At 37.1% G+C, this 182,570-nt stretch carries 172 protein-coding genes, 2 pseudogenes and 1 other annotated feature; of the genes and pseudogenes, 129 read left to right on the top strand and 45 right to left on the bottom strand.

Translation table 11 applies throughout. From position 1 onward, the window contains the following. Positions 1-583 precede the first annotated feature (583 nt). From AB3H93_RS09780 to serS, 3 genes are all read left to right on the top strand, one after another. Positions 584-1,273, top strand: a complete 690-nt coding sequence (locus AB3H93_RS09780; RefSeq protein ID WP_010736768.1) for a response regulator transcription factor — start codon at positions 584-586, stop codon at positions 1,271-1,273. After that, complete coding sequence (locus tag AB3H93_RS09775) at positions 1,260-2,468, top strand: sensor histidine kinase (RefSeq protein ID WP_368020496.1); 1,209 nt, start codon at positions 1,260-1,262, stop codon at positions 2,466-2,468. Before AB3H93_RS09780 ends, AB3H93_RS09775 begins: the two co-directional genes overlap by 14 nt. Positions 2,469-2,506: 38 nt before the next feature. After that, positions 2,507-2,725 (top strand) — a binding site (T-box leader). 50 nt (positions 2,726-2,775) lie between these two features. Next, on the top strand, positions 2,776-4,047 hold the full coding sequence (serS, locus tag AB3H93_RS09770; RefSeq protein WP_010736769.1) for a serine--tRNA ligase: 1,272 nt from the start codon (positions 2,776-2,778) through the stop codon (positions 4,045-4,047). A gap of 229 nt (positions 4,048-4,276) precedes the next feature. Here the strand turns inward: serS and fabF are convergent, their stop codons facing one another. The 16 genes from fabF to rpmH form a co-directional block, all read right to left on the bottom strand. Further along, on the bottom strand, positions 4,277-5,506 hold the full coding sequence (gene fabF / locus AB3H93_RS09765) for a beta-ketoacyl-ACP synthase II (protein ID WP_368020495.1): 1,230 nt from the start codon (positions 5,504-5,506) through the stop codon (positions 4,277-4,279). A 416-nt stretch (positions 5,507-5,922) separates the two neighbouring features. Next, a complete protein-coding gene (gene guaB / locus AB3H93_RS09760) occupies positions 5,923-7,407 on the bottom strand; it encodes an IMP dehydrogenase (protein WP_368020494.1) in 1,485 nt (494 codons plus the stop codon). A 320-nt stretch (positions 7,408-7,727) separates the two neighbouring features. Further along, positions 7,728-8,423, bottom strand: coding sequence for a DUF1129 domain-containing protein (locus AB3H93_RS09755; protein ID WP_010720518.1), 696 nt, complete (start codon positions 8,421-8,423; stop codon positions 7,728-7,730). Positions 8,424-8,509: 86 nt separating this feature from the next. Then, complete coding sequence (gene ychF, locus AB3H93_RS09750; protein ID WP_010720517.1) at positions 8,510-9,610, bottom strand: redox-regulated ATPase YchF; 1,101 nt, start codon at positions 9,608-9,610, stop codon at positions 8,510-8,512. Positions 9,611-9,618: 8 nt separating this feature from the next. Continuing rightward, positions 9,619-9,810, bottom strand: coding sequence for a DUF951 domain-containing protein (locus tag AB3H93_RS09745; RefSeq protein WP_010720516.1), 192 nt, complete (start codon positions 9,808-9,810; stop codon positions 9,619-9,621). Positions 9,811-9,929: 119 nt separating this feature from the next. Continuing rightward, positions 9,930-10,820 (bottom strand): ParB/RepB/Spo0J family partition protein, encoded by an 891-nt coding sequence (locus AB3H93_RS09740; protein ID WP_010720515.1) that lies wholly within the window; start codon positions 10,818-10,820, stop codon positions 9,930-9,932. Next, positions 10,807-11,574: a ParA family protein gene (locus AB3H93_RS09735; RefSeq protein WP_010736770.1), complete on the bottom strand. Its 768-nt coding sequence runs from the start codon at positions 11,572-11,574 to the stop codon at positions 10,807-10,809. The genes AB3H93_RS09740 and AB3H93_RS09735 overlap by 14 nt, the downstream gene beginning before the upstream one ends. Before the next feature lie 11 nt (positions 11,575-11,585). Continuing rightward, on the bottom strand, positions 11,586-12,299 hold the full coding sequence (gene rsmG, locus AB3H93_RS09730; protein WP_010720513.1) for a 16S rRNA (guanine(527)-N(7))-methyltransferase RsmG: 714 nt from the start codon (positions 12,297-12,299) through the stop codon (positions 11,586-11,588). Between the two features lie 341 nt (positions 12,300-12,640). Further along, complete coding sequence (locus AB3H93_RS09725) at positions 12,641-13,672, bottom strand: FUSC family protein (RefSeq protein WP_010736771.1); 1,032 nt, start codon at positions 13,670-13,672, stop codon at positions 12,641-12,643. 569 nt (positions 13,673-14,241) lie between these two features. Then, complete coding sequence (gene mnmG, locus AB3H93_RS09720; RefSeq protein ID WP_010720510.1) at positions 14,242-16,140, bottom strand: tRNA uridine-5-carboxymethylaminomethyl(34) synthesis enzyme MnmG; 1,899 nt, start codon at positions 16,138-16,140, stop codon at positions 14,242-14,244. A 15-nt stretch (positions 16,141-16,155) separates the two neighbouring features. Next, positions 16,156-17,553 (bottom strand): tRNA uridine-5-carboxymethylaminomethyl(34) synthesis GTPase MnmE, encoded by a 1,398-nt coding sequence (gene mnmE / locus AB3H93_RS09715; protein ID WP_368020493.1) that lies wholly within the window; start codon positions 17,551-17,553, stop codon positions 16,156-16,158. A 605-nt stretch (positions 17,554-18,158) separates the two neighbouring features. Further along, positions 18,159-19,658 (bottom strand): hypothetical protein, encoded by a 1,500-nt coding sequence (locus tag AB3H93_RS09710; RefSeq protein ID WP_368020492.1) that lies wholly within the window; start codon positions 19,656-19,658, stop codon positions 18,159-18,161. 245 nt (positions 19,659-19,903) lie between these two features. Next, positions 19,904-20,671 carry an RNA-binding cell elongation regulator Jag/EloR gene (gene jag / locus AB3H93_RS09705; RefSeq protein ID WP_053766571.1) on the bottom strand — a complete coding sequence of 256 codons (768 nt, stop codon included), beginning with the start codon at positions 20,669-20,671 and terminating at the stop codon, positions 19,904-19,906. A gap of 14 nt (positions 20,672-20,685) precedes the next feature. Then, entirely contained in the window at positions 20,686-21,507 is an 822-nt protein-coding gene (locus AB3H93_RS09700) for a YidC/Oxa1 family membrane protein insertase (RefSeq protein WP_010720506.1), read from the bottom strand. Next, a complete protein-coding gene (gene rnpA / locus AB3H93_RS09695; RefSeq protein WP_010720505.1) occupies positions 21,504-21,860 on the bottom strand; it encodes a ribonuclease P protein component in 357 nt (118 codons plus the stop codon). The genes AB3H93_RS09700 and rnpA overlap by 4 nt, the downstream gene beginning before the upstream one ends. A gap of 117 nt (positions 21,861-21,977) precedes the next feature. Beyond that, a complete protein-coding gene (gene rpmH, locus AB3H93_RS09690) occupies positions 21,978-22,112 on the bottom strand; it encodes a 50S ribosomal protein L34 (RefSeq protein WP_002293121.1) in 135 nt (44 codons plus the stop codon). Positions 22,113-22,643: 531 nt separating this feature from the next. Here rpmH and dnaA point away from each other — a divergent pair. The 9 genes from dnaA to rpsR all read left to right on the top strand — a co-directional run bounded on the left by dnaA (position 22,644) and on the right by rpsR (position 32,850). Continuing rightward, on the top strand, positions 22,644-23,978 hold the full coding sequence (gene dnaA / locus AB3H93_RS09685; RefSeq protein WP_010720504.1) for a chromosomal replication initiator protein DnaA: 1,335 nt from the start codon (positions 22,644-22,646) through the stop codon (positions 23,976-23,978). Between the two features lie 189 nt (positions 23,979-24,167). Then, positions 24,168-25,298, top strand: a complete 1,131-nt coding sequence (gene dnaN, locus AB3H93_RS09680) for a DNA polymerase III subunit beta (RefSeq protein ID WP_368020491.1) — start codon at positions 24,168-24,170, stop codon at positions 25,296-25,298. Between the two features lie 211 nt (positions 25,299-25,509). Continuing rightward, complete coding sequence (gene yaaA / locus AB3H93_RS09675) at positions 25,510-25,752, top strand: S4 domain-containing protein YaaA (protein ID WP_010720502.1); 243 nt, start codon at positions 25,510-25,512, stop codon at positions 25,750-25,752. Next, a complete protein-coding gene (recF, locus tag AB3H93_RS09670; protein WP_368020490.1) occupies positions 25,739-26,860 on the top strand; it encodes a DNA replication/repair protein RecF in 1,122 nt (373 codons plus the stop codon). The genes yaaA and recF overlap by 14 nt, the downstream gene beginning before the upstream one ends. After that, positions 26,861-28,807, top strand: a complete 1,947-nt coding sequence (gene gyrB / locus AB3H93_RS09665; protein ID WP_010736776.1) for a DNA topoisomerase (ATP-hydrolyzing) subunit B — start codon at positions 26,861-26,863, stop codon at positions 28,805-28,807. Between the two features lie 19 nt (positions 28,808-28,826). Continuing rightward, entirely contained in the window at positions 28,827-31,325 is a 2,499-nt protein-coding gene (gene gyrA / locus AB3H93_RS09660) for a DNA gyrase subunit A (protein WP_010720499.1), read from the top strand. 399 nt (positions 31,326-31,724) lie between these two features. After that, positions 31,725-32,024 carry a 30S ribosomal protein S6 gene (rpsF, locus tag AB3H93_RS09655; protein ID WP_010720498.1) on the top strand — a complete coding sequence of 100 codons (300 nt, stop codon included), beginning with the start codon at positions 31,725-31,727 and terminating at the stop codon, positions 32,022-32,024. 51 nt (positions 32,025-32,075) lie between these two features. Then, positions 32,076-32,588 carry a single-stranded DNA-binding protein gene (gene ssb / locus AB3H93_RS09650; protein ID WP_010720497.1) on the top strand — a complete coding sequence of 171 codons (513 nt, stop codon included), beginning with the start codon at positions 32,076-32,078 and terminating at the stop codon, positions 32,586-32,588. Positions 32,589-32,613: 25 nt separating this feature from the next. Continuing rightward, entirely contained in the window at positions 32,614-32,850 is a 237-nt protein-coding gene (rpsR, locus tag AB3H93_RS09645) for a 30S ribosomal protein S18 (RefSeq protein ID WP_002288370.1), read from the top strand. Between the two features lie 148 nt (positions 32,851-32,998). On the opposite strand, the gene AB3H93_RS09640 is transcribed toward rpsR, so the two are convergent. Then, complete coding sequence (locus AB3H93_RS09640) at positions 32,999-33,406, bottom strand: hypothetical protein (protein ID WP_053766570.1); 408 nt, start codon at positions 33,404-33,406, stop codon at positions 32,999-33,001. A gap of 238 nt (positions 33,407-33,644) precedes the next feature. Here AB3H93_RS09640 and AB3H93_RS09635 point away from each other — a divergent pair, with 238 nt between their 5' ends. Beyond that, positions 33,645-35,618: a DHH family phosphoesterase gene (locus tag AB3H93_RS09635; protein ID WP_161638012.1), complete on the top strand. Its 1,974-nt coding sequence runs from the start codon at positions 33,645-33,647 to the stop codon at positions 35,616-35,618. 5 nt (positions 35,619-35,623) lie between these two features. Further along, positions 35,624-36,076, top strand: coding sequence for a 50S ribosomal protein L9 (rplI, locus tag AB3H93_RS09630; RefSeq protein ID WP_010720494.1), 453 nt, complete (start codon positions 35,624-35,626; stop codon positions 36,074-36,076). A 393-nt stretch (positions 36,077-36,469) separates the two neighbouring features. Here the strand turns inward: rplI and AB3H93_RS09625 are convergent, their stop codons facing one another. Next, positions 36,470-37,132: a glycine zipper family protein gene (locus tag AB3H93_RS09625; RefSeq protein WP_226062565.1), complete on the bottom strand. Its 663-nt coding sequence runs from the start codon at positions 37,130-37,132 to the stop codon at positions 36,470-36,472. A gap of 466 nt (positions 37,133-37,598) precedes the next feature. On the opposite strand from AB3H93_RS09625, the gene dnaB reads away from it, so the two are divergent. The 4 genes from dnaB to AB3H93_RS09605 all read left to right on the top strand — a co-directional run bounded on the left by dnaB (position 37,599) and on the right by AB3H93_RS09605 (position 42,240). Continuing rightward, complete coding sequence (gene dnaB, locus AB3H93_RS09620) at positions 37,599-38,966, top strand: replicative DNA helicase (protein WP_010720492.1); 1,368 nt, start codon at positions 37,599-37,601, stop codon at positions 38,964-38,966. Positions 38,967-39,403: 437 nt separating this feature from the next. After that, a complete protein-coding gene (locus tag AB3H93_RS09615) occupies positions 39,404-40,696 on the top strand; it encodes an adenylosuccinate synthase (RefSeq protein ID WP_010720491.1) in 1,293 nt (430 codons plus the stop codon). A gap of 336 nt (positions 40,697-41,032) precedes the next feature. Continuing rightward, a complete protein-coding gene (locus AB3H93_RS09610; protein ID WP_010736781.1) occupies positions 41,033-41,896 on the top strand; it encodes a DegV family protein in 864 nt (287 codons plus the stop codon). A gap of 257 nt (positions 41,897-42,153) precedes the next feature. Then, positions 42,154-42,240: a putative holin-like toxin gene (locus AB3H93_RS09605; RefSeq protein WP_223603319.1), complete on the top strand. Its 87-nt coding sequence runs from the start codon at positions 42,154-42,156 to the stop codon at positions 42,238-42,240. 317 nt (positions 42,241-42,557) lie between these two features. Here the strand turns inward: AB3H93_RS09605 and AB3H93_RS09600 are convergent, their stop codons facing one another. Then, complete coding sequence (locus AB3H93_RS09600; RefSeq protein ID WP_010720489.1) at positions 42,558-44,180, bottom strand: ABC-F family ATP-binding cassette domain-containing protein; 1,623 nt, start codon at positions 44,178-44,180, stop codon at positions 42,558-42,560. Between the two features lie 408 nt (positions 44,181-44,588). Between AB3H93_RS09600 and AB3H93_RS09595 the strand changes: the two genes are divergently transcribed. Next, a complete protein-coding gene (locus AB3H93_RS09595) occupies positions 44,589-45,110 on the top strand; it encodes an HdeD family acid-resistance protein (RefSeq protein ID WP_053766578.1) in 522 nt (173 codons plus the stop codon). Between the two features lie 100 nt (positions 45,111-45,210). Here AB3H93_RS09595 and spxB read toward each other — a convergent pair whose 3' ends face one another. After that, positions 45,211-46,941, bottom strand: coding sequence for a pyruvate oxidase (spxB, locus tag AB3H93_RS09590; protein WP_063626390.1), 1,731 nt, complete (start codon positions 46,939-46,941; stop codon positions 45,211-45,213). A 167-nt stretch (positions 46,942-47,108) separates the two neighbouring features. Here spxB and AB3H93_RS09585 point away from each other — a divergent pair, with 167 nt between their 5' ends. After that, positions 47,109-47,927 (top strand): ZIP family metal transporter, encoded by an 819-nt coding sequence (locus AB3H93_RS09585; protein ID WP_010720486.1) that lies wholly within the window; start codon positions 47,109-47,111, stop codon positions 47,925-47,927. Between the two features lie 98 nt (positions 47,928-48,025). Here the strand turns inward: AB3H93_RS09585 and AB3H93_RS09580 are convergent, their stop codons facing one another. Beyond that, complete coding sequence (locus tag AB3H93_RS09580) at positions 48,026-48,217, bottom strand: hypothetical protein (RefSeq protein WP_010720485.1); 192 nt, start codon at positions 48,215-48,217, stop codon at positions 48,026-48,028. Between the two features lie 216 nt (positions 48,218-48,433). Here AB3H93_RS09580 and AB3H93_RS09575 point away from each other — a divergent pair, with 216 nt between their 5' ends. Both AB3H93_RS09575 and AB3H93_RS09570 read left to right on the top strand, forming a co-directional pair. Further along, entirely contained in the window at positions 48,434-49,015 is a 582-nt protein-coding gene (locus tag AB3H93_RS09575; protein WP_010720484.1) for a TMEM175 family protein, read from the top strand. Between the two features lie 90 nt (positions 49,016-49,105). After that, on the top strand, positions 49,106-49,246 hold the full coding sequence (locus AB3H93_RS09570; protein ID WP_014834373.1) for a hypothetical protein: 141 nt from the start codon (positions 49,106-49,108) through the stop codon (positions 49,244-49,246). A gap of 511 nt (positions 49,247-49,757) precedes the next feature. On the opposite strand, the gene AB3H93_RS09565 is transcribed toward AB3H93_RS09570, so the two are convergent. Continuing rightward, complete coding sequence (locus tag AB3H93_RS09565) at positions 49,758-50,207, bottom strand: hypothetical protein (RefSeq protein WP_010720483.1); 450 nt, start codon at positions 50,205-50,207, stop codon at positions 49,758-49,760. Positions 50,208-50,738: 531 nt separating this feature from the next. Here AB3H93_RS09565 and AB3H93_RS09560 point away from each other — a divergent pair. Beyond that, complete coding sequence (locus tag AB3H93_RS09560) at positions 50,739-52,187, top strand: helix-turn-helix domain-containing protein (protein ID WP_034697678.1); 1,449 nt, start codon at positions 50,739-50,741, stop codon at positions 52,185-52,187. Between the two features lie 374 nt (positions 52,188-52,561). Then, entirely contained in the window at positions 52,562-53,113 is a 552-nt protein-coding gene (locus AB3H93_RS09555; RefSeq protein ID WP_368020489.1) for a hypothetical protein, read from the top strand. A gap of 248 nt (positions 53,114-53,361) precedes the next feature. On the opposite strand, the gene AB3H93_RS09550 is transcribed toward AB3H93_RS09555, so the two are convergent. From AB3H93_RS09550 to AB3H93_RS09525, 6 genes are all read right to left on the bottom strand, one after another. After that, entirely contained in the window at positions 53,362-54,594 is a 1,233-nt protein-coding gene (locus AB3H93_RS09550) for a tyrosine-type recombinase/integrase (protein WP_368020488.1), read from the bottom strand. Positions 54,595-54,596: 2 nt separating this feature from the next. Continuing rightward, positions 54,597-54,791: a DUF3173 family protein gene (locus AB3H93_RS09545; protein ID WP_368020498.1), complete on the bottom strand. Its 195-nt coding sequence runs from the start codon at positions 54,789-54,791 to the stop codon at positions 54,597-54,599. Further along, on the bottom strand, positions 54,778-55,365 hold the full coding sequence (locus AB3H93_RS09540; RefSeq protein ID WP_368020487.1) for a replication protein: 588 nt from the start codon (positions 55,363-55,365) through the stop codon (positions 54,778-54,780). Before AB3H93_RS09540 ends, AB3H93_RS09545 begins: the two co-directional genes overlap by 14 nt. Positions 55,366-55,537: 172 nt before the next feature. Beyond that, the gene (locus tag AB3H93_RS09535; protein WP_368020486.1) at positions 55,538-56,125 is read right to left on the bottom strand and encodes a hypothetical protein; all 588 of its coding nucleotides are present in this window, start codon (positions 56,123-56,125) and stop codon (positions 55,538-55,540) included. Between the two features lie 2 nt (positions 56,126-56,127). Continuing rightward, positions 56,128-57,198, bottom strand: coding sequence for a cell division protein FtsK (locus AB3H93_RS09530; protein ID WP_368020485.1), 1,071 nt, complete (start codon positions 57,196-57,198; stop codon positions 56,128-56,130). Next, positions 57,198-57,512 (bottom strand): hypothetical protein, encoded by a 315-nt coding sequence (locus AB3H93_RS09525; RefSeq protein WP_368020484.1) that lies wholly within the window; start codon positions 57,510-57,512, stop codon positions 57,198-57,200. The genes AB3H93_RS09530 and AB3H93_RS09525 overlap by 1 nt, the downstream gene beginning before the upstream one ends. A gap of 167 nt (positions 57,513-57,679) precedes the next feature. On the opposite strand from AB3H93_RS09525, the gene AB3H93_RS09520 reads away from it, so the two are divergent. Beyond that, on the top strand, positions 57,680-58,648 hold the full coding sequence (locus AB3H93_RS09520) for a hypothetical protein (protein ID WP_368020483.1): 969 nt from the start codon (positions 57,680-57,682) through the stop codon (positions 58,646-58,648). Positions 58,649-58,717: 69 nt separating this feature from the next. On the opposite strand, the gene AB3H93_RS09515 is transcribed toward AB3H93_RS09520, so the two are convergent. From AB3H93_RS09515 to coaA, 4 genes are all read right to left on the bottom strand, one after another. Then, entirely contained in the window at positions 58,718-61,465 is a 2,748-nt protein-coding gene (locus AB3H93_RS09515; protein ID WP_368020482.1) for a DEAD/DEAH box helicase family protein, read from the bottom strand. A gap of 1 nt (position 61,466) precedes the next feature. Further along, entirely contained in the window at positions 61,467-63,548 is a 2,082-nt protein-coding gene (locus AB3H93_RS09510; RefSeq protein ID WP_368020481.1) for a DNA methyltransferase, read from the bottom strand. 224 nt (positions 63,549-63,772) lie between these two features. Further along, complete coding sequence (gene guaA / locus AB3H93_RS09505; RefSeq protein WP_010720480.1) at positions 63,773-65,338, bottom strand: glutamine-hydrolyzing GMP synthase; 1,566 nt, start codon at positions 65,336-65,338, stop codon at positions 63,773-63,775. A 59-nt stretch (positions 65,339-65,397) separates the two neighbouring features. Beyond that, positions 65,398-66,321 carry a type I pantothenate kinase gene (gene coaA / locus AB3H93_RS09500; RefSeq protein ID WP_010720479.1) on the bottom strand — a complete coding sequence of 308 codons (924 nt, stop codon included), beginning with the start codon at positions 66,319-66,321 and terminating at the stop codon, positions 65,398-65,400. A 265-nt stretch (positions 66,322-66,586) separates the two neighbouring features. On the opposite strand from coaA, the gene AB3H93_RS09495 reads away from it, so the two are divergent. The 13 genes from AB3H93_RS09495 to deoD all read left to right on the top strand — a co-directional run bounded on the left by AB3H93_RS09495 (position 66,587) and on the right by deoD (position 81,913). Beyond that, positions 66,587-67,192: a class I SAM-dependent methyltransferase gene (locus tag AB3H93_RS09495; protein WP_368020480.1), complete on the top strand. Its 606-nt coding sequence runs from the start codon at positions 66,587-66,589 to the stop codon at positions 67,190-67,192. Positions 67,193-67,545: 353 nt separating this feature from the next. Continuing rightward, entirely contained in the window at positions 67,546-69,867 is a 2,322-nt protein-coding gene (locus AB3H93_RS09490; RefSeq protein WP_368020479.1) for a hypothetical protein, read from the top strand. 168 nt (positions 69,868-70,035) lie between these two features. Further along, positions 70,036-71,052 carry a LacI family DNA-binding transcriptional regulator gene (locus AB3H93_RS09485; RefSeq protein ID WP_368020478.1) on the top strand — a complete coding sequence of 339 codons (1,017 nt, stop codon included), beginning with the start codon at positions 70,036-70,038 and terminating at the stop codon, positions 71,050-71,052. 140 nt (positions 71,053-71,192) lie between these two features. Continuing rightward, positions 71,193-72,494, top strand: a complete 1,302-nt coding sequence (locus AB3H93_RS09480) for a pyrimidine-nucleoside phosphorylase (RefSeq protein ID WP_034697695.1) — start codon at positions 71,193-71,195, stop codon at positions 72,492-72,494. Between the two features lie 14 nt (positions 72,495-72,508). Next, a complete protein-coding gene (deoC, locus tag AB3H93_RS09475) occupies positions 72,509-73,171 on the top strand; it encodes a deoxyribose-phosphate aldolase (protein ID WP_010720473.1) in 663 nt (220 codons plus the stop codon). Positions 73,172-73,188: 17 nt separating this feature from the next. Further along, positions 73,189-73,587 (top strand): cytidine deaminase, encoded by a 399-nt coding sequence (locus AB3H93_RS09470; RefSeq protein WP_010720472.1) that lies wholly within the window; start codon positions 73,189-73,191, stop codon positions 73,585-73,587. Positions 73,588-73,660: 73 nt separating this feature from the next. Then, entirely contained in the window at positions 73,661-74,743 is a 1,083-nt protein-coding gene (locus AB3H93_RS09465; protein ID WP_010720471.1) for a BMP family protein, read from the top strand. 502 nt (positions 74,744-75,245) lie between these two features. Next, positions 75,246-76,808: an ABC transporter ATP-binding protein gene (locus AB3H93_RS09460; RefSeq protein WP_010720470.1), complete on the top strand. Its 1,563-nt coding sequence runs from the start codon at positions 75,246-75,248 to the stop codon at positions 76,806-76,808. Beyond that, on the top strand, positions 76,801-77,934 hold the full coding sequence (locus AB3H93_RS09455; RefSeq protein ID WP_010720469.1) for an ABC transporter permease: 1,134 nt from the start codon (positions 76,801-76,803) through the stop codon (positions 77,932-77,934). The genes AB3H93_RS09460 and AB3H93_RS09455 overlap by 8 nt, the downstream gene beginning before the upstream one ends. Beyond that, the gene (locus AB3H93_RS09450) at positions 77,934-78,890 is read left to right on the top strand and encodes an ABC transporter permease (protein WP_010720468.1); all 957 of its coding nucleotides are present in this window, start codon (positions 77,934-77,936) and stop codon (positions 78,888-78,890) included. Before AB3H93_RS09455 ends, AB3H93_RS09450 begins: the two co-directional genes overlap by 1 nt. Positions 78,891-78,987: 97 nt before the next feature. Continuing rightward, a complete protein-coding gene (deoB, locus tag AB3H93_RS09445; RefSeq protein ID WP_368020477.1) occupies positions 78,988-80,154 on the top strand; it encodes a phosphopentomutase in 1,167 nt (388 codons plus the stop codon). A 211-nt stretch (positions 80,155-80,365) separates the two neighbouring features. Then, positions 80,366-81,184: a purine-nucleoside phosphorylase gene (locus tag AB3H93_RS09440; RefSeq protein WP_010736792.1), complete on the top strand. Its 819-nt coding sequence runs from the start codon at positions 80,366-80,368 to the stop codon at positions 81,182-81,184. Positions 81,185-81,205: 21 nt separating this feature from the next. Continuing rightward, positions 81,206-81,913 carry a purine-nucleoside phosphorylase gene (gene deoD / locus AB3H93_RS09435; protein WP_010720465.1) on the top strand — a complete coding sequence of 236 codons (708 nt, stop codon included), beginning with the start codon at positions 81,206-81,208 and terminating at the stop codon, positions 81,911-81,913. A 54-nt stretch (positions 81,914-81,967) separates the two neighbouring features. On the opposite strand, the gene gpmA is transcribed toward deoD, so the two are convergent. The 3 genes from gpmA to rpiA all read right to left on the bottom strand — a co-directional run bounded on the left by gpmA (position 81,968) and on the right by rpiA (position 84,365). Further along, the gene (gpmA, locus tag AB3H93_RS09430) at positions 81,968-82,654 is read right to left on the bottom strand and encodes a 2,3-diphosphoglycerate-dependent phosphoglycerate mutase (protein ID WP_010720464.1); all 687 of its coding nucleotides are present in this window, start codon (positions 82,652-82,654) and stop codon (positions 81,968-81,970) included. A 308-nt stretch (positions 82,655-82,962) separates the two neighbouring features. Beyond that, positions 82,963-83,544, bottom strand: coding sequence for a recombinase family protein (locus AB3H93_RS09425; protein WP_010720463.1), 582 nt, complete (start codon positions 83,542-83,544; stop codon positions 82,963-82,965). Between the two features lie 137 nt (positions 83,545-83,681). Further along, the gene (gene rpiA / locus AB3H93_RS09420) at positions 83,682-84,365 is read right to left on the bottom strand and encodes a ribose-5-phosphate isomerase RpiA (protein WP_010736793.1); all 684 of its coding nucleotides are present in this window, start codon (positions 84,363-84,365) and stop codon (positions 83,682-83,684) included. 308 nt (positions 84,366-84,673) lie between these two features. Between rpiA and rpsL the strand changes: the two genes are divergently transcribed. The 50 genes from rpsL (at position 84,674) to AB3H93_RS09170 (ending at position 124,746) form a co-directional block, all read left to right on the top strand. Further along, the gene (rpsL, locus tag AB3H93_RS09415) at positions 84,674-85,087 is read left to right on the top strand and encodes a 30S ribosomal protein S12 (protein WP_002294318.1); all 414 of its coding nucleotides are present in this window, start codon (positions 84,674-84,676) and stop codon (positions 85,085-85,087) included. Positions 85,088-85,178: 91 nt separating this feature from the next. Next, positions 85,179-85,649 (top strand): 30S ribosomal protein S7, encoded by a 471-nt coding sequence (gene rpsG / locus AB3H93_RS09410; RefSeq protein WP_010720461.1) that lies wholly within the window; start codon positions 85,179-85,181, stop codon positions 85,647-85,649. Between the two features lie 78 nt (positions 85,650-85,727). Further along, complete coding sequence (gene fusA, locus AB3H93_RS09405; RefSeq protein ID WP_010720460.1) at positions 85,728-87,812, top strand: elongation factor G; 2,085 nt, start codon at positions 85,728-85,730, stop codon at positions 87,810-87,812. A gap of 171 nt (positions 87,813-87,983) precedes the next feature. Beyond that, on the top strand, positions 87,984-89,171 hold the full coding sequence (tuf, locus tag AB3H93_RS09400; protein WP_010720459.1) for an elongation factor Tu: 1,188 nt from the start codon (positions 87,984-87,986) through the stop codon (positions 89,169-89,171). Between the two features lie 353 nt (positions 89,172-89,524). Continuing rightward, positions 89,525-90,361 carry a PRD domain-containing protein gene (locus AB3H93_RS09395; RefSeq protein ID WP_010736794.1) on the top strand — a complete coding sequence of 279 codons (837 nt, stop codon included), beginning with the start codon at positions 89,525-89,527 and terminating at the stop codon, positions 90,359-90,361. Positions 90,362-90,370: 9 nt separating this feature from the next. After that, positions 90,371-92,347 carry an N-acetylglucosamine-specific PTS transporter subunit IIBC gene (gene nagE, locus AB3H93_RS09390; protein WP_368020476.1) on the top strand — a complete coding sequence of 659 codons (1,977 nt, stop codon included), beginning with the start codon at positions 90,371-90,373 and terminating at the stop codon, positions 92,345-92,347. A gap of 240 nt (positions 92,348-92,587) precedes the next feature. Further along, positions 92,588-94,057 carry a PRD domain-containing protein gene (locus AB3H93_RS09385; RefSeq protein ID WP_063626396.1) on the top strand — a complete coding sequence of 490 codons (1,470 nt, stop codon included), beginning with the start codon at positions 92,588-92,590 and terminating at the stop codon, positions 94,055-94,057. A 1-nt stretch (position 94,058) separates the two neighbouring features. Continuing rightward, positions 94,059-94,547: a PTS sugar transporter subunit IIA gene (locus AB3H93_RS09380; RefSeq protein WP_053766556.1), complete on the top strand. Its 489-nt coding sequence runs from the start codon at positions 94,059-94,061 to the stop codon at positions 94,545-94,547. 20 nt (positions 94,548-94,567) lie between these two features. Beyond that, on the top strand, positions 94,568-94,882 hold the full coding sequence (locus AB3H93_RS09375) for a PTS fructose transporter subunit IIB (protein ID WP_010736797.1): 315 nt from the start codon (positions 94,568-94,570) through the stop codon (positions 94,880-94,882). 15 nt (positions 94,883-94,897) lie between these two features. Continuing rightward, positions 94,898-95,980, top strand: a complete 1,083-nt coding sequence (locus AB3H93_RS09370) for a PTS fructose transporter subunit IIC (RefSeq protein WP_126342725.1) — start codon at positions 94,898-94,900, stop codon at positions 95,978-95,980. A gap of 24 nt (positions 95,981-96,004) precedes the next feature. Next, positions 96,005-96,856: a class II fructose-bisphosphate aldolase gene (locus AB3H93_RS09365; protein ID WP_368020475.1), complete on the top strand. Its 852-nt coding sequence runs from the start codon at positions 96,005-96,007 to the stop codon at positions 96,854-96,856. 18 nt (positions 96,857-96,874) lie between these two features. Continuing rightward, a complete protein-coding gene (locus AB3H93_RS09360) occupies positions 96,875-97,774 on the top strand; it encodes a ketose-bisphosphate aldolase (protein ID WP_034697718.1) in 900 nt (299 codons plus the stop codon). 459 nt (positions 97,775-98,233) lie between these two features. Beyond that, positions 98,234-98,542 carry a 30S ribosomal protein S10 gene (gene rpsJ / locus AB3H93_RS09355; protein ID WP_010720450.1) on the top strand — a complete coding sequence of 103 codons (309 nt, stop codon included), beginning with the start codon at positions 98,234-98,236 and terminating at the stop codon, positions 98,540-98,542. 30 nt (positions 98,543-98,572) lie between these two features. Next, positions 98,573-99,202: a 50S ribosomal protein L3 gene (rplC, locus tag AB3H93_RS09350; RefSeq protein ID WP_002290445.1), complete on the top strand. Its 630-nt coding sequence runs from the start codon at positions 98,573-98,575 to the stop codon at positions 99,200-99,202. 27 nt (positions 99,203-99,229) lie between these two features. Then, on the top strand, positions 99,230-99,853 hold the full coding sequence (rplD, locus tag AB3H93_RS09345; RefSeq protein WP_010720449.1) for a 50S ribosomal protein L4: 624 nt from the start codon (positions 99,230-99,232) through the stop codon (positions 99,851-99,853). Next, a complete protein-coding gene (gene rplW, locus AB3H93_RS09340; protein ID WP_002290449.1) occupies positions 99,853-100,143 on the top strand; it encodes a 50S ribosomal protein L23 in 291 nt (96 codons plus the stop codon). The genes rplD and rplW overlap by 1 nt, the downstream gene beginning before the upstream one ends. Positions 100,144-100,182: 39 nt before the next feature. After that, complete coding sequence (gene rplB / locus AB3H93_RS09335; RefSeq protein ID WP_010720448.1) at positions 100,183-101,016, top strand: 50S ribosomal protein L2; 834 nt, start codon at positions 100,183-100,185, stop codon at positions 101,014-101,016. A gap of 42 nt (positions 101,017-101,058) precedes the next feature. Beyond that, entirely contained in the window at positions 101,059-101,337 is a 279-nt protein-coding gene (gene rpsS, locus AB3H93_RS09330; RefSeq protein WP_010720447.1) for a 30S ribosomal protein S19, read from the top strand. Between the two features lie 21 nt (positions 101,338-101,358). After that, on the top strand, positions 101,359-101,706 hold the full coding sequence (gene rplV / locus AB3H93_RS09325) for a 50S ribosomal protein L22 (RefSeq protein WP_002288657.1): 348 nt from the start codon (positions 101,359-101,361) through the stop codon (positions 101,704-101,706). Positions 101,707-101,719: 13 nt separating this feature from the next. Then, positions 101,720-102,376 carry a 30S ribosomal protein S3 gene (rpsC, locus tag AB3H93_RS09320; protein ID WP_010720446.1) on the top strand — a complete coding sequence of 219 codons (657 nt, stop codon included), beginning with the start codon at positions 101,720-101,722 and terminating at the stop codon, positions 102,374-102,376. Between the two features lie 2 nt (positions 102,377-102,378). Continuing rightward, positions 102,379-102,813, top strand: a complete 435-nt coding sequence (gene rplP, locus AB3H93_RS09315) for a 50S ribosomal protein L16 (RefSeq protein WP_010720445.1) — start codon at positions 102,379-102,381, stop codon at positions 102,811-102,813. Next, positions 102,803-102,991, top strand: coding sequence for a 50S ribosomal protein L29 (gene rpmC / locus AB3H93_RS09310; protein ID WP_002288664.1), 189 nt, complete (start codon positions 102,803-102,805; stop codon positions 102,989-102,991). Before rplP ends, rpmC begins: the two co-directional genes overlap by 11 nt. Positions 102,992-103,015: 24 nt before the next feature. Further along, complete coding sequence (gene rpsQ / locus AB3H93_RS09305) at positions 103,016-103,282, top strand: 30S ribosomal protein S17 (RefSeq protein ID WP_010720444.1); 267 nt, start codon at positions 103,016-103,018, stop codon at positions 103,280-103,282. Positions 103,283-103,339: 57 nt separating this feature from the next. Next, positions 103,340-103,708: a 50S ribosomal protein L14 gene (gene rplN / locus AB3H93_RS09300; protein WP_002288669.1), complete on the top strand. Its 369-nt coding sequence runs from the start codon at positions 103,340-103,342 to the stop codon at positions 103,706-103,708. 36 nt (positions 103,709-103,744) lie between these two features. Continuing rightward, positions 103,745-104,056, top strand: a complete 312-nt coding sequence (gene rplX / locus AB3H93_RS09295) for a 50S ribosomal protein L24 (RefSeq protein ID WP_010720443.1) — start codon at positions 103,745-103,747, stop codon at positions 104,054-104,056. Positions 104,057-104,081: 25 nt separating this feature from the next. After that, a complete protein-coding gene (gene rplE / locus AB3H93_RS09290; RefSeq protein ID WP_002288671.1) occupies positions 104,082-104,621 on the top strand; it encodes a 50S ribosomal protein L5 in 540 nt (179 codons plus the stop codon). Positions 104,622-104,639: 18 nt separating this feature from the next. Next, complete coding sequence (locus tag AB3H93_RS09285) at positions 104,640-104,825, top strand: type Z 30S ribosomal protein S14 (RefSeq protein WP_002356214.1); 186 nt, start codon at positions 104,640-104,642, stop codon at positions 104,823-104,825. A 36-nt stretch (positions 104,826-104,861) separates the two neighbouring features. Next, positions 104,862-105,260: a 30S ribosomal protein S8 gene (gene rpsH, locus AB3H93_RS09280; RefSeq protein WP_002288675.1), complete on the top strand. Its 399-nt coding sequence runs from the start codon at positions 104,862-104,864 to the stop codon at positions 105,258-105,260. Positions 105,261-105,291: 31 nt separating this feature from the next. Continuing rightward, positions 105,292-105,828 (top strand): 50S ribosomal protein L6, encoded by a 537-nt coding sequence (rplF, locus tag AB3H93_RS09275; RefSeq protein WP_010720442.1) that lies wholly within the window; start codon positions 105,292-105,294, stop codon positions 105,826-105,828. Positions 105,829-105,986: 158 nt separating this feature from the next. Next, positions 105,987-106,343, top strand: a complete 357-nt coding sequence (gene rplR, locus AB3H93_RS09270) for a 50S ribosomal protein L18 (protein WP_005880747.1) — start codon at positions 105,987-105,989, stop codon at positions 106,341-106,343. Positions 106,344-106,363: 20 nt separating this feature from the next. Next, positions 106,364-106,864 carry a 30S ribosomal protein S5 gene (rpsE, locus tag AB3H93_RS09265; protein WP_002288681.1) on the top strand — a complete coding sequence of 167 codons (501 nt, stop codon included), beginning with the start codon at positions 106,364-106,366 and terminating at the stop codon, positions 106,862-106,864. A 14-nt stretch (positions 106,865-106,878) separates the two neighbouring features. Continuing rightward, entirely contained in the window at positions 106,879-107,058 is a 180-nt protein-coding gene (gene rpmD / locus AB3H93_RS09260) for a 50S ribosomal protein L30 (protein WP_010720441.1), read from the top strand. Between the two features lie 61 nt (positions 107,059-107,119). After that, the gene (rplO, locus tag AB3H93_RS09255; RefSeq protein ID WP_010720440.1) at positions 107,120-107,560 is read left to right on the top strand and encodes a 50S ribosomal protein L15; all 441 of its coding nucleotides are present in this window, start codon (positions 107,120-107,122) and stop codon (positions 107,558-107,560) included. Continuing rightward, the gene (gene secY, locus AB3H93_RS09250) at positions 107,560-108,855 is read left to right on the top strand and encodes a preprotein translocase subunit SecY (RefSeq protein ID WP_010720439.1); all 1,296 of its coding nucleotides are present in this window, start codon (positions 107,560-107,562) and stop codon (positions 108,853-108,855) included. The genes rplO and secY overlap by 1 nt, the downstream gene beginning before the upstream one ends. 59 nt (positions 108,856-108,914) lie before the next feature. Then, positions 108,915-109,562, top strand: a complete 648-nt coding sequence (locus tag AB3H93_RS09245; RefSeq protein WP_368020474.1) for an adenylate kinase — start codon at positions 108,915-108,917, stop codon at positions 109,560-109,562. Between the two features lie 191 nt (positions 109,563-109,753). Beyond that, a complete protein-coding gene (infA, locus tag AB3H93_RS09240; RefSeq protein WP_002288695.1) occupies positions 109,754-109,972 on the top strand; it encodes a translation initiation factor IF-1 in 219 nt (72 codons plus the stop codon). Between the two features lie 32 nt (positions 109,973-110,004). Beyond that, on the top strand, positions 110,005-110,121 hold the full coding sequence (gene rpmJ / locus AB3H93_RS09235) for a 50S ribosomal protein L36 (protein ID WP_002288710.1): 117 nt from the start codon (positions 110,005-110,007) through the stop codon (positions 110,119-110,121). Between the two features lie 17 nt (positions 110,122-110,138). Further along, positions 110,139-110,504 (top strand): 30S ribosomal protein S13, encoded by a 366-nt coding sequence (rpsM, locus tag AB3H93_RS09230; protein ID WP_002288713.1) that lies wholly within the window; start codon positions 110,139-110,141, stop codon positions 110,502-110,504. Between the two features lie 27 nt (positions 110,505-110,531). Beyond that, positions 110,532-110,921: a 30S ribosomal protein S11 gene (gene rpsK, locus AB3H93_RS09225; protein WP_002288714.1), complete on the top strand. Its 390-nt coding sequence runs from the start codon at positions 110,532-110,534 to the stop codon at positions 110,919-110,921. Between the two features lie 79 nt (positions 110,922-111,000). Beyond that, positions 111,001-111,939 carry a DNA-directed RNA polymerase subunit alpha gene (locus AB3H93_RS09220; protein WP_005880735.1) on the top strand — a complete coding sequence of 313 codons (939 nt, stop codon included), beginning with the start codon at positions 111,001-111,003 and terminating at the stop codon, positions 111,937-111,939. A gap of 27 nt (positions 111,940-111,966) precedes the next feature. Then, positions 111,967-112,347, top strand: coding sequence for a 50S ribosomal protein L17 (gene rplQ / locus AB3H93_RS09215; protein WP_005880733.1), 381 nt, complete (start codon positions 111,967-111,969; stop codon positions 112,345-112,347). Between the two features lie 272 nt (positions 112,348-112,619). After that, a complete protein-coding gene (locus AB3H93_RS09210; protein WP_034697737.1) occupies positions 112,620-113,459 on the top strand; it encodes an energy-coupling factor ABC transporter ATP-binding protein in 840 nt (279 codons plus the stop codon). After that, positions 113,435-114,304 carry an energy-coupling factor ABC transporter ATP-binding protein gene (locus AB3H93_RS09205; protein WP_034697740.1) on the top strand — a complete coding sequence of 290 codons (870 nt, stop codon included), beginning with the start codon at positions 113,435-113,437 and terminating at the stop codon, positions 114,302-114,304. The genes AB3H93_RS09210 and AB3H93_RS09205 overlap by 25 nt, the downstream gene beginning before the upstream one ends. Continuing rightward, complete coding sequence (locus tag AB3H93_RS09200) at positions 114,294-115,091, top strand: energy-coupling factor transporter transmembrane protein EcfT (protein ID WP_010720435.1); 798 nt, start codon at positions 114,294-114,296, stop codon at positions 115,089-115,091. The genes AB3H93_RS09205 and AB3H93_RS09200 overlap by 11 nt, the downstream gene beginning before the upstream one ends. Positions 115,092-115,106: 15 nt before the next feature. Further along, complete coding sequence (gene truA, locus AB3H93_RS09195; RefSeq protein ID WP_063626400.1) at positions 115,107-115,856, top strand: tRNA pseudouridine(38-40) synthase TruA; 750 nt, start codon at positions 115,107-115,109, stop codon at positions 115,854-115,856. Positions 115,857-116,238: 382 nt separating this feature from the next. Further along, on the top strand, positions 116,239-117,795 hold the full coding sequence (locus AB3H93_RS09190; protein WP_368020473.1) for a hypothetical protein: 1,557 nt from the start codon (positions 116,239-116,241) through the stop codon (positions 117,793-117,795). 361 nt (positions 117,796-118,156) lie between these two features. Continuing rightward, complete coding sequence (locus AB3H93_RS09185; RefSeq protein ID WP_368020472.1) at positions 118,157-120,859, top strand: hypothetical protein; 2,703 nt, start codon at positions 118,157-118,159, stop codon at positions 120,857-120,859. 310 nt (positions 120,860-121,169) lie between these two features. Continuing rightward, positions 121,170-121,508 carry a hypothetical protein gene (locus AB3H93_RS09180; protein ID WP_368020471.1) on the top strand — a complete coding sequence of 113 codons (339 nt, stop codon included), beginning with the start codon at positions 121,170-121,172 and terminating at the stop codon, positions 121,506-121,508. Positions 121,509-121,852: 344 nt separating this feature from the next. Next, positions 121,853-122,284, top strand: coding sequence for a hypothetical protein (locus tag AB3H93_RS09175; protein ID WP_368020470.1), 432 nt, complete (start codon positions 121,853-121,855; stop codon positions 122,282-122,284). Between the two features lie 158 nt (positions 122,285-122,442). After that, entirely contained in the window at positions 122,443-124,746 is a 2,304-nt protein-coding gene (locus AB3H93_RS09170) for a hypothetical protein (RefSeq protein WP_368020469.1), read from the top strand. 486 nt (positions 124,747-125,232) lie between these two features. Here AB3H93_RS09170 and AB3H93_RS09165 read toward each other — a convergent pair whose 3' ends face one another. Further along, positions 125,233-127,857 (bottom strand): YfhO family protein, encoded by a 2,625-nt coding sequence (locus AB3H93_RS09165; RefSeq protein ID WP_126344849.1) that lies wholly within the window; start codon positions 127,855-127,857, stop codon positions 125,233-125,235. A 360-nt stretch (positions 127,858-128,217) separates the two neighbouring features. Then, a complete protein-coding gene (rpmB, locus tag AB3H93_RS09160; RefSeq protein WP_010720425.1) occupies positions 128,218-128,406 on the bottom strand; it encodes a 50S ribosomal protein L28 in 189 nt (62 codons plus the stop codon). 270 nt (positions 128,407-128,676) lie between these two features. Between rpmB and AB3H93_RS09155 the strand changes: the two genes are divergently transcribed. The 19 genes from AB3H93_RS09155 to AB3H93_RS09065 all read left to right on the top strand — a co-directional run bounded on the left by AB3H93_RS09155 (position 128,677) and on the right by AB3H93_RS09065 (position 154,161). Continuing rightward, positions 128,677-129,039 carry an Asp23/Gls24 family envelope stress response protein gene (locus AB3H93_RS09155; protein ID WP_010720424.1) on the top strand — a complete coding sequence of 121 codons (363 nt, stop codon included), beginning with the start codon at positions 128,677-128,679 and terminating at the stop codon, positions 129,037-129,039. Between the two features lie 52 nt (positions 129,040-129,091). Beyond that, positions 129,092-130,765 (top strand): DAK2 domain-containing protein, encoded by a 1,674-nt coding sequence (locus AB3H93_RS09150; RefSeq protein ID WP_034698624.1) that lies wholly within the window; start codon positions 129,092-129,094, stop codon positions 130,763-130,765. A 123-nt stretch (positions 130,766-130,888) separates the two neighbouring features. Continuing rightward, positions 130,889-132,925, top strand: a complete 2,037-nt coding sequence (gene recG / locus AB3H93_RS09145) for an ATP-dependent DNA helicase RecG (RefSeq protein WP_368020468.1) — start codon at positions 130,889-130,891, stop codon at positions 132,923-132,925. Positions 132,926-132,972: 47 nt separating this feature from the next. After that, the gene (plsX, locus tag AB3H93_RS09140; protein WP_010720421.1) at positions 132,973-133,974 is read left to right on the top strand and encodes a phosphate acyltransferase PlsX; all 1,002 of its coding nucleotides are present in this window, start codon (positions 132,973-132,975) and stop codon (positions 133,972-133,974) included. A 121-nt stretch (positions 133,975-134,095) separates the two neighbouring features. Then, positions 134,096-134,338, top strand: coding sequence for an acyl carrier protein (acpP, locus tag AB3H93_RS09135; protein WP_010720420.1), 243 nt, complete (start codon positions 134,096-134,098; stop codon positions 134,336-134,338). Between the two features lie 270 nt (positions 134,339-134,608). Beyond that, complete coding sequence (locus AB3H93_RS09130) at positions 134,609-135,613, top strand: ABC transporter ATP-binding protein (protein WP_010736807.1); 1,005 nt, start codon at positions 134,609-134,611, stop codon at positions 135,611-135,613. Then, entirely contained in the window at positions 135,614-136,558 is a 945-nt protein-coding gene (locus tag AB3H93_RS09125; protein WP_010720418.1) for an ABC transporter ATP-binding protein, read from the top strand. It begins immediately after the preceding gene. After that, the gene (gene opp4B / locus AB3H93_RS09120) at positions 136,558-137,520 is read left to right on the top strand and encodes an oligopeptide ABC transporter permease (protein WP_010720417.1); all 963 of its coding nucleotides are present in this window, start codon (positions 136,558-136,560) and stop codon (positions 137,518-137,520) included. Before AB3H93_RS09125 ends, opp4B begins: the two co-directional genes overlap by 1 nt. 27 nt (positions 137,521-137,547) lie before the next feature. Then, entirely contained in the window at positions 137,548-138,462 is a 915-nt protein-coding gene (locus tag AB3H93_RS09115) for an ABC transporter permease (RefSeq protein ID WP_010720416.1), read from the top strand. A gap of 27 nt (positions 138,463-138,489) precedes the next feature. Next, complete coding sequence (locus AB3H93_RS09110) at positions 138,490-140,268, top strand: oligopeptide ABC transporter substrate-binding protein (RefSeq protein WP_368020467.1); 1,779 nt, start codon at positions 138,490-138,492, stop codon at positions 140,266-140,268. 291 nt (positions 140,269-140,559) lie between these two features. After that, positions 140,560-141,246, top strand: a complete 687-nt coding sequence (rnc, locus tag AB3H93_RS09105; protein ID WP_010720414.1) for a ribonuclease III — start codon at positions 140,560-140,562, stop codon at positions 141,244-141,246. A 21-nt stretch (positions 141,247-141,267) separates the two neighbouring features. Further along, entirely contained in the window at positions 141,268-144,846 is a 3,579-nt protein-coding gene (gene smc / locus AB3H93_RS09100; RefSeq protein WP_368020466.1) for a chromosome segregation protein SMC, read from the top strand. Between the two features lie 8 nt (positions 144,847-144,854). Further along, entirely contained in the window at positions 144,855-145,664 is an 810-nt protein-coding gene (locus tag AB3H93_RS09095) for a Cof-type HAD-IIB family hydrolase (protein ID WP_228197280.1), read from the top strand. 10 nt (positions 145,665-145,674) lie between these two features. Beyond that, on the top strand, positions 145,675-146,676 hold the full coding sequence (gene ftsY, locus AB3H93_RS09090) for a signal recognition particle-docking protein FtsY (RefSeq protein WP_368020465.1): 1,002 nt from the start codon (positions 145,675-145,677) through the stop codon (positions 146,674-146,676). 261 nt (positions 146,677-146,937) lie between these two features. Then, positions 146,938-149,217: a bifunctional glutamate--cysteine ligase GshA/glutathione synthetase GshB gene (gene gshAB / locus AB3H93_RS09085; protein WP_161638002.1), complete on the top strand. Its 2,280-nt coding sequence runs from the start codon at positions 146,938-146,940 to the stop codon at positions 149,215-149,217. Between the two features lie 311 nt (positions 149,218-149,528). Beyond that, positions 149,529-150,242, top strand: coding sequence for a hypothetical protein (locus AB3H93_RS09080; protein WP_010720409.1), 714 nt, complete (start codon positions 149,529-149,531; stop codon positions 150,240-150,242). A 109-nt stretch (positions 150,243-150,351) separates the two neighbouring features. Beyond that, positions 150,352-151,365 (top strand): DUF3324 domain-containing protein, encoded by a 1,014-nt coding sequence (locus AB3H93_RS09075; protein WP_063627681.1) that lies wholly within the window; start codon positions 150,352-150,354, stop codon positions 151,363-151,365. Positions 151,366-151,516: 151 nt separating this feature from the next. Next, entirely contained in the window at positions 151,517-151,723 is a 207-nt protein-coding gene (locus AB3H93_RS09070) for a hypothetical protein (protein ID WP_034698647.1), read from the top strand. A gap of 20 nt (positions 151,724-151,743) precedes the next feature. Further along, positions 151,744-154,161 (top strand): BspA family leucine-rich repeat surface protein, encoded by a 2,418-nt coding sequence (locus tag AB3H93_RS09065; RefSeq protein WP_063626409.1) that lies wholly within the window; start codon positions 151,744-151,746, stop codon positions 154,159-154,161. Between the two features lie 219 nt (positions 154,162-154,380). On the opposite strand, the gene AB3H93_RS09060 is transcribed toward AB3H93_RS09065, so the two are convergent. Further along, positions 154,381-154,827: a YueI family protein gene (locus tag AB3H93_RS09060; protein WP_010720405.1), complete on the bottom strand. Its 447-nt coding sequence runs from the start codon at positions 154,825-154,827 to the stop codon at positions 154,381-154,383. A 145-nt stretch (positions 154,828-154,972) separates the two neighbouring features. Here AB3H93_RS09060 and AB3H93_RS09055 point away from each other — a divergent pair, with 145 nt between their 5' ends. The 5 genes from AB3H93_RS09055 (at position 154,973) to AB3H93_RS09035 (ending at position 160,082) form a co-directional block, all read left to right on the top strand. Continuing rightward, positions 154,973-155,923 carry an ABC transporter permease gene (locus tag AB3H93_RS09055; protein WP_010736816.1) on the top strand — a complete coding sequence of 317 codons (951 nt, stop codon included), beginning with the start codon at positions 154,973-154,975 and terminating at the stop codon, positions 155,921-155,923. Next, positions 155,916-156,872: an iron chelate uptake ABC transporter family permease subunit gene (locus AB3H93_RS09050; protein ID WP_128427454.1), complete on the top strand. Its 957-nt coding sequence runs from the start codon at positions 155,916-155,918 to the stop codon at positions 156,870-156,872. Before AB3H93_RS09055 ends, AB3H93_RS09050 begins: the two co-directional genes overlap by 8 nt. Further along, a complete protein-coding gene (locus tag AB3H93_RS09045) occupies positions 156,869-157,624 on the top strand; it encodes an ABC transporter ATP-binding protein (RefSeq protein ID WP_034698655.1) in 756 nt (251 codons plus the stop codon). Before AB3H93_RS09050 ends, AB3H93_RS09045 begins: the two co-directional genes overlap by 4 nt. A 21-nt stretch (positions 157,625-157,645) precedes the next feature. After that, positions 157,646-158,599: a siderophore ABC transporter substrate-binding protein gene (locus AB3H93_RS09040; RefSeq protein WP_368020464.1), complete on the top strand. Its 954-nt coding sequence runs from the start codon at positions 157,646-157,648 to the stop codon at positions 158,597-158,599. A gap of 277 nt (positions 158,600-158,876) precedes the next feature. Then, on the top strand, positions 158,877-160,082 hold the full coding sequence (locus AB3H93_RS09035; RefSeq protein WP_113792598.1) for a hypothetical protein: 1,206 nt from the start codon (positions 158,877-158,879) through the stop codon (positions 160,080-160,082). 326 nt (positions 160,083-160,408) lie between these two features. Here AB3H93_RS09035 and AB3H93_RS09030 read toward each other — a convergent pair whose 3' ends face one another. After that, entirely contained in the window at positions 160,409-160,705 is a 297-nt protein-coding gene (locus AB3H93_RS09030; RefSeq protein ID WP_010736821.1) for a hypothetical protein, read from the bottom strand. A 237-nt stretch (positions 160,706-160,942) separates the two neighbouring features. Between AB3H93_RS09030 and AB3H93_RS09025 the strand changes: the two genes are divergently transcribed. The 3 genes from AB3H93_RS09025 to AB3H93_RS09015 all read left to right on the top strand — a co-directional run bounded on the left by AB3H93_RS09025 (position 160,943) and on the right by AB3H93_RS09015 (position 162,866). Then, positions 160,943-161,512 (top strand): GNAT family N-acetyltransferase, encoded by a 570-nt coding sequence (locus tag AB3H93_RS09025; RefSeq protein ID WP_096709749.1) that lies wholly within the window; start codon positions 160,943-160,945, stop codon positions 161,510-161,512. Between the two features lie 72 nt (positions 161,513-161,584). Then, entirely contained in the window at positions 161,585-161,941 is a 357-nt protein-coding gene (locus AB3H93_RS09020; RefSeq protein WP_010736822.1) for an iron-sulfur cluster biosynthesis family protein, read from the top strand. A 25-nt stretch (positions 161,942-161,966) separates the two neighbouring features. Next, complete coding sequence (locus tag AB3H93_RS09015; RefSeq protein ID WP_368020463.1) at positions 161,967-162,866, top strand: metallophosphoesterase; 900 nt, start codon at positions 161,967-161,969, stop codon at positions 162,864-162,866. A 338-nt stretch (positions 162,867-163,204) separates the two neighbouring features. On the opposite strand, the gene AB3H93_RS09010 is transcribed toward AB3H93_RS09015, so the two are convergent. Continuing rightward, a complete protein-coding gene (locus AB3H93_RS09010; protein WP_368020462.1) occupies positions 163,205-164,161 on the bottom strand; it encodes a hypothetical protein in 957 nt (318 codons plus the stop codon). Positions 164,162-164,310: 149 nt separating this feature from the next. Further along, positions 164,311-165,045 (bottom strand): MIP/aquaporin family protein, encoded by a 735-nt coding sequence (locus tag AB3H93_RS09005; protein WP_010720393.1) that lies wholly within the window; start codon positions 165,043-165,045, stop codon positions 164,311-164,313. 314 nt (positions 165,046-165,359) lie between these two features. Here AB3H93_RS09005 and AB3H93_RS09000 point away from each other — a divergent pair, with 314 nt between their 5' ends. The 7 genes from AB3H93_RS09000 to AB3H93_RS08970 all read left to right on the top strand — a co-directional run bounded on the left by AB3H93_RS09000 (position 165,360) and on the right by AB3H93_RS08970 (position 170,753). Then, positions 165,360-165,776 (top strand): CidA/LrgA family protein, encoded by a 417-nt coding sequence (locus tag AB3H93_RS09000; protein WP_010720392.1) that lies wholly within the window; start codon positions 165,360-165,362, stop codon positions 165,774-165,776. Then, complete coding sequence (locus AB3H93_RS08995; RefSeq protein ID WP_010720391.1) at positions 165,769-166,470, top strand: LrgB family protein; 702 nt, start codon at positions 165,769-165,771, stop codon at positions 166,468-166,470. Before AB3H93_RS09000 ends, AB3H93_RS08995 begins: the two co-directional genes overlap by 8 nt. Before the next feature lie 63 nt (positions 166,471-166,533). Beyond that, on the top strand, positions 166,534-168,069 hold the full coding sequence (locus tag AB3H93_RS08990; protein ID WP_368020461.1) for a helix-turn-helix domain-containing protein: 1,536 nt from the start codon (positions 166,534-166,536) through the stop codon (positions 168,067-168,069). Beyond that, positions 168,059-168,280, top strand: a complete 222-nt coding sequence (locus tag AB3H93_RS08985; RefSeq protein WP_010720389.1) for a DUF2829 domain-containing protein — start codon at positions 168,059-168,061, stop codon at positions 168,278-168,280. The genes AB3H93_RS08990 and AB3H93_RS08985 overlap by 11 nt, the downstream gene beginning before the upstream one ends. Then, on the top strand, positions 168,277-169,038 hold the full coding sequence (locus AB3H93_RS08980) for a 3-oxoacyl-ACP reductase (protein WP_368020460.1): 762 nt from the start codon (positions 168,277-168,279) through the stop codon (positions 169,036-169,038). Before AB3H93_RS08985 ends, AB3H93_RS08980 begins: the two co-directional genes overlap by 4 nt. A 192-nt stretch (positions 169,039-169,230) precedes the next feature. Then, positions 169,231-169,740: a QueT transporter family protein gene (locus AB3H93_RS08975; RefSeq protein ID WP_368020459.1), complete on the top strand. Its 510-nt coding sequence runs from the start codon at positions 169,231-169,233 to the stop codon at positions 169,738-169,740. Between the two features lie 404 nt (positions 169,741-170,144). Continuing rightward, positions 170,145-170,753, top strand: a complete 609-nt coding sequence (locus AB3H93_RS08970; RefSeq protein WP_141639396.1) for a hypothetical protein — start codon at positions 170,145-170,147, stop codon at positions 170,751-170,753. A gap of 706 nt (positions 170,754-171,459) precedes the next feature. On the opposite strand, the pseudogene AB3H93_RS08965 reads toward AB3H93_RS08970, so the two are convergent. The 3 genes and pseudogenes from AB3H93_RS08965 to rpsD form a co-directional block, all read right to left on the bottom strand. Beyond that, positions 171,460-171,612: pseudogene (locus AB3H93_RS08965) on the bottom strand (transposase); the annotation flags it as partial. A 246-nt stretch (positions 171,613-171,858) separates the two neighbouring features. After that, positions 171,859-172,407, bottom strand: coding sequence for a biotin transporter BioY (locus AB3H93_RS08960; protein ID WP_368020458.1), 549 nt, complete (start codon positions 172,405-172,407; stop codon positions 171,859-171,861). A gap of 324 nt (positions 172,408-172,731) precedes the next feature. Then, on the bottom strand, positions 172,732-173,343 hold the full coding sequence (gene rpsD, locus AB3H93_RS08955) for a 30S ribosomal protein S4 (RefSeq protein ID WP_010720384.1): 612 nt from the start codon (positions 173,341-173,343) through the stop codon (positions 172,732-172,734). A gap of 447 nt (positions 173,344-173,790) precedes the next feature. On the opposite strand from rpsD, the gene AB3H93_RS08950 reads away from it, so the two are divergent. The 7 genes from AB3H93_RS08950 to AB3H93_RS08920 all read left to right on the top strand — a co-directional run bounded on the left by AB3H93_RS08950 (position 173,791) and on the right by AB3H93_RS08920 (position 181,921). Further along, entirely contained in the window at positions 173,791-174,426 is a 636-nt protein-coding gene (locus AB3H93_RS08950; protein WP_063626422.1) for a DNA alkylation repair protein, read from the top strand. Between the two features lie 21 nt (positions 174,427-174,447). Further along, positions 174,448-175,221 carry a Cof-type HAD-IIB family hydrolase gene (locus tag AB3H93_RS08945; RefSeq protein WP_010720382.1) on the top strand — a complete coding sequence of 258 codons (774 nt, stop codon included), beginning with the start codon at positions 174,448-174,450 and terminating at the stop codon, positions 175,219-175,221. A 167-nt stretch (positions 175,222-175,388) separates the two neighbouring features. Further along, positions 175,389-176,186: a TIGR00282 family metallophosphoesterase gene (locus tag AB3H93_RS08940; RefSeq protein ID WP_010720381.1), complete on the top strand. Its 798-nt coding sequence runs from the start codon at positions 175,389-175,391 to the stop codon at positions 176,184-176,186. Between the two features lie 15 nt (positions 176,187-176,201). After that, entirely contained in the window at positions 176,202-176,576 is a 375-nt protein-coding gene (locus AB3H93_RS08935; protein ID WP_010736830.1) for a YlbF family regulator, read from the top strand. After that, entirely contained in the window at positions 176,560-179,172 is a 2,613-nt protein-coding gene (gene mutS, locus AB3H93_RS08930; RefSeq protein ID WP_368020457.1) for a DNA mismatch repair protein MutS, read from the top strand. The genes AB3H93_RS08935 and mutS overlap by 17 nt, the downstream gene beginning before the upstream one ends. Positions 179,173-179,235: 63 nt before the next feature. Next, on the top strand, positions 179,236-181,335 hold the full coding sequence (gene mutL / locus AB3H93_RS08925) for a DNA mismatch repair endonuclease MutL (protein ID WP_368020497.1): 2,100 nt from the start codon (positions 179,236-179,238) through the stop codon (positions 181,333-181,335). 28 nt (positions 181,336-181,363) lie between these two features. Next, the gene (locus AB3H93_RS08920; RefSeq protein WP_368020456.1) at positions 181,364-181,921 is read left to right on the top strand and encodes a nucleoside triphosphate pyrophosphatase; all 558 of its coding nucleotides are present in this window, start codon (positions 181,364-181,366) and stop codon (positions 181,919-181,921) included. A gap of 224 nt (positions 181,922-182,145) precedes the next feature. Here AB3H93_RS08920 and AB3H93_RS08915 read toward each other — a convergent pair. Continuing rightward, positions 182,146-182,287: pseudogene (locus AB3H93_RS08915) on the bottom strand (putative holin-like toxin). Positions 182,288-182,570: the final 283 nt, after the last annotated feature.

Raw genomic sequence — 182,570 nt, 5'->3', positions numbered from 1 at the left:
ATTGAGATTGCCGTAGCAACTTTTATATCATATCAGAGCGACGTTTGTTTGTCAACTCTTTTTTTAAAAGTTTTTTTGACTTCGTTTTTTAGAAGTGTTTCAGCAACTCATTTATCATAACTCGTCGTTTGTTATTTGTCAACAACTTTTTTGAAGTTTTTTTCGATAGAATCAAACTTCGTAAGCTGTCGTTTTTTTACGACTCAGTTATCTTATCATGGTGCGATCCCTCTGTCAACAGTTTATTTCAACTATTTTCACTAGCGATCTTTGCTCTTTCGAACAAATAATAATATACCAACAGCAAAAATAAAAGTCAATAAGAAAAAAGCTGTTTTATCAACATTTTTAGCGTAATCGATCGTTCTAATCCTATAAGTGAAAAACGTTCGCTTTTAACCAGTTTTTCATTAATGATAGCCTTCTCAGCACTGTGATTGTTCAGTTTTCTATTTATGAGCCACTTCACTTAGCTCTTACCTTCTAAAATTTTCCTTAACAAAGTGTTGCTTTTATCTATTTAGACATTTTTTTGCTAGAATGAATAGTAAATAGTATCATTCTAACTCTGGAGGAACAATCTATGAAAATATTAATTGCTGATGATGATAAAGAAATTGTTGAATTACTAAGTATTTATGTTCACAATGAAGGATATGAAGCTGTTAAGGCTTATGATGGGAAAGAAGCATTATCAAAGATTCGAACGATACCTGATATTGAGTTATTGATTTTGGATATTATGATGCCTGAAATGGATGGCATGCAGGTCGTTAAAGAATTACGAAAGGAATCGCAAATACCGATTATCATGTTGACAGCAAAAACAACCGATATGGATAAAATTAAAGGGCTTGTTGCTGGTGCTGATGATTATGTTACAAAACCATTTAATCCTTTAGAAGTTATGGCACGAGTAAAATCTTTGCTTCGTCGAACAAAAATGCAAATCACACCGGATCAACCGGATATATTAGAAGTAAACTCTTTGATTATTAACAAAGATTCCCATGAAGTAAAAACAATTGATGGGAAAGAGATTCAGCTTACAGCATTAGAATTTGGGATTCTATACTTATTAGCAAGTCATCCTAATCGTGTGTTCAGTGCAGATGAAATTTTTGAGCGTGTATGGAAACAAGAAAGTATTGTTTCCGCAAAAACTGTTATGGTCCATGTTAGTCATTTGAGAGATAAGATCGAAGAAGCAACTGGTGGAGAAAAAGTCATTCAAACCGTTTGGGGAGTGGGCTATAAAATTGATGCAAGATAAAAAAAGAGGAACAGAAAAACGGCGACGAATCAATCTAACTTCTAAGGAAATCAGTGAATTATTAGCAGAAGGTATTATCACCGTGATTCTCCTTCTACTATTAAATGTTGCGATTTTGGTTGTCCTTACTTCAATAATTAGTAGTTCCCCTTCATTGACTAATGCGATTTGGGATTCAAAAAATATTTTTGCTCAACGATTGAATAGTGATTTATTTTGGAACGGCCGAAATTTTCTGATTCCCCTTTTCTTTCTTTTAGATATCGGCGTATTATACTGGCGGTTGATCCGTCGCTACCGACAAATGCAACTACGTCATATTATTAGCGAGCTTCACTATATCGCTAATGGTAATTATGACCATCGGATCCCTTTTGAATTAACAGGTGATCTTAGTCGTGTAGTAACAAGCATTAATGGTTTAGTCGATAGTACAGTAGCTGCGATCGAAGATGAACGGAAAATTGAAAAATCAAAAGATGAATTGATTACTAATGTGAGTCACGATATCCGTACCCCTTTAACCTCTATTATTGGTTACTTAGGATTAATCGAAGATGGCCAGTATCAAACAAAAGAGGATCTTTTGAAGTATACCCATACAGCTTATATCAAAGCAAAACAAATGAAATTACTAGTGGATGATCTTTTTGAGTATACTAAAGTCAGACAACCAGCTGTTCCGGTCAATTTTTCGGCTTTTGATCTGATCCAGCTAATTGAACAACTAGCTGCTGATTTTGAATTAGAAGCATCAAAAAAACATATCCAAATCCTTGTATCATCACAGGTTCCATCATTAACTATGGATGGAGACACCGAAAAACTAGTTCGTGTCTTTAATAATTTACTGACGAATGCTTTAAAATACGGCAAAGGCGCTACAAAAATTGTCATTGAAGTCGAAAAAGTTGGCTCAGAAGTCGTTGCGACAGTAAAAAACAATGGAGCTATGATTCCTCGAGAATCAATCGATAATCTTTTTGACCGTTTTTACCGAGTAGAAGAGTCTCGTTCACAAGAAACCGGTGGGACAGGTTTAGGTTTAGCCATTGCTCAAAGTATCGTTGCTTTACATGGTGGTTATATTTATGCTAAATCTGATAAACACTGGACTTCATTCATCATGCATCTCCCAATAAAAAGAAATGAAAAATTACCAATCAAAAATCAGGAACATATTGACGAAAATTAAAATATCCGATATTCTTATTACAATCATTTCTATATATCATATCTATATAGCACAGAACCCAGTACATTTTATTTTTTTCAAGAGAGCTGATGGATGGTGTAAATCAGCAAAAAATAAGTTGGAAGTTCCAGTTCTTTGATGTGTACCTTTCGAAATAAGAAAGGTCGGCAAAACAGCCGTTATCTGTTAACAAGAGCAGCATATTTATATGTTGAACTCGGGTGGTACCGCGAATGTTAGACCGATTCGTCCCAAGATAATTGAGGATGGATTGGTCTTTTTTTATTATATTTAAGGAGGAATTGCAATGTTAGATGTAAAAATGATGCGTCAAAATTTTGATTATGTTCAAGAAAAATTAATGACTCGTGGGGTCAAAAAAGAAACCTTAGCTGAATTTATGGAATTAGATGAAAGTCGTCGAAAATTACTTGTTAAAACGGAAGAATTAAAAAAATATCGTAATGATGTTTCAGCAGAAATTGCACAATTAAAACGGAACAAAGAAGATGCAACAGCTAAAATCAATGAAATGAAAGAAGTTGGGGGCAACATTAAAGCCCTTGATGAAGAAGTAGCGCAAGTAGATGAAAAGTTACATCAAATTGCGACTACCTTACCAAATTTACCAGATGATTCTGTACCTGTTGGAAAAGACGAAGAGGACAACGTGGAAGTTCGTCGTTGGAACACGCCTCGTAATTTTTCATTTGAACCGAAACCACATTGGGAAATCGCTGAAAACTTAGGTATCTTAGACTTTGAAAGAGGGGCAAAAGTTTCTGGAAGTCGTTTTGTTTACTATAAAGGATTAGGTGCTCGCTTAGAACGTGCCGTTTATAACTTTATGCTAGATCAACACATCTATGAACATGACTATACAGAAATGATTACTCCTTATATCGTAAATAGTCGGGCTATGTTCGGAACTGGGCAATTTCCTAAGTTTAAAGAAGATGTTTTCCAATTAGAAGATACAGATTTGACATTGATCCCAACAGCGGAAGTTCCATTAACAAACTATTACAACGATGAGATCTTAGATGGGCAAGATTTACCGATTTATTTCACTGCTCTTAGTCCCGCATTTCGTTCGGAAGCAGGGAGTGCCGGCCGTGATACTCGAGGATTGATTCGTTTACACCAATTTAATAAAGTAGAAATGGTCAAATTCTCTGATGCAGAACATTCTTATGATGAGCTAGAAAAAATGACAGCCGATGCTGAAGATATTCTACAAAAATTACATTTACCTTACCGTGTAGTAGCATTATCTACTGGAGATATGGGCTTCTCTGCTGCCAAAACATATGACTTAGAAGTATGGATCCCTGCACAAGAAACATATCGTGAAATCAGCTCATGTTCAAACTGTGAAGATTTCCAAGCACGACGCGCAATGATCCGTTACCGTGATGCAGACGGAAAAATCCACTATGCTCATACACTGAATGGTTCAGGACTTGCAGTCGGCCGAACTGTCGCAGCGATCCTTGAAAACTACCAAAATGAAGATGGATCAGTGACTGTTCCAGAAGTATTAGTTCCTTACATGGGAAATTTAAAAGTGATAAAGTAGACCGCCTTGTCTTATTTATATAAAGAGGTCATGAAATAAGCGGTCAGCTCCTCGCTTATTGTTGAGGAGTTGCTTCTTGAACGCCGTTTATTCGTTTTTAGAGATACTAGAAGAGCCTGAGACAAGTTTTGTCTCAGGCTCACTAATCTTAGTATGTTTATTTTCTTTTTAAAAAGGACTATTTCCCCACTCTATTCTCGTTCAGAAGTTCTGTAATTTACCGGCTTTTTTATAATTTTCTTATAATTATAGAAGTATTATGCCCACCAAAGCCAAAACCATTTGAAAGAATAATATTTGCTTGATGATGAATTTTATTATTGGGAATATAATTCAAATCACAATCTTCATCGGGTTCTGTCAGGTTAATAGTTGGTGGTAAAATATTATACTCCATCGCTTTCAAGCTAATCACTGCTTCAATGCCTCCTGCTGCACCTAATAGATGTCCTGTTGAGGACTTTGTAGAGCTAATCAATAATTGTTCAGCATGCTTTCCAAAAACCTTTTTGATTGCTCGACTTTCACTAATATCTCCAACTTTAGTACCTGTTGCATGCGCATTTATATAATCAATTTCATTCGCACTAATTTTTCCCATTTCAAGTGCTTTTTGGATGGCACGACTGGCTCCTTCTGAATGAGGTGTAGTCATATGATAAGCATCTGAAGTCATCCCGTATCCGATAATTTCACCTAAAATTTTCGCTCCGCGTGATCTTGCATGTTCGAATTCTTCTAAAAAAACGATCCCAGCTCCTTCTGACATGACAAAGCCATCCCTATTTTTGTCAAAAGGTTTCAAAGCTAAATTCGGTTGCTCATTCCTCGTAGATAAAGCTTGCATTTGGTTGTACCCAGCAAAAGCAATAGGTACAATCGAAGCTTCTGCTCCACCTGCAAGTATTGCTTCACTTAGCCCATATTTAATTCTAAGAAATGCTTCTCCTATCGCTTGATTTCCCGAAGCACAAGCTGAAATAGGACACAAAGTCACATCTTTAAATCCAGTCTTAATTGATACGAAACCTCCCGCTATATTGCCTATTGACTTAGGAACTACTAAAGGAGAAACACGATTACTTCCTTTCTTTTCCATAATGTTTTGATTTTCAATTAAAGAGTGAATACCACCTATTCCTGTACCAATCATAACGCCACATTTTTCCAAATCAAAATCCTTATGATCAAAACTCGCTTCAGATAGCGCTTGCATAGAACTGATTACTGAAAAATGAGTGAAACGATCTGTTCTCTTGATCTCTTTTTGATTAAGATACTGGTCAATCGCATAATCAGAAATAATTCCACCAATCCTTGTTTCTAAATTACTAAATTCCTCTGCTTCTATCTTTTTTATCCCAGAAATACCATTACTCACATTTGTCCATAACTCTTCTGCATTTTTTCCAGAAGAAGAGATAGTTCCCCTTCCAGTTATAACTACTCTTTTTATCATCTTATAAACTCCTTACTATCATAAAATAACAAAATATAAATATAACTCAGATATATTCTAACATATTAAAAAATCTTAACTATATAGTAATTTAACTAAAAAAAACAAAAATTTGTTATTAAAACATATTTTTTTTAATAAATTTATCGTAAAAAATGCTTATTAGCTCCTTTACCGCTCAACTTCACAGTGGTTTAAATTTATACAACAGCGGCTTAGTGGTCACTCTTATTTGGATATTGAGCAAAAACAACATAGTCAGACGAAAAAAAGTCATCAATCTTAAAATTTAGAAAAACAAATTTTAAGATTGACGACTTTTTTACTTTAAAAACAATGCTCTAAGTATTCTACTTATTTCGAATATTCACTTGACTCCTAAAGCGGAATATGTTGAGTCTTTTTCCCTTAATTGATTAAGATTCTACTGAATAGTTAGGTGCTTCTTTTGTAATTTGGACATCATGTGGATGAGATTCTTTCAATCCATTGCCACTCATTTGGATGAATTGTGCATCGTCACGCAATTGTTTCAAGTTGCCTGCACCAACATAACCCATACCAGATTTTAATCCACCGATCATTTGGAAGATAATATCCGCAACGCTTCCTTTGTAGGCCACACGTCCTTCGATTCCTTCTGGTACTAATTTATTCGCTTCATTGACGCTACCTTGGAAATAACGATCTTTTGAACCTTTTTCCATTGCGCCCAATGAACCCATACCACGATAAGTTTTAAAACGTCGTCCTTGGAAAATCTCAAATTCACCTGGAGATTCATCTGTACCGGCCAACATACTACCTAACATGACGGCATGTCCTCCAGCAGCTAATGCTTTGACGATATCACCGGAATATTTGATTCCGCCATCAGCAATAATTGCTTTGCCATATTGTCGTGCGACAGAAGCAGCATCATAAATCGCTGTTAATTGTGGTACACCTACACCGGCAACCACACGTGTTGTACAAATTGATCCTGGTCCGATACCGACTTTTACGACATCCACACCCGCATCATATAATGCTTTTGTTGCTTCCGCTGTCGCTACGTTACCGGCAATCAAAGTAGCATCTTTAAAGGTAGAACGAATTTCTTGGATTTTACGAATCACTCCAGCACTATGACCATGTGCTGTATCAATAACGATTGCATCTGCTCCTGCTTCCAACAAGGCACCTGCACGCTCAAATGTATCACTTGTAACACCGACAGCAGCAGCTACAAGTAGACGTCCATGTTCATCTTTGGCAGCGTTGGGAAATTCAATCACTTTTTCAATATCTTTGATTGTGATCAATCCACTTAAACAACCATCGTTGTCAACGATAGGTAATTTTTCAATTTTATGTTTTTGCAATATTTTTTCTGCGTCTTTTAGAGAAGTACCGACTGGGGCTGTTACTAAGTTTTCTTTGGTCATCACATCATTGATTTCCATATGATAATCAGTTACAAAGCGCATGTCACGGTTCGTAATAATACCAACAAGTTTTCTGTTTTCTAAAGTCTCAACGATCGGTACACCGCTAATTCGATATTTGCTCATCAATTCTTCTGCATCTGCTACAAGATGTTGCGGTGTTAAGAAAAATGGATCAATGATCACACCACTTTCAGAACGTTTGACTTTGCGCACTTCGTCTGCTTGTTGACTAATTGTCATATTTTTATGAATAACACCTAATCCACCTTGTCTAGCCATCGCAATAGCCATCTTACTATCAGTTACAGTGTCCATACTTGCACTGATGATCGGGATATTCAACTTAATATTTTTTGCTAATTGTACACTCATATCCACTTCGTTTGGTAACACGTGACTTTCTGCTGGTATCAGTAAGACATCATCGAAAGTAAACCCTTTTTTCGTGAACTTTGTTTCCCAGTTGGACATTTTTAGTACCACTCCTCTAGTTTTTAGTTTATCTATTAAAATAATCGATTTTTTCTATTAAGTCAACCGTCTTCCCATAATCCACACTGTTTCTAAGAATATCCTTATTATAAGCGCTTCCATTACAAGTTATATATGGTTGATAACGAGAAACTCTTTTAAGAGAAGCTACTGATTAAATTTACCAAGTTTCTCAAATTTTTGTTCTATCTGTTTTAACCATTTCTCCATAAAAAATGAGAGACCACTATTCAAAACAAACAACTGTTTCAAATAATGATCTCTCATCATTGATATACATCGAATCGTACTTTAACGAATTATCTTCTAGGTACAGATAAACTTCCAACGATTCCATATTTTTTCTTCATGTAATAACGCAAAGCTAGTGCAGCAGCCCCAATAATGATGATAACTACTGGATCTAACAACGGATTCAGTACTGGAGGAAGAAGTGTGGTAGCGGAAAAGGCAACCACCCAGACCAATGTAGTTCCAGTTAAGATCAACAATGTTTTACCCATACCTGGCTTTTTACTACGATCTGCTCCCGGATACTCATATTGATAAATGTATTTATACATCAGGTAAAATACCCAACCACCAACAGCTGATCCAAAGACCAAAGTTGTGATTCCATAAGCTGGCGTTGTTCCACGTGAAAACAATCCGGTAATAGCAATCATGATACTCAACAAACCTAATAACAGGAATGTATTGTCTAGCCACATCAATAGTGGTTTAGAATTTACCTTTGCTTCAACTGGTTTGTTGATAATTGCTTCAGTTCTTTCAGAGACAGTTCCAAATAATTGTCTGGCTGTTTTTCCACCTTTTTGTTCAGACACTAAGGTTGGAAGGATGTCATGAAGTGCTTTTACCTTTTCCTCTTCGGATAGATTAGCTGCTTCTAAAGATTTTTTTAAGTCAAAAATATATTGTTGGTTTCTTTTAGTTAATTTTTCTTCTAATTGATTGTTTTCTTTTACAATTTCACGTAATTGTTCTGATTCCATGATCTAAATAGTCCTCCTTAGCCGCTACTTTAACGGTTGTCACAAAAGACATTCTAACATACTATACGTATCGTTTGATAGCCCTTTTATACATTAAAACGGAATAACATAACGTCGCCATCTTGGACTACATAGTCTTTACCTTCTAGACGAACACGGCCAGCTTCTTTGGCAGCATGCATATTTCCATAATGATCTAGATCTTCAAAAGAAACAGTTTCCGCACGGATAAATCCACGCTCAAAGTCTGAATGGATAATCCCAGCTGCTTGAGGTGCTTTGATGCCTTTTTTAAATGTCCAAGCCCGAACTTCTTGTTCTCCTGCTGTAAAGTACGTAGCTAATCCTAGCAAATCATAGGCTGCACGAATTAATTGATCTAATCCAGACTCTTCAATTCCTAAAGCTTCTAAGAATTCTGCTTTATCTTCTTCGTCTAGTTCAGCAATTTCTTCCTCTGCACGTGCGCTGACTACGATAACTTCTGCATTTTCTTCGGCAGCAAAATTACGTACAGCTTGAACGTAGTGATTCGTATCGCTATCTGCTACTTCATCTTCTGCAACGTTTGCTACATATAAGATTGGTTTGGTAGTCAATAAAAACAATGATTTAACGATTTTTTGTTCTTCGTCCGTAAATTCGATAGAGCGAGCTGAACGGCCTTCTTCTAAGACTGGCTTGATTTTATCTAAAACAGCTAATTCAGCAACTGCATCTTTGTCTTTCGTTTTTGCGATTTTTGCTACTCGAGTATAGCGTTTAGTGATCGATTCCAGATCTGCCAATACTAATTCTAGATTGATCGTATCAATATCCGCTAATGGGTCAACTCGTCCTTCAACATGTGTGATGTTGTCATCATCGAAACAACGGACCACATGACAAATCGCATCAACTTGGCGGATATGACTTAGAAATTGATTTCCCAAGCCTTCCCCTTTACTTGCACCTTTAACGATTCCTGCAATATCCGTAAATTCAAATGTTGTTGGCACGGTTTTTTTAGGATGAACAAGTTCAGTTAAGCGTTGTAAACGCCAATCGGGAACTTCTACCATTCCTACATTCGGATCAATGGTTGCAAAAGGATAGTTCGCTGCTTCTGCTCCAGCTTTGGTGATTGCGTTAAATAAAGTTGATTTACCGACATTGGGTAATCCAACAATTCCAGCAGTTAATGCCATAGATTTATTCACTCTTTCTCTGCATTTTTTTCAAGTACTTTTTTTAATTTTTTCTCAAATTCTCGACGAGTCATCATAACGATGTGCCCGCAATTGACGCATTTGATTTTGATGTCCGCTCCCATGCGGATGATTTCCCAACGGTTGGTCTGACAAGCATGAGGTTTTTTCATTTCAACAATATCATGTAAGTCGTACATAAAAGTCCCCTCCTTTAGTCATTTCTCTTAAGAACGGTTCCCACGTCTTTTTGATATTCATATAGTGATCGTAAAAATTAAGGTTGATTGGTCTGAATTGAACGCTTCTTTTCTATTACTTATTCTTCATCGAATTGAATATTAAGGATATCAAGGATTCTTGTCAAATCATTTTGCGAAAGGTACTCAATTTCAATCTTTCCTTTACCGTCTTTTTCTTGGATAGCGACACTTGTACCAAACTTATCCATCAAGCGGTCTTCACTTTCACGTATATAATAAGGCTTTTCTTTTGCTAGTCGAGGGATTTTCTTTTTTTCTTTCCCATCGTTTTGATTTAATTGCGAAACAATTTGTTCCAACTGACGAACCGTTAGATTTTCCATAACTGCTCGATTCGCTAATTTTAGAATCAAACTTTTGTTTTTTAGACCTAATAAGGTACGAGCTTGTCCCATCGATAATCGTTGATCTTGGACCATTTCCTTCACTAAATCAGGTAACGTTAACAGACGGAGATAGTTTGCGATATATGGACGACTTTTACCTAAGCGTTTCGCTACTTCTGCTTGCGTAAGTTTAAGATTTTTCATCAGCATATCATAGGCTTCAGCTTCTTCTAATGGGTTCAAGTCTTCACGTTGCAAGTTTTCCAAAACAGCGACTTGCATCATTGCTTCTTCATCAAAGTCACGAACAATTGCAGGAATGGTCGCTTTTTCTGCTAACTTAGAAGCTCGGAAACGACGTTCACCAGCAATGATTTCATATCCTTTTACTGCCGAACGACGGACGATAATCGGTTGAAACACGCCTGATTGCTCAATGGAGTTTGCCAATTCTTGAAGCGAGACTTCTTCAAATGTTTTACGTGGTTGATAAGGGTTAGGGCGTAATTCGTTTAGTGGTAATTGTACAACTGTTTCATCTTCAACATCCACAGTTTCTAAATTCTCTAAATCTTGAAATAACGCATCGATCCCTCGTCCTAATCCTTTACTTTTCTTCACGGTTAACCACTTCCTTTGCCAATGCTTGGTAAACTTCAGCTCCTCTAGAACGTGGATCATAATCAATGATCGGCATTCCATGACTTGGTGCTTCTGAAAGACGAATATTTCTTGGAATAATCGTTTCATAGACCTTCTCACGGAAATACTTTCGGACTTCTTCCACGACTTCATTTCCTAAGTTCGTACGTGCATCATACATTGTAAGTAAGACGCCTTCAATCTCCAATTCTGGATTGAAATGCTTTTGAACTAAACGAACTGTATTGAGTAATTGACTCAATCCTTCTAATGCATAATATTCACATTGCACTGGGATCAGAATAGAATCGCTAGCTGTAAATGAATTAATAGTCAAATGACCTAATGAAGGTGGGCAATCAATCAGAATATAATCATATTGATCGTTCACTTCGGCTAAAGAACCTTTCAAGCGAGACTCTCTGGCCATCATTGAAGTTAATTCGATTTCTGCTCCTGCTAATTGAAGAGTGGCAGGCACAATACTCAAATTTTCATGTTCGGTAACAAGAGTTGCTTCGGCAATCGGTAGCTCATTGACTAAGACATCATAAATATCTTGAGTAACATCTGGTTTTCGAATACCGACACCACTTGTGGCATTGCCTTGTGCATCCATATCCACTAACAAGACTCTTTTACCAAGACTAGCTAAGCAAGCACCTAAGTTAACAGTGGTCGTCGTTTTACCTACGCCACCTTTTTGGTTTGCAACAGATATTATTTGTGCCATCTCTTCTCCTCCTACTTGATTGGTTGCTTATTTGGCATACCAGGTTTTCTTGGGTATTTTTTCGGGGTGACTTTCTTCTTTTGGATTACCAAAATATGTCGCTTGTCAGATATTTTCGGTAATTCTATCGCATCTTCTTTGATAAACTTTCCCCCTAAGATTGCGATCGCATGCTTGGCTTCTATTAGTTCTTCTTCGCTTTTTGCAGCTTTCAGCGCATAAAAGTATCCTTCTTGTTTCACTAGAGGCAAACACAGTTCTGCTAAAACATTCAATCTTGCCACAGCGCGAGCAGTCACTAAGTCAAATGAAGCTCGGAATTGAGGATTTTGACCAAATGTCTCGGCACGATCGTGATGAAGTGCCGCTGTGATACCAAGTTCTTTTGTTAATTCCGTTAAAAAATTGATTCGTTTATTCAGTGAATCAACGATCGTGATCTGTAAGTTAGGAAACGCAATTTTCAGTGGGATACTCGGAAAACCTGCGCCTGAACCTACGTCGCAAAGTGAAAGAGGCTGAGAAAAGTCCACCTCAAAAGCTAACGTTAATGAATCATAGAAATGCTTCAAATAAACGTCATTTTTTTCCGTGATGGCTGTTAAATTCATTTTTTCGTTCCACTCAACTAACCACTGATAGTAACGTTCAAATTGACTCATTTGTTGATCAGATAAATGGATGTCTTTATCTGCCAATGCTTGACGAAATTCTTCTGGTGTCATAATTAATCCTTTCATTGTGAAACAGCAATTGTTTCACGAAATCTCTTTTTACTTTAACGCAAAATGAATCGAGTTGCAATCTTTCTACCGGTAAATTTATAGGAGGTTTTAAAAAATTAAAAAGGAAGCACTAGGAAGTACACATCCTTCTATATGTAAGTAATTAAAAAAAAATAAATGCCTTAACTAGGTTATCTATAATTTTTAACGCTAGTTGATTTTTTATTCAAATTTAAACAAAAAATGAACACATATCAAATGTATGGGTTAAAAAAATCAGCTCGTCTTTGATCCTCACTTCAAAAACGAACTGGCTTTTTTTTTGTATATACTTTTATTTATTATTTTGTCTCTAATTTTCTCCGCACAACATTGAGATAGTGCTGTAACCCAACGGTCATGACCCATGCAGCACCTAAACCAATAAAACTTCCGATAACGATTCCCAAAAAGCGATATTCGATCAAGGATATCAAGTATGCCCCACGAATTAGTGTCGATAACATCAGTGCCATCGGATTAAGAAAAATGTTGGCAACCGCATAATTTCTAGCAACCAAAAATTGTGAGATACCGTAAAGAAAAGTGATCAGAAAAATCGTTTGTAACTGAGTAAATGGTACAAAGGATAAAACAGCCGACACACATAAGCCCCCCATGGAACCAATCAAATATTGTACTTGCCGATGTTTCATTGCATCCAAATTCTCAGCTAAAAGAATAGAAGCACAAGAAAGAGTTAACCAGTAAGGATTGTGCAACTGCAATCCGTGACTAATATAGACGGAAAGAAATAAAGCAACACTGTAGAAAACAGAATCAATAATCACTAACGGTTCTTCTTGGAATCTCTCTTTTAAAGAGATTTGTTCAATGGCTTGTTCTGGACGTGAATCAAGTAACTTGGTGATAACTGCAGCGATCAATGAAAACATGACCCCCATGAAAAAATAAAGAGAAACCATTGGCAAATGATCAATCGGTAACTGCATACTTGTTCCCATCGCCGAAAGCATCGCAAAAAATAAGCCACCTGGTTTTGAAATATGGAACAACCGCAAAATAAACCGGCTGGCAAAAGCCACTACAGCTACAGCAAAAGGTTCCAACCATAAAACATAGGTTGATAACATTCCTAATACAAAGGCAAATAAAAGTCCACAACCAATGAAAAACATGCGCTTAATTAAATGTTTCATGGGTATATTTTGATAATAGAAAAAAGTAAAGATCCCTAATGAAGAAAAACTTGAAATCAAGAAATTCTGGTTTATGTATCCTAACCATAGTACGATAAAAATCAATAGCATAAGGTTCATGATACGAAATGGGTTATCTTGAATCTTATTAAAACGAAAATAAGTTTTGAACAACCAATCGCTCCTTTCTTCTATCTTTATTTAGATGTTGAGGCTCCAATGTTTCGCTCTCGTTTCTATCAACATCATTTAGTATAACAACAATTTCTTTATTTTTCATAAAAAATTAAGTGGGGGTTGAGACAAAAGTGTTTAACATCGAGAAATAAGAAAGAATTTCCAGAAATTGACAGAAAACACAAACACTAGTTTTTGCTATTGATTGTTACCTACTTGATACTTCTCAAATTTTTGGCTCAATCTATAAATAGGAGGGACTCGAGACTTACGAGGTAATTTCCCATCAATTCTAGCTCAACCTATCCAATTGAATTGTGTCCTGAAAAAAGGAGATTTACGCCATCAAAAAATGGACAAAAAGCAAAATACTTCCTGTCCATTGATGGTGCTAAGATTTCTCTTTACTGGTATCGTTGCTAAAAAGACGAAAAAACTATCTTCTAGAGATTCCAACAGGAGTATCTAGCTCTAAGAAATAAGCCGGAGAATCAAAAAATAGTTCCTCCTATTTTTTGAAATCTTCGGCTAATTTTCCAATGTAGCTACTTCTGGAAAACCGTAAATCAGAGGTTTTCCACTTTCGCAATCTTCCCTTGTTCGATGTAGACCATCAAAATACTTAGATCAGCGGGGTTTACACCACTGATACGGCTAGCTTGAGCAATGGTTTCTGGTTGGATTTTTTGTAGTTTTTGTTTTGCTTCTGTAGCCAATCCATTAATTGCTGCGTAGTCGATATTTTCTGGTATTTTTTTGGCTTCCATTCGTTTTAATTTTTCTACTTTTTCAAGTGCTTTTTTAATGTATCCTTCGTACTTGATCTGAATTTCAACTTGTTCAATTTCTTTCGCTGTCAATGCTTCATTTTCCGGAATAAACAACATTAAATCGCTGTAGCTAATTTCAGGTCGCTTCAAAAAGTCACTCGCTAAAACCCCGTCTTTTAATGGCGCAGCATTGATAGTTGCCAAAAATGCTTGGACTTCTTCTGTCGGTTTGATCCGGACAGTCATCAAACGTTTAATTTCTGCTTCAACAGCAGCTTTCTTTTTCAGATAAGCTTGGTATTGGTCTTCTTTGACTAAACCTACTTGGTGTCCCATCTCCGTCAAACGTAGATCTGCATTGTCATGACGCAATAATAAACGATATTCAGCACGTGAAGTGAGCAAGCGATAAGGTTCATTGGTTCCTTTAGTCACTAGGTCATCAATCATAACACCAATATAACCGTCACTGCGTTTGATGATCAAAGGCTCTTTTCCTTGGACTTTGAGCGCTGCATTGATTCCAGCAATCAGCCCTTGGCCCGCTGCTTCTTCATAACCACTAGTCCCATTCGTTTGACCTGCAGTATAAAGGTTTTCGATGACTTTCGTTTCGAGCGTTGGACGTAATTGATGGGGTTCGACAACGTCATATTCGATCGCATATCCCGTACGCATCATTTCAACTTTTTCCAGTCCTGCGATAGAGTGTAGCATATCCACTTGGACATCTTCTGGTAATGAAGTCGATAATCCTTGAACGTATACTTCTTCCGTATGCAAGCCTTCTGGTTCTAAAAACAATTGATGTCTTGGTTTATCTGCAAAACGTACGATCTTATCTTCAATCGATGGACAATAGCGAGCGCCCACACCTTCAACGATTCCAGTAAACATCGGTGCACGATGCAAGTTATCACGTATGATTTTATGAGTCGTTTCACCGGTATAAGTCAACCAGCAAGATTCTTGTTCTAAGTTGTATGCACTATCTGGTGTGCTAAAACTAAAATGATTTGGTTCTTTATCGCCAGGTTGCTCTTCGGTCACTGAATAATCAATCGTACTTGATTTAACCCGAGGAGGTGTCCCTGTTTTGAAACGATCAATCGCAAAACCCAATTCTTTTAGATTATTAGCTAATCCAACAGAAGGTTGTGAATTATTGGGTCCAGATGAATACTTCAATTCTCCGATGATGATTTCACCTCTTAAAGCTGTGCCAGCAGTAATGACGACAGCTTTTGCTTGGTAGCAAGCGCCAGTTGATGTCACCACGCCTCGACAAACACCCTCTTCGACGATTAATTCTTCGACGATTCCTTGGCGCAACGTCAAATTAGGTTCTTTTTCTATCGTATGCTTCATTTCTGCGGAATAAGCATGCTTGTCTGCTTGCGCTCTTAAAGCACGCACAGCAGGCCCTTTTCCTGTGTTTAACATTCTCATTTGAATGTACGTTTTATCGATATTTTTACCCATTTCGCCACCAAGGGCATCGATTTCCCTCACTACGACACCTTTTGCTGGTCCTCCAACTGAAGGGTTACATGGCATGAACGCCACCATGTCTAGGTTGATAGTTAGTAATAACGTTTTGGAGCCCATTCTGGCTGCAGCCAACGCTGCTTCTGAACCAGCATGTCCTGCCCCTACAACGATGACGTCATAAGTATCTGCTTGATAATGATTCAAGTACATTTCCTCCTTTTATTTTCCTAAACAGAATTGACTGAATAATTGAGTGATTAATTCATCTTGTACACTGTCTCCAACGACTTCCCCTAAGTAGTCCCAACAGCGTGTCATATCGATTTGAACAAGATCGACAGGCATACCTGCTTCAATCCCAGCAACTACTTCTGCTAATGAAATTGATGCTTTTTCAAGTAGAGCAATATGTCTGGTATTTGATACATACGTAGCATCTCTTTCACCGGTTTGCCCACCAAAGAATAAGTCAGCGATAGCTGTTTCTAATTGATCTAAACCATCATTTTTAGCCACAGAAACGGCAAACACCGGTTCATCTTCTAACCATTGATTAAGTTCTTCTTTTTCTAACTTTTGCGGCAAATCTGTTTTATTTAAAAGTACAATCCGTTTCAAACCCTTAGTAGCTTCTAAAAGCTGCTCGTCTTCTCTGGTCAGTGGCTCACTTTGATTCAAAACCAATAAAATCAAATCCGATTCAGATAATGCTTTTCGACTTCTTTCTACCCCAATCTGTTCAACGAGATCTTCTGTTTCGCGGATTCCAGCTGTATCAATTAATTTCAATGGTACACCACGAACGTTCACGTATTCTTCGATGACATCTCGTGTCGTTCCCGCAATATCTGTTACAATTGCTTTTTCTTCTCGCAATAAGTGATTCAACAAGCTTGATTTTCCGACATTTGGACGACCGATGATAGCTGTACTTAATCCTTCACGCAAGACTTTTCCTTGTTTCGATGTAGCAAGTAAAGCTTGGATCCTTTGTTGGATCATCGTCGCTTTTTCAAGCAATAATCGTGTAGTCAATTCTTCCACATCATCGTATTCAGGATAATCGATATTGACTTCTACTTGTGCTAATGTTTCTAAGATCTCTTGTCTTAATGAACGAATCAACGAAGAAAGATTGCCATCTAATTGATTTAAAGCTAAGCCCATTGCTTTGTCCGTTTTCGCCCGAATTAAATCCATCACGGCTTCTGCTTGAGAAAGATCTACACGACCATTTAAGAAAGCTCTTTTTGTAAATTCTCCAGGTTCAGCTAGTCTTGCTCCTTCTCGTAATAGCAGTTGTAAAATTTGATTTACGACTACGATCCCACCATGACAATTGATTTCAACGACATCTTCACGAGTAAATGTTTTAGGTGCTAACATAACAGAAACCATCACTTCATCAATGATCTGTTCATTCTTCGGATCAGTAATATGCCCATAATGAATCGTATGACTAGGTACTTCCAATAAGCTTTTCTTGCCACAACGATAGACTTTATCTGCTAAAGCTACCGCTTGGTCTCCACTAAGTCGAACAATACTGATCGCTCCTTCTCCTGGTGGGGTAGAAATTGCAGCAATCGTATCAAATTCTAAAGTAATTTCAGCCATTTTTTCACTCCCTTTTTAATTTTACGCACAAAAAAAGTGCCCACTTCACCCTTTACAATAAATGGTGAACTTCGCACTTTGACTGCTTGTCCATGATTAAATTCTGAACATAGGTTATCATATTTAGTTACAAGACACAAGTATTGAAAATAGAGAACTCTGACAACTTCTGCTTTTTTACAATATCGTAAAAATTTTTTTCATTTATACATTCATTCTGATTTGAGGATATTGTACATTCTTTTTATTTCATCCTTTGTATCGTCGCGATCCTTTTCACGACTATTCAACATAAAAAATAGCCATTCAAAACAAATCGCTATCTCATCTCAGTTCTACAAAAAAACACACGAAGGCTAACCTCCATGTGCTTTTTCTATCAAAGTAAGACTACTTAAGCATCGTATACTCCGATAAGAATGATTTCTAATAAAATATACTTTGTTTAAAAAAGTTTGTCAATGTGATTCCTAAAAAGAACCACGCATATCAACCATTAAATTTTGTTTTTCTCAATATAACTGATCTTCTATGTATGATTGAATGAATTTTCAACTATAGGATAAAAAGACATTTATTTTATCCCTATTCAGGAGGGTTTACCTCTATCTTTCCATTCCAGAGCTTAATCTTTCCATTCCAGAGCTTAATCTTTCCAATCCAGAGTTTGGTCTTTCTGTTTTTTTCTTTTTTGAAACTTTTTTATTTATAGTATTAATTCTTTTCTTAGCTTCAGGACTAGATTTTGATTCATTTTTATTTACAGCAGCAACTTTTCTCAGGTATTCTTCACCCGTTTTTCTATTATGTAACTCGTTTTTAACATCTTCCTGATTTATAAGAAACTGGTTTGTAAGCACGTCTCCAACTTTTTCTCCAGCTTCATTTACAACATCTATTAACAACTCTTTTTTTACTATTTTCATTCTTGGCGTCTCTTGCGCCAATTCTTTTTTATTTTTAAGAAAAAACGCGTAATTCTGATCAAGTAAATCACTATAACTCTGGTTCTTGACCTCATCTTTAGCAACTTTTAGCAGCATTTCATCCATACCCTCAATTTGTTTACATTGATCATACTCTTTGTCTTTAATAATTGCCTTAGTTTTATAACCTAGTGTATATTTGAATGCTAATCCTATATTTTTTACGATACATGCCCCTGTCATTTGTGACCTTGCAACATAATTTTCAAACTTACATTCTGATGCATGATGATGAAGCTCTTTTAACGGAAATTCTGTTGTCTTATGAAAAAACAACATATATTTATCTTGGAAAAAGCTTCCAAAGCTCACACCTTCTTTTCGGGACAAACTGAAAAAATCTCGCCATTTGGGAGCATATCTTCCTATACGAACAGCTTTTGAAATGGCTTCTATGTTTTCTTTTGATTCTTCAAACTCATATACATAGATTGATTTTAATTGTTTGGTATCCAGATCTACCCACAATTTTTCTACTGCTGCGAAACTCTCTACAAATTCTGCTTTATCCTCCTTACTAACGCCTTTCCAAAGGTCTAATTTCTCTTTATCGGAAAAATCATTCCAGTTTTCCCATTGATAAAACGACGCTATTTTATTTAAATGCTCAAGAGAAATTTTTCCATCAACATTTGGCGCCTCATTAGGTACAAGTTGACCTCCTTTATTACAAACGCGCACTTTAATTTTATTGTCTTCTTTTTGAATAAGCAGGCTGACACTATGAACATCGCCTGTTCTTAGGTTATACATGATTGGTATAACTAAAAAACTATCCGGATCATTATTTACCAAGTCTTTCATGCATGGCTTAAAATATTTGTTATCGTAACTACATCCTATACTACCGTTTAAAGAGTTTATTAAGTTCTTTCGTTCTCTACCATTTTCTGTAAACTGTTCAGGATTTTTTTCAACTACCTTTTTATACAAATACATATACTCTATAAGGTTATCATATTTTACTCCAGCCTCATTATCCAGCATATTGGAAGTCCAATTCCATTTTTGATTAAAGACATGCGACATTTCTGCAATATACTTTTGTTCATTTTTTACATATTTTTCACGAGCTTTTTCGATATCTTTTATCATTTTTTTTCTTTTTTTCTCTTCCATTTTTCCCTTCCTTTTCCCCTTCCTTTTCCCCCAGTCGTATTCACAGTAACATAGATTATTTTGGAGAAAGAAACTTTTTTTTAGAAAACAGAGAAAAAAAGATTTCTTGCAAAACACAACAAAAATAAAGTAGCGAAAAAGGAATCAGTTTACTTTTTCGCTACTTCATTGATTTAAACTTCTCTTATTTATCAAGCATTATTTCATTAACAAGCATTTGTTAATGAAGCAAACTCTTTTAGTGTTTATAATCGTTTTTTTACAGGTTCTACTACTAGATAACGATAAGGCTCGTCTCCTTCAGAATGAGTTTTCACATATTCATTCTTGCTTAATGCCGCATGGATTTGTTTTCTCTCAAATGCCGGCATTGGTTCTAAGAAGACTGGTTGACCGGATTTAATTGCTTTTTCGGCAGTACGATCTGCTAAGCGTTGAATGATTTCTTGTCTTTTTTCACGATAATTACCAACGTTTACTACTACAGATAGTTTATTTTTAGCAATACGGTGAATGAAAACTTGGGCTAAATACTGTAACGCATTTAATGTTTTGCCGTGTTTGCCAATTAAAATCCCTTGTTTTTGTGTATCTAATTGAAAAACGACGGTATTTGCTTCGCGGGTCATTTTTACTAAAGCTGGCGCATCTAATTGCTTGGTAATATCCGTGAGATAGACTGCTAATTCCGTTAAAGCTGCTTCATCGCCTAATTCACTGGTTTCTACTTCTTCTGGTTGGTCTTCTGTGAAGACTTCAATGGTTTCAGTTTCTTCTATCGTTTTTTCTAAAGGTTCTTCTAAAACTTCTTCTACCGTTTCTTCAATTGCTTCTGAAACAGTTTCACTAATTGAAGGTTCGATCTTAAGACGAGCATTCTTACGCCCGATCCCCAGAAATCCTTTCTTACCTTCATCTAGTATCTCAATTTCAACTTGCTCTTTATCCAATCCTAAATCGTTTAAACCAAGTTGGATTGCTTCATCAATTGTCGCAGCTTCATAAATCGGCATTAGCATTCCCTCCCTTATTTTTTACGTTTTTTCTTCGGACTCATGGCTTTTTTCAACGCACGTTCTTTTTCACGAATACGTTGAGCTTCTTCTTCTCGCTCTTTTCTAATCTTAAATGGATTATTGATTAGTAATGTTTGAACGACTTGGAAAGCATTAGATATTACCCAATATAATGAAAGACCACTTGCTAAGTTGACCCCCATAACTAAGATCATCACAGGCATCACAAAATTCATGATCTTCATTGATGCATTTGATTCAATTTGACTCATGCTACTTAGATACGTACTTGCAAAAGTAAATACCGCAGCAAGGATCGGTAAAATAAAGGTTGGATCTGCTGTTCCTAGATTTAACCATAAAAAGTTTCCTTGTTTTAATTCAGGCACACGTGAAATCGATTGCCATAACGCCATCAAAATCGGCATCTGTACTAACAACGGTAAACAACCAGCATATGGGTTCACATTATTTTCCGCATATAAACGTTGTTGCGCTTCACGTAACTTACTTTGTGTCTCAGGATCTTTTGAACTATATTCTTGTTGTAGTGCTTTTAATTTTGGTTGAAGTTCTTGGGTTTTTCGCATACTCTTGGTTTGAAAATGCATCAACGGCATCAAGATCACACGAATGATCAAAGTGAATAAAATAATCCCAATCCCTGCATTGCCAAATGACAATGCCTTGATCGCTTCTGCAAAATAATAAACGATGTAGCGATCCCAAATTCCTGTGCTTTGTGCACTTACTTCTCCAGTTCCACAACCGGATAAGACAACGACTAGACTGATAATGCCTGCCATCAAAAGTAAACGTTTGTATTTCTTCACTTACTCTTTTCCTCTCTATCGATTATTTTTGCAAGTTTTAAGACATGGACTAGATTGGAACGAATCTCATCGTAAGTTAGTCCCTTGACACTTGGTCTTGCAATCACGATAAAATCCAATTCCGGATCGATCTGTTCTTTTACAGAATAGACCGCCGCCCGAATCTTACGTTTTACCTCATTGCGACATACTGCATTGCCCACTTTTTTACCTACTGAAAGCCCGACACGAAAATGTGGCTGGTCTTTTTTTTCTAAGCGGTAAACGACAAATTTACGATTAGCAAATGACGTTCCTGTATGGAATACGTTTTGAAACTCTCGTTCTTTTTTGACTCGATACGCTTTTCTCATTCGTTTTCTTTCCTTTTCTATCTTTCACTTACGTCCATAATCATAACATATTTCTCTTTATTCTTTCAGCTTTTCCCTAAAAAAGGGCATAAAAAAAACCACTGAAACCCCAGTGGCTTAAGCTGAAAGAACTTTTCTTCCTTTACGGCGACGGCTTGCTAAAACACGACGGCCATTTTTAGTACTCATACGTTTACGGAATCCGTGAACTTTTTGACGTTTACGTTTATTTGGTTGGTATGTTCTTTTCATGTATTCCACCTCCAAAATTTCTTATCTACTGTTAAAACACAGACATACTTTGATAGTATAACGACAATCAAGGTAATTTGTCAATATAAAATGCAAGGAAACTTCTGGATTAATGCATTCTATTTTTCCACAGTTTAGTTTTTTTTCGTGTGATTCGTTTGTGGAAAAAGTTATACACAAGATTTATCCACAATTATTTTTTAGGGTTTTTTACACAGAATAAACACCTGTAAAAAAAGTAATCCACAAACAGTCATTTATCTGTGAATTGAATGCTTAACTCCTTGATAAACAAAGATTTTTTATCCACAACCTACCTGGGATTTCTGTCTTTAAAACACACTTATCCACCTGTTGATTAGTGATGTGGATAAGTATTTTTCCTCGTTGTGATTTTTTTGTTTTTTTCTCTCTTAATTTTGTGGATAATCTCAAATAAAAAATTTTTTCTGCTCTTTCTGTGGAAAACTATATGAAAAAATGATAAATTAGTACTAGTTATTCACTTTTTAATGAAGGAGGAAGCCTTATATGGTATCCCTCGATGCTTTATGGAACGAATTAAAAACAACTTATCAAAAGGATCTCTCACCTGCGAGCTATAATACTTGGATCGAAACCGCTCATCCACGTTCATTGGATCAGAGTCAATTAGTCGTCGAAGTACCAAGTAAAATTCATAAAGAATATTGGGAAAAGAATCTAACAACCAAAATTGTTGAAGTTGGTTACATGCTAACTGGAAAAGAGATCATTCCAAGGTTTGTAACTGGTGAAGAGGTGGAGCAAGAAGTCGTCGAAGAAATCAAAAGTCCTAAAATACCTGTTGCAAATCCAATAAAGAAGGCGATGTTGAACCCAAAATATACATTTGATACCTTCGTTATCGGTAAAGGAAACCAAATGGCTCATGCGGCAGCTTTAGTCGTTGCAGAAGACCCTGGTTCCATTTATAATCCTTTGTTCTTTTATGGTGGTGTCGGCCTTGGTAAAACCCATTTGATGCATGCTATCGGACATCAAATGTTGTTAAGCGAGCCTGATGCAAAGGTCAAATACGTTAGTAGTGAAACATTTGCCAATGACTTTATTAACTCGATCCAAAATAAAACTGCAGAGGAATTTCGCCAAGAATACCGAAACGTCGATCTTTTGTTGGTCGATGATATTCAATTCTTTGCTGAAAAAGAAGCAACACAGGAAGAATTTTTCCATACTTTCAATGCACTCTACAATGAAGGAAAACAAATTGTATTGACGAGTGATCGTTTACCAAATGAGATTCCAAAATTACAAGAACGTTTGGTTTCACGTTTTGCGTGGGGATTGTCAGTTGATATCACACCACCCGATTTAGAAACGAGAACTGCGATTTTACGTAAAAAAGCAGCAGCCGAACGTTTGGAAATACCCGATGATACCTTGAGTTACATTGCCGGACAAATTGATTCAAACATCCGTGAATTAGAAGGAGCACTCGTTCGCGTTCAAGCATTTGCTGCGATGAATAGTGAAGATATCTCAACTAGTTTAGCTGCAGATGCACTGAAAACACTAAAATCTGGTAAAGGTCATCCGCAATTATCTATCTTACAGATCCAAGAAGAAGTCGCGAAATATTATCATATTCAGTTAAAAGACCTAAAAGGAAAAAAACGTGTCAAATCAATCGTTGTACCGAGACAAATCGCTATGTACTTAGCAAGAGAGCTAACGGATAGTTCTTTACCAAAAATTGGTGCTGAATTTGGTGGGAAAGACCATACAACAGTGATTCATGCTCACGAAAAAATCCAGCAATTAATGGAATCAAGTGTCAGCATGCAAAATGAAGTATCCGAAATCAAAAATTTCTTATTAAATTAACTTTGAAACACGAAAAAACGCCTTGTGGATAAAATCAAAAAAAGCCTAAAAGTTATGCACAGATTTTCCACAGCTGTTTTTTCTTTTATTTCTTGCATTTTTTTAGTTTTCCACAGAATCAACAGTACCTAATACTTTTATTATTTATATATTAACTAATAATAAATAAACGCTTAAAGGAGACACAACATGAAAGTAACTTTAAATCGAGCAAGTTTTATGCAAGAATTGCAAACTGTTCAACGTGCTATTTCAAGTAAAACCACTATTCCAATCTTGACTGGAGTCAAAATTACTTTGACTCAAGAAGGATTAACGCTAACTGGGAGTAATGCAGATATTTCTATTGAAACTTTTTTATCTGTTGAAAATGAAAAAGCCCAAATGCAAATTGAATCAACTGGAGCAATTGTGTTACAAGCTCGTTTCTTTAGTGAAATTATCCGTCGCTTACCAGAAGACACCTTTACTCTTGAAGTCTTAGAGAATAAACAAGTAGCCATTACTTCAGGAAAAGCCAACTTCTTAGTAAATGGGTTAGATGCAGATAATTACCCTCATTTACCTGTCGTTGAAAGCCATAATCAAATGAAATTACCGGTACATGTCTTAACGAAATTGATCAATGAAACAGTATTCGCTGTCTCACAACATGAAAGTCGTCCAATTCTAACAGGGGTCCATTTTATTTTAAAAGGAAATTCTCTTTTGGCTGTCGCAACTGATTCCCACCGTCTAAGCCAACGAGTGATTCCAGTTGAACAAGCAGCTGATCATTTTGATATCGTGATTCCTGGTAAAAGTCTGACTGAATTATCTCGTTCATTGACAAATGAAGAAGAAATCGTTGAGATCAGTATCATGGAAAACCAAGTACTCTTTAAAACAGAAAACATGTATTTTTATTCCCGTCTGTTGGAAGGAAACTACCCCGATACGAATCGGTTGATTCCTTCAAGCTTCAACACAGAAGTAGAATTTTCTGTTCCAAGTTTCCTTGCAGCGATTGAACGTGCCTCATTACTTTCTCATGAAGGACGTAATAATATCGTTCGTTTATCCATCCAATCAGATGCGGTGATTCTATATGGAAACTCACCTGAAATCGGAAAAGTAGAAGAAAGTCTGAATTATGTGGCAAGTAGTGGGGATCCTTTGGATATTTCCTTTAACCCTGATTACATGAAAGCTGCGTTACGTGCGTTTGGTGATATGAGTATCAAAGTGAAATTTATTTCTTCTATTCGTCCGTTTACATTAGAACCAACAGAAGATGGTGTTCAATTTATCCAGTTAATCACACCAGTACGTACGAACTAATCTATATATCATTTTGAAAAAGTAATGAAAAAAACAAAAAATAAACAAAAAGCCATAAAATCACTTTTAAGGCTTTTTGTTTATTTTTGTTTAAAACACCTTTTTTCGCTTAAATCGTCTTATATGGAAAAATATATGGATAAATTTGTTTTATTGCCTAAAAAAAGGTATAATAGAGTATACATTTATTAATGAAAATGAGGGATGAACATTGAAACAACAAGTCATTCTAAAAACAGAGTTTATGACGTTGGGTCAAATGCTAAAAGAAGTCACAGTAATTAGCAGTGGTGGACAAGCAAAATGGTATTTAGCTGAAAACACTGTCTTGGTAGACGGCGAACCAGAGAATCGTCGTGGACGAAAACTTTATCCCGGCATGATGGTTGAAGTTCCAGAAGTGGGAACTTTTTTTATGGTAAAAAAAGGAATAAACGATAATGAGGCTGAATAAGCTGTATCTAAAAAATTATCGAAACTATCAGGAATTAAAGATTACGTTTACTAAAAACCTTGTCATTTTTTTAGGAGAAAATGCCCAAGGTAAGACGAATCTTTTGGAAAGTATTTATGTTTTGGCTATGACGAGAAGTCACCGTACCAGCAGTGAGCAAGAATTGATCGGATGGCAAGGCGAGCAAGCACTGATCCAGGGCGAAGTGACAAAAGGAATCTCTAAGATTCCTTTGGAGATCCTTCTTTCAAAAAAGGGACGCAAAACAAAGATCAATCATATCGAACAAAAAAAATTAAGTAGCTATGTTGGTCAATTAAATGTCATTTTATTTGCACCTGAAGACCTTTCATTAGTAAAGGGTAGTCCGCAGATCAGGCGAAAATTTCTTGATATGGAGTTAGGACAGATCAATCCGATCTATCTTTACGATTTGGTTCAATATCAAGGTATCCTAAAACAAAGAAATCAATATTTGAAACAACTGAATGAAAAAAAACAAACAGATTTACTTTATTTAGATATTTTATCTGAACAGTTAGCTGAATTTGGAAGTAAAGTATTGAAAGCACGTGCACAGTTTGTTCGACGACTGGAATTTTGGGCAAATACATTGCACCAACAAATCACCCATCAAAAAGAGCAATTAGAGATTGAATATGTCACCTCGTTTTCTTCTTTAAGTACACAAACACAAGAAGAGATCCAAACACAATTTTTAGAATTGTTGAATCAAAACAAAAAGAAAGATATGTTTCGCGGAACAACGACAATTGGACCACATCGTGATGATCTTTCTTTTTTCGTCAATCAAAAAAACGTGCAAACGTATGGTTCTCAAGGACAGCAGCGGACCACTGCTTTAAGTGTTAAGTTGGCTGAAATTGATTTGATCAAAGAAGAAACTGGGGAGTATCCAATTCTTTTACTTGATGATGTAATGAGTGAGCTAGATGATAATCGCCAACTACATTTACTAGAAACGATTGAAGGAAAGGTACAGACTTTCTTAACAACAACGACACTTGATCATGTAAAAAACAAAATGACTGTTGAACCAGAGATTTTTTATGTTCAGCAAGGGGAAATAAAAGGAGAAGAAGGCTAAATGACAGATGAAAAAAGTTTAGTAGAACGTGCAAAAGAATATGATGCCAGTCAGATCCAAGTTCTTGAAGGACTTGAAGCCGTTCGAAAACGTCCTGGTATGTATATCGGCTCCACAAGTTCGGAAGGATTACATCACTTAGTATGGGAAATCGTTGATAACTCTATCGATGAAGTCCTAGCAGGATTTGCGACGAAAATCCAAGTAATAATTGAAAAAGATAACAGTATTACTGTCATCGATGATGGCCGAGGTATCCCCGTTGATATCCAAGCCAAAACTGGTCGTCCAGCGGTAGAAACGGTGTTTACGGTACTCCATGCTGGTGGGAAATTCGGCGGAGGCGGTTATAAAGTATCTGGTGGTCTTCACGGGGTAGGTTCTTCGGTTGTAAATGCGCTCTCCACTCAGCTTGATGTAAAAGTCTACAAAGATGGAAATGTGTACTATCAGGAATATCGTCGTGGTGCTGTTGTCGATGATCTGAAGATTATTGAACAAACCGATCGAAACGGGACAACTGTTCATTTTATACCAGATCCAGAAATCTTTACGGAAACAACAGTTTTTGATTTTAATAAGCTAGCGACCCGTATCCGCGAATTAGCATTCTTGAACCGGGGAATGAAGATCTCGATTGAAGATAAGAGAGAAGAATCTCCAGTAGTAAAAGAGTACCATTATGACGGTGGGATCAAGAGCTATGTGGAATATTTGAATGCAAATAAAACGGTCATTTTTCCAGAGCCAGTTTATTTAGAAGGAGAACAACAAGACATCACGGTAGAAGTTTCCATGCAATATACCGATGGTTACCACTCCAACATCATGAGTTTTGCAAATAATATCCATACTTATGAAGGTGGTACGCATGAATCTGGCTTCAAGACAGCGTTGACACGTGTGATCAATGACTATGCACGTAAACAAAAATTGATGAAAGAAAATGATGATAACTTAACTGGTGAAGATGTGCGGGAAGGACTGACCGCAGTAATTTCGATCAAACACCCAGATCCACAATTTGAAGGGCAAACCAAAACAAAATTAGGTAATTCTGAAGTTCGGACAGTAACAGATCGTCTGTTTAGCGAGCATTTCATGAAATTCTTGTTAGAAAATCCAAGTGTTGGACGACAAATCATTGAAAAAGGATTGTTGGCTTCTAAAGCACGTCTAGCAGCGAAACGTGCCCGTGAAGTAACCAGAAGAAAAGGCGCATTAGAAATCAGTAATTTGCCTGGTAAACTGGCGGATTGCTCAAGTAATGATCCAGAAAAATGCGAATTGTTCATCGTCGAAGGAGATTCTGCTGGCGGTTCAGCAAAACAAGGGCGAAATCGTGAATTTCAAGCAATTTTACCGATTCGTGGGAAAATCTTAAATGTTGAAAAAGCAAGTATGGATAAAATTCTAGCCAATGAAGAAATCCGCTCTTTATTTACCGCTATGGGAACAGGATTCGGTGAAGACTTCGATGTTTCCAAAGCTCGTTACCACAAATTAGTGATTATGACGGATGCCGATGTCGATGGTGCCCATATTCGAACATTGCTCTTAACCTTGTTTTATCGTTATATGCGCCCAATTGTTGAAGCGGGATATGTTTATATTGCACAACCGCCGCTATACGGGGTAAAACAAGGGAAAAAAATCACGTATGTACAACCCGGTAAAAACGCTGAAGAAGATTTGAAACAAGTAGTTGCTTCTCTACCAGCTACACCAAAACCAAGTGTTCAACGATACAAAGGGTTAGGTGAAATGGATGACCATCAACTATGGGAAACAACGATGGACCCTAGCAATCGTATGATGGCTCGTGTTAGTGTGGATGATGCTATCGCAGCTGATCAAATTTTTGAAATGTTAATGGGTGATCGAGTGGAACCTCGTCGTGCATTCATTGAAGAAAATGCCCATTATGTGAAAAACTTAGATATTTAGTCATGAAGGAGGAAAAAAGATGAGTGAAGAAATCAGAGAGAACATCCATGATGTCAATCTAACTAGCGAAATGAAAGACTCCTTCATCGATTATGCGATGAGTGTTATTGTTGCTCGTGCACTACCGGATGTTCGAGATGGGTTAAAACCTGTTCATCGCCGTATTTTATACGGGATGAACGAATTGGGTGTGACCCCAGATAAAGCCCATAAAAAATCTGCCAGAATCGTTGGGGATGTTATGGGTAAGTATCACCCCCATGGAGACAGTGCTATTTATGAATCCATGGTACGGATGGCACAACCATTTAGTTATCGGTACATGCTAGTGGATGGACATGGTAACTTTGGTTCTGTCGATGGTGATGGAGCAGCTGCGATGCGGTACACTGAAGCACGTATGAGTAAAATTGCCACGGAGATGCTACGGGATATCAATAAAAATACTGTAGATTTCCAAAGTAACTATGACGATACAGAAAGGGAACCAGTCGTACTTCCAGCACGCTTTCCTAATCTGCTAGTTAACGGAACAACAGGGATCGCAGTTGGTATGGCGACGAATATCCCCCCTCATAATTTATCTGAGGTAGTAGCAGCGATCGATCTATTGATGGAAAATCCAGAAGTAACAACCAATGAATTGATGGAAGTTTTACCTGGTCCCGATTTTCCAACCGGTGGTCTCGTGATGGGTAAATCAGGTATTCGCCGTGCTTACGAAACGGGGAAAGGCTCAATAACTGTTCGAGCAAAAGTAGAAATCACGGAGATGCCTAATGGCAAAGAACGAATTATCGTAACGGAACTTCCTTATATGGTCAATAAAGCAAAATTGATCGAACGAATCTCTGAATTACACCGCGATAAACGGATTGAAGGAATTACGGATTTGCGTGATGAGTCTTCCCGTGAAGGAATGCGGATCGTTATCGATATCCGCCGTGATGCAAGTGCTTCGGTTATTTTAAATAACCTGTATAAGTTGACTTCATTACAAAATTCATTTGGTTTCAATATGCTGGCCATTGAAAAAGGCGTTCCTAAAGTACTGAGTCTTAAACAAATACTTGAAAACTATGTAGAGCATCAGCGTGAAGTGATCACTCGCCGAACGATTTTTGAAAAAGAAAAGGCAGAAGCACGAGCTCACATTTTAGAAGGTTTACGGATCGCATTGGACCATATTGATGAAATCATTGCAATTATCCGTGGGTCTAAATCTGACGATGAAGCAAAAACAACGATGATTGATCGTTTTGAATTATCTGATCGACAAGCGCAAGCGATCTTAGATATGCGTTTACGTCGTCTAACTGGTTTAGAACGTGAGAAAATCGAAAATGAATACCAAGAATTATTACGATTGATCGAAGATTTAACGGATATTCTTGCTCGTCCAGAACGTGTGACCGAAATCATCAAAACAGAGTTAGCAGAATTAAACCAACGTTTTGGTGACAAACGTCGTACAGAATTACTAGTGGGTGAAGTTTTAAGTCTTGAAGATGAAGACTTGATCGAAGAAGAAGAAATCGTTATTACACTCACGAACAATGGGTATATCAAACGTTTAGCGAACAATGAATTTAGAGCACAACGTCGTGGTGGACGTGGTGTACAAGGAATGGGCGTGCATAACGATGACTTCGTCAAAAACCTTGTCTCTTGTTCGACACATGACACCTTGCTGTTCTTTACCAATAACGGGAAAGTCTATCGTGCCAAAGGATATGAAATTCCAGAATATGGTCGAACTGCGAAAGGAATCCCGATCATTAACTTGTTAGGGATCGATTCAAGTGAAAAAATTCAAGCAATTATTGCAGTCACCGGTGAAGCTCAAGAAGGACATTACCTCTTCTTCACTACTCGTCAAGGAACGGTGAAACGGACCACCGTAACTGCTTTTGCGAATATCCGCAGTAATGGATTGATTGCGATTGGCTTAAAAGAAGACGATGAATTAGTCAACGTGTTGTTAACAGATGGTCAATCAAACATTATCATTGGTACACATGATGGTTATTCGGTAACGTTTGCGGAAGGAGCTGTTCGGGACATGGGACGGACAGCGTCAGGAGTTCGAGGTATTCGTTTAAGAGAAGACGATTATGTGATTGGTGCTGCCTTGATGAATGAAAATCATGAAGTCTTGATCATTACTGAAAAAGGCTATGGTAAACGAACGAAAGTGAAAGAGTATCCAGTGAAAGGTCGCGGCGGTAAAGGGATCAAAACAGCCAATATCACTGAAAAAAATGGTCCATTAGCTGGACTAGCCACGATTGTTGGAACAGAAGATATCATGCTGATCACAGATAAAGGCGTTATTATTCGTTTCAATGTCTCAACTGTTTCTCAAACTGGACGTGCTACACTAGGCGTACGTTTGATCAAAATGGAAGCTGATACGAAGGTTGTGACAATGGCGGCCGTCGAGCCAGAAAGCACAGAAGAAACTGAGACACCAACAGAGACCGTGGAAGATACCACAATAGATAAAACAGAAGAATAGTCAAAAAACAGGGCTTGTCTCAGCGATGGGAAGCTTGTAAAAATAAGCCACAACCTCCGATACACAATGATTATCGGAGGTTGTGGCTTATTATTGTTTTATGTTTATGGATTCTTTTGCAACATAAAAAAGAATCCACCTACGAATAGCTCTTGTAGTTTTTATACTTTGTTATTGTAGGAGATCGTGTTTTTCAAGAGATTCAAAAAGAGAACTTTCGGCAGTCATGTAGTAAAACATTTTATTAAAAACTTCTTTCTACACTATTTTCCCTTCAGCTTATTGCTTTTTTCACTCTATACGTGTATAATTAAAGATTGTGAGTAGTCTAATTTATTAGAAAACTCTCCTTGCTCTTGGGAATCTAAGAGCCGAAAGTCCATAGGGAGGTGAAAATCAATGGAAAATACGAAATATGAAATCATGTACATTATTCGTCCAAACATTGATGAAGAAGCAAAAACTGCTTTAATCGAACGTTTCGATGCAATCTTGAAAGATAACGGAGCTGAAGTTATCGAATCTAAAGATTGGGAAAAACGCCGTTTAGCGTATGAAATGAACGGTTACCGTGAAGGTATCTATCACATCGTTAAAGTGTCTTCTCCATCATCAGCAACTGCTGTCAATGAATTTGACCGTCTTGCTAAAATCAACGACGATATCATTCGTCACATGATCGTGAAAGAAGAAGCATAATTTATTGTTTCATGTGGAACAATAGAACAACGATGAGAGGAGATGAATCTTTTGATTAATAATGTTGTACTAGTTGGACGTCTAACTAAAGATCCGGATTTACGATATACATCAAGTGGCACTGCAGTAGCAACGTTTACTTTAGCTGTTAATCGTAATTTTACTAGCCAAAACGGCAATCGTGAGGCTGACTTTATTAATTGTGTGATTTGGCGTAAATCAGCAGAGACATTAGCAAACTATGCTCGTAAGGGGACTCTTTTAGGAGTTACTGGACGTATCCAAACTCGTTCTTATGATAATCAGCAAGGACAACGTGTATACGTAACAGAAGTAGTTGCTGAAAACTTCCAATTATTGGAAAGTCGTGCTGCATCTGAAAATCGTCAACAAACTGGCGGTTACCAAAGCTCTGGTCAATCGACAAATGATTTTGGCGGAAGTAATAACTATAATCAAACATCTCAATCATCCAACGGTATGCCTGATTTTGATCGTGACAATTCTGATCCATTTGGTTCAAGTTCAACGATCGACATTTCAGACGATGATTTACCATTCTAAACGAATTTGATAGGAGGGAAATAGAATGGCACAACAAAGAAGAGGCGGACGTAAACGTCGTAAAGTAGACTATATTGCTGCTAACCATATTGAATATATCGATTATAAAGATATTGAATTACTAAAAAGATTTATCTCAGAACGTGGAAAAATCTTGCCACGTCGTGTAACAGGTACAGGCGCTAAAAACCAACGTAAAATTACTGTTGCTATCAAACGCGCACGTATCATGGGCTTACTACCTTTCGTAAGTGAAGATTAATTGAAATAATGAAACGAGGAAATGGTTTTACTACCGTTCCCTCGTTTTTTACTTTTTGAGAATGATTGTTTAGATGTTTTATTATCCAAAAAAGATAGTGTCATCTATACTTAGAAGAATCATAGAGAAAAGCACCCACAATTTTCGTTTAGGATTCGGGATAAAGAATACTATCTTTAAAAATTCCATCTCCCCAAATCTGACTTTCCGACAAGCTGGTCTCAATCAACTCGATCGGTTGCTGATTGACTAAGATCATCGCACAACGGTAGTCTGCGAAAGGTTGATAAAGAGGCATGATGATTTCTTGTCCTTTCAATGCTAGTTCAATGTTATCGACTGTAAAAGCAACATGAGCTTCTTTTTGAATGATTGGATCAAGACGACAATCGGGACCAAAGGCATGGAGTTCGATTGGCATAGATAAAGAATTTTTCACATCCAGTGAGTACATATCGAATAAAGGACTATACTTTGTTTCTGGATGATCTTTGATTTCTTCCAGATCGATTGGTTTACCGATATGATGGAAGCTTAATTTGTTCATTTTATTCATATAATGCTCCTTTGTCTTTTATAAATTGCTCATTTGAACATTCAAAGTAGTAATAATTTGCTTTATTTCGGTTTGAGGTTAGATGATAACTGTCATTTCAAAGTTGAAAACAAGTTATTCTACCATTTTTTTTAATACAGTGAAAAGTATTTTCAGTTAAATAATCAAGCATTTGTTTAGTCGCTTGAATACGGGAAGTTATGGTAAAATTAAACTAATCAACTATGGGAGGAAGAAGATGGAAAAAGAAAAAGAAAACTTAACCCCTAGACCTCTCTTCATTTTTTTATTTTTATTGCTTGAAGTACTGGTTGTATTATTTATGCCATTTCGTTTTGTTAGCGCTTTGGTTGTGCTTTTGATGAACCTTTTTGGCTTACGTTATTGGTTGAAATTAAAACGATGGCTAATGATAAAAAATCGTGAAAAAATCCAACAAGCCTCAACGGTGGCTGAGAACAATCTTGCTTATGTCTCCGAAGTGATGCCAGTAGGTGTGATTGCGTACCAACCAACAAGCCAAAAAATTGAATGGTTGAACCCACTCGCCTTAAAAATCAAAGATCAAAGCAGCTTAACAGAGGACGAACTATTAGATGCTTTCTTTACGGCAAAAGAGAAAAAGAAAAAACAAGTATATTTAGCAGATCGAACCTTTCAATTTGAAATGGATACAGTAAAAGGGGTCGTTTATTTCAACGATATCACTCAAAATCAATTGTTGAAGCTCCATCAAACCAACAGCCAACCAGTGATTGGTATCTTATCAATTGATAATTATGCAGATGCTATCGATAAGTTAGATGACAAAGAAATTTCTTATCTCAATTCGTTTGTGACTACAATGGTGTCTGATTGGATGAATGAATACCATGTCTTTTTTAAGCGGATCACTGCAGAACGCTTTTTCTTTGTCGCACAAATGATTGATTTGAAAAAAATGATGGACAAAAAATTTGATCTGTTGGATCGTTTACGTGCAGAAGCAGAGCGACAAAATTTGCCAATTACTCTAAGTATGGGGATTGCTTACGGGCAAGATTCGTTAGATGAAATTGGGGGAGAAGCCCAAAATAATTTGGACATTGCTCTAGTTCGAGGTGGCGACCAAGTTGTCGTGAAAGAACTACGTGAGGGAGCAAAACCTGTTTACTATGGAGGAAAATCAGCTAAGTCAGTCAAACGAACCCGTGTGCGGTCACGAGCAATGAGTACTGCGCTTCGTAAGATTTTTACTGAAACTGGTGATGTATTTATCATGGGGCATAAATTCCCCGATATGGATGCCATTGGTTCAGCATTTGGGGTAAGTTGCTTAGCTCGTTTCAATCAAAAAAAAGCGTATATCGTACTTGATGAAAACGAGATTATTCCAGACGTAGAACGATGTTTAGAGGAAATTCATAAACACCCTGAACTAGAAGCACAGCTGATTTCGCCCAAAAAAGCGATGGAGCTTAAAAAAGAAGAAGACCTGCTAGTTATGGTAGATTACCACAAACCCTCGCTATCGATCTCTCAGAGCCTATATGAGCAATTTGATAAGATCGTTATTATTGATCATCATCGACGTGGGGAGGAGTTCCCAAGTAAGCCGCTGTTGACGTATATCGAATCTTCTGCTTCTTCTGCTTCAGAGTTAGTGACAGAACTAATTCAGTATCAAAGCAATCGCACGAATCGCTTAGATCGTTTTGAAGCGACGTTGTTATTGGCAGGCATGACTGTTGATACGAACAGTTTTAATGTACGCACAACAGCACGAACTTTTGATGTAGCAAGTTATTTAAGGTCTTGTAGTGCGGATGCTTCCCTAGTACAATATTTATTGAGTTCAGATTTAGCAACCTATTTGGAAATCAGCCATTTGATTGCACAGAGCGAATATGTAACTTCAGATATTGTCGTAGCAGCTGGGACAGATGAAAAGGAATATAATAGTGTGATCGCTGCGAAAACGGCAGACACCCTCTTATCAATGATCAATATCAATGGGGCTTTTGTCATCACGAAACGAACGGACGGGCTAGTCGGGATCAGTGCTCGTAGTTCGGGCACGATCAATGTTCAAGTGATCATGGAGTCTCTTGGCGGCGGCGGTCATTTCACCAATGCAGCGACCCAATTGGAAGGTGTCACAGTAGAAGAAACCAAACAGCGTTTACTTGCTGCAATCAAAGAAAATAGGAATCAATTATATGATAAGGAGTAATGGATATGAAAGTCATTTTCTTACAAGATGTAAAAGGTAAAGGAAAAAAAGGTGACGTTAAAGAAGTACCGAATGGTTACGCACAAAATTTCCTATTAAAAAATAATCTGGCAAAAGAAGCAAATAAAAGTAGTATTAGCCAATTAGCTGGACAAAAAAAGGCACAAGAAAAACAAGAAGCTGAAATTTTAGAAGAAGCAAAAGAACTAAAAGGATTTTTAGAAAAAGAAGAAACGGTTGTCGAACTGAAAGCCAAAGCGGGTGAAGATGGACGTTTATTCGGTTCAATCCCTTCAAAACAAATTGCTGAAGGATTGAACAAGCAATACAAAGTAAAACTAGATAAACGAAAAATCGAATTGAATAATCCAATCCGTACGTTAGGTTACACGAACGTACCAGTCAAATTGCATCATGAAGTGACTGCAACGATCAAAGTGCATGTGGTAGCAGAATAGCTACCTCACGAATCATTTCTGTTAGCAGTCTCTTCAGGTTCTGTAATAGGACTTGTTGAGAAATGATCGCAGAGATTGAGAGTTCTTTTCAAAAAGAAAATCAGCCGGATTTTGATGAATCATGTCAAAATCCGGCTGATTTTCTTCATTTAATGGTAAAGATATTTGATAGGATGGTATAGAAAGCATACTTTCTTTTCGATTGATTTTAGCTACTTTATTCTTACAAGATTATGTGCTTTTTAATACCCTAGATCAAAAAAGTGGGACATTAACCAGATTTTTTTGTTCATGCCCTAGACTCTTTAAGCTTAGATTATTTTTTCTTGCGATATTTCAAAAATAGTAATATCATCACAAGGATTGTTGAATAAATTAATAAAGTTCCCAGTCTCATATACTACACTGCGTTTGTGACGTTAAACTGCAAATCGGAAATTCTGCTGTTAAAGTCATCCGCACTCCTCCATTTGATCTATTTTTACTAATCATTGTTTTTACATCACTTTGACCTTGATCGCAACGTTTGGCTAATACTGCAGCACCAATAATTGTCCCAACTACAGCTCCAATCACACCACCAATTACAGCACCATAACCCGCACCATTTACTGCTAAACCAACAGAACAAAAACCTAAATAGTCTCTTAAATTAGCTAATCCTGTCTTACTAGTGGCATAATCGTTGATACCACCATTCACAAATTTTTCTGACCACCCGGTAGTATCGTAAAGTCCTCGTGCGAACGTATTGTCACCATAAGCATAGTGGACTTCAGCGCCATCATATTTTAAGATAAGAGACTGGATCAAAGCTTTTGTTTCTGCTGAGTCTGGCTGATTCATTAACTGTTGTTTGATCTCTGGACGATTCACTTCTTGCACAAAATTTTTGTATAATTCATTGGATTCGACAATCGTGACTTTATCTAGTTGAAAATGGTTTTCAGCTGGTACACTAGCGGTTTTCTCAGCTGCATCAACGATTTGTGTTACTCCTGGTACTACAGATCCAAATAAAGACAGACAAGACAATAAAATAGCAACGAGTTTCATTTTTTTCGTAACACATTTCCTCCTAAAATTTTTTGTGCGGACTAGAAAACGTTTTCTGTAATGAGTTCTAGCACAATCAATAGTATATAGTATTAAATAATCATAAGTGATCTATTTTTTGTCAAAAATGAAAAAATAGGAAAAAATAAAAAAGTTTCCTTTTTTTTTTTTTCGATTATGACAAAACCTATTGAACATATAGCTAGTTTGGTACTAGCGTAAAGGATCACTTGACTGATATACTTTTTATAGTTGTTTCATTTTATCAAGGGATCTTCGTTCTCAAAGTTTTTGCTAGTTTAAGATTTTGATGAATCTACATATGTATTTTTTGTACTTATTCTTGGTATTGACTGTCTCTTTTATTGATTTCGAAAGATAAGCAACCATTACACTCACTTTTTTAAAGTGACTTTTTTACGATTTTCTTGTAAAATAAAGCAATTGAAGACAAGGAGCGATATGTATGAATGAAGTGTGGCAGGATCGAATTCCACCGCAAAATATTGAAGCTGAACAAGCGGTTTTAGGATCGGTTTTTTTAGATGCTGAAACGATCATTGATGCCATGGAGTACATAGAACCGAAAGACTTTTATCGTCGGGGACATCAAATCATTTTTGAAACAATGATCGAATTAAATGACCGTAATGAAGCAATAGATGTAGTGACTGTAAAAGATCGGTTGGAGCAAGCGAACTTATTAGAAGATGCTGGTGGGTTAAGCTACCTTTCAGATTTAGCGTTAGCAGTACCTACTGCAGCAAATATCGTCTACTATGCGAAAATCGTTGAAGAAAAATCATTGCTGCGCACACTGATCCAAACAGCTACTGGGATCGTGACAAAAGGGTTTGAACAAGGGGAAGAAGTCCAGTCGATTCTGGATGATGCCGAGCGCAGTATTTTAGAAGTATCAGAAAAAAGAAACCGCAGTGGCTTTCTATCTATTGCAGAAGTCTTGAACTCAACCATTGAAAATATTGACCAACTGGCCCAAAATAATGAAGAAATCACAGGATTACCGACTGGATATCAAGGACTTGATAAAATGACAGCAGGTTTTCAACCTGAGGAATTGATTATCCTAGCAGCTCGGCCTGCGGTAGGGAAAACAGCTTTCGCATTAAATATAGCTCAAAATGTCGGGACAAAAACCGATCGTTCAGTTGCTATTTTTAGTTTGGAAATGGGGGCTGAATCGCTTGTCAATCGGATGCTTTGTGCGGAAGGATCGATCGAAGCAAGCCATTTGCGTACCGGTCAACTTTCTGAAGAAGAGTGGTCTAATTTGATCGTTGCAATGGGGAGTTTGTCACGGGCAAATATCTTTATTGATGATACTCCAGGAATAAAAATTTCTGAGATTCGTGCCAAATGCCGAAAATTAGCGCAGGAAAAAGGAAATCTTGGATTGATCTTGATTGACTACTTGCAATTGATTGAAGGAAACGGGAGAGAAAATCGTCAACAAGAAGTATCTGATATTTCACGTCAATTAAAAAAGCTAGCCAAAGAATTAAAAGTACCAGTTATTGCGTTGTCCCAGCTTTCCCGTGGAGTAGAACAACGTCAAGATAAACGTCCTGTATTAAGTGATATCCGTGAATCGGGTTCCATTGAGCAAGATGCTGATATCGTAGCCTTCTTATATCGAGATGATTACTATGAAAGAGAAGGTGGCGAAGACAATGAGGATAACGAACCAAAAAACGACAATGTCATTGAAGTCATCATCGAAAAAAACCGTAGTGGTGCCCGTGGTACAGTAGAATTACTGTTTATCAAAGAATACAACAAATTTTCGTCGTTATCCCCGAGAGAAGAATATTGATTATAATATTGACTATAAAAAAGCACCTCCAAATTATCTCGTTAATTTGGAGGTGCTTTTTTAGCTATCGATCATTCCAACTGTTCTTTATCAAAAGAAAACGCAGCAGAATCACATTTGGGAAATAATAGTATAGTAAATTAGGAAGCAGTCTACCCTAGTAATCATTATTTCTAATAAGCAAAGGTGTTTAGATTACGATTCTGTCAGTGGCAACGAGTAATAAACCCTAAAAAACTATCTTATTTGCTTTGTACTAAAGGAACTTTCTTCTCTGAATAGTTTGGTTTACACTAGTTTCTATTTAAAATTTATCATCGTTCGTTTTTCAAGCGTTTTTATAAAATAAATAAAAGAATCATTCGATTTTAGTTGAATAAGTAATGAGTTATTGTTACAATAATTCAGGATTAAATAAAATAAAACGAGGTGTTCAAATGTCATCTGTAGTAGTGGTAGGTACACAATGGGGCGACGAAGGGAAAGGAAAAATTACTGACTTTCTTAGTGAAAATGCTGAAGTGATCGCACGGTACCAAGGTGGCGATAATGCAGGACACACGATCAAATTCAACGGTGTTACTTATAAACTGCATTTGATTCCTTCGGGGATTTTTTATAAAGATAAAATCAGTGTGATCGGGAATGGTGTGGTAGTCAATCCTAAATCATTAGTCAAAGAGTTAGCTTATTTACATGAAAAAGGTGTAACTACTGATAACTTACGTATTTCTGACCGAGCACATGTTATTTTGCCTTATCACATCAAATTGGATCAATTGCAAGAAGATGCAAAAGGTGAAAATAAAATCGGTACAACAATCAAAGGGATCGGACCAGCATACATGGACAAAGCAGCTCGTGTAGGGATCCGCATCGCTGACTTACTAGACAAAGAAATTTTTGAAGAACGCTTACGTTTAAACTTAGAAGATAAAAACCGTCAATTTGTAAAAATGTTTGATTCTGAGCCAATTGATTTTGACTCGATATTTGAAGAATATTATGAATATGGTCAACAAATCAAACAGTATGTTACTGATACATCTGTCATTTTAAATGATGCCCTAGATGCAGGAAAACGAGTATTATTTGAAGGCGCACAAGGGGTTATGCTGGATATCGACCAAGGAACCTATCCATTTGTTACTTCTTCAAACCCAGTCGCAGGTGGCGTAACGATCGGTAGTGGCGTAGGTCCATCTAAAATCAATAAAGTTGTTGGTGTATGTAAAGCTTATACTTCTCGTGTAGGAGATGGTCCATTCCCAACTGAATTGTTTGATGAGACGGGACAACAAATTCGTGAAGTTGGTCGCGAATACGGAACGACTACAGGTCGTCCACGACGTGTGGGATGGTTTGATTCAGTAGTGATGCGTCACTCAAAACGTGTTTCAGGAATTACTAATCTATCCCTTAATTCAATTGATGTCTTAAGTGGACTTGATACAGTAAAAATTTGTACAGCTTATGAGCTCGATGGAGAATTGATTTATCATTATCCAGCAAGTTTGAAAGAATTGAAACGTTGTAAACCTGTTTATGAAGAACTTCCAGGTTGGTCTGAAGATATTACAGCATGCAAAACACTTGCTGAATTACCAGAAAATGCACGTAACTATGTCAGACGTATTTCTGAACTCGTAGGTGTGCGTATTTCAACATTTTCTGTTGGACCTGATAGAACACAAACAAATATCTTAGAAAGCGTCTGGGCACAAATTTAAGCCATTCAGCTAAGTTCGTTGAGACAGGACATTCTTGTTCCTTAAGAATGAACGAAATAGCAGAAGTATAGGTAAGAATGCTCATGCGGTAAAGAAAGAAAACGTCGAAACTGCGAAATTTGTTTTTAACATTTTTGTAGATTTTGGCGTTTTTTTTCAATAAGTAATCAAAGTTGGTTTAGCGGTGAGCGTTGTTCTTCTTTTTAATCATCCATTAAAATTTTACGAAGACAATGGTTTTCCTTTTTACAAACATAGTTAACGTTATTTTCCATGCAAGAGATTTGCTATAATAGGAGTTAAGGGTAAAATGAAAAGTTGAAGGAGTTGAAGTGTGTGTATCAAATCGTAACCGATTCATGTTGTGATCTGCCTTATCAAGTGCTACAAGCAGCCAAGGTTGATTATTTATCAATGAAGATCCAGTTAGATGAAGAAGAATTAGTAGATGATCTGGGAAAAACGTTTAATTATGATCATTATATGGAACAATTAAGAAATGGGGCTACCCCAACGACCTCACAAATCAATGTGGGTCAATACTTAGAATTTTTCCGTCCTTATGTTGAACAAAATATTCCTATCCTTTATGTTGCTTTTTCCAGTGCTTTAAGTGGATCCTATAGTAGTGCGTTACAAGCAGTAGAATTATTAAAAGAAGAATATCCAGATCCACAAGTAAAGGTCTTTGATACAAAAGCCGCAAGCGTTGGGGAAGGGTTATTAGTATTGGAAGCTGTTCGATTGAAAAACGAGGGGAAAACATTAGAAGAGAACTTAGAATGGTTAGAAAACAATTACTTAAAAGTACATTCTTGGGTAACCGTTGATGATCTCAAACACCTTGAACGTGGGGGACGTATCTCTAAAACTAGTGCTACACTAGGTAGTATTCTAAACGTGAAGCCAATTATCACAGTCGATCAGGAAGGACGTTTGACGAATATCAGCAAAGTACGAGGACGAAATAAATCGATACAAAAAATTGTTGAGGAAACTGTCAAAACCATTGTCGCCCCATTAGAACAAACTGTTTATATTGCTTATGCAGGCGATTTAGAAAGTGCTGAAAAAACAAAACAATTACTTGAAGAGAATATTAAGATGAAAGAAGTCAAGTTATATCCGCTTGGGCCTACCATCGCAAGCCATACAGGATATGGATGTATTGCGATATTCTCAATGGGAATCACTCGATAAAAAATTGTAGTCATTGTAGAAGAAATGCCCCAAAAAAGAACCATTCAGAAGAAAAAGAATATTCTTCGAGTGGTTCTTCTTTTATTGCATAAAATAACAAATTTATTTTAAGTTAATTTTTTTTTGTCGATAGTAAGTACTTCCTAAATTTACTATAATAAAGCCAGTAATTCGTGGAGTGTAAAAGATGGTAGCTAATCTATTGAACAAGGGGTGATGCTTATGGTTAAGAGCTTTGTCCCTGGAAAGGAATAAAGTTGTCAGTATATGAAGCAATACAACTCATGCTCGCATTTGCGACATTTGTGTTGTTGTTAATTGACAAAAAAGACCAAAAAAAATAACCATCTAAATCACTTTTAGCAGAAGTTTTAGATGGTCACCATTCTAAAAAGGCTACCGTCTTTTTAACGGCACGAGTTACTGATGAAGGGATTGTTTGCGCAATCCTTTTTTCATTTTCTATTATAGCTTACACATCAGAAAAAATAAAGCGGTTGATTAAGCGAAATAAGAGAAAATGATGAATATAGAAAGTAAATGGATCGAAGGTGTCTTGGTAGTTGTGAAAGACAGTGTTTATCGTAGAAGAAAAGGACATCTCACCGACTGATGAGATGCCCCCGATAGGCTATTTTCTTAAGTCTACAATGATGTTGTCTTATTTCCAAAGCTCATCCAATTGTTTTTGGATATCTTTATTTTCTAAAAATTCATCATAGGTTGTATCTGCTCGATCGATAACACCTTTATCAGAAACGGCAATGATACGATTAGCCAATGTTTGGATAAATTGATGGTCATGTGAAGCAAAAAGGATAGAGCCAGTAAAGGCCATCAAGCCATCGTTTAGTGCTGTAATCGACTCTAGATCTAAATGATTCGTAGGATCGTCTAAAACTAAGACATTTGCTTTAGAAAGCATCATTTTAGAAAGCATGCAACGAACTTTTTCACCACCAGAAAGGACATTGACAGGTTTTAATACTTCTTCTCCAGAAAACAGCATGCGTCCTAAAAAGCTTCGTAAAAACGTATTATCGTCTTCTTCTTTACTTGCGTATTGACGTAACCAATCTAAGATCGTCAATTCATTATCAAATTCTTTCGTTGTATCTTTTGGTAGATAAGAATTGCTCGTTGTTACGCCCCATCTTACAGTTCCAGTATCAGGAGTGATCTCACCCATGATTACTTTAAACAAAGTTGTAGTTGTAATATCATTTTCAGCAACAAACGCAACTTTATCTTCTTTGCTTAAATTAAATGATATATCATTTAATATTTTCTTACCGTCGATCGTTACACTCACATTTTCGACCTGTAAAAGATCATTACCGATTTCACGTTCTGGTTTAAATCCAACGAATGGATAACGACGTGAGGAAGGTTGAATATCGTCAAGAGTAATTTTTTCTAACATTTTCTTACGAGAAGTTGCCTGTTTAGATTTTGAAGCATTCGCACTAAAACGAGCAATAAATTCTTGTAGTTCTTTGATTTGTTCCTCTTTTTTGGCATTGGCATTTGCTTGTAATTTTGCAGCAAGTTGACTTGATTCTAACCAAAAATCATAGTTACCAACGTATAATTTGATTTTTCCAAAATCTAAATCTGCCATATGGGTACATACTTTATTTAAGAAATGACGGTCATGAGAAACAACGATAACCGTATTTTCAAATTCAATTAAAAATTCTTCTAACCAGTTGATGGATTGGATATCTAATCCATTCGTAGGCTCATCAAGGAGTAACACATCCGGTTTACCAAACAATGTTTGAGCTAAAAGTACTTTGACTTTTTGACCACCAGTAAGTTCACTCATCAATTGATGGTGCAATTCTTCTGGAATATTCAGTCCTTGTAGTAAAACAGCAGCTTCAGGTTCAGCTTCCCAACCATTTAATTCAGCAAACTCGCCTTCTAATTCAGCTGCTCGGATACCATCTTCATCAGTGAAATCTTCCTTCATATAGATAGCGTCTTTTTCTTTCATAACTTCGTATAAACGTTTATGTCCCATAATAACTGTTTCTAAAACTGTATATTCTTCATAGTCATAATGGTTTTGTTTCAATACAGCCATTCGCTCATCTGGTCCCATGGAAACGGTCCCCGTAGAAGGTTGTAAGTCTCCTGATAATACTTTAAGGAACGTTGATTTACCTGCACCATTTGCACCTATTAAGCCATAGCAATTTCCTGGAGTAAATTTAATATTAACATCATCAAATAGTTTGCGGTCTGAAAAGTGCAAACTTACATCATTTACAGTAATCAATTTTTTTCCTCACTTTATCTTTATAATATTTAACGAGCCTCCTAGAATTATATAGGGGAAAAGAGAAAGTTTCAAGGTAATCAATTATTCTTTGTGTTTCACGTGGAACATGGGAATAAAAAATACTAAAAAATTATGAAAGAGAAAAAAAATTTGTACTTATGAAGCAATGATGAGGTTCGAAGGTATCTAAGATAGAAAGGCAAAATGCTCGTTTATTTAGTAGAAGAATAAGTTGGTAATGAATATACGCAAATTATAAGAAGTAGTAGCTTTTACTAAAAATAATAGCAGCAAAAGCTGATCAGAAAAGAAATTACTTTTGCTTTTCATCACCAGCATATGTTTTGACGTTATTTAAAGAGAGCGTTAGTATAATAATAGATTAAAATGAAAGTTGGAATGAAAATGAATGAAAGAAAAACACTAGACTGGGGATCACTAATTTTAGGGATTTTATTTGTCCTTGTTTCATTAATCTCTTTTCAAGATCCTGTTGGTAATTTAGTGGCGATTGTCGTTGTTTTTGCTATTTTTGCCTTTTTAAAAGGAATTTTTGAATTATTTGTACGAAATCGCATGAAAGAATTGACAGGATATAAAGGGAAAATGCCGTTGGTTATTGGTATCATTGATATTTTAGTCGGGATTTTCTTCTTGTTCAATATTGGTGCAGGAGTAGTTGCTTTACCGTTTGTTTTTGCCATTTGGTTTATTGCCGACTCTATCTTAGCTTTATTTACAGCTGATTTAGCGAAAGGTTATAGCACAGGCTACTATTGGTTTACAGTAATCATCAATATTTTGGGTGTGGTATTAGGATGTATACTATTGTTTAATCCTATTTCCTCCGCTTTGACTTTAAGTTTTCTTGTCGGTTTTTATTTTATGATCTTTGGGATCAACCATATCGTATATGCGTTCAGATAAACAAAGTAAAGTATATAAAGAAGCAATCAGGCTGAATTTTCCTGGTTGCTTCTTTTTTTATAGTTGATATGTCTGAATCTCTCAAAGAGTAGAGGTTCAATTATTTCCTTTTTTCATATAATTCATTCAATACAGGTAAATCATGCACTTCGTATTTTTCTTTGAATTGTTTGATTTCTTCTTCTGTATATTTTCTTGGATCAAGATGAAGATCTTCAACCGGTAAAGGACGTTTGTTATTGATTTTTACATCAATTACTACTGGTCGTTGGGATTTTTTAGCGGCATCAAATGCAGGTCTTAATTGGTGATACTCAGTAATCGTGAAACCATCAGCTCCCAGTGCTTCACTCGCTTTTCCGAAGTCAGCCTCTTCTAAAAACACACCAAATTTTTTCTGTTCAGTATCTTCTTGTTCTGCTTCAATAAACCCAAACGATGTATTCGATAAAACCACATTAATAATCGGTAGTTGGTATTTCACTTGTGTAATGATATCTTGCATCACCATTGCAAAACCACCATCACCGCTTAAAGTAAAGACTTGTCGATCAGGATAACTTAATTGTGCGGCAATGCCACCTGGAACACCATTCCCCATTGTAGCGAACCAACCAGAGGTCGTGTGTTTTTGTTTGCCGTTCATGTCTAATAATCGAATGGAATGGATCGTCGTATTCCCAACATCTGTTACAAAAATCGCATCTTCTTCAGCGATCCGATTGATTTCTTTATAAACAGCTTCAGGACGAATCGGTTGGTCTTCAAGGTCAGCGAATGAGTTTAACCAGTTTACCCAATTCGCTTTGTTTTCTTGGTTGGCTAGATACCAGCGATCTTCAGGACGTGGTTCGCCCAGCTGTGTTAATCTCGCTAATGTGGTATTGGCATCCCCTAAAATGGTATGGGAGGTAGCATGTCTTCGACCAAATTTTGAAGCATCGATGTCCACTTGGATAAATTCAGCCTCTGGGTTAAAGAACGCACGACCAAAAGGAAAGTCACTACCCATAAATAAAATCAAGTCGGCCTCTGCTAATGCTTCATTTGCAGGTTTTGTGGCCACACGTCCAGCAAAGCCTAGAAAGTTTTTATAGTTATCTGGAATGATGCCTTTCGCTAAAACAGAAGCAACAACTGGCATGGAAAAGTGTTCTGTAAAATCTTTGATTTGTGAAAAGCCATTACGAGTGCCTTGTCCAATGTAAAGTACAGGCTTTTTAGCTTTTTCAATAAAAGGAAGAGCAGCAATTACATCTTTTTCATCAGGAAGGATAGTACCTGTTTTATGAGTAGCTGCGTTAGATATTTTCTCTTCTTCAATGTCTGCAAAACCTAAATCAACAGGAATGGTTACAATAGCTACTCCTTTATTTTCATAGGCTGCTTTGATTGCTTCGTCCACTACATGAGGTAAACTTTCAGGTGTCATAACTGTCCGATTATAGACACTAACATCTGCAAAAATTGGATTTTCATTTAATTCTTGGAAAGAGTTATAGTTCATAGCAGTAGTTGCAACTTGTCCAAGCAACGCAACAACTGGAACATGATCCATTTGTGCATCATACAAACCATTGATCAAATGCGTGGCACCTGGTCCAGCAGAACCAAAAACAGCCCCAACTTTTCCTGTTAGTTTCGCATCGGCTGCTGCGGCTAGCGCTCCTACTTCTTCGTGACGTACTTGGATATATTTTATTTGATCTTTTTCATGATAAAGAGCATCCATGATTGAATTAAACGAACCACCAGGAATCCCATAAATGTGCTCGATTCCCCAACTTTCCATTACTTTGACCATTGCGATACCAGCATTGATTGTTGCCATATTCTCCCACTCCTTTATCAAATGAATGATAAAATTTTGTAACTTTATTAATTAAAGTATAGTGCTTTAAGAATAAAAGCCCAACTGATTCGCTTTTTTACACAAACAGTAGTCATGATTTTTTGAATATGCTAGAGTAATAAGTAAAGGCACGAAAGGAGAATAAAATGACAGAATGGCTACTAAGCTTAGCCCCGTGGCAACAAGCATTAGCGGGGACAGCATTTACGTATTTTATGACAGCTCTGGGGGCTGGGTTGGTATTTTTCTTTAAAGAAATCAAAAAAGAAGTATTGAATCTCATGCTTGGTTTTGCTTCGGGAGTCATGATTGCTGCTAGTTTTTGGTCATTGCTTGATCCTGCGATTACAAAAGCTGAAGAAAATGGCGATATCGCTTGGCTGGTCGTTAGTATTGGTTTTGGATTAGGTGGTGTCTTTCTTTATATCGCTGATAAAACGCTTCCCCATATGCACTTTGGCCCACAGCACGAAAAAGAAGGCCTACCTACGCATTTAAAACGAACAATCTTATTAGTTTTTTCGATCACCTTGCACAATATCCCTGAAGGTTTGGCTGTAGGGGTGGCATTTGGGGCTGCCAGTACAGCCGATAATCCAACAGCGGCCGTTTTGGCAGCCATTTCGGTTGCATTGGGTATTGGAATTCAGAATTTTCCGGAAGGTGCAGCTGTTTCGATTCCTTTAAGACAAGAAGGCTTGAGTCGAACAAAGGCATTTATATATGGACAAGCTTCAGGTATTGTTGAACCGATCGCAGGTGTGATTGGAGCGGTGCTAGTGACACGAGTAACCATCCTTTTACCTTATGCACTGGCATTTGCAGCAGGTGCGATGATCTATGTGGTTGTTGAGGAATTAATTCCCGAAGCCCAACAAACATTATCAAGTAAACGACATTTTGCCGTTTTTGGAGTGATGTTAGGTTTTATCATTATGATGGTACTAGATGTAGCTTTAGGGTAATACCATCAAATGATATATCATTTGGAACAACTGATAAAAATATAACGAAAAAAGCAGCACAAGACTGGGGAATCTGTCGTGTGCTGCTTTTTTCAATATTAGTAATATTTTCGATGATGTCGACGATTTGTTCCAGAAATTACACGAATTAGCCAAATAATGATTGCAATAGGAATGAGTAATTTAATTGCAAACCATAAAATACTAGTAAAAAGGCTAATTACAAAACTACCTATAATCAATACCATTATTAGCATGAAAATAGTTAAAAAAGTATTTCTTTGTCCCATACAAACCCCTCATTTCTTGCTAGTTCCCAAAATAAGTTAAATTTAATAAAAATGTACTTAGAACTTAGCTTATTTATTAGAGAACTACGATAGTTAAATCCTCTTGTTTCATTGAGTATAGCAGTATAAAGTGAGCATTACCTCCAACTATAGACTGATTTAGTTGCTTTTTTCTAGCTATCTTTACTACAATAAGTCAGAAAAGGAGGCAAAAATATGCCAAAAAATCGTTTAGAAGCTTTTACCGATGCAGTTATCGCGATCATTATGACTATCTTGGTCTTAGAGCTTCACCAGCCGAACACTGATACCTGGCAAGCGCTAAGTGCCTTAGGATATCGTTTTATGATCTATATTGTCAGCTTTTTTACATTGGTCATCTATTGGAATAATCATCATCATATGTTTCAAGTCGTTCATAAAGTAAATTGGCGAGTTTTATGGGCGAATAGCTTTTTTATCTTTGCTTTATCATTTTTTCCCTTTGTCACGTCTTGGATCAGCGAGTATAGTCATAGTTTAGCGCCAGAAATCACATACGGTGTAGTAACTTTAGGAGCTAATATTGCTTACTATATTTTAGCAAGAGAGTTGGTTCAGTCTGATCCTAAAAATAAAAAGAATATCAAAGAATTACTAGATAACTATCGAAAATCCTACTGGTCAATTGGGTTAAATATTTTAGGAATTATTTTAGGCTATGTCATTACACCAATAGCTGTTTTAGTAACGAATGCTGTGATTTTACTTGGTTGGCTGATTCCTAGCCGTAAAATCGAATCTCAATATAGTAATTAAAGATGTTCAAAAAAATTAAGAGAAATATAACAAAAAGATAAAAAAATGGTCGAACTTCTAGAGGAAAATCTTCCTTGAAGAGGGATGCTTATGATCAATCAAAAAAAATTGAATATCGGTCTAACTACGAGCATGATAACGATCCTTATCTATATAGATCATCGGCAATGTAGTTTATTGGTTATTTTGTTATCTATGATGATTCCATTTGTTGTAGCATTAAAGAAGTAAGAAGCGTTTATTTTTGATCCCGGATCTTTCAGTCTAAAGAATTGAAAGATCCGGGATTCGTTGTATCTAATTATACACAGATACGTATCAGAGAGGTAATCTGTTCCGAAAGTTTTCCACAGGGGATAACGAAAACGAAAAGTTTCAACCTATCGATAAAAGCAGGTATACAATATTTTTGTATAAATATTAAATGAATAGGCAGGAAACAATTTATATAGATTAATCCATCTGATTAAATAACTTTTAGTTTTTGCGTATAGTGTTATTTTATCTTTTTAAAATAACGAATTTAATAATTTGTTTATTTTCTTCGCAAGAAGGATCAAATAAATTAGGAAAAATGACGAAAAACAAAGGAAACAAGCCGTCTCGAATTAAATAGTTAGTATAAAAGATCAATGGCCGAGTGGGAGAAGAAAAAAAATAAACAGAAAAGTTATTCGAGGTTCTTTCCATTGAAAAAGATAAAAACCAATTAAATATACCCCTACAAGGTATATTTAATTGGTCAATCTGTTGTATGAGTGGCACTTGCGACAGGATAATTTTTTTTATAAGCAAAGTAGCGTGCTTCTTTTTTTGCTAAGCCAAAAGAATCAGAGAGCTGTAAATTTTGAGGTGAGAATTGTATGGCGGGGATTGAAAATGTCTGTTTTTGTTTGTCTATAATTGAAATAGAAAAGTTGATTTCTTCTTGTTCGGCATTTGCTAACGTCACATAAGAATGTCTGTCGAAATGGATACCAACTACTGTGTAAATGCCCAGTAATTGAAGTTGATCTCCTTCAATTTTTACTAGTTCATCTTTTGTTGGCACATATTCCATCTTGGCTCCAGTAGTCATTTTCATTTCAGCTTTTGAAGTAACATCTTTTACAGGAGAAGCAAAGTATTCAATCATAAAAAATAAAGCAATTAAACCTAAAAAACTACTAACTATAATAATTGTTTTCTTCACCTTGGACACTCCCATCTAACAGTTATGACGTAAAAAAGTACATTTATGATAAAAATAGTTTTTTAATCATTTAAAATGGTATAATATATGCCTTTTTTTATTAATTTTTGTTATTAATTAATTGCTTTAAAAACAGTATAAATTTAAATATAAAAAAAATAAAGCATAAAATACTTAATTTTAGCAGTTTATTTTACTGAATAAATGTTTCAATCAAATAATTTATTTCGCTAAAATAATTTATTTAGTTATTTTTTAAAATGAGAAGGCGAATGATACTATTTTCTGTTGGCAAGATCAGCATTCTGTTTATTTGCAAGGTCTAAGGGCAAAAAAAGGCCATAGATGATCTATTTATAAAATTGGTAGATAGGATTGCTTATTTTTCATATTTTTTATACCCATTTTTACTATTTTTTTGAAAAAAAAATTCTAATTCGTTAAAAATTTTCTTTAAAATATAAATAGGAACATTCAAATAGAAAAAAGTGAATGCTTTTTTCTATTTGGTAAAAAGAGGGGAGGAAGTAAATGTTAAATATTTTATCGAAAAAAATGAAACGACAGTTACTTCTACTGGAATTGCTTTTTGAAGGAGAAACCTATCGCTTTCAAGATTTAGAATCTCAATTAAAGTGTTCTTCAAAAACATTGAGAAATGACTTGATGGATATCGATTCTTATGCAAAAGAAATTAATATACATACTGATCGTGAGAATGGGATATTTGCAGAAATTGCTCCTCATGTCACAGAAGAATATATTTACCGAATTATTATGAATGAATCGATTGAGTATCAATTTTTAGAAGCAATCGTGTTAAATAAATATACGAACTACTTGGAAGTAACGGAACAACTATTTATTTCAGAGAGCACTCTAAGACGAATGGTGAAGCGCATCAACCTTTCCTTAGAGCAATATCACTTAAGAATTCGAGGATTGATTCGATTAACGGGAAATACACAATTAATTGAAAAGTTGACGATCCAGTTACTTTTAGAAAAATATGTGTGTTTAGAAGAGGCCTTCAATGAAGAAATTTGTCAAAAAAGTCGTCAATTATACTTAAAATACATAACGAATAATCAACTTCAAGATATAATTCGTAAACTGGAACACCGAAAACATAATCAGCTTTTATTTTATATTGCTATGAAAATTTACCAAGTAAAAAATGAAAAACAATTCATTGAAAAAGAGCAGAATAATCTTTTATGCCTAGAATCAAATGAGAAGCAAAATACTTCTTTATGGTTATCTCTCGAAGAGGATCAGGATCTGATAAAATACATCTTTGAACAGCCGTTTGTTTGTTCGCTACTGGATATACAGAACAGCAGCGATGACTACCAACAAAAACCTTATTTAACAAAGATGGTTGGGATATTGCTTGATTATTTGGAAATAAAATATCAGATCAAATGTGAAGAACGACAAGAAATCTGCTATAAAATAATTAATGATGGCGACTATATGGAAAATCTTTCTTTTATTTTATATGATAAACATCATCAGTTTTTAAAACAGATACTTCCAGAAATCGAAAGTATTCAAGTAGGACTAAAGAATTATTTAATTAACAAGGATCAAAAAGAGTTATTAAAGTATATGAAAAATGACGAATTTACCAGAAAATTAGTCGCTTTGTTACTTGTCTACTGGCATGATCTGCTAAAAAAGATTGAAACGAGTAAACAAATTAGGGCTTTGATTGTAACCAATTCTGAACAATATGCTAGCTACATTATTGCAAAGCTTGAGCTTTATCTAGGAGGACGATATCGTTTTGTAGCCAGCAAAACCCCGGTAGTTACAGATCAGATGCTACATAAGGAAAATTATGATTGTATTGTTTCCAATACGATGCTGAACAGACAGTTTAATATCCCTATATTTGGTATTTCTATTTATCCCAAATCAAGAGAAATTCAAAACTTGATTTTCTTTTATCAACAAACAAGAACAGAAATTACATAGCGTGTTTGATATTTATTAACTTTGAGAAATTGTTAGTTTGAACATAGGTGGTCAATAAAGGGAAACGCTGATCAATGGTGAATGAATATTCCACAGATAAAAGAAACAAAAAGAAGAGATAGGTTAAAAGTTAACCTAATTTTATGGGCTCTTTGTTAAATGATATGATATTGGTAAAGAGAAATCTTAGAATCATTTGGACAGAAAGAAGAAAAGCTTCTTTCTGTTCTTTTAGAGAAGGCAAATATTTCCTCATTGTTTTGGTAGTAATTCAAGTAAGTTTGCAGTAAAAATTACTCATTTAATATTAATGAAAAGTTTAATGTACTTTGCTATTATGGACTAATTAATTAGGAAACAGATGGAGGTTCTCAATGGAAGTACTGAGATTAATTAGTCAATTTTATGCAATTATAGCGATACCCATTTTTATTTTTTGTGGTTTTAGATTACGTAATCAAAGAATGGCTATGGAAAAGAAGAAAAAAAATAAAGTGAATGAAATGTTCCCCGAACTTAGTAAAGAGGACTTAAAGCTGAGAAAAACAGCAATTATAAATTATCAAAATATGTATTTGAATACCACTTTTAAAAGAGGTATTCAAATGTTATTGACTGTTGCATTACTTGCAAGTATTATAGGCGCTTTGGTCACTAGTATGCTTTATCAAGATTTTTCGACTAGTTTCCTATTTATCATTGGATTAACCTTTTGTATTTTACTTCTTAGTATAATCGCTCCGTCAAGTCAGAAACAAGCACAGTTTTGGGAGAATTATCTAAATCAACATCCCGATAATCCATTGAAAATCGTTCTGTTGGGCAGGGAAGATGTCGAAAAGATAACTGCAATAAGAAAAAAACAAGTTATTAACTTTATGGTCATCGAGTTAGCTTTTCTGATTTTTTACGTTCTTTATTTTTAGCAAGATCTCCGTTTTTATATGAATAGTCAATTGATTTTCAAAGATAAGAGGAGCAAAAAATTAGAACGACTGACTGGAATGAAGATAGAAAGAGTTTTATCAAAAGGCTACAGAATAAGTGTGATAATGAAAAACAGCCAACAAACATTGATTTAACAACGTTTGTTGGCTGTTTTTCATTATTCCCACTCAATGGGGTGGTTAGACTTAATAAAGCCTGTTGTTATCACGTTTTTAGGATGTTTCCACTATTTTGGAGACAGTTTTGGCGACATCTTTTTCACCACTTGATTACCGACAAAGGCAAATTGCTTACTTAGGGCGGTTTTAATTTTGATAATCCCTGCCATAGATTCGGCGACACCATCATCAATTCCACGCCACAAATGTGCATAGTGTTTTAGCGTAATTTCTGGCGAGCTATGCCCGAGTCGTTTTGAGATAACTAAAACCGAAGCATTCAGTTCGTTAATGAGAAAGCTAACGTGCGAATGGCGAAGTCCTTTCGCCTGTATTATTGGCACACCTGCAAGCTTCGCATAACGTGCAATAATTCGAGCGATTGTTGACTTTATCATAGGTAAGCCATCATAGGAGAAAATGAAATCTATGTCTCCATGTTGTGCTTGCCGTTCTTTCCAGATACGCAACACTTCAAGCGTATCATCATCTAAGGCAAGCACCCGTTTCCCATCAGCCGTTTTCGTGTGATTCTTACGATTGTAATTATTACGGCTCTTGGTAATCAGCATATGATGAACACGAAGCTGTTTCTTCTCAAAATCAATATCATTCCACCAAAGTGCAGTTCCTTCATTCACACGAACGCCTGTCATATAGTAAATCCACAACATGACGAAGCATAAATGCTCATAGAAGTCTTCCGTGTAAATCTTTGAAAGCACCTTTTCAAATTCATCTTTCGTCCAGTAAGCAACATCTGTTTTCCCCTTGGGGATTGGTTTCACTTGTCGAGCAACATTTTTATCAAGGTAATTGAGTGATACGGCAAACTCAAGAATTTTCTTCAACATTCCAAAGACCATTGAAGCATAGGATTGTGAGTACCCTGCCGCATTTTTATCCAAAAGCCACGTTCTGAAAAATTGAATATCATGCAAAGTAATCTTTCGCATTGGCTTCTTTCCAAACCGTGCCAAAAGGATTTTCAGCGTTGGATTCCTTGACTCAAAAGTTTCCTCAGTCACTTCAGTCTTATAGTGCGGAATGTAGACGTTATTCATGAATTGCTCAAAGGTCATGCCATAATCTGAGTAACCTTGAGTTTGTAAGAAGTCATTTTTCACACGGATAGCTTCCGCATACGCTTCCTTTGCTGTTTCAAATTTCTTTCCAGATTGTGACTTGCGCCCTTTCCGCTTGATACGTTTTCCTGTGATTTTGTCCGTACCTAAGCTTACCTCATAATAGTATTGCCCTTTGTTGTCTTGGTAGACATCTTGGTAGCTAGTTTTTGGCAAATTTATTCCTCCGTTTCGGACAACTCTACATCACCGATAACGGACTTTATCGCCTGTATTGGGACGATCGATACACGGCGCCCCTCGTAAAACTCATACCCTTGTTGTACCATAAAATGCTTCGCTTGTCTAAGAATCGAAGAAGCCGTATAAGGTGGAAACCCTGATCTAATAAGGGTTTCTTTACTCACTAACATCTTGCACATTAACGTTCCCCTTTTCTAATTTGAAGTATTCTTTCTGCCTTTCAGAGTTGTACCGTCTTGAATCTAAGAGTTTTGCAAAGAAATAGGTTTTATCAACGATGAGAGACAATAGCATTGAGTTATTCTTTCTTGCGAATGAAACAATCTCTTCAAATTCAATAAAATCATTTTCTTCGATAATATCAATAACCTCATTCAAGAATGAACCGCCTTCCTGTTCAATAAGAAATTTAGCTAAATCAAAGCCACATCCACTTTCGATGTCATCAATGCTATAAGTTGTCTTATCTGGATTTTCTGCATGGGTGAAGTAGTCAAACATTCCTTTTGGGGACATCACCACTTCAACATGAGCAGGACCATTCAGCTTTTCGCTTATCATCTCGCTAACTTGTGAGAAGCTTTTAAGTGAATCGAAGAAGAAAGCACCATGTTTATGCGATTTCTTAATTTCGCCCGTCTCCATGTTCACATCTTCGTCATGCCATGGACTCAAAATAAATGGGACGTGCATTTCTTCTAATATCGTTAAATAATTTTCCGGAGCACTTTCCTTGTAAATCAAGAATGCCCACTTGCTACTTCATTGTTCTTTAATTTTTCCCATAGTCGCCTTCCTTGATTATTGATTACTGATCCCACGGGGGGCGTAGTAGCCCCGTGGGATATCGTTCTTGACTGTCAAAATATCGGAGCTTCTTTGCTTCTGCCAAGTGCAAGCAAAAGCTCCGATATTTCTATCTGAAATTCGTTCCTTCGAGTTTCAGCCAATGTTTATATCGCTCAAAATTCGAGAACACATAATTTGGAAAGCGACTTGAGATTTCTTCACGCAAAATTTCCTTTGTGTCTAAGATTAGTTTTTGAGCCTGTACGTCATTTGGTAATTTTACAATGAACGTGACACTGTCGTTCCTAACATCAATGATTGAGTTTCTAATTGCCTTGTTGTGCTGTTGTATCTTTAATTTGCCCTCGCCCTCATGGTCGGTTTGTCTGACTAGGAACCTCCGCAGACGATAGCTCACCCAGAATGATTTCACCCAATTCACTAGCGAGTCTCTGGCTATCCTTGAAACAATCTCTGGAAGCACAAACAGGAGAAAGAGGAGAAAAGTAAATGCATTCAATTCATCTAAACCTTTTGAGATTATAGCCATGCATTTAAACAAAAACTTTGTGTATTCAACTAGTGATGAATTTGTTTCAGCTTGTAGGAAAGCACCTATCATCTTGATTGGGACTTGTACCGCTAGAAGTAATATTGAAATCATTAACAAAAAGCCAATAATGTGAAATGTCCTTGTAAAATAAGATTTTTTCATGTTTAGATTATTCCTTTCAAACCACTGAATGTCGGGGTCAATAAAGGGATAATTTGAAACGGGTGCTCCGAATCAATCACCTGTATCAGACCTGTTCCAATACCTTGAGGTATGACAATTCCCTCTAGATTTAGGTCGGGAAACAAAAATTGTGTTGTTTTGCTGTTAATGTTCCCTACTTGAATCAACACGTTCAACTGCTCCCTGCACGAGATTGGGATAGCATTATTATCAAAACGTTGTGATACCAGCAAAAGATGGACTTTCGAACCTCTTCCGAGTAAAGATACTTGAGAAAGTAGGCTAAAGAATGCGTCTTTTATTGGTTTTGCTACACCGTCACTTAATGCCAAAACTTCATCAATCACAACTGTATAATGTTCGAAATCTGCTTGGGGATTGTTATAAAGCACTTGTTGTCTTTGGTGAATCAATTCAAGGCACTTGCTTAGCTCATTATTGACTGCTGAAACGAAGTCGCTCTTGCTTCGGTTATCGCTAGGAGCAATGACTTTGACATTATTTTCTCGCCCCCATCTGCTCGGGCTATCAAACTTGGGGTCAACAATTACAAGACTAGAGCTCTTTCTTAACACGCATAGGAAATATGTGAGCGCATATGACTTCCCTGACCCCGAATTTCCCGCAATAGCAATACTCGTTACTTTGTTTAGGTTTATCGTAAAGTTTTCCATAACGGGTACTTTGTTTATCGGTAATTCGGCAACAAAACGATCTATGTCTGGAATAATCAACCGTTTCGAAATGCCTTTGTTCCATGGAAAGAAGAGTGCTCGCTTCACATGGATGTCTTCCGTTTCGAGTGGAACAAAGTATGCCCCAGCTTGCTTCAACAATGTAAACTCTGGGTAAAGAACGGCATTGCTAATCAAATAGATTTTTTGGTATAGCCCATCATCCACAACATAGCTTGCAGGCAGGCGAGGGATGAAGAAAAATCCCTCGTCCGCTACCCGTACATCAAATGAATTGGTGTAGGAGGTCTCTCCGTTAATCTGCAAAGCCATGTTCAGAGCTTGGAGCAAGTAACTTTCAAGTTCTGATTTTTTCATCATTTAACAACCCGAACCCCTTCTGAGCGGAAGTACACATTTGAACGGATTTCGATTGCTTCCAACTTGTCGAGTTTAACTTCTGAGAGAAACGGTGGAAGGGTTGGCTTCTTCTCAAATTTTACGGCAAAAGGATTTACACCATCTTGGGAGAAATATAGCTTGTAGCCAGTGACTTCGTCCGTGCGTTTTCCTTCAATCCAGTTGTATTGTGTTTCGATTTCAGACGAGACATTGATGATAGGATTTTCGTCTGAAAGATATTGTTTTGCGGTAGCTTCATTGTACGAATTTTGAGAATTTTTGATTTTCATGCGTTTTCTCCTTTTTGCAATATGACTAGTATTATTGCATTCTTTATTAGTCTTAGGTTTCGCGATTCCTTTGACTTTTTTATTGTACGTCATTATTCTATGGTAGAATATATGCAGATAATTTAAGAAGTTTTATTTGTTTTTCTACCATACTAAGGGGGCCTGATATGATTTATACAGAAACGAAAAATTATATTTTCTCTGAGATTGGAAAACGGGTGAAAAAAAATAAGAAAGAACATGGTTTTACTTATTACCAACTGGCAGGTTATCAAAATAAAGCTGACTATGAAGCTCATCAGAAAGATTCAACTCAAGATAGTAAAATGGATAAACAACTTCGATACGGCAAATTCGACTATTCTATCATCACAAATATTGCAGGCGGAAAAGCCTATCCAGGAAAAAATCCATATTTAATTTCTGACACATTGCTTTTGCACCTAACAGAAAAACTGAAGTTTTCGAATGAACTTGAATTACTTTGGGGGGATTTTGAAAATGGTGATTTCTCCATGATATTATTTGAAAAACTTCTCCTAGATGTTTTGAATGGGAGTGACGAGAAATCGAAGGAGATATTTAACAATGTACTGACGGATTACGTTCCCTATGCTGAATATCATTCTTATTGGCAAATGTTTGTAGTTGGGGATATTGAAATGCCAAAAATCGATAATACCAGCTACCCTATTTCATCCTATTTTTACCGATTAAAAGAGGACGATATATTTGAACAGTATGAAATCATTCAAAAAAATGCAATCGAGTTTCTCTATTATAAGTTCGATATACAAATCAATCAGTTAATTCAGAATTTCATCCGAGAAGAAGGGGATTCCTTGACTAAACTAGATAAAAGGTTAGGTCACTTAGTTTTACAGATAACGGACTTCTTTCTGAAAAATATGCCAAAAGAAGATTCTCTTGGATTGAGAGCCCGAAATATTATCACCTCTGATTACAAGAAATTTGGAACTCTAATTGCCAAGGAAATGAAGGGCGAACAAATGGAATTAAATGAATTTACTCTAAAGTATTTGGTGGAAGCTTCACTGGCTTACATTACGGGATTGAAAAGAGTGCAGGTGATAGAGCTAGAAGTTATCAAGGGTTATAAATTTACTGGCAAATAAAAAGGTGCTGAGTAGACAAATTGATGTCTACTCAGCACCTTTTTTTCGTATCCTACCTAAATCCTTTTCCTAAAACTCAAGCGTTTCTTGGACTGAGGAGTCAGATACTTCCTGCACTTGAGTAATTTCCGCAAGTTGAGCCATAGTTTTTTGACCGTCACCCTTAGTGTAGAATTTCAGCCCACTAATTCGGACATTCTTTGAATCATCTTCAAATTCCATCTCTGCTTGATGGTCGGTCATATATAATAGTAAGTCTTGTTTCCATAACTCGCTGACAAACCTGTCACCGCTCATTCCTTTTGGTTCAATGAATATTTGGAAATAAAACTCGCTATCCTCAAGGAATAAAATAAAGTCAGGTTGAAAACCTTGTAAGTGAACGTCTACTGTTTCTCCTGCACGATTAACCCTTGAGCCATATTGGTGCAGTTTAACTTTTTCACTTTTGGCTGACTCACGGTGCATATTTTCGTCCATTCGGAATAGGTAGACAGCCTTGTTGTATTTTTGTTTTAACTCATCTACATAGGCTTTAATTCGCTCAATCAACTCATATTCTAGCTTGTTGACGATTGCTTTTTCATAAACGTAAAATTCATCGTCCATTTCGTAAGCGGCAACCTTTTGAGTTGCTTCATTCAAAAGGTTTGCGGTGTCATACTCTGGAACACGCTTGTTGTAATTTGTTAGGTATTCTCTAATCGGATAGCCGATAAATCTATTGGTTCCTCGTTGTTTAATGTAACCTGATTTGAATTTTACTTCATACTCTTTCATTAATTCGATAGTTACTTTCAAAATCTCATTTGGAGAAATATCTGACGCTTTGTATTCTTTCGGAACAGTCAAGAAGAGCTTCAAATTCCCTGCATTTAACCATTTTTCGCCATAGATAAATTCTTTCATAGAAGTCAGGAGCGGAAGATACTTTTTCAAATTATCAAACTGGTAAAACTCCAAGCGTTGGATGGCTTTCTTAATGAAACGAACATCAAATTTTTCTATACCGATAGTTTTTGTTTCAATATATTCCACAGTAGCATTATAAGAAACTTCCCGACTACCATAGTTCAAGCTTCGAGAAATATCTGACTTATGGTTAATGCCGTATTTTTCAATAGAGTCGAACCATTCATCTGATACGTCTTCGGCTTCGTTATAATAGATTTTCCCTGTTTTATAGGTATCTGTTTTCTTGAAGGAAGGTTTAACTTTAATTTCAATAGGCGGATTTTTCTTATCTTGTCCCGTTGGCAAATCCATTTGTTCCAAAGAACCTACTAGCTGTTTCAAATATTGAGGTTCATTCATTGTATGGTAGTGGAGGGTTTCCAAAAATAATTGCTTATTTGAGGAATCATTATCATATCTCCGCTGATAGCTTTTCTCACCATCAATTTCAAATGGATAATACCTTGCACCACGTCCAATCAGTTGAGCTTCAACCATTGTAGAGTTCTTATTCGTGCCCGCTTCTTTTTCGATACGAACAATATCATACAGATTGAGTACATCCCACCCCTCTGTAAGTTTTGCCACCGCAAAAACTACACGATAGAGGTTATTTGGGCTTTCGAGCGTGTTCAAGGCTTCATACTGACCTTTTTCAAGCATATTGCCACTGGCATCGTTGGCATTCAAAACATTTCGTGGGTCAAAGTCCTGTTTAATCTCACGAACAATCTTTGCTAAATCATCTTCATTTTGCAGGTAGAAATTATAAGCCAACTTTAGTGCAGAGCTTTCATTACTATCCAATGTTTGTTGACGTTGGATGAATGACACTAAATCACTTACGTTTAAATTGGCAATGAGTTGATTAAAGACTTTTGTTGCTTCAAGTGAGATTGCAACTTTTGGTGATTTGAACATAATCACAGGCTTGAACGATCCCGTGACACCCTCAGCATATGCATGATATTTTCTGAATTGTGAGAGTAACACCACGTTCAGCATTTTATCTTCATCACTTGCGGATGTTTCAATACGCTTAACCTGCTTAGAGTACCCATCAAACATAAGTTTATTTAGGGGATAACGGTAAACGACTTTATCACGATACTTGTTGTAAATTGCGTCCTTGTCAAAATCCACTGTTGCCGTGAACTCTAGCAATAGATTCTTTTTCTCCTTGTCATCCCTAGCCCTTAGAATCTTATTGATAGCAGATTCCCAAGTGTTCTCAGCTTCTTTTTCTGATTTTGTGCTGGCGGAATAGTGATGAGCTTCATCAGCCAAAACAACCACAGGGTGATTTTCATAATCAGATAAACCCATGGTGTTCTCTTTTAACACAAACAAATCATCTGATACCTTTTGCACGGATGAAAGCTTGATATAGATAGTATTATTTTGGCGAACACGAGGAAAACGCTCAACTTGTCGAATATAAATTCGTTGTCCACCAATTTCAATTTTTTCTTGAAAAAGATACTTCTCACTATTTTCATTTACTAAATTATCCTTCGTTTTCATAAGGACGGAATTTGTATTTACCGTAAACAAGAAATTCTGATACTTATGTTCCTGATAAAGGTAGAGAATTAGACCCGCCATCAAATCTGTTTTTCCTGAACCCGTCGCCATGTTAAATAGAACGTGTTGGGGACTGGGATTAATCTGGGTTTGCGTATAGTGATAGTTACGCATTGCTTCATCTTGATAATCACGTAACGTATGGAGTAAATTTTGATTGATATATGCTGGTATAACATACCCTTGATGTTGACTAAATAAGTTTTGTTCTGCTTGCTCAGCTTGCTCAACTAGGGGGAATTTGCGAGCATTAGCAGGAGTTTTCTTTACTCTTGCCATGTCACTCACCACCTTCATAGAACGCTTTATTAAAGGCGTAATCTTCATCAGAGATTAAATCACGGACATTCTTATCATCAATTTCCGAAAAATTATAATATAGCCCATTTTTATCAAGCAACTTTACTAATAGACGTTTATTTTCATTAAATCCTTCAGCCCAATCAATTTTAGATAAATCAGCACGGAAGGAAATATCCGCAGGTTCATCTGTATCAGTTCCTTGTAGCATACGTTCATAAACTGATCTAAGCTCCTCAGTAGTGTTTGAATGGATAATATCTTGAAGGTAGCCCATATTTTTAGGGAACAGTTCAGCATAGACAAATGAACCGCCACCTTGCCAGTTGACGTCTGAACTTAGTCCATTCTGGTCTGACCCATCTATTACATTTTTCAATCGTTCTATCTCTAAAGAAACTTGAGATTCCATCTGCTCTATACTGATAAATTTTCTTCCAAGTTTCAAAGTTGCTGCGGCAGTTGAACCAGAACCGCCAAAGAAATCTAATACAAGATCATTAGGTTCAGTTGCCATTTCAATAATCTTACCAAGTAATCGTTCAGGTTTCTTGCCATTTGGAAATTCAACTTGTCCCTCTTTATTGACATTTTTAGTTTCACCGACGAAGTTCCAGAATGTTCCAAGTGCATCTCGCTTATATAACGTGCCATCAATTTCTTCAGATACGTCTTTTAGCCAAGCAAAAAGTCTAAAAGTATTTCCTTTGTAAAATTGTTGATATTCAACTCCTTTATTTTTACCTGTTCTTGGAACATAACGAATTGACATTAAGTCATTTTCACCTAAACCAAGCTCTTGCCACTTTTCCATCACACGTGGTCGGATAGAGCTTTGAGGCATTGCTGTTTGAAAAGCAAATTTCCCGTATTTGTCGTAAGCTTGTTCCTCTGTTAGATTCTCCTCTTTCATAAGAGAGCTGATAGACTTAATTACTGGATTCTCTTGTTTGTATAATTTAATTTCGTTTCCAGCACCATCAATTGTTGAGCCAACATATTTTTCTGTACCCGAATCTACGAGAATACTAGTGTATTTCCAACTCACACCTTCTTCACGCATCTCCTGAACCAAATTTGAAATTTTCTTAAATTCGTAAACGGAATTAAATGACCGTGATAACTCCCGGTTTTTAGAATAAATCGTGACATACTCAATGTTTTTCTTCAATCGCTTATCTTGACCACCACCAGAAGCACCAGCAATATTTTTGAATAACACAGAGATTGTATTAACATACTGATTTCTACCAAATATTGAATCCATCAATACTTTCAAATATGCTTGCTCAGAGTCATCAGTCTGTACAAAGATATATCCATCATCAGTTAATAGTTCTCTAGCAATCTCAAGCCGATTTTTCATAAATGTCAACCAAGCTGAGTGATTGAATTTATCGTTATAGGAAAACGAATCCGAACCTGTATTGTAAGGAGGATCAATATAAATCAACTTGACAGTCCTAGCATACTTCTCAGCTAAGGTGTGCAAGGCAAGCAGATTATTACCTTTGATAATCAGATTGTCCTTGTCCTTGTCAAATTTGACAACAGGATTTCCACCATTTTTGTCAAATTTGACAGCATTTTTGAAAATTTTCTTGTCAAACAAGCGGTCAATCTCATCCTTTTCAATGACCTCGTTTAAGAAGGCATCATCATAGCCATCTTCGCTATCTTCCTTTGTCATGGAAGCAGTAAGCACACCATCTTTGAACGGAAAATCTAACACCACGTCTTGGCTGTCCTGTAAGAACTTCCCTTTTGAAGCTAACCCGACACGATTTTCATACTTGGTGTAACTTGTATCCCAGTAATCATTGTAGAGAATCGCTTCCTCAAGTTTTTCAATTTGAAATAACTTCTGTCCTGCAACTTCCTTGATAAAATGTTGCTTGATAAATTCCACTTCAAATAACTTGCTAAGAAGTGCTTCATCATAATTCCGTAAATCATCCGTGAGTTTTGAGCGGTTCAATTCTTCCCCAACTAAGTATTTTCCGTCAAAAGAAGATAACGCCTTTTTTAGCTCATCAAAAATCTTTGTTTCAATCTTTGCCATTTTATTCATTTCCTTTACAATTTTTCTCCTAATTATAACATTAAAACCAATCTCCCTTAGGCAAACCACAGAAAGAAAAAAATCCCACCGACAATCATTCGGTGAGAGTTTTTTTGGCGACAATCTTGGAGACAATTCAAAAGAATTTTGGTCTCAGAAAGTCTTTTGAGTTTTACCCAAATGGCGTAAAATCAACGTTTTCGGATGTATTAAGTGTCGCTTGATTATTCCCACTCCACAGTTGCAGGTGGTTTAGAAGTGATGTCGTACACGATACGGTTGACGTGAGCGACTTCGTTTACGATGCGGACAGAGATTTTTTGTAAAACATCCCATGGGATACGGGCAAAGTCTGCTGTCATCCCATCAATAGAAGTGACTGCACGGATACCTACTGTATAGTCGTAAGTACGGCCATCGCCCATTACACCGACAGAGCGGATTCCTGGTAGAACAGTGAAATATTGCCAAATGTCACGGTCTAAGCCAGCTGCTGCGATTTCTTCACGTAAGATCGCATCTGATTCACGGACGATTTCTAGTTTTTCTTCACTGATTTCACCCAAGACACGGATACCTAGACCAGGACCTGGGAAAGGTTGACGCCAAACGATTGAATCTGGCATTCCTAGTTGTGTTCCTAATTCACGGACTTCATCTTTGAATAATGTGTTCAAAGGTTCGATCAATTGGAATTGCATGTCTTCTGGTAGTCCACCCACGTTATGGTGAGATTTGATCGTTTGAGCAGTTTCCGTTCCACTTTCGATCACATCAGTATAAAGTGTTCCTTGGGCTAAGAAAGCAATTCCTTCTTCTCCCGCTAATTTTGTTGCTTCATCATCAAAAACATACACAAATTCATTACCAATAATTTTACGTTTTTGCTCAGGATCAGAAACGCCGGCTAACTTGTCTAAGAAACGTTTTCTTGCATCCACTTTGATAATATTTAGACCAAATTTCCCGCCTAAGCTTTCCATTACTTGGTCTGCTTCGCCTTTACGTAATAAACCATGGTCAACAAAGATGGAAGTTAGCTGATCACCGATTGCTTTTTGTAAAAGAACGCCAACGACACTAGAATCCACGCCGCCAGAAAGTCCAAGCAATACTTTTTTATCGCCAACTTGTTCACGAATTTTTTCGATTTGCATATCGATGAAGTTATTCATTGTCCAGTTTCCTTCACAATGACAAACATCAAAAGCAAAATGACGGAGTAATTCGATTCCGTATTCAGAATGACGAACTTCTGCATGGAATTGGATACCATAGAAATTACGTTTTGTGTCTTGGATGGATGCGATCGGGCAGTCTTTACTTGTACCAACGATTTCAAATCCTTCAGGAACTTGGGTTACTAAGTCCCCGTGGCTCATCCAAACGGTTTGTTGTTTAGGTGTGTCATTGAACAATACTGCATCGTCACTGGTTACTTCTAACTGAGCTTTTCCGTATTCACGGTTTTTAGCTGGTTCAACTTTCCCACCTAGCTTATACGTAATCAATTGCATACCGTAGCAAATACCCAATACAGGAATCCCTAAGTTAAAGATTTCTGGATCGATTCCAAAAGCATTTTCATCATACACACTGTTAGGACCACCGGAAAGAATGATTCCTTTTGGATTCATTGCTTTTACTTCTTCAGCAGAAACCCGATGGCTCAATAATTCAGAAAAAACTCCTAAATCACGGATGCGTCGTGTAATCAATTGGTTATACTGGCTACCGTAGTCTAATACGATAATCTTTTCAACGTTTGTCATGTCGGCAACGTTTGTCACATTTATTACCCCTATCCCTTTAAATTTTATCTCAAAATAGAATAAACTATTTTAAAATGCTAATATTTTCGCATGAAAATCGAATCAATAATATGATTTTCAGTTTTATGGAGAATTATATCTGCTCTGCCACGAGTAGGCAAGATATATTCGTTTAAATTTTTCAAATTCACATTTTTCCATACTTCTTGCGCCATTTTAAATGCATCGTCACGATCGCCAATAGCAAATTGATAGTAATAATTTTGTGGATTTTGAAAAGCGGTGTCGAGTAAGGCACCGAATCGATCTAAATACCATTTTTCAATTAATGATGAATCAGCATCAACATAAACAGAAAAATCAAAAAAATCACTGACATAGATTTGTTGATTAGCAGGCAGTTGTAGCGTGTTGATTCCTTCAACAATCAGAATATCAGGTTGTTGGATCAATTCATATTCGCCAGGAATGATATTGTAAATGTCATGTGAATAAACAGGTACTTTTATTTCTTCCTGACCGGATTTTACTCGATTAAGAAAATCGATCAACATCTCCATATCATAACTTTCTGGGAATCCTTTACGATTCATGATCCCTCGTTCTTTTAACGTTTCATTAGGATATAAAAAACCATCAGTTGTAATCAACTGAACATTCCTGCGTTTAAATGTACGTGATAAGATCGTTTGTAACAGGCGAGCTGTTGTGCTTTTTCCAACGGCAACACTCCCAGCAATTCCAATAATAAATGGCGGTACTTCGACATATTTATGAAGAAATAGACCTTTACTTAACGAAAGAGATTCAAATTCTTTCATATATAGATAAATCAAATGAGCAAGAGGAACATAGATATCTCGAACATCTTGCATTGAAATACGGTCATTTAAACTTTTGATGTTATCTAGCTCGTCTTGGGTCAAAGGTGCTTGTCCATTACGATAAAATTCACGCCATTCTTCTCTTGCCACACGGTAGTAGTTCATTGGATCATTCATAATAGCCTCCTGCATTCTCCCATCAATGGAATCATTTTAACATAAAACACGGCTAAACCCCACCACTAAACGAGAATGGTTATAAGTCTCTTATTTTTAAGTGAATAACTGTTAACTGAATAAATAAAAAGGATGACATATCAAAATTCATTCTGTTCGTGTTTCTGATCAACTATTTATTTAAACTAGGAAAAATAGACATTGCATGCCAATTGATAAAAGGATAGACTAAGAAACAAGAAACAATATAAAAAGGATGAACGATATGACGAATCATTATTATTCGCAAGAGCCAACGACAGAACATGACTTTGAACAATGGTCATTTGAATTAAAAGGAAAAAACTTCCAATTTGTAACAGATTCAGGAGTATTTTCACGTGAAACAGTCGACTTTGGTTCACGAGTGTTAATTGATACCTTTAATTGGGAAGAGCTGCCAGCTGATGGCAAAATTTTGGATGTTGGTTGTGGCTATGGTCCGATCGGCTTGGCGATCGCTTTTGCTAGTCAGCGATTTGTTGAGATGGTCGATATTAACTCTCGGGCAGTAGAATTAGCTCAAGGAAATGCGAACCGCAATGGGATCAAACAGGTGGATATTCATCAATCGAATATCTATGAAGTAGTTCATGAAGAAACTTATGCAGCAATCGTCAGCAATCCGCCAATTCGTGCCGGTAAAAAAGTGGTACACGAAATTTTAACCGAAGCATATCCAAGGTTAAAATCGGGTGGAACACTAACCATTGTCATTCAAAAAAAACAAGGGGCTCCTAGTGCAAAAAGCAAAATGGCAGAGACCTTTGGGAATGCTGAAATCGTCCATAAAGAGAAAGGGTACTATATCATCAAAAGTATCAAAGAATAACTGTTTGATTGTGGGTGTTTGAGACTAAATAAAAAGCTATGACAAAATAACACACTCTAAAAGCAACCGAAGAATCCTAAAATAGAAGTAACTATTTGCGGGTCCTTCGGTTTATTTTTGTCCCTTTCTTTCTATTAAAAAACAGGCGATAGATACTCTAGGTCATGGGAATATGGAGATCGTAAAAAAGTTGATGAAAGGAGTGAGACACTTCGCTAACTAGTGGAACTTTTTCCTATTGAAAAGTGGCGTATTTCAAGGAGCTAATAATTGAATAACGTTTCTTCCTTTTTTAGAAAACAAAACTAGCATGGTATTGAAAAATTTGAGTGACTTGAAAGGAGAATAAAAAGATGACACAAACCAGAATGATAGTAGATACTAAATCTATTTTAGAATTACCCATGTATAATCAGGAAAACGTATTAAGGTACTTAGAAAAAGACCATGTCGAAATGGCTACAACATTTAAAGCATGGGAAGAAAAGGCGAAGGGGATCGTCCAGAACAATAAAACGAAAAGAGAAAAATTAAATAGCAAAAGAGAAAAAAGTGAAGTTCAGCCAGATGATCAACATGTTGCTTTAACAAATGAACTTTTAGATCTCTTAGATGGATTAGTACATCATGGTTTGCATCAGTATCGTCCCACGCTGGTGTCTAAGTATAAAAATCTATTGATATGGAAAGATCAAGAAAAATTTGATTTCTTACTTAAGAATCGAGATGCTAAGAACGGGTTCACTCAAATCATGAACGACAAGCCTATGATTAAGCTTTACCAAAAAAAGCCAAAGAAATTTGCTCAGATCAAAAAAGGCTACCATTCTCAAAAAAACAACGATGTCCTATTTGTTGGAAACATGCTGCTGTTTGAACTACTTGATTTTTCTCGCTCAGAGAGGGAACAACTGGTAAAAGAATTTCTAACCCATACGATTCCCAACGATCAGCGACGAGACAACTTAAATCAAGAAATTCAAAATCGTCCTGCGGCAACGCTTGACAAGCTTTCACAGAGAAATAAAACAGTCTATTGGGAGTTTGTTAGTATTAGAAGTGTGGCAGATTATTCTAAAGTAAAACATGTGAAAGAACAAATTGATCATCAAGATGGATTGACTCCAGAAGAAAAACAGGCACTTCATAACGATTTAGATGCACGTATCGCCAAATTTAATAGTCAAGCTATACTGTTTGAAGAAGCAGTCGCGGATCTAAGTGAAAAAAATAAGGATTTACATAAGATGTTCAAAAAAGATGTCCCACAAGAGCGAATTGACTTGCTCAAACGAATCAAAGATGAGTCAAATTTGGATTGGCTAACAAAGAATGTGTTGACCGAAGAATTAGTGAGAAAACAAGTGGCTCAAGAAAAACTAGATACATATAAAGCACTGATGAGTGACAAACAATTGACCCGAGAAGTGATAGCTAGCATCAAACAAAGCAAAGAGTATTCAGAAGAAATAAAAAAAGCTCTCATTTCTGAAATTAATCCCTCAGATGAAGCGAAAAAGAACAACATCAAAAAAATATCAGTTATCAAACAGGAATTTTTCATTAGAAAGCAACTGTTAGAAGTACTAAAAGAACGAGTGGCAACGGATAAAACCTATCAGCCGCTTTTTGAACAAATAGAAAAAGTCACGAATAGTAATGAAAAACAAAAGGAACATGTAACTGCTCAAAGTGATATCAAAGAGTGCCAAAAGTTTATAAGTGAAAATAAATGGGAAGAGGAAATGATTAAAAGAATCAATCAAGAGGAACGAATCCCTCCACATTTGAAAGTAATCGTTTTATCTGAGTTAAAGGAACCAACAGCAAAAAATCAACGAGTTGGTGGAGAAAATCGGCAAGATTCCACACTTGTTGCTCTTGTTTTAAAGTCTCACGTTCAAAATATACAACTAGGATACCAACAAGAGATTTCTCAAAAGACGAAGAAGGAGCAACAAATTGATCATCGCATGATTAAATACGAACAAAAGTTACAAAAAATTCTAAAGATAAGAACAGGACTCTTTGATGCTATAAATAGATCTGAGAGCCAGGAGAAACAACTGATAGGGGATGGGGGGAAGATTTCTGTTCCCAAGGATGAACAAGAAAAAGGCAGTCAACAAGCTACGCTGACTAAAAAAGATTTGCAAGAGAATGAAGAGCAGAGGCTAGCTATGGATATCGGAGAGCTTCTTATGAAAGGAAATACGGCAGACTATTTTCAGGCAGTCGATAAACATGATTTAAACTTTTTAAATCTTAGGCAACAAGTAAGGCAAGATCCAAAGATTCCTATTGAAAATAAAAAACCTTTCCTTGAACAGCTAACAACGATGATTGCCACGGATCGAACGGCAGGTTATCAAAAAGAGCTTCAACTTTTTTCATCTGTTCGAGAAAAGATTCTAGAACTCCATAATGAAATCTTAAACGATCAGGAGATAGCTCATGATGAGAAAAAAATACTTCTCAAGCAGGTAGATGGAATGGTAGGAGCGATTGAAAAACGGGATTCTGAACATATAGCTGCTGATAATTTAGTAACCCAAAGTCAGAAGTCTTCTTTGAGTGAGAAAGTAACTAGTGCAATCAATAATAGAAAAGATCAATCGCTAGTTACTCAAGCCAATGAAAAAACTCCTATGAAAGAGAAGAACAATGACAGATGATCGGCAGTTGCAGAAGTTTTTAAGAAGTCAGTTTAGGAAATTGGCACTTTCCAAGTTATTTATTTTTATTAGTGAATAAAAGATTTTTTCTTATTTTTTTCTATCTATTCTTTTTTATATGCTTTTGGTAAACTAAAAAAGAATTTACATCATAAAGGAGGAGAAGAAGTGAAACTAACGATCCGAGACATTGCAGAAATGGCAGGTGTTTCAGTCACCACTGTATCACAAATTTTAAATAATAAAGGGAGCCGCTTTAGTGATAAAACACGAAAAAAAGTCCTGAATATTGTTAACGAGCACCATTATAAACCAGATTACTTTGCCTCGAATGTGATCAATCGTCATTCTAAAACGATTGGTATGATCGTGCCAGATGTCACTGACTTCTTCTTTTCTAAATTGATTGAAGGGGTCGAGAGTTACTTGAATCCACTGGGGTATGTGATCATGCTTTGCAACTCTCGTCATAGTCAAGAAAATGAAATCAAGTATTTAAAAGAATTGGCTCATCGCTCAGTGGATGGAATCTTATTGGCTACGCCCAATGTTTTGCCAGATGACTATTCTTTAGATAGTGGTTTTTATAAAAATATGCCGATTATTTTGATTGATCGTGGATTGAATACCAGAGATAATGGTCGGTTGATCGTAAAAGAGTATGAGGGGGCTTATCAAGCAGTTTCTTTGTTTATTAAGAACGGTCATACCAAAATCGGTATGCTCAAAGAAACAACAGGCTATTACCAGTTAGAAGAACGGTTCAACGGGTATCGTCATGCACTAAAGGATCATGGAATCCCTTTAAATGGAAAGTATGTAGAACAAGGGGAGTTGACGGTCCAAGGTGGATACGAGGCGTCTAAACGGCTCTTAAAGCACAAAGATCTTACAGCAATTTTTTGTGGAAATGATGCAATGGCGATTGGTTGTTACCAAGCGATTGATGAATTAGGCAAAAAAATCCCCGATGATATTTCAGTTATTGGTTTCGATGGGTTGAAGTTATCCGAGTATATGATCCCTCAATTGACAACAGTGAAACAGCCAAGTTCTGATATTGGATTTTATGCCGCAAGATTTTTGATCGACACGATCGAGTTCCCACAACGCAAAGTTCCGAACAAAGTCTTTGAAACAAAATTAATTATTCGTGAGAGCATAAAAACATTGACAAAGGGATAACTCAGCGTTATATTGCTTATGTAAGTGTTTACAAAGGCGGTGAGTAGCTCTTTGTATTCTTAGTAAACTGGTTTACTAAAGTGGTTTACCTTTTGGAAAATTCCTGTATAATACCGAATGAAGACGAGGAGGATCAAGCAATGCGAATGGTGGATCTGATTGAAAAAAAGCGAGACGGAAATGAATTATCGACAAAAGAAATCGAGTATATTATTACAAAATACACGAATGGTGAAATTCCAGATTATCAAATCAGCGCATTGTTGATGGCGATCTTTTATCAAGATATGACCGATAGAGAAATCACGGATTTAACACTTGCCATTGCCCACTCAGGAGATGTCATTGATTTAAGTCCTTTAGATGGGATCAAAGTGGATAAACACTCTACAGGTGGTGTGGGAGATACGACAACGTTGATCTTAGCACCTTTAGTCGCAAGTGTGGGTGTTACAGTTGCCAAAATGTCTGGTAGAGGTTTGGGGTATACAGGTGGTACGCTGGATAAACTAGAAGCAATTCCTGGATTTCAAATCGAGCTTTCTGATGAAGCGTTTATCCGAATTGTCAATGAGAGTAAAGTGGCTGTTATTGGACAATCAGGAAATCTTGCACCAGCAGATAAAAAACTTTATGCTTTGCGGGATGTGACTGCGACAGTGGATTCGATTCCTTTGATTGCCAGTTCGATCATGAGTAAGAAAATTGCCGCAGGAGCAGATGCGATCGTTTTAGACGTGACGACAGGTGACGGCGCCTTTATGAAGAATATTGAAGATGCTAGACGTTTAGCAAAAACAATGACTAGTATTGGAAAATTAGCTCATCGTCAGACAGTAGCCGTAATTTCTGATATGTCTGAACCTCTTGGTGAAGCAATTGGTAATAGTCTTGAAGTTGTGGAAGCAATTGAAACGTTAAACGGCAATGGACCAGAAGACTTGCTGGAAATGTGTTATGCATTAGGGAGTCAGATGGTGGTCTTAGCCAATCAAGCAGCAACAATCGAAGAAGCTAGAAGTTTACTGCAAGAAGCACTAGAATCTGGCAAAGCCTTAGACAAATTTAAGGAAATGATCCGTAATCAAGGTGGAGATGACTCTATCGTAGACCAACCAGAACGATTACTGACAGCTAAGTATGTTGTTGAGTTGCCAGCCAAATCGAGTGGTATTGTCTCAAAACTCGTTGCGAATGAGTTGGGGATTGCAGCTATGATGTTAGGTGCAGGACGCAAAACTAAAGAAGATGATATTGATCACGCAGTTGGTCTTAAATTAAATAAAAAAATTGGTGATCCTGTAAAAGAGGGAGAATCATTGTTGACAATCTACAGTAATACAAAAGAGATTTCTTCTGTTCAAGAATTGCTCTATCAAAATATCCAAATTAGTGACTCGGCTGAAAAGCCTACATTGATACATGATATCATCACCGAATAAAAGGAGAGAAAAAAATGGAATTGAACCGAATGATCGATCACACCATCTTAAAAGCAGATGCTTCTCAAGAAGACGTTATGCGAATTATTGAAGAAGCAAAGAAATACCATTTCTATTCTGTTTGTATCAACCCAACATGGGTCGCACTAGCAAAAGAACAATTAAAAGGCGAACCAGTGGCAGTATGTACAGTAATTGGCTTTCCTTTAGGAGCTAATACTGCTGAAACTAAGGCTTTTGAAACTACAAATGCGATTGAAAATGGCGCAGATGAAGTGGATATGGTCATCAATATTGGGGCAATGAAGTCTCAACAGTTTGATAAAGTCCAAAAAGATATTGAAGCAGTGGTTGCAGCGGCCAAAGATCGTGCTTTAGTCAAAGTCATCATCGAAACAGCTTTATTAAATCATGAGGAAATTGTAAAAGCTTGTGAGCTGGCAAAAGCTGCTGGGGCAGACTTTGTTAAAACTTCTACAGGATTTTCAACTGGCGGAGCAAAAGTCGAAGATGTTCGTTTAATGCGTGAAACTGTTGGACCTGAAATGGGTGTGAAAGCATCTGGTGGTATCCATAACGAAGCTGAAGCTTTGGCAATGATTGAAGCTGGTGCGACAAGAATTGGCACCAGTGCAGGAGTTTCGATTATGTCAGGATCTACTGGCGAAGGCTATTAAGTAGTAAGGGGAAGCTTATGACAGAAGTGAAGCAAGAATGGATCAACATTGCAGTAGAAGCATTGGATAAAGCATATGTACCATATTCACATTTTCCAGTAGGTGCATGTTTAGTCACTGAATCTGGAAAAACGTATCAAGGAGTCAACATCGAAAATGCCTCGTTTGGTTTAACCAATTGTGCGGAGCGCACGGCTTTTTTCAAAGCTGTTTCTGAAGGAGAAAAAGAGTTTACTCATTTAGTAGTGGCTGGTCATACGCCAGAGCCAATTTCTCCTTGTGGTGCTTGTCGTCAAGTAATGGCTGAGTTTTGTGTACCAGACATGCCGGTAACTTTAGTAGGGGATAACGGTGTGACTAAGGCAATGACGGTTAAAGAACTATTACCTTACGCCTTTACAGAAAAAGATCTATAGAATTATCACTCATGTTCATTCAGTCAGCTGACTGTTGAAAAATAAAACAATTATTTTAGGGGGCTTTACAGAAATGAAAAAAGCAAAATTATTTGGTTTAAGTGCTGTAGCGTTATCTGCTGGGTTATTATTGGGCGCATGTGGCAGCGGATCAGATTCAACTGATTCAACCGGTGGAAACAGCGGTTCAAAAACAGCAACTGCAGCATTGATCACAGATACGGGCGGTGTTGATGACCGTTCATTCAACCAGTCAGCTTGGGAAGGACTACAAGCTTGGGGGAAAGATCATGATCTATCACGTGGAAATGATGGGTTCCAATATTTCCAATCAGCAAATGAATCAGATTATATCCCTAATATTGACCAAGCTTTGAATGCAGGTTTTAAAACAATCTTTGGTATTGGTTATAAATTGAAACCAGCTATTGAAGAGCAAGCTGCATCAAATCCTGAAACAAACTTTGCTATTATTGATGACGTTATCGACGGCAAAGACAACGTGGTTTCAGCAACATTTAAAGATAACGAAGCTTCTTATCTTGCTGGGATTGCCGCAGCTTACACAACTGAAACAAACACTGTTGGTTTCATTGGTGGAGTAAAAGGTGAAGTAATCGATCGTTTTGACGCAGGATTCAAAGCTGGTGTAGATGCTGGTGCAAAAGCATTAAACAAAGAAATTAAAGTCTTGAATCAATATGCAGGAGACTTCTCAGCGCCAGATAAAGGACGTTCAATTGCTCAAGGAATGTATGCACAAAATGCAGATATCATTTTCCACGCATCTGGTGGTACTGGTAACGGTGTATTCCAAGAAGCGAAATCATTAAACGAATCAGGCGACAAAAAAGTTTGGGTTATCGGGGTTGACCGTGACCAATCGGACGAAGGCGAATACACTTTAAACGGTGAAAAGAAAAACTTTACTTTGACATCAACTCTAAAAGGTGTAGGAACTGTTGTTGAAGACTTAGCTCAAAAATCAGCTGACGGTGATTTCCCTGGTGGAGAACATACCGTTTACGGATTGAAAGAAGACGGTGTTGGTATCACAAAAGGTCAACTTTCAGAAAAAGCAGAAAAAGCTGTGAATGAAGCAAAAGAAAAAATCATCTCAGGAGATATCAAAGTACCAGAAACTCCTGAAAAATAATCAAACGAATTTCTATAGCCTTGTTGGACAATTGTTTGACAAGGCTATGGTTTAGTAAATAACTAACGATTGTTTCTTTATCAAGATGTTGCTGAAAAGCTATTTTCGTTTTTTTGTTCTTAATTCTTGAAGTAGAACATGCTGCTCACAGCCTCTTGCTAAACGGCGTTCAAGAAGCAGCTCCTCAACAATAAGCGATGTTTTTTAAAAATATGAGAAGCTATTTTAAAAAATCCTCTCTTATTTGCTCGGAGCTAAACGCTTCTTTCACAGCCTCTTGCTAAACGGCGTTCAAAGAGCTGATCTTCGGCATTAAGTCAAAAAATCTCAAAACATGAAAAGCTGTTTCGAGATTTTCTTCCTTAATGCTCAGGTCAAAACGCTCTTTTCACAGCCTCTTGATAAGGGAATAATCCCCTGAAGTTTTTGCTTCAATTTGAGATTTTATGAAAAATCTTTGTTAATCGTTGCCTAGATAGAAATCGTTAGGATGTGAAAAATTGTGGTTCAAGAAAATATTGTCATCGAAATGCGGAATATCACCAAACAGTTTGGTACGTTCAAAGCAAATGACAACATCAACTTGCAAGTGAAAGCAGGAGAGATCCACGCTTTACTTGGGGAAAATGGTGCCGGAAAATCAACCTTGATGAATGTGCTCTCAGGCCTTTTAGAGCCAACATCAGGTGAAATACTGATGCATGGGAAAGAAGTGAAAATTACAAGTCCGACAAAAGCGAACCAGCTAGGTATCGGAATGGTCCATCAGCACTTTATGCTTGTGGATGCATTTACTGTTACTGAAAATATTGTTTTGGGAAGTGAGCCAAGTCGAGCAGGGGTACTTGATCGTCGCCAAGCACGTGAAGAAATCCAAAAGCTTTCTGAACAATATGGTTTATCGGTCAATCCTGATGCGTATGTCCGAGATATCTCTGTTGGAATGGAACAACGGGTAGAAATCTTAAAAACACTTTATCGTGGGGCAGATGTCTTGATTTTTGACGAACCTACAGCAGTATTAACGCCACAAGAGATTGACGAACTGATTGTAATCATGAAAGAGTTGGTCAAAGAAGGAAAATCGATCATTTTGATCACCCATAAGTTAGATGAGATTAAAGCTGTAGCAGATCGTTGTACAGTTATCCGTCGTGGTAAAGGGATTGGTACAGTAAATGTAAAAGATGTCTCTTCACAACAATTGGCAGATATGATGGTTGGGCGTACGGTTTCATTTAAGACAATGAAGAAAGAAAGTCAGCCTCAAGAAGTTGTGTTATCGATTGAAAATCTAGTGGTTAAAGAAAACCGAGGATTGGACGCAGTCAAAGACCTAAGTTTAGAAGTACGAGCAGGAGAAGTTTTAGGAATTGCTGGTATTGATGGTAACGGGCAGTCAGAATTGATCCAGGCGTTAACCGGTTTACGTAAAGCAGAAAGTGGAACAATTCGCTTAAAAGATGAAGATATCACGAATAAAAAGCCAAGAAAAATTACGGAGGCTGGTGTAGGACATGTGCCCGAAGACCGTCATAAGTATGGCTTAGTGCTGGATATGACGTTAGCGGAGAATATTGCTTTACAAAATTATTACCAAAAACCTTACAGTAGAAATGGCTTATTGAATTATTCGTTGATCAATGAACATGCACGAGAATTAATCGAAGAGTATGATGTTCGAACAACGAATGAACTTGTGCCAGCGAAAGCATTATCAGGTGGGAATCAACAAAAAGCAATCATCGCTCGGGAAATCGATCGTGATCCTGACTTGTTGATCGTTGCTAATCCGACACGTGGGCTAGATGTTGGAGCAATCGAGTTTATTCATAAACGTTTGATTGAACAAAGAGACAAATACAAAGCGGTCTTATTGATTAGTTTTGAATTAGAAGAAATTTTGAATGTTTCTGATCGTATTGCGGTACTCCACGAAGGAAAAATCGTGGGAATCGTTGATCCAAAAGAAACTTCTGAAAATGAACTAGGATTACTTATGGCGGGCTATTCTTTAGAAGAAGCAAGAAAAGAGTTAGAAAAGGTTGGTGGCGCACATGAATGATCGCAATGAAAAGATACGTAATCTCCTAGTTCCTATTTTTTCGGTAATTCTAGGTTTAGTTTTAGGTGCTATCTTGATGGCAGCTTTTGGTTATAACCCAGGCCAAGGTTACTCTTCAATGTTAAATGCGTCCCTTGGTTCTCAAAGAAGTATTGGTGAAACATTACGGCAAGCAACACCGTTGATTTTTACTGCATTAGGTTTTTCTGTTGCAAACTCAGCAGGATTCTTCAATATCGGGCTTTCGGGACAAGCACTCTGTGGTTGGATCGTTAGTGTGTGGGTAGCACTTGCCTTTCCTGATCTGCCAAAAGTCATTTTATTACCGACTTGTGTGATTTTAGGTGCTTTGGCAGGAGCCTTGGCTGCGGCTATTCCAGGGGTGTTAAGAGCCTTTTTCGGTACAAGTGAAGTAATCGTCACTATTATGATGAACTATATTTTACTTTATTTAAGTACTTTTGCTTTACATGACATCATGCCGGATACGTATCGTTCAAGCTTAGATTCTTCAAATTTGATTGGGCAAAATGCTTCTCTTAGATTACCTTGGCTGACACAAATGTTTGGCGGTTCTCGTGTAAATGCTGGTTTGTTTTTAGCATTGATTGCACTGGTTGTTGTTTGGCTATTGATGAAGAAAACGACGTTAGGCTTTGAAATTCGTTCGGTAGGTCTAAATCCTTTTGCTTCTGAGTATGCTGGAATGAGTAGTAAACGTACGATCGTCTTTTCCATGATGATTTCAGGCGCTTTAGCAGGACTTGGTGGAGTAGTCGAAGGATTAGGAACGTATCAAAACTTTTTCGTCCAAACAACTTCATTAGCCATCGGATTTGACGGAATGGCTGTGTCACTGTTAGGTTCTGGTTCAGCGATTGGAATTTTACTTTCAGCACTCTTGTTCAGTATCTTGAAAATCGGTGGTTTGGGGATGCAAACAGGTGCCGGTATACCATTTGAAATCGTAAATGTATCGATTGCATTGATTATTTTCTTTGTTGGGATCAACTTCTTGATTCGTTTCATTATGGCGAAATTCTTCCAAGGTAAAAAACAAGAAGCGATCGTGGAGACTGTTGAATCGAAACCAACAAATCAGAGTCAAGAAGGAGGAGAATTATAATGTCAACAACTGAGTTAATTGCTTTAATCCTCACTTCAACGTTGGTTTATTCAACACCATTAATTCTTACATCTTTAGGTGGAACTTTTTCTGAACGAAGTGGGATTGTCAATGTAGGTTTAGAAGGCATCATGGTTATGGGTGCTTTCAGTGCGGTAGTATTTAATCTAACCATGAGTCCTACCTTAGGAGACATGACACCATGGATCGCTATTTTAGTCGGTGGGATAGTTGGTGTGTTATTCTCTTTATTACATGCAGTAGCAACTGTTAGTTTACGTGCAGACCATATCATCAGCGGGACAGTTATCAACTTGATGGCACCAGCTTTGGGTGTATTTTTGATCAAAACATGGTATGGAAAAGGACAAACTGATAATATTTCAGTTAACTTAGGATATTTCTCATTTCCTGGATTATCAAAAATCCCTGTGATTGGACCAATTTTCTTTAAAAATACATTTTTACCAGCTTATTGTGCCATTTTAATTGCGATTCTTGCTTGGTTTATTATCTTTAAGACAAAGTTTGGACTTCGCTTACGCTCAGTGGGTGAAAATCCTCAAGCAGCGGATACATTGGGAATCAATGTTTACGCGATGCGTTATTCTGGGGTATTGATCTCTGGTTTACTTGGCGGAATGGGTGGCGCAGTATTCGCTCAATCGATTTCAGGGAATTTCTCTGCCGGAACGATCGTAGGTCAAGGGTTTATCTCAATGGCTGCTATGATCTTCGGTAAATGGAATCCACTAGGGGCAATGGGCGCTTCTTTATTCTTTGGCTTTGCGCAAAGTTTAAGTATCATCGGGGCTCAATTACCAGTGATTTCTTCGATACCGCCAGTATTGCTGCAGATTGCACCTTACCTATTAACCGTTATTGTGTTAGTAGCGTTCTTAGGAAAAGCATCTGGACCTAAAGCAAACGGTAAAAATTATATAAAATCAAAATAAACTTTTAGTGAATAAAAAGGGTGGGTTACGGGAAATGTTTTTTCGACTCGCCCTTTTTGATTTAATAGCAATAATAAAAAAGAAAGAAGGAATAATCATGTTTAAACGCGTACATTTGATTGTCATGGATTCAGTAGGAATCGGTGAAGCGCCAGATGCTGAAAAATTTGGTGATAAAGGTTCAGATACACTAGGGCATATCGCAAAAGAAGCTGGTTTGACAATTCCTCATTTAGAACAGTTAGGATTAGGAACGATTCGCCCATTAGAAGGTGTCGAAGCGGTTAAAAACCACCAAGGCTATGCCACTAAATTGGAGGAAGTATCTGTAGGAAAAGATACAATGACCGGTCACTGGGAAATCATGGGTCTGAACATCAAGACACCATTTCGAGTATTTCCTAACGGTTTCCCTGATGAATTACTCAAACAAATCGAAGACTTCTCAGGACGCAAAATTGTTTGCAATCAACCATATAGTGGAACCGCTGTTATAGATGACTATGGTGAACATCAAATGAAAACTGGTGATTTGATCGTCTATACGTCCGCAGATCCAGTTCTACAAATTGCTGCGCATGAAGAAATTATTCCTTTAGAAGAACTTTATCGGATTTGTCAGTTCGTTCGTGACATTACTAAAGACGACCCATACATGATTGGTCGAATTATTGCGCGACCTTACGTTGGAGAACCTGGTAATTTTACTCGTACGAGCAACCGACATGATTACGCATTGGATCCATTCGGGCATACGGTTTTAGATTCATTAAAAGAAGCAGGAAACGACGTTATCGCTGTTGGAAAAATCAACGATATCTTCAACGGTCAAGGAATTACAGAGTTCGTCCGTACGAAAAGCAATATGGATGGCGTTGACCAATTATTAAATGTGATGAAAAAAGAGTTTACAGGGATCAGTTTTACTAATTTAGTTGATTTTGATGCATTATTTGGACATCGTCGGGATGTTGTAGGTTATGCCCACGCAATTGAAGATTTTGATTTACGTATTCCCGAAATATTAGAGGCAATGGCAGAGGACGACTTACTGATGATTACTGCTGATCATGGAAACGATCCAACATTCCCTGGAACAGATCATACACGTGAATATGTACCATTATTAGTTTTCAGCAAAAAAATGCAAGGACAAGGAAGCTTGCCACAAGGCTACTATTCAGATATCGCAGCAACGATTGCTGAAAACTTCGATGTTCCTGCTACCGAAAACGGCGAAAGTTTCTTAAAACTTTTGAAATAGGAATGACAGACCGCGTTTGAAAATTTGACCTGAAAAAGCGTAACTAAGATAGGTCAATCATTTTGTTCAAAGAGCCATCTTGCTTTAACAGTATCAATCAAGAGGTGAAAAGCCTTGTTAATCAGGTATACCTGTTTTTTTAGCTAGTCGAACGACAGGGCTTCTAACTTCTTGACTTCTGTAGAAAAAAATAGTTAATAGGAGAAAGTAAATGACCCAATTAAGCGAAATGTTACAAGAAACGACTCAATTTATTCTAGAAAAGGGCGTAAAAGAAATTGATTTTGGTTTGATCTTAGGTTCAGGTTTAGGAGAGTTAGCGGAAGAAATCGAGGAAGCAATCGTGATTCCTTATGACCAAATCCCATTTTTCCCAACATCAACAGTTGTCGGCCATGCTGGTCAATTAGTCTATGGTACCTTGTCTGGTAAAAAAGTTCTGGCAATGCAAGGACGATTCCATTTTTATGAAGGTCATTCAATGCAAACTGTCACTTATCCTGTGCGGGTAATGGCAGCATTAAAGGCTCATTCGGTGATTGTCACGAATGCAAGTGGTGGGGTAAATGAATCATTTGTTCCTGGCGATTTGATGTTGATTACTGATCATATCAACTTCACAGGTCAAAACCCATTGATTGGTCCTAACGAAGATGAGATCGGTCCACGCTTCCCTGATATGAGCGAGGCGTATACCTTAACTTACCGTGAAGTAGCCAAAGAGGCTGCGAGCCAATTAGATTTGACTCTTAAAGAAGGGGTATATATGGGCTATTCTGGACCAACATACGAAACACCTGCAGAGATTCGGATGTCACGTACGATGGGAGCAGATGCAGTCGGAATGTCCACTGTGCCAGAAGTGATCGTTGCAGCACATAGCGGATTGAAAGTTCTCGGCATTTCATGTATCACTAATTTAGCAGCAGGCATGCAAGCGAACCTTAACCATGAAGAAGTGGTGGAAACAACGCAACGTGTCAAACAATCATTTAAGGCATTGATTAAAGAAGTATTAGTATTACTATAACTGAATCAAGGAGAGTGTCAGATGAGCGTACACATTGAAGCAAAACAAGGAGAGATCGCTGATAAAATACTACTTCCAGGCGATCCTTTACGAGCAAAATATATTGCTGAAACATTTTTAGAAGATCCAGTATGTTACAACCAAGTTCGTGGGATGTTAGGTTTTACTGGAACCTACAAAGGCGAACGTGTTTCGGTACAAGGAACGGGGATGGGGATGCCGTCAGCGACGATCTATGCCCATGAATTGATTCATTCATACGGTGTGAAAAAATTGATACGAGTGGGTACATGTGGTGCATTATCTAAAGATGTCCATGTTCGTGATCTTGTTTTAGCTCAAGGAGCAGCTACTAGTTCTTCGATGATCGAGAAAAATTTCCAAGCCTTTCATTTTCCGCCGATCAGTGATTTTAATTTATTGTTGAAGGCGTATGAAATTTCAAAAGACAAAGGATTTACCACACATGTAGGGAATGTTCTCTCGGAAGATTCATTTTATAAAGATGATTCAACAGAAACGTTTAAATTAGCTGAATTAGGTGTGCTAGGTGTGGAAATGGAAGCAGCTGCTTTATACTATTTAGGAGCAAAATATCATGTCCAAACATTAGCAATCATGACAGTGAGTGACCATTTGCTTACCGGAGAAGAAACAACTGCAGAAGAACGGCAAACGACATTTAACGAAATGATCGAAGTCGGATTAGAAACAGCAATCGCAGATTAATAAAAGAAGTGAGCGAGTGATTCAATTGAATCGCTTGCCCACTTTTTTTATTTATTATAAATAGTATTTTTTAGCAACTGTCAAGTCATCGTTTAATTCATAAACAAGTGGTTGACCAGTTGGAATTTCAAGATCCATGATATCTTCATCAGAAATTCCTTCGATGTGTTTTGCTAAAGCACGTAGAGAGTTACCATGTGCAGCTACTAAAACAGTTTTGTTGTCTAGTAAAGCTGGAGCAATTTCGTCTTGCCAGAATGGTAAAGCACGTTCTAAAGTAACTTTCAAGTTTTCGCCACCAGGAATATCGCGTTTGTCTAACATTGCATAACGACGATCGTTTGCAGCAGAACCTTCGTCACTTTCGTCCATCAATGGAGGAAGAGTGTCGTATGAACGACGCCAAATGTGTACTTGGTCATCTCCATATTTTTCAGCTGTTTCTTTTTTGTTCAATCCTTGTAATTTACCATAATGACGTTCGTTTAAGCGCCATGATTTGATTTGAGGAACCCAAAGTTGATCTGAGTGTTCTAAAATCAAATTACATGTTTTGATGGCACGAGTTAAAACTGAAGTGTAAGCAACATCAAATTCAATTCCAGCTTCTTTGATTTTGCGTCCGCCTTCTTTGGCTTCTTCGATTCCTTCTGGTGCTAAGTTTACGTCAGCCCAACCAGTAAATTGGTTTAATGCATTCCATTCACTAAGACCATGACGAGAAAAAACTAATTTTGGCATGTTTAGCTCTCCTTTAAAATAGGTTATATTTCTGAAAATTTCAGTTCTGCTTTATTGTACAATTTTTTTGACTAGATTTCCATTGAAAAATGAAGTTAATGAAAGGGAAAATCAGAAGATAGACAGATAAAAAAACAAAAATAATTCTTACAGTGACAGATAAACAGAGGTAGGTGGGTCAATGACTGCTTTGACATTGATCCACCTACCTATTCATTATATACAGTTGATTCGTCTTTAGCAGACAGTCTGCGTTTGTTGCGCCAATCCATTTTTAAATGAAAGAATATCAAGATGTAGGTAGTCGTTTAAGATAATTGCTGAATCTCTTTTTCTGGAAGATTGATATATTTATAACAGGTTCCGACTGATACACCACATTTAGTAGAAATTAATTGGATCGTTTCTTTTTTTTCATAATAAAGCCGACGAATTTTTTTAATTGTTTTTGGATCGATTTTTGGACGACCCCCGATTTTACCTTTTTTACGTGCTTCATCTAACCCGACAAGTGTCCGTTCCTTGATTAAAGAGCACTCCATAATGGCTAATCCTTCCATTAGTTGAAAATAGATTTTCCCCATCGGTGTACGCGTATCGATCTCTTCTTGGATACTAACTAGGTGTAAGCCACGATCTTTGAATAATTGTGTGAGTTCTGTTAGCTGACGAGTAGACTTCCCTAGACGATGAAGTTGACAGATAACTAAAGTATCGCCTTGTCGCATTTCCTTGATTACTTTTTCTAAACAAATATTATTAGACACCGCATCTTTAGACTTGTATGTCTCGTGAAAAATCTCCTGACAACCAAAATTAGAGAGTTGCTCCACTTGTGTTGTAAGATCAACATCATTTATGGTTGTGCGTGCATAACCAATAATCTTCATGGTGATTCCTTTCTAGCAATGATTTTCTGTCTATAGATAACAGTAAAAATGTAGCATAAAGTCCATTGAAAAGATAGTTTTTTTATGTTTTTAAAATGAACTATTTTTGCTAATTTTTATAACTAATATCAGGGTTGTTATTTTTGATGAGGTGAGTCGATAATTGATACGCCTTGTGCGGAGCCGACGACGACTTTTGAAACCATATTTAAAAACAGTCCATGTTCAACGACACCAACCAGTTGGTCAAGGTACGTTGCTAAAGCTTCAGGGTCATTGATCACTTCTAAATGTAAGTCAATAATGTAATGACCACTGTCTGTTTTGACTATCTGACCTGTTTCGGTTTGACGTAAAACAGGTTGGTAACCTTTCTCATCAAAGATCCGCATCAATTGTTGAGCGCCATAAGGAATCACTTCTACTGGAAGAGGGAACTGCCCAAGTTGCTCCACTAATTTTGATTCATCAACGATCCAAATGACTTGTTTTGAATACGTAGCAACAATTTTTTCAAAAAGTAATGCTGCGCCACCACCTTTAATTCCTTGAAATGCTTTACTGATTTCATCAGCACCATCGATCGTGAGATCAACTACGGGTACTTCATCAATACTCTTAAGAGGGATACCTAATTTTTCTGCTTGTTCTTTAGTGGCATTCGATGTAGTGACACCAGTGATGTTTAATCCTTCTTCACGCATTCTTCTACCAATTTCTTCTACCATATAATAGGCTGTAGAACCGGTACCCAAACCAACGATCATTCCGTCCTTCACAAATTTAGCTGCTTCAATTCCAGCTGCTTGTTTCAAATTCATCTGTTGTTCCCACCTTTTCTTTCGTCTCTATTCATAGCTATTTTATATTGAATGATTGGAAAAAGATAGCGTCCTTTTTTTAATTTCAAATGGCTAAAAAAAATACATAACACTGGTTGACAGAGTACTTTATTCATGATATCCTAACCAAGGTGCTTTATCTACAGGTCTCTGGTAAAGAGACGTGCTGACTGTTTATCAAAGCATATTTGATAAAGATGCAGAATTGCATTTATTTTTTATCGCAAAAAAAGAACCACCTGGATGTGTGGAACTAGACGCGAATCGTGGGAAGGAGGAAACAAGGAATGCCTACAATTAACCAATTAGTACGTAAACCTCGTAAATCAAAGGTGGAAAAATCTAATTCACCTGCTTTGAACAAAGGATATAACAGCTTTAAGAAAACTCAAACAAACGTGAACTCTCCTCAAAAACGTGGGGTAGCAACACGTGTGGGTACAATGACACCTAAAAAACCGAACTCAGCTTTACGTAAATATGCTCGTGTTCGTTTGTCAAACTTAATTGAAGTTACTGCTTATATCCCAGGGATTGGTCACAACTTACAAGAACATAGCGTAGTATTACTACGTGGTGGACGTGTAAAAGACTTACCAGGGGTACGTTACCATATCGTTCGTGGTGCACTTGATACAGCTGGTGTAAACGACCGTAAACAAAGCCGTTCTAAATACGGTACTAAAAAACCTAAAGCTTAATTTTAATTATTAAACAAATGAAACTTGTTCTTACTATGTTAAGAGAGTAAGGCAATTACTATGAAGAATATTTCGGAAGGAGGAGTTACGGATGCCACGTAAAGGTCCTGTTGCAAAACGTGATGTTTTACCAGATCCTATTTATAACTCAAAATTAGTAACTCGCTTGATCAACCGTGTAATGGTTGACGGAAAACGCGGTGTTGCAGCTAGTATTATTTATAACGCCTTTGATTTGATTAAAGAATCTACAGGTAATGATCCATTAGAAGTGTTTGAACAAGCTATGAAAAATGTTATGCCTGTTCTTGAAGTTAAAGCACGTCGTGTTGGGGGTTCAAACTATCAAGTACCAGTTGAAGTTCGCCCTGAACGTCGTACAACTTTAGCTCTTCGTTGGGTAGTAAACTACGCTCGCTTGCGCGGTGAACACACAATGGAAGAACGCTTAGCAAAAGAAATCATGGATGCTGCAAACAACACTGGTGCTTCTGTTAAAAAACGTGAAGACACTCATAAAATGGCTGATGCCAACCGTGCATTTGCTCATTATCGTTGGTAAGATCCTCTCTGCCTGTTGGGTTAAACGACAGCAGAAAGTCAATTTACAATCGATTTAAATAAAGAGAGGAGTAAGAAAATGGCAAGAGAATTTTCGCTAGAAAAAACTCGTAATATTGGTATCATGGCTCACGTTGATGCAGGTAAAACTACAACAACAGAGCGTATCTTGTACTATACTGGTAAAATCCATAAAATTGGTGAAACCCACGAAGGAGCTTCACAAATGGACTGGATGGAACAAGAACAAGAACGTGGTATCACAATTACATCTGCTGCGACTACAGCGCAGTGGAAAGGTTACCGTGTAAACATCATCGACACACCAGGACACGTAGACTTCACAATTGAAGTTCAACGTTCTCTACGTGTATTAGATGGTGCGGTAACTGTACTTGACTCACAGTCAGGTGTTGAACCTCAAACTGAAACAGTTTGGCGTCAAGCAACTGAGTACCGAGTGCCTCGTATCGTATTCTGTAACAAAATGGATAAAATCGGTGCGGACTTCTTGTACTCAGTAAAATCATTGCATGATCGTTTGCAAGCAAACGCGCATCCAATCCAATTGCCAATCGGTGCTGAAGAAAACTTCACTGGTATCATCGACTTGGTTAAAATGAAAGCTGAAATCTATACAAATGACTTAGGAACAGATATTCAAGAAACTGAAATTCCTGAAGAATATTTAGAACAAGCTCAAGAATGGCGCGAAAAATTAGTCGAAGCTGTTGCTGAAACAGACGAAGAACTAATGATGAAATATCTTGAAGGTGAAGAAATCACACAAGAAGAATTGATTGCTGGTATCCGCCGTGCAACAATTAATGTTGAATTCTTCCCTGTATTAGCTGGTTCAGCGTTCAAGAACAAAGGGGTTCAATTAATGTTGGATGCCGTTCTTGATTACTTGCCTTCTCCAGTTGATATCGAAGCAATCAAAGGGATCGATACAAAAACAGACGAAGAAACAACACGTCCAGCTGACGATGAAGCTCCTTTTGCTTCATTAGCGTTTAAAGTAATGACTGACCCATTCGTAGGTCGTCTAACTTTCTTCCGTGTTTATTCTGGTGTCCTTGAAAGTGGTTCATATGTATTGAACGCTTCTAAAGGCAAAAAAGAACGTATCGGACGTATTCTACAAATGCACGCCAACACTCGTCAAGAAATTGATAAAGTGTACTCAGGTGATATCGCCGCTGCTGTTGGATTGAAAGATACAACAACTGGGGATACATTATGTGCATTAGACTCACCGGTTATTCTTGAGTCAATCGAATTCCCTGACCCAGTTATCCAAGTTGCTGTTGAACCTAAATCAAAAGCAGACCAAGATAAAATGGGTGTTGCGTTGCAAAAACTTGCAGAAGAAGATCCTTCATTCCGAGTTGAAACAAACGTTGAAACTGGTGAAACTGTTATCTCAGGTATGGGTGAGTTGCACTTAGACGTTTTAGTAGACCGTATGAAACGTGAATTTAAAGTTGAAGCAAACGTTGGTGCTCCACAAGTTTCATACCGTGAAACATTCCGTGAAGCAACAAAAGCTGAAGGTAAATTCGTACGTCAGTCTGGTGGTAAAGGTCAATACGGTCACGTATGGGTTGAATTTACACCAAACGAAGAAGGTAAAGGCTTCGAATTTGAAAATGCAATCGTCGGTGGGGTCGTTCCTCGTGAATACATCCCTGCTGTTGAAAAAGGACTAGAAGAATCTATGAATAACGGTGTTCTTGCTGGCTATCCATTAGTGGATATCAAAGCAAAACTTTACGATGGTTCATACCATGACGTCGATTCAAATGAAACAGCCTTCCGTGTTGCTGCATCTATGGCTTTAAGAGCTGCTGCAAAACACGCACGTCCTGTTATTTTAGAACCAATGATGAAAGTAACGATTACTGTTCCAGAAGATTACTTAGGTGATATCATGGGACACGTAACTAGCCGACGCGGTCGCGTTGAAGGTATGGAAGCACATGGTAACTCACAAATCGTTAATGCGATTGTTCCATTGGCTGAAATGTTCGGTTACGCAACAACATTGCGTTCAGCAACTCAAGGACGCGGTACATTTATGATGGTATTTGACCACTATGAAGATGTTCCTAAATCAGTCCAAGAAGAAATCATTAAGAAAAACGGCGGTAAAGCTGAATAATTTCTTAAAACAAGATCGTCTGTTTGACAGATTATCTAAAGAGACTGTATTTTTAATATAGTTTCGTGTAAAATAATTATCGATGATATGGGCATGTGATAGACTTTTGGTTTATCACATACCTATCAGACAAATAAAAAATATATTGTATTTTTAGGAGGACATTTTAAAATGGCAAAAGAAAAATTTGACCGTTCTAAACCACACGTTAACATTGGTACAATCGGACACGTTGACCACGGTAAAACAACTTTAACAGCAGCAATCACAACTGTACTATCTAAGAAAAACGGCGGCCAAGCTATGGCTTACGATCAAATCGATGGTGCTCCAGAAGAACGCGAACGCGGAATCACAATTTCAACAGCTCACGTTGAGTACGAAACTGACACTCGTCACTACGCTCACGTTGACTGCCCAGGACACGCGGACTACGTTAAAAACATGATCACTGGTGCTGCTCAAATGGACGGAGCTATCTTAGTAGTATCTGCTGCTGATGGTCCTATGCCTCAAACTCGTGAACATATCCTATTATCTCGTCAAGTTGGTGTTCCATACATCGTTGTATTCTTGAACAAAGTAGATATGGTTGACGACGAAGAATTACTAGAATTAGTTGAAATGGAAGTTCGTGACTTATTAACAGAATACGAATTCCCTGGTGACGATGTTCCTGTAGTTGCTGGTTCAGCTTTGAAAGCTTTAGAAGGCGACGCTTCATACGAAGAAAAAATCCTTGAATTGATGGCTGCAGTTGACGAATATATCCCAACTCCAGAACGTGACAACGACAAACCATTCATGATGCCAGTCGAAGACGTATTCTCAATCACTGGTCGTGGTACTGTTGCTACAGGTCGTGTTGAACGTGGACAAGTTCGCGTTGGTGACGTTGTAGATATCGTTGGTATCGCAGAAGAAACAGCTCAAACAACAGTTACTGGTGTTGAAATGTTCCGTAAATTATTAGACTACGCTGAAGCTGGAGACAACATTGGTGCTTTACTACGTGGTGTTGCACGTGAAGACATCCAACGTGGACAAGTTTTAGCTAAACCAGGTACAATCACACCTCATACAAAATTCTCTGCAGAAGTATACGTGTTGACAAAAGAAGAAGGTGGACGTCATACTCCATTCTTCACTAACTACCGTCCACAATTCTACTTCCGTACAACTGACGTAACAGGTGTTGTTGAATTACCAGAAGGAACTGAAATGGTTATGCCTGGCGACAACGTAACAATGGAAGTTGAATTAATCCACCCAATCGCTATCGAAAACGGTACTAAATTCTCAATCCGTGAAGGCGGACGTACAGTTGGTGCCGGTGTCGTTACTGAAATCAAAGCTTAATCTTTGATCAACTGAATTGTAAGCAACATTGTATTCGGACAATAAAAAGTCATGGTGTCATTAGACATCATGGCTTTTTTTATGGCTTATTTTAAACTTTATTGAGTAAATGAAAGCATTTTGTTTGACAAAAGGAAAAAAAGATGTTGACAAAAAAACGTTCCCTCGATAAAATTAAAGCGTTAACATATTTATTTTTCATGTGACTAGATCATACTAGGCATGGGAAGATTCCGTCGATAAGGAGACTTTGGTGGAATTTTTCTATGCTTTTTTTGTTGTCAAGCTTAAGATTGATAAAGGATGATGGGTCCATGAAGTAACTTTAATTCTGCAGAAAAAGGGTTATTATTATGAAAATCAAAAAGATTTTTAATCAAAATGCGGTCTTAGTCGATGACGATGGACAAGAAAAGGTCGCAATTGGTAAAGGTGTTGGATTCGATAAAAAGCGCAATGACTTGATTTTTCATCGAGAAATTGAGCGGATGTTTGTGATGGAGCCAGAAAGTCAAATGAAATTACAAAGTTTGCTGAATCAAATTGACGAAAAGTTTCTTTTTGCCGCTGAACACATTATTGATCATGCAGAAACAGTTTTAATGAAAAAGCTGAATGAGCATGTGTTGATTGCGTTAACGGATCATATTGCTTTTGCTGCTGAAAATATTCGTAATGGAATTGTTATTCGAAATAAATTACTGCGAGAAATCGAGGCGCTGTACCACGAAGAATTTAGTATTGCGCAATGGGCAGTTGATTATTTGAATCACACTTTAGCTATTCCTTATACATATGATGAAGCGGGTTATATAGCGATACATATCCATAGTGGTCATAGCGGACAAACTAGTAATCATCGTAGCATTCGCGAAGTCACGATCGTGTCGGAAATTATCCAGTTGATTGAAAAAGAGCTGAGGATCGATATCCATTCCGAACAAATGGCACTGAATTATTCTCGTTTAGCAAACCATCTTCGGTTGTTGATCCAACGGTATCACAATCAGCAGTATGCGGTCTTAGACGAGGAGATTATTGAGATAGTCAAACGAAAATATTCAGGAAGTTATGCAGTCGCAAAAAAAATTCGAGTACTTTTAACTAAACAATATCAAATGTCTATTACAAGCGAAGAACTTGGTTATTTAGTTATTCATATCGAACGCTTGCGAGGGACAACAGAATAGGAGAACAAAATGAAAACATACTTACAACGAATGGGACGTTCCTTGATGTTACCAGTAGCAACCCTACCAGTAGCTGCTTTATTCATGGGGATTGGTTATTGGATCGATCCGACTGGTTGGGGTGGCAATAACATTTTTGCCGCTTTTATGATCAAAGCTGGAGGAACAGTCTTAGATAATTTAGGAATCATTTTTGCTGTTGGATTAGCATTGGGGATGTCTAAGGACAAAGATGGTTCATCAGCATTGGCAGGATTGATCGCCTTTTTAGCACCAGTCACATTAGTCAATAGTGCTTCTGTTGCATTGTTTACTAAAGTGGATGTTGAAAAAGTGAATATCGCTTTTGATGCAATCAATAATAAAAATGTATTTATTGGAATTTTGGCAGGCTTAGTCGCTGGTGCGATGTATAATCGCTTCAGCGGAGTTAAATTACCAATGGCGTTGTCTTTCTTTAGTGGAAAACGAGCAGTACCGATCGTAACAGCTGGTTTAATGGCAATTATTTCTGCTTTATTGATTTTTGTTTGGCCACCAGTTTATGATACATTGGTTAGTTTCGGTGAATTGATCTCTGGAATGGGCGCGTTAGGTGCTGGTCTATATGGCTTCTTCAACCGTTTGCTGATTCCAACTGGTTTACACCATGCACTTAACAATGTTTTTTGGTTCAATTTAGCTGGAATTGATGATATTGGTAAATTCTGGGCAAGTGAAGGGGTAAAAGGAGTCACCGGTATGTACCAAGCTGGTTTCTTCCCGGTCATGATGTTTGGGTTACCTGCTGGTGCACTTGCTATCTATCAATGTGCGCGACCAGAAAAGAAAAAAGTGACCGCATCTTTGATGTTAGCTGCCGCTTTCGCTTCTTTCTTTACAGGGGTGACTGAACCGTTAGAATTTTCATTTATGTTTGTCGCTTGGCCATTGTACGTCGTTCATGCTGCTTTAACAGGGATTTCGATGTTTATCGCAGCAACCTTCCATTGGACAGCGGGCTTTAATTTTAGCGCCGGCTTTATTGATTTCTTCTTAAGCTTACGTGTACCTATTGCCAATCAACCATTAATGCTATTGGTATTAGGCTTGGCGATGGGTGTGATTTATTACTTTACATTTTTATTTGTCATCAAAAAATTCAATTTGATGACGCCGGGGCGTGAAGAAGATACTGGAGTTGCAGAAAATGGGGAAGTAGGAACAGTGCCAACTGGTGACAATCGATTTGCCACGCTAGCTAATCAACTTTATCAAGCATTAGGTGGTGCAACGAACGTTGTTTCCATTGACAATTGCACGACACGTTTACGCTTGTATGTAAAAGATACGGCAAAAGTTGATCAAGGGAAAATCAAAGCAACTGGTGTTCCAGGCCTGAAAGTAATTGATGCCAAAAATATTCAAGTGATCGTTGGAACGGAAGTCCAATTTGTTGCAGATGAAATGAAAAAAATTCATGGAAGTAGTGGCAAAGGAACTGCTCAGTCCACGCCTACTGTGACAACCAAAACAGTCGTTGATCCACAAAACCAAGATATTTTTGCGGTAGCAAATGGGAAGCTAATGCCAATCACAGAAGTGGCGGATGATGTCTTTTCACAAAAAATGATGGGAGACGGGTTTGCGGTTCTACCAACGAATGGCGAAGTGTTTGCTCCAATCGCTGGTACGATTATCAATATTTTTCCAACGAAACATGCAGTTGGTATCAAAACGGAATCAGGAATTGAAGTTCTCTTGCATATGGGGATCGATACCGTGAACTTAAAAGGAGCGCCTTTTACGATCTACGTTGAAGAGGGACAAAAAGTCGCACGTGGTCAATTAATTGCAACCATGGACTTGGTGGCACTACAATCGGCAAACAAACAATCAGATCTGATCGTTGCTTTTACCAATGGTGAAAAAGTGGCGAAGCTAACGATGGATGCTAGTGTGGTAGTTAAAGCAAATGCTGTGATTGGTCATGTTAAGAGTAATTAAGGAAGAAAACTACTGACACCAATCAATAGTTACTTATTTTCATCGTTTCGTCTAGTTATCACTTTTATGTACTCTGATGTCTCATGTAAAACACCGAAGACAGGTTTTTGCCTGCTTCGGTGTTTTTTGTCTTTTTTGCTACTTTTTGTAAACGCTTTTAAAAATGTCCAGAGTAATGGACAGAACAAAAAATGAGTTGTCAGAAAATTCCGTTATAGTATAAACAAGGAGGTTGAACAAATGCAGCTAAGCAAAAGAGAGAAAGAAATGGTCGAATACTTTGTTAAACATGGCTTATCCCTTACAGCTCAGGAGTTAGCTGAATTTGCCCATGTTTCTACGAAAACGGTCTACCGTACGATTAAAAAGATAAATGATGTGTCTGAAAACGGGGAAATCATTTTGGCAGAGGCAGGCAAAGGATTTCGGTTAGACTACGATAAATATTTAAATGTGAGTGCAACGCATAATGAAAGTCGAACGAGTCAAGGACCTTTGGAAAGAAGGAATGCGATTTTGCTTAATTTGTTGTTTAAGGCACCCAAGAAGTTATTAATCAATGAATTGTTCCATCCGTATTATGTGAGTGATCCGGTAATTAGTAATGATTTGGCTAAGATCAGTTTATTTTTAATGAAAAACCACCTCCAACTTAAACGCCAGGGTACCCGAATTGGTATCGAAGGAACAGAAAAACATATTCGTAAAGTAGTGAATATGCTATTAAGTATCCATTTATTGGAAGATAAAAAAGTGGTTCCTAGTCACCCAATGATCAGCTCATTTGATATCAATTTTATTACTTCGATCGTTGAGTTTATCGAACAAAAACTAGTCAGTCGAATTGCCTATCCATATGCAATGAATATTTTTTCTCATATTTATATCTTAGTCAAACGCTTCCGTGAAGGGGTCGTGTATTTAGAAGAAGATACGTGGGATTTAGATGAAGAAGATCAGGCGCTGATCCATTATAACCAGGAACTGTACCAACTATCAAAGCAAGTCATGCTCAAATTAGGTCAATATTTAAATACGACTCTCCCTGAAAGTGAAACTTTTTATCTTTTTCAATACTTGATTTCCTCCAGGATCGAAAATGGTTCGATTAAACATCAAAATATTTCAAATGAAGCTGAAGAAATCACCCGTTTTTTTTCTGCTACGATGAGCCGGCTCATGGGAGTGGCGATTGATCAAGAACGAAACCGACATGATTTGTATAGTCACATTCAGCCGCTATTGTATCGCTTAAAACATGAGATCACAATCAAAAATGATTTATTGCACGATATTGAATTAGAGTACCAGGAAACGTTTCAATTGGTAGAATTTGTCAGTAAAATGGTCCAAAAAAAATTTCATACAAACCATATATCCAAAGATGAAATTGGATTTTTAACATTATACTTTGTGAGATACAAAGAGTTAGCCCCAATAAAAAAACGTGTATTGATCATGTGTAGTAGTGGTGTTGGAACTTCAGAACTATTGAAAGTCAAAGTAAAAAAAGCCTTTCCTGAATTAGAGATTATTGCTGTTTTATCTTCTCGGCAGTACCAGAAAAACCAAGCGGAATTTAGTAAGATCGATTTGATTTTAACAACGGTTTGTTTGAATGAGCCACCGAAGATTCCCACGATATTAGTAAACTCAGTATTTACCAAGCAAGACGAAAAACGTGTGAAGCAAATGTTAGGAGAGATGTGAAATGGTTACAAAACAGGTAATGTCAGAATTTAGTATCGCAAATGTGATTACAGAAAAACTGATACGTTTAGAAATGAAAGCGAAAACAAAAAAAGAAGCGATTCTCGAATTAAGTGAATTACTAAAAGAAAACGGCATTATCAAAGATGTTGATGATTTTTCATCAGATGTCTTTCAACGGGAGAAAGAAGGAATCACAGGGATTGGAAACGGTGTGGCGATTCCCCACGGAAAATCAGCGAGTGTCATTCAGACTTCTTTGGTTGTGGGTAAAGTCGAGACCCCGATCCCTTGGGAATCATTAGATGAGCAGCCTGTAAAGGTCATTATCTTATTTGCAGTAAAAGATACAGATGCCAATACCGTTCATATCAAATTATTACAAAAAGTAGCAATGTTATTAGCAGAAGATACCATTATCGAAAAAATGAATCAGGCAACTAGTAAAGCAGAATTAATGGAACTATTAGCAAAAGAACCAACTGTCTAAAAGAAAAGGAGGAAGAAAAAATGAAGATCGTCGGAGTAGCAGCCTGTACTTCAGGAATTGCACATACGTATATTGCCAAACAAAAATTAGAAAAAGCAGCAAAAGCATTAGGACATGAAGTGCACATCGAAACACAAGGAACAATTGGTACAGAAGACGAGTTATCGAAGGAGGAGATCAAGCAGGCAGATGTCGTCATTATTGCAGCAGATATCAAAATTGGTGGCAAGGAGCGGTTCGAAGGAAAAAAAGTGATTGAGATTCCTACGAACATGGTCATTAAAGCACCGAAAGGGTTGATTACTAAAATTGAAGAAGAACTCAGTAAAACATAAAAGGAGAGGAATTGGATGCTTCGTCAACTACAATTAAAAAAGCATGCACTGACAGCTATTTCATACATGTTACCAGTTGTTGTGACCGCTGGACTCTTGATCGCTATTGGGAATTTAACAGGTGGGCAAGTCATCAATGATTATCAAACGTCTTATTCTGTACCCGATGCCTTAGTTTCTCTAGGGGTTTTGGGCATGGGATTATTGGCTCCAGTGATTTCTGCAGCGATTGCCTATTCCATTGCCGATCGCCCAGGGATTGGTCCAGGTTTGTTTATGGGGTTAATTGCCAATGCCATTGGCGCAGGTTTTTTAGGTGGTATGTTAGGCGGTTACTTGGTGGGGTTCTTTGTCCTGTTATTGGTGAAATATCTCAAAGTTCCTAAGTGGGCACAAGGATTGATGCCGATGATGATCATCCCACTGTTAGCGACCCTTAGTATCGGTTTATTGATGTTTTTCGTGGTAGGTGTGCCGATTGTTTGGGCAACAGAAGCGATGACCGATTTTTTACAAGGACTACAAGGTTCTGGGAAATTCCTCTTTGGGTCAATTGTCGGTGGGATGGCTGCCTTTGATTTTGGTGGACCAGTCAATAAGGTAGCCTCATTGTTTGCTGATGGGATGCTTTTGGAAGGTGTGCAAGAACCAGAAGCTGTGAAAGTGTTAGCGTCAATGGTTCCGCCTTTCGGTGTCACCATTTCATGGGTTTTATCTAAGTTATTTCGGCAAACAAAATATTCAAAAGAAGAAGAAAACAACATTAAGATTGCTTTTCCGATGGGACTTTGCATGATTACGGAAGGCGTTATCCCCTTAGCGGCAGTTGATCCGCTTCGTGTGATCATTTCGTGTACAGCTGGTGCAGCGATTGGTGGAGGTTTGAGTATGTCGTGGGGAATTGGGTCACCAGTTCCTTCTGGTGGGGTCTTTATTATCCCAGCAATGACGGATCCGTTAAAGTTTACCTTTGCCTTATTGATTGGTTCTGCAGTTACCGGCATTCTATTGTTTGTTTTGAAAAAGGCGCCAGCTGAACACCCTGTCGTAGAGGAAGAAGAGGAAGAAGTAGATTTTTCTTCTATTAAATTATCTTAAAAACTGTAGAGAGAAGGATTTGATATGTATGTGTCAATGAAAGAGATGCTCAAAAAAGCAAATCAAGAAAACTATGCTGTCATGGCGATCAATTGCTTTAATCTAGAAACAGCTAAAGCAACGATCCAAGCTGCTGAGGAATTACATGCGCCGATCATCATAGATTTATTGCAAGATCACTTAAAGCAACACATCAATTATCATTATTTAACGAAGCCCATCATCCGCATGGCACAGGATGCCAAAGTCGAAGTAGCAATTAATCTAGATCACGGGCAAGACATCGCATTTGTCAAACAGTGCTTACAAGAAGGATTTTCCAGCGTCATGATGGATGCTTCGATGTATCCCTTGGATCAGAATATCGAAATAACGAGAGCGATGGTTCAATTTGCCCAAACGTATGATGCGAGCGTAGAAGCAGAAGTAGGAAATATGGGGGCAGTCACAGGCGACCATTTTACAGATGATGCCATGTGTACGGACCCAGCAGAAGCAATCCGATTGATCAATGAAACGGGTGTGGACTGCTTAGCGATTTCCTATGGCTCCAGTCACGGAGATTATCCTAAAGGGTACAAACCACGTTTTCGTTTCGATATTGTCCAAGAAATAAAAGAGAAGACTCAACTTCCGTTAGTTTTACATGGGGGGTCAGGAGCGGGAAAAGACAACATTCGCCAATCCATTGAGTTAGGGATCAATAAGATTAATGTTGGTTCTGATTTTATGAAGGCGCAACAACAAAGATGCCGACAGCTTCTACAACAGGAGCCAACGATCGAATACCCCACTCTCATCCAACAAACAGTCATAGCAGGAAAAGAGTTAGTTCAGCAATACATTCAACTATCAGGTTCAACCAATAAATCATAGAAATGGAGAAAATAGACGATGTTAATCAATATGAATCAAATGTTAGAAATTGCCAAGGAAAATCATTTTGCAGTAGGGGCGTTTAACGTTGCTGACAGCAACTTTTTACGAGTAGTCATTGAGGCGGCAGAAGAAAATGATGCACCCGCAATCATTGCAGTCCATCCGACAGAATTAGACTTTACCAAAGATGAGTTTTTCCAATATGCAGTGAGCCGAGCGAAAAACAGCGCTGTGCCTTTCGTTATCCATATGGATCATGGCGATAGCTTAGCAAGTATCATGCGAGGGATTCATTGTGGGTTTAGTTCAGTTATGATCGACGGCTCCTTGTTGCCATTTGAAGAAAATATTGCACTAACAAAAGAAGTGGTAGATGTTTGCCATAAGATCGGGGTCTCAGTTGAAGGCGAACTAGGAACGATTGGTAACACGGGTACTTCAGTAGAAGGCGGTGTATCGGAAGTCATTTATACGAAGCCGGAAGATGCACAGGAATTTGTGGAACGTACAGGAATCGATTCGTTAGCGGTGGCAATCGGAACCGCTCATGGTATCTATCCAAAAGATGTCAAGCCAGCATTGAAAATGGATGTTTTAACAAGTATTAAAGAAAAAGTAACCATTCCGCTAGTTTTACATGGAGGATCTGCTAACCCAGACGAAGAAATTGCAAAAGCAGTGCAAATCGGTATTCAGAAAGTCAATATTTCATCCGACTATAAATATGCTTTTTATAAAAAGTGTCGTGAGATCTTAGCTACAACAGAGCTATGGGACCCAAATGCCATTTATCCTGAATGTATCGCAGCAGCAAAAGAAGTGGTGAAGCAAAAGATGGAACTCTTCCATTCCATCAACCAAGCAAAAGTCTATCGTCAAGCGAATATTCAACCTTGGCGACAAGAACAGAACTAAAAAAAATAATCCAAACTTTGTTTTTCAAGAAAAGTGTATGGCTTAGATCGTCTATCACTTCCGATAGTTAATAGAATAAAAAACCGTAGAAACCAACATGATTGGGGGTTCTGCGGTTTTTTTGAATAACTGAAGATAGGCGAACTACTATAGGAAGGAAGTTTAGTAGAAATAAAATGTGACATTTAAGGATAAGAGGCATCTAAAGTTATCTAAATGAAAACTTATGAAAACAAATTGTTTTTTACAGGAAAAAAGCCTTGCTTTGTGGATTTAGATATATTATAATTACAAAGGTGCGTTTACCTAAACGTAAATGTCACAGACGTGATCTATAGGATTTCGTCGGCTAAGAAACGAGAGGTTGCGACACGCCCGGACGCTTTGCCACGAACGAGCGTGACGGAAATTTTCGTGGAGCTATGTCTACTTTTCAAAATAGGCGAAGGAGGGAACAAGATGGCAAAACAAAAAATTCGTATCCGTTTAAAAGCGTATGAACACCGTATTTTAGATCAAGCGGCGGATAAAATCGTGGAAACTGCAAAAAGAACTGGAGCTAGCGTGTCTGGTCCAATTCCATTACCAACTGAACGCAGTCTTTACACAGTTATTCGTGCGACTCACAAATACAAAGATTCACGCGAACAATTCGAAATGCGTACACACAAACGTCTTATCGACATTGTGAACCCAACACCAAAAACTGTTGATGCTTTGATGAAGCTAGACTTACCATCTGGTGTTAACATCGAAATCAAACTATAATATTAAAATAAAATTAATGGAGGTGTACTCATGACCAAAGGAATCTTAGGGAAAAAAGTGGGAATGACACAAATCTTCACTGAATCTGGCGAATTAATTCCAGTAACTGTTGTAGAAGCTACTCCAAACGTAGTGCTACAAGTGAAAACAATGGAAACTGATGGCTACGAAGCTATTCAAGTTGGTTACCAAGATATGCGTGAAGTTTTATCAAACAAACCTGCGAAAGGTCATGTTGCAAAAGCAAACACGGCTCCTAAGCGCTTCATTCGTGAATTCAAAAATGTTGAGCTAGGAGAATATGAAGTAGGAAAAGAAATTACAGTAGATGTTTTCCAAGCAGGAGACATTATTGATGTAACAGGTACTACGAAAGGTAAAGGATTCCAAGGGGTTATCAAACGTCACGGCCAAAGCCGCGGACCAATGGCTCACGGTTCTCGCTACCATCGTCGTCCTGGGTCAATGGGTCCAGTTGCACCTAACCGTGTATTCAAAAATAAACGTCTTGCTGGCCGTATGGGTGGCAACCGCGTAACAATCCAAAACTTGGAAGTTGTTCGCGTTGATGCAGAAAGAAACGTTATCTTAATTAAAGGAAATGTTCCTGGAGCTAAAAAATCATTAATCACTATCAAATCAGCTGTGAAAGCTAAATAATAGTAGGAAGAAAGGAGGAACTAAGGAATGCCGAATGTAGCATTATTCAAACAAGATGGAAGCCAAAACGGTGAAATCACACTTAACGAAGAAATCTTCGGAATTGAACCAAATGAAAGTGTTGTTTACGATGCAATCGTTATGCAACGTGCGTCATTAAGACAAGGAACACATGCGGTTAAAAACCGTAGTGCTGTTCGAGGCGGTGGACGTAAACCATGGCGTCAAAAAGGAACTGGTCGTGCTCGTCAAGGATCAATCCGCTCACCACAATGGCGTGGAGGTGGCGTAGTCTTTGGACCAACACCACGTTCTTACAGCTACAAACTTCCTAAAAAAGTTCGTCGTTTAGCAATGAAATCTGTATTGTCAGAAAAAGTTGCTGAAAACAACTTGGTAGCAATTGAAGGATTAAGCTTCGATGCACCAAAAACAAAAGAATTTAAACAAGTTCTTGCTAACTTATCTATTGACTCTAAAGTATTGGTTGTTCTAGAGAATGGTAACGACTTTGCTGCTTTATCAGCACGTAACTTACCAAACGTAACTGTAGTAACTTCTGATAACGTAAGTGTTCTAGATGTTGTTTCAAATACAAAAGTGTTAGCAACACAAACTGCTCTTACTCAAATTGAGGAGGTGCTTGCATAATGAACTTACTAGACGTAATCAAACGCCCAGTGATCACTGAAAAATCAATGCTTGCCATGGATGACAAGAAATATACTTTTGAAGTGGACACTCGTGCAAACAAAACTTTAGTAAAACAAGCGGTTGAAGCTGCTTTTGACGTAAAAGTTAAAAACGTGAACATCGTGAACGTACGTGCGAAATTCAAACGTATGGGCAAATATGCAGGATATACAAAAAAACGTCGCAAAGCGATCGTTACATTGACTGAAGATTCAAAAGAAATCCAATTATTCGAAGCTGCTGAATAAGCACTTACTAGATAACTCATTAAATTAGGAGGGAAAAACGTGGCGATTAAAAAGTACAAACCTACCTCAAATGGTCGTCGTAACATGACAGGTTCTGATTTTGCTGAAATCACAACATCAACACCTGAAAAATCATTGTTACAACCATTGAAAAACCATGCTGGACGTAACAATAACGGCCGCATCACTGTACGTCACCAAGGCGGCGGACACAAACGCCAATATCGCGTGATCGACTTCAAACGTAACAAAGATAACGTTGTTGCAACTGTTCAAACGATCGAATACGATCCAAACCGTTCAGCTAACATCGCGTTAGTACACTATGAAGATGGAGTGAAAGCTTACATCTTAGCACCAAAAGGACTACAAGTTGGAATGAAACTTGTTTCAGGTCCAGATGCAGATATCAAAGTCGGAAATGCTCTTCCTTTAGAAAACATTCCAGTTGGTACTGTTATCCACAATATTGAAATGAAACCTGGTAAAGGTGGACAATTAATCCGTTCTGCTGGTACAAGTGCTCAAGTACTTGGTAAAGAAGGCAAATACGTATTGATCCGCTTAAACTCTGGTGAAGTTCGTATGATCTTAGCTGCTTGCCGTGCAACAATCGGTTCAGTAGGTAACGAACAACACGAATTGATCAACATCGGTAAAGCTGGACGCTCTCGTTGGATGCGTAAACGCCCAACTGTACGTGGTAGCGTAATGAACCCTAACGATCACCCACACGGTGGTGGTGAAGGTAAAGCTCCTATCGGACGTAAAGCACCAGTTTCTCCTTGGGGACAACCAGCACTTGGTTACAAAACTCGTGATAAAAAAGCTAAATCAGACAAACTTATTGTTCGTCGTCGTAAAAATAAATAATTTCTTTGACCATGTGTCGCACATTTTGAGAGGAGGTTCACCATGGGTCGTAGTTTAAAGAAAGGACCTTTCGTTGATGAGCATTTAATGAACAAAGTTGAAGCTCAAGCAGGGGTTGAAAAGAAAAAAGTTATCAAAACTTGGTCTCGTCGTTCGACCATTTTCCCAAGTTTTGTTGGATATACCATCGCAGTATACGATGGACGTAAACACGTACCAGTTTACATCCAAGAAGATATGGTAGGACACAAACTAGGTGAATTCGCACCAACAAGAACTTATCGTGGCCATGCTGCAGACGATAAGAAAACGAAACGCTAATTGAGGGGAGGATAAAACCAAATGGCAGAACAAATCACATCAGCTAAAGCAACTGCAAAAACAGTTCGCACTTCACCTCGAAAAGCCCGTTTAGTAATTGACCTTATCAGAGGTAAAAGTGTTGCGGATGCAATTTCAATCTTGAAATTCACACCAAACAAATCTGCTGGAATCATTGAAAAAGTATTGATGTCAGCAGTTGCGAATGCAGAAAACAATTTTGACTTAGATGTTGAAAACTTGGTAGTATCTGAAGCATTTGTTAACGAAGGACCAACAATGAAACGTTTCCGTCCACGTGCAAAAGGATCAGCTTCTCCAATCAACAAACGTACAAGTCATATCACGGTAGTCGTATCAGAAAAATAAGGAGGGATAATCAGTGGGTCAAAAAGTACATCCAATTGGAATGCGTGTAGGCATCATCCGCGACTGGGATGCTAAATGGTATGCTGAAAAAGAGTATGCAGAGTTCTTACACGAAGATTTAAGAATCCGTAAATTTATTTCAACTAAACTTGCTGATGCTGCTGTATCAACAATTGAAATCGAACGTGCTACAGGCCGTGTTAACATTTCAATTCACACAGCAAAACCAGGTATGGTTATTGGTAAAGGCGGATCTGAAGTCGAAAACCTAAGAAAAGAATTAAATAAATTAACTGGTAAAAGAATCCATATCAACATCGTGGAAATCAAAAAACCAGATTTAGATGCAAAATTAGTAGGTGAAGGAATCGCACGTCAATTAGAAAATCGTGTTGCTTTCCGTCGCGCTCAAAAACAAGCCATCCAACGTTCAATGCGTGCTGGCGCTAAAGGGATCAAAACTCAAGTATCTGGACGTCTAAACGGTGCGGACATCGCTCGTTCAGAAGGATACTCAGAAGGAACTGTTCCTCTTCACACATTACGTGCGGATATTGATTACGCATGGGAAGAAGCAGATACAACATACGGAAAACTAGGAGTTAAAGTGTGGATCTATCGTGGAGAAATTCTTCCAACTAAAAAAAACACTGAGAAAGGAGGGAAATAATCATGTTAGTACCTAAACGTGTAAAACACCGTCGTGAATTCCGCGGAAAAATGCGCGGGGAAGCCAAAGGTGGTAAAGAAGTAGCATTCGGTGAATACGGTTTGCAAGCTGTTGATTCACATTGGATCACTAACCGCCAAATCGAAGCTGCTCGTATCGCAATGACTCGTTACATGAAACGTGGTGGGAAAGTATGGATTAAAATTTTCCCTCACAAATCTTATACTGCCAAAGCAATTGGGGTACGTATGGGTTCTGGTAAAGGGGCACCTGAAGGATGGGTTGCACCAGTAAAACGTGGTAAAATCATGTTTGAAATTGCAGGCGTGTCTGAAGAAGTGGCTCGTGAAGCGTTACGTCTAGCTTCTCACAAATTACCAATGAAAACTAAGATCGTAAAACGTGAGGAAATGGGTGGTGAATCGAATGAAGGTTAAAGAAATCAGAGAATTAACCACTGCCGAAATGCTTGATCAAGAAAAACAATTAAAAGAAGAATTGTTTAATCTTAGATTCCAATTAGCAACAGGTCAATTAGAAAACACTGCACGTATTAAAGAAGTACGTAAATCGATTGCACGCATCAAAACTGTATTGCGTGAACAAGCTAAGTAATTATGGAAGGAGGCCATTAAGCGTATGACTGAAGAAAGAAATCAACGCAAAGTTTATCAAGGTCGCGTGGTATCTGACAAAATGGATAAAACCATTACAGTTTCTGTTGAAACAAAGAAAAACCACCCTATCTATGGCAAACGCATGAACTATTCTAAGAAATACAAAGTGCATGATGAAAACAACACAGCTAAAGTTGGCGACATCGTGAAAATTATGGAAACTCGTCCATTATCAGCTACAAAACGTTTCCGTTTGTTGGAAGTAGTCGAAGAAGCAGTTATTATCTAATAACACGAGATTTTCCTATATAGATTGAATGCAAAATCTGAAAGGAGGATACACAACGTGATCCAAGCAGAAAGTCGTTTAAAAGTCGCTGATAATTCAGGCGCACGTGAAATTTTGACGATCAAAGTCCTTGGTGGTTCTGGTCGTAAAACTGCTAACATCGGTGATGTGATCGTTGCTACGGTTAAACAAGCAACGCCAGGTGGGGTTGTCAAAAAAGGTGACGTCGTAAAAGCCGTTATCGTTCGAACAAAATCAGGAGCTCGTCGTACAGACGGTTCATATATTAAATTTGATGAAAATGCTGCAGTGATTATTCGTGATGATAAAAGCCCTCGTGGAACGCGTATCTTTGGGCCGGTTGCACGTGAACTACGTGAAAACAACTTCATGAAGATCGTTTCACTAGCACCAGAAGTTTTATAATCTTGAGACACTTATCAAAGGAGGTGCGAAACAGTTATGTTTGTTAAAAAAGGCGATAAAGTTAAAGTTATCACTGGAAAAGACAAAAATAAAGAAGGCGTTGTATTAGCAGCGTTTCCGAAAAAAGATAAAGTCATTGTCGAAGGTGTGAATGTTGTTAAAAAACACCAAAAACCTTCTCAAGCTGCTCCTCAAGGTGGAATTGTTGAGATGGAAGCACCAATTCATGTTTCTAACGTGATGGTGATCGACTCTACTGGCGTAGCTGGCCGAGTTGGCTACAAAGAAGTAGATGGCAAAAAAGTCCGCGTTTCTAAAAAAACCGGTGAAGTTTTAGATAATAAATAAGTTTAAGGAAGGAGGGGCTTACTGAATGAACCGCCTAAAAGAAAAATATCTTAAAGAAGTAACTCCATCATTGATGGAAAAATTTAACTATAGCTCTGTTATGCAAACACCTAAAGTTGAAAAAATCGTCATCAACATGGGTGTTGGTGATGCGGTATCAAACGCTAAAAACTTAGATAAAGCAGTTGAAGAATTAACTTTGATCACTGGACAAAAACCAATGATTACTAAAGCTAAAAAATCAATCGCTGGATTCCGTTTACGTGAAGGAATGCCAATTGGGGCAAAAGTTACCTTGCGCGGAGAAAGAATGTACGAATTTCTAGACAAATTGGTTTCAGTTTCTCTACCACGTGTACGTGACTTCCATGGTGTAAGTAAAAAAGCCTTTGACGGTCGTGGAAACTATACTTTAGGTATTAAAGAACAATTGATCTTCCCAGAAGTAGATTACGATTTAGTAGATAAAGTACGTGGTATGGACATCGTTATTGTAACGACAGCTAACTCAGATGAAGAATCTCGTGAGTTGTTGACACAATTAGGCATGCCATTCCAAAAATAATTAAAGGAGGCGAACTACGTGGCTAAAAAATCAATGATTGCTAAAAACAAACGCCCTGCAAAACATTCAACACAAGCTTACACTCGTTGCGAACGTTGCGGACGTCCACATTCAGTTTATCGTAAGTTCCATCTTTGCCGTATTTGCTTCCGCGAACTTGCCTATAAAGGTCAAATTCCCGGCGTGAAGAAAGCTAGCTGGTAAAAAAGTAAATTCGCATAAGAAGGAGGTAAAAGATCAATGGTCATGACAGATCCAATTGCAGATTTTCTAACTCGTATCCGTAACGCAAACATGGTTAAACATGAGTCTTTAGAAGTTCCTGCATCAAAAATTAAACGTGACATCGCTGAAATCTTAAAACGTGAAGGTTTCGTTCGTGATGTTGAATATATCGAAGATGACAAACAAGGCGTGATCCGTGTTTTCCTAAAATTTGGTAAAAACGGCGAACGTGTTATCACTAACTTAAAACGTATCTCTAAACCAGGTTTGCGTGCTTATGTCAAAGCTGACGAAGTACCAAAAGTATTGAACGGTTTAGGTATCGCAATCATTTCGACTTCTGAAGGTGTTGTTACTGATAAAGAAGCTCGTGAAAAAAATATCGGCGGCGAAGTTATCGCTTACGTATGGTAATCAACTAGAATTTACAAGGAGGTGTCTTTAAGTGAGCCGTATTGGAAATAAAGTTGTTGTGATCCCTGAAGGAGTAACAGTTACTCAAGATGGAAACAACATTACAGTTAAAGGACCTAAAGGTGAATTAACACGTACTTTCTCTTCTGATATCAAAATGAATATCGAAGGAAACGAAGTGACTTTCACTCGTCCAAATGACAGTAAAGAAATGAAAACAATCCATGGAACAACTCGTGCTAACTTCAACAACATGGTTGTAGGTGTTAGTGAAGGATTCCAAAAAGCATTAGAATTGATCGGGGTTGGGTACCGTGCGCAATTACAAGGATCAAAACTTGTCTTGAACGTAGGTTACTCACATCCAGTAGAAATCACACCACCAGCTGGTGTAACTGTTGAAGTACCAGCTAACACACAAGTAATTGTTAAAGGTGCGAACAAAGAAGAAGTTGGCGAATTAGCTGCGAACATTCGCGGAACTCGTCCTCCAGAACCTTATAAAGGTAAAGGTATTCGTTATGTTGGCGAATATGTACGCCGTAAAGAAGGTAAAACTGGTAAATAGTTTAGAAAAATTGCATAGAAGCCAGCAGCAGGAAAAAAGGATTTTGCAGAAGTTTACCTTCATTCAAAAGAAATTTAACTTGTGCCGCAGCTTCTATTTTTCGAGACTTTGGTGTTTCTGCCTAAGTGCAGTACAATAAAATTAAAGAGGTGACAATTGTGATTACAAAACCAGATAAGAACAAAACACGTCAGAAAAGACATCGTCGTGTACGTAACAATATCTCTGGTACTGCTGAGCGCCCACGCTTGAACGTTTTTCGTTCTAACAAAAACATCTACGCTCAAATTATTGATGACGTAGCGGGTGTAACGCTAGCAAGTGCCTCTACCTTGGATAAAGAAATTTCAGGTGGAACAAAAACAGAAGCAGCACAAGCTGTCGGTAAATTAGTTGCTGAACGTGCAACTGAAAAAGGCATTAAAGTAGTAGTCTTTGACCGTGGTGGATACCTTTACCATGGCCGTGTGCAAGCTTTAGCTGAAGCTGCTCGCGAAAATGGACTAGAATTTTAGGAAAAGGAGGAATACCATTCATGGTTTATATCGATCCAAAACATTTGGAATTAGAAGACCGCGTTGTTGCAATTAACCGTGTAACAAAAGTTGTTAAAGGTGGACGTCGTCTACGTTTTGCTGCTTTAGTTGTTGTCGGTGACAAAAACGGACATGTAGGATTTGGTACTGGTAAAGCACAAGAAGTACCTGAAGCAATCCGTAAAGCAATTGAAGATGCGAAGAAAAACTTAGTTGAAGTACCTATGGTTGGTTCAACAATCCCACACGAAGTCATCGGTGCTTTTAGTGGTGGTAGAATCCTAATGAAACCTGCTGTTGAAGGTTCTGGGGTTGCTGCTGGTGGACCAGTTCGTGCCGTATTGGAATTAGCAGGGGTAGCAGATATCACTTCTAAATCTTTAGGTTCAAATACACCAATCAACGTTGTTCGTGCAACTGTTGAAGGTTTGAAACAATTGAAACGTGCAGAAGAAGTTGCAGAACTTCGCGGCAAATCAGTTGAAGAATTAATCGGATAAGGAGGACAAAAATAATGGCTGAATTAAAAGTTACTTTAAAACGCAGTATTATCGGACGTCCTCAAAACCAACGTGATACAGTAAAAGCGTTAGGTCTTACAAAGATTAACAGCTCAGTGGTTAAACCTGCTAATGAAGCAATCAAAGGCATGATCAACACTGTTTCTCACTTGGTGGACGTTGAAGAAATCTAATTAAACAAACCTAGTATATAGTAAGAAATATGAACTAGAATATTAAGGAGGTGCCAAACCTATGAAACTTCATGAATTAAAACCTGCAGAAGGTTCACGACAAGTACGTAACCGTGTTGGACGTGGTACTTCTTCTGGTAACGGAAAAACTGCTGGACGTGGTCAAAAAGGTCAAAAAGCTCGTTCAGGCGGTGGTGTACGTCTAGGATTTGAAGGGGGTCAAACTCCATTATTCCGTCGTTTACCAAAACGTGGTTTCACAAACGTGAACCGCAAAGATTATGCAGTCATCAACCTTGATGTCCTAAATCGTTTTGAAGATGGTGCTGAAGTAACTCCAGTTGCTTTAGTAGAAGCTGGAATCGTGAAAAACGAAAAATCTGGAATCAAAGTATTAGCTAACGGTGAGTTAACTAAGAAATTGACTGTGAAAGCCGCAAAATTCTCTAAGGCAGCTGAAGAAGCAATCGTTGCTGCTGGTGGGTCAATTGAGGTGATCTAATGTTCAAACTGTTAAAAGATGCTTTTAAAGTAAAAGACATTAGATCCAAAATCCTATTTACTGTTTTTGTTCTATTTGTATTTCGCTTAGGTGCACATATCACTGTGCCCGGAGTAAATGCTAGTTCATTGCAAAACCTTTCTTCTTTACCTTTTTTCAACATGTTGAACTTGGTGAGTGGTAGTGCGATGCAAAACTTCTCCATCTTCTCAATGGGGGTTTCGCCTTACATTACAGCTTCGATCGTTATCCAATTGTTACAAATGGATATCGTGCCACGTTTTGTTGAATGGTCAAAACAAGGAGAGGTTGGTCGTAAGAAGTTGAATCAAGCAACTCGATACCTGACATTAGTATTGGCATTTGTCCAATCTGTTGGGATCACTGCTGGATTTAACCAATATGCTCAACTAGGTTTTGTGAATAACCCTAACGTTTCAACCTATGTTACTATCGGTCTGATTTTGACTGCGGGTACAATGTTTGTCACTTGGTTAGGAGAACAAATCACAGAAAAAGGAATCGGTAACGGAGTATCAATGATCATCTTTGCAGGGATCATTTCTCGACTTCCTGAAAGTGTAAAAGAAATTTATGAAGACTATTTCGTAAATATCAATCAATCAGATATCTGGAAATCTGCAATTTTCATTGCTATTTTAATCGTTGCAATCTTATTGATCGTAACGTGCGTTACATTTTTCCAACAAGCTGAACGCAAAATCCCAATTCAATATACGAAACGTGTAGCAGGGGCACCAACAAGTAGTTATCTACCGTTGAAAGTCAATGCGGCTGGGGTTATCCCGGTTATCTTTGCAAGTTCGTTTATTGCGACACCTAATGCGGTTTTACAAGCATTGAGTGGAAGATTTGGGGCTGAAAACTGGTATAAAATAATGATGCAGATCTTTAACTATAATACTGCACCTGGTGCAACTATTTATACGATCTTGATCGTCGCATTCACATTCTTCTATGCTTTTGTTCAAGTAAACCCTGAGAAATTAGCGGAAAACTTACAAAAACAAGGAAGCTATATACCAAGCGTACGTCCTGGTAAAGGAACTGAAGAGTATGTCTCAAGCTTATTGATGCGTTTAAGTACAGTCGGTGCGATTTTCCTTGGTTTAGTGGCTTTATTACCGATCATTGCTCAAATGATTTGGAATCTGCCTCAGTCCATTGGGTTAGGTGGTACTAGCTTACTGATCGTCATCGGTGTAGCTTTAGAAACTGCGAAACAGTTAGAAGGCTTAATGCTGAAACGTAAGTACGTTGGATTTATCGAGTAAGAAAGCGTGTTGAGGTTTTTCCTCAACACACGTTCTCACATTTATTAGGAGGGAAAACAATGAACCTCATTTTAATGGGGCTACCAGGCGCAGGTAAAGGAACACAAGCAGAAAAAATCATTGATGCTTATCATATTCCTCACATCTCAACAGGAGACATGTTCCGTGCAGCAATGCAAAATGAAACAGCTCTTGGCTTGGAAGCAAAGTCTTATATTGATAAAGGTGAATTAGTTCCTGATGAAGTAACAAATGGAATCGTGAAAGAGCGCTTAGCTGAACCTGATACGGAAAAAGGCTTCTTATTAGATGGTTTTCCCCGTACACTTGAGCAAGCGGAAGCGCTAGATGCAATGTTAAAAGACTTAGACAAAAAAATTGATGCAGTCATCAATATCCATGTTGGTGAAGATGTATTGGTTGAGCGTTTAGCTGGCCGATTCATTTGCAGCAATTGTGGAGCAACTTATCATAAAATTTTTAACCCTACAAAAGTTGAAGATACATGTGATCGTTGTGGTGGGCATGAATTCTATCAAAGAGAAGATGATAAACCTGAGACGGTTAAAAATCGTCTGGCTATCAACATCAAAAATAGTGAACCAATCTTGGCCTATTACAAAGAACAAGGTTTGCTAAACACTATCGATGGTGATCGTGAAATCGATGCTGTATTTACTGATGTCCAAAAAATTATTGAAAAATAGCACGATTGCCCGTAGCCGACTTGCATTAAGCAGTTACTCTTGTCAAGTTCAATAAATTATGATAGAATATGTCAGTCCGACTTCTAGAGAAATCCTCTAGATGATCCATTTTGAGAATTTTGAGGTGGGAACTGCAGTTTCCGCCATTTTATCGTGTGAAAATGCGAAACAAGTACAAGGAGGTACTGTGCGTGGCAAAAGAAGATATGATTGAAGTCGAAGGTACAGTCGTCGAAACTTTGCCGAATGCAATGTTTAAAGTTGAACTAGAAAACGGACACCAAGTTCTTGCTACTGTTTCAGGTAAAATCCGTATGCATTACATCCGTATCTTACCTGGTGACAAAGTGACGGTTGAATTGTCTCCGTATGATTTAAACCGTGGCCGTATTACTTATCGCTTTAAATAATTGTACTCCGTAAAACTACAGGAGGTATTATCATGAAAGTAAGACCATCAGTAAAACCAATGTGCGAACATTGTAAAGTAATTCGTCGTAAAGGACGCGTTATGGTGATTTGCCCAGCAAATCCAAAACATAAACAACGTCAAGGATAATTGGAGGTGCAATAAATATGGCTCGTATTGCAGGAGTAGATATTCCTCGTGATAAACGTGTAGTAGTTTCTCTTACTTATATCTATGGTATTGGTAACACTACTGCTAAAAAAATCTTAGCTGATGCTGGTGTATCTGAAGATGTTCGTGTTCGTGAATTAACGAATGAACAAACAGATGCTATCCGTGCAGAAGTAGATAAATTAAAAGTTGAAGGTGACCTTCGTCGTGAAGTGAACTTAAACATCAAACGTTTGATGGAAATCGGTTCATACCGTGGAATCCGTCATCGTCGTGGATTGCCTGTTCGTGGACAAAACACGAAAAACAATGCACGTACTCGTAAAGGTCCAGCTCGCGCTATCGCTGGCAAGAAAAAATAATTCTTAAGTGAAGGAGGTTAGAACTTCATGGCAGCAAAAAAAGTGAATCGTAAACGCCGTGTGAAAAAGAATATAGAAGCAGGTATTGCACATATCCATTCTACATTCAACAACACTATCATCATGATCACTGATACTCACGGGAATGCATTAGCGTGGTCATCAGCTGGTTCATTAGGCTTCAAAGGAAGCAAAAAATCAACTCCTTTTGCCGCTCAAATGGCAGCAGAAACAGCTACAAAAGCAGCAATGGAACACGGATTAAAAACTGTTGAAGTAACAGTTAAAGGACCTGGTTCTGGACGTGAAGCAGCAATTCGTTCATTACAAGCTACAGGTTTAGAAGTGACTGCAATTCGTGACGTGACTCCAGTTCCTCATAATGGTGCCCGCCCTCCAAAACGCCGTCGTGTTTAATGAGTGCCGCTCATTTTGAGTTCTATTAGTAACGTCATTGAACAAGACACTTTTCGTTTTGAAAGGGGTAAAGATAAGAATGATTGAGTTCGAAAAACCAAGAATCGCAAAAATTGATGAAGAAAAAGATTATGGCAAGTTCATCGTTGAACCTCTTGAAAGAGGATATGGGACTACTTTAGGGAATTCCCTACGTCGTATTTTATTATCTTCTTTGCCAGGTGCTGCCATCACTAATATTCAAATCGATGGTGTACTGCATGAATTCTCTACCATTAAAGGGGTAAGAGAAGACGTCACTCAAATCATCTTGAACATTAAAGGCTTAGCACTTAAAATGTATGGTCAAGAAGAAAAAACCCTTGAAATCGATATTACCGGACCTGCTACAGTAACTGCTGGCGATATTATCGTTGATAGTGAGGTAGAAATTCTTAACAAAGATATGTACATCTGTAGCGTCTCTGAAGGAGCTACGTTCCACGCTCGCTTAACAGTGAAGCCAGGACGTGGTTATGTTCAAGCAGATGAAAACAAAAAAGAAGATATGCCAATTGGTGTACTTCCAGTCGATTCAATCTACACGCCAGTTCGTCGTGTGAACTACCAAGTAGAAAACACTCGTGTTGGACACCGTGAAGATTTTGATAAATTGACGATGGAGATTTGGACAGATGGTTCAATCGAACCGTTGGAAGCAATGAGTTTATCTGCAAAAATCATGACAGAACATTTAGACATCTTTGTAAACCTAACTGATGAAGCTAAAAATGCTGAAATCATGGTCGAAAAAGAAGAAACACAAAAAGAAAAAATGTTAGAAATGACAATTGAAGAATTAGACTTGTCTGTTCGCTCTTATAATTGTTTGAAACGTGCAGGAATCAATACTGTACAAGAACTTACAAATAAATCTGAGCCAGAAATGATCAAAGTCCGTAACTTAGGACGTAAATCATTAGAAGAAGTGAAAGCTAAATTACACGACTTAGGTTTAGGTTTACGTAAGGAAGATTAAAACCTTTTACGAAGGAGGGAAACCAACGTGAGTTATCGTAAACTAGGACGCACATCTAGCCAACGTAAAGCGATGTTGCGTGATTTAACAACTGACTTATTAATTAACGAACGTATTGTGACTACTGAAGCTCGTGCGAAAGAAGTTCGCTCAACTACAGAAAAAATGATCACTTTAGGCAAACGTGGAGACTTACATGCACGTCGTCAAGCTGCGGCTTTTGTACGTAATGAAGTTGCTAGCGTACGTGAAGAAAATGAGGACATCGTCATTGAATCAGCTTTACAAAAACTATTTAATGATATTGCACCTCGTTATGCTGAACGTCAAGGTGGCTACACTCGTATCTTGAAGACAGAACCAAGACGCGGTGATGGTGCACCAATGGTTGTCTTAGAACTTGTCTAAAATCACACTAATAACATCACTTTATAGATGATTCTTTTAGAGTGTTATGATGTTGGAAGTTAACTCTTCCGAGTCTAGCTCAGCGCTACTCCCCAAATCTATCGGTTTGGGGAGTATGCACTCATCATAAAGTGTTTTTTTGTACCTTCAATTACCTGTCAAGACATCTAATTGAAGGTGTAAAAAAACACTTTAATTAAAACGGAAACAATTGAAAAATCAGGTGTTTTTTGATAGTGTTAGTAGGAACTTAGGATGGAGAAGGAGTAATTATGGAGCCAATAATTGAATTAGGAAAGATTAATTACAAATATCAACCTGATGACCCTCGTCCAGCATTAAAAGACATTTCATTTACCATCAAGCAAGGTGAGTGGATCGCAATCATCGGACATAATGGATCAGGGAAATCAACACTTGCAAAAACAATCAATGGGTTGCTTCTACCAGAGTCTGGTATTGTGAAAGTTGGCAATCAAACACTTAATGAAGAAAATATCTGGTCGATCCGTCGAATGGTTGGAATGGTTTTCCAAAATCCAGACAACCAATTTGTTGGATCTACTGTTGAAGATGATGTTGCTTTTGGTCTTGAGAACCAAGGTATACCTAGAGAAGAAATGGTGATCCGTGTACAAGATGCGCTAGAAAAGGTACGTATGATCGATTTTGCCAAACGTGAACCAGCAAGACTTTCTGGTGGACAAAAACAACGAGTAGCCATTGCTGGAGTCGTAGCTCTACGTCCAGATATTATTATCTTAGATGAAGCTACTAGTATGCTTGATCCAGAAGGTCGTGAAGAAGTGATTTCCACGATTAAAAAAATCAAAGATGAAAGTAATTTGACCGTCATATCTATCACTCATGATATCGATGAGGCAGCAAATGCCAATCGGATATTAGTGATGAAACAAGGAGAATTAGTCAATGAAGGCACACCAGAACAAATCTTTTCTGCTGGTCCAGAATTGATCAATTTAGGGTTAGATCTTCCTTTTCCTGAAAAATTGAAAAGCGCCTTGAAGCAACGAGGAATTGATGTTCCTAGTGAATATATGACAGAAGAAAGGATGGTGGAATGGTTATGGACATCCGTTTTGAAAAAGTAGATTTCACCTATCAACCAAACACACCATTCGAACAACGTGCATTATTTGATATTGATTTAATGATTAAAGAAAATAGCTACACAGCCTTAGTCGGGCATACTGGAAGTGGGAAATCAACCTTACTGCAACATTTGAATGCGTTGATTAAACCTACCAGCGGGATCGTACATATTGGCGATCGACAAATCAAACCCGATACGAATAATAAAAACTTAAAACCCATTCGTAAAAAAGTAGGCATTGTTTTTCAGTTTCCTGAAGCCCAATTATTTGAAGAAACGGTAGCAAAAGACATTGCTTTTGGACCAAAGAACTTTGGTGTCAGTGAGGAAGATGCACGAGATTTAGCTAAAGAAACATTAGCACAAGTTGGTTTAGATGAAACTTACTTAGAGCGTTCTCCTTTTGAATTATCAGGAGGACAAATGCGTCGAGTAGCGATTGCAGGTGTACTTGCTATGAAGCCGGAAGTACTAGTATTAGACGAACCAACGGCCGGACTTGATCCTCAAGGTCGAAAAGAAATGATGGATATGTTCTGGCGACTGCACAAAGAACAAAAAATCACGATCGTATTGGTCACTCATTTAATGGATGATGTGGCAAATTACGCGGATTATGTTTATGTCTTAGAAAAAGGTAGGATTGTAAATAGCGGTCAACCTCATGCAGTTTTTCAAAATCTATCTTGGCTCAAAGAAAAGCAATTAGGTGTTCCGACTGCGACAGAATTTGCGGAAAAGCTGAATAGTCGAACAGCGCTTTTTTCCGAACTTCCAATCACTGCAGATGAATTAGCAGATCAGCTCGTAGCATTAGTAGGGGGACAACCTGATGATGAATAAATTAATTTTTGGTCGATACATGCCTGGAGATTCCTTGATCCATCGATTAGACCCTCGTGCAAAGTTATTAGCAAGTTTCTACTTTATTGGAATTATTTTTTTAGCAAATAATTGGCAGACTTATGCGTTATTAGCTGTTTTCACTTTACTTGCTGTCTTTCTCTCAAAGGTAGATTTCAAATTTTTCATCCGAGGCATCCGTCCTTTGATCTGGTTGATTTTATTTACAGTGGCACTCCAAGTATTATTTACTAGCGGTGGTGCTACCTACTGGAGTTGGGGAATCTTCAATATTACGGAGTTCGGTGTAATGAATGGGCTGTTTATTTTTTGCCGATTTGTACTAATCATTTTTATGTCTACCTTATTAACATTAACGACTCCACCTTTGGAATTATCTGATGCGATTGAGTATTTACTTCGCCCATTAAAAGCAGTTCGCTTTCCGGTGCATGAAATTTCGTTGATGCTTTCGATTGCTCTACGATTCGTACCAACGTTGATGGATGAAACAGAGAAAATCATGAATGCACAACGAGCTCGTGGGGTTGATTTTGGTGAAGGAAGTCTAGTCCAAAAAATGAAAGCAGTTATTCCTTTGCTGATTCCTTTGTTTGTTAGCAGTTTTAACCGGGCAGAAGATTTAGCGACTGCCATGGAAGCAAGAGGATACCAAGGTGGTGAAGGAAGAACAAAGTACCGCATACTGCATTGGCATCAACGAGATACGATGGTCCTTGTTGTTTTTGTCTTGATGACCATTGCATTAGTCTTTTTAAGAAGTTGATGAGTAGGTGAAAGTATGACACGTTATAAAGCAATTATTGCCTATGATGGTACCCATTTTAATGGTTTTCAGAAGCAACCAAATGGTCGTACTGTCCAAGAGGAAATGGAAAAAACGCTAAAGAAAATGGCCAATGGAAAAGAGATTACTGTCTTTGGTTCTGGCCGTACTGATGCAGGGGTCCATGCGATGGGGCAAGTGATCCATTTTGATTATCCTGAAGAACGACCTTTAGAACGTATGCGTTTTGCATTAGATACGCAATCGCCAGAAGATATCGCAGTTAAAGCCGTTGAGATCGTCTCAGATGATTTTCACGCGCGCTATTTAGTAAAAGAAAAAACTTACCAGTTTCGGGTCGATATTGGAAAACCACGCAGTCCGTTTCGTCGGCATTACGCAAGTTATTTCCCCTATCCACTTGATTTATCGAAAATTCAACGAGCATTGCCTGACTTAATAGGTACCCATGATTTCACTTCTTTTTGTGCTTCTGGAAGTTCAATCGAGGACAAAGTAAGAACGATCTATGAAGCAAAGATGGAAGTCAATGAAGCCGGGGATGAGTTGTTATTTACTTTTCGTGGGAATGGTTTCTTGTACAAGATGATTCGGATCCTTGTCGGTACGTTGCTGAAGATTGGGAACGGGCGACTCTCAGAGGATAGTATACCCGAAATCATTGCGAAAAAAGATCGAAATGCTGCAGGACCCACAGCTCATCCAGAAGGGTTATATCTGTATGAAGTGGTGTATGATCAATAAAGAAAAGTTCCAAATAGATCCTATTGGAGGTAATAAACTTCAAAAAAGGACGAGAGGGTTAAATGGCTAAGAGAAAATAGCTCTTTTTATGAATCCATAAAGACCTTTTATTCACACGTTTCGTTTAGAGAAAAAATATTTCTCTAAACGGAACGTTTTTTTATTTTTTTATGAGTTTTAATTCTCCAAAAAATAATAACAGTAACAAGATATTACTAGCATCTAAGTAGCTAAATGATCAATTTTATAGAAATATAAAATAACTATTATTTAAAATAACAATCGAAATAACATAAAGTATATAAAAAAGAAAAAGTTGTTGCTAAAGAGAGGATTCTTTTCTTTATAATAGAACCTAATGAGCGAAAGGAGAATAAATGATATGAGCAATGAAAAATTAGATCAGAATACTTTAATCAGCATACTGGGAGAAGTACATGAGGAAAAACCCTTTATTGAGACGAGACTAGATGAGAAAGAAAATTTTAAAAACGCTATGGGTAATATATTCCAACAAAACCCATCCATACAGCCAAAAATAGTAACACCAGACCCAGCAAAAAATTCGGCAAACAATAATCCATCAGTACTATCGAGTGCGAAGATGGAAAATTCAACTAGCATATTGGGAGAAACAACCGGTTCAAAATCGTTTATGGCTATGACAGCAGCTGAGAAAAAAATTTTTAAAAACGCTATGGGTAATATATTCCAACAAAACCTAACCATACAGCCAAAAATAGTAACACCAGATCCAGCAAAAAATTCGGCAAACAATAATCCATCAATACCATCGAGTGCGAAGATGGAAAATCCAACTAGCATATTAGGAGAAACAACCGGTTCAAAATCGTTTATGGCTATGACAGCAGCTGAGAAAGAAAATTTTAAAAATGCTATGGGTAATATATTCCAACAAAACCCATCCATACAGCCAAAAATAGTAACACCAGACCCAGCAAAAAATTCGGCAAACAATAATCCATCCATACTATCGAGTGCGAAGATGGAAAATTCAACTAGCATATTGGGAGAAACAACCGGTTCAAAATCGTTTATGGCTATGACAGCAACTGAGAAAGAAATTTTTAAAAACGCTATGGGTAACATATTCCTAAAGAACCTGCCCATCCATCAGACAACAGTAATACCAGTGCCAATAACAAAGGAATCGTCAAAAACTAAACCTTCTGATCAAGGAGAGCATAGAAGAAAATTCGTTGATGTATTAAACCAAATAAAGTTAAATAATCCAGTAGCACAAGAAAGAACAGCAGAGTCTGCAAAAAAAGAATTTACAGAAAACACCTCTTTGATATTACCGAGTGAGGAGAAGTCAGGACAACCCATGCCAACAAGAATAGTTCTTACGGAAAACACTCCTCCGGCATTAACAAATGAGGAGAAACCAAAACAACCCATGCCAACAAGAACAGATCTTACGGAAAAAAATTCTTCAAAACTACAAGGTGATCAAAAACTGCAACGATCAATCTTTGATAATGTATTAAACCAGTTAATGTTAAATAAACTAACGGCACAGAAAATATCAGTAGGACAAACAGTAGAAAACTCGTCAGACGATAATCCTTCGAAACTATTGAGCGAAGAGAAACCAAAACAACCCGAGTCAGCAAAAAAAGAATTTACAGAAAACATCCCTTTGACATTACCGAGTAAGGAGAAGCTAGAGCAACCTGAGCCAACAAGAAGAGATCTTACGGCAAACAATTCTTCGAAACTAGAAGTTGATCAAGAAAAACATAACAATAAAACCAATCAACTGGTACCAAAAACAAATGTCAAAGCGTTAACTAAGTTTTTTGAAACAAAGAGTTCTATAAACGAAGCTTGTGATAGAGCAAAACAAGGTGCAGAGTTAGAAAAAAATAGAATTTCCCAAAATACTGTGACAAATGGACAATCTTTATCTAGGTAATAGCTGATAATCAACCCTTAAATAAAGAATTCAGATGGATTTTATACGGCTAGTGAGTACGCCTGTTATTTAATTATTTGAGAACATACCATAGCTACTCAAGGTGAGCCATTTTTGTAGGATAGAATGCTTCAATTCATGATTTTGTTTTATGAATATGCGAATCGAGTTCAGTACTCAGCTAAATATTGGAAGAGTAGATATGAAAAATAATGACTAGATATTAAGTTAGACGATGTGTACGAATGTCGAACATTTTTACTAAGCGAAACATAAATTTTAAAAAAAAGAAAAAATAGGTAAAGGAATGATTGGATTTTAGTATACAATATGGACTAACTTAACGGAGGGAGATTTTTTAATGGAAAATAATCAGGAAACATTGGAGTCTATACATGGAGACCTTATAGCGATAGCTAACAATCTAGGATTTTATGATAGCGAAACATTTCATAAAAAAATAAGTGAAGAAACAAAGAAAACGTTATCGAAAGACAATAAGCAATTAACCAAAGAAAAACTAGAAGTAGCAGTGATGAACTTAACTGAAATGATACCGAATACTATAAAAACTAAACTAAAGGCAGATGAAAGGCTAGTAGCAAGTAAAAGCGCACGTTTATTTACACGTGCTGTAAGCGAAAAAAAGCAAGATTCAGATGGTATTTTACAAGATATACTAGCATATAACAAAAGTATTAGTGATGGAGTGGAATCACTGAAGAAAGCTAGACCGCATGAAAGAGAACAGCTAATTAGTTCAATTGAAGAAGGTTGGGAAGCTGCTAAGAACAATTTGAACCTATTAAAAAAAGACGAGGGTATTGCTCCTGATGGAATGACTAACACTGCAGTAATAGAATCTCTATTATTTCAGAGAAAGAATTTTTTAAATACATATCACATGATACATCAAGTAAGGGAACAACTTGGTTTAAAACAAATTCGAAGGCAAGATTTAAGTGTTGGTGCTAATAGCCAAAACTCTTCGGTTAGTTTAGCAGAAGTGGTTAAAATGAAATTTAAAGAATTCCAAAAGAAACAACAAGAGAGTCTAAAAAACAGTTCAGAGGACAACACAATACATAGTTCCCAACTTACGAGTCAAGGACAAAACGGAAATCATGCTGTTGCTGCTCATGTGTATGAAGAACCAGTTGAATATGGTGAAGTAGGCATTTATGGGGAGAACGAAAATCCTGAGGAGCTAACTCCTCGTTCAAGTGCTGTTGCTGCTCATGTGTATGAAGAACCAGTTGAATATGATGAAGTAGACATTTATGGGGAGAACGGGAATCCTGAGGAGCTAACTCCTCGTTCAAGTGCTGTTGCTGCTCATGTGTATGGCGAACCAGTTGAATATGATGAAGTAGACATTTATGGGGAGAACGGGAATCCTGAGGAAGTAAGTTTAGAGCCAACTCCTCGTCCAAGTAATGCTTCTACCACGTCTTCAATATCTTTTAGCATCTATGATGAAGTTGCGGATATTAATAATGATTATGAAGTCGTAGATAATAACCGGGATCAAGGGCCAAAACCGGAACTTTGGCAATCCATGAACTCTTTAAGAAATGAAAAGCAAAAACTATATAAAGAGATCATTCAGTTATCTAAAGAACATAAAGTAGGTACAAACGAATTTTCTGAAAAAGTAGAGAGATTACTAGATATTCGCTATAAAATCGCCATAAAAAAAGAACTGATTCAAAAGGTTGGTTTTGATTTCACAAAAATTTTAAATAATTCTAAATTTTTAGGTAGAGACAATCCAGACATGATAAACAAATATGATGATGCAATCAGTAATTTTATAAACCAAACGAAAACTAATATACCACAAGTAACAACTGACAATACTAAAGATGAGAATAAGAAAAAAAGAGCTAAATTATATCAGAAAATGAAACATCAATTTAATACCAATCAAACATTGTCTGGAAGAGAATCAGCTGCACAGATTTATCCACTTATAGTAGAAGTATTGAACAAAAATATACCTAATAACCTATCGACCTATGATTATTACGATTTGAGTAAAAGTAAAACGTTGAAAAAGGCCGGTCTTCATAAATGGGGAAATGTTGAGAAGATATTGGATGCTTCGAATCGATTAAAGTTTAATTATCCGTCACCTGATACTAAAAACTTGCAGTACGTTAAACAAAGCAAAAAAGAGTTAAAGGAACTTGAATTGGTTTTCAATAAACAAGTTACTAAATTTTATAAGCTTTTTAAAAATGCTAAAACTTCACTAAATAAGGATGTGCATGAAAAAGAATTCATCACTAATCTAAGCAACTTACGTGACATCCATCATCAACTTGAGACTAGAAAAACGATCGAACACATGCTTGGGATGGACTATGAGAAATTTTGTCACAAATTTGCTGAGCGAAACAACGTTGATCCCCAAAAAATCATTCATGCATGGCAGGAGACAGCAGCAACGCAATTAAAAGATAAAAGTCCTAATCTGGTGGATGATTTTACACAGGAGGTTAGCAAAAGATTTCAGGATGTGACAAGGAGTGCTGACCCGTTATCAGTTGGGAAGTTGAATGAATTTTTTAATATGGATCTATATAAGGCTAGAATAGCGAAGAAATATTTAGACTCCAAAAAGGTTGATTATGCTCAAGATAGAGCTTGGATTATTAATAAGGTCAATTATATAAAACGATTGGATAAAGAGGGATCATATAAAAGGGCGAATGAAGAGTTCATAAAGCTACTACCAGAAATAGATAAGCTACTTAATCAATACACGCTAATCGAACAACCATTTTATCACATTAATACCCCTATTAATGAGTGTCCTACATTAAAGAACTTAGGAATTAAAGATTGCCGTGAGTATTTACCAGATCCTGTGAAAAAAATAGAACCCCTTTACGCTGAAGTGAATAAAAATAAGGGAATGAATCCAGAAAATGCCCAAGGACGATTATTAAATATAATAAATGGAGCACAAAGTAAAGTACAGCAGGATGCGCAAAATCAACAACTTGATCCGTCTAAAGGAAAGCCTAGTAATGATTTATTAAGAGAGACTAGTGTCTAATTTAAATTATAAAATGTAAAACAAACAGTTAAAGAATCTAAAACCATTTTTGTACCGATCCCTAAAGATTAGCTCAAAAACTAACTTCTGGGGGTCGGTAGTTTTATGAATAAATAGACAAAAAAGTAAGGGACAAAAAAAGACACCACAACATTATAATTTACCTATGACATAAAGTCTGAAAGAGCGAAGGGAGAAAAAAATTATGGAAAATAAGCAATCAATAGGACAAGGTAAGCACCATGGAAAATAAAAAGAACGATGGTATCCCTAAAGAGCAGACAATGCGATCCGATCCAAGTATCATCAAATGACAATAAAACAATTGCAACAAACAAAAAAAGAATTGTATAAAACTATTATTGCGTTATCTAAAAAAGGGGAGGTAAATACCGAAACATTTAAAGAACATCTATCTAATTTGTTGGAAATAAGATATCAACTTGCAATAAAAAAAGAATTTGAACAAAGTATTGGTGTAGAGATTTCCATTTTTTATCAAAAAGAGTCATTATTTACTATACCAGCTATAGAATCAAGTTTGGAGCAAACTTTAGAATCAATACAACCTTTAAATCAAATTTACAAAAATAAAATGACTGAACTTTATCAAAAAAACCAGCAATCATCAGAAGGTCCTTCGGTATAATTTACCATCAACAAATAGTTTTTCTAATAGTCGATCGAAACCTGTAACCAGAAATGATCGTTCTTTTTAACTAATAGATAAATAAAGCATCAAGAGTGGCAGAAGCATTCAGCCAGGATGTATCATTTGTGTTATTTTATTTTTGGAGTTCCTAATTGGAAGACTCAGGTAAGCTCGCGTACTACGGGTACATTCTAAAATAGATCAATCAGTTTACTGAATCCTCTGTTACTATACAGAACTTAAATTTTAAAAATAAAGAAAAAAATGGACTAGGAACCACTTGTTTTGAGTATATAATGTGAAGGACTTAGTAGGTTTATTAACGAAAGGAGAGTTATTTTATGGGAACTGAAGAAGATAAATATCTAGGAACATCAAGCTTTAACCGTATTACTTACCATCAAAGTTTTGACGATAGTTCGGATTCTGAGGATGAGTTTGAACAAGCTGCAGACCCAAGGGAGAATGCTGGGGCTAACGAAAACCAAGCCATGATCGTTGACTATAGTAAGCTAACAATGAAAGAGTTGAAACACAAGAAAGAAGATTTGTACAAAGAAATCATCCCAGCTTATGAAGAAGGGGATTTGGATACCAATCAATCGAAAGAAAAATTACGTAACTTGTTAAACATACGATACCAAATTCTTGCTAGAAATCAGCTTAAAAAACAATTCGGTATTGATGTTCACGCTTTGTATCATAAAGATCATTTGTTTGATGATCGAAGCGTAGAAGGGCAACCATTGAATCAAACATACAAAAAAAAATAGTTGCTCTTTCTAATGGAATCTCAGACCCTCCAGAACAATCAGTAGATTATTTAGATAAACCATCAAAAAAAGATCTAAAAGAAATTGGTGAGCTCTATAAGCAAATAAAGAAGTTAAAAACAAAAGATTTAGAAAAAGCAAGGAGTTTAGTTAAGCTTTTGCATAACAAACTTCAACCTGAATTGAATAAAAAATTACAATACCTAAATGATCGACATAGCTATGACTATTACGATCTAAGTCGAAGCAAAACTTTACAAAAAGCAAGGATACACGATATAGATAGTAAAAATATACTTATAACAAATAGCAAAGAACGTTTAACTCATAGAAGCTATAATCATAAAACATTTGACTTTGACATCCATACTAAAAATAAGAAGGAACTAAAGCAACTAGAAGAGAAGTACAATAAATCACTTGCTTCGTTGATTAAAAAATCAAGAAAGCAAGAAGTCCCTGGTTTGAATGAGCGTATTAAATGGACTATAGGACAACTACGTGATGTCCGTCTTCATCTTTATGTAGTAAGAAACGTGGATCGTGTTTCTAGTATTGACCTGCGCGAGTTTTGTGAAAAATATGCTCCAAGAATAGGGGAAAATCCGCAACGACTCTATCGGTCGTTTCAATTGACACTGGCAGATCATTTAAAAACGTCGGGGTCTAACTTAAGTGAAAGGCAATCTATTGATGAAGAATATCAAGAATTAAAGAAAGCGGATAGTGAAATAACCTGGAATGAATCGAAGAAGAAGATAAACGAACTCTGTTCTAAAATATTTCAGGTACTTGAACATAATGGCTTGATAGAAGCTAACGCCTATAAGTACCAAAATGACTTAGAAAATAATAGTCCTATCTATAAGCTATTTGAAAAAGAGATTGAAGAGATCAAAAAGACTACATTAGAAAATGCTGTTCCTGAAATTTCAAAAGAACGAAGTGAGTATGTAGAATTAGGAATAAAAGATTTGAGGAAAACAAAAGAGAAATTATATGATGAGATTATTACGGCGTATCGAAACGGGTATGTAGACACTCCAAGCTTTAAAGAAAATTTACGAGATTTACTAGAAGTTCGTTACCAAATTGCAATGAAAAAAGGGGTGAAACGAAATGTTTTTAGCCTAATGACAAAAGCGGAAAATTCAGTAGCAACAAAAAGCTATAATTATTACGATCTCAGCACAAGCAATACGTTAAAAAAAGCAGGTATACATAACATAGATAGTAAGATGATTCTCAGTAAGGAAAATGAATACACATTAAATGAACAAGATCAAGAATATCTTACAAAAAATGAGCAAGAATTGGAACAAGAATTAGCTGATTTGAAAAATCTGAAGAATACACTTGATAAACAATCAAGTGAACAAACAGATCCCCGGCTGAAAAAGCAAATGGAAGTGGGATTAGCTGAATTAACAGCTCAAATAGAGGACACTTCTCTTCATCATCGTGTATTGCGAGATATAAACGAATTTGTTGGTATTGACCTCCAAGAGTTTTGTGAAAAATATGCTCGAAGAGTAGGGGAAGATCCACAAAAATTACATTATATGTTTCAAAAAAAAGCAGTAGAAAAATTAAAAACGTATAATGGAAATGTTGAAGAAACAAAGTCAGAATTAAAATTTGTTGCTGAGAGCTACGAGAGCATAAAACAGGATGATAAAAAAAAATACTGGAAGAAAGCGAATAGGGAGATAAACACCCTTATTTCAAAAATAAACAATGTATATGAAACGGATGAGTTAATCGAAAGTCAACACTTACAGGAACCACGATTATCTGTGGAAGAAGGACAATCAAGTAGAAGTAGTTTCGATCAATCCGCTCGTAGCTCTCAAGCCGGCTCCGAATTTTCAATTAGTAGTAGTTTATTGGATAAAGAAAATGATGCAACTCCAGAAGAAACAAATTTATATCTAGAAGCGAGAAATACTACATTAGCTAGTGAGATAAAAGGAGCAACAGACGGTTTAGGCAAACCCGCTTGTAACTTTAAAACTGGCTCCAATACTTCAAACCAGAGTAATTTAACAGATAAAGAGATTAATCCAAATCCAGAAGTAACACAGCTTAGTGGAAACAGCAAGGAAGAAGGAAAAACAGGCAGTTTAGATCAACTTACCTCTCAAACAAAAAAAACATCTTTGTTTAGAGCTACATATGCGAATATCAGAGACTTGCAAGACAACTTAATATATCAAAAAAAAGCTAGACAATTAAGTAATGAAGAGGGGAATAATGGCAAGTTTAATAACGGAGAAGTGGAGAATGGAAAGGTAGATAACGGTAGGTTGAGTAATGGTCAGAAAAAAGAACTGAGAGTAATTTTAGGAGACTGTGGCACACAGGTGGTCAAAATAGATTCGCAGTCTGAAAGACCTACAGCATCTCCAAATCTTGTAAGCCGGGTAAATAATCCTAAGGGCGCCGTTGGGTACGACAGATAAGTAATCAATAAACCAGAACATTTAACTTTTTAACTTCGTTGAGGAATGATCAGAAATTGATGTTGGTTATGAGAGATAGAATAATTGGGACAGAAAGAAGAAAAGTTTCTTTCTGTCTTTTTTTATTTGGTAGGTTTTGCCATAACGGAACATGTTTTGTAGGTTGAAATAATAAAAATAAGCGATTGGGTCCTTGACAATTCACACTCTCTTTCCGGAGGTGCGAATTTAAATAAGGGCAGTTCATCTAATCAACAGGGTGATGTTCAACGCTTAAGAGAGCTTTTGGAGAAAAGGCATGAATCAAGTTCGAGTCTGCAATCAACGTCAAGGATTGCAGGCTCCACAAGTCCTGTAAGGAAGATAACAGAACATAATGAAATTACTGAATACGGTAGTAGATAAGTAATCAGAACTATAAGAGTCATCAACGTAAAAATCAGCGCCATCATTTCAATTTTAGAAATGATGGCGCTGAGTGGATCATTAACTATGTTTATATCGCTTATTTACTTTGGGCTCTTTCTTTTGATACCACACATATAGGATAAAAAGTCCGATACAAAGAACGAACAAAATCGATCCGATGATAAAACCTTGAGGTAAATAACTAAAAGTGACGGTATGTTTGCCTGCAGGTAGTTTGATCATTACAAAGGCATCTTTGAAGTTTTCGACTTTGACTGCCTTTCCATCGATTTTTGCGGACCAACCAGCATCATAAGGGATCGTTGTGACTAACATTCTTTCTTCGGATGTGTTGACAGTACCAGTGGCTGTTCGGCCGGTCGTTTTCATAGCAACACCATTTTCTTTGATTTGGTTCATTGCTGCTTGATAAGCAACAACATCAAGTCCAAGAACTTTAGGTTCCATAAAGCTAACCTCTTTTGTGCCATAAAAACTAGCAGAGAAAGTAACTGTTGTGTCTTGAGGATAATATCCTAGATCATAATATTGTCCAGAAATACTGATCTGAGTCTTTCGTGACACACCGTTGACAGTAATCGTGGCGGTAGAACTTTCTAATTGGGCATAGTTAGTAGGGAACAAACTTAGATAAGCTTGTGTGTTTGCTGGTACACGCACTTCCCAAGTGAGCGTTTTGGGCTGGTTATTCGTGGTTTCAGAATAAGTCACCCCGGTAGACGTCTTGTTTACTGTGACGTTTTGTTGGCTTTTCAAAGTTGGTGTGTAGAAAGTAAAATACCGCTCATTTAAATCAGCCAGCCGATTGATCAAATTGGTTTGACTCGTGAGATTGTCAGTTAATGGTTGTTCCACGTGATTAATATCTAATGGTGCTGTAAAAGCTAGCGGTAAAGCATTTAGGTTTTTATAGAGTGTATAGTCACCGCTCTGACTTTCTTTCACAAAGCCATATTTGCTAAAGCTGCTGTCGTTTTTAGCAATATTATATTTTATTCCTGTAAACCCATCCATCAATAACGTATTGTTTGCGTAGCGGATATTAAGATTTGTTCCTCTTGAACGAAAGCCTAACGAATCTAGATAAGCAGAAGAGTTCCTGTTTCTAATAGAAGAAAACAAACTGATACCACTATAGCCATAGTTAATGGAATCATTAGGAGAAATCGGATCAAGATTTTCTAATCGATAAAAAGTATCCGATTCTTTTTTTGTCTGATCAACAAGTGACTTGATGCTAGGAGCAGGATCAGTATATAAGCTTCGTGAAGCATAATTCCAATCGTCTAATATCCCATGAATCATACTATTCGTATTGACACTTGCTTCTCCTGTCATCAGTAACAGTAACAATAAGCTAAGGTATTTAACGGGCTGTTTTGGTTGCTGGAAAAAGCCAATTGTTAACGCGTAAAGACTCAAGAAAACAATCGTTAAGACAAACGATGTCGTTGTAATATAAGAGTAACTATTATTAGGCTTAAGGCCCCATGCGATAGCAAAAACTGCTGCTAAAATGATGATGATACTTAGGAGTAAGCCTTGATCCTCTTTAGTTATTCGTTCCCATCCTTTGGCCGCTAACAAAAGGACGAGAAAAGAAAACAAATAGGAATAGCGGAACAAAAACATATTTGGCGCATGCATACCATGCCAAAAGAGGTTGAGTGGTACAAGATAGAAACTAGCAATCAATAAAGCAAATAAACTACCATACAAAAGTTTGTTCTTTAAGTTGATTTTTCGACTAGCAAAATAAAATAGACATAAAACTAATGGAAACAAACCAGCATAAATAAAAGGAATGGAGCCATATTTGGTTGTGTCATAGACACCGATCATGTTTTTCATGATGATATCCAAATATGAGGTAGCTTCGGTTTTTAGTGTAGTGATCTGTGTTAATGTTTCGCCATTTGATCGGAGATCCAAGACTGCTGGAAGAATAATGATCATTGATGCTCCACCAGCTAATAAGGAAGTAATCCCATAAGGTACAATCGATTTTTTGTAGAGTGACCATTTTGTAAACAGCCTTGCCATAAAATAAAGAAAAGAAAAAATACCGATCATAAAGCCCATATAAAAACTGGATAAAAAGAGCAATAAGTAACTAACAAATAATAATGTTGGTCGTTTATAATCCATGACCCGATGGATACCCAAAATAATAAGTGGAAGATAAATAAACGCATCCAACCACATAATGATCTCAGAATGAGCGGTAATGAAAGAGATCGAAGCATAGCTAACACTTAAAGCCACTTGTCCCCAACGTGGAATTTTATACGTCCGCGCAAGGAACCAAAAAGATAATCCAGCAAACCCAACTTTAAGCAGAGTTAGAAAATATAAAGCATCAGGCATCATATTATTAGGAAACAAAAGAACAAGCGGAGTAAATAATCCGCCTAAGTAATATGAAATTAAAGATAAATAATTCAGACCTAATGAGGCGTTCCAAGTATAAAAAATACTTTGCTTTCCTAATAACATGTTCCGAAAGCTTGCATGGAAATTTGAAAATTGAGAAAATGCATCACTTGCAAGAATGCTTCGGCTACTTCCTGGATAAATTCCGATACTTAAGTAAACTAACGCAAGTATCAAAAAAGGGATCAGAAAACTAGCAAAAGCATAACGACCATTTTCTTTAAAAAAAAGTTTGATTTTTGTTTTCATTGATTCATTCACCAAATTTCTATGAAATATGAAGTTATCTCTAGTTTATCATATTCATATTTTTAACTACATGAAAAGACTTGGCATTTCCAAAAAAATAAAAAAACAATAATAAATAACGTTTATTTTGAAAATAAAAGGCAAAAAAACTTATATAAACTGATTTTATAAATAATAAAATACCAGTTTTTAAAAGAATACATGTTTAATATTAAGGACTTGGCAAAACCTAAAAAGCCTACAAATGATCGTTCATCAAGATCATTTGTAGGCTTTTCAACTAACTTCTTTTATGAAAAGTAAGGCATTATAATAAAAATAAAAACCGTTCACGCACCGAACGGTTCAAACTTCATTCAATTAAACGCGTGCAACTTTTCCTGACTTCAAAGCACGAGTTGACACCCAAACTTTTTTAGGTTTTCCGTCGATCATAACGCGAACTTTTTGTAAGTTAGGTTTAACAGTACGTTTTGTTGAGTTCATCGCATGAGAACGATTGTTTCCACTTTTTGTCTTGCGACCAGTAAAGTAACAAACTTTTGCCATGTAATTTTCCCCCTTTACCTCGATTTGGAGCGATAGAATAATTCAGCTCATACCAGAATAACATATCATATGAAGGGGTAATATGCAAGTGTCTTTTCATAGCAAGAATTGACAATCCATGGGAATAATTGTAAATTATACAGGACTAATTTTAAAATTTTCAGCGGTTTTTGAGTACTTTAGGGTAACTGCCTTTTATTTCGGGTGACGCTATGATAAAATATGATAGAAGAAAAATGGGAGTATTTTGCCCGTTAAGGAGGCTCATTCATGGCTGTAAAAATTCAAACGTCAGCTGGAACCATTGAAATTACCAATGATGTGATTGCAACAGTTGTTGGTGGCGCCGCAACAGATGTGTTCGGTGTTGTAGGAATGGCCAGCAAGAACCAAATAAAAGATAATATTACTGAAATTCTACGAAAAGAAAATTATTCTCGAGGAGTAGTTGTTCGCCAAGAAGCTAATGGTATCGCAGTAGATGTTTATACGATCATTAGTTATGGTACAAAAATTTCAGAAGTTTCTCGCAATGTCCAAGAAAAAGTAAAATACAACTTGGAGACATTACTAGGTGTAACAGCCAATTCTGTTAATGTTTTCGTCCAAGGTGTTCGTGTACTGCCAGACTAGGCAGAAGGCTTGCTGAATGATTCAGCAGTCGATCTGAAGGAGGATTATCTAGGTGAGTGTAACAGAAATCAGTGCAAGCCAATTCCAGGAAATGGTTCAGGCGGGCGCGAATCGTCTGCAAGTAAATGCAGAATATGTCAATTCGTTAAATGTATTCCCAGTTCCTGATGGAGATACAGGTACCAATATGAATTTATCTATGACAAGTGGAGCTAAAGCAGTTGCTGATTCTACTTCTGAAAAAGTAGGCGAGTTAGCAGCAATGTTATCAAAAGGCCTACTAATGGGAGCCAGAGGAAATTCAGGAGTTATTTTGTCTCAATTATTCCGAGGCTTTTCAAAGCAAATACCTGACGTGACAGTGTTAAACGCTGCAGATTTAGCTGCGGCTTTTACGCATGGCGTTGAGACAGCTTATAAAGCAGTCATGAAGCCTGTTGAAGGAACCATTTTGACAGTAGCCCGTGAAGCTGCAAAAGCTGGAGAAAAGAAAGCTAAAACAAGTGACGACGTTGTTGAAGTGATGACGGCTGTGGTAAAAGGTGGGAAACGTGCCTTAGCGAAAACACCTGATTTGTTACCAGTGTTAAAAGAAGTCGGTGTCGTCGATAGTGGCGGTCAAGGTTTGCTATTTGTATATGAAGGCTTCTTAAGTGCCTTGAATGGTGAGTTCAAAATGACAGAAGTCTATGAACCATCACCAGCTGAAATGGATGAAATGGTCAATGCTGAGCATCATCGCAGTGTCCAAGGTCAATTAGCAACAGAAGATATCCATTATGGTTACTGTACAGAAATTATGGTAAAAATCGGTGAAGGGCCAACCGTCGATAGCCAATTTGACTATGAAGAATTTCGTAATTACTTAGATGGAATCGGTGATTCATTATTGGTTGTTAATGATGATGAGATCATTAAGGTCCACGTGCATACCGAAAATCCAGGTGAAGTATTAAATTATGGACAAAAATTTGGTTCATTAGTAAAAATCAAAGTCGACAACATGCGTTTACAGCATGAAACGATTTTAGAACACGATGAGCAAGCGAAGCCACAAAAAGCAGCTCGTACACCTTATGGGATCGTAGCGATTGCAGCCGGTAAAGGAGTGCAAGAGTTATTTGAAAGTTTAGGAGCAAACTACGTCATTAGTGGTGGACAAACGATGAACCCAAGTACGGAAGATATCGTTAAAGCGATCAAGGAAGTCAATGCGGATAAAGTCATCGTATTACCAAACAATAAAAATATCTTCATGGCTGCGGATCAAGCGGCTGAAGTAGCAGATATCCCAGTAGCGGTCGTACCATCAAAAACGATCTCTCAAGGATTAACTGCGATGCTTTCATTTAATGATCAAGTATCGTTGGAAGAAAACAAAGCGACTATGACAGAAATGCTTGCAAGTGTCGTTAGTGGGCAGATTACTCATGCGATTCGTGACACAACCATTGATGGTGTGAAAATTACTGAGGGCGATTTCTTAGGGATGATTGATGGGAAAATCGTTATCTCAGATTCTGACATGATGGCAACTTCATTCGCTACCTTAGAAAAAATGATCACTGAAGAAACAGAAATTGTGACGATTTTAGCAGGTGAAGGTGGTTCGGTTCATCAAGCAGAAGAATTATCAGCTAAATTAGTTGAACAATATCCAGATTTAGAAATTGAAATTCATCAAGGCGATCAACCGGTTTATCCGTATTTATTCTCTGCAGAATAGAAAAGGACAATCCTTTTCGCCTGAACGAACGTTAAAAGAACGGGGGCTGTACCAGGTTGTTGGTGCAGCCCTATTTCTAAGGAATGGATTGATAGTGAAACATACGGTAAAGGAGGGTGAAATATGAGGTCTTTAAATGATCCAGTGACGATGTTAGCCGGTGTGGGAGCAAAAAGGGCGGATAGTCTTGCTAGTCTGGGAATCCAAACCATCGAAGACCTATTGACCTATTATCCTTTTCGCTATGAAGACATTCAAGAAAGAAATTTAAATGAAATACTTGATCAAGAAAAAGTGACTTTAAAAGGCCTGGTTGTTTCACCACCAGTAATGAGTCGCTTTGGCTACAAAAAGAATCGACTCCAATTTCGTATGATGCAGGATCATGCTGTTTTCAATGTTTCTTTTTTCAATCAACCATATTTGAAAGATAAAGTGATCTTATCCGAAGAAATTGCTGTCTATGGAAAATGGGATGCGAAACGGAAGTCATTAAATGGTATGAAAATTTTGGGTTCTCAAGCGGTGGATGATTTTTCTCCAATCTATCATGTCAATAAATCAATCCGTCAAACAACTTTAGTCGATTTGATTCGAAGAGGGTTCGAAGAGTATGGTGATTTGATCGAAGAGAATCTTCCCAATGGATTAGTTGAGAAATATCGACTGTTGGATCGGCCAACAGCTGTTAAGAGCATGCATTTTCCGAAAAATCATGAAGAAAACCATCAAGCAAAACGAAGAATTGTCTTTGAAGAATTCTTTTTATTTCAAATGCGACTTCAAGGGCTTAAAAAATCGGAAAAAGCAGAAACAAATGGCATTGAAATTTTATATGACATCCAGCGCTTGAAACAATTTATTCAAAAACTACCTTTTGAATTGACGGATGCCCAAAAAAGAGTCACGAATGAAATTTGTCGTGACTTAAGAAGTCCGCAACATATGCAACGCCTATTGCAAGGTGATGTAGGTAGCGGAAAGACGATTGTTGCAGCAATTGCCTTATATGCGGCGGTCACTGCAGGGTTTCAAGGCGCATTGATGGTACCAACTGAAATTTTGGCACAACAACACATGGAAAGCCTTCTTCAATTATTTGATGCGCAAGAAGTTAAACTTGCTCTGTTAACGGGTTCGACGAAAGCCAAAGAACGAAGAGAACTACTCGAATTGCTGGAACAAGGAGAAATCGATATCGTTGTCGGTACCCATGCGTTGATTCAAGAAGGAGTCGAATTTCAACACTTAGGTTTAGTTATTACGGATGAACAACATCGTTTTGGTGTGAATCAGCGAAAAGTACTCCGTGAAAAAGGCTGGCGTCCAGATGTTTTATTTATGACAGCCACACCAATTCCTCGGACTTTAGCGATTACTGCATACGGAGAAATGGATGTTTCGGTAATTGACGAACTTCCAGCTGGCCGGATTCCAATAGAGACGAGATGGGTTCGTACGCCACAATTAAATAGTGTGTTAGATTGGACATGGAAGGAACTGGCGAAAGGACATCAAATGTATGTCATTTGCCCGTTGATTGAAGAGTCAGAAGCATTAGACGTTAAAAACGCTGTTGAAATTTATGAAAAATTAAGTGCGCTTTTTGCGCCTCAGTATGAAGTCGGATTGTTACATGGTAAAATGAAGAACCAGGAAAAAGAAGCAATTATGGAAACATTTAAAGAAAACAAGATGCAAATCTTGGTTTCAACGACGGTCATCGAAGTGGGTGTAAATGTTCCGAATGCTACAGTCATGTTGATCATGGATGCTGATCGTTTTGGATTAGCACAGTTACATCAATTACGTGGACGTGTTGGACGTGGTAGTGATGCTTCTTATTGTGTATTGGTAGCTAATCCTAAAAATGAATTAGGGATTGAGCGAATGAAAATAATGACAGAAACGAACGATGGCTTTATTCTAAGTGAGAAAGATTTAGAGTTGCGTGGACCAGGAGAAGTATTTGGTTTTCGCCAATCAGGCTTACCGCAATTTGCAATTGCTGATCTTGTAACAGATAGTAATATATTAGAGGTAGCTCGTGATGAGGCACAAAAGCTATGGCAGTTAAAGGATTGGCAACTATTGCCAGAATACCAACATTTGGTCCGCAGTTTAGACTTGGAAAATCAAGATAATCGTTATTTTGATTAATAGACTGTGCTATACTTTATAGTGATGATAAAAAAGGAGTGGAAATAATGAAAATTGCCGTAGATGCAATGGGTGGAGATCACGCACCACAAGCCATTGTGGAAGGTGTGGCTTTAGCTCAAAAAGATTTCCCAGATGTGGAATTTATCCTTTATGGTAAGGAAAATGAAATAAGAAAATATCTAACAACAGAACACAATGTGACGATCATTCATACAGATGAAAAAATCGATAGTGATGATGAACCAGTTAAAGCCATTCGCCGTAAAAAGAATGCTTCGATGGTTTTGGCAGCACAAGCTGTCAAAAATGGTGAAGCAGACGCGATTTTTTCAGCGGGGAACACTGGCGCATTATTAGCAGCTGGACTCTTTATTGTTGGTCGTATCAAAAACATCGAACGCCCTGGTCTGATGTCTACTTTACCGGTAGTCGGTCAACCCAATGCAGGGTTTGATATGCTTGATCTAGGTGCAAATGCTGAAAATAAACCGGAACATTTATTACAATATGGCATCTTAGGCTCATTTTATGCAAGAAAAGTCCGAGGAATCGGTAGACCTCGAGTTGCTTTATTGAATAATGGGACGGAAGCAACAAAAGGAAGCGAATTAACTAAAAAAGCTTTCGAATTACTTCAAAATGAAACCAGTTTGAATTTTATTGGAAACGTTGAAGCGAGGGAACTATTGAACGGGGTAGCAGATGTTGTTGTAACCGATGGATTTACAGGCAATGCAGTATTGAAATCCATTGAGGGAACAGCAATGAATCTGATGGACCTTTTGAAAGCTGCCATTTTAAATGAAGGGTTTAAAGGAAAAATGGGCGCACTATTGTTGAAAGATGGGTTACGTTCATTAAAATCAGAAATGGATTATTCAAAACATGGCGGAGCAGTTCTTTTTGGATTAAAGGCACCAGTCATCAAAACTCACGGTGCGACTGGACCAGATGCAGTGAGACATACCATCAGACAAATCCACACTATGTTGGAAACCAATGTGGTAGGGCAGTTAGTTGAACAATTCGAAAAACCTGCAGAATAATGTTTCTGGTTGCTCGTCGACGACCCTATAGAAAAAAAGGTGGACAATCTTAGAAAATGTCAGTAAAATTAGCCTTGGTGAAGGAAATCGGCAATTTTGATAATTGTTGGAGGTGAAAACATTGTCACGTGAAGAAGTATTTAATAAAGTAGCGAAAATTATTTCAAATCATTTTGAAATTGATACAGATAAAGTAACTGATGAATTAAATATCAAAGATGACCTAAAAGCTGACTCAATCAGCATCATGGAATTTGTTTTGGAACTTGAAGATGAGTTTGGAACAGAAATTTCTGACGAAGATGCAGAACAAATTGAAACAGTTGGTGGGGCAGTTGACTACATCAGCAATCATCTTAACTAATCATCAGCATGAAAGTGAGTAAAGATCAATCGGATCTTTACTCACTTTTTTTTAATTTTTCAAGTGATTTATCTTTATTTTAAATAGATTTTTCTGACAATTCTGGCAACTGACTGAAATTTTCTTGCATTGTAGAGGGGTTTTATATATAATTATTAATAATATATTGCACTATCCTTAGAATAACGCTTATTATAAAACGTTTTATTCTGTGGGATATCATTTTTTATTAAGAAAACTTCCAACCAGGGAGCAGAGAGGGGTATTCGATTGTCAGATAATCAACTATTAGATGTTCAGAACCTACATACAGGCTTCCGTCTTAAAGATGAGTATTACGATGCAGTAGATGACGTTTCTTTTACATTAGATAAAAACGAGATCTTAGCAATCGTTGGAGAATCTGGTTGCGGGAAAAGTACATTAGCGACTACTATTATGGGGTTACTTGATCCAAACAACACAAAGATCACAGGCGAAATTTTATATAATGATTTAAACTTGATTGAATTGAATGAAACTTTGTATAACAAAATCCGCGGGAATGATATTGGGATGATTTTCCAAGATCCGTTATCTGCGTTAAACCCTTTGATGCGTATTGAAGATCAAATTAAGGAAGGGTTATCTTATCATACCAAGATGAACGCTGAACAACGGCAAGCTCGTGCCTTGGAATTGTTGGAGCAAGTTGGGATTCCTAATCCTGCCAGAGTCGGACGACAATATCCCCATGAATTATCTGGGGGGATGAGACAGCGGGTAATCATCGCCATTGCGATTGCGTGTAAGCCACCGATTGTTATTGCGGATGAGCCAACGACAGCGCTAGATGTAACGATTCAAGCGCAAATCCTTGATTTATTAAAAGACTTACAAGAAGAAACCAAAACAGGAATCATTCTGATCACGCATGACTTAGGTGTCGTGGCAGAAATGGCTGATCGGGTAGCGGTAATGTATGGCGGTCAATTTGTTGAAGTAGCTGGGGTCAAAGAACTTTTTGAAAATCCTAAACACCCTTATACCCGTTCATTGTTGAACTCTATTCCTCAAGAGGGGAACCATGAAGCTGAGCTCCATGTGATTGAAGGCGTTGTTCCTTCTTTGAAAAATATGCCACGAACTGGTTGTCGTTTTGCTCCTCGGATTCCTTGGATTCCAGCCAGTGATCACGAAGAAAACCCTGTCCTTCATGAAATTGCTCCGAATCATTTGGTTCGTTGCTCTTGCTACAAACATTTCCACTTTAGAGACGAAAAAGGAGAGGTGTAGATGACAGAATTAATTACAATCAGCGATTTGAAAGTACACTATCCTATTCGTAGTGGATTCTTTAATCGAGTAACGGATCATGTATATGCAGTAGATGGTGTCGACTTCATTATTGAAAAAGGAAAAACGTATGGCTTAGTCGGAGAATCTGGTTCTGGTAAATCAACGACAGGGAAAGCAGTCGTTGGATTAGAAAAAGTGACTTCAGGACAAATCATTTATGAAGGTAAAGATGTCACTAAAAAAAGTAACCGACAAAAAATTGGCTATAACAAAGATGTTCAAATGATCTTCCAAGACTCAATGTCCAGCTTGAATCCTAAAAAGCGAGTATTGGATATTATTGCAGAACCGATCCGTAACTTTGAACGTTTGAGTGATCAAGAGGAAAAGAAAAAAGTGAAAAATCTACTGGATATCGTAGGGATGCCGGAAGATGCGCTGTATAAATATCCACATGAGTTTTCAGGTGGACAGCGTCAACGTTTAGGGGTTGCACGTGCAGTTGCGACAAACCCAAAACTCATCGTAGCAGATGAACCAGTTTCTGCATTGGATTTATCCGTTCAGGCGCAAGTATTAAATTTCATGAAACGAATCCAACAAGAATTTGGTTTAAGTTATTTATTTATTTCTCATGACTTGGGAGTCGTGAAACATATGTGTGATAATATCGCAATTATGTATAAAGGTCGATTCGTTGAAATTGGTACACGAGAAGATATTTATAATGATCCACGTCATATCTATACGAAACGTTTACTGTCTGCTATCCCTCGGATCGATGTCGAAAATCGGGAGTTACACAAAGAGAATCGACGAAGAGTGGAACGTGAGTACATCCAAAATCAAAAGGAGTACTACGATGCAACTGGTCGAGTGTACGATCTCCGTACGATCACACCGACGCATAAAGTAGCGTTGAAAGATGGAGGTGCCAGCTAATGTGGAAAACGATATTACGACGTGTATTATTAATGATCCCACAAGTTATTATTCTTAGTATTTTGATCTTTATGTTGGCAAAAGCGATGCCTGGAGATCCTTTTACCGGGTTGATCAACCCCAACCAAGATCCAGCAGTCATCGAGCAAATGAGACAGGCAGCTGGTTTGAATGATCCTTGGTATGTCCAGTATTTCCGATGGATCGGGAATGCGTTACAAGGAGACTTCGGTCAAAGTTTCTTATACAAACGTTCAGTTTCTGATTTGATTGGTGAGCGTATCGTCAATACTCTTTACTTGTCGATCTTAACAGTTATCATTACTTATTTGATTGCTGTACCACTAGGTATGTTGGCGGGCAGATACCAAAACTCATTTTTGGATAAAGCTGTTGTAATCTACAATTTCTTTAGTTTTGCTGTTCCGTTATTTATCTTTGGATTGATTATGTTATTTGTATTTGGTTATCGTCTAGGTTGGTTCCCAACCAGCGGCTCCCAGACGTTAGGAATCCAAGGGGGCTTTTTCACCCAGTTGATTGATCGCATGAAATACATCATTTTACCATCGATCACTCAAGCCTTTTTAGCTACAGCTGTAACGATCCAGTATTTACGTAGCGAAGTCATTGATTCAAAATCTTTAGACTTTGTACGAACTGCCCGTTCAAAAGGGGTACCAACCAATAAAGTATTTAGTCGTCATATTTTCCGAAACGCGGCATTGCCGATGGCTTCACAAATGGGTTATGAAATTACTTCCTTGATTGCTGGTTCAGTAGTTATTGAAAAGATTTTTGGCTATCCAGGAGTCGGTAAATTGTTTATTGATTCGATCGGACAACGTGACTATACAGTTATTACCTCCTTAGTATTGATTTTAGGAATTGCGACGTTGATCGGAACCTTGCTTTCAGATATCATCATGAGCATTGTTGATCCACGTATCCGTATCCAATAAAATTCAATCAGAAAGGAGAAAAGACAAATGAGTGATAAAAAGAAAGACGTTGTGCAAGAAAGTATCCCGCCGATGGGGTTACGAATGATTGCCCGTGAATTTAAAAAAGATAAAATTGCCATTTTTTCATTAGGCTTACTCGTTATTTTATTGTTAGTTATCTTTATCGGTGCGTTATTTACAGACCAAGATAAAGTAATGTATGTCAGCATCTTTGATAAATATGCAGCTCCAGGTGCTATCTCTACCGAGGGGACAAAATTTATTTTAGGAGCAGATGAAGGTGGTCGGGATGTTTTAGGACAACTGATTATAGGTGCAAGAAACTCCGTCACCATTGGTTTTGCAATCACAGTCATCACTTCGATTATCGGGGTTGGACTAGGGATCATTTCTGGGTTTTATGGGGGGATCATCGATAACATTTTGATGCGTATCGTTGACTTCATTATGATTTTACCGATTATGTTGATTATTATCGTATTTGTATCGATTATCTCTAGATATAATGTTTGGTCGTTCATCTTCATTATGAGTGCATTTTATTGGGTTGCTAAAGCTCGATTATTCAGAAGTAAAACTTTATCAGAAGCAAGGCGTGATTATGTGAGTGCTTCAAAAACAATGGGAACAAGTGATTTTAAAATCATGTTCCGTGAAATCATGCCTAACTTAAGTTCATTGATCATTACCAACTTAACGATGAACTTTGCAGCAAATATTGGGATCGAGACCACTTTGACTTTCTTAGGGTTTGGCTTACCAGCAAATGTTCCTAGTTTAGGAACGCTAATCGGTTATGCCAGCAACGGTGAGGTTTTAGTGAATCGACAATGGATCTGGTTACCTGCGTCAATTCTAATTTTAGTATTGATGTTGAGTATAAACTATGTTGGACAAGCGTTTAAGCGTTCTGCCGATGCACGCCAACGATTAGGATAAAGAAGAAAGCAAAGGGGGAAATAAGGAATGAAGAAATCAATTTTAGGCGTTGTTACACTTTTTTCAGTAATGGCATTAGCTGCTTGTGGAAGCGGCGGAGGTTCTAACTCTTCTGGGAGTTCAGCAAATAACGGTGAGAAGAAGGAATTAACATTTCCAATCTCAACGAAAAATGATAAAGATGCAATAAAAGATGGCGAATTGGAGGCTGCAGTAGCAACCGATAGTCAATTCAAAGGATTGTTCCAATGGGAATTTTATCAAGATTCTTACGATGCAGCATTTATGGCACCTTCTCATGAAGCACTATTTACAAATGATGCGGACTTCAAGATCACAAATGATGGTGCAGCGAGTTTAGATTTAGACCAAGAGACGAAAAAAGCAACGATCAAAGTAAAAGACAATGTAAAATGGTCAGATGGTAAAGATGTAACCGCAGATGACGTGATTTTCCCTTATGAAATTATCGGTAACAAGGATTATACAGGTATCCGTTATGATGATAACTTCCGAAACATCGTTGGGATGGAAGAATACCATAGCGGTAGCGCTCCGACAATCTCAGGTATCAAAAAAGTGGACAATAAGACAGTTGAAATCGAATATAAAAAAGTGGAACCAAGTATGCTTCAATCAGGTGGTGGGATTTGGGCATATGCAGCTCCAAAACACACAATTGAAGGTGTAGCAATCAAAGACATGGAATCAAGTGATCAAGTACGTAAAAATCCAGTGACTTTTGGTCCATATTACATGAGTAATATCGTTGCAGGAGAATCAGTAGAGTATCTACCAAATGAATATTACTGGAATGGCAAACCACAATTGAAAAAAATCACGATGAAATCATTGCCGATTGCTAGTGCAACAGAAGCTTTGAACTCAAAACTTTATGACATGATTTTCCAAATGCCTACAGATACGTATGACACATATAAAGATGTCTCAGGTTACACAAACTTAGGACGTGAACAAACATCATACACTTACTTAGGCTTCAAATTAGGTAAATGGAATGCTGAAAAGAGCAGTGTTGAATACGATCCAAATTCTAAAATGGCAGATAAATCATTGCGACAAGCAATGGGTTATGCATTAGATAACGATGCAGTAGGGGAACGTTTCTATGCAGGGTTAAGAAGCAATGCTACTTCATTGATTCCTCCTGTATTTGAATCATTCCACGATGACGATCTAAAAGGATTTACGCAAGATATCGATAAAGCAAACAAATTATTGGATGATGCTGGCTATAAAGATGTAGATGGTGATGGGTTACGTGAAGATAAAGACGGAAATAAATTAACGATCAACTTTGCTTCAATGTCAGGTGGCGAAACAGCGCAACCATTATCTGATTACTATGTGCAACAATGGAAAAAAATCGGCTTAGATGTGAAATACACGACTGGACGTTTAATCGAATTTAACTCATTCTACGATAAATTAGAAAATGACGATCCTGAAATTGATGTATATCAAGCAGCTTGGAGTACAGGAACTGATCCAAATCCAAACGGACTATGGGGACCAAATGCAGCATTCAACTACACTCGTTTTGAATCAGAAGAAAATACGAAATTGATCAATGATATCAATTCAAGTGAAGCATTTGATGCAGATTACCAAAAAGAAGCATATAAAAAATGGCAAGCATATGCATTTGAAGAAGCTTTCGCAATTCCAACATTGTTCCGTAATGAAGTACTACCAGTGAGCGATCGTACTAAAGATTGGGATTGGTCATATGATGCACCAAATCCATGGGCGAAAGTAACGGTAACAGCAGAATCACGTTCTTAAAATAAGGACATACATGCCGTTTAGCGAAAGTAATGAATGAATCTGGCAATGAGAAAGACCTCCCAAACACGGAAACGGTTTGGGAGGTCTTTTCGTATAGCTGGCAACTTTTGAATACTATTTATCAAATCAATCAAATGATCAGCTAATAAATTCTTTAATCGAAAAAATCATTGGATCCTTGAGGTTTATTAAACCTTTACTTACCTTTTGTCGGAACCATTTCAAATTTAGACAAAAACCAGTATAATAAGGAAGTATTGAAAAAATATCCATAAAGGAATGTGAAAAATGGACAATCAGCTGACAAATGAATTAAAAGAAAAGTATACTATCGTTTTTCACGATCTCAATCTACTTGAACAAGCTTTTACCCATTCATCCTATGTGAATGAGCATCGCAACCTTCAACTATCAGATAACGAACGATTAGAATTTTTAGGAGATGCCGTATTAGAATTAATGGTTTCAGAATATTTATATCGTTTATATCCAGATATCCCAGAAGGTAAACTAACAAAGACACGTGCGGCGATCGTTCGTGAAGATAGTTTATCCAAGTTTGCCAAAGAATGTGGATTTGATAAATATATCATGTTAGGTAAAGGAGAAGAAAATTCTGGGGGAAGAACCAGACCAGCTCTTCTTTGTGACTTATTTGAAGCCTTTCTAGGTGCTTTGTACCTTGATCAAGGGTTTGAAGCAGCCCATGCCTTTCTTCAAACAGTTGTCTTTCCAAAAGTCAAAGCAGGTGCTTTTTCACATGAGATGGATCATAAAACGAAGTTGCAAGAAGTGTTGCAAAAATCAGGTGATGTATTTATTGAATACCGATTAATAAAAGAGGAAGGTCCGGCACATGAACGGATTTTTTGGATCGAAGTCTATGTAGATGACAAGTTGATTGGGACTGGGCAAGGAAAATCGAAAAAACTAGCAGAACAAGCTGCTGCAGAAAATGCACTGGCAGCACTGTAAAAGTAAGTGAGGGAACGCTTCGTGTATTTAAAACGAATTGAAATAGCTGGATTTAAATCCTTTGCAGATAAAACAGTGATTGATTTTGAAAATAGTGTGACAGCCGTCGTTGGACCAAATGGGAGTGGCAAAAGTAATATCACTGAAGCAATCCGCTGGGTTTTAGGCGAGCAATCTGCTAAGAGCCTTCGAGGTGGGAAAATGCCCGATATTATTTTCGCTGGTTCAGACTCTCGTAAGCCTTTGAATGTGGCAGAAGTTACAGTACTTTTGGATAATACCGATCATTATTTACCATTGGATTATCAAGAAATCAGCGTGACTCGTCGCTATCGACGAACAGGCGAAAGTGATTTTTTTATCAATAAACAACCTTGTCGATTGAAAGACATCCAAGAACTGTTCTTAGATTCAGGTTTAGGAAAAGAATCGTTTTCGATCATTTCACAAGGGAAAGTAGAAGCAATTTTTAGTAGTAAGCCAGAAGACCGTCGGGGAATATTTGAAGAAGCAGCAGGTGTATTAAAATATAAACAACGCAAGAAAAAAGCGGAACAAAAGTTATTTGAAACAGAAGATAATCTTAGTCGAGTGCAAGACATTATTTACGAGTTGCAAGAGCAATTAACACCTCTAGCTGAGCAAAGTGAAATCGCTAAGAAATTTTTGCAGCTAAAAGAAGAATTAACCCAAACCGATATAGCGTTGATGATTACGGAGATCAACGTAGCGAAAAAAGAGTGGGAAGAAAAACAAACTCAGCTGACACAATTCAATCAAGAGCTGACAATATTAGCGACACATATCCAATCGCAAGAAGCCGTGCTATCAGAAAAAAGAAAGCAAAACGCCAAAAAAGACCGTCAAATTGAAAAAGGTCAACAAAGTCTGTTGGCATTGTCTGAAAGATTAAAACAAGCAGAAGGGCAAAAAGATGTCTTAATAGAGCGGACAAAGCATACACAAAAGAGTACGCAAGAATATCAGGCTTCTTTGGCCGAGGCGCAAAAGAAAGTAGCGCATTTTGAGGAACTTCAGGAAAAATTGACAAAAGAAACAACTGAAAAAGAATCAGAAATCCAAGAAGCACAACAACAGTTGATGAAGACTCAACAAGAATTGGAAAAATATCAAAAATCAACGAAGGAATTATTATCTGAATTACGAGATCAATATGTTGATTTGATGCAAGAACAAGCGAATGTCGGAAATGAATTGAAATATCTTGAACGTCAATATTTACAAGAAACGTCCAAAAGTAAACAAACATTAGCGAAGCAATCAGAAGTAGAAGCCTCTGTCTTGGCGTTATCCTCTCAAAAACAGGAACTATCTGAAAAACAAGCAAATCTTCAACAAGCTTTAGTTAAGAACCAACATGAGTTGGAAGAAGTTCAAACAAAAGGGAAAACAGTACAAACTAAATTAACCAATGAACAACCTAAAATGTACCAATTGATGAACCAAGTCCAACAATTAAAGGCACGCCAAAAAAGTTTACAAGAAATCCAAGAAAACTATTTTGGTTTCTACCAGGGCGTTCGGTTAGTTTTACAACATAAACAACAATTATCTGGTATCGTAGGTGCAGTCGCTGAGTTGATTGATGTACCTAGCTCTTTTACCCTTGCAATCGAAACAGCTCTAGGTGGAGCAGCGCAACACGTCATTGTTGAAAACGAACACGATGCACGTCAAGCAATCACTTATTTGAAAAAGCAAAGAGGGGGTAGAGCGACCTTTTTACCGTTAACAACGATTAAACCTAGACAGTTACCTGCGCACGTTCTTTCGCAAGCAGCAGCGGTAGATGGGTTTTTAGGTATTGCAAGTGAACAGGTGACATTCCCTGCAGAAATTCAAACCGTGGTCCACAATTTATTGGGAACGATCTTATTAGCGAAGGATCTAACTAGTGCCAATGCTATTGCTCAGACCATACGATACCAATACCGAGTAGTGTCTCTGGAAGGAGACGTGATGAATGCTGGTGGTTCCATGACGGGTGGAGCAAATAAACGGGGGAATCAAGGCAGTCTCTTCTCTCAAAATCAAGAATTGAAACAGCTGACAGCAGAATATGAACAAGCAGATCAGCAGTTGCAAAATCAAGAAAAAATTGTTCAAGAACTACAAACCAAAGTCGCTGACTTGAGCCAAAAACAAGAAAAATTGCGTACGCAAAATGAACAATTGCGGTTTGAAGAGCAGGAAATAACGAATCAACTGCAAAATATCACGAATGACTTAGCACGCTTTGAAAAAGAAAAGCAACTCTCAAACTTTGAAACGAGAGAATTGCAACAATTCATCGAAACATATCAAAAACAACAAGCAGAGTTAACGACAAGACAAAAGGAAATTGAACAACAACGACAACAAATCGATGAAGAGATCAAATCACTGAACCAAGAAAGTGATCAAATGGAAGAAAAACGATCACAAGTCCAAGCACGAAAAGCACAGGAACAAGCAGATTTAGCTGTCTTGAAAGAGCAATTCAATCATTTACAGATCCAATTACGTGGAGCACGTGTTCAAAAAAATGAAGCACTTGAACGTCAGACAAGTTTAGAGCAACAATTAGCAACATTGACTGCAGATTTTTCTGATCATGAAATCACTGAAGAAAGTTTAGCGAGCCAAATCACGGAACTTGCGCAACAGCGTGAAGAACTGCAAGCAGAACTAGTGGCAGTGAAGGAACAACGAGAACGTACGCAAAAAGAAATCGATCAGCTTGAAACAGTACTTGCTGAAAAAAACCAACAACAAAAGCAACAGCTAACAGAACAATCGAAACTGGAAGTGCAAAAAGACCGTGCAGAAATGTTGTTGGATCATCAGCTGAGCTATTTGCAAACGGAATACCAAATCAGCTTTGAAAAAGCTGTCACTGATTACCAGCCAACTTCCGATATTGTAAGTAGTCGCACGAAAGTAGCAGTCTTAAAAGAGCAGATCGCAGACCTTGGACCAGTGAATATCCGTTCGATTGAGCAATTTGAGCAAGTGAATGAACGACATACGTTTTTAGCCACACAACGTGATGATTTGTTATCTGCAAAGAACCAATTGTTTGAAACAATGGAAGAAATGGATGCTGAAGTACGGGCTCGCTTTAAAGAAGTCTTTGAAGCAATCAGGCAAGAGTTTAAAGTAGTCTTTCCTAATATGTTTGGTGGTGGTCGCGCAGAATTGGTATTGACTGACCCATCGGATCTATTAAAAACAGGGATTGAAATCGAAGTGCAACCACCAGGCAAGAAATTACAAAGTCTGAGCTTGCTTTCTGGAGGGGAAAGAGCATTAACTGCTATCGCCTTGCTGTTTTCAATCATCCGAGTTTGTCCTGTTCCATTTTGTATTTTAGACGAAGTAGAAGCTGCGTTAGATGAAGCAAATGTGAAAAGATTCGGACGTTATTTAAGTGATTTCCAAGATGACACTCAATTCATCGTGGTCACACACCGAAAAGGTACCATGGTAGCTGCCGATGTTTTATATGGAGTAACCATGCAAGAATCAGGTGTTTCAAAAATTGTGTCTGTCCGCATGGAAGATATCAATGAAGAAGGAAAAATGGAAACGAAGGTGTAAGGAAATAAATGATTAAATTAATTGCGATCGACTTAGACGGTACATTATTGAATGAAGAAAAACAAATTTCAGATGAGAATAAGCAAGCTTTAGCGAAAGCAAAAGAAAAAGGTGTTAAGATCGTTTTATGTACTGGTCGTCCCTTAGCAGCAATGGCTCATTATTTGCAAGAGTTAGGATTAGTGGACGAAGGGGATTATAGCATCACCTTCAATGGTGGTCTTGTTCAAAAAAACGATACAGGAGAAATCATTGAGAAAAAAGTGATGGAAGTTGCTGATATCCATCGTTTATATGATCTTGCGCAAAAATTGGCATTGCCCCTAGATGTATTATCAGATCATGTGGTTTTACAATTACCGACTGCACTAGGGAAGAAATCTTTATACAACACATTAAATAAATTATTGCAATTTCAACCGGCAAATTTAGCAGATCTGACAGACGAGTTTGTGTTGAATAAAGCAGTTATTGCCTATCCGCAAGCGGAATTAGATCCTAAGATCAAAGAAATACCAGCCGAATTTCATGAACGTTATGAAATCATCAAGACCCGCAGTATGCTTTTAGAATTTATGCCAAAAGGTGTGACAAAAGCTTATGGTATTTCTTTACTAGCAAAAGATTTAGGTTTAGAACCAGCTGAGATCATGGCAATTGGGGATGAAGAAAATGACTTGCCGATGATTGAATACGCTGGAATGGGTGTTGCCATGGCAAATGCCGTCCCATTTGTTAAAGAAGCAGCGAATTATGTTACGTCAAGTAACTTAGAACATGGTGTAGCCAAAGTTATCGAAAAATTTGTTTTAGATTAGGGGGGATCGTATGGGCTTTTTTGATAAAATCAAGCGTGCTTTTACTGGTGAACAACAAGAACCAGAAGAAGTCGAAGTACAAGAGAAATATGATAAAGGGTTAGAAAAAACCAGAAAAACATTTAGCGAACGAATGAATGAATTGTTTGCTAATTTTCGGACAGTAGACGAAGACTTTTTTGAAGAATTAGAAGAAACACTGATTGGTGCGGATGTTGGGTTTGATACGGCTATTCAGATTTCTGAAGCGTTGCGTCAAGAAGTAAAACTGAGAAACGCAAAGAAACCAGCTGAGATCCAAAATGCAATCATTGAAAAATTAGTGGATTTATATGAACAAGAAGGAATCAACGAAGTTAATGAATTAAATCTACAAGAAGAAGGATTAACAGTTATTTTGTTTGTCGGGGTAAACGGTGTTGGAAAAACAACCAGTATCGGAAAACTAGCCCACCAATACAAAAATGAAGGGAAAAAAGTGCTGCTGGCAGCAGCCGATACTTTCCGAGCAGGTGCGATTGACCAATTAGTGGTTTGGGGCGAACGTGCTGGTGTCGAAGTGGTTCGGGGAAATGCTGGTGGCGACCCAGCAGCAGTTGTGTATGATGCGATGGAACGTGCGAAAAGTGAACAGGCAGATGTGTTGTTAGTAGATACAGCTGGACGTTTACAAAACAAAGTCAACTTGATGAATGAGTTGGAAAAAATCAAACGTGTCATTCAACGAGAATTACCAGATGCACCTCATGAAACATTACTTGTACTAGATGCGACTACTGGTCAAAATGCAATGGTACAAGCAAAACAATTTAAAGAAACAACTGATGTCACTGGGCTAGTTTTAACCAAACTAGATGGTACAGCCAAAGGTGGGATCGTGTTAGCCATCCGTAATGAACTTCACCTACCGGTGAAATTGGTAGGGCTTGGCGAAGGAATCGATGATCTTGAACCATTTGAACCTAATGATTTTGTTATTGGTTTATTTAAAGGATTGTTGAAAGAAGAGTAAGCAGTTATTCTTTTTATCAGCAAGAAGAGCATTTAGCTAAAAAATTGAATCTTTTTAGCTAGATGCTTTTTCTTATAGAAAGGTAACGGTAATTCTACATATAATGATGGTATTAGTAAGGTATGGGAGTGAACCAACCCAACCGACGAAGTAAGCGTACATAAAATTGGACAGGCTTTTTTTATATTTTGAAACAATTTCATTCTTTTTCTGGCTATTTTTTACTATAATTAGAGGCATACGAACTGGAGGATAATCAACATGAATTTTAAACAATTACTAAAACATCCTAGTTCACGTCCATTTATCGATCAAGCACGTTTTGGTGTGGAACGAGAAGGACAGCGAGTGAACCTTACAGGAGATCTAACACGTACTGATCATCCAAGTGTTTTTGGCGATCGTACGTTTCATCCATATATACAGACAGACTTTAGTGAAACACAAATTGAATTAATTACACCAGTCACCGATTCGATCCATGAGCTTTTCCAATATATGTCAGCCATTTATGATGTTGCTGCTCGCTCAATTCCTGAAAATGAAATGATCTGGCCTTTAAGTATGCCACCAGCATTGCCAGCAAAAGATGAAGACATCATGATTGCAAAATTAGCAAATTTTGAAGATGTGTTATATCGCCGCTATTTAGCTAAAGAATATGGGAAAAGAAAGCAAATGGTTAGTGGTATCCATTTTAATTTTGAATTTGGAGATGATTTGCTTCGATCGTTGTTTGTGCAACAAACAGAGTTTTCGGAGTTTGCTGCTTTTAAAACAGAGCTATATTTGAAAACTGCGCGCAATTTTCTGCGCTATCGGTGGTTGATTACCTATTTTTATGGGGCATCACCATTAAGTGAAGCAAACTATTTCATTGATAAACCAGCTCCTAATGAGCCAGTTCGAAGTATTCGGAATAGTTCGTATGGTTATACGAATCATCCAAATGTCAAAGTTTCGTATGCTTCAATGGAGCAATATTTGTTCGACATTGAAAAGATGGTTGAAGAAGGAAAACTATCAGAAGAAAAAGAATTTTATACGCCACTTCGTTTTCGTGGTGGTAAACGGGTAGCAGATTTAGCTAAAACGGGTGTGCGTTATATCGAATTAAGAAATATCGATTTAAATCCCAATGCACGTTTAGGAATTGATCAAGAACAAGTTCGTTTCTTACAGTTATTTTTAACTTATATGTTATGGACGGAAGAAAAAGAAGCAGCTGATCAATGGGTAGAAGAAGGAACTAGAAAAAATGAAATCGTCTCTCTTGAACATCCTCTAAATCAAACCGAGTTTATCGAGGAAGGCCGTTATCTTTTAACTGATATGAAGAAAATGGCGCTCGAACTTGAGCAACTAGAGGCACTACCATTGATTGAAAAAATGTTAGAAGAACTGGAACGTCCAAGTGAAACATTAGCAGGAACAATCTATCAAGCAGCAAAAGAAAGTAGTCAACATCAGTTTGCTACCTCTTTGGGTCTTTCTTACTATCAAAAAGCGCATGAACGTCCGTATCAACTCGCAGGATTTAGAGAGATGGAGTTGTCTACGCAAATCTTGTTATTTGATGCGATCCAAAAAGGTATTGAAGTGAAAGTGATTGACGAATCCGATCAATTTTTGCGGTTACAGCATCACGATCATATTGAGTACGTGAAAAATGCAAATATGACAAGTAAAGATAGCTATATCGTTCCCTTGATCATGGAAAATAAAACGGTCACTAAAAAAGTCTTGAAAGAAGCCGGCTATCGTGTGCCAAACGGAGCCGAGTTTACGACAATGGAGGAAGCAGTCAAAGCCTATCCAAGATTCGCAAACAAAGCATTTGTCATTAAACCTAAATCAACGAACTATGGACTAGGCATCACGATTTTTAAAGATGGTGCTGATTTAGCTGACTATCAAGCAGGACTTGCGATTGCCTTTAGCGAAGATCGTTCGATTTTAGTAGAAGAATTTATGCCAGGCACGGAATATCGCTTCTTTGTGATTGATGGCAAAGTCAAAGCAATCATGCTTCGTAAACCTGCTAATGTCGTTGGAGATGGACAACGTACAGTTGCTGAATTGGTCGCTGAAAAGAATCTTGATCCTTTAAGAGGCACAAATCATCGAGCACCTTTAGAGCTAATTCAATTAGGAGAATTAGAGCAACTGATGTTAAAAGAACAAGGGCTTACCGTTTCTTCTGTTCCCCAGAAAGATCAGGTTGTTTATCTACGAGAAAATTCTAATATTAGTACAGGTGGCGATTCGATTGATGTCACAGACGAATTTTCTGAAAGTTATAAGCAGATAGCTGTTTCTGCAGTTGAAGCTTTAGGCGCAAAAATTAGTGGAATCGATTTGATTATTCCGGACAAAGAGGTAGCACCGGAAAATAGCGCTACTGCTTATGGGATTATCGAAGCTAACTTCAATCCAGCGATGCATATGCACGTGTACCCATTTGCAGGTAAAGGGAGAAGATTGACTTTAGACGTGTTGAATTTATTGTATCCTGAACTTAATATCCTGACTCAAAATTAATCACATTATGGCAAAACTCACTAGCTAAAAAATAACCTATAGAATCCAGAAAATAAGGGTGTTATTTTCGGATTTTATGGGTTTTTTTATGCATCGGGTTGCTAAGTACACGATTTATTTTTAAAAGTCATATGTAAAAAGTTAGTGTCATCTTTTTTTCTTAGTGATTTGTTTTTTAATTTTTTTAAGAATAAGTGTGAAATCAAAAAAAAACAAAAAAAACTGAATCTAGTTTAATGATACGCTTTTTTTGTTCAATCAGGACAGTATAAAAATACCCAATGTGTGAAAAAAGAAAGTGAGTGAAATAAATGAAAAAAAGTACTTTTTTAATCAGCACTGGCTTGTTGGCTTCTTTTTTATTAATTAATAATCCAAGGGTATACGCAGCAAGCACAACTACGACTCCGAGTCCAGCAACAGCTGAAACACCGATCAGTGCGCCACTAGAATTACCAACAAATGGTGGGACTAATCCAACGCCACCAAGTAATACGAAAGATCCTGCCAGCTCATCTGATCCAGGGAATAAATCAAATAATCCTACGGTTGCCTTTGGGATTGCTTATGAACCAGGTACTTTTACAATCCCGTCAACAAAATTATTGGAAACTGGCTCTCAGACGATCCCTGTGACCATGCCACAAAATTCTGGCACATTTGATGTCGGGGTCAAAGACAAAACTCGGGAAACTATGGGATGGTCTTTAAAAGCACAAGTTGTTTGGGATAATGGAGAAAAAGGAATGTCGATTCAAACTGCCCATACTGGAACTAATGCGAAGGTCAATACTGGAAATGGTCAGTTAGTGGACGCTCCAGCTGGTTCAGTTACTGCTGTGCCAAATGTTGAGATTACATCAGATGCTCAAGTTTTATTGATGTCAGGAACACAGGGATTTGTGCATAATGACACCTATGATTATGGATTAGGACAAGTGTCTCTTAAAATAGCAAATACAAAAACTACGCCAGCAGGGACACATACAGGACATGTCGAATGGAATCTATCGGTTGCTCCATAATTACCTTAAGAAGGGAAAGGACTTACTCTTTTCCTTTTTTTGATTATTGGCAGACCAAGCTTTTGATCAAAGAGCTGCTGATAATCAAAAAAAGGAAGGAAGAACGGTATTGTTAAAAAAAGTGCAATCAATCATCTTATTTCTTATGTTTATGTTTATTGGTACGTTGGATGTTCAAGCAGAAGAAATAATGGGAGGCTATACGATCGAACGTATTCCCAATATACATCAAATTGATACTAATTTAGGCTATTTTTATCTATGTGAGCAACCAGGTACACAAGATCAATTGGGTGTTAAATTGATCAATAGTTCAAATCAGGAGAAACTATTAACGATTAAAGTTACAAACGCAAATACCAATGTGAATGGTTTGTTAGATTATACAGGTACGATAAAAGACAACAAAGATTTGAAATTACCATTGACTTCGATCGTCAAAGCGACACAGTCAGAAGTCAAAGTACCAGCAAAGAGTGAAGTAAAGACCTCTCTTACGGTTACATTACCCAAAGAAAAATTTCCCGGTGTGGTCGTCGGAGGAATCGTGGTTTCTGAGAAAGCTGAAAAAACACCAAAAGACCAGAAAAAAGAAGTATCAATCGAAAATACGTATAACTACACATTAGGAGTAGTTTTAACCAACAATGCAAAAACCAAAATGAATCAACCTATTTCTGTTACTTTAGAAAAAGTCGCTCCGATTTTATCAAATGGAAGAAAAATCATTCAAGCAGATATTTTAAATCCTAACCCTTATATATTTGATCAAGCAACTGTTGCAGGTAAAATTCTTGAAAAAAATACAGATAAAGTCATCAAAGAGCAACAAAAAACAAATGTAAATATTGCACCTTATTCAGTCTATCCTTTTCAATTTGATTGGAAAAAGGATGAACTAAAAGCAGGGACATATGTTTTTACTGGTTCAGTTAAGGCAGGTGGCAAGGAATGGTTATTTAGCAAAGAATTTACGATCAATCCAACAACGGCTAATGATATCAATGAACAGTCGCTTTATCACGTTGTTGTTCCTCAATGGCTCCAAATTAGTTGGATCATTCTCTTTTTAGTCAATGTAGCTGGCATCAGTTATCTCATTATAAGATATAAGAAAAATTAATGAGTACTCATTCTATTTTTCGTTTATATCCATTTTTAGAAAAAATAGGAGTATGAATGATTTACTTTATGAACAGAAATAACATACTTTCAAAGGAGGAATCAAATAAGTATAAGTCTTATATTTATTTGATTGGAAGGAGTGAACAATTATGTATACGATACCGATTTTTATTATTTCAACGGGTATTCTCTTCATGGGCTTAGCCATTTACCTATTTTTAATGAATTATAAAAGAGTGATTATAGGAGAAGAAAATAAAACGATTCTTTATCTTAATACACTAATTCTTATTACTTCAATTTGTTTCATCTTATTAGGTATTGGTTACTTTTTCGTTGTGGCGAAACAATTATAAGTGAAGAGGAGCTGACTGATTTGAGAAAAATAAAATATGTTTCGATCATGATGATTTTGTTAGGAAATATGGTTTATTATGGACAATCAGGCTTTGCAGATAGCCAAACAGAGCAAACAGCGACTGCCGTTGAAAACAACGACTTGAAGCAAGTAGTAGAATCGCCAACGGGAGGAATTCATCAGGGAGTCTATCAACACATCAACTATCTATTGAATGATTCAGAACTAACGCTGTCAGGATTGTCAGACAATACCCAAGTCCCAGCCATCGTGATTAATTCTTCATTTTTAGATGCTATTCAACCAAATATAAAAAAACTAATCTTATCTCCACAATTTTTGAGAGATATCAACAAAAATGAAGTGCATTCTTTGACGGTATCTGCTGATCTTCCTTTCGCCCCTTGTATTGCTAGTGATCAGGGAAATAGTGTCAACTTGTCACAAGTATTTTTTAGAAATCAAACACTTAGAAATGTTGATTTTGGGCAGACTGATTTTAGTCAAGTGACTAATACAAGTGAAATGTTTAAAAACTGTGCGCAATTACAATCTGTAAAGATCAACAAACTTGATGCGACTAATCTATCAGGTATGTTTATGAATTGTCCGAATTTAACACAAGTGACAATCTTAGAAAATGAAATGCCAGAAGATTTGAGTGATATGTTTAATGATTGTCCACAGTTAACAAAAATTGAGGGAATCAACAATTGGAAGACAACCATGATTAAAAGTGTCAAAGGATTCGTCACTAATTGTCACGCATTAAAAAATTTAGATTTAAGTCATTGGCCAGTTTCATTGCAGAATCAATTGCAAGAACAACTAGCAAACAGTGTCATTTTAAAAGACCTAATGAATGAACATTCTATTGAGGGAAGTTATGTAGCGACATCGCCTGTAGATCAAATAACTTCCTCTGTTACAGCAGCAACCGGTACTGTATCGGAATGGCAATATCAGTTGACGCCACAAAAGGATCGTTATCTTTTAACGAAATACATTGGAAAGAGCCAAGAAATCGTTGTGCCTACAGTAATCAATGGAAAGCCGACTATTTTGAACAATATCAACACTGCAGTTTTCCCTAATTATAAATCGATTACCAGTTTTAAAATTGCTTCGGGGAATAAAGTACCAATTCAAACGACAGATTTAAGACATGCTTTTCAATTTTGGTCGAATTTAAAGGAAGTAGATTTGACGGGATTGGATGTTAGTACAGTGACAAACACAGGAGCGATGTTTGCTAATGATCCCCTTTTAACTAAAGCAAATCTGAGTGGTTGGGATACTTCCCATATTATAGATATGAATTATATGTTCAATGCAGATCGAAAATTACAAGAATTAGAACTAGCAAATTGGGATGTTCGTCAAGTAGTAAATATGGATCATATGTTTTCTTATTTATCTAGTGTAAAAAAATTAGATTTGAGCTCTTTTCAAACCGAAAAAGTAAAGATTATGAACAGCATGTTTCTTGGCATGAATGAGTTAAACTTATTAGATTTAAGACAATTTGATCTGACGAATGTCACTGATACTACTAATATCTTTACTACAGACAACAAGACTCCACTATTAGTTATTGCCAAAGATAATAAACTATTGAATTATAATTATCTTTCAAATAATCGGATAATCGCTGGTCCTACTTTTGATGCCAACGGGGGGACGTTTGAAGATAATAGTATAACAAAACACTATTTCCAATCTGTTGCGGTTTCTCCTACCGATCCTAAACTACAAATGGCAACACTTGATCAATTCAAAGCTACTCTAGTCGCTGAGAAACCAAATAGCATTTTTATCGGCTGGAACATAAAAGAAGGGGGCAGTGGAAATCAGGTGACAGACTTACTCAATACGACTTATCAAGCCATCTGGTCACCATTACCAGAAATGCCATCTCCTTCAGACAATATGAGACCGGGAACAACAAGTTCATTTGGACTTTCTTATATCCCTAAGAAATTTAGCTTTCTTGAAACACCATTAAAAGAATCAGGAGAGCAATATATTCCATTTATTAAACAAACTTCTTTTGATGTCGGTGTATGTGATGAGAGTCAAACTAATAATAGTTGGTCACTACAAGCGCAACTTGTTTGGGATAGCGCTCAGGAGATTCCAACAAGCTCGATCGTCCTAACTAACCAAGGTATCGTGAAGAAAAATATCAATGATGGAAATGCGCCATTTAATCCTAGTACGGACTTGGTTGATTGTGGTAGTGAAGTCCAAGGTACTATTTCACCAGAAATAAAAACGGATAGCCCAACCGTTATAATGAAAGCTACTCAAGCAATTCATACCTCTGTCTATAATTATGATTTAGGAAATGTCTCGCTCAAAATCACTGATGCAAAGGTAGCACAACCCGGAAATTATACGGGGCACGTTGAATGGAATTTAGTTAATGCCCCTTAAAATTGATTGAATAGTTATGAAGATCAAAAGAAATTAGCTATGGGATAACATAGGTGAAAGATTTTTTACTGAATGAGGTATGTTGTAGATTGAAAATAGTGTTCAACGCCAAAAAAAGAGAAGATACTTAAATTGCTTGTCAATTTTAGTATCTTCTCTTTTTTAGAGATTGTTTTGAGTATCATGCCTTTTATGGGGAATATGACAGTCAGCATAAGCTTAAAATAGTCGTTCCCAAAAGCTTTTTTTCTTCGGCTGTTCTTTTGGAGAAAGAGACTCTTGTTTGGGATATTTCTTTTCTACATCAATGACTGGCTCGTTGACCGCTTCTTTAGCAGCGACTAATAAACCAAAGCTATTGGGATCATCAGATACATAATCATTAACGATCGTAAAGCGTACATTTTGTTTGGTAGCAAGTTGGATATATTGATTCTGGATCGTTAAAGGTAGCGAGCCATTCAGAAGAACCGTAACATCGGGTTGTTTTTCGATTTCTTTGAGAAAGTTTTCTTTGTTTATAGGATCTTTCATCTCAGCTACAGTCATACTTAAATAGCAACGTTCACGGAATGTCCCCATATATTTATGTTGTTCCTCCGGATTAACTAATGGTGTACCATACATCCCCTTATCTAAGTGGCTTTGTACATCATCTTTTGACATCAAAATATCCTCCTTTTCATTGTATAGCTAATAAAAGTATAACATACAAACAATTGAAGTTTGAAAGGAAAAAAAGCGGTTGCTTTTGTTCACCTGTTCACTTAGAATAAGAATGAGAATCATTATCAATTACAGGAGGGGTTTGATGCGCTACGGTTGGCTCATAGGGTTGTTAGGTTTACTGACTATCAGCTCATTATTTATTGGTGTCTCAACGATTCAAGTAATTGATTTGCTTCAATTCAAAGGACAAAGCACGCAATTGTTTCTTGCCACTCGTCTGCCACGAACGGTTTGCCTGATCCTTGCAGGAGCAACTAGCAGTATTTGTGGCTTGATCATGCAACATTTGACGCAAAATAAATTTGTTTCGCCTACCACAGCTGGAACGATGGATAGTGCAAGATTGGGTATTTTAGTGGTGATGCTTTTTTTACCAAATGCACCGTTGCTTTTACGTTCATTTACCGCTTTTTTGTTTGCTTTTGGTGGGACACTTTTATTTCTTTTTTTGGCACAAACGTTACCTCAAAAGAATCAACTGATGTTACCATTGATCGGTGTCATGTTAGGTAATATCATCGGCTCCATTGCCACTTTTTTTGCTTATCAATTTCAATTGATCCAAAATATGTCTTCTTGGTTACAGGGGAATTTTGCCACGATTATACGTGGAAATTATGAATTGCTTTATGTAACCGTTCCATTATTAATCGTTATTTCTTTCTTTGCTTATCGATTTACGATTGTTGGATTGGGGGAGTCATTTGCGGTCAATTTAGGGATTGACTATAAAAAAATGCAGTTACTAGGGATCGGTCTCGTTTCTTTGGCTAGTGCGATTGTTTTGATCATGGTGGGAAGTATTCCATTTTTAGGGGTAATCATTCCAAATATCACAGCCCGTTTATATGGAGATCAAGTACATAAAACAATTGGTATTACTGCATTGTTGGGAAGTGTTTTCTTACTTTTTTGTGATATCGTTGCTCGCTTGGTGATCTACCCTTACGAAATCCCAGTAAGTGTGATCGTGGGGATCTTCGGGGCAATTATTTTTCTCTATCTGTTGGTTAGGAGGAAAAAATATGCTTAAAAAAAGGGGCGTATTCATTGGACTGTTGCTTCTTGTCCTCTTAGTGATTATGAGCTATTTAACGATCAACACTTATGGAAATTGGCAATTTGCTTGGGCCTTACGGAGTAAAAAAATCGTTGCTTTTTTACTTGTTGCGTTAGCCACCAGTAGTGCCACGATCAGTTTTCAGACAATTACCCAAAATCAGTTTCTGACACCCTCAGTATTAGGACTAGATTCTCTCTATGTCTTAGTTCAAACGGTCCTTTTCTTTGTCGTTGGGGGTGTGACCATGCTTCAGCAAACAGGGACTGGCTTTTTTTTGACAAATATTGCGTTAATGGTAGGTCTGAGTCAATTACTCTTTTTCTTTTTACTGAAGAGAGGGCAAACGAACTTGTTTTTGCTTTTGATGACTGGTGTCATCTTAGGGACTTTATTCAGCAGCATTAGTACATTTCTACAAGTGGTGATGGACCCAAACGAATATGATTTATTACAAGGGAAATTATTTGCTAGTTTTGGGAACATCCCTAGCCATTATCTAGTACCAGCAACTATATTGATTAGTGGTACATGGCTCTTTTTGTTTTATAAAAGTCGTTATTTAGACGTTTTTCATCTAGGGCAAGAGCAGGCAATCAATTTAGGAATCGATACAGAGCGATTTCAATTTTTAATCCTGTGTTGTGTCAGTCTTTTAACAGGAACAGCAACGGCATTAGTAGGACCATTAACTTTTTTAGGTTTTATTGTAGCGAATGTTAGTTATCGATTATTTGCGACTTATCGGCATCGAGAGTTGTTTTTAGGTAGTTTTTTGGTTGCGTTACTGTTTTTGGTAGGGGGACAACTGCTGGTTGAACAAATTTTTAAATGGAATACCACTGTCAGTGTCATCGTAGAATTTTCAGGAGGACTGTACTTTATGATCAAACTGATTCGAGAAAGGAAGACAATTGGATGATCGATTTAAAAAAGGTCAATAAAAGTTACCATGACAAACGGGTAGTCAAAGATGTCGATGTCTCTATCCATGACCAAAGATTAACGGCTTTTATTGGTCCCAATGGTGCTGGTAAATCAACGGTTTTATCCATGATTAGTCGTTTGATTGCGAAAGATACTGGGGAAATCTATCTTGATCATAATGAAGTGAAAGCCTGGCGATCAAAAGAATTAGCTCAAAAATTAGCCATTTTACGCCAATCAAATGGCATCAGTATGCAAATCACAGTGGAAGAATTGGTAGAATTTGGGCGCTTTCCTTATACAAAAGGCAAGCTAACTACAAAGGATCAACAAATCGTGGCGGAAGCTTTGCAACACTTAGGTTTAACCTCCTTAAAAAACCAGATGATCCATACGCTTTCGGGTGGGCAACTACAACGAGCCTATATAGCGATGGTGTTAGCCCAAGATACTGATTATATCTTACTAGATGAACCGCTAAATAATTTGGATATGAATTTTGCTGTTCAGATCATGCAAATTTTACAACACTTAGTTCGAGATTTAGGGAAAACGATCATTATTGTGCTTCATGATATCAATTTTGCAGCAAGCTATGCGGATGAGATCATTGCCATGAAAAATGGGGAACTGTTTATTCAAGGAGCCACCAATGAAATTATCCAAAAGAACATCTTAGATGAATTATATGAAATGGACATTCGAGTTTGCGAGATTGAAGGACGCAGATTCTGTCTTTATTTTTAAAATAGCAGAAGGAGAATCGGAATGAAAAAATTAGTTGTCAGTTTTTTATTAGTAGCAACAGTAGCGTTAGCAGCATGTGGTAGCAATGCGGGGAGTACTACGACAAATACGAAAACCAGCGGCGGAGAAGTTCAATCTTCTTTGACCGTAAAAGACAGTAACGGTGAGAAAATTGAAGTTAAACAAAAACCTCAAAAAGTCGTCGTCTTTGATAATGGTTCTTTAGATACTTTAAATGCATTAGGAGTGGGGGATAAAGTCGTTGGTGCGGCCACGAAGAATTTACCAGACTATTTGGCAAAATATAAAGAAGTGGATTCCGCAGGCGGACTTAAAGAACCTGATTTAGAAAAAATCAACCAAATGCAACCTGATTTGATCATTATCTCAGGTAGACAAAGCGATTATCAAGAGGAATTAAACAAAATTGCGCCTACTTTATATTTAGCTGTTGATTCAAGCAAGCCATGGGAATCGATACAACAAAATGTTCAAACCTTAGGAAAGATTTTTGATCGAGAAGATGAAGCCGAGGCAGGACTTACCGATTTAACTAAAAAAATCAATGAGATAAAAGAAAAAACAAGTAATCTTGATCAAACTGCGTTAGTGACGTTAGTCAATGAAGGACAATTATCCGCCTATGGTTCAGGATCACGCTTCGGACTTGTTCATGATGTCTTTGGTTTTAAACAAGCAGATGAATATATTGAAGCTTCTACTCATGGACAAAGCGTCTCTTATGAATATGTATTAGACAAAAATCCTGGTATTCTTTTTGTGGTAGATCGTACGAAAGCGATCGGTGGCGATGACAGTAAGGATAATGTCGCTGCGAATGAGTTGATTGCACAAACGGATGCAGGTAAACATCATAAAGTGATTTCGCTACAGCCAGACGTTTGGTATCTAAGTGGTGGAGGCTTAGAATCCATGAAATTAATGATTGAAGATGTTGCTCAAGCCTTGAAATAAAGTAAAAACGAGATGGGACGATTGTTATCGGTCTCATTTTCTTTATATATAAAAAAATATTAGATTCTATAGATGGTGGAGTAATCTTTTTTATAGTCATAACGGGATGTGCTCATATTTATGTAAGCTTAGAACAACTATTTCTTTCTTGAGGAAAAAATTAATGAATATTATATCTTCAACTATGCTATATTTGTTAGCAACTCCCACTAATGAATCGAATAAAGTTTTTTAAATTATTCATCTTAACCTCTACATATGAAAGGAATTGAATTATATGGATGATTATCAACGTCGTTATGAGCTTTTAGCCCTGACCTTAGGGTTAAAACATAATACCAACTTATACTATAGAATGGAAGATGCTGTCAAAGAGCACAAGAGAGACGGTGATACTGGCACAGAGGACGAAGTGATGCTACTTTCTACCTACAAAAAAATGATTGAACAGGATACTGATGGGTTCTTTATTGATGAAAATAGGAAAGAACACATTCTTTCGTCATTAACAAAAACACTAGATTTTTGTAATGCACCAAGTACTACTGCATCGTTACAAATACTGGAAAGTCTTAAAACAAATGATCCTACGTCATTTTTGATTGTACCACTTGCCTATCCTCTTTATTCTGGTAAAGGACATTGTTCTGGATTAATAATATATAAACATGGAAATTGTTATGACGTAGTAATGGTTGATAAAGCGAAACTATTTAATCATCAATTTCCTGTTGGACTTGTAACCATCTATGCTGAAAGAATAGATCAGCTTAATCATGTACTTTATTTAAGTAATAAGTTTGCTCTACCAACGATACAACCTTTCGAAGAATTAAAGAAATTAGTTCACATATCAACAAAAAAGTGTGTTTCTAGGCTTAACGTTGATATGTCACCTCAAAATGTTGGAAACTGCGTTGTTAACGAGGTAGAATCTACACTTAAAGTAGCTCTTTTTAACTGTCAAAAAAGTATTCTGTCATATTCTCATTCTAAACCAACATTGAGACCTAAATGGAACTCTTGCCCTAATTCAACTTTAGAGATGAGAAAACGATTTCTTAAGGCTTTGAAAACTAATAAACATGAACAAAATAAGTCTTTTGACTATATTTTTAACAATTATTATCTGAAGCGAAAAAATCATCCAAAAAATGTAAAATTACAACAGAAGATGATGAAATTAGAAAAAATACGAAGTCAAAGAAAAAATAATATATATAAAAAAATAAAATACATAGTTTTAAAAAGAAGATATAACAATATTTATAAAAGAAATTGGAGGCTTTATAAACGGAATAAAATTGTTGAAGAATTTAAAAAAGATTCTCGTATTGTAGGAATCAACAATGAACAAATGCCACCTTCTATACCTCAATTAAAAAAAATGGGAGATATTCTTACCTTACCTAGACAACAAAGAACTGAGCCTTCGTTACAATCATATGTTGTAAAGCAAGAGAAATACTTTTCTAGAACATAAGCTTGTTTAATAAAAGTACATTTTTTTTTAAGGAAGATTAATGGTTATGGATTTGTATATAGATATATATATTTAGAAGATTTAAATAGGAGAAAAAATGAGACTGTCAGAAAATAATCTGTCAGTCTCTCTTTTGGTTATAAAGCAAGCTATTAGTAGCATTTAGGGAAGTCTGTCTTCAACATAAATTCATTTTCGACTTCATAAGGATTAATTCTAGGTTGATGCTGGGTAAATAATCGTGTGAAAAATTTTTTTATCATCTCGTTCGCCTCCTATCGTGTTGATAAGGATACTAAACGAATCATAAATAAAACTTAACTTTTTCACATTTTCGTTTCAGCTAATGTTTGGTAATTCAGAATCTTCATTGTACGATAAAATTCAGCTGGTAAATGTGCCCACCGTTTTAACAATTGGGAAAAATAACTTTTTCCGGCTTTGATTTTATACTCACCTAGTACCAAGCCAAAAGAAGGCATTAGTTTTTTTGATAATTGTTTAAATGTCGTGAGGGCTTGTTCTTTATCCTCGTTGACAAATAAGGTTTTTACTTCAATATAAGATCCTTCAATATTTTGGGTTTCTTCAATAAAATAGATTTTTTTCGTATATTCTCTCATAGGAACTCCTCCGATATCCATTGTATTTATTGGTTATTTCAACGATAACGAAAAGATGTTAATAAAACGTGAACAAAAAATTATTCTTTTTCAAGCAATGATTAAGGATTTTTTATTTTGAACTTTCCAGTCCTTTATTTTAGGCAGGTTTAAGAATTCTTTCGACGGAAGTAGTTGAAAGTTATAACAAATTTCGCTACAGTTAAGAAAACGAAAAAGCAAAAGGTGAGGATAGCGATGGAACAATTGATCAATCGAAATTTGGTTTTTGCGCAACATCAACGTATTGAAACAGAGCGCTTGATTTTACGCCCCGTTACATTAAATGATGCAAAAGACATGTATGACTATGCTCATGATGAAGAAACGACACGGTTTGTATTTCCAACACATCAATCCGTTGAAGATACGAAAAACAGCATCGCTAATTATTTTATGTCAGCACCTTTAGGGAAGTACGGTATTGAATTAAAAGAAAATCAACAATTCATCGGGACAATTGATTTAAGAGTACAAGAAAATGAAGATAACGCAGAGATCGGATATGCACTGAATAAGAACTATTGGGGAAGAGGATTTGTTCCAGAAGCGAGTCAAGCATTGATAAAATTAGGATTTGAAGAGTTAAACTTGGTTCGGATCTTTGCTTATCACGATGCAGAAAACCCTAAGTCGGGGCGTGTAATGGAAAAACTTGGGATGAAAAAAGAAGGAATCATCCCTGATGCAAGGCGTTTCAAAGGAAAAATCGTTTCAGTTGTCTTGCGAGGATTGACACGACAAGAATGGCAAGCAGATAGAAGTTGATAAAGGTGTAGCATAAACAAGTTAGTTGCATCTGAGTTGTAAAATCATTAAGCTAAGTTTGAGGTGATAAGAATGGAATTATTACTAACAGATGAAGCAAAAGAAAAATTATTAGCACAACAAAACGAAGATGAACAGTTATTACTTGATATTGAAGACGGAGATGGTCCTTTTGCCGACAGTCGAGTAACTTGTCAGATTGATACATCCTTTCGTTTGATTCTCGTAAAGAAAGAGACAACAAAAGATTTGAGTTTATACTCTGTCAAAGTAGAAACAGCTGTTGGACCAATCTACATCAAAAAAAGTGCATTGATGTATCTAGATGATCCGACGACAATTGCAGTTGAACCGACTTATAAGAGTTTACAGTTAAAAGGCCCCAGTGGATTACTAAAAGGTAATCTTCAAATCATACATCACGAGTAGAAAATAGGAGACAGAAGGTAAGCGTATGGGAAACTTGGCAATTATCAGCGATTTACATGTAGATATCAATCAGTTTAGTGAACAAGAATGGCTGATTTTGTGGAAGGTTCTCACAGACAAAGGGATCACACGGCTTCACTTAGCAGGAGATGTGGCGAATAAAGTCGATCTTTGCCAAGGAGTTGTTGAATTTTTTGCCAAAAAAGGAATTCCTACAACGTTCAACTTTGGGAACCATGAATTGGCAGATGTTGAGGGAGAAGAAATGATGAATCATTTCCCGGATTCTCACTTTTTAAATGAACGATATCTGGCGTTGAATAAGCAGACAGTCCTACTTGGGATGAATGGTTGGTATGATTATCAATTCTCAGAATTAAAAGAAAATAAACAAATTCTGCGCATGAAGAACCTTTACTGGTATGATCGTTTTATTAAACGAGAGGGAAGTGACATTGAAGTCAACGCTCGAGTTCTGATAGCAATGAAAAAGTTACTAGACCAGTTAGAAGCAAAAAAACTGGACGTTATTTTAGCGACACATTTTGTTCCTAAAAAAGACTTTATTGTCTATCAAAACGCTCCATACGAACGCTGGAACAACTTAAATGCTTTTTTAGGTTCCGCTTCTTTTGGACAACTATTAGATCAATACGATAATATCAAACAGGTTGTTTTTGGACATACCCATCGTCGTTTTGAAGATAAAATCATTCATGGTACCCGCTATAGTTGCCGTCCTTTTGGCTATTATTATGAATGGCAATTGACGAGGGAGTTTGTACGAAAAAATCACTTGATCGATAGTTATCATCCCATGAAGTTACGCACGCTATTACGAAAACACGACCCAGAGTTTAATCGCTACCGCAATGAACATTTGTACGAAGAGTTTGCAAAAGCCATGACGATCATTTCTTATTAAAATGGTGCGTTATGGCTTTTTATTCCATTGTCAACGAGTAATATCATTTTTTGAAAATAGGGTTAGAACGGTCACGGTCTAACTATTTATTGCGGAGCTAGGCACTCGTTTATTTTTTCTTGTTGAGCACAATCGGATTATTGATTCACATTATCCCCTTTAGCGAATGAACTCATCTTTTGGCGTCCTTTTTTCGGTTCTTAGTCCGTTAGCTATCCTATTTTTTTCGTCAGTTATTTTTTCAAAAATATTGATCATATTTTTGGTATTGCCAGCTTTTGGATACTTACCTGTTTTCGGATCTGCTATAATTGCTTTGTTTAACTGTATTGGTTTCTCTACTTTTGAAAGGTTACTAGAAGGCGTTTCTTTGAAGATTTCTTGAATTTCTGGATGATCGGCAAATATTTTTTTGTATATTTCATGTATTCTTTTTTTTCTGTCGTTGTTAAAGGCGAATGTTCATCATTCGCTCGTTTTCTCAATTTGTAAATTTCAAAGAAATAATCAGGAAGAGGAGATTTTATGTATTTTGATTTGATCACAGTTAAAAAACGTTTTTGCATCTCCAAAGTGGACTCGGGAACATCACTCCATTTTAATTTTTTTTTACCTTGTGAAGCGAGAAGGTTATGGCGGCAATGTAAGAGCGCAGTTTTTGCAGTAGCTTCTATTTCTTTGACCACACAATTTCCTTCTTTTTGTTCATGCATCGTATAGTCTAGTGACGAAAAGCTGTTGGAAGAGGAATGGTCAATAATTCTGTACAGAATATCATAACAAGTTTCGAGTTTAGGATGATCTCTCTGTGCAAACAATTCTTTACAAAGGGGAGCCATTTTCTCCGAAGGAATTTTAACCATATTTACAGATGAGTTTGACAGGTGCTTCCTTTTATCCACTAGAATAATTCTATAGTTTTTCGTTTCTTTGTAGATGAGTGCTCCGGAAACATGACCACTTTTTTTATTTTTCTTTATACTATAAGATAAGGGCAAAAGAATAAAATCTCGAGGATCATTTGAAATCATCCGCTTTAAAGTATGAAAAAGTTGTGTGTGACGAGTAAAAGAATAGAAATCCTTGCTTCGGTTGAGTGACTGAATCATTTTTAATTTGTCTTGCTTACGTACAAAAAATTCTTGTTCATCTTGTTGGATCATTTTAATATAAATAGAAAATAAAAGTGGGTAATTCACTTTATCATCTTCCGGAGACCATCTATTATTTTTCTTTAATGATAAAGAAAGAGCAAATATATCAAGATGTCGTTGAAGCTCTGTTTCGTAAGGCATAGGAGTTCCTCCATTTATAAAATAAATAGTAAAGTCTGCAATTTATTTTGCGTTCTTTGCATAGTATGACATAGGTTAAAAGAGGACAGAAATCAATTTTTTCTCCAAATAAAAAAACTTGGAATCACTTCGATTCCAAGTTTTTTTGATTAAGCCATAAATAAGAATTTGTATAAGAAGACAGCAACGATACCAGCACAAATCGGTGCAACAACAGGTACCCATGCATAACCCCATTGTGATGAACCTTTATGTTTTAATGGTAACAATGCGTGGACTAAACGTGGTGCGAAGTCACGTGCTGGGTTCAAACCAGGTCCAGTAGGTCCGCCGAGAGAAGCAACTAACGTCCATACTAAGAAACCAAGAGCTAAGTGTGCTGTACCAAGATTGTCTTGGAAGAAAGGTGCTTTAGTAATTCCTAGTGCACCAAAGAATAAAACAAATGATCCAAAGAATTCATTAACAAAACCATTGAATTTAGAACCAACACTGTTGATTGTTGAGAAAGTACCTAATACATGGTTTACATCGTCTGTTTGATCATAATAAGGTTTGTAGCAAGCTACAACGATCAATTGTCCAATTGCGGCACCAATCAATTGAGCAGCAATATAAGGTAATACTTCAGCCCATGGGAATAAACCATTTGAGGCAAGAGCAATTGTGAACGCTGGGTTAATATGATTTCCACTGATACCACCAAAAATCATTGCTGGCATCATTACACCACAGCCATAACCTACAGCGATCAACATCCAGTCACTTCCATAACCTTTTGTTCCTTTTAAATCTACGTTTGCTACAGCACCATTCCCAAGAATGATTAATAAAGCTGTACCGATCATTTCCGCCACAAGACGGGTCATAAGTGAATAATCCATATATACCTCCAAAATTTATAAAAATGCAAAAAAAAAGAAACAACAACACAATAGGTGTAGTGCTTCGCATCCGACGTTTTTATTGGTCATAAATAAGTGCAGATAAAAAAATGATTTCTATGTATAAAAGAAATCTGACCAACTTCCAAAACAACGTATGGAACTTTCCCACAAAACACCAACCTTAATTATAAATATACCAAAAAAAAACGATTATATTTTTCAAATATTGTACTTTAGAAACAGCACAATTTGAAAATTTCAGAAAAATATTGTTAGTAAAATGAAAGCTAACAATAAGGAGTGTTTCATAGATGAAATTTTTTCAAGAATTTTTTATTATCCTCTTTTTCTCAGTTTTAGGTGAAGGAACTCGTGTATTGTTCCATTTACCAATTCCTGGAAGTATCCTAGGTATCTTATTTTTGTTCCTAGCTTTTGAGATGCGACTAGTAAAGCCTGAGCATTTAGGAGGAACAGGTGATTTTTTATTAAATAATTTAACGATTTTATTCGTCCCGGCGGGGGTAGGTTTACTTGACTATTTTGGTGATATTGCGACAATTTGGCCTATTTTATTAGGTGCGGTAGTGATCTGTTCGATCGTAACGATGGTCGTAGCAGGCAAAACGGCAGAAGTAGTAGAAAAAATGTTACAATCTGTTCAATTGAAACAAACAAGTAGCCAAAAGTTGCAGAAAATCAAAAGGAAGGAGCAACAAATTGACTGAATTTATTCGTAACCCATTATTTGGATTAAGCTTAACGTTAGGTGTCTACGTATTATCAGATAAATTTTTACGCAAGTATAAATTGCCAATTATCAATCCGTTGGTATTGTCTATTTTAGTGATCATTCTTTTTCTTCATTTTTCTGGAATCAGTTACCAGGATTATAATGTGGGTGGGAATTTTTTGACCATGATGATCACGCCAGCAACAGTTGCATTAGCTATTCCTTTATATAAAAATTTTCATTTGTTAAAAGAAAATTTTTTCCCAGTCATTGCGGCAATTTTAGCGGGGATCGTAGCTAATTGCTTAGTCAGTGTGGGTATTGGCTATTTATTTACATTAAAAAAAGCGATGGTCATTTCTCTGCTACCTAAATCAGTGACAACAGCGATATCTGTTGATCTTTCTCATACGATGGGAGGAATCAATGCGGTCACGCTTGCAATTGTTGTTTCTACTGGTATCTTTGGGTCGTTGATCGCTACTCATATCTTTCGTCTTTTTAAGATCAGCAGTCCGATTGCTAAGGGGGTTGCGTTAGGAAGTACCTCTCATGCGATTGGTACAGCAAAGGCAATCGAATTGGGTGAGATCGAAGGGATTATTTCAGGCTTAGCCATTGGCGTCAATGGCATGCTGACCGTCTTTTTATTACCATTATTATTTCAGTTTTTTACTAACCTGTTTTGATGTTGTTTCCCAGGATTTATGCTACAATGAAAAAAACGTTCTAGCATAAAGGAGTGGTAAAAGTTGTATTTGTCATCTGAATATTTAAAACGATTTGATAAAGACCTTTATTATAAAATTCTCCTGCTGGAAAGTTTCGAGGATCATCAGTGGCACACGATTGCTGAACTGGCACAAACAGTCCAATTAGATGCAAGAAGTGTCGCTAAGTACTTAAACGAATTAACAAAAAATTACCATCAGTTCAACGAGAGCTCTCAAACATTGTTTATGAAAACCCCTCGTTCTGGCTATTCCTTTTATGATACGCTTGATTCTATCGAACATGAGCGTTTTTTGATTTTTCTCGTGCAAAGTACGCTGAAATACCAGCTATTGCACGATATTTTTTTTGAAGAGTTTCATACGATCTATCAATTTGCTCAAAAACAATATATCAGCGAATCAACTGCGCGTCGAAAGATCAACGAGTGGAGAGAACAATTAAAAAATTACGGGATTTATTTACAACGTGGGACTTATGTGGTGCAAGGAGAAGAAGAAATCATCCGGCTTTACCTTCACATGACGTTTTGGCAGTTGTTTCGTGGGAAAATTTGGCCTTTTGTAACGATTTCACAATTAGATGTGAAAAAAATTGCTGAACAAATCATGGCTTTTTTCAATGTTCGCCTTAATGAGATCAAAAAAAGAAGACTAGAGTATATGTTAGGAGCTTTCTTCTTGCGTAAATCTCAGAAGCATTACGTATCGTTAAACGAACGAAAGCGACAACTGATTACTGATAATCCTATGTTTCAAAAATTTTGTCATTGGATGCAACCAGTGTTTCCTAACTATTTTCAAAATGAAGAAGAATTAGGTGCGTTATTTTTAGTTTTGATGACACGAGAAGAGTACTATACGGATAAAGACATCCGAGAAGAAATGTTTGCTTTCCATCGAAGGAGACAAACACCACCCTACCATGCACTTTATGAAGCAAAAGAAGCATTAGCTCTCTATCAAGTGGAACAAGGATTGTCAGAAGAACCCTTAACAAAAGAAGCTGAAACCTATCTTTTTAGTAGTCATTTATTTGCCTATCTTTTTCCAGAAGCTAAGGAAACCATTGATGGGAACGACAGTGACTTTATAAATCATTTGATGATCGAAAATAGTGAAATTGTCCAGTGGCTCGATTTGTTTTTTGAGACCGAGCAAAAAGTGGATCAGCTAGCATTTCAAAATACGTCTTTTTTGATGGGGCGGTATTTAACGGTTTTAAAGACAATGGGTGCATTTACGCCAAAATTACCGCAGATCACGATTCTTTTGATGACAGATTTCCCTCTGTTTGAAGAGCAGTTGTTAATAGAAGACTTACATCGTTTTTTTCGAAATGTTTATTGTTTGAAATTTTTACCAACAGATTATCGGGGACGAGAAGTTGATTTATTACTTTCAACGAGCAAAGTGCATCGTAAGCCATGGTCTGATTTAGAATACTTTATCGTGACTGGAGAGTTACAGTTAAACGATTATATCCAATTGTACCAAAAATTTGTGTTGATCCAAGACCGAAAAGACAAAGAAAGGAACGAAATAAATGACATTTGAAGAAATTTTACCAGCATTAAAAAAAGGGAATAAAGTGATTCGAAAAGGTTGGAGTGGTTTTGAATTGTATGTCGTTCTTGTTTCAGGAGAAGAATTTGACGGTTGTCCCGTTACCCCTTACTTTTTAATCAAAACAAGTGACGAAGGATTTTCCAGTTTTGCGCCTACAGTCTGTGACATTTTAGCTGAAGATTGGATCATTGTGGAATGAAAAATAGATACAGTGATCTAACAGAGAAAGTTGTTTTTGTCACTGGAGCAGCTTCAGGTATCGGACAGGCACAAGCTAAAGCCTTTTTAGAACAAGGTTCGCGGGTGTTTGGTTTTGATCAGCAATTAGGCCGAATGGACGATCTATCCCAGCAATTTTCTGAAACCTTTGCTTATTTTTTAGGTGATATCACGAATCATTCTTTGTTAAAAAAGGCGGTTGAACAGTGTCACGAAACGTTTGGAAAAGTTGCGATCTTGCTAAATACAGCAGGAATATTAGATGAGTACCAGCCATTGTTGGAAACAGATGAAGCTTTATGGGATCGAGTGTTTGCTGTTAATGTCAAGAGTATGTTTCAGTTAACGCACTTGATCCTTCCAGACATGCTTGAGGAAGAAACAGGGACAATCATCAATATGGCATCAATTGCTGGCTTTGTCGGTGGTGGGGGCGGGATTGCCTATACCAGCGCAAAGCATGCAATTGTTGGCTTTACGAAGCAATTAGCATTAGATTATGCTTCTAAAGGTATTTGTATCAAAGGAATTGCACCAGGCGCGATTCAAACACCTATAAATGCAGCTGATTTTGCAGGAAATGGTGAGATGGCAGAATGGGTGGCGAATGAAACACCTGTTAAACGGTGGGCGCAACCAGAGGAAGTTGCTGAACTAACGTTGTTTTTGGCAACCCCTCAAGCAAGCTATATCCAAGGGACGATCATTCCAATCGACGGTGGTTGGTTATTAAAATGATTTTGTCTTTTTTATTGTTTTCAGATAAGCTATGATTAGCGAATTTATTCGCACTACGGCACTTCAGTTGGAAGTCAATTCCCATCCTTTGGTCGTAGTTATTACCAAGAGTTGAGAGAGACGAGATCTTTTGTGGCATTTTTGACCACAAGGATGATCGATTGTATCCCGACCTTGTAAAGGAGAAAGAATATGGATCAAAAGAAAATTCGTTCTACTAATCGTTTTACCACAGCAGAAATTGCTCGAATGGCACTTGTAACAGGCTTATATGTGGCAGTTACATTCGTGTTGTCAGTTATCAGTTTTGGTGCCATTCAAATACGTCTTTCCGAAATGTTCAATTATTTGTCGCTCTATAATAAAAAGTATATTTTGGCTATCACGCTAGGTGTTGCTTTAGCCAATCTTTCCTCTCCATTGGGATGGATTGATGTAGTAGTTGGTAGTATCAGCACCTTACTCGTCTTATTGATTAACTATGAGATAACAAAACGAGTAAGAAACATGAAAATAAAAATGGTGATTACAGCTTTGGTCTTTGCATTTTCTATGTTTACAGTTGCTGGACAATTGAAGCTATTCTATCAATTACCCTTTTTCTTCACTTGGGGAACCGTTGCTTTGGGCGAGCTGGCTTCCATGATAGTTGGGGGAATCATCATTTATTGGATCGGTAAAAAAGTGGATCTAAAAAAATAAGCGATGAGTTAGCTAAGATTTAAAAAATAGAAGATAAAAAAGCTTACGATTGAAAGCTTTCAGATTATAGACAAACCTTATGTAAAAATGAGGTTTGTCTTTTTTATAGGTCTATTTTCAAAAACAAAAGAAAAAGTGGTCTGTTTTTCTTTAGAAAAACACTCCTTCTATAAAACAAAGAATTTAAATGAGGTTTGTTATTTTTACAGAAATTTAATTTATATTAATATTATTGTGTAGCTTTTTTGGTGTTGTAAAAAAATATTTTATCATTTATAAAATGTTATTATAATGACACAGTTTTATCATCATTCTTTTTGGATAATATAATGTATGAATTCCCATTAGGGGTTATCATTGTATTGTAAACGTTTGCAATACAATAAATGAATGGAGAAGAACAAATGAAAAAAGAAATTGGTAGGTCCTCTAAAAGTATTTATGCTTTATTTTTCGCAATTCTTTTATGTTTAGGTATATTTTCTCCCACGGCATCAATAGTAGTAGCAGCTGATGAAATTGCTGTGCCAGAAGCAACTTCAATAGAAGTGGTGAAAAATGCGAAATGGGTCGCATTAGAACAGGAACTAGCTACACCTCAATATCAAGTAGCTTCGAAGGCCAATCCTGAAAGCACGGCACAATATATACTTAACAAATATGAGGGAGCAGAAGCCTTCGCTGCTGGGTTAGGTCAACGTATACAAAATGGTGGCTGGAATGTATATTATAATACAGCTTCGGGCAAACAAACTGCTCGTACCGCTTATAATGGTATGTATGTTGCTGCTGCAGGAACCGGTAGCCTTGCTACGGCTTTAGCTAAATTTAGTACTTCTGCTGGATCAGTAGTTATTGGAGCTGCAGCTCTTTTAGCAGGTATAGCAATGGGTAAGCTTACCCTTTACTCAAAAGATTGCAGAGATAAAATTGACAACCATGGAAATACCGGTACTGCTCGGATTACACTTACTGAATCAAGATGGTCTTCTAAATATGATAACCGTTGGTAAATTGATCATTTAAACTAAAATACAATCTCTGTTAAATTTATTGATATAATAAATGAGTATAGAGATTGTATTTAGTACATGAGGAGGTGGGAGATGAAATCCCTGGGTTTTCTAAGAATTTGTCAATTTATTCTCTTAGCTCTAAGTCTTTTTTTAGCTATGAAACACCATGCATCATTCGCTTTGTTTCTATGGGCACTATCTAGTGTACTGAGTTTCACTATCCCCCAAAAATATCGATCCCTTTTTCGGTCACCTTACAAAGGATTATTCTTTCCAGTATGGATTGAAAATATTATGGAGTTAGTAATAACAATAGGTGTACTGCTATTGATGAGCTTTCTTTCATGATATAGAAATAAATACGTTGATTTGGAAATATAGTTGCCGCTTGGTAAGGGGCAACAATTATTTAGTTACTACAAAGAATGCTTAAACGTCTCTAATTTTATGTTGGAGGCGTTTTTTTCTGGCGATAGATCCTTCCAAAATTTAAAGTAGTGATCTGTTAGTTCAATGCTACTGATAGTATCCTAATGTACATGGTGTTCACGAATCAACTGTATAGCAACGTATTAAGAATTAAGAATCAGAAATTTTTACAAAATATAATTTATATCAGATTGAAGACAATCCTTATGTAAAAATAAGGTTTGTCTTCTTTTCTTTAGAAAAATACTCTTTTTTCGCTTGATATTTTTTGATTTAGCTTTTTCATATTTAGACAAGCAAAAGTAAGCCCGATTTTCATGTGCATTTTTACAATTCCTATTTGATTGGTATAACGTAACCCATGAGATTCTTTTGTGGTGCTGAATATTCGTTCAATCGTTTCTTCTCTTTTTTTATAGAGATCTTTAAACTTACTTTGTTTTGAAAGCATCAGGTACAGCTCCAATTTATCGTTCTGTTTTAACGTATAAAAAAGACAAAGCACTATAAATAAGTACTTTGTCTATAGTCTGAAAGCTTACGATTGTAAGCTTTTTTTATTTATCAACAATTCAAGGAATTTAGGTAATGCCACAATCAGTTTGAATCAGTGACGATTTTATTTTAAAAAATTTTTCGTAAAGGAATACAACGTAGTAGTTGTTTTGTCTAGTTATTTATCCATACTAAACAACTGAAGTCGAGACAAACGTTTTTTTAGAAACAGACCTACCGAAGCGGCAGCAATCGATTTGATTGCTTCAGGGATTATAAAAGGAAGAAATCCACTTAAAAATGCAGTGTGAAGAGAAAGACGACTACTGATCATTAACCATAACATGCCACAGCATAACGCAGCTGCTGAACCAACTAAGTTTGCGGATATTGTCGGAGGATAGGAAAAACCGATTTTCTCCATGATGTATCCAATTAGCCACGACTGGACGATAAAACCAATTAGATATCCACCAGTAGGGCCAAATAATACCCCGATCCCTCCAGACATCCCAGAAAAAACGGGTAATCCGATAAGACCTAATAAAAGATAGATCAAGACTGAAACAGTTCCTGTTCTTTTACCAAGGAAAGTAGCAGTTAACCCAATGGCAAAAGTCTGTCCAGTCAAGGGGATTAGACCTAGAGGGAAAGTAAATTGTGAAAGAACGGCAATGATCGCCGCAAATTCCGCAGCAAGAATGAGTTCTTTGAGTGATTTTGTCATAGCTTCTCCTTTGTAAACCAATTTATTTTTAATGGTTAACGAAATTGTATAAGAATAATTATTTTTTGTAAAGTATATTTTTTCAAATAAATGAAACATTCCTTCAAAATGTTAGTTTAGCTTTCTTTGAGGATAGGTTATATGTTCAGTTAAACATTGTTTCATTTTGAACTTTTTGGTAAGTCTCAACATATGATTCCAGGAGAGTTACACGGGCGAATCAATTCAAATAAAGAAGAGAGCTAGAAAAGAGAGAGGGAAATCTACATAAAAAAAGCCCAACTATCGAATAGATAGTGGGCTTGTAAGCCAAAGCTTTGAAAATTATAGGCTTTGGTTGTAGTATTCAACGACAAGAGCTTCGTCGATTTCTGGATATAGTTCGTCACGTTCTGGTAAACGAGTTAATGAACCTTCCAATTTTTCAGCATCGAAGCTTACGAATGCTGGACGACCAACAGTTGCTTCAACAGCTTCTTTGATTGTTGTCATGTTTTGTGATTTTTCACGAACTGAGATCACTTGACCAACTTCAACGTGGTATGAAGGGATATCAACGCGTTTGCCATCAACCATCACATGACCATGGTTAACTAATTGGCGAGCTTGACGACGAGTAGTTGCAAGACCTAGACGATAAACAACATTGTCTAAACGTTGTTCTAGTAAGATCATGAAGTTAACCCCGTGTTTACCTTCTTTGATTTTGCTAGCTTTAACGAACAAGTTACGGAATTGACGTTCGTTCATTCCGTACATGTGACGTAGTTTTTGTTTTTCAGTTAATTGCATACCGTATTCTGATTGTTTGCCACGGCTGTTTGGTCCATGTTGACCTGGAGCGTAAGGGCGACGTGCTAATTCTTTTCCTGTGCCTGATAATGAAATACCTAGACGACGAGAAATTTTCCATGATGGTCCTGTATAACGAGACATTAAAATTTCCTCCAATAAAATAAATTTAGTTTTTGGAGTAAAATAATCCGATAAAAAATTCATAATCGTGTAGTCCATTCTTCAATCTTCACCTTTGCAGCCGCGGTTACGCAATTGAACCCGAATCGGGGCAATGAACTAGGGACGAAATTATTATTTTTCCGCTGCATTATTTTACACAAAGTCCAGTATAAGGGAAACAAGGTGAAACTGTCAAGTACGTTTCTCTTTAAAAACGCTTTACAAACCTTGTTTCACTCTATAAAATAAGAGGGTATCTTTTAAAAGCATGAAAAATAAACGTACCAATCTTAAAAAGAAATAAATGAAGGATCATGCTTGTGTAAGCACAGCCTATTTTCAACCTACAGAGCCACTAAAAGGTAGTGACAGTGATTTTTCAGCTGTCACCTAAGATACGGGCTTGATTTTTCAAGGAGGACTGTCTTGGAACTTTTAGTTTTTCAAAAAAATGAAGAAAAAGCACATCCAATGGAAATGTATATGAGAAATCAGTTCTCATTTGCAGGTGTGCCCAAACCAGAACGTTGGAAATTGCAACAAACACTTTTGCGTGAAAGCAAAGTGCTTGATGTTCCAGACCTTTTTTTCCTTGTTTTCTATTATTATGAAAAAAAAGAACGGGAGTATCAGTACCTGGCGATTGATTTGATTCAACAAAACATCAAACGTTTATCATTGGATGAGTTGGTCGAATTGTCTGTATTGGTACCGGAAAAAGCATGGTGGGATACGATTGATGCTTGGCGGAAAGTTTATGCTACATGGTGTAAACTTCATATGGAACAATTAGAGACGGTTTCTCTTTTGTTTGAAAAAAAAGAAGATTTTTGGCTTCGGCGAATAGCAATTACGTTACAGTTAGGATTTAAAGAAGCTACCAATCAGCTGTTGCTGGATCGAGTGATTACTGAAGATCGCTTCTCAAAGGAATTTTTTATTCAAAAGGCGATTGGGTGGGCATTGCGCGATTACAGCAAGACAAATGTTTCTTGGGTAAAAGAACAATTGACAAAAGAATGGTCTGCTTTGACAAGAAGAGAAGCAAGCAAGTATTTATAAGAAAGTGAGTCGACTAAAAAAATGAAACGTAAATTATTTGCTTTTGATATTGATGGGACGCTACTGGACACAAATAAACAAGCATTAGACAGCACAAGAGAAGCCTTGGATAAGTTACGTAAAGCAGGACATTTGGTAACGATTGCTACTGGACGTAGTCGTTTCCATGCGCAAGAGGTTATCCGAGATCTAGCATTTACAAATTATATCTTATGTAATGGCGCTGCTGGATTTTTAGATCATGAACAAGTTTATAAAAATTTGCTTGACCGTGAACAATTAGACAATTTTGTCAAAGAAGCACAAGATAAAAATATCGATACTGCTTTTGTGAGTCTAGATAATATCAAACGTTATTCTTCCAATCATGTGGGAATGATGGAAGAGGCAATGCATTCATTTGGTGCTGTTTTACCTGAACTGGATCAGTACTTTGTGGAAGAACAAGATATCTATCAAGCTTTAGCATTTTTTGATCAGAATTACGATCATCATTTTTCTAGTTACGATAAGATTCGATTTGTTCGTTGGCATGAAAAAAGTGTGGATGTTGTTCCACATGACGGTTCAAAAGCAGCCACGATTTTACACCTAGCAGAACAAGTCGGAATTGCGCAAGAAGATATCATTAGTTTCGGTGATGGCCAAAATGACCGGGAGATGCTGCGTATGTCAGGCATTGGTGTTGCAATGGGAAATGCAGTTCCAGAGGTACAAGCAGAAGCGAAGTTGGTTACTGATACAAATGATGAAGATGGAATTTGGAAAGCATTGAAGCAACTTTCCATGATTTAAATAAACAAGTATAATCTAGGATAGTAAAAAGAACTAGTTGGAGACTGACTTCAGCTAGTTTTTTAGTAGTTTCAGATGAGGGTTACGCAGAGGATTTTTCTGCCCTTTTCTTTCTACAAAAAAACAACTATAATATAGAATGATGTTAAAAGAGAAGAGGAAAACGTGTGCGGGTTTTATTTATTGGTGATGTAGTAGGTTCAATGGGAAGAGATATGATTACAACCTATCTTCCTCGTTTAAAAAAGAAATATCAACCACAGGTCACAATCGTAAATGGAGAAAATGCAGCTTCTGGAAGAGGAATAACTGAAAAAATTTATAAAAAGTTTTTACAAGACGGTGTAGATGTTGTCACGATGGGCAATCATACTTGGGACAACCGAGATATTTTTGAATTTATCGATCAAGCAAAAAAAATCGTTCGTCCAGCAAACTTTCCTGAAGGAACGCCAGGTCAAGGAATGGTATTCGTGAAAGTCAATCAAGTAGAACTAGCTGTAATCAACATGCAAGCACGTTCTTTTATGGTCGACTTAGATGATCCGTTCCGCAAGATGGATCGCTTGATCGCCGAAGCAAAAAAAAGAACGCCAATCATTTTCGTTGATTTTCATGGAGAAACGACAAGTGAGAAACAAGCCATGGGATGGTTCTTAGATGGAAAAGTCTCAGCGGTCATTGGGACCCATACGCATGTACAAACCAATGATGCTCGGATTCTACCGCAGGGAACTGCCTATTTAACTGATGTAGGTATGACAGGTCCTTATGACGGAATTTTAGGTATGCGCCGAGAACCAGTTATCGAAAAATTTTTAACAGCTTTGCCGAAACGTTTTGAAGTCGTTGAACGAGGACGAGGTATTTTGAGTGGCTGTTTACTGGAATTTGACGATGCAACTGGTAAAGCGAAAACCATCCAATTAATCCAGATCAACGAGGACCGTCCATTTTTAGAATAGAAAGTGAGACATCTTTTGCATAAAGAGCCGAATATTCAACGAGAAGCGGATAAATTAGCTCAACTTTTAAGTGAACATGAAACGATCATCCGCTACCACGAACTAGAGCGAAAAGTACAAACTAGTTCCTATTTAGAAAAGTTAACGGAAGATATCAAATCTGCACAAAAAGAAGCAGCAAACTATGCTTATTATGGGAAAAGAATAGCAGAAAAAGAAGCGAATGGTCGGGTTGAACAATTGACGAAACAATTTGATCAACATCCGATCGTAGTAGCTTATCGGAAACAATTGCTTGAAGCAAATGATTTATTGCATCATTTGACGAAAATGCTGCAAGATGAAATCAATAATTGGATAGAGGAGGAAGACAATGCCTCAAAAAACTAAGAATACTCCAATGATGGAACAATATTTAAGCATCAAGGCCCAATACCAAGATGCTTTTTTGTTCTATCGTTTAGGTGATTTTTATGAATTATTTTATGAAGATGCCATCAATGCGTCTCAAATTTTAGAGTTAACATTAACCAGCAGGAATCGTAATGCAGACGAACCAATCCCAATGTGTGGGGTACCCCATCATGCAGCACAAGGCTATATTGATATTTTAATTGAAAAAGGCTATAAAGTGGCTATTTGTGAACAAGTAGAAGATCCTAAGACCACCAAAGGGATGGTTAAACGTGAAGTGATTCAATTAGTGACACCTGGAACAGTCATGGATAGTAAGGGACTATCTGCTAAAGACAATAATTTTTTGACAGCAATTGTTAGCCAAGGCAACGAATTTGGATTTGCCTACGCTGATTTAAGCACAGGGGAGTTAAAAACTGCTCATTTGTTTGATGAAGAAGCTGTACTGAACGAAACGACGGCTTTGCAAACAAAAGAACTTGTTTTAGGAAATGAAATTAGTGAAAAACTTGCTGAGCAATTAAAGAATCGATTAGGATTAGTTTTCTCAAAACAAGAAACAAGTGAAGAAAATGCAGAGTTTAATTTCTTAACCAGTGAGCTATCCGATCCACTTGAAAAAGAAGTGACCGGAAAATTACTTACTTATTTAGCAGTGACACAAAAAAGAAGTCTTGCGCATATCCAAAAAGCGATCGAGTATCAACCGGATCACTATTTGAAAATGGATTACTATTCTAAGTTTAACCTCGAACTAAGCCAGTCCATACGTACAGGAAAAAAACACGGCACGCTTTTATGGTTGCTAGATGAAACGAAAACAGCTATGGGCGGGCGTTTACTGAAACAATGGCTTGACCGTCCGCTGATTCAACTCAATCAAATCAAGGCACGACAAGAAATGGTAGCTTCTCTTTTGAATAGCTATTTTGAACGACTTGATCTACAAAGTGCATTGACGAAGGTTTATGATTTAGAACGCCTAGCAGGAAGAGTGGCTTTTGGAAATGTCAATGGGCGTGACTTGATTCAATTAAAGACTTCTTTAGAACAAGTACCGCTGATTCGTCAACTGATCGAAGGGATCGATCAAGGTCAGTGGACTGACTTATTGAAGGAAATGCAACCAATGGATGATCTGGTTCATTTGATTGATCAAGCAATTCAAGAAGACCCGCCCCTACAAATTACTGAGGGGAATATCATTAAAGATGGATTTAATGATCAGTTAGATACGTACCGTTCTGCGATGATTAATGGGAAGCAGTGGCTAGCAGAGTTAGAAGCAAGAGAACGTCAGCAGACTGGGATCAAAAATTTAAAAGTTGGCTTTAATCGTGTATTTGGTTATTATATCGAAATCACTAAAGCGAATCTGGCAAATGTTGAACTGGAAAAATACGAACGTAAACAAACGTTGGCCAATGCAGAGCGCTTTATCACACCAGAATTAAAAGAGTTAGAGACGCAAATTTTAGAAGCAGAAGAAAAGTCTGTTGATTTGGAATATCAGCTGTTTTTAGCAGTGAGAGAAGAAGTCAAAAAAGCGATCAAACCATTACAAATTTTAGCAAAATCAATCAGTACAGCCGATGTTCTGCAAAGTTTTGCTACGATCAGTGAGCGATACCAATATGTTCGTCCTGAGATGGTCTCGGATCGACACCAATTACTGATTCAAGAAGGTCGGCACCCAGTCGTTGAAAAAGTATTAGGACATCAAGAATATATTCCCAATAGTGTGGATATGGCTGAAGACGAAATGATTTTATTGATAACTGGACCGAATATGTCAGGGAAAAGTACGTATATGCGTCAGTTAGCATTAACTGTTTTAATGGCTCAAATGGGGTGCTTCGTCCCTGCGCAAAAAGCGATCTTACCAATTTTTGATCGGATTTTTACTCGGATTGGTGCAAGTGATGACTTGATTGCTGGACAAAGTACGTTCATGGTGGAAATGATGGAAGCTAATCAAGCGTTGCGGCATGCGACACCAAACAGCTTAATTCTTTTTGATGAATTAGGTAGAGGAACTGCGACTTATGATGGAATGGCATTAGCTCAAGCGATCATTGAATATATCCATCAACATGTACAAGCAAAAACGCTCTTTTCTACACATTACCATGAGTTAACAGTTCTAGAGGAAGAATTACCTCAATTAAAAAATGTACATGTAGGAGCTGTTGAAAAAGACGGCGAAGTAGTATTTTTGCATAAGATGATGGATGGCCCAGCTGATAAAAGCTATGGGATCCATGTAGCGAAAATTGCAGGGCTACCTTCTAATTTATTAGCAAGAGCTGCAGATATTTTGCATACATTAGAATCAGGAGAAGTGAGCCATCATTCCGTGGCTGTTCCAAGTGAGCCGCTTGAAGCAATAGCACAACCAGTAACTGATACTGCATCGATAGAACAAGAAGAAACGCAACAACTGTCCTTGTTCAGTGAATTAAGCGATGCCGAAACAGCAGTTATTTCTACATTGAAACAAATGAATCTGTTAGAAATGACACCAATGGATGCATTGAATCAACTCTATGAATTGAAAAAACAGCTGTAAATCAACGATAAATAAGAAGAGTAAGCTCACTATAAATACTATATAGGAAGAAGGCGTAGAATGATGGCGAAAATCCAAGAATTATCAGAACGCTTAGCCAATCAAATCGCAGCCGGTGAAGTTGTCGAACGTCCAGCCTCGGTAGTCAAAGAACTTGTGGAAAATGCCATAGATGCAGGAAGTAGTCAAATCGATATTTTAGTTGAAGAAGCAGGATTAAAAACGATCCAAGTGATTGATAATGGAGAAGGTATTTTGACAGAAGATGTTGAGAACGCCTTTAAACGTCATGCAACAAGTAAAATCCACAATCGTGACGACCTTTTCCGAATTCGTACGCTTGGGTTTCGAGGAGAAGCATTGCCTAGTATTGCTTCTGTTTCAGAGATGACGGTAGAAACAGCCAATCAAGAAGAAACGCAAGGAACCTATTTAGAGCTTAAGGGGGGTGCGGTAATGGAACACCGCCCAGCTCCTTTAAGACAAGGAACGAAAATCACAGTCAGCAATCTTTTCTTTAATACACCAGCACGCTTAAAATATGTCAAAACGTTGCATACTGAATTGGCGAATATCGGTGATATTGTGAATCGCTTAGCCTTAAGTCACCCGGCAATTGCTTTTCGATTAGTCCATGATGGGAATAAGATGTTAGCAACTTCAGGAAATGGCGAACTGAAACAAACGATTGCCGGAATCTATGGGTTGAATACAGCAAAGAAAATGTTGAAGATTGAAGCGAAAGATTTAGATTTTGAAATCTTCGGTTATATTTCTTTACCTGAAGTGACTCGTGCTAGTCGTAATTATCTTTCAACCATCATTAATGGACGTTTTATCAAAAATTTTTCCTTGAATAAAGCAATTGTAGCCGGCTATGGTTCAAAACTAATGGTAGGGCGATTTCCAATCGCTGTACTGGAAATCAAAATGGATCCATTGTTAGTGGATGTGAACGTCCATCCAACAAAGCAAGAAGTTCGTTTATCGAAGGAACAGGAATTAACTGAGCTAATTACTCAAGCGATTCAAAAAGCATTGGTACAGGAGAACTTAATTCCCAGTGCAGCTGACAATTTGCGATTCAAGAAAAAGGTTGCTGATCAACCAAAAGCGGAACAAATCGAAATTGATTTATCTTACGCTTTTGAAGAAGCGAAACCTAAGAAACCGCAAAGCTTGAATTTTGATCAAACAACCGGAACATTTTTTGTAGCGGAAGAAAAAAGCGAGTTTGTGCATGAATCTGTTGATAAGTCTGTGGATAATGTTGAAAACTCTCCTGTATTTTCTGAAGAAACTATTAGTTATCCAGAAAGCAAAAGAAAAACAGTGGATAACTCTGGTGATATTGTTGATAACTATGTAGAAAAACCAGTGGATAAGAGTGAAAATGAGTTATCCACTGTTGAAAACTTTTCCAACGAGCATGAAACAACAGCTGAAGAAGAAACTTCTTCAGAAACAGTTTATCGTGAGGATTTAGCGCTACATCCAGAGTTTGATTTAAGTCAAAATGGGCGCTCATTAGATCAAGCAATTCAGAAATTAGAAAATGAGCAGGTAACACAACGCTTTCCGCAATTAGAATATTTTGGACAAATGCATGGAACGTACTTGTTTGCTCAAAGTCAGGATGGCTTATACATTATTGATCAACATGCAGCGCAAGAACGAATCAAGTATGAATATTTTCGAGAAAAAATTGGCGAAGTTTCTAACGATCTACAAGAACTACTTGTGCCGTTTGTATTAGATTATCCCAATAGTGATGCTTTGAAACTGAAAGAGAAAAAACAATTGCTTGAAGAAGCAGGTATTTATCTAGAAGAATTCGGTCAAAATAGTTTTATCGTCAGAGCACATCCTACTTGGTATCCAGCTGGAGAGGAAGAAGCGATTATTCGAGAAATGATCGATATGTTATTAACAACGGGTAGTGTTAGCGTGAAGAAATTTAGAGAAGCCACAGCAATCATGATGAGCTGTAAACGTTCAATCAAGGCAAATCATTATTTGAATGAAGCTCAGGCGAGGGTTTTATTGAAGGACTTAGCCCAATGTGAAAATCCTTTTAATTGTCCTCATGGACGCCCTGTGTTGATCCATTTTACTAATTCAGATATGGAAAGAATGTTTAAACGCATCCAAGATCCACATTAATGAGTCTCATGAAAAGGAGAAGAAACAGATGGAAATTGTGTTAGCTTCGCAGTCCCCTAGAAGAAAAGAATTATTAGGGCGACTGGTTAGTGCATTTGATGTTCATCCGGCTGATATCGATGAAACACCTTTTGTTCAAGAAAAACCTAAAAATTATGTTGAGCGAATGGCAACTGAAAAGGCAAAAGTAGTCAAACATCAATACGATAATGATGTATTGGTGATTGCAAGTGACACGACAGTTGTTTTCAATGATGAGATCATCGGTAAACCAGCGGATGAACAAGAGGCAAAAGCTATCCTTCAAAAACTTAGTGGGAAAACGCATGAAGTATATACAGCCGTGGTGCTGACGAAAGGTGACCAAGAAGAAAAAATCTTAGCACAAGCTAAGGTGACCTTTTATCCTTTGACAACTAAGGATATCGAAGCCTATTTAGCAACCGGTGATTATATGGATAAAGCAGGTGCGTATGGTATTCAAAGTTTTGCAGGTGCATTTGTTAAAGAGATCCAAGGCGACTATTACAGTATTGTTGGGTTTCCAATCGGTGCAGTTTACCAAGGTTTGAAAAAATTTATGTAGCTGCAGTTGACGAAAATCAGAAATTGAGATAGGATCGTTCAAGTTTGTGTCCGCTACTTTCAGTCATATTTAGAATTGCAAAGTGTATGAGTGATTGGTATAATCAAAACGAAAGAGGAGTTGCGATCAACAACTCCTCTAGACAGCACCGCGAAAGACGGTGGCGGTTGAATTTAAATATTCGACAAAGAATAAGAATAGCCAGTCTCCCGCTAAAGTGACGGCTATTCTTTGTCGTTTTTAAGCATAGTGACGATCAAACTGACTAAAGCGATGGTGAACGTACCAAAGCCAAGTATGGTTTGAACAATCTCATATGCGGACAAAAAGCGAACTCCTTTCATAGATTTTAGTACTTATTCCCATAAGCACCACCACCTTTGTGAGAAGTTGCCACCGTCGATCCACTTTACTGTCGAGTTTATTGTAGCACATTATCGCGACGAGAAACGTGTTTTATAAAACATAAAAACGTTATTTTTATTTAGGTTTTTTTAGAGGAATTCTATCTTTACGAAAGTTGTAAATACCTGAAGGAATTGGTATAATGAAAACGAAAGAGGAGTTGCGCTAACAACTCCTCTAGACAGCACCGCGAAAGACGGTGGCGAATTAGTTTAATAGTTCAAAAAGAAATAGCTATACTCGC

Origin of the sequence: Enterococcus sp. C74 (assembly GCF_040887125.1) — a bacterium.
GTDB classification, from domain to species: Bacteria; Bacillota; Bacilli; order Lactobacillales; family Enterococcaceae; genus Enterococcus_B; species Enterococcus_B hirae.
This window is presented reverse-complemented; position numbering and strand designations above follow the sequence as displayed.

Bases quoted from the DNA above. Each gene is read 5' to 3' on its own strand.
- AB3H93_RS09780 (WP_010736768.1), top strand. From the start codon at position 584: ATGAAAATATTAATTGCTGATGATGATAAAGAAATTGTTGAATTACTA.
- serS (WP_010736769.1), top strand. From the start codon at position 2,776: ATGTTAGATGTAAAAATGATGCGTCAAAATTTTGATTATGTTCAAGAA.
- fabF (WP_368020495.1), bottom strand. From the start codon at position 5,506: ATGATAAAAAGAGTAGTTATAACTGGAAGGGGAACTATCTCTTCTTCT.
- guaB (WP_368020494.1), bottom strand. From the start codon at position 7,407: ATGTCCAACTGGGAAACAAAGTTCACGAAAAAAGGGTTTACTTTCGAT.
- AB3H93_RS09755 (WP_010720518.1), bottom strand. From the start codon at position 8,423: ATGGAATCAGAACAATTACGTGAAATTGTAAAAGAAAACAATCAATTA.
- ychF (WP_010720517.1), bottom strand. From the start codon at position 9,610: ATGGCATTAACTGCTGGAATTGTTGGATTACCCAATGTCGGTAAATCA.
- AB3H93_RS09745 (WP_010720516.1), bottom strand. From the start codon at position 9,810: ATGTACGACTTACATGATATTGTTGAAATGAAAAAACCTCATGCTTGT.
- AB3H93_RS09735 (WP_010736770.1), bottom strand. From the start codon at position 11,574: ATGGCACAAATAATATCTGTTGCAAACCAAAAAGGTGGCGTAGGTAAA.
- rsmG (WP_010720513.1), bottom strand. From the start codon at position 12,299: ATGACACCAGAAGAATTTCGTCAAGCATTGGCAGATAAAGACATCCAT.
- mnmE (WP_368020493.1), bottom strand. From the start codon at position 17,553: ATGGCTGAAATTACTTTAGAATTTGATACGATTGCTGCAATTTCTACC.
- AB3H93_RS09710 (WP_368020492.1), bottom strand. From the start codon at position 19,658: ATGGAAGAGAAAAAAAGAAAAAAAATGATAAAAGATATCGAAAAAGCT.
- jag (WP_053766571.1), bottom strand. From the start codon at position 20,671: ATGCCGATTTATGAAGCTGCGACAATTGATGAAGCAATCCAACTTGGT.
- rnpA (WP_010720505.1), bottom strand. From the start codon at position 21,860: ATGAGAAAAGCGTATCGAGTCAAAAAAGAACGAGAGTTTCAAAACGTA.
- rpmH (WP_002293121.1), bottom strand. From the start codon at position 22,112: ATGAAAAGAACATACCAACCAAATAAACGTAAACGTCAAAAAGTTCAC.
- dnaA (WP_010720504.1), top strand. From the start codon at position 22,644: ATGGTATCCCTCGATGCTTTATGGAACGAATTAAAAACAACTTATCAA.
- dnaN (WP_368020491.1), top strand. From the start codon at position 24,168: ATGAAAGTAACTTTAAATCGAGCAAGTTTTATGCAAGAATTGCAAACT.
- recF (WP_368020490.1), top strand. From the start codon at position 25,739: ATGAGGCTGAATAAGCTGTATCTAAAAAATTATCGAAACTATCAGGAA.
- gyrB (WP_010736776.1), top strand. From the start codon at position 26,861: ATGACAGATGAAAAAAGTTTAGTAGAACGTGCAAAAGAATATGATGCC.
- gyrA (WP_010720499.1), top strand. From the start codon at position 28,827: ATGAGTGAAGAAATCAGAGAGAACATCCATGATGTCAATCTAACTAGC.
- rpsF (WP_010720498.1), top strand. From the start codon at position 31,725: ATGGAAAATACGAAATATGAAATCATGTACATTATTCGTCCAAACATT.
- rpsR (WP_002288370.1), top strand. From the start codon at position 32,614: ATGGCACAACAAAGAAGAGGCGGACGTAAACGTCGTAAAGTAGACTAT.
- AB3H93_RS09640 (WP_053766570.1), bottom strand. From the start codon at position 33,406: ATGAATAAAATGAACAAATTAAGCTTCCATCATATCGGTAAACCAATC.
- AB3H93_RS09635 (WP_161638012.1), top strand. From the start codon at position 33,645: ATGGAAAAAGAAAAAGAAAACTTAACCCCTAGACCTCTCTTCATTTTT.
- rplI (WP_010720494.1), top strand. From the start codon at position 35,624: ATGAAAGTCATTTTCTTACAAGATGTAAAAGGTAAAGGAAAAAAAGGT.
- AB3H93_RS09625 (WP_226062565.1), bottom strand. From the start codon at position 37,132: ATGAAACTCGTTGCTATTTTATTGTCTTGTCTGTCTTTATTTGGATCT.
- dnaB (WP_010720492.1), top strand. From the start codon at position 37,599: ATGAATGAAGTGTGGCAGGATCGAATTCCACCGCAAAATATTGAAGCT.
- AB3H93_RS09615 (WP_010720491.1), top strand. From the start codon at position 39,404: ATGTCATCTGTAGTAGTGGTAGGTACACAATGGGGCGACGAAGGGAAA.
- AB3H93_RS09595 (WP_053766578.1), top strand. From the start codon at position 44,589: ATGAATGAAAGAAAAACACTAGACTGGGGATCACTAATTTTAGGGATT.
- spxB (WP_063626390.1), bottom strand. From the start codon at position 46,941: ATGGCAACAATCAATGCTGGTATCGCAATGGTCAAAGTAATGGAAAGT.
- AB3H93_RS09585 (WP_010720486.1), top strand. From the start codon at position 47,109: ATGACAGAATGGCTACTAAGCTTAGCCCCGTGGCAACAAGCATTAGCG.
- AB3H93_RS09580 (WP_010720485.1), bottom strand. From the start codon at position 48,217: ATGGGACAAAGAAATACTTTTTTAACTATTTTCATGCTAATAATGGTA.
- AB3H93_RS09575 (WP_010720484.1), top strand. From the start codon at position 48,434: ATGCCAAAAAATCGTTTAGAAGCTTTTACCGATGCAGTTATCGCGATC.
- AB3H93_RS09570 (WP_014834373.1), top strand. From the start codon at position 49,106: ATGATCAATCAAAAAAAATTGAATATCGGTCTAACTACGAGCATGATA.
- AB3H93_RS09560 (WP_034697678.1), top strand. From the start codon at position 50,739: ATGTTAAATATTTTATCGAAAAAAATGAAACGACAGTTACTTCTACTG.
- AB3H93_RS09555 (WP_368020489.1), top strand. From the start codon at position 52,562: ATGGAAGTACTGAGATTAATTAGTCAATTTTATGCAATTATAGCGATA.
- AB3H93_RS09545 (WP_368020498.1), bottom strand. From the start codon at position 54,791: ATGTTAGTGAGTAAAGAAACCCTTATTAGATCAGGGTTTCCACCTTAT.
- AB3H93_RS09535 (WP_368020486.1), bottom strand. From the start codon at position 56,125: ATGAAAAAATCTTATTTTACAAGGACATTTCACATTATTGGCTTTTTG.
- AB3H93_RS09530 (WP_368020485.1), bottom strand. From the start codon at position 57,198: ATGAAAAAATCAGAACTTGAAAGTTACTTGCTCCAAGCTCTGAACATG.
- AB3H93_RS09525 (WP_368020484.1), bottom strand. From the start codon at position 57,512: ATGAAAATCAAAAATTCTCAAAATTCGTACAATGAAGCTACCGCAAAA.
- AB3H93_RS09520 (WP_368020483.1), top strand. From the start codon at position 57,680: ATGATTTATACAGAAACGAAAAATTATATTTTCTCTGAGATTGGAAAA.
- AB3H93_RS09515 (WP_368020482.1), bottom strand. From the start codon at position 61,465: ATGGCAAGAGTAAAGAAAACTCCTGCTAATGCTCGCAAATTCCCCCTA.
- AB3H93_RS09510 (WP_368020481.1), bottom strand. From the start codon at position 63,548: ATGGCAAAGATTGAAACAAAGATTTTTGATGAGCTAAAAAAGGCGTTA.
- coaA (WP_010720479.1), bottom strand. From the start codon at position 66,321: ATGAATGATCCAATGAACTACTACCGTGTGGCAAGAGAAGAATGGCGT.
- AB3H93_RS09495 (WP_368020480.1), top strand. From the start codon at position 66,587: ATGACGAATCATTATTATTCGCAAGAGCCAACGACAGAACATGACTTT.
- AB3H93_RS09490 (WP_368020479.1), top strand. From the start codon at position 67,546: ATGACACAAACCAGAATGATAGTAGATACTAAATCTATTTTAGAATTA.
- AB3H93_RS09480 (WP_034697695.1), top strand. From the start codon at position 71,193: ATGCGAATGGTGGATCTGATTGAAAAAAAGCGAGACGGAAATGAATTA.
- deoC (WP_010720473.1), top strand. From the start codon at position 72,509: ATGGAATTGAACCGAATGATCGATCACACCATCTTAAAAGCAGATGCT.
- AB3H93_RS09470 (WP_010720472.1), top strand. From the start codon at position 73,189: ATGACAGAAGTGAAGCAAGAATGGATCAACATTGCAGTAGAAGCATTG.
- AB3H93_RS09465 (WP_010720471.1), top strand. From the start codon at position 73,661: ATGAAAAAAGCAAAATTATTTGGTTTAAGTGCTGTAGCGTTATCTGCT.
- AB3H93_RS09455 (WP_010720469.1), top strand. From the start codon at position 76,801: ATGAATGATCGCAATGAAAAGATACGTAATCTCCTAGTTCCTATTTTT.
- AB3H93_RS09450 (WP_010720468.1), top strand. From the start codon at position 77,934: ATGTCAACAACTGAGTTAATTGCTTTAATCCTCACTTCAACGTTGGTT.
- deoB (WP_368020477.1), top strand. From the start codon at position 78,988: ATGTTTAAACGCGTACATTTGATTGTCATGGATTCAGTAGGAATCGGT.
- AB3H93_RS09440 (WP_010736792.1), top strand. From the start codon at position 80,366: ATGACCCAATTAAGCGAAATGTTACAAGAAACGACTCAATTTATTCTA.
- deoD (WP_010720465.1), top strand. From the start codon at position 81,206: ATGAGCGTACACATTGAAGCAAAACAAGGAGAGATCGCTGATAAAATA.
- gpmA (WP_010720464.1), bottom strand. From the start codon at position 82,654: ATGCCAAAATTAGTTTTTTCTCGTCATGGTCTTAGTGAATGGAATGCA.
- AB3H93_RS09425 (WP_010720463.1), bottom strand. From the start codon at position 83,544: ATGAAGATTATTGGTTATGCACGCACAACCATAAATGATGTTGATCTT.
- rpiA (WP_010736793.1), bottom strand. From the start codon at position 84,365: ATGAATTTGAAACAAGCAGCTGGAATTGAAGCAGCTAAATTTGTGAAG.
- rpsL (WP_002294318.1), top strand. From the start codon at position 84,674: ATGCCTACAATTAACCAATTAGTACGTAAACCTCGTAAATCAAAGGTG.
- rpsG (WP_010720461.1), top strand. From the start codon at position 85,179: ATGCCACGTAAAGGTCCTGTTGCAAAACGTGATGTTTTACCAGATCCT.
- fusA (WP_010720460.1), top strand. From the start codon at position 85,728: ATGGCAAGAGAATTTTCGCTAGAAAAAACTCGTAATATTGGTATCATG.
- tuf (WP_010720459.1), top strand. From the start codon at position 87,984: ATGGCAAAAGAAAAATTTGACCGTTCTAAACCACACGTTAACATTGGT.
- AB3H93_RS09395 (WP_010736794.1), top strand. From the start codon at position 89,525: ATGAAAATCAAAAAGATTTTTAATCAAAATGCGGTCTTAGTCGATGAC.
- nagE (WP_368020476.1), top strand. From the start codon at position 90,371: ATGAAAACATACTTACAACGAATGGGACGTTCCTTGATGTTACCAGTA.
- AB3H93_RS09385 (WP_063626396.1), top strand. From the start codon at position 92,588: ATGCAGCTAAGCAAAAGAGAGAAAGAAATGGTCGAATACTTTGTTAAA.
- AB3H93_RS09380 (WP_053766556.1), top strand. From the start codon at position 94,059: ATGGTTACAAAACAGGTAATGTCAGAATTTAGTATCGCAAATGTGATT.
- AB3H93_RS09375 (WP_010736797.1), top strand. From the start codon at position 94,568: ATGAAGATCGTCGGAGTAGCAGCCTGTACTTCAGGAATTGCACATACG.
- AB3H93_RS09370 (WP_126342725.1), top strand. From the start codon at position 94,898: ATGCTTCGTCAACTACAATTAAAAAAGCATGCACTGACAGCTATTTCA.
- AB3H93_RS09365 (WP_368020475.1), top strand. From the start codon at position 96,005: ATGTATGTGTCAATGAAAGAGATGCTCAAAAAAGCAAATCAAGAAAAC.
- AB3H93_RS09360 (WP_034697718.1), top strand. From the start codon at position 96,875: ATGTTAATCAATATGAATCAAATGTTAGAAATTGCCAAGGAAAATCAT.
- rpsJ (WP_010720450.1), top strand. From the start codon at position 98,234: ATGGCAAAACAAAAAATTCGTATCCGTTTAAAAGCGTATGAACACCGT.
- rplC (WP_002290445.1), top strand. From the start codon at position 98,573: ATGACCAAAGGAATCTTAGGGAAAAAAGTGGGAATGACACAAATCTTC.
- rplD (WP_010720449.1), top strand. From the start codon at position 99,230: ATGCCGAATGTAGCATTATTCAAACAAGATGGAAGCCAAAACGGTGAA.
- rplW (WP_002290449.1), top strand. From the start codon at position 99,853: ATGAACTTACTAGACGTAATCAAACGCCCAGTGATCACTGAAAAATCA.
- rpsS (WP_010720447.1), top strand. From the start codon at position 101,059: ATGGGTCGTAGTTTAAAGAAAGGACCTTTCGTTGATGAGCATTTAATG.
- rplV (WP_002288657.1), top strand. From the start codon at position 101,359: ATGGCAGAACAAATCACATCAGCTAAAGCAACTGCAAAAACAGTTCGC.
- rplP (WP_010720445.1), top strand. From the start codon at position 102,379: ATGTTAGTACCTAAACGTGTAAAACACCGTCGTGAATTCCGCGGAAAA.
- rpmC (WP_002288664.1), top strand. From the start codon at position 102,803: ATGAAGGTTAAAGAAATCAGAGAATTAACCACTGCCGAAATGCTTGAT.
- rpsQ (WP_010720444.1), top strand. From the start codon at position 103,016: ATGACTGAAGAAAGAAATCAACGCAAAGTTTATCAAGGTCGCGTGGTA.
- rplX (WP_010720443.1), top strand. From the start codon at position 103,745: ATGTTTGTTAAAAAAGGCGATAAAGTTAAAGTTATCACTGGAAAAGAC.
- rplE (WP_002288671.1), top strand. From the start codon at position 104,082: ATGAACCGCCTAAAAGAAAAATATCTTAAAGAAGTAACTCCATCATTG.
- rpsH (WP_002288675.1), top strand. From the start codon at position 104,862: ATGGTCATGACAGATCCAATTGCAGATTTTCTAACTCGTATCCGTAAC.
- rpsE (WP_002288681.1), top strand. From the start codon at position 106,364: ATGGTTTATATCGATCCAAAACATTTGGAATTAGAAGACCGCGTTGTT.
- rpmD (WP_010720441.1), top strand. From the start codon at position 106,879: ATGGCTGAATTAAAAGTTACTTTAAAACGCAGTATTATCGGACGTCCT.
- rplO (WP_010720440.1), top strand. From the start codon at position 107,120: ATGAAACTTCATGAATTAAAACCTGCAGAAGGTTCACGACAAGTACGT.
- secY (WP_010720439.1), top strand. From the start codon at position 107,560: ATGTTCAAACTGTTAAAAGATGCTTTTAAAGTAAAAGACATTAGATCC.
- AB3H93_RS09245 (WP_368020474.1), top strand. From the start codon at position 108,915: ATGAACCTCATTTTAATGGGGCTACCAGGCGCAGGTAAAGGAACACAA.
- rpmJ (WP_002288710.1), top strand. From the start codon at position 110,005: ATGAAAGTAAGACCATCAGTAAAACCAATGTGCGAACATTGTAAAGTA.
- rpsM (WP_002288713.1), top strand. From the start codon at position 110,139: ATGGCTCGTATTGCAGGAGTAGATATTCCTCGTGATAAACGTGTAGTA.
- rpsK (WP_002288714.1), top strand. From the start codon at position 110,532: ATGGCAGCAAAAAAAGTGAATCGTAAACGCCGTGTGAAAAAGAATATA.
- AB3H93_RS09220 (WP_005880735.1), top strand. From the start codon at position 111,001: ATGATTGAGTTCGAAAAACCAAGAATCGCAAAAATTGATGAAGAAAAA.
- AB3H93_RS09210 (WP_034697737.1), top strand. From the start codon at position 112,620: ATGGAGCCAATAATTGAATTAGGAAAGATTAATTACAAATATCAACCT.
- AB3H93_RS09205 (WP_034697740.1), top strand. From the start codon at position 113,435: ATGGACATCCGTTTTGAAAAAGTAGATTTCACCTATCAACCAAACACA.
- AB3H93_RS09200 (WP_010720435.1), top strand. From the start codon at position 114,294: ATGATGAATAAATTAATTTTTGGTCGATACATGCCTGGAGATTCCTTG.
- truA (WP_063626400.1), top strand. From the start codon at position 115,107: ATGACACGTTATAAAGCAATTATTGCCTATGATGGTACCCATTTTAAT.
- AB3H93_RS09190 (WP_368020473.1), top strand. From the start codon at position 116,239: ATGAGCAATGAAAAATTAGATCAGAATACTTTAATCAGCATACTGGGA.
- AB3H93_RS09185 (WP_368020472.1), top strand. From the start codon at position 118,157: ATGGAAAATAATCAGGAAACATTGGAGTCTATACATGGAGACCTTATA.
- AB3H93_RS09180 (WP_368020471.1), top strand. From the start codon at position 121,170: ATGACAATAAAACAATTGCAACAAACAAAAAAAGAATTGTATAAAACT.
- AB3H93_RS09175 (WP_368020470.1), top strand. From the start codon at position 121,853: ATGGGAACTGAAGAAGATAAATATCTAGGAACATCAAGCTTTAACCGT.
- AB3H93_RS09165 (WP_126344849.1), bottom strand. From the start codon at position 127,857: ATGAAAACAAAAATCAAACTTTTTTTTAAAGAAAATGGTCGTTATGCT.
- rpmB (WP_010720425.1), bottom strand. From the start codon at position 128,406: ATGGCAAAAGTTTGTTACTTTACTGGTCGCAAGACAAAAAGTGGAAAC.
- AB3H93_RS09155 (WP_010720424.1), top strand. From the start codon at position 128,677: ATGGCTGTAAAAATTCAAACGTCAGCTGGAACCATTGAAATTACCAAT.
- recG (WP_368020468.1), top strand. From the start codon at position 130,889: ATGAGGTCTTTAAATGATCCAGTGACGATGTTAGCCGGTGTGGGAGCA.
- plsX (WP_010720421.1), top strand. From the start codon at position 132,973: ATGAAAATTGCCGTAGATGCAATGGGTGGAGATCACGCACCACAAGCC.
- AB3H93_RS09125 (WP_010720418.1), top strand. From the start codon at position 135,614: ATGACAGAATTAATTACAATCAGCGATTTGAAAGTACACTATCCTATT.
- opp4B (WP_010720417.1), top strand. From the start codon at position 136,558: ATGTGGAAAACGATATTACGACGTGTATTATTAATGATCCCACAAGTT.
- AB3H93_RS09115 (WP_010720416.1), top strand. From the start codon at position 137,548: ATGAGTGATAAAAAGAAAGACGTTGTGCAAGAAAGTATCCCGCCGATG.
- AB3H93_RS09110 (WP_368020467.1), top strand. From the start codon at position 138,490: ATGAAGAAATCAATTTTAGGCGTTGTTACACTTTTTTCAGTAATGGCA.
- rnc (WP_010720414.1), top strand. From the start codon at position 140,560: ATGGACAATCAGCTGACAAATGAATTAAAAGAAAAGTATACTATCGTT.
- AB3H93_RS09095 (WP_228197280.1), top strand. From the start codon at position 144,855: ATGATTAAATTAATTGCGATCGACTTAGACGGTACATTATTGAATGAA.
- ftsY (WP_368020465.1), top strand. From the start codon at position 145,675: ATGGGCTTTTTTGATAAAATCAAGCGTGCTTTTACTGGTGAACAACAA.
- gshAB (WP_161638002.1), top strand. From the start codon at position 146,938: ATGAATTTTAAACAATTACTAAAACATCCTAGTTCACGTCCATTTATC.
- AB3H93_RS09080 (WP_010720409.1), top strand. From the start codon at position 149,529: ATGAAAAAAAGTACTTTTTTAATCAGCACTGGCTTGTTGGCTTCTTTT.
- AB3H93_RS09070 (WP_034698647.1), top strand. From the start codon at position 151,517: ATGTATACGATACCGATTTTTATTATTTCAACGGGTATTCTCTTCATG.
- AB3H93_RS09060 (WP_010720405.1), bottom strand. From the start codon at position 154,827: ATGTCAAAAGATGATGTACAAAGCCACTTAGATAAGGGGATGTATGGT.
- AB3H93_RS09055 (WP_010736816.1), top strand. From the start codon at position 154,973: ATGCGCTACGGTTGGCTCATAGGGTTGTTAGGTTTACTGACTATCAGC.
- AB3H93_RS09050 (WP_128427454.1), top strand. From the start codon at position 155,916: ATGCTTAAAAAAAGGGGCGTATTCATTGGACTGTTGCTTCTTGTCCTC.
- AB3H93_RS09045 (WP_034698655.1), top strand. From the start codon at position 156,869: ATGATCGATTTAAAAAAGGTCAATAAAAGTTACCATGACAAACGGGTA.
- AB3H93_RS09040 (WP_368020464.1), top strand. From the start codon at position 157,646: ATGAAAAAATTAGTTGTCAGTTTTTTATTAGTAGCAACAGTAGCGTTA.
- AB3H93_RS09035 (WP_113792598.1), top strand. From the start codon at position 158,877: ATGGATGATTATCAACGTCGTTATGAGCTTTTAGCCCTGACCTTAGGG.
- AB3H93_RS09030 (WP_010736821.1), bottom strand. From the start codon at position 160,705: ATGAGAGAATATACGAAAAAAATCTATTTTATTGAAGAAACCCAAAAT.
- AB3H93_RS09025 (WP_096709749.1), top strand. From the start codon at position 160,943: ATGGAACAATTGATCAATCGAAATTTGGTTTTTGCGCAACATCAACGT.
- AB3H93_RS09020 (WP_010736822.1), top strand. From the start codon at position 161,585: ATGGAATTATTACTAACAGATGAAGCAAAAGAAAAATTATTAGCACAA.
- AB3H93_RS09015 (WP_368020463.1), top strand. From the start codon at position 161,967: ATGGGAAACTTGGCAATTATCAGCGATTTACATGTAGATATCAATCAG.
- AB3H93_RS09010 (WP_368020462.1), bottom strand. From the start codon at position 164,161: ATGCCTTACGAAACAGAGCTTCAACGACATCTTGATATATTTGCTCTT.
- AB3H93_RS09005 (WP_010720393.1), bottom strand. From the start codon at position 165,045: ATGGATTATTCACTTATGACCCGTCTTGTGGCGGAAATGATCGGTACA.
- AB3H93_RS09000 (WP_010720392.1), top strand. From the start codon at position 165,360: ATGAAATTTTTTCAAGAATTTTTTATTATCCTCTTTTTCTCAGTTTTA.
- AB3H93_RS08985 (WP_010720389.1), top strand. From the start codon at position 168,059: ATGACATTTGAAGAAATTTTACCAGCATTAAAAAAAGGGAATAAAGTG.
- AB3H93_RS08980 (WP_368020460.1), top strand. From the start codon at position 168,277: ATGAAAAATAGATACAGTGATCTAACAGAGAAAGTTGTTTTTGTCACT.
- AB3H93_RS08975 (WP_368020459.1), top strand. From the start codon at position 169,231: ATGGATCAAAAGAAAATTCGTTCTACTAATCGTTTTACCACAGCAGAA.
- AB3H93_RS08970 (WP_141639396.1), top strand. From the start codon at position 170,145: ATGAAAAAAGAAATTGGTAGGTCCTCTAAAAGTATTTATGCTTTATTT.
- AB3H93_RS08960 (WP_368020458.1), bottom strand. From the start codon at position 172,407: ATGACAAAATCACTCAAAGAACTCATTCTTGCTGCGGAATTTGCGGCG.
- rpsD (WP_010720384.1), bottom strand. From the start codon at position 173,343: ATGTCTCGTTATACAGGACCATCATGGAAAATTTCTCGTCGTCTAGGT.
- AB3H93_RS08945 (WP_010720382.1), top strand. From the start codon at position 174,448: ATGAAACGTAAATTATTTGCTTTTGATATTGATGGGACGCTACTGGAC.
- mutS (WP_368020457.1), top strand. From the start codon at position 176,560: ATGCCTCAAAAAACTAAGAATACTCCAATGATGGAACAATATTTAAGC.
- mutL (WP_368020497.1), top strand. From the start codon at position 179,236: ATGGCGAAAATCCAAGAATTATCAGAACGCTTAGCCAATCAAATCGCA.
- AB3H93_RS08920 (WP_368020456.1), top strand. From the start codon at position 181,364: ATGGAAATTGTGTTAGCTTCGCAGTCCCCTAGAAGAAAAGAATTATTA.